Source organism: Massilia sp. LjRoot122, from assembly GCF_964252725.1.
Taxonomy (GTDB): Bacteria; Pseudomonadota; Gammaproteobacteria; order Burkholderiales; family Burkholderiaceae_D; genus Telluria.
In genome coordinates this window covers 2,037,715-2,268,400 of record NZ_CAXUPB020000001.1, presented here as the reverse complement: position 1 = coordinate 2,268,400, position 230,686 = coordinate 2,037,715, and the positions used below count along the sequence as shown (strand labels likewise).

Below are 230,686 nucleotides of genomic sequence, written 5' to 3'. Positions count from 1 at the left end.
ATCTACACCGCCAAGGAGCTGTCGCGCAAGGAAGTCACGAAGCTCAAGCGCTATGCCAAGACCATCGTCATGAAGGACGCCCGCTCGCCGGAACGCCTGCTGGACGAGACCGCGCTGTTCCTGCACCGTTCGCAGGCCAGCCTGCCGGAGCAGCAGCGCCGCATCCTGGAAGAGATCCACGCGGCCGACGGCGGCCTGGCCGGACGCAAGGTGCTGATCGTCGACGATGACCTGCGTAACATCTTTGCGCTGTCCACGCTGCTCGAGCGCCAGCAGATGCAGGTGCTGTTCGCCGAGAACGGCCGCGACGGCATCGAGGTGCTGGAGAAGGACCCGACCATCGAGATCGTCCTGATGGACATCATGATGCCGGAGATGGACGGCTACGACACGATGCGGGCAATCCGCCGCATCCCGAAGTTCCGTTCGCTGCCGATCATCACCCTGACCGCGAAGGCGATGAAGGGTGACCGCGACAAGTGCATCGCCGCAGGCGCCTCGGACTACATCACCAAGCCGGTCGATGTGGCCCAGCTGCTGTCGATGATGCGGGTCTGGCTGCACTGATGGGCGAGCTGAGCGCCTGGAGCGGATTTGCCGCCGCCCAGGCTACCGAGGATCTCGAGATCGAGCTGCTGCTGGAAGCCGTCTACCAGCGCTTCGGTTTCGATTTCCGTGGCTATGCCCGTTCCGGGCTGCGCGACCGGCTGCTCGCCCTGCTCCGCACGCGCGGGCTGGCGACCATCTCGAGCCTGCAGGAGCGCGTGCTGCACGAAGGCGGCGTCGCCCAGGACGTGGTGCGCGCGCTGGCGGTCGCGCCGGCGCCGCTGTTCGACCTGCCCGAGGACACGCGCCGCCTGCGCACCGCGCTCGGCGACACCCTGCGCCCGACCGCCCTGCCCAAGGTATGGCTGGCCGAGCCGGCCGGCGTGGCCGAGGCGTGGACGCTGGCGATCCTGCTGGCCGAGGAAAAGCTGTATGGCCGCACCGAGGTGTTCGCCACGCTGGCCAGCGACGAACTGCTGCTCGAGGCGCGCAATGCCTCGCTGCCGGTAGCCCAGCTGACCCAGTCGCAGGCGCAATACGAGGCCAGCGGCGGCAGCGGCAGGCTGGCGGACTACTTCGAGGTCTCGAACGGCGAAGCGCGCCTGCTGCCGCGCCTGCGCGAGCGCATCACCTGGGCCCAGTACAGCCTGGTGACGGACGCGTCTTTCCAGGAATTCCACAGCATTATCTGCCGCCGCGCCCTGCCCGACTTCGGTCCGGTGCTGCGCCAGCGCGTGCTGCGCCTGTTCCGCGACAGCCTGTCGCTGTTCGGGGTGCTGGGACTGGACCGCGAGTTCGGTCCCACCGACGCGACGGCCGGCGATTACCAGCCTCTGTTCGATGGCGGCGGGTGGTATAAACGCGTGCGATGATTCGGGGCCGGCAACATGCCGGCCTTTTTCTTGGGCGGTTGCTTTTCGTAGGGTGGGCGGGGTAATTTCGGGCAATGCCCGGAATTACGAACGCCCACGCGTCCAAATCACCCTGATGCCGCCTGTACGGCTGTTCTATTGCTGCTTGAACGCGCGGGCGGCGAAGCCGCCCACCCTACAACTGCGCGATCCGATCGCGCCAGGCCTGCAGGTGGGGCATCCCCTCCAGCCCCGGCCTGAATTTCAGCAGACCCCGTGCAAACTCCAGCGTGCAGAAGGCCGTGATGTCGGCGATCGTGAACCTTTCCCCGGCCACGTAGGGCTGCTTTGCCAGCTCGGCGTCCAGCCAGCGCGCCGTCGCGCGCATTTTGAGCCCTTGCGCCGCGCCGAAGTCCGGGAACTGCGGCTGTTCCAGCACGGCCAGGCCCGGATGGGTATGGCGCACGCACAGCGCGGTTTCCAGCATCAGGTGCAGTTCCATGCGGCGGTCAGCCATCTCGATGAAGGCGCGCTCGGTGGCGTCACGCCCCATCAGGTTCGGCTCTGGATACAGGCCCTCGAGGTAGGTGCAGATCGCACGGGTCTCGCTCAGCGCGCGGCCGTCGTCGAGCACCAGCACCGGGACCCGCGCCAGCGGGTTCAGGGCGGTGAACTCCGCCGCACGGTGGGCTCCCGCGTTCAGGTCGACGTCGACCAGCTCGATGTCGGCGATGCCCTTGGCCGCCATGAACATGGTGACGCGCCGCGGATTCGGCGCACGGGGGCTGGTGTAGAGGCGCATGCTTGCTTTCGTCAATGGGCAGGATGCCCATGATAGCGCGCTCAGGCCGGTTCGTTCATGGCCGCTGCGGGCGCCATCCAGGCATCCACCACCTCGGCGCAGCCCGGCGGCAGGTGCAAGCCGAGCTTGGTGCGGCGCCACAATACGTCTTCGGCGCAGCCGGCCCACTCGTGCCGCATCAGGTAGCGCAGTTCGGCGGCGTAAAGGCCGGGCGCCACTTCCTCGCCCAGGCCGGCCATGCCGGCCGCGCCCGCCAGCAGGGTCTCGACCCGGGTCCCGTAGGTGCGCGCCCAGCGCCGCACCAGGGCCTGCGGCAGCCAGGGGTGGCGGCGTTCGAGCGCGGCCACCCAACGGTCGAATTCGAGCACGCCGCGGCTGTCGGGCGCACCGCCGAACAGGTCGCCGCCCGGCAGCACGGCGCTCGCGGTCCACGCCGCTTGCGGGCGGCCGAGTGCGCCGCCGATCCAGTCGGCCGCCTGCTCGGCCAGCCGGCGGTAGGTGGTGATCTTGCCGCCGAAGACCGACAGCAGCGGCGCAGCGGCCAGGTCGTGCCCGAGCAGGTAGTCGCGCGTGGCGGCGCTGGCGCTGGCCGCCGCGTCCTCGATCAGCGGACGCACGCCCGAATAGCTCCACACCACGTCCGCGGGCGCGAGCTGGCGCCGGAAGTAGCGGTTGGCCAGTTCGCACAGGTAGGCGGTTTCCCTGGCCGCGATCGCGACCTCGTCCGGATCGCCCTGGAAGTCGACGTCGGTGGTGCCGATCAGGGTGAAGGCGCCTTCGTAGGGCATCGCGAAGACGATGCGGCCGTCCGGGTGCTGGAACAGGTAGGCGTATTCGTGTTCGAACAGGCGCGGCACCACGATGTGGCTGCCCTTCACCAGGCGCAGGCGGCGCGCCGGGGCCTTGCCGGTGGCGACCTGGGCGACCTGCTCCGCCCACGGGCCGGCGGCATTCACCAGGCAGCGCGCTTTGACACGTTGGCGGTGCTCGCCCCTTGCCAGCGTCGCCATCCAGTAGTGGGGGTGGCGCTCGAAGGCGCTGCAGCGCGTGTGGGTGAGCACCAGCGCGCCGCGCTCGTGGGCGTCGAGGGCATTGAGCAGCACCAGCCGGGCATCGTCGACCCAGCCGTCGGAGTATTCGAAGCCGCGCGTGAAGGCCGGCTTGAGCGGGCCGCCGGCACGGTGTCCGACCAGCGCCACCGCTCTGGATGGGGGCAGGAAGGCGCGCGGCGCCAGCCGGTCGTAGAGGAACAGGCCGGCGCGGATCAGCCAGGCGGGACGCTGCGTGGCATCGTGCGGCATCACGAAGCGCAGCGGATGCATGATGTGCGGCGCGCTGCACAGCAGCAGCTCGCGCTCGGCCAGCGCCTTGCGCACCAGGCCGAATTCGCGGTGCTCGAGGTAGCGCAGGCCGCCGTGAATCAGCTTGCTGGACGCGGACGAGGTGTGGCTGCCGAGATCATCCTTGTCGCACAGGACCACGCGCAGGCCGCGCCCGGCCGCGTCGCGCGCGATGCCCGCGCCGTTGATGCCGCCGCCGACCACCAGCACATCACATTCCAGCTGCGTGTCATCTTTCATGTCCGCCTCCTGTCCGCGGTCCAGTGTAAGGACTCGGCGGCGCCGCATCTTTGCATGCATCAATTATGCTGAGAATGCTCCCACCCGTGTGTAAAATCGCCACATGCACAACTCTTCCAGCGCCGACGTGCGCGCCTGGGTCCGCATGCCTTCGGGAAAACGGCTGGACCTGCTCAACCCGACCCCCTTCGACTGGGACGACGCCGACCTGGCGCTCGGCCTGGCCCGCACCTACCGCTGGGGCGGCCATTCGGCCTGGCCCTTGCCGCTGTCGGTGGCCCAGCACTCGATCGCCGTGATGCTGCTGCGTCGTGCGACTTCACCCGGCGGCACGCCGCTGCAGGACCTGCGCGAGCTGCTGCACGATGCCGAGGAAGGCCTGCTCGGCTTCGACGCCATCTCGGTGATCAAGCCCTTCCTGGGCGACGGCTTCCGCGCCCTGACCAAACGCCTGGAACAGATGGTGTTCCTGCGCTACGGCTTGCCGGCCTGGACCGAGAAGGAACACCGGCTGCACAAGCAGGCCGACCGCCTGGCTGCCGCCAGCGAGGCGGTCCACGTGGCCGGCTGGTCTAGCGAGGAAGTGCGGCGCACCCTCAAGATCCGCGCCCAGGTACTGGAGCAGGATCCGCTCGCCGCGCGCTATGGCTGCACGCCGTGGGAGCCCTGGCCTCCGGCCGTGGCCGCGGAGCGTTTCCTGGCCGAGCTGGAGCGGCTCAAGCGCGAGGCCGGACATGCAGCCGCTTGAGGAGGCCATCGAGGAAGCGGCCGCGCTCCTGGAACACGCCGACGGCCTGCTGGTGGCGGCCGGCGCCGGCATGGGCGTCGATTCCGGCCTGCCCGACTTCCGCGGCACCACCGGCTTCTGGCGCGCCTATCCGGCACTCGGACGGCGCGGGCTCGCCTTCCACGAGATGGCCTGCCCGGAAAGCTTCGACCAGGACCCGCGCCTGGCCTGGGGCTTCTACGGCCATCGGCTGGCCCTGTACCGCGCCACCACGCCGCACGCCGGCTTCGGCATCCTGCGCGCCTTCGCCGCCCGCATGGGCGGAGGCGGCTTCGTCTTCACCAGCAACGTCGACGGGCAATTCCAGCGGGCCGGCTTCGACCCCGGCACGGTGGTCGAATGCCATGGCTCGATCCACCACCTGCAATGCACGCGCCCGTGCTGCGACACCGTCTGGCCGGCCGACGGTGTCGATCCCGTCGTAGACCAGGACGCCTGCAAGCTCAGCTCGGCCCTGCCCCTGTGTCCGCGTTGCGGCGCACTGGCGCGTCCGAACATCCTGATGTTCAATGACGGCGCCTGGCTGGCGCAGCGCAGCGAGGCGCAGATGGCGCGCCTTGCACGCTGGCGCGCAGGCATATCCAGGCTGGCCGTGATCGAACTCGGCGCCGGCGTCGACATCCCCTCGGTGCGGCGCATGGCGGAATCGCAGGGTGAAGCGCTCATCCGCATCAACCCGCGCGAGCCGGCCGTGCGCAAGGGTGTTGCACTGCCCTTGGGCGCCTCGGCGGCCCTGCGCTTGCTGGAAGCTGCGCTGAACCGTCCAAAAGATTGACCAGAATCAATCTCTCCGCCTAAGCACTTGATTTTTATGAAGATTTTCCAATATCCACAAGATCTGTGGATAAAGATGTGGAAAAGCACTACTTGACAAGCCGAAAGTCCAGTAATGATGCGGGTTTCAACAAAATGCCCGTTCCGCAGGCAAAATGAAACACATTAAGAATCAATGACTTGGCGACGCACTGCTTTCGTGCAGTGTGGGGGTGTGCGGCAAATTCCTACAAAAGCGGGTCGCGGGGGATAAGTCCGCCATCGGTCAATAAATTGGCCGGATCTCCGCTCATTTCCATGCGTTCCTGGCGCGCTCCCTGACCAGCATGCGCACGCTCTCCGGCACCGGCTTGCGCAGCTGCTGATTGTCCGCGCTGAGCCAGGTCGTCTCTTCGAAATGCTTGAGCATGGCCGGCGTGATGAAGCGCGTGCGCGCCGCATACACGTGGCGGTCGCCCATTTGCGCCTGCTGCTTGATGAAGAAGCGGTTCGGCAGCACCAGGTGCAGGTGCTCGCGGGCGCGCGTCATCGCCACGTAGAGCAGGCGCCGCTCTTCCTCGATGTCGTCCTGGTTCCCGGTGCTCATGTCCGACGGGATGCAGCCGTCCACCACGTTCAGCACGTGCACCGACTTCCACTCCTGTCCCTTGCTCGAATGGATGGTCGACAGGATCAGGTAGTCCTCGTCCAGCAGCGGCTGGCCGGCGCGGTCGCTGGTCGCTTCCGGCGGGTCGAGCGTGATCTCGGCCAGGAAGCTTTCGCGCGTCGCGTGGCCGCCCGCCAGTGCGGTCAACTGTTCGACGTCGGCCACCCGCACCGTGGCGTCGTCGTACATGCGCTCCAGGTGCGGCAGATACCATTGCTTGACCAGCTCGATGTCGGCCGGCCAGCGCAGTCCGGGCGTGCGCAGGCGCCGGTACAGCGCACTGAAGGCGGCCCAGTCGGCGCTGCTCTTGGCCGGCGCCGCGAAGGCTTCCACCGCGGCCGCCGGGTCGGTCGCCTCGCCCACCGCGTCGAGCAGGCGGGTGGCGGTGGCCGGACCGATGCCCGGGATCAGCTGGGCCACGCGGAAGCCCGCCATGCGCCCGTTCGGGTTCTGGGCGAAGCGCAGCACCGCCAGCACGTCCTTGATATGGGCGGCCTCGAGGAACTTGAGGCCGCCGAACTTCACGAAGGGAATATTCCGGCGCATCAGCTCCAGTTCCAGCGCGGCGCTGTGGCTGGCCGCGCGGAACAGCACCGCCTGCGACTTCAGCGTGATACCCGCTTCGCGGTGTTCGAGGATGCGATTGCAGACCCAGCGCGCCTGTTCGGCCTCATCCGGGATCAGGACCAGTTGCGGCTTGAGGCTGGACGCCTTATCGGTCCACAGCGTCTTCGCATGACGCTCGCGCGCGCCGGCAATCATCGCGTTCGACGCGTCGAGGATGGGCTGGGTCGAGCGGTAGTTGCGCTCCAGCGTGATGAGCGCGGCAGGCTGCGAGAACTGCTTCGGGAAGTCGAGGATGTTGCGCACCGTCGCGCCGCGGAAGGCGTAGATCGACTGGGCGTCGTCGCCCACCACCATCACGCCCTCGCCGCCCGGTTTCATGCCGGTGATGATGGCCGCCTGCAGGCGGTTGGTGTCCTGGTATTCGTCGACCAGCACGTGGTCGAAGCGGGCGCCGATCTCCGGCCCCAGCTCCGGGTCGGCCGCCATCTCGGCCCAGAACAGCAGCAGGTCATCATAGTCGAGCACGTTCTGCTCCTGCTTGGCGTCGACGTAGGCGCCGAACAGGGTCTTCAGCTGCCCTTCCCACTCGCTGCACCAGGGAAAGGTAGATTGCAGCACTTCCTCGAGCGCTGCGCGGCTGTTCACCACCCGCGAATAGATCGACAGGCAGGTGCCCTTCAAGGGAAAGCGCTTCTCCGTGTTCGACAGGCCGATCTCGTGACGCACCAGTCCCATCAGGTCTTCGGAATCGCCGCGGTCGTGGATGGTGAAGGATTCGTCCAGGCCGATGCGGCCCGCGTATTCGCGCAGCAGGCGGGCGCCGATCGCGTGGAAGGTGCCGGCCCAGGGCAGGGTCACCGTTCCCTGCGACCCGGATCTTCCCAGCAGGCGCTGCAGCACGCCGCTGGCGCGCTGGCTCATTTCCCCGGCCGCGCGGCGCGAAAAGGTCAGCAGCAGGATGCGCTGCGGATCGGCGCCGGCCCCGATCAGGCGGGCGACCCGGTGCGCCAGGGTATTGGTCTTGCCCGAGCCCGCACCGGCCACGACCAGCAACGGCCGCACGCTGGCAGCGCCGATGTCATGCTCGACCGCGGCACGCTGTTCGGTATTCAGGCCGGCGAAGGGATCGTCGGTAGCGGGCTGGTCGAGGGTGGCTGACATGGCGTGGATCAGGTGGAAATGCCGTACTGTACATTTATCCAGTTATCTTGCGCAAGTCGAAACAGTTCAACAGTCAAGTCCGCACACGCTTGAAAGCTACCAATTGCCGGGCATCAGGTTATGGAATACATGCGAAAAGCGTGCTAAGTAGTTAATACTTAAAAAGTTTTCCGGATATCCACAAACTCTGTGAATAACTATGTGGAAAAGCGGGGGCTTGACACGCCGGATGCGGCCATCCGTGCGGCTTTCAACAATTTGCCTATTGGGAAGGCAGGGCCGATAGGCCCAGAAATCAAGGGCTTAGCTGCACTTGTCGCACAGTCGGCACGCTGCAGCACAAAATTATTCTATGGAAATTTTTGTGCATAATCCCGGGGCTCAGGCGGCTGCCAGTCCTGCACTGCCGCGCCGCCTGCCGGGCTCCAGCAGCACGCGCGCGATGACCCGCGCGTCGACGCCATGGGATTTGAGGTATTCGAGTGCGGACAGGGTGCCCGCGACGCGCATCAGGGCGAGGCCGTCGTCCACGATGTCGCGCTGGCGCTGGTCGTGCCGTGCATCAATAACGGCGGCATCTGGATTGCCTTGGGAGTTGCGGAGAGGATTCATCATGCGCCTGGCCTTTCGGATAAAGGGTGGTCGGCTGCACCGGAGTATGGGCGAAACGCAAGCAATGTCAATATCAGAGTCGAATCGAAGCGCACCCGGCGTTTGTGCCCTTCGCGTGCACGGGTCCAGCGCTGCGCCATCCCGCCCCCACGCCGCCTACAATGGCCGCGCACACCAACTTCGCGAGGACGCCATGAGCATGCAACCCGACCCCGACCTGAATCCCGGCGATGAAGCCCAACCCGGCACGCCCGGCGCCGGCGAAGACGTCTGCGAAGACTGCGCCGGCACCGGCAAGGTCGACGGCAAGCCCTGCCCCAACTGCGGCGGCAGCGGCAAGGTCATGCGGGGCATCGGCGGCGGCTGAACGCCCGGGCGGGCGTGGACAGGACGGAGCCCGGGCGGCGATAATCCCCGGATGAGTTCTCCGCCTTCCGCTCCCGCCCCAGACCGCCCCCGTCCCACCTCGCTGCTCGACCTGTTCGTCTCCTTCACCGTCCTGGCCCTGCAGGGCTTCGGCGGCGTGCTGGCGGTCGTGCAGCGCGAAGTCGTCGAGCGCAAGCGCTGGCTGACCCACGAGGAGTTCATCGAGGACTGGGCGGTGGCGCAGATCATGCCGGGGCCGAACGTGGTCAACCTGTCGATCATGCTCGGTGCGCGCTGGTTCGGACCGGTCGGGGCGCTGACCGCGATGGCCGGCCTGCTGGTGCTGCCGCTGGCCCTGGTCCTGCTGCTGGCCGCCTTCCACGCACGCTTTGCCGGCCATCCCGCCATGGCAGGCGCGCTGCGCGGCATGGCGGCAGTATCCGCCGGCCTGATCGCCGCCACCGGTTTCAAGCTGTCCGCCGCACTGGCCAGGAACCCGATCCCGCTGCCCTGGTCGATCGGCCTCGCCGCGGGCGCCTTCGTGCTGCTGGCATGGCTGCGGGTGCCGCTGGTCTGGGTCCTGCCGGCCCTGGGCGGACTTGGCTGCGTGCTGGCCTGGCGCAGGCTGCGCCCATGATGCCGGCGCTCCCGCCCGACCTGGTTCTTGGCCCGGACGACTGGGTCGGCCTGCTCGTCCATTTCCTGATGCTGTCGCTGATGCAGTTCGGCGGCGCGATCTCCGTCACCGCCGACATGCAGCGTTACCTGGTCGAAGACAAGGGCTGGCTGAGCCAGTCGCAGTTCAGCGATTCGATCGCGCTGGCGCAGGCCGCGCCGGGTCCGAACGTGCTGTTCGTCGCCCTGATGGGCTGGAACCTGGGCATGAACACGGGCAGCCTGGGCGCCGCCTTCGCCGGCATGGCGCTGACCATGCTCGGCATCCTGCTGCCCTCTTCCCTGCTCAACTACCAGGTCGCGCAATGGGGCCACCGCAACCGCGAGCTGCGCGCCGTGCGCGCCTTCCGCCTCGGTATGGCGCCGGTCGTGATCGGGATGCTGCTGGCGACCAGCTGGCTGCTCGCCGGTGCGGGGACGGAGCCCAGCGGCTGGCCCCTCTGGCTGCTGGCGGCGCTCAGCTGCCTGATCGTCTGGCGCACCCGCCTGCACCTGCTGTGGGTGCTCGGCGCCGGTGCCTTGCTGGGGGCGCTCGGCTTCGTGTGACTGGCAGACCCGGTCCCGGCAAGGCATACTTGCGGAATCGACCACTCATCCGGTGACCCCATGCCTGAACTCCTCAGCGAACACGCCTGCTTCGGCGGCGTCCAGCGCTTCTACCGATTCGACTCGCAGGCGATCGGCCTGCCGATGCGCTTTTCCGTCTACCTGCCGCCCGGCGCCGAAGGCAAGCGCCTGCCCGTGCTGTTCTACCTCGCCGGCCTGACCTGCACCGAGGAGACCTTCATGATCAAGGCCGGCGCCCAGCGCGTGGCGGCCCAGGAAGGCCTGATCCTGGTCACGCCCGACACCAGCCCACGCGGCGCCGGGGTGGCCGGCGAGACCGACAGCTGGGATTTCGGCGTCGGCGCCGGTTTCTATGTCGATGCGACCGAAGCGCAATGGTCGCGTCATTACCGCATGTACAGCCACATCTTGGAGCTGCGCGAACTGGTGCTGGCCAGCCTGCCGGCCGACCCGGCGCGGGTCGGCATCTTCGGCCACTCGATGGGCGGGCATGGCGCCCTCATGATGGCGCTGAGGAATCCGGATCTCTTCCGTTCGGTGTCGGCCTTCGCGCCGATCGCCGCGCCAATGCGCTGCCCCTGGGGCCGGAAGGCCTTCGGCGGCTATCTCGGCGCGGACCAGGCGGCCTGGCGCCAGTACGATGCGACGGAACTGATGGCTGCGATGGCCTCGGCGCCCTTCCCCGGTGGAATCCTGATCGACCAGGGCCTGGCGGACAAGTTCCTGGACGAGCAGCTGTATCCGGAAGCCTTCGAGGAAGCCTGCGCGCGCGTCGGACAGCCGCTCACGCTGCGCCGCCATGCGGGCTATGACCACGGCTATTATTTCATCTCGAGCTTTGTCGAGGATCACCTGCGTTTCCACCGCCGGCTGCTTGGGTGAACCATGGGACACAGCAGATGAGAAGCAAAAAGGGTCCGCGCTACCAAGGGAGATCACCCTTGTGCCAGCATTCCGGCATTCCTTACCTATGCTGCCGACAAGTCGGCAGCGCGGAAGAATGGACACAGAACCAGCGAGAATGCCCTGCATACGATCGCACTGGCCGGCGGCTGGCCAGGCGCTATCGTGCTGCGTGAGCTTGTGGAACGCTAGGGAAGCCAGTTCGCCGCGCCGGATCGCGACGGCGTGAACGACCGGTATTTACTGTTGAGTTTTTCCGCAGTCGGTGCATAATCGGCAGCAAACCCGACAGTTTTTCACCAGGACGATCATGGCGATCCAAGCTTCTGCGCGACGGCCGCGCCACGCCGGTCCACTACCCAGGCTGGCCGGCGTTCTGCTCGCAGCCGCCCTGAGCGCGTGCGGCGGCGGTGGCGGCGGCAGCGCCCCTGCCCCGGCGCCGGTCCAGACGCCGCCGCCACCGCCGCCACCGGTCGCGGCACTGCCGGGCAGCTATGCCGACCCGGTCCTCTACTCGGGTGCGGCCGCGGCCTCGCTGGCAAGCGCCGAGGAGCGCTCCTCCAAGGTCGACAAGAACATCACCCTGAACGGCAAAGCACTCGCCTACACCGCCAGCGCCGGCCACCTGACGGCCACCGACCTGCAGACCGGCCAGCCGGCGGCGTCCTTCTTCTACGTCGCCTACACCGCCGGCACCCAACCGGCGGCGCAGCGGCCGCTCACCTTCTTCTACAACGGCGGGCCGGGCTCGGCCTCGATCTGGCTGCACCTGGGCTCCTTCGGGCCGCGCCGGATGGCAACCACCTTCCCGTCCACCGCGCCGCCCGCCAGTCCGCCGCAGATGGTCGACAACCAGGAAACGCTGCTCGACCATTCCGACCTGGTCTTCGTCGACGCCATCGGCACCGGTTATTCGCAGGCGATCGCGCCGCGCACCAATGCCCAGTTCTGGGGCGTCGACCAGGACGCGGCGGCCTTCCGCGACTTCGTGCGCCGCTATCTCGCCGCCAACAACCGGCAGGCGTCGCCGGTCTACCTGTTCGGCGAATCCTACGGCGGGCCGCGCACCGCCGTGCTGGCCAACCTGCTCGAAAGCGCCGGGGTGCGCGTGGCCGGGGTCATGCTGCAGTCACCCGCCATGAACTACAACGCGAACTGCGGCGTGTTCAATCCCGGCCAGGTCAGCTGCGAGGGCTATATCCCGAGCTATGCGGCGGTGTCGGCCTACCACCAGAACGGCGGCAGCCTGCCGACCGATTTCTCCTCGGTGCTGCAGAAAGCGCGCGAGTTCGCCGCCGGCCCCTACCGCAGCGAGGTCGGCGCCTTCCTCGCCGGCGGCACGCCGCCGAGCGATGCCACCGTGACGCAGCTGGCCGCCTACACCGGCGTGGCGGCGCTGACCTGGCGCCAGGATCTGTCGATGGTGCCGGGCGCCTACCGCGCCCGCTTCCAGCCGGGGCAGGTGATCGGGCGCTACGATGCCCGGGTGAAAGCGCCGGTCGGCAGTGCGCTGGCAGTCGGCGGCGACCCGTCGATGAACCTGGTCGGCAGCACCTTCGTCAACACCATCCGCAGCTATCTCGAGACCGAGTTGCGCTATACCGCGATGACGCCCTACCTGAGTTCCAACAACGTTCTCGAGCAGTGGAACTTCAGCCACGACGGCAAGGCGGTGCCGGACACGATACCGGACCTTGCCGCCGCCCTGACGCTCAATCCGGCCATGAAGGTGCTCGCCATGGGCGGCTACCATGACCTGGCCACGCCCTTCTACCAGACCGAGCTGGACCTGGCGCGGCTGGGGCCCGGGACCAACATCCAGATCCGCAACTACGACAGCGGGCACATGAGCTACCTCGACGACCGCGTGCGCGGCCTCCAGAAGGCCGACCTGCGCGCCTTCTACAACAGCGTATCGGTGGCACAATGAAGACCATGCACCTCTTGATCCTCCTCCTCAGTGCCGCCCATCTGGCGGCTCCGGCTTCAGCACAGGGGCAGATCGGCGCCGACGCCCAGCTGCCGCCCGCGCTGCGCAACCGTCCGGCCGACACGCCGCCGGCGGCAGGCGCGGCGCTGCGCGCGCAGGCGCTGGCCAAGCTCGAGGAACAGTTCCGGGCGGCCGATACCGACGGCAACCGCAGCCTGTCGCGCGAGGAGGCCAAGGGCTTCGGCTTCGTCGCCCGGCATTTCGATGCCATCGACACGCGCGGCCGTGGCGCCGTCAGCTTCGACGACCTGCGCAGCTACCTGACACAGGCAAAAACCGAGCGGCGCTGAGCACGCCATTCATTGCGGCCCCGGCCGCTTGAAAACAGCCGGTCTCCGTCCTATAAATATATTGCTGGTATCTGCCAGCGATCACTGTTCATCCATGGAGGCCACTATGAATCTCATCAAGAGGGGTGCTTCCCCACTGCCGGCCTACCGTCCGGGTTCCGTCGAGGACCAGTTCGGACGCATGGTCGAGAGCATGTTCCAGGATTTCTTCAGCCCGCTCGCCCAGGGCGGGCAATGGGCCGGCGAAGGTTCCGTATCGCCGCGCCTGGACGTCAAGGAGACCGAAAAATCCTACGAAATCCAGGCCGAACTGCCGGGCGTAAACAAGGAGGACGTCAAGGTCTCGGTCGATGGCCAGCGGGTCACGATCGAAGCGGAATGCCGTGAGGCAAACGAACGCCGTGAGGGCGAAACCGTGGTGTATGCTGAACGTACCGCACGCAGGTTCATGCGCAGCTTCGCCCTGCCCACCGAGGTCGACGACGGTACGGCACAAGCGCGGCTCGAGAACGGCGTCCTGCAGCTGAGCCTGCCCAAAAAGCAGGGCACTGAAGCACGCCGTCTGACCATCCAGTAAGCGCTCGCGCTGTCCATGGTCCGCCTACCGCGTTGCGGCGCCCTGCCGCGGCGCGGCGCGGCCGCTTTTTCGCTTTTTCGTTCCATGCTGGCTGTTTTTGATCGTTGCACCATGCTCGATACCGAAAGCTACAAGGATCGCACCCACGCCGGCCGCCAGCTGGCGCGTGTGCTGCGCCACCTCGCCGGCCAGGCCGACCCGATCGTGCTGGGCCTGCCGCGCGGCGGCGTGCCGGTGGCCTTCGAAGTGGCGCAGGCACTCGGTGCGGAACTCGACGTGCTGCTGGTACGCAAGCTGGGCATGCCCGGCAACGAGGAATACGCGATGGGCGCGATCGGCAGCGGCGGCGTGCGCGTGCTGCAGGCGGGCGTGCCCGGGCTGATGGGCGTAACGCAGGAGCAGGTGGAACACGTGGCCGCGCGCGAACTGGCCGAACTCGAACGGCGCGACCGCCTCTACCGGGGTGGCCGCCCGCCGCCACGGCTCGCAGGTCGCTGCGTGATCCTGGTCGATGACGGCATCGCGACCGGCGCCAGCATGCTGGCTGCGGTCCGGGTGGTGCGCAAGCAGCACGTGGCGCGGCTGGTCGTGGCGACGCCGGTGGGTGCGCCCGACACGATCGGCCTGCTCGAGCGCGAAGCCGACGAAGTCGTCTGCCCGCTCACGCCCCTCCGCTTCCACGCGGTCGGCCAGTTCTACCGCCGGTTCGGGCAGACGGATGACGAAGAAGTGCAGGATCTGCTGGCGCAGGCATGGGCAGCACCCGCCGCGCAGCATGGCAACCAGGACAACAGAAAGGAGCGGACATGAAACCGATACCAACCGAGACGGCAACCGATGTGGGCAGCGTGGGCAAATGGCTGGGAGCAGCGGCGGCCGGAGCGCTGCTGATGTACCTGCTGGACCCCGAACGTGGCTCCGCGCGCCGCTCGCGGGCCTTGTCCGCGCTGCGTACCGCCGGCGCCCGCACCGGTGCGACGCTCGACCATGCCCTGCACAGCGCCGGCGACCGCCTGGTGGGTCTGAAGGACAGCGCGACCAGCGCACTGTCGCACGGGGCCGACCGCCTGCATGCGCAGGCCGCACCCATGATCGAACGCGCGCGCCACGGCGCGCAGGAAGCGACCCAGCGCCTCGAGGATAGCGCCGACCGTGCCCGCGCGCGGGCCAGGGCCTGGGAACGCAGCGCCGAGGCGCGCAGCCGGCACGAGGTCGAGTCCAGTCGTTCGGCGGCCCGCTACAACCGCTATGAGCCGAGCCGCGACTATGGCGTCCACACCGGCAGCGCCGACGCTCCGCACCCGGCCCTGCTGGGCGGAGGCATGCTCGGCCTGCTCAGCCTGATGCGGCGCTCGCCGGGCGGCCTGCTGGTCGGCCTCGCCGCGCTGGGCGTGTTGATGCAGGCCACGCGCAACAAGACCTATCGCGTCAGCGACAACATGTCCGGCAGCATGCGTGACACTGCGCGCGACAGGTCCGCCGGCGCGCGCGACAGCGACGAGCATGGCCCGGCGCCACTCGGCACGACGGGCGAACAGGCCGGCAGCCGCTACCTGCACTGATTTTCCTGCCGCTTGCTTGATCTGTTCATGGCTACCGTTACCGACTATGAAACCGCCGCCCTGAGGGCGGCGGCCACGCCGCTCACCGGCAGCGCGTCCGACTACGATGCGTTGCTCGACCTGGTCGGCGATGCGCGCTTCGTGCTGCTCGGCGAAGCCACCCACGGCACGGCCGAGTTCTACGACGAGCGCGCGCGCATCACCCAGCGCCTGATCGAAGAAAAAGGCTTCACGGCAGTCGCCGTCGAAGCCGACTGGCCGGACGCCTGGCGCGTCAACCGCTACGTGCGCGGCGAAGGGAGCGATCCCGACGGGCGCGCGGCCCTGTCCGGTTTCGAGCGTTTTCCCGCCTGGATGTGGCGCAATACCTCGGTGCTGGCATTCGTCGAATGGCTCCGCAAGCGTAACGACGCGGCGGCTGCGAAGGGGAACATGGCCAAGGCCGGCTTCTACGGACTCGACCTGTACAGCCTGTTCACCTCGATCCAGGAAGTGCTGCGCTACCTCGATCAGGTCGATCCGGTGGCGGCCGAGGAAACACGCCGCCGCTATGCCTGTTTCGACCACTACGGCGAGGACAGCCAGCACTATGGCTACGCCACCGGTGTCGGCATGTCGGAATCCTGCCAGCAAGGCGTGCAGACGGCCCTGCAGAAACTGCAGCAGCGTGCCTTCGACTACATGCAGGCGGACGGGGTGGAAGGCGCCGGCGCGAGTCCCGAAGATGCCTTCTTCTACGCCCAGCAGAATGCGCGTCTCGTGAAGAACGCCGAAGAGTACTACCGCACCATGTTCCGCGGCCGCATCTCATCCTGGAACCTGCGCGACCGCCACATGGCCGATACGCTGGACGCGCTCGCACGGCACCTGTCGCGCGACGGCCAGCCGGCCAAGATCGTCGTCTGGGAACACAATTCGCACATCGGCGACGCACGCGCCACCGAGATCGGGCGCCAGGGCGAATGGAACGTGGGCGAACTGGCGCGCAAGGCCTACGGGGCGGGCGCCTGCCTGATCGGCTTCACCACCTACGACGGCCGGGTGACGGCGGCATCGGAATGGGATGGCCCGGCCCTGCACAAACACGTGCGGCCAGGCATGCCCGGCAGTTACGAGCACCTGCTGCACAGTGTCGGCATGGAGCGCTTCTTCCTGCCGCTGCGCGCGCCCGGCGCGGCCCGCGACGTGCTGATGGAAGAACGGCTGGAGCGCGCCATCGGGGTGCTCTATCTGCCGCGCACCGAGCGCCACAGCCATTACTTCATGGCCCAGCTCGCGCGCCAGTTCGACGTCGTGATCCACATCGACCGCACCAGCGCCGTGACGCCGCTGGATGCGACCAGCGGCTGGCATTCGGGCGAACCGCCGGAGACCTATCCGCAGGGTTTGTAAACTGCATCGGGCTGATCACCTGAACACCGACTGTCGTGCTTGACGTTATCCTCAAGACCGTCGCTCCGGCGAAGGCCGGAGCCCAATTTTCCCTGCAGACCAGTGCACGTTGATTGCGCCGCAACGCTGCGAACTTAGGCTCCGGCCTTCGCCGGAGGTCGTATCCGCCAGTGGCGGGTACGACGTTCATAAGCTAGCGGCAAAGCACGCGCTGGCGAGCAGAACGAAGTCTCACCCTTCATGGAATGCATACCCGTTCCTGCCCTGCCCCTTGGCTGCATACAACGCACTGTCCGCCGCCGCCAGCAGCTGCTCCTGCGGCTGGCGCGGCTGCGACAGCGCCAGGCCGACGCTGGTGCTGGCCTGGACCAGGCCGGCGCTGGTGCGGAACGGCACCCGCATGCTCTCGACGATCTTCACGGCGATGCGCTCGGCTTCCGCCCTGCCCCCGATCTCCTCGAGGATGACCACGAACTCGTCGCCCGACAGGCGTGCCGGCGTGTCGGTGGCGCGCACCCCCACCGTCAGGCGCCGGGCGAACTCCTTCAGCACCTCGTCGCCCACGCCGTGTCCATGGGTGTCGTTGATCTTCTTGAAGTGATCGATATCGAGGTAGGCCAGCGCCAGCGGCCGGTGGCTGCGGCGGGCGCGGTCCAGCGCATGGTGCAGCGTCTCGCCGAACATGCGGCGGTTGGCGATGCCGGTCAGGGTATCGACCCGCGCCAGCTGCTGCAGCTGTTCCTCGACTTCCTTCACGTGGGTCATGTCGTGCACCAGCGAATACACGCCCGCCACCTTGCCGTCGGGCTGGTGGTCGGGAATGTAGGTCGCCTGCAGGATGCGCGGGTCGCCGCGCACGGGAATGCGCACCTCGTGCGTCACCGCCTGCCCGCCGAAGGCCTGCTCGAGGTGCGGGCCGATGTCGGCGGCCGTTTCCGCTCCCAGCACTTCGGCCACCGGCATGCCCACCAGCCGGTCGGGCGTTACCCCGAACCACTTGTCATAGGTGGCATTTCCGAAGCGGAAGCGCTGCTCGCGGTCGATGTAGGAGATCAGTACCGGCAGGTTGTCGGTGATCAGCTGCAGGCGCTTTTCGCTGGCGGCGCGGTCGCGCTCGGCCCGCTCGCGCTCGGCCATCAGGGCATGGAAGGCACGCCCCAGCTCACCGATTTCATCCCTGCGACCTTCGCGCAGCACGTCGATGTCGGCGTCCTCGTCGCGGATCGCGGCGACGTTGTCGCGCAGGTCCTGCAGCGGCGCCAGCAGACGGAACACCAGCACCCAGGCCAGCAGGCCGGCCGCCAGCGCCAGCCCGCCGGCGCTGAAGAAGGCGTTCTTGCGCATCGCCTGCATCGGCGCGAAGGCTTCCGCGCTCGGGTAGCGCGCTGCCAGGATCCAGCCGGTCGTGCGCAGCCGCTTGTAGGCATAGATCGAATCGGTCCCGTCCTTGCTGCGGGCCTCCAGCCAGCCTTCGAAGCCGGCCAGGGCACGATCGGTGCCCCGGTTGATGCCCGGGATGCTGCCGACGTGCTGGAACAGGCGTGAGGCGTCGGGGTGGTCGATGACCACGCCGTCGGCCGTCATCAGGAACAGATAACCGGTCTTGCCCGGCTTGAGGGTGCTGATCTGGCGCAGGAATCCCGAGCGCCTCAGATCCACGCTGCCGGTCAGAACCGCGGCGAGCTGGCCGGTGTCGTCCATCACCGGCGCGCTGAATACCACGATGTGGTTACCGGTAAGGCGGCTGCGGAGCGGCCGCGAGATCACGCCTTCGCGCGTCTCGAGCGTTCGCTCGAAATAGTCGGTGCCGCGCGCATTCAGCGATGCCGGGCCGGGCAGCTCGCGCAGCGACAAGCGCATCTCGCCGCTGGCGTCGAACACCACCAGGTTCAGGTACTCGTCGGCGGCCCACAGCCGGACCTGGTCGGCAAGGAAGGGCCGTAGCCCGGTCCAGTCCGTGCGCAGCCGCGGCGGGATGGCGGCGGCGAGCGCCTCGACTTGCGCCAGCCGCGCCGCCAGGCGGTCGTCCATGAAGGACGCGGCGCCCGACAGCAGGGTGTATTGCTGGTCCCCGATTACCCCTTTCATGCCGCGCTCCGCAACGGACAAGGTCGACAGCGTCACCAGCAGGGTAGCGGCGAACACGAGCACGGCCGCCACCGAAGCCAGCCGCAACTTGAGGTTCGCCGATGTCAGACGAGGACCGGGTGTGGTCATGAATGGTGACGAGACTGATCAGCAGGATGACAAAGTATTACATATTCCGGCTACCCGCTACGTTTTATTCCGCGAAGAAATCGTCCATATTGTTGAGACCCGGCGATTCGATTAGCATGTCGGATTACCCTTTATATTCCCCTGCGAAGGACGAGGTCCGCATGAGTACATACACGCTGCACATCAACGGCAAGGCACAGGCCGTGGACGTGGAACCCGACACGCCGCTGTTGTGGGCCCTGCGCGACACGCTCGGCCTCGTCGGCACCAAGTATGGCTGCGGCCTCGGCCAGTGCGGCGCCTGCACCGTGCACATCGACGGCGTGCCGGCGCGCGCCTGTCTGACGCCGGTGTCCAGCCTGGGCAAGCAGAAGATCACCACCATCGAAGGCCTCGACCCGAAGGCCCGGCATCCGCTGCAGCTGGCCTGGCAGGAGCTCGACGTGCCGCAGTGCGGCTACTGCCAGTCGGGCCAGATCATGACGGCCTGCCACCTGCTGAAGCAGCACCCGAAGCCGACCGACGCCCAGATCGACGAAGCGATGGCGGGCAACCTGTGCCGCTGCGCCACCTATACCCGCATCCGCGCCGGCATCCACCGCGCGGCCGAGATCAGTTCACATGCAAAGGGCAAGAAATGAGCGCACCGCTTTCTCCTTCGCGCCGCAGCTTCCTGCGCAGCACTGCCGTTGGCGGCGCCTTCATGCTCGGCATGTCGGCCGACGGCGTCCTGGCGGCTGCCGCAGGTGCAGCGAGCGGAACACCGGCGGACTTCACGCCGAACGCCTTCATCCGCATCGGCCGCGACGGCCGCGTGACCCTGATCTCGAAGCAGCCCGAAATCGGCCAGGGCATCAAGACCTCGCTGCCGATGGTGATCGCGGAGCAGCTCGAGGTGGACTGGAAGGACGTGCGCATCGAACAGGGCGACCTCGACACCGCATTGTACGGACCGCAGGGCGCCGGCGGCTCGACCTCGACCCCGACCAACTACGAGAACTTCCACCGCCTCGGCGCCGCCGCGCGCATGATGCTGGTGCAGGCCGCGGCCGACACCTGGAAAGTGCCGGTATCCGAATGCACGGCCGCGAACGGCGCCGTGGTGCACGGCGCCAGCAAGCGCCGGCTGGGCTACGGCGCCCTGGTGGAAGCCGCGTCGAAGTCGCCGGTGCCCGACGCGAAAAGCGTGGTGCTGAAAGACCCCGCCACCTACAAGCTGCTGGGCACCCGCATCGGCGGCGTCGACAACGCGGCCATCGTCAGTGGCAAGCCGCTGTTCGGCATCGACGTGCGCCTGCCCGGCATGCTGTACGCCGTGTATGCCAAGTGCCCGGTCTTCGGCGGCCAGCCGCTGAGCGCCAACCTGGACGCGATCAAGGCCATGCCGGGCGTGAAGGACGCCTTCATCGTCGAAGGCACGGCCAACCTGAACGGCCTGCGTCCGGGCGTGGCGATCGTCGCCACCTCGACCTGGGCCGCCATGCGCGCGCGCCGCGAGCTGCAGGTGGTGTGGGACGAAGGCGAAGGTGCGAACCACAGCTGGGCCGACTTCACGGCCCAGGCCCAGGCCGCGTCGAAGAAGGCCGGCGAAGGTGTCAGCACAAGCACCGTGCGCAAGGACGGCGACGTCCCGGCGGCACTGGCGGGCGCCGCCAAGGTGGTGGAAGCCGCCTACAGCTACCCCTTCATCTCGCACGCGAGCATGGAACCGCAGAACTGCACCGCCTGGATCAAGGAAGGCGGCGCGCTCGAACTGTGGGCGCCGACCCAGAACCCGGGCGCCGGCCAGGCACTGGTCAGCACTACCTTCGGCATCCCGAAAGAGAGCATCACCCTGCACATCATCCGCAGCGGCGGCGGCTTCGGCCGGCGCCTGAGCTCGGACTTCATCGTCGAGGCCACCGCGATCGCACGCAAGGTGGCCGCGCCGGTCAAGCTGACCTGGACCCGCGAGGACGACCTGCAGCACGACCATTTCCGCCCGGGCGGCTTCCACTTCCTGCGCGGCGGCGTCGATGTGGCCGGCAAGGCGGTGGCCTGGCACAACCACTTTGTGACCTTCGCCAACCGGGTCAAACGCGATGGCAAGAGCGTGCTGCAGCCGGGCAGCGGCGGCAACCTGTCTGCCGATGAATTCCCGGGCCGCTGGATCGATCACTGCCTGTTCGAACAGACCATGCTGGAAACCCGCGTTCCGATGGGTCCGTGGCGCGCACCGGGCAGCTGCGTGTTCTCCTGGGTGCTGCACAGCTTCATCGACGAGCTGGCGCACGCCGGCGGACGCGATCCGCTCGCGTTCCGGCTGGAGCTGCTGGGTAACAAGGACCTCGTGCCGGCCAGCAGCGAGCGCGGCCTGCCCTACGACGTCAAGCGCATGCGCAATGTGCTGGTCGAAGTGGCCCAGCGCGCCGGCTGGGGCAAGAAGTCATTCCCGCGCGGCCAGGGTCAGGGCATCGCCTTCCACTTCAGCCACCGCGGCTATGTGGCCCAGGTGGCCGAGGTGACGGTGTCGCGTGAAGGCAAGCTGAAGGTGGACCGGGTGGTGGTGGTGGCCGACGTCGGCGCGCAGATCGTCAACCTGTCGGGCGCCGAGAACCAGGTGCAAGGCTCGGTCATCGACGGCCTGTCGACCATGATGTTCCCGGAGCTGAACATCGAGAAGGGGCGCATCGTGCAGAGCAACTTCCACGACTACCAACTGCTGCGCATGCCGGACGCACCGACGAAGATCGAGACCCACTTCATCAAGACCAATAATCCGGTGACCGGCCTGGGCGAACCCGCCCTGCCGCCGCTGGCGCCGGCCGTGTGCAATGCGATCTTTGCCGCAACGGGCAAACGGGTGCGTCAGCTGCCGCTGAGCAAGACCGACCTCAGCTGGAGCTGAGCCGGGCTTCAATGGCGGTGCGCGGGATCGTTGTCCTTGGCACCGTGGTAGTCGAGAATCGTCGCCGCCCTTTCCAGCAGTGTTTCGTCGGCGGTGATGGTGACGACGCACTTGCCGATCTCCAGCCCCGGCGTGTACACGTCCTTGTAGTCGGTGCCGCCCTTCACCGAGGGCGAATCGCCCACCGTGAAGTTGGCTTCAGAGGGACCGGCTTCGTCGCCGGTATGGGTGATGTCGATGCCGTTCCGGTCGAAGCCCGCGTCCAGCAGCGCCTGGCGCGCGCGTTCGGCATCCGCGAAGTTGTCGATCACTCTGACGATCTGCTTGTTCATGGCGCCTCCCTTGGTTCCTGTTGGAGTCACCGTACCAGAAACTGGCTGGAACTGGCGCTCAGCGCTTGGCTTTCTGCGCGGGTATCGACACCATCGATGGCTTGCTTGGGTCGGGTACATAACTCAGCTTCATGTCCTCGCCCATACCTTGCTTGAATTCCATGATCACATTGCCGTCGCCGGAGACGAACTTGTTCTTCGACACTGCTTTGAGTCGCATCGGCTTTTCGGTGTCGATGGTCGCGTCGATGTATTCCGGCTTGCCGCGCACTTCCAGCCGCCAGCCATTTGCCATGTCATAGGTTCCCGCGATCTGCTTGACGTCGTCAGAATTGAGCCGAACCGCCTTGCCCGGGGCCGTCACCGTCACGGTCGAGATCGGCGCAGTATCGGGCCGCGGGTAGGGTTGGTTCTGCGCACCGGCGCCAGCGGCAAGCACGAGCAGGGATGCGGGAATCAGGAGAGATAGGGGTCGCATGATCGTTCCTTCACAAAGCAGAAAACTTTGGACAGGCGTCACGCCGATTCAGCCTTGGCGGGCGTCGGATGCCGCAAAGCCGCATTGCCCTTGCGGTACTTCAGTCTAGGTCAGCATCCATCCAGGGCAAGGATGCAGGCGGGAGCATCACGAAACTGTCTCGAAATGGAGGAAGTCATATCCGCGCGAAATGAGGTCAGGAGACCGGCACTGCGTTGCGCATGAAAGCTGTGTCAGGACAGCCGTTGCAGGAACCGATCAACGATACCTTAGGTGCCCAAGCTGCTCCACTGTCCACATGACGTACTTCTGCAAGAGTGAACCATTGGACATCGCTGCTTCGAAGTTTTTAAACCGTATCTTAGCGTGCTATTTTTTACGTTTTGCGACTTGGCTATCCTTGGAAGCTACACTATGGTCTTGCTGAAGCTTGGACACGCGCAGGAGGCGAAGGCGGCAATCGACGACTACATCGCCAAATACAATTGAGATCAGAGCCGATCCTCCTTCGAGAACATCTGCGCCCCGGTTGAAAATCCGCTTTATCAGGCATAGCTCTTTGGCGCGTCGAGCGCTCTGCTTGGGCAGTTCCCGCAAACCTGTGAGGCCTGAGTTGGCGCTCGTTCGAACTGGCTGGGTGCGCTGCGGCTTATCATTTAATTCGCTGGCGGCCAGCCGCACAGCGTGAACGTCAGGAGAAACACTTGTCGCCTGCTCGCCTATTCATCACCGCTCTACTTCTTAGTATTGCCCTGAGCGCTGAAGCTGGACTCCCGTTCATGTCCAAGACAGTTTCGTGGAATGAAGATGTATTGCTTGGAAATGGGCAAATGCTTCAAATCCACCGCACAGTAACTTATGGGCCTGATGAATGGGGGCGCTCGGGTCGAGGGCCACTTAAAGAGCAGACAATTCGATTTGCTCGTGATGGTCACAGGGTCGAATGGAAAAGCAAGGATCGCTGGCCTATCGCCTACATGCCTGACATTCTCGATTTCGCTAGCGGCATGCCTGTTTTGGTAATGCCAGTACAAGGCTGGGGACCTTGTAATAAATACGGCTTCCCACCGGAAGGCTTGGTTGCGTTCGCTTATAAACAGGGGCGATGGGATCGCATAGCCACCGTCGACTTACCGAAGGAGCTGAAGGTAAATCTCCTGCGAAGTACACAGGAGATTAAATACGGGAAAGAGTACAAAGACAAACGGATCACCCCCTCGGACAAACAAGCGCTGGAGCGGAGCGATTGGGGCTACACGAAGCAAGGACAGTCGCTTTCTGACGCCAGCAAGCTCTATGCGGACTACGAAGATTCATGTGTTCAGATGCGGCCACCCCCAGACAAGCAATTGGAGAAATTGCGGCAGCGCAACTCTGACGCCGAGCGTAATGCATCCACAATTTCAGCCTTGGTCTTGTCTGTAGACACCGAGCCAGAGTCAGTCACCAGCAAGATGTTCCTCAGTCAGAAAGGGGTGTGGACTGGCGCTGGGTACCTGACTGGAAGTTGCAAAGGCATTGTAGAAAAGATCGAACCTTTACGACAGTGGGTCGGTGATAAGTATGGAAACAGGTCGGAACTCATTGGCTATCAACTACTTCTTCAAGTTGCACCTGCTGACAAAAAGAAGGTGCAGATCGAAGATGCCAGCCGAGCGCAAATGCAATCTGTGGTGTGTGACCAATCGACCATCTTTGTGGTGAGAAGGCAAAATAAGGAAAATTTAATCATTCATCGCTTCGGCCACAATGGTGACCTGGTAGATGCCTTCCGCGTTGCGATCCCGGATACGGCGAAGGTGGTCCGCGATCCAGATTGGGGCACGCTCTGGACTGTAATTCCAGATGGCAAAGGAAGTCTTTCAATGTCAGTCGCAGATTACACCTATCCTTCCACTGCAAGCCTCGGGGGTACGATCAAGCGGAAGGTCAATTATGCGGTTCACCTGCCGGCCAGATAGTCCCCTGACTCGGCACTCAACCACGTTCCTTCGACCGCCGGACGCTGCGCGATAGCTGCCTAGATTTCTCCTGCCCACGCCCGGTAGTCACCGTCTCAATCGATTGAGCGTGGATCTGCTGGAATATCTAGAACCGGCGCCCGGGGCAATAGCGGCTGTTCTCGCGTTTTCAATCCGGCACCACAGCCGTCACCTCGATCTCGACCCGCGCCCGCTCTTCCATCAGCCCCGCCACCTGCACCGCGCTCATGGCCGGATAATGCCGGCCGATCACGTCGCGATAGGCCGCGCCCAGCGCAGCGCCGGCACCGAGGTATTCCTGCCGGTCGAGCACATACCAGGTCATGCGGACGATGTGCTCCGGCCCCGCCCCTGCTTCGCGCAGCACTTCGACCACGTTTTCCAGCGCCTGGCGCGCCTGGCCCACGAAGTCGTCGGTCTGGAAGCGGCACTCGGCATCCCAGCCGATCATGCCGCTCACGTAGACCTGGCGGCCGCGGGCGGCGACGCCGTTGGCGTAGCCCTTCGGACGTACCCATCCCGGCGGTTGCAGGATCTCGATCATGCGGCCTCCCCTGCCAGCAGTTCGCGCGCGATGATGAGCAGCTGCACTTCGCTCGCGCCTTCGTAGATGCGCAGCGCGCGGATTTCACGGTACAGGGTCTCGACCGTCTCGCCGCTGACCACGCCCTGGCCGCCGAACATCTGCACGGCCGCGTCGATGACCTGCTGGGCCGTCTCGGTCGCGGTCAGCTTGGCCATCGCCGCCTCTTTCGTTACTCGTTTCCCCTGGTCGCGCATCCAGGCCGCGCGGTAGGTCAGCAGCGCGGCGGCGTCGATGCCGGTCGCCATCTGGGCCAGCTTGGCCTGGGTCAGCTGGAAGTCGGCCAGGGTCTTGCCGAACATCGCCCGTTCGCGGGCCCGCTTCAAGGCTTCGTCCAATGCGCGGCGTGCGAAACCGAGGCTGGCCGCCGCCACCGAGGTACGGAACACGTCGAGCGTGGCCATCGCCACCTTGAAGCCCTGCCCCTCCTCCCCGATGCGGTTCGCCGCCGGCACCCGGCAGCCGTCGAAGCGCAGGCGCGCCAGCGGGTGCGGCGCGATCACGTCGATGCGCTCGGCGATCTCGAAGCCGGGCATGCCCGCTTCGACGATGAAGGCGGAAATGCCGCGCGAGCCCCTTCCCCCTTCGCCGCCGCCGTCGCCGGTGCGCGCGAACACGACGTAGAAGTCGGCAATGCCGCCGTTCGAGATCCAGGTCTTCTCGCCATCGAGCACATAGCTGTCGCCTTCGCGCCGCGCGGCGCACTGCATCGCGGCCACGTCGGAACCGGCCTGCGGCTCGGACAGTGCAAACGCGGCGATCGCCGCGCCGCTCGCGACGCGCGGCAGCCAGGCTTCCTGCTGGGCCGCCGTGCCGAACAGCGAGATCGCGCCGCTGCCCAGCCCCTGCATGGCAAAGGCGAAGTCCGCCAGGCCGGCATGGCGTGCCAGGGTTTCGCGGATCAGGCAGATGGCGCGGGTGTCGATCGGACGATCCGCGCCGCCGATCGCATGGCGCAGCCAGCCGCCGCTGCCGAGCGCCGCGACCAGCGCGCGGCAGGCGGCATCGACATCCCTGCCGTGCGCGTCCTTCAGGTGTTCGCCGGCCCAGGCGTCGAGTTCCAGCGCCAGCGCGCGGTGGCGCGGCTCAAGGAAAGGCCAGTCGAGGTATTCGCGGTCAGCCATCTCAATCCCCTTCGAAACGTGGCGTGTCCTTGGCCACGAAGGCGTGGTAGGCGCGGTGGAAGTCATTGGTGGCCATGCAGATCGCCTGCGCCTGGGCTTCGGCTTCGATGGCTTCGTCGACGCCCATGTTCCACTCCTGCTGCAGCATCTTCTTGGTCATGCCGTGGGCGAAGGTCGGGCCATTCGCGAGCGTCGCTGCGAGGGCCTGCGCTTCGCCCAGCAGCGATTCCGGCTCGCACAGGCGGTTGAAGAAGCCCCAGCGTTCGGCCTCTTCGCCCTTCATGGCGCGGCCGGTGTAGAGCAGCTCGGCCGCCCTTCCCTGGCCGATCAGGCGCGGCAGCAGCGCGCAGGCGCCCATGTCGCAGCCGGCCAGGCCGACCCGGGTGAACAGGAAGGCGGTCTTGCTGCGCGCGCTGCCGTAGCGGATGTCGGAGGACAGCGCCAGGATCGCGCCGGCGCCGGCACAGACGCCGTCCACGGCCGCGACGATCGGCTGCGGGCAGGCGCGCATCGCCTTGACCAGGTCCCCGGTCATGCGGGTGAATGCCAGCAGGCCGGGCATGTCGAGCCGGGTCAGCGGCCCGATGATCTCGTGCACGTCGCCGCCCGAGCAGAAATTCTCGCCCGCGCCCGTGATGACGATGGCCTTGACGTCGTCGGCATAGGCGAGCGCGCGGAACAGGTCGCGCAGCTCGGCATAGGATTCGAAAGTCAGCGGATTCTTGCGCTCCGGCCGGTTCAGGGTAATGGTGGCGACCCGCTCCTGCATGGTGAACTGGAAATGGGTGGCCTGATAGGCGGCAAGGCTGGCGCGGCTGCCCGGCAGCCGGTGCGCTTCGCCCGGTAAGTAATGCATGCGGTGGCTCCTGATAGGGTGAATCAGCCTTCGAGCAGGCGCGCGGCCAGCTGCTGCGGGCTCAAGCCGCTGCCGGCTGCCTGCATCTGGCGCTCGCGTTCGAGGTTGCGTTCGAGCTGGGTCTTGCCGGCGCGGTACTGGCGCGGCCAGGCGGCGCCCGTGTAGCCGATGCGCGCGGCCTCGTTCAGCGTCCAGGCCGGGTTGGCCAGGTGCGGACGGGCGACGGCGCACAGGTCGGCGCGCCCGGCCGAGACGATGCCGTTGACGTGGTCGGCCTCGTAGATCGAGCCGACCGCGATGGTCGGGATGCCGGCCTCGTTGCGGATGCGGTCGGCGAACGGGGTCTGGAACATGCGTCCGTACACCGGTTTCTCTTCCTTGCTGACCTGCCCCGACGAGCAGTCGATCATGTCCGCGCCCGCCGCCTTGAACAGGCGCGCGATGGCGACGGCGTCATCGGGCGTGATGCCGCCTTCCACCCAGTCATGGGCCGACAGGCGCACGCTGATCGGCAGATCGAGCGGCCAGACGGCGCGGATCGCGGCGAAGACCTCGAGCGGATAGCGGCAGCGGTTTTCCAGGCTGCCGCCATAGGCGTCCTGGCGGTGGTTGGTCAGCGGCGAGATGAAGCTGGACAGCAGGTAGCCGTGGGCGCAATGCAGCTCCAGCCAGTCGAAGCCGGCCTCGGCGGCGGCCCGGGTGGCGCGCACGAAGTCCAGCTTGATGCGCTCCAGGTCGTCCGGACCGGCTTCGCGTGCCACCTGCGACACGCCCTGCAGGTACTGCTGGGTCGACGCCGACACCAGCGGCCAGTTGCCTTCATCGAGCGGCAGGTCGATCCCGTCCCACATCGGCCGGGTCGAGCCCTTGGCGCCGGCGTGGCCCAGCTGGATGCCGATCTTCGCGTCCGAATTCGCATGCACGAAGTCGACGATGCGCGTCCAGGCGGCCGTGTGATCCGGTGTGTAGAGGCCCGGGCAAGCCGGCGTGATGCGCGCGTCGGCGGAGACGCAGGTCATCTCGGCCATCACCAGGGCCGCGCCGCCGAGCGCGCGGGCGCCGAGGTGGGCCAGGTGGAAGTCGCCCACCCTGCCGTCCACGGCCGAGTACTGGGCCATCGGCGAGACGATCACGCGGTTCTTCAGCAGGACGCTGCGTACTTTATAGGGGGTGAACATGGGCGGGGTCGGCCCGCCCGGCGCCGCCACGCCGGCCTGCGCCGCGGCCCGTTCGGCGAACCAGCCTTCGAAGCCGGCGACGTAGTGCGGGTCGCGCAGGCGCAGGTTCTCGTGCGACAGGCGCTGGCTGCGCGTGAGCAGCGAATAGGCGAACTGCTCGGCCTCCAGCGCCGTGTAGCGCCGCACGTTCTCGAACCATTCCATCGAATTGCGCGCCGCGCTCTGCAGCTTGAGCACCTCGACCCGGCGCGCTTCCTCGTAGGCCGCCAGCGCCTCTTCCATCGGCACGGCCGGATCGTCGAGGCAGCGCGCCAGTTCGATCGCGTCCTCCAGCGCCAGCTTGGTGCCCGAGCCGATCGAGAAGTGCGCGGTGTGGGCTGCATCGCCCATCAGCACGGTCGGCACCCGGCGGCCATCGATCTCGTTCCAATGCACCCAGCGGCGGCAGGCGATACGCGGGAAGCGGATCCACATCGCCGAGCCGCGCAGGTGGGCGGCGTTGGCCATCAGGGGCTGGCCGTCGAGGTAGCGCGCGAACAGGCGCTCGCAGAAGGCCAGCGCCTCCTGCTGGTCCATCGCTTCCAGCCCGGCGGCGCGCCAGGTTTGCTCCGGCGTCTCGACGATGAAGGTCGAGGTGTCGCCATCGTACTGGTAAGCGTGGGCCTGGAACCAGCCGTGTTCGGTCTCTTCGAAAGCGAAGGTGAAGGCATCGAATTTCTTGCGCGTTCCGAGCCAGACGAAGCGGCAGTGGCGCTGCTCCACCTCGGGCTGGAACACCTCGGCGTGGCGGCTGCGCACGGCGCTGTTGACGCCGTCGCAGGCGATCACCAGGTCGGCGTCGTAGGCCCGCGCCAGTTCGGCGTCGTCGCGCACCTCGTGTTCGAATTCGAGCCGCACACCAAGCGCGGCGCCGCGCTCCTGGAGGATGTTCAGCAGGCGCTTGCGGCCGATGCCGCAGAAGCCGTGCCCGCCGGAAGTGACGGTGCGACCCTTGAAGTGGACGTCGATGTCGTCCCAGTGGTTGAAGGACTGCAGGATGGCGCGCGCACTCTCCTCGTCGGCGCCGGCCAGGTGACCGAGGGTCTGGTCGGAAAACACCACGCCCCAGCCGAAGGTGTCGCTGGCGCGGTTGCGCTCGACGACGGTCACGGCGTAGTCCGGATGGCGCTTCTTCATGAGCAGTCCGAAGTACAGGCCCGCCGGGCCGCCTCCCACGCACACGATCTTCATTCCCGCTCCCTGTCTGGTGTTGCCGATATCTTACATGGACGAATGCTTTAGGTGTCAAGTAAATATGAACCGGTATCGAATGTCCGTATATACATTTGGCGACCTTGTTTTAGTACAATAGGGAAACGGTCGCACCAGTTCGGTGCACCGCAACCGCGAGTCTCGCCGATGTCGATGAATCCCTTGCTCCAGCGCCTACGCCTGAACAGCCTGCGCAGCCGCCTGATGCTGCTGGTCGCACTGGCGATTACGCCGATTGCCGTGATGACGGTGCTCGGTGGCCTGCGCGAGCGCGAGACGGCGATCCGGGCCTCCGAGGAAAACCTGCAGCGCCTGACCAATCTGGCCGCCGCCAACGAGGCGCAGTCGCTCGACCGCGCGCGCCAGATCCTGGTCGACCTGGTGAGCGTTCCCGACCTGATGGGCCCGTCCGACCGCTGCAACGCCCTGCTGTCCGACGTCCTGGACCGCAACGAGGGCTACGTCAACTTCGGCCTGATCCGCATGGACGGCGAAGTGACCTGCAGCGCGGTGCCGATGCTGCATCCGGTGAACCTGGGCGACCGCCGCCATTTCCGGCGCGCCATCGCCGAGCGCCGCTTCATCGCCGGCGACTACGTGTTCGGCCGCGTCATCCGCCGCCATACCATCAACCTCACCTATCCGGTGACCGACCGCAGCGGCAAGGTAGTGGCCGTGGTGTTCTCGGCGATGGACCTGGCCGGACTCGACACCTTCGTCAACGACATCAACCTGCCGGCCGGCTCGATCCTGGAGACGGCCGATTCGAACGGCCTCCTGATCTCGCGCCGGCCCGATCCCGAGCGCTGGTTCGGCAAGAAGATCAGCCAGCCGCTGCTGGCGGCCATGCGCGACCCGCAACAGCGCCCGGTGCTGCTGCGCGGCGAGGACGGCATCGAGCGCCTGCATGCCTTCGCGCGGGTGGGCGGCCCCTCCCTGTCGGAATACACGGTGACGATCGGCGTGCCGGTCGAGACCATCACGGCGGCGGCGCGCGAGGCCCAGCTGATGTCGCTGCTGGGCCTGGGCGTGACCACCATGCTGGCCCTGCTGGCGGCCTGGCTCGCGGGCGACATCCTGATCGTGCAGCGGGTGCGCAAGCTGATGGACACGGCGCGCCGCATCGCCGCCGGCGAGCTGCAGGCGCGTTCCGGCATCACTTACGGCAACGAGGAAATCGGACGCCTGGCCGCGGCCCTCGACGAGATGGCGGCCACGCTGCAGGCCAAGGAAGCGGCGCGCAGCCAGGCCGAGCGCGAGCTGCGCGCGGCCGACCAGCGCAAGGACGAGTTCCTGGCGATGCTGGCCCACGAGCTGCGCAATCCGCTGGCGCCGATCAGCACCGGCGCCCACCTGCTCAAGCTCCTGCATTCGGACAATGCCCAGATCACCCAGACCTGCGCCATCATCGCGCGCCAGGTCGAGCACATGACCAGCCTGGTGGACGACTTGCTGGACGTCTCGCGCGTCACCCGCGGCCTGGTGTCGATCTCGACCCAGGTGCTGGACCTGCGCAAGGTGGTGGACGATGCCGCCGAGCAGATCCGCCCCCTGATCACGGCGCGCCGCCACAAGGTCGTGCTCGACCTGCCGTCCGGCCCGGCCCGGGTCAAGGGCGACCACAAGCGCCTGGTGCAGGTGGTCGCGAACCTGCTGGGCAATGCGACCAAGTACACGCCGGAGGGCGGGCACATCGAGCTGCGCCTGGCCGAGGACGGCGACAACTACGTGCTGACGGTAGCGGACGACGGCATCGGCATGGACGCCGCCCTGGTGGACCGCGTGTTCGACCTGTTCACCCAGGCCGAGCGCAGCCCGGACCGCTCGCAGGGCGGCCTGGGCCTGGGCCTGGCGCTGGCCAGGAGCCTGGTCGAGCTGCACGGCGGCAGCGTCAGCGCGACCAGCCCGGGACTCGGCAAGGGCAGCCGCTTCACCGTGCGCCTGCCGCGCTTCAGCCAGGAAGTCGAGTCGCCGGTGGCGGAAGCGGTGCGCCATGCCGCCACGGCCCAGGCGCCGCTGCGGGTGCTGGTGGTGGACGACAACCTGGACGCCGCCCACACCCTCAACCTGTTCCTGACCGCCGCCGGACACCGGGTCGAGATCGCGTACAACGCGCTGGACGCCATCGAGGTGGCCAAGGTGTTCACGCCCCAGGTCTGCCTGCTCGACATCGGCCTGCCCGACCTGGACGGCAACGAACTGGCGCGCCGGCTGCGCCAGCTGCCGCAAACCAGGGGCGCCACCCTGATCGCCGCCACCGGCTACGGCCGCCAGCAGGACCGCGATGCTGCGCACGAGGCCGGCTTCGACCACTACATGGTCAAGCCGGTGAATACGGTGCAGTTGAGCGAGTTGCTGGCGCAGGCCAGTGCGACGCCAGTGGCGCGATAGGCCTGGCTTGGGCTCATTGGGCAGGACGGCGCCTTGACCGGCGTGGGCGGCCGCCAATGCTGCCTACCAAGTATTAGCTGCCCTTTTGCCCGTGGTCACAGCTGTCCTGTGCGTAATCCCATCTTCCACCCTGATCCAAACAACGGTCGATCGCAAGTGGAGTTCGCACCCAGAGGAAGAAAGTAACTAAGGCGGCCAGAAGCAGTGCTAGCACGAGAACGGCAATTACGCGCTTTATGAAGTTCATCGCACGATCTTTCATAACGCATGAATGTCCGCTCGTGACCAACCGCTTCCGCTCAGTGTACGTCTGCAGCCGACCATTGCGGTCATTGGCCGAGAACCGCCTGCCGTTACTAACTGACACGACCCGAGGTCGCCGAGTTATTAGTCGTCCGGGAAATTTGGGGAAGCTCTACTGCCTTTCCCGGAACCAAGTTGAAGTTGCAATCCTCAGTGGTAAGCCCGTTGCGCTGATATCGCATGATTTCCTCACCCTTGTGGACCAAATCGTCAAGCATGCGTAACTCTAGACTTTCTAAATGTGAAAGCATATGAATGAACCCCGACAGAATCTCGTCACAGTCTCTAGCAAGCTGTGCTTTTGACTCTGCTACCGTCCGCACGTTCAACATTTGAATGTCCGAGTGAGCAGCCTCCGAATTACGTTTCGTATTAACCAACGCCATATGGTCCATTGCGCAATGTTCAAATTCAAGACACAAGTGGAAAGGATGCGCCAATGTACCGACCATAGACACACTGTGTGGCTTTCTCCCGTTCTCCTTCTTGCAACTTGGACACGGGGACTTGAGCAATGCCCCGAGGGCCATACGACTAAACCGCTTTTCAGGAATTTGAGTGCAATACAATAGTTGCTTTATCGCCACCTCACAAAATCTTGCCGAATAGAGCACTACTTCATTGTTGATACGCAGCCGTTCAATCTCCGCATCTATTGAATTGTGATCGACGGACTCTGTCGAGTTAGTGTAGCTGTGCCAATCGTTGACAGTGCGGCTGAGAATTAGCGCCAAAGTTGCGCCGCTGAAGGAGTATGGATTACTGAGGCCACCTCGACCTCCCTTGCCAATTTCTGGTGGCAGCGAAAGGCTTCCCTTTCGAGTGAGCCATGCTCGCATTTCGCTGGCAAGCGGGAGAAAGTTGGCTCCTACAATAGCGGGGCCCATCCATCGGAAGCACTGCGACCCATATGACCACGGATGATGGGTTCCATGTCCCTCAGTGTTAGGGGAAGCTTGCCTCATAGTTTTCTTGGAATCAACAATTTTATAAATGTTCTCAGGTCTGAAAATCATTTGCGAATGACTGCTACTGGCCGGCAGCGGCCACTCGCAATTGCCCGACGGACGCCACATCATACTGCTCAACGACAGACTGTCGATTAGCTTATCGTCAGGCCAGCGCCCGCGAACTTGCACGGGCCTGCCTACGTTATCTCCCGAACGGTAGCCACGTCCCGGATCGGCGTAGGATCGGGCAACCTGACTTACGGAAGCCCACATGCACAGCGAACAGAACGGCTCTGCCGACAACCCGCTCAGCGATCCACCGGCCGCCGCGAAAGCCGCCGGACTGCGCTACGTCCTCGACGACCGCCCCGGCATCCGGCGCGAGAAACAGGGGGACGGCTTCCGCTACCTCGACGCCGGCGGCGACCCGGTCACGGACGAAGCGACGCTGGGGCGCATCAAGTCGCTGGTGATCCCGCCGGCCTGGACGGACGTCTGGATCTGCCCCCAGGCCAACGGCCACCTGCAGGCCACCGGCCGTGACGCCCGGGGACGCAAGCAATACCGCTACCATCCGAAGTGGCGCGCCGTGCGCGACGAGGTGAAGTATGAACGCATGCTGAATTTCGGCCAGGCGCTGCCCGCCATCCGCAAGGAAGTGGACCGCGCCCTGTCCCTGCCCGGCCTGCCGCGGGAGAAGGTTCTGGCGACCATCGTCTACCTGCTCGAAGCGACCATGATGCGTGTCGGCAATGAGGAATACGCCCGCACCAACAAGTCCTTCGGCCTGACCACGCTGCGCAACCGCCACGTCAAGGTGGATGGCAGCGACGTCGAGTTCCGCTTTCGCGGCAAGAGCGGCGTCTACCACAAGGTGCAGGTGCACGACCGCCGGCTGGCGCGCATCATCCGGCGCGCGCGCGACCTGCCCGGCCAGGAACTGTTCCAGTACGTGGACGACCAGGGCGAGACCCACAGCATCGATTCGAGCGACGTCAACGACTACCTGCGCGCCATCACCGGCGAAGACTACACCGCCAAGGATTTCCGCACCTGGTCCGGCACGGTGCTGGCGGCGCTGGCCCTGCAGGAATTCGAGAAGTTCGATTCCGAAGCCCAGGCCAAGAAGAACATCGTGCGCGCCATCGAATCGGTGGCCGAGAAGCTCGGCAACACGCCCACGGTCTGCCGCAAGTGCTACGTCCACCCGGTGGTGCTCGACGCTTACCTCGACGGTACCGTGCTCGAAGTGCTGCGCGAGCGCACCGAGCAGGAGCTGACCGAAGACCTGCACGCGCTGCAGCCCGAGGAAGCCGCGGTGCTGGCGATGCTGCAGCAGCGCCTGCGCCGTGAGCAGGAAGAGGAACTGAAACGTGAGAAGGCCCGCGCCGCCGCGCCGAAGAAGGCCGCACGCGCACCGCGGCGCAAGAACGCCACACCAGCCGCCGCACCGGTCATGAGATGACCGGCGCGGGGACTTATTGGATGTAGTAGCCGGAGACCTTCCAGCTGCCGTCGGCCTCGCGCATCGGCGTCACGGTCTCGGTTGCCGTCCTTGCGGCGAATTCGGTCAGGTACTGGACCACGACGTATTCGCCCTCGGGGGCGCCGGGCAGCTTGCGGGTGTACTGGGCGGCGAGGAGCTTGCGCGACTTCACGGCGCCGAGCGGCGCACGGACGGCGCGCATGGCGTCGTTCCACTGCTGCCCGGTCACCGCGCTGCGGAAGGCCGCGGCGCCCTGGCTCCAGCTGTCCTCGTATTTCGCGTCGTCCACCGTGGCCAGCCAGGTCTGCGCCGCCGTGGTGGCGGCCTGCGTCGCTGCTGAAGTGTCCTGCGCACTGGCAGGCTGGATGAGTGCTGCGGTAGACAACAGGACAGCGGCGGCAAATCGCATGGGATGCTCCCGGTAGTGAGATGAACGGTCTGTTCAGCATACCGGAAAGCCGGCGCGACTTTGTCGCGCATTATTGCGCAGCTCAGGCCGTTTTGGCCTGGAACTCGGAGGAGGCGATATCGGCCAGGTCGCACAGCGCCTGCAGCTCGGCCGAACGAAGGCGGCGTGGCTCGCGGTCGATGACGCACAGGGTACCCATCGGCAGGCCGGAACGGTCGCGCAGCGGCACCCCCGCATAGAAGCGGATGTGCGGCTCGGCCAGCACCAGCGGGTTCTCGCGGAAACGCTCGTCGGTGGCCGCGTCTTCGACCATGAAGGGCGCATCCTGCAAGATGGCGTGCGAGCAGAACGCCCACTCGCGCGGCGTTTCCTGCGGCCCCAGGCCGACGCGCGCCTTGAACCACTGGCGGCGCGCGGTCAGGAGCGACACCAGCGCGATCGGCGAAGCGGTCACGGTGGCTGCCAGGCGGACGATACGGTTGAAGCGCTCTTCCTGCGGGCTGTCGACCAGGCGCGATGCGGCAAGTACAGCCAGGCGGCGCGCTTCGTCTGCGCCGGCCGGGAAGCTTTCGTCACCCTGGAGGATGAACTCCGGATCGGTCGGCGACTGCACCAGGGTTTCGCCGGACAAGGAGCCGGACAGCGGGCCCGCACGGTCCAGCATGGCCTGGATCGTACTCTGGCGGGTGCGGCGGTGGCCACCCGGAGTTTTCCAAGATGGAATGGCGCCGCTCTCCATCCACAACTGTACGGTGCTGGTGGCGACGCCCAGCATCCGCGCTGCGGCACTGGTGGTGAGGATCGGGTCCTCTTCGGTGAACTTGCTCTGCATTAGCGGTCCTGGTTATCCAGGGGAAGTATACCCGAAATGACGAAATCCCTCTTCTAAAACCGGCATTTTAGAGATGAGTTTCGGATACGCCCAAATAGCTCAATTTCAATTGCATTAAAGAAATTCTTTGGACATGATGATGCCCAAATTCAACATTTTTCCTTACCTGATTAATAACTCTTCGTTCATTTATTCGCCACGAATACGATGCACATGTTCCAGCACGTAGGAATTGCGACCAGGTTATACGCGGCCTATCCCTCGCCGGGATGGTTGAACACCTGGCGCAGGTAAGCCAGGAAGGTCTGGTCCGTACACATCGACTTGCCCGGCGAATCCGACAGCTTGGCCACCGGCTGCCCGTTACAGTGGGTCAGCTTCATCACGATGTTCAGTGCCGGATAAGGCGTGTCGTTGGTCAGCCTGGTGCCGATGCCGAAGCCCAGCATGGTGCGGTCGGCAAAGTGGCGGTACAGGCTGAGCGCCTTGGGCACGGTCAGCGCGTCCGAGAACACCAGGCGCTTGGTGCGCGCGTCGATGCGCAGCCGGGCGTAGTGCGCCAGCGCCTTTTCGCCCCACTCCACCGGGTCGCCCGAATCGTGGCGCAGGCCGTCGAACAGCTTGGCGAAATACAGGTCGAAGTCGCGCAGGAAGGCATCCATGCCCACCACGTCGGTGAGCGCGGTGCCGAGGTCGCCCCGGTATTCCTGCACCCAGTCCTCCAGCGCGGCTTTCTGGAAGTCGCGCAGGCGCACGCCGAAAGCCTGGTAGGCCTGCAGGTATTCGTGCGCCATGGTCCCGATGGGCACCAGCTGGTACTTGTGGGCCAGGTAAACGTTGGAGGTGCCCTTGAAGAACTGCGGCAGCTCGCGCGCCAGCGTGGCCACCACTTCGTCGTGCCAGTCGCCGGAGAAGCGCCGGCGCACCCCGAAGTCGAAGAACTCGAAGGGCGTGGCGCGCTGCGGCTCGCGTTCGAAGGCGCGCAGCTCGTCGATCTTCTGCTGCAGGCGCAGCCGCGCTTCCGGGATGACCGGTGCCTGGTCGAAGCGGCGGAAATACAGTTCGTTGACGATGTAGAGCACGAAGATCTCGAAGCCCATCACGTGCACCAGCGGGCCGGTAGCGCGGATGCGCAGGTGCGGGCCGTCGGTCTCGACCTGGATGAACTTGCGCTGGAAGCGGAACAGCGTGAGGAAGTCGGCGAAGTCGCTCTTGATGAAGCGCAGGCTCCGCAAGTAGGCGACTTCGTGGTCGAGGAACATCATCGAACAGAGATGATCCAGTTCACGCTCGACGTCATCCTTCAGCTCCGCCAGCGGATAGGCCGGCTGGTTCCGGCACAGGAATTCGTACTCGCCCACCGCGTCGGGATGGCTGTGCAGCAGCGCCTGCCACATGGTGAACTTGTACAGGTCGGTTTCCAGCAGGCTGCGGACGACTGGCTTCATCGGTGTCCTTCAGGCGGTGGCAAGTGATTTCTTCGCGCGCTTCTTCGGCGCCAGCATGGTGCCGGTGCAGCCGGGCGTGCCGCAGCGGCAGGCGAACAACTTCTTGAGGGCCGGCGTGTGGCGCTCGTCGTAGATCAGCGCGTAGTTGTAGTTCAGCTCTTCGCCGGCGTCGATATCGCGCATCGCGTGGATGTAGACCCGCCCATCGTCCTCGAAGGCTTCGCAGTTGGGCGAGCAGGCGTGGTTGATCCAGCGCGCCGCGTTGCCGCGGCTGCCGCCGTCGATCACGCGGCCGTCGGCCAGCGTGAAATAGAAGGTGTGGTTGATGGGGCCACCTGCCTCGGCGGCGCGCCGGGTCGCTTCGTCCCAGGTGATGCGCTCGCCCCGGTATTCGATAATGCGTTCGCCGGCGCCGATGGGCCTGAGCGCGAACACCCCGTTGCCGTGGACGGGGGACTTCCTGACTTCGTAGGCGGGATCGGATTTGGCGGGGCGTGTCGTGGTCATCGGCTTGGTCGGATGGGGCGGGTTATGAAAGCGATGACCATTATGGTACGAATCGCTGCTGCCATGCCGCACATTTTGTGCGCGGCAGGGCGTGATCCATGACCGGGATCAGGCCGCATCCGCACGCGGCAGCAAGAGCAGGTCGCAATCCGTCCGGCGCAGCAGCACGCACAGGTCCGCATGCCGGCGCCGGTCTTCCCACCACCCGCCCCGGGCATCGGCCAGTACCAGCAGATCCGCATGGATCATCGCGGCATGCGCGGCGACCGCCACTGCCCAGGGTTCGCGCAGCAGCAGCACGCGCACCGCCAGCCGGCGGGCAGCGCCCGGCAGCTGCGCGGCGAAGCGGTAGCCGGCCGCGCGCGCCGCGCCTTCGGTGCGGCGGCGGCAGGCATCGAGCACGGCGTCGCCGACACCTGCCGCCCGCATGCTCCCTTCGCCGCTCACGCGGCAGCCGTGCAGCAGGGTGAAGCGCATGCGCGGCAGCATGCGGACGGCCTGCCGCAGGCTGGCCAGCGAGGAAGGCGACAGGTCGGTCGGGAACAAGGCGTGCCGGCAGCCGCGCTGCCGCCCTTCCCTGGCCAGCCATACCGCACGTCCGGCCGAGCGCAGGAGCCGCAGCGCGCGCCGCGCGTTGAGGCTCACCGGGAAGTACGGGTGCGCATGCCAGTCGAGTACCACCGTTCCTGCGGATGCCATACCGTCAGCCACATTGTTCCTCCATGATCCTCACGCCGCCATGGCAGCGGCTTCGCCCAGCACCAGCAAGCCCGCCAGCAATGCCGCCGTTCCCGCAGCCATGGCGCCGGCGGCCATGCGCCGCCACTGCGCATTGCGCTCCAGGAGCCGCTTGACGAAGCGCCGTTTACCCCGTGTCTCCATGCGCTGCCGCACCTGCAAGGCCGCATCCCTTTGATTGCTCTTCATTGCTTTCCTCCTTTGTCGATTCACGCCGCCAGGCGCCGGTCTCCGTCGTCGCCGGAACGGTCCGGCCCGATCAGGAGATCGCACTCGGCGTCGTCCATCAGTTTCTGCATCACGTTCGCGCACGACAGGCGCGCCCCCGGATGGCATGCGCCCCTGCCCAGCACCACCAGGTCGGCCTGGTGGCGCCGGGCGCAGTCGCGGATCACGCCGTGCGCCCGGCCGGCCTGCACTTCGCCCCTGCCTGCCGGCAGCCCGTGCAGGAACAGCGCGACGAATGCATCGAGCCGCCGGCGCGCATCCTCCCGGCCCTGCTCCGGCTGCCGGAAGGCGTGCACGAAGACGAAGCCGGCGGACGGTGCGAGCAGGGCCGCGGTGCGCGCCGCGGCCAGCGAAGCGCGCGAGAAGTCGGTGGCCACCACCACGCGGCGGTAGACCTCGCGCGGCTCGCCGCGCACGAGCAGCACGGCGCCGCGGCTCAGGCGCACCAGGTCGGCGTCGCGCGTGGGCCGCGCCCACAAGGGCAGTGTTGTCCTGCCGCTGCCGGCCACCAGGGTCAGGTCGGCGCCGATGCTGTCGGCCGTTCCCGCGATGACCTCGGCCGGATGCCCGTGCCGGACCGTCCACAGCTTGTCGAGTTCTTCGGGCAGCGCCGGCACGCCGAGCGTGAGGCGCCGGCCGTCGACCAGGGCGGTCAGCCGGTCAGCGTCGACCTGGACGTGGCTGCAGGCCGTGGTCGGACGCAGGCCTGTCCCGGCGCGCTTCACGGCGAGCACATCGAAGGTCTCGATGCCGAGCCCAGGCGCCAGCAGCGCGGCCCGGGTTTCTACACGGCCCGGGTGGGCCTGGTGGATCGCCAGCAGGATCCTGTCGATACGGCGCACAGCGGCCTGCGTGGATGAAACCGGCCGGGTATCAGTCATGATGGCGCTCCCGGCGTGGCAAGCCGGAAGGCGGCTGCACCTCGAGGATGTCCAGCCGCAGCCTGCGCCCGAGCGCCAGGCCGATATCGACCGTGCAGCCTTCCGCGTGGCCGAGCATGCCCAGGGCCAGCGGCGTGAGCACCGGGACCCGGGGCAGCATGGCGTGGGCATCCTGCGGGCAGGCGATGACGACGGCGTCGGTGTCGCCGCCGGCGACCCGGTAGCGGACGCTCGCCCCGAGCGAGACGCGCGGCCGCGGGTCGCCGCCCTCAGGCAGCAGCAGGGAAGATCCGGCCAGCTCGGCGAGCCGGAGGACCGCGGGGTCGGCCCGACGCGCGTCAGCCGCGCGGGTCCGCAGGAGGCGTGTCAGGACAGCCAGGTCATGCTGGCTGAGGTAGGTGGTGGTGCACATGGCTTGCCTTTCCCAGCCCGATACCGGGCTGGCCAACAGGAACGAATGGCGTACCGCGGCACATGCGTCGGCACGTGCGGCAGCTTCTCAGACGATGCTTGTGGATGGGGCTCGGGAGAGTGGCTGGGCCTGGAAGTTCAAGCCTGGCCGGCTCTCGCCGAGCTCAGGAAAGGCAGGCGAGATCGCGCGTCGACCGTTGCGCGAGACGAGCGTGGAACACGCTCAGTCCGAGCGACAGGGACGTTTGCGGGAAGCGAGCTGCGTCGACGGCGCCAGCGTGCGAAGCCCGCACGCTGGAGGAAAAACCGATGCCGTAGGAAGAAGTGCAGCGCATGCTCGTGTGAGACCACAGGATGATTGAGTACCGGACCAGTATATACCTCCTGGTTTTTTCGTCAACCGAGGGCCGGCTCAGGCCGCGCTCAGGCTGGGAAATCTTCTTCGCGGTATTCGCCGCCCTGCCCCTCCGGCGGCGCCGTCCCGGCGGTGCGCCCGGCTTCTTCCTTGCGCAGCTCGACGCGCCGGATCTTGCCCGAGATGGTCTTGGGCAGCTCGCGGAATTCGATGCGGCGGATGCGCTTGTAGGGCGCGAGCCGTTCGCGCGCGAAGGCGAACAGCGACGCCGCCACCTCGCGGCTCGGGGCCACGCCCTGGCGCAGCGTGACGAAGGCTTTCGGCACCGACAGGCGCAGCGGGTCGGGACTCGGCACGATCGCCGCCTCCAGTACGTCTTCGTGCTCGATCAGCACGCTCTCCAGTTCGAAGGGGCTGATGCGGTAGTCCGAGGACTTGAACACGTCGTCGTTGCGCCCGACGTAGAAGTAGTAGCCGTCCGCATCGACCGTGGCGGTGTCGCCGGTGTGGTAGTGGCCGGCGCGCATGACGCTGGCGGTCTTTTCCTCGTCGCCCTCGTAGCACATCATCAGGCCCAGCGGGGCCGGATCGAGCGCCAGCGAGAGCTCGCCTTCCTGTGCCGGCTGGTCGTCGATGTCGAGCAGCGCCACCCGGTAGCCCGGCAGCGGCCGGCCCATCGAGCCGGGCTTGATCGGCTGGCCCGGCGAGTTGCCGATCTGGCAGGTGCTTTCGGACTGGCCGAAGCCGTCGCGGATGCGGATGCCCCAGGCCTTCTCGACCTGCTCGATCACTTCGGGATTGAGCGGTTCGCCCGCGCCCACCAGTTCGCGCAGCGGCGGCTTCCAGGCGCTCAGGTCTTCCTTGATCATCATGCGCCAGACCGTCGGCGGCGCGCACAGCGAGGTCACGCCGCAGCGCTGGATGGTGTCCAGCGCCGCCTTGGCGGAGAAGCGCTCGTAGTTGTAGACGAAGATGGTCGCGCCCGCGTTCCAGGGCGCGAAGAAGCAGCTCCAGGCGTGCTTGGCCCAGCCCGGCGAGGAGATGTTCCAGTGGACGTCGCCCGGCTGCAGGCCGATCCAGTACATGGTCGACAGATGGCCGACCGGATAGCTCTGATGGCTGTGCAGCACCAGTTTGGGCTTGGCCGTGGTGCCGGAGGTGAAGTACAGCAGCAGCGGGTCGGTGGCGCGGGTCTCGCCGACGGGGGAAAACACCGACAGCACGTCGCGGCAGTCGTCGAAGTCGTGCCAGCCAGCGGGCTTGCCGCCCACGGCGATCCGGGTGAAGTCGCCCGTCATGGTGTCGAACTTGGACGCTTCCGAAGCCTGGGCGATCACGTGCTTCACGCGGCCGCGCTCGAGGCGGTCCTGCAGGTCAGCGCCGGAGACCAGCATGGTGGTCGGCACCAGCACGGCGCCGAGCTTGATCCCGGCCAGCATGATCTCCCACAGTTCGACCCGGTTCGGCAGCATCAGCAGCACGCGGTCGCCGCGGTTGACGCCGCACTGGCGCAGGTACTCCGCCACCTGGCAGGAGCGCGAGGCCATGTCGGCGAACGAGATCTTGCGCTCGCTGCCGTCTTCCTCGACCACCCACAGCGCCGGTGCGTGATTGTCCTTCGCCATCTGGTCGAAGTAGTCGAGCGCCCAGTTGAAGGACTCCAGCTGGGGCTGGCGGAAGTCGCGGTAGGCGGTGTCGTAGTCGAGGCGGTGCTGCAGCAGGAAGTCGCGCGCTTGGATGAAGCGCTGGGATGGCGTCATGGTGTCTCCTGGTCGCTGGGTGGCAGGGATGCTGTAGTCATTTTGCCATGTTTGCTGCCACCCGACGAGATCAGTCGCGCCTGAGGGCCGTGATCCGCATCTCGCCCTCAGGCTCCATCATGTCGATGACGCGGCAGTCGCCGCACATGCGCAGCCGGTCGAGGTGACCGCTGAAGGCCGGGTGCGAGGCCAGGCGGCCGAGCATGTTCTCGACCATCTGCAGGGTGCCGAAGGGCTTGTCGCAACGGATGCAGTGGAAGGGCTGGGACTCGTTCAGCACCACCGCCTGGTTGCGGGTCTCCATGAAGGACAGGCGCGGCGCCAGCGTGATGGCGTTTTCCGGGCAGGTGGTGGCGCACAGCCCGCACTGGACGCAGTTCTTTTCGATGAAGCGCAGCAGCGGCACGCCCTGCCCGTCCTGCAGCGCGCCCGCCGGGCAGGCGCCGACGCAGGACATGCACAGGCTGCAGGCCTTGCGGTCGACCTCGATCGCACCGAAGGGCGCGCCCGGCGGCAGCGCCACCTGCTCCGGTTTCACGGGGGCGTGGCGGTGCAGGTGCTCGAGCGCGTAGTCGAGGGTGTTGCGCTTGTCGTTCGCCAGGTGGAACACGGCCGGTTCGAGCGGGACGCGTCCGCGCGGCGCATGGCGCAGGGCCACGGCGAGTTCCTCCGGCGCGTCGACCCGCAGCAGCTGGAAGTGCGGCCCTTCGTAGCCGAGGCCATCCAGCACCGCCTGGGCGATCTCCATCTGCTGGTCGAGGGCGGCGATGTACTGGGGCGCTTCCCGGCCCGTCATCAGGACCGCGATACCGGCTGCGCCGTAGGCAATCGCGCCGAACCAGACGTCGATGCCGGTCGAGGCGGTGTGCTGCAGCGCCAGCGGGATGATGCGGCCGGGTACCGCGTCGCCGAGCTGGGCCAGCAGCGCCGCGCCGTGCTCCGGATCGTGCAGCACAAACACCGGATCCTCTCCGCCGGCCTCGCGGTAGGACCGCAGCGCCGCCTGCATGCGCTTGCCGGTGAGCGCCGCCGGCGGGAAGGCATAGCTGATCGCCCCCGTGGGGCAGACCGTGGAGCAGGCGCCGCAGCCGGCGCACAGGTAGGGGTTGACCTTGATCTTGTCGCCGTCGCCGGCGATGGCTTGCGCCGAACAGATCTCGATGCAGGCGCTGCAGCCCTTCTGGCCGTTGCGGCCGTGGGCGCAGCTGCGTTCCTTGTACGAGAAGTACTTGGGCTTTTCGAAATCGCCGACCATGTCGAGCATGGTCTCGACGGCCTCGTTGCGGGCCGCGTCCTCGTAGCCGGGGGCGTAGTAGCCGTGCGGGCGCTGGTGGCTCGGGATCAGGCGGCTCGGGCTCAGGTCGAGCACGAGGTCGAAGCGGCCCTGCTGGAGCGGCTGGCCGGGCGCCTGCCAGCGCGCCTCGAAGGCGCCCAGCCAGCCGGCGACGGCGACCGTGCGCGCCACGTGGACCGGGTATGGGCGCTCCGGCATGCGCTCCTGGCTGTCGAGCAGCAGGACGGTGACCGGCAGCGCGGCCGCGAGGCGGTCGGCCCAGGGCAAGGCCTGCACGGCGGAGCCGACCACCAGGGTGCGCCCGGCGGAACGGTAGCTGACCGTGATCGCCGGTTCGAATACCGGGATGGCGTCGGCGGCCAGGATGGCGGCGCGCCTGGCTTGCGCGTTGCGCCCTTCCTGGACCGGGTCGATGGGCGGATTGTCGGTGAAACGGATGTTCATGCTTTCCCTTGTGTGGACAGCGGCGCCCCTTCTTGCTCCGGGGCTTGCTCGCTCGTTTCTTCGATCTTTTGATCGCTTTCCTGCTCGTCGCCGAACAGCCGCGACAGCACCCCGGGCGCGTGCTTGAGCGAGGCCAGCATGGCCGGGCTGAGCGGCGAGGCCTGGTTGTAGTCGCTCATGTACATGTCGAGGCCGTCGATCATGTTGAAGTGCGGATCGCTGAACAGCTTCTTCAGGGCGAGGCGCTGCACCGATTTGTCGACGCCCTGTGCCACGAAGGCGGAGAAATCGGCGTCGGGGGTCAGGCGGGCGACGTCTTCGAGAGTGGGGAGCGGCCCTGCTTCGGCTTCCCGCCGTGCCGTCACGGGCACGGGCGCGGGCGCGGGCGCCGCCGGCGGGCGTGGCGGCTCGACCGGCGCGGCATCGCCGCCGGTGGATTTCAGGCGCGCCCAGCGCCGGAAGAATCCTTCATCGGACATCGGGGCCCCGCTCATCCGTGCTCGCGGCCGCGCCGCTTGCCGGCCTTGGGCTGGTAATGCTCGCGCAGGTAGCCGGCCACCCAGGCATAGATCTCGGCCGGCATGGCGACCCCGTCGGCCTGCTCGCCGGAGTCGAACATGCGCGTGCCTTCGAGGTAGCTGACCGAGGCGCGCACCGGGATGGCCTTGCCCTCCTCCATGCGCCACAGCACGAACACCTTCGATTCCGGCGCCATGCAGTTTTCGTAGTAGCCGTCGTTCTCGTCTGTATACAACTCGAGTTCGAGGCCCGAGACCAGGTAATAGTCGCGCTCCGGACTTTCGCTGAGCACCTGCAGGCGCGGCAGGGTGCCGCGGTCCGGCACCACGCCCACCGCTTCCCAGGCCTCGTCGGCCCAGCGGTGCTGCACGGCGCGGCGCTGCATGATGACCGCGATCGGCATGCTTCCCATCTTCATTGCTTGTTCGCCGTCTTGGGGGTGCCGGCCTTCTCCGTCGCCGGGGCCGCGCCCTTCGGCACCGCCTTGGTCTGTCCTACCTTGACGTCCTCGCTCGGCGCCGCGGTGCCCAGCTTCTCGCTCTTGATGGGCACGTTGGCCGCGTTCAGCGCCTGGCGGCTGTGCGGCGCGGCGCCGGTCGCGGGCGCGGCGGCGGCCGTGCCCGGCGCCGCGTTCGCCGGCGGGGCCGCGGGCATGCCGGCATTGGGCGGGGTCACGCCCGGCGGCACCATCCCGGCTGCGGCGGCGGCACGGGCAGCGCCCGGCGGCGCCGCACCGGGCGGCATCGTGTTCACCACGGCACCAGGGGCCATGGTGCCGGGTCCGGCGACGCCGGGCGCCGGGCCGGGCGGCGTCACGGCCGCAGGTGCTGCCGCGATCGCCACCGGCGGATTGACTTTCCAGCCCTTGGACGGCGCCTGCGAACGCCAGCGCGTGCTGAGCGCGTCCATCGAGGCCGCCAGCGCTTCCTTGTCCTTGGCGGCCTTGGCGTCGGCCGCTGCTTTCTTGGCGGCGGCTTCCTGCTGCTGGGCCGGAGTCGGCTTCGGCAGCGCCGCCCACGAGGCCGCGCTGCAGGCCAGCAGGCCGGCCAGCGCGCAGCTCAGTCGAAGGTATTTGCTCATTGCTTGGCTCCCAGTGTTCCCGGGGCTGCCGGGCCCTGCGGGGCGGTGTTGGTGGCGGCCGGGGCTTCCACCGTGCCCGGGGCCGGCGCCGCCGGCTTGCCGTTCTCGCCCGGCTGGGCCTGCGTACCCGGCTGGGCGCCCGTGGGCGCCGTGACGCCGGTAGTCGGTCCCTGGCCGGTCTCGCGCACGGTGCCGGCGGTCTCGGCGCCCGAGCTGGTGCCGCCGGCGCCGCCCGCGTGGCCCGGCGTGCCGCCGGCATAGGTGGCGTCGGTGACGGGCTTGGCCGTGCTGGCGATGATGGCGCCGGCGGTGCGTCCGCCCGCCGTAACCTGGCCCGGGTACTTGGTCTGCTCGATGCCGCCCACGCTCGCGTTGCGGCCGCGGTCGCAGCCGCCGGCCAGCACGGCCATGGCGGCCAGGGCGCCGTGGATCAGGATGGTGGATGCTTTCATGGTGCTCCTCAATGTGCCGGGCCCGGCCGCGGTGCAGGACGCGGCGGCTTGCCGTCCGGATGCGGGCGGTGGGCCGGGTCGGTGGCGGTGCCGTTCTTGACCTGTTCCAGCCAGAGCGAGTGGTGGGCGGCCGCCCAGTTCTCGTCGACGCTGCCTTCGCGCATGGCCTGGTAGGCGCCCGGCGTACCCCAGGTGCCGATGTAGATGTGGCCCATGGCGGCGGCGATGTAGAGGGCGGCGCCGGCCACGTGCAGGAAGTTCGCAACCTGCAGCACGTAGCGGGTCTGGCCGAAGGTGACGAAGTCCAGCACCAGGCCGGTGATCGACATCAGGATGCCCAGCAGGGTGACGCCGAGCCAGAACCAGGCTTTTTCGCCGGCATTGAAGAAACCGGCCGGCGGGTGCTTGTGCGAGACCAGGCCGCCGCCCTGCTTCACCCACTGCCAGTCCTGGCGGTGGAAGAAATTCCGCCGCACGAAGGTGATGAACATCAGGATCGAGCAGACGATGAACAGCGGCCCGACGAAGTTGTGCAGGTACTTGGAGATGATGGCGAACCAGGAGAACAGGTCGTGTCCCATCCAGGGCAGCATGATCTTCTTGCCGTACATGATGATGATGCCGGTGATGGCCAGCGCGATGAAGCTGTAGGCCGTGGCCCAGTGCACGTGCCGTTCCCAGGCGGTGAAGCGCTTGATGCGGCGCCCCGATGCCGGCACCTCTTTCGCTCCTCCGACCGCCTTGTAGAACACGAAGATCAGCAGCGGCACCGCGAGCAGGATGAAGCCGGCGATGCTGGCCAGGGGCCCGTTGCGCAGGTGGCGCCAGGTGTTGCCGCCGCGCTGGACGATGACGTTGGCCTCGGTGGCCCCGTACTGGCCCAGGAAATGGCGGTCCATGTGGACCCGCCCGGACGACGCCTGGCCCTTGCCGGGCTCGCGCACCACCGAATCGCCCTCGATCTGGAGCATGGTCTGCTCTTCGGCGTAGGCGGCCTTGGCATCCTTGTTGGGCACGCCGGCCCAGGCCGACGGCAACAGCAGCGCGAACACGAGGGCGACGATCAGGACCAGCGAAGCGCGCATGGCGCCGGGGCTGGACCGCAGGGGTGTGGTCGGCATCGTCGGCTCCTTACGGGTTGGCCCGGTTGTATTCGTTCTGCTTCATGCCACGGTCCTGCACCTTGGCCGACCAGGCCAGCCGGTCGTTGTGGAAGCGCACCTGGTAGTGGCGGTTGTCTTCCTTGCCGGCGTATTCGCCGCGCAGCCATTCGGGATGCTGGTCGACCTCGAGGCAGCCTGCCAGCAGCAGCGGCAAGGCCAATGCACAATAGCGGAGCTTGCTCATTGCGGGAACCTCCCAGGATGGTTCTGCACGTCGCCCACCTGCTGGTTACTACGCGGCAGGTCGCCTTTCGCCTTGACCTCGCCGCCGCGCTTGGGGCGGCCATAGGCGATCTTCCAGCCCCACAGTTCGGGGCCGTAGCCGCGCGTCTCGACGCGCTGGCGGTAGATGTCGGCGATCTGGTCGGCATCGCCGCCCAGCAGGGCCTTGGTGCCGCATTGCTCGGCGCAGGCCGGCAGCTTGCCCTCGGCGATGCGGTTGCGGCCGTACTTCTTGAATTCGGCTTCCGAGGTATCCGGTTCCGGGCCGCCGGCACAGAAGGTGCACTTGTCCATCTTGCCGCGGTGGTTGAACATGCCGGTCTCGGGGAATTGCGGCGCCCCGAAGGGACAGGCGTAGTAGCAGTAGCCGCAGCCGATGCACTGGTCCTTGCTGTGCAGGACGATGCCGTCCTCGGTGTGGTAGATGCAGTTGGTCGGGCACACCGCCAGGCAGGGCGCGTCGGTGCAGTGCATGCATGCGACCGACACCGAGCGCTCGCCCGGAATGCCGTCGTTGATGGTCACCACGCGGCGCCGGTTGACGCCCCATGGGGTCTCGTGTTCGTTCTTGCATGCGGTCACGCAGCCGTTGCAGTCGATGCAGCGCTCGGTGTCGCAAATGAATTTCATCCTCGCGGTCATGCCGGTCTCCTCCGCTCTGGTCAGTGTTCCGTCTCGTGCACTAGGCCTTCACCACCCGGCACAGCGACACCTTGGTTTCCTGCATCATCGTCACGGCGTCGTAGCCGTAGGTCCAGCCCGTATTGCAGGCCTCGCCGCGCACGGTCGGGGCGCCGCCTTCGGGATAGTGGCGCTCGAGGTCCTCGCCCATCCACCAGCCGCCGAAGTGGAAAGGCATCCAGACCAGGCCGATCGGCACCCGTTCGGTGACCATCGCCATCATCTTGAGGCGTGCACCGGTCGGGGTCTCGACCCAGACGTAGTCGCCGACCTTGGCCCGGATCTGGGACGCGTCGCGCGGGTTGATCTCGACGAACATGTTCTGTTGCAGCTCGGCCAGCCAGGGATTCGAACGGGTTTCCTCGCCGCCGCCCTCGTACTCGACCAGGCGCCCCGAGGTCATGATCAGCGGGAAATCCTTCGAGTAATCGACGTCCTGCACCGACTTGTACAGGGTCGGCAGGCGCCAGAAGTTGGCCTTGTCGTCATAGGTCGGGTACTTGGCGACCAGGTCGCGGCGCGGCGAAGCCAGCGGCTCGCGGTGGACCGGTACCGGGTCGGGGAAGTTCCAGACGTTGCAGCGCGAGCGTGCATTGCCCCAGGGCGCGCAGCCGTGGGCGATGACGACCCGGATGATGCCGCCGGACGGGTCGGTCTTCCAGTTCTTGCCCTCGGCCATTGCCTGCTCTTGCGGCGTGAGCTCGGCCCACCAGCCGAGCTTCTTCAGGAACACGTGGTCGAATTCCGGATAGCCGGTGTCGAGCTGGCTGTCCTTGTTGGTCGAGCCGTCCGCGGCCAGCAGCGACACGCCGTTGTGCTCGACGCCCCAGTTGGCGCGGAACGGCAGGCCGCCCTCGGCGATCGACTTGCTGGTGTCGTACAGGATCGGGGTGCCGGGGTGCTTCAGTTCCGGCGTGCCCCAGCACGGCCACGGCAGGCCGTAGTAGTCGCCCTTGCAGGGACCGTCGTCGGCGCGCATGGTGGTCGGGTTGAAGGTGTGCTTGTTCTCCATGTGGAGTTTCAGGCGCTCCGGCGAACAGCCCGTGTAGCCGATGGTCCAGCAGGAGCGGTTGATCTCGCGCAGGATGTCCTCGATCACCGGTTCGTTCTGCACCACCTTGATGTTCTTGCACAGTTCGTTGTGGAAGCCGAGCTTCCGGGCGAACAGGTACATGATCTCGTGGTCGGTCTTGCATTCGAACAAGGGCAGGATGACGCGCTCGCGCCACTGGATGCTGCGGTTCGAGGCCGTGCACGAACCCGAGGTCTCGAACTGCGAGGCGGCCGGGAGCAGGTAGACGCCGTCGGTGCGCCCGTGCATCGAGGCCGTCATGCTCGGGTAGGGGTCGATCACGACCATCATGTCGAGCTTCTGCATCGCCGCCTTCATGTCCGGCAGGCGGGTCTGGCTGTTCGGCGCGTGGCCCCAGTAGAACACCGCGCGCAGGTTGCTCGGCTGGTCGACGAACTGGTTCTCTTCGTTGACGGCGTCGAACCAGCGCGACACCGTGATGCCGGGCTTCTCCATCAGCTCCTTGGAGGCGAAGCGCGACAGGATCCAGTTGTAGTCGACGCCCCAGGCATTGGCAAAGTGCTTCCAGGCGCCCTCGGCGATGCCGTAGTAGCCCGGCAGCGTATCGCCGTTCGGGCCGACGTCGGTCGCGCCCTGCACGTTGTCGTGGCCGCGGTAGATGTTGGCGCCGCCGCCCGGCACGCCGATATTGCCCAGCGCCAGCTGCAGGATGCACAGCGCCCGCACGTTGGCCGTGCCCACGTGGTGCTGGGTGATGCCCATGCACCACACCACCGAGGACGGCTTGTTCTTGGCCAGCATTTCGGCCGCCATGCGCACCGAGGCTTCCGGCACGCCGGTGACGTCCGAGACTTTATCCGGCGTCCATTTCGCCACTTCCTTGCGCACGTCTTCCATGCCGTAGGTGCGGGCGGCGATGTACTCCTTGTCTTCCCAGCCGTTCTGGAAGATATGCCACAGGATGCCCCACACCAGGGGGATGTCGGTGCCGGGGCGTACCCGCACGTAGTGGTGGGCGAAGCGCGCGGTGCGGGTGAAGCGCGGGTCGATCACGATCATCTTCGCGCCCAGCTCCTTGGCATGCAGGAAGTGCAGCATCGAGATCGGGTGGGCTTCGGCCGGGTTGGAACCGATGAACATCACCGCCTTGCTGTGGTGCAAGTCGTTGAAGGAATTCGTCATCGCCCCGTAGCCGAAGGTCTGGGCCACGCCCGCGACCGTGGTCGAGTGGCAGATGCGCGCCTGGTGGTCGCAGTTGTTCGAGCCCCAGAAGGCGCTGAACTTGCGCAGCAGGTAGGACTGCTCGTTGTTGTGCTTGGAACTGCCAATGATCATCAGCGCGTCGGGGCCGGACTTCTGGCGCAGCTCGATCAGCTTGTCGCCGATCTCGTTGATGGCCTGGTCCCAGGAGATGCGCTGGTATTTGCCGCCCACCAGCTTCATCGGGTAGCGCAGGCGATGCTCGCCGAAGGCGTGCTCGCGTACCGAGGCGCCCTTGGCGCAGTGCGCGCCCATATTAATAGGCGAATCGAAGGCGGCTTCCTGGCGCACCCAGACGCCGTTGGCCACCACCGCGTCCACCGAGCAGCCGACCGAGCAGTGGCTGCAGATGGTGCGCTTGATCTCGGTGGGCACCGGGGCGCCAGGTGCCTGGTCGGCCTTGGCCGGTTCGATCACGTTCAGCGGCAGCTGCCGGGCCAGGGCGCCGGCGCCGGCGGCGACGCCCGCGCCGACCAGGAAGCGGCGCCGCTTGAGTCCGCTGTCGCGGACCGACTTGACTAGGGACATGCTGACTCTCCCGTTATGCTCACCAGTAGGCGGCGGTCTCGTAGTAACGACGGATATGCTCGGTTTCGTGGTAGCCGCGCTTGACCTGCGGCGCCGCCACCGGTGCCGCAGGTGGCGCTTCGGTGGCGCCGGCGCTGCCGGCCACCACCGCCAGCGCGCCCAGCGGCGCGGCTTTCAGGAAGCTGCGCCGGGCAGGGTCCGGCCCCGCGGCCGGCTTGCCGTCCTGTCGCTCTTCCTGTACTTGCGGATGCTGTTCCATGCCTGTGCCTCGTCTTGGTTGACTGTGAAACTAAGCGGGTGAATCGGTGAGCGCCTCCCCTACCACGAAGGCTTCCGCTTCGATGGCGAGAAAGGCGTCGGCCAGCCGGACGACCAGCCGGTAGTAATTCGCGCCTTCGGCGGAGGCGATGTCGGCCAGGCAGCGCTCGTACCAGGGGGCGATGTGAACCTCGAAGAAGGCCTGCTGGACCGCCAGCGGCTGGCGCGGAATCGTGCCTGACTGCGCCGGAGCGCCGGCAATCAGCACGCGCATGGTCTCGCACAGGGCGCCCAGGTGGTCTTCGAACTCGCCGACGCCGCGCACGCGGCCGATGCCGAAGCGCGCCAGGTCGGCGCGCAGCTCGGCCAGCGGGGTGTCGTTCAGGTAGCCGGACAGGTAGCGCGAGCCGTAGGGGTTGACCGGCGGGGTGCCGACGCTGATGAAGATCGCATCGAATTCCTCGGCCACCGCGTCCGGGTCCATGACGCCGGAGGCCAGGGTCAGGGCTTCCCAGGCCTGTTCCAGCGCCGGGTTGCCGCCTTCGGACAGGATCGGATCGGCGTGGGCCAGCGCGTCCAGCAGCGCGCCATCGGGCGCCGCCAGCAGCAGGCGCGACAGCAACGCATACAGGTCGGCGCGCGCCTGGTCCTCGCCGGACAGCGGCAGGGGCACGTTCACGTGCGTGGCGGGGTCGGTGGGACGGTCGATCTGCGGCGCGTCGGTGAAGGACACGGTGCTGTACTCCTGTTAGCAAAGGGTCACTACCAGTGTAGTCCTCCCTTGCAGCAGGCCGCGCACGGTTGACGACCGTGCGTTTTTTGGAAAACCGTCAGCGCATTCCCAGTGCGTGCATGAGGGTGCGGATCACGTAGGCCACCCCCGCCAATGTAAACACGCCGCCGAGCCAAAGGGCGGCCAGCCAGCCGAAGCGCCGCATCCATTCGCGTCGGGTCGCCATGTCAGTGATACCCCGCGTCGGCCTTGACCTTGCCCCGGAAAACCCAGTACGACCAGCCCGTATACATCAGGATGATGGGCAGGATGAACAGGGTGCCGACCAGTGCGAAGCCCTGGCTGCTCGGGGGCGAAGCCGCCTCCCAGATGGTGATCGCGGGCGGCACGATGTGCGGCCAGATGCTGATCGCCATGCCGCTGTAGCCGAGGAAGATCAGGGCCAGCGCCGCCACGAAGGGGACCCGGTGCGGGTCGCGTGTAAGCGAGCGCAGCAGGAGCACGATGAAGACCAGCACCAGCACCGGCACCGGCGCCAGGAACAGGATGTTCGGGAAACTGAACCAGCGCTCGGCCACCGCCGGGTCGCGCCACGGGGTCCAGATGCTGACGATGACGATCGCCGCCAGCAGCATCAGGGCGAAGGGGCGCGTCACCTGCACCATGCGCGCCTGCAGCTCGCCCTCGGTCTTCATCACCAGCCAGGTGGCACCCAGCAGGGTGTAGGCGATCATCACCCCGACGCCGGCCAGCAGCGGGAAGGGGGCGATCCAGTCGAGCGGTCCGCCGGCATAGCTGCGTCCCGAGACCGCGATGCCGTCCAGGAAGGCGCCCAGCGAGACGCCCTGGAAGAAGGACGCCACCACCGAGCCGCCGATGAAGGCCTTGTCCCACAGGTGGCGTTCGTGTTCCTTGGCCTTGAAGCGGAATTCGAAGGCCACGCCGCGGAACACCAGGCCGACCAGCATGAAGATCAGCGGCAAATAAAGCCCCGACAGGATGATCGAATAGGCCACCGGGAATGCCGCCAGCAGCCCTTCCCCGCCCAGCACCAGCCAGGTCTCGTTGCCGTCCCAGACCGGCGCCACCGTGTTCATCATGGTGTCGCGGTCGCGCTTTTTCGGCGTGAAGGGGAACAGCAGGCCGATGCCCAGGTCGAAGCCGTCCAGCAGCACGTACATGAAGACGGAGAAGAAGATGATGATCGCCCAGATGACGGTGGTATCAATGCCCATGATCGCTGTCCTCCTTGTTCCCGCCGAGGCGATCCGGCCTTGCCTCGCCTTCGTCGTCGTCGTTCTGCACGTCCGCGGCCGACAGCGGCCGGCTCGGCGTCCGGTCTTCGCCAGGCCCGCCCTGGGCCGGGGTGTGCAGCTCGAAGCGCTGCGGCCCCTTGCGGATCATGCGCAGCAGGTAGACGGTCCCGGTGCCGAACACGAAGAAGTAGGCGACCACGAACAGCACCAGGGTCAGGGCCAGCGAGGCGGCGCCGTGCGGCGAGACCGCGTCGGCGGTGCGCAGCACCCCGTAGACCACCCAGGGCTGGCGCCCGACCTCGGTGGTGGTCCAGCCCGCCAGGATGGCAATCAGGCCCGCCGGCCCCATCCACAATGCGAAGCGCAGGAAGGGGCGGCTATGCCACAAGCGCGCCTCCCCTCCCCGTTTGCGCCGCAGCCACAGGCTCCAGGCGCCCAGCGCGATCATGAGCAGGCCCAGGCCCACCATCAGGCGGAAGCTCCAGAACACGATCAGCGAATTGGGCCGGTCTTCGCGCGGAAAGTCCTTCAGCCCCGGGAACTGCCCGTTCCAGCTGTGGGTCAGGATCAGGCTGCCCAGGTGCGGGATGCCGACCGCATACTTCGTCTTTTCCTCTTCCATGTCCGGCACGCCGAACAGCAGCAGCGGGATCGCCTTGTCGCCCTCGTTCTGCCAATGCCCTTCCATCGCCGCCAGCTTGGCCGGCTGGTGCTTCAGGGTATTCAGGCCGTGGAAGTCGCCCACCACCGCCTGGATCGGCGCGACCAGCAGGATCATCCACATCGCCATCGACAGCATCTTGCGCACCGCCGGGTTGTCGCGCCCGCGCAGCAGCTGCCAGGCCCCCGAGGCGCCGACGATCAGCGCCGTGGTGAGGTAGGCGGCGATCACCATGTGCAGCAGGCGGTAGGGAAAGGAGGGGTTGAACACGATCGCCAGCCAGTCGGCCGGCACCATGCGTCCGCCTTCGATGGCATAGCCCTGCGGGGTCTGCATCCAGCTGTTGGCGGCCAGGATCCAGGTGGCCGAGATCAGGGTGCCGACCGCCACCGCGCAGGTGGAGGCGAAGTGCAGGCCCGGACCGACGCGGGTCCAGCCGAACAGCATCACGCCCAGGAAACCGGCCTCGAGGAAGAAGGCGGTCAGCACCTCGTAGGACAGGATCGGCCCCATGATGCTGCCGGCGAATTCGGACAGGTAGCTCCAGTTGGTGCCGATCTGGTAGGCCATCACGATGCCGGACACCACCCCCATGCCGAAGGTGACGGCGAAGATCTTGAGCCAGTAGTGGTAGAGGTCGACGTAGACCTGGCGCTTGGTCCGCAGCCAGCACAGCTCGAGGACGGCCAGGTAGCTTGCCATGCCGATTGTGATTGCCGGAAACAAGATGTGGAAGGACATCGTGAACGCGAATTGCACGCGCGCCAGATCCAAAGCGGACAAACCGAACATGCGGCCTCCTTTTGCTCGTCGACCTCCGTTGTGGTGTCCAGAATCTAGCATGCGGCGTGGGTGCGCACGCTTGGCGGTGTCGAATTGATACGCGATGCGGTCTTTCCAGCTCGAACGTTTCTCTCCGTCAGAAAACCAGAGGTCACTGATCCATATTAATGACGTGTCAGATCGGTCCAGCCGGCCCGAACCACTCGTCTATATTGGCTGACGATTCGCCCCCCCCGATCATCCATCCCTGAGCACACGAGGAGAACGACATGGCACCAAATGACCGTCTTGACCCCGAGGCCCTGGTCCTCGACCGGCCCCGTACCCCGGACCAGCCTGCCGGTTCCTCGGACCTCCGCGGCCCCTGGGCCGAAGCCGAGGCCCAGGTCGAGGAAGGCGGGCTGCAGCCCGCCCTGAGCGGAACGGGTTTCACCTACCGGCACGACTGGGGGGCGCGGCGCGGCGAATGGCTGCTGCGGCTCAACTGGAATGCCATCCAGCCCGGTTCGCGGGTGTTCGTGGCGATCGGCGAAGGCGTGCCGGGCGGGCCGCCGGCCGGCAAGTTCATCGGTGCGGCGCGCTACACGGTGCACAACGTGGCCCCGCGCTGGAACGGCGTCGACGTCTGGATCAACATCGAGTGGAGCTCGGACATCTCGCTCTACGTCGACTACCTGATCGTCAACCCGCCCGTGGCGCCCCCGGCCCCGCGCACGGTCGCGGTCACGGTGCACCGCCACAGCAGCGTTGCCCTGAGCGAAGCCGACGCCGACCGGATCCTGGCCGACATGGGCACGATCCTCCAGAACGACGACACCGGACCGGACGTCGCGACCCCGGTCCGCTTCGTGCGCAACGGCGAGGTCAGGGTGCTGCCGGCGACGGTCCCGGGAACCATCCAGACCTCGGCCGACCTCACCGCGCTGCTGAGCGCGGGCAGCGGGATCAAGATCGTGCAGGCGATCCGCTGGTGCGGTGGCCCCGGCGACAGCATCATCGGCTGCGCCCCGGTCGGCAGCGCCTCGGTCAACGTGGCAGCGGTGCGCTTCACCGCCAACCAGGAAGGCCTCATCTGGGTGCACGAATACGGCCACAACTGCGGCCTCGGCCACCGCACCGACGACCCGCGCGCGGTCATGTACCCGTCCGTCGGCACCGACCACAATGTGGTCAATGCCGCGGAGTCGGCAGCCTACCTGGCGGGCCCGCTCACCATCACCGACAATGTCATGCCCGCCGGCGGCTGCTCCTGCGGCGCGGGCGGCCTGCAGCTACCCGCCGACGTGCGCGACTTCGTGTCCCGGCACTGGGTCGAGGGCGTGCCCTGGGAGCTGGCCTCGCAATACGGCGAGAAGGACGCCCGCCTGCTGCTGGACTGGCTGGTGCAGGAACCCCAACAGCACGAGGAGTTCCTGACCCAGATCGTGGCCACCCTCGGCTACATCGGCAGCGAGATCGCGGTCCAGCCGCTGATCGACTTCGTCCAGGGACCCGGCACTGGCCGGGCGGTATTCAATGCGAAGAACACCGCCCTGCTCCGGCTGGGTGACCTGGCCAACCGCTCCGGCAGCCAGGCCGCGCTCGACTTCCTGGTGCGGGTCGCGGGCGACATGGGCCTGGCCCGCGCGCTGGCGGCACCCCAGGCATCCGCCGAGGCGGCCGAGGCGGCCAAGGGCCGGGACGTGGTGGCGCCGACCCTCGACACCCTGGCGGCCGAGCTGGCCGTGGCCGCGACCTTCGGGCTGGCGCTGGCCGGCACGGCGCAGTCGCAGCAGACCGTCGAAGCGCTCAGGGGGGATGCCGACGCCTTCGCCACCGTGAACCAGGCGGCGCTGGAGGCGGCCGGGATCGCCTCGACGGTGCGCGCCAAGGGCCGGCACGCGTACTACAAGATGAAGGCGGAACACCGGCATCAGCTGTAATCGACCTGCCCTCTGGAAAATGAAAACCGGGATGCAGACCAGCCGTCTATAATGGCTGCGTCAGCATTTCGGTTTTTTTTCGCCATGAACCAACCCATGTCGCTTCCGGGCGAAGCGCCGGTCAGCATCCAGGCCCTCAAGACCAGCTGCGGCGCCTGCAGCATGCACCAGCTGTGCCTGCCGATGGGGCTCGAGGATGCCGACATCAACCGCCTCGACCAGATCATCGGCCGCCGCCGCCGCCTCGCGCGCGACGAGCGCCTGTACGCCATGGGCGAGCCCTTCCGCAACCTGTACGCGGTGCGCTTCGGGCATTTCAAGACCTACCAGGTGAACGCGGCCGGAGAAGCCCAGATCACGGGTTTCCAGATGGCCGGCGAACTGCTGGGCATGGACGCGATCAGCGGTACCCACCATTGCGACGCCGTGGCGCTCGAGGACAGCGAGGTCTGCGAGATCCCCTTCACGCGCCTGGAAGAGCTGTTCGGCCAGGTGCCGGCCCTGCTGCGCCACTTCCACCGCATCATGAGCCAGGAAATCACGCGCGAGCAGAACGTCATGCTGCTGCTCGGCAATATGCGGGCGGAGCAGCGCTTCGCGGTGTTCCTGGTCAACCTGTCGGCCCGTTATGCCGCACGCGGCTATTCGCCGAACAGTTTCCAGCTGCGCATGTCGCGCGAAGACATCGGCAACTACCTCGGCCTGACCATCGAAAGCATCAGCCGCCTGCTGTCGCGCTTCAAGAAGCAGGGCTGGCTGCAGGTCGACAAGCGCGAAGTCACCCTGCTCGACCCGGTCAAGCTCAAGGCGCTGGCGGCCGGTACCGACGTCTGCAGCCCGATGGGCTAGTGTTGCCGAGATGGCCGCGCCCCTGCTCGACCTGCACCTGCGCAGCTATGGCGAGACGCGCTTCTCGGACCGCCATGCCTACGCCCAGCTGGTGCTGCCCGTCAGCGGCGAGGTCGCGCTCGAGATCGAAGGACGCCAGGGACGGCTCGATCCGCTGCATGCCGCGCTGGTGGCGCCCGGCGCCTGGCATTCGCAGTGCAGCCCCGTCGCCAACCAATCCCTGATCCTCGACGTGGGCGCGGCCAGCTTCGAACAGGGACCGTGGCAGCGGCTGCTGGAGCGCCCCTTCACCGCCATCGGTCCCGCTGCCCGCAAGCTGGTCGAATTCATGGGCATCATGGCCGCCACCCAGCCGCCTGCCCCATCGGTGCTGCAGGGCTGGACGCCGCTGCTGCTCGACACCCTCACGCTGGGAACACCGCGGCCGGCATCGCGCCTGGCCGCCCTGCTCGCCCGCATCGAGGCCGAACCCGGCCTACCCTGGACCACCGAGGAGATGGCGCGCACGGTGGGCGTCAGCACCAGCCGCCTGCACGCCCTGTTCCGCCTCGAACACGACACCACGCCCCATGACTGGCTGCTGGCCTGCCGGCTGCGGCGCGCCTGCGAGTGGCTGGCCGGTACCGGGCAAGCAGTGGCCGCGATCGCGCTGGCCGCCGGGTTCTCGGAGCAGAGCGCCCTGACCCGCGCGATGCGCCGGGCGATGGACACCACGCCGGCCGCCTATCGGCGCCGACATCGAGAGAACCCGTCAAAACCGCAGTAGCGACGGTCAAGAAACGCGCAGAGGCTCCATCGACAATCTCCGTTCAAAGGAGATCACTCGATGTTTACGCAGATTCAAACCAGCTCCGGCAGTTCGCAACTCGGCATCGGCGCCGGCATCGCCGCCGGCGCCTTCTGGGGCCTGGTCTTCCTCGCGCCCGTGTTGACGCCCGGCTTTTCGCCCCTGCAGCTGTCGGCCGGCCGCTACCTCGCCTACGGCATCGTCGCTGCGGTTCTGATCGCACCCGCCTGGAGGCGCCTCAGGCGCAGCCTGGGCTGGCGCGACTGGCGCGGCCTGGCCTGGCTCAGCCTGACCGGCAACATCGTGTATTACCTGTTCCTGGCCCAGGCCGTGCAATCGGGCGGGGTGGCCATGACCTCGATCGTGATCGGCCTGCTGCCGCTCACCGTCACGCTGGCGGGCATGCGCGAACACGGCGCGCTGCCGCTGCGGCGCCTGGCGCCCTCCCTGGTGCTGGGCGGCGCCGGGCTGGCCTGCATCAGCCGGGATTCCCTGGCCTCGGTGGAAGGCGGATCCGTGCTCGGCCTGCTGTGCGCGATCGGCGCCCTGCTGTCCTGGACCATCTATGCGGTCGTCAACCGGCGCTGGCTGGCGCGGCTCGAGGGCATCTCGGGACAGGAATGGAGCCTGCTGGTGGGCGTCATGACCGGCGCCCAGGCGCTGCTGCTGGTGCTGCCCGCCTTGCAAGCGAATGGCGCATCGCATACCACAAGCGAATGGCTGCAATTCCTCGGCGTCGTGACGGCGGTGGCGATCTTCTGCTCCGTCGTCGGCAACGCGCTGTGGAACTTCGCCAGCCGCGCGCTGCCGATGGCGCTGATGGGACAGATGATCGTTTTCGAAACCGTGTTCGCCTCGCTATATGGTTTCCTGTGGGAGGGGCGCTGGCCGAACGGCCTCGAGGCCGCCGCGCTGGCGCTGCTGGTCGCCGGCGTCGTCTCCTGCGCCGCCGCTCACCGGAAGTAAGGGGCCGGCCCGGCGCGCCAGGTGGGCGGTCCAGGCCCCGATGAAGTCGGCGCGCAGGCGCAGGAATTCCCCGATGTCGGCGAACTTCGGGTGCTTCTGGCGTACCAGGTAGGCGGTGACGATCACCTCGCGCCCCGGGACGAAGAAATGGATCTGGCTGATGGTGGCGCTGGTCAGGCCGATCACGTTCTCGGTATAGGCCACGACTTCGATGCCGTCCCGGCTGAGCTGCTCGAATTCGATTGGCTCCTTCCCGGCCGGCAGCAGCTGCCCGACTTTCGCGCGGATCTCCGGATGGGCGGCGAGGTGGGCGGCGACGCGCTCCTTCTTGCGCCGGAACTCGTGGCTGATCGCGTCGATGACGAGCTGCCTGTCCTGCGCATACATGCCCGGCATGCTCTGCTCGATCTTCACGTTGGCGAAATCGTCGGTGCCGGGATAGGCGTAGATCGCCGTCACGCCGGCCTGCACGCTCACTTTCTCGCGGCGGACGGGCGTCAGGGTGTCGTTCGAATGGAAGTCGACCATGCGCCAGGGCTCGCAGCCCTCGCAGCGCCTGCGCAGCTGCACCAGCTGCAGGCCGGCCCCGAGGCTGGGCGGCACCAGCTGCGCGAACAATGTCGGCAGCGGGCGCAGGTCGGCAGGCTGCGCCGGGCCAGGCGCGAAGGCCAGCAGCAGGAGCGCCAGCAGGCGGCGCGAGAACCATCGTGAAGCGGATGCGGGAAGCGGGATCGTCGGCATGAAGTGGCTCGTGGTAACAGGACGAGGGCATCATGCCGGCTTCATGGGCTTGTTAAAAGTGCCATCGCGGATGGCGCATCACGCGCTGCCGGCGGTAGCGCCAGGTGCTCCCGGCAGTCTAGACCTCGATGACGAGGTCCGGGCGGAAGGCTTCCTGTTCGCCCTTGCTGAGGTAACCGAGGGGATTGGCCACCACGCGGCAGGACCAGGGTCTTCCCGCATCCAGGCCGCTGACGACGTAATCGTTGGCGCAGTGCAGGTGCCCATGGATCCAGACGTGGGCTTGCGGGAACAGCGCGTCGAGCGCATTGCAGAATCCCGCGGTGCCGGGTGTGAGGCCGTAGCGCGGGTCGGCACTCTGCAGGCTGGGCGCGAAGTGCGTCACCACCACCGTGCTGCCCTCGAAGGGCGCGGCCAGCGCGCCGCGCAGCCAGTCCTGGCACTCCAGCGACATGGCGCGGATGCCCTCGGCCAGCACCTTCTCGCCGTTTTTCAGGGTGGTGTTCTTCGACAGGTAGTAATTCGCGGCGCGGAAGGCCTTCTCGCGCCGCTGCAGCTGCTTGCTCAGGTCCTGTTCCTGCACGGCCAGCGCGTCGAAGTCGCTCCACAGGGTGGTGCCGATGAAGCGCACCTGCCCGATGACGAGTGTTTCGCGGTCGAGCCATTCGATGCCGAGGCGCGCGCAGGTGGCGCGCAGGCGCGCATAGGCCTCGTCGAATTCGAGGCCGTCGAATTCGTGGTTGCCGGGGATGTACAGCACCCGGGCGCTGCCCGCACCCGGCCGCAGCGGGGAGAAGCGCTCCAGCCCGAAGTCGTCGGTGGTCAGGCGCGATCCGGACTGGTAGGAGCCGATGTCGCCCGCCAGGATGACGACGTCGGTATCGGCGGCGATCGCGGGGACGAAGGCCGGATAGCGTTCGAGGTGCAGGTCGGAGAAAAGCTGGATGCGCATGGTCGCGCAGTATAGCGGCTTTCCGCTCCAGTCCGCGTCGCCCGCGCTAGAACGTGACGCGCACGTAGGGTGCGCTCTGCTTCGCCTCGCCGTGGTAGACCGCTTCGATGTTGTTGCCGTCCGGGTCGAGCACGAAGGCGCCGTAGTAGCCCGGGTGGTAGGCGCGCTCGCCGGGCCGGCCGTTGTCCCTGCCGCCGGCGGCCAGCGCCGCGAAGTAGAAGGCATTCACCATCTTGCGGTCGCGTGCCTGGAAGGCCAGGTGGTGGCGCCCCGTGAGCACCCCTTGCGCCGCCTCGCTGTCGCGGCTGGAGATGAACAGCTCGTCGGCCCAGAAATAATTGTCGCCCGAGCCGCCGAGGGGGATGCCCAGCACCTCGAACACGGCGCTGTAGAACCTCCGGGAAGCAGGCAGGTCGCGCACTACGAGCTGGATGTGGTCGATGAGGCGTCCACGGAAGAGTTCCTGTGTTTCCATGCTGTGCTCCTGAAGAAGACGATCATGAATACCGGCAGATCCCGCCAGTGTAGGGCCTGCGGGCGGCCTTGGCAACGGCATCACTCCTTCGGCGCCACGATGGCGCCCCGATACAATGCATCGGTAATGCGCTCCTGGAAGCGCGCCCCGGAAGAGAAGCGTCCCGGGTGCAGCTCGGGATTGTCGCCGACGCCGCTGCCCACGTAGATCATCCCGTTCTTCGTCTTCGGATCGAACACGAACAGGGCGTTCAGGCCCCAGGACCAGCCCAGGTGGCCGACGCCGCTGAAGCCGCCGCCTTCGACCAGCCGGTCGCCGGAAGCGCGGCCGTCCTTCACGATGCTGGTGTCCGTGAAGTGCTGGTTGCCCAGTCCCCAGGCGTGGTACAGGCCGCGGAAGTTGTCGCTGTCGCCGCTGCCTTTGCCGTTTCCGTCCAGGGTCCATTGACGGGACAGCATCGTGCTCACCGTTTCCGGCTTCAGGATTTGCTTGCCGCGATATTGCCCCTCATTCATCAGCATCAACATGATCTGCGCCAGCTCGCCGGCGGAGATGCGCAGGCTGCCCTGCGGACCGAACAGGGTGCCGTTGCTGCCGACCACGTAGCGGTCCAGGCCTGGCGGCGCAAGGGGCGCCTGCACTGCGAAATCGTCGGACTGCGCGATCCACGGGCCTTTCGGGTCCCAGCGTTCGTCGCCGTCCTTTTCGCGGCGGCGGTAGAGGGTCGCCACATCCCCGATCCTGGCCGGGGCGAAGTCGGCCAGGTAGAAACCGGCCTTCAGCCCCATCGGGTCGAACACCAGGCGCCGCATCAGGCGATCGAAGCGCTCGCCGCCGGCGCGCTCCATGATGGTGGCGATGATGCCGGAGTTGAAGTTGACGTATTCAAAATAGCGTCCCGGCCCATGGTTCGCCGACCACATGGCGCCCTTGCCGTACAGGCGCCCACCCGGCAGCAGCACCTCCTTCAGATCGGTCGCCGGGTCGAACTTGAAGCCGCCTTCGTCGCGCAAGGACGACGTATGCGTCAACAGCATGCGCAGGGTGATCGGCTGGTCCGGGAAATGCGGGTTGCGCAGGCGGTAGCCGAGGTAGTCGCTGACATCAAGGTCCAGTGCCAGCCTGCCCTGCTCCACCAGCTTCATCGTGCCGAGCGTGGTCACGAATTTGGACACCGAGGCGATGCGGAACATCGTGTCGGCGTCCATCGGCTGGGCCGGCGCGGTGGCCGACGCCAGGCGCTTGGCGCCGAACTGGCGGCTGTAGACGATCTCGCCCTTGCGGATCGCCACCACCGCCAGGCCGGGCAGCGGGATGGCGGGATCGTCGACGATGGCCTGCAGCTGGCGTGTCAGCGCCTCGGCCCGTGGCGCAGGCAAGGCGGCGGCTGCCGGGATCGACAGGCAAGCCATTGCCAGCAGTGCTGTCAGCACCTCAGACCTTTTTCTGCTTCGCGATCCAGGCATCCACCAGCTCGCCCAGCACGTCGAGCGGCACCGAGCCGGCGCCCAGTACCAGGTCGTGGAAGCCCGGCAGCGAGAACTTCGCACCCAACTCCTTCTTCGCCTTCTCGCGCAGGTCGATGATGCGCAGCATGCCGATCATGTAGGCATTGGCCTGGCCCGGCCAGGCGACGTAGCGCTCGACCTCCTGGGCGCCGATGCCGTAGTCGATCGCCTGCTGGCGGGTCCAGCCCTTCGAGTGCAGGCCGGTGTCGACCACCAGGCGGCGGGCGCGGAACAGTTCCGAGCCGAGGGCGCCGAGCAGGCCCGGCACGTCGCCTTCGTACCAGCCCTGCTCCACCGCCAGGCGCTCGGTGTACAGCGCCCAGCCCTCGGCATGGGCGCTGCCGCCGCTGAAGATGCGCTGGCTGCGGAATTTCGGGATGCCGGTCAGCTCCTGCTGGATCGCCAGCTGGAAGTGGTGGCCCGGCACGGCTTCATGGTAGGCCAGGCTGCGCATGCGGATCATGTCGAAGCTCGGGCCGCGCAGCGGCACCCAGAAGATGCCGGGACGGGTGCCGTCCGGGGCCGGCAGCGAGTAGTGCGCCGCGGCCGACGGTTCGGTCAGCGGCGGCTCGCGGCGCACTTCGACCGGCGCGCGCGGCTTCAGCTTGAACAGCGAAGCGCTCCTGCGCTCGGCGTCCTTCACCATCTCGCCGTAGCTGGCGATGATGGCCGGACGCGGATCGCCCTCGCCCTTCGGCTGGAAGCGTGCATCCAGCTGCTTCATGCGGGTCTCGATATTGCCCTCGGTGAGGCCAACCGAACGCAGGTGGCGGTCCATCTCGCCTTCGATGCGCGCCACTTCGCGCAAGCCGATCTCGTGGATCTCGTTCGGGGTCAGCTTGGTGCTGGTGAAGTTCTCGACTGCGCGCGCATAGGCCGCGCTGCCGTTCGGCAGGCGCGAGATGCCGGCCACGTCGCCGGTGCGCGGGTGGATTTCAAGCATGAAGTCCTGCACCCGCTTGTAGGACGGGCGGATGCGTTCCTCGACGATGCGGGCCGCGCGCGCCAGCGCGGCACTGCGGATGTCCGGGTTCAGGCCTTCCATCTTCTCGGTGCGCTGGGCCAGCGAGGTGACCAGCACGTTCTCGTTCGCCGCCGGCTTGAGGAAGGTGTCGACCTGGTATTGGGCGCGCTCCAGGATGAAGCGTGGCGGAATCAGGGAACGCGCGGCGGCATCGCGGGCACGCGCCAGCGCTTCGTCCATGCGGGTGCCGATCTGCTCCAGGCGCGCCAGGTAGCTCTCGACGTCGGCCGGGTTGCGCAGCGGATGGGTGGTGGTCATGAAATTGACCAGGCTGACCTGGGTGCCGCTGAACTGCGAGAAGACGAAGTTATGGTCTTCGAAGGGCTCGTTGGCGATCACGTTCTGCAGCGACCAGCGCATCACGGCGCTCGAGACGCGCTGGTTCTCGTCGAGCGGGCCGGCCATCCACTTGTCCAGGCGCGCCAGTCCGGTCCGGGCCAGCGCCTGCATCTTCTGGCGGTGGGCCTTGGTGAGCGGGGTCAGCTCGCGGTCCAGCTTCGCCTGCCCGGCGCCGCTGAAGTACTGGGTCGACGTGGCCAGTTGGGGGCTCATGCGCACCCAGTCCTCGGCGAACTTCTCGGCCCAGGTGTCGAAGGCCTTGTTCGGCTTGGCGGCGGCGGTTTTCGCGGCGGGCGCGGCATGCGCCACGGCCGGCACGGCCACGCAGGCGATCGCGGCGGGAATGAACAGAGCGCCGATGGCGGCGCGCAGGCTGCGCTGGCGGAGGGATGGCATCGTGGTCTCGTTTCCTTGTCGTGTAGTATTCAGTGACGGCGCGTGCGCCGTGCTTGCCGCCGAGGAATCTAACATGGAAATGGCCGAATCAACAATGCACGCGCGCTAGAGAACACGCCGGCCGTATTGACACAATATTTCACCAAGAATAAGCAAATGAAATTTTCTTTCACTGCGGCCGCGCTGCTGTGCGCGTCCATCCTGGGTACGGCGCCGGCCCACGCCCAGCAGTTCAAGGTCCTGCTGTTCACCAAGACCGCCGGCTGGCATCACGATGCCGTGCATGCCGGTGTGAGCGCCGTGCAGGAACTCGGCAAGCTGCACGACTTCGAGGTGTTCTGGACCGCGGACGCCGGCCGCATGATGAAGGATGCCGAGCTGGCCAAATACCAGGCCGTGGTCTTCCTCCTGACCACCGGCGACGTCCTCGATGAGGCCCAGCAGGCTGCCTTCGAACGCTACATCCGCAAGGGCGGCGGTTTCGTGGGCGTGCACAGCGCCTCCGACACGGAATACGGCTGGCCGTGGTACACGAAGATGGTCGGCCACATGTTCCGCGTGCACCCGGCCGTCCAGACCGCGGTGCTGCAGGTCCGCGAGCGCAACTTCCCCGGCATGGAGCGCTTCGCACCGCGCAGCCTGTTCACCGACGAATGGTACGAGTTCGGCCCCGCTACCTCGAAGGATCTCACTTACCTGTTGACGGTCGACGAGTCGACCTACAAGTCGGAAACAGGCAAAACCAAAGGCATGGGCGCGTTCCACCCGATCAGCTGGTACCAGCCCTACGACGGCGGCCGATCCTTCTACACGGCCCTGGGCCACATCGCGGCGACCTACCGCGATCCGGTCTTCCTGCACCACCTGTACGGCGGCATCTACTGGGCGGCGACCGGCCGCAGCTTCAAGGCCGACTGAACTACGCCGGGTCGGCCGTGATCACGAGCACCGCGTCCTTCGCCCAACTCCAGCTGCCCGCCAGGCGCCAGTCGCGTGCGCCGCCCTCGACCACCACCTGCCAATGCGTCGCTTCCAGCGCGGGCGCGTCGGCCTTGAATCGGCCCTGCGCATCCGGCAATGCTTCCAGCACACGGTCGCGCTCGGGCTGGGTCGGGTGCGCCAGGCGGATGTGGAATGGCGCCCGCACCGGTTCTCCGTGGCTGCGCAGGCTGCCCGTGACGCGGCCCGTCGCGGCGTCATACGCCGCCTCGAAGCGCAGACCCAGGCTGCTCGCCACGCGGTCGCGGCGCAGCTCCTGGTTGATGGCCTTGCCCTGCTTGTAATAGTCGCCGACCACCATCGCATCCGGACGGCTCATCGCCAGCCACGTCATGACGGCGCCGCCGACCAGCACCAGTACCGGGCCGATCATCAGGAACCAGGGCCAGCGGTGCCGGTACCAGGGGACGGCCGGGGCCAGATTGGTGTGCATGTTCTTCTCCTTATTTCGGCACGATGAAGGCCGCTTCTTCCGTCACCTGCAGCGCCGCGCCGTCCTGCGAGGCCAGGGTGAAGGCGATCCGGTTCGATCCGGGCCGGCCGTCGCCGCCGGCGATGCGTACCCGCACCGGCAGCGCGCGCGTGGTGGCCGGGCCGATCTCGACCAGGTCTCCGTCCGCCACCCGCGCCGAGGCGATGCCGTCCACCGTGACGCGCAGGCGCTGCGGCTGCTCGGTCGTGTTCATCACCTGCAGCCGGTAGACGTTCTCGATCATCCCGTCCTCCACTTCGCGCCCCATCGCGCCGCGGTCGCGGATCACGTCGAGCTTGAGCGGGTTGCGCAGCGCGAGCGAGGCGAGCATGACGATGCCGAGGAGCGCCAGCACCGCGGTATAGATCAGCACGCGCGGGCGCAGCACGCGGCGCCGCACCTGGGCCGGAGTCAAGCCCGCCGCCAGCGCGTTCTCGGTCGCGTAGCGGATCAGGCCGCGCGGCCGTCCCAGCTTGTCCATCACGCCGTTACAGGCGTCGACGCAGGCGGCGCAGCCGATGCACTCGTACTGCAGGCCCTGGCGGATGTCGATCCCGGTCGGGCACACCTGCACGCACATGCTGCAGTCGATGCAGTCGCCTGCGTTGGCGGCATCCAGGCGCGGATTGCGCGGTTCGCCGCGGACGGCGTCGTAGGTGACGATCAGGGTGTCCTTGTCGAACATCGCGCTCTGGAAGCGCGCGTACGGGCACATGTACTTGCAGACCTGCTCGCGCAGCCAGCCGGCGTTGCCATAGGTGGCGAAGCCGTAGAACAGCACCCAGAAGCTTTCCCACGGGCCCAGCCCGAAGGACGCGACACCATGGGCGAGTTCCCGCACCGGGGTGAAGTAGCCGACGAAAGTAAAGCCGGTCCACAGCGCCACTCCGCCCCAGGCGGCATGCTTGCCGCCCTTGCGCGCGATCTTCTCCAGGGTCCAGGGCTGGCGGTCGAGGCGGATGCGGGCGCTCCTCGCCCCTTCGAACTTGCGCTCGATCCAGAGGAAGATCTCGGTGTAGACCGTCTGCGGGCAGGCGAAACCGCACCACACCCGGCCCGCCACCGCCGTGACCAGGAACAGCCCGTAGGCGCACAGGATCAGCAGCGCGGCAAGGTAGATGAAGTCCTGCGGCCACAGGATCAGCCCGAACAGGTAAAACTTGCGGCTGGCCAGGTCGAACAGGACCGCCTGGCGGCCGTGCATCCCGATCCATGGCAGGCCGTAGAACAGCAGCTGGGTGAGCCAGACGCAGGCCCAGCGCAGCGAGGCGTAGCGGCCCTTGATCTCGCGCGGGTAGATTTCCTCGCGCGCCGCGTACATGCGGATCACGGCCTCCTTTGGCGCATTCATTTTGCCGCCGCCGTCGTGATCGCCGGATTCGACAGGCCCCACACATAGGCCGCCAGCACGTGCACCTTCTCTTCGCCGAGGAACTCGCCGAAGGCCGGCATGGTATTGCTGCGCCCCTTGCGGATGGTCTCCATCACGGTTTCCTGGCTGCCGCCGTACAGCCACACCTTGTCGGCCAGGTTGGGCGCGCCCATGGCCGGGTTGCCCTCGCCCTTGGCGCCATGGCAGGCCACGCAGGCGGCGAACTTCGGCTTGCCGAAAGCGACCTTGATCGGGTCCGCGCTCAAGCCGGACAGGTTGCGCACGTAGGCCGCCACGCTCTCGATATCCTTGTCGGAGCCGAGCGCCGCGCCCATCGGCGGCATGGCGCCGACCCGGCCCGCCATGATGGTCTGCTTGATGACGGAGGGTTCGCCGCCATGCAGCCAGTCGCGGTCCGCCAGGTTCGGGAAGCCCTTGCTGCCGCGTGCGTCGGACCCGTGGCACTGGGCGCAGTAGGTCAGGAACAGGCGCTCGCCGATGGCCTGGGCCTGGGGGTCGGCGGCCACCGCCTTCAGGTCCTGTTTCGCGTATTGGGCGAACAGCGGCCCGAAGTCGGCCCTCGCCTGCTTCAGCTCGGCCTTGTACTCGCCGCTGGAATTCCACCCCAGCTTGCCGGCATAGCTGCCCAGGCCCGGATACAGCAGCAGGTAGGCGAAGCCGAACACGATCGTCAGGTAGAACAGCACGATCCACCAGCGCGGCATCGGCGTATTCAGCTCGGTCAGGTCTTCGTCCCAGACGTGGCCGGTGGTCTGCTCGTGGGTACCGTCGGCGCGCAGCTTGACGCGGTAGGTCGACTGCGTCCACAACAGGACGCCGCAACCGAGGATCGACAGCACCGTGATGATGGCGATGTACCAGTGCCAGAACTCGTTGAAGAAATCAGCCATGGCCGCTCTCCCCTGCCTCGTCGGCGAACGGCAGCAGCGCCGCCTTGTCGAAGTCGCTGCTCCGGCGCAGCACGTAGGTCCAGCCCACGATGCCCAGGAAGGTCACGAAGCTGATGACCGTCATGACGCTGCTGGCGTCGTCAAAGATCTGTTGAAGTGCCATGTTTAATTCCTCGTCTTGATCTGGGTGCCCAGGCCCTGCAGGTAGGCGACCAGCGCGTCCTGCTCGGTCTTGCCGGCGACCTCGCCAGGCGCGGCCTGGATCTCGGCCTCGGTGTAGGGCACGCCGATGCGGCGCATCGCGCGCATCTTCGGGATGATCTCGGCCGGGTCCAGCTTCGCCTTGGCCAGCCATGGATAGCCCGGCATGTTCGATTCCGGCACCAGGTCGCGCGGGTTGTCGAGGTGGGTGCGGTGCCATTCGTCGCTGTAGCGGCCGCCGACGCGGGCCAGGTCCGGGCCGGTGCGCTTGGAGCCCCACTGGAACGGATGGTCGTAGACGAATTCGCCCGCCACGGAATAATGGCCATAGCGTTCGGTCTCGGCGCGGAAGGGGCGGATCATCTGCGAGTGGCAGTTGTAGCAGCCCTCGCGGATATAGACGTCGCGGCCCGCCAGGCGCAGCGGTGAATAAGGTTTCAGGCCCGCCACCGGCTCGGTGGTGGACTTCTGGAAGAACAGCGGCACGATCTCGACCAGGCCGCCGAAGGAAATCACGAGCAGCACCAGGCCAATCAGGAGCCAGGGGTTCTTCTCGATCCATTCATGCGTGAATTTCATTGTTGTACTCCGGAGTTCAGGCGTGCGCCGCTTCGGGCTGCGCGTGGTTCAGGTGCGGCTTGCTGGGGCCGGTCGGGATCTTCGCGTCCACGTTCTGCGTGCCGCTCAGCGTCTTCCAGGTATTGAAGGCCATCAGCACCATGCCCGACAGGTAGAGGAAGCCGCCGCTGAAGCGGATCACGTAGTAGGGGTAGGTCGCCTTGACGCTCTCGGCGAAGGTATAGGTCAGGGTGCCGTCCGGGTTCACCGCGCGCCACATCAGGCCCTGCATCACGCCGGCGATCCACATCGAGGCGATGTAGAGCACGATGCCGATGGTCGCGACCCAAAAATGGGCATCGACCAATTGCATGCTCCACATCTGCTTCTTCCCTGCCAGGCGTGGAATCAAGTAGTAGATCGAGCCCATGGTGATGAAGCCGACCCAGCCCAGGGCGCCGGCGTGGACGTGGGCAACGGTCCAGTCGGTGTAGTGCGACAGCGAGTTGATGGTCTTGATCGACATCATCGGGCCCTCGAAGGTGGCCATGCCGTAGAAGGACAGCGAGACGATCAGGAACTTCAGGATCGGATCGGAGCGCAGCTTGTGCCAGGCGCCAGACAGGGTCATGATCCCGTTGATCATCCCGCCCCAGGACGGCGCCAGCAGGATCAGCGAGAACACCATGCCGATCGACTGGGTCCAGTCGGGCAGCGCGGTGTAGTGCAGGTGGTGCGGGCCGGCCCACATGTAGGTGAAGATCAGGGCCCAGAAGTGGACGATCGACAGGCGGTAGGAGTACACCGGGCGCTCGGCCTGCTTCGGGATGAAGTAGTACACCATCCCGAGGTAGCCCGCGGTCAGGATGAAACCCACCGCGTTATGGCCGTACCACCACTGGATCATCGCGTCCTGCACCCCGGCGTAGACCGAGTAGGACTTCATGGCGGATACCGGCACCACCGCGCCATTGACCACGTGGAGGACGGCGACCGCCAGGATGTAGCCGCCGAAGAACCAGTTGGCGACGTAGATGTGCGGGACGCGGCGCTTGACGATGGTGCCGAAGAAGACCACCGCGTAGGCCACCCAGACGATGGTGATCAGGATCGCGATCGGCCATTCGAGCTCGGCGTACTCCTTGCCGCGGGTGAAGCCCATCGGCAGCGAGATCGCGGCCGACACCAGCACCGCCTGCCAGCCCCAGAAGGTGAAGGCGGCCAGCCGGTCGCTGAACAGCCGCACCTGGCAGGTACGCTGGACCACGTAGTAGGAGGTGGCGAACAGGCCGCAGATGCCGAAGGCGAAGATGACGGCATTGGTGTGCAGCGGACGCAGGCGTCCGTAGCTCAGCCAGGCGATGTCGAAGTTCAGCGCGGGCCAGGCCAGCTGGGCCGCGATGAAGACGCCGGCAGCCATGCCGATCACGCCCCACACGACGGTCGCGATGGCAAACTGGCGCACGATCTTGTAGTTATAGTTTATGCTGCTGTCCAAGATGCTCTCCTGAAAATACCTTGATGGATGACAATCAGGAGTGTCGTTTTTCGAACTGCAAAAATCCTTGATGTGAATCAAATTGTTCAGCATCAGATGAGTTATGGAGCTGAACACCAACAGGGAAAGACGCTATGCCGCCTCTATCGACATCGGTATCGGAAGAATTGAACCAGCGCCTGCACCAGGCGCGTGAGGATTTACTGGAGACGGTGCGCTCGCGCACCGATTCGCCGGACGACGAAGCACCCGCCATCGGCCCTCTCTCCAGTCAGGGCCAGAGCGACGACGCGCCGCAATCGGAAATGATGAGCCACAACGAGCAGCACCTGGCCGACCACGAATCGGCGCTGCTGCACGAGATCGACGTCGCCATCGGCAAGCTCGAATCCGGCGGCGCCGGCATCTGCGAATCCTGCGGGCGCGACATCCCGGAAGACCGCCTGCTGGCCACGCCGACGGTGCGGCTGTGCATTCAGTGCCAGGAGCAGCTCGAGAAGGATCAGCGTACGGGGCGTGGGCCGTCGATGTAGGTCGGTGTTCACCTTGAACTGCCCGGATGTCCTTACCATCGATAACGGATGATCCGTCATCCCGGCGTAGGCCGGGATCCAATTTTCCCTGTTCACCGACTACGTTTGCGCTTGTGATACGCAGCGAACTTGGGTCCCGGCCTGCGCCGGGACGACGTTTACACGAAAATGGTGGACTCAATCACCTAGCCTGATCATCATCCATCAATATGCGCATCCCCGGCCCTTCGAGATCCTCGAACTGCCCGCTGTCCGCCGCCCCGAAGAACACCCACAAGGCCAGCGCCACCAGGATCACGCTGAGCGGCACCAGCAAATACAAGGCGTCCATCCTTACTCCTTGCGCAGGCGCAGCGCGTTGAGCACCACGACTGCCGAACTGGCGGCCATGCCGATCCCGGACAGCCAGGGGTTGAGCAGGCCGGTCGCCGCGGCCGGGATCGCGACCAGGTTGTAGACCGAGGCCCAGACCAGGTTCTGGCGGATGACGGCCGTGGTGCGGCGCGCGGTGTCGGCCGCGTCGGCCAGCGGAGCCAGGCTGTCGCCCAGCAGCACGCCGTCTGCATGGACATGTGCCAGCTCGGTCCCGCGTCCCATCGCGAAGGACACGTCGGCGCCGCGCAGCACGGCGGCATCATTGCTGCCGTCGCCTACCATCGCCACCACCGCCCCGTCCTGCTGCAGCTCGCGCACGAAGGCCAGCTTCTCGGCCGGCAGCCGGCCGCCGAAGGCGCCGGCGATGCCGAGCCGGCGCGCCACCGCGGTAGCCGCGGCCTGATCGTCGCCGCTGAGCAGGATCACGGTCTTGCCGGCTTGCTGGAAGCGGCGCACCACATCCGGCGCTTCCTCGCGCAGGCTGTCGGCGAGGTCGAAGCGCGCCAGCCACTGGCCCTCGCAGGCCAGCCAGGCGCTGCTGGTGCCGGTCGGCAGCGCGGAACGCGCCACGCCGCCGGCCAGTCCCTGCACGAATTCGGCGGTGCCGATGCGGTAGACCATGCCGTCGATGATGCCTTCGAAGCCGCGTCCGATCTCGGCGCGCAGCTGGCGCGCGGCCAGGCCGTGCGCGGGCATCGCCGCGCGGATCGCGATGCCGATCGGATGCGAATTCTCGGCCTGCAGCGCGGAGCCGATACGCAGGCACAGGTCGCTGTCCAGCGCGCCGACCGGCAGCACCTGGCGCAGCACCGGGCGGCCCACGGTCAGGGTGCCGGTCTTGTCGAACACGACATGGGTGGCGCGCTCCAGGGTCTCCAGGGTGTGCGGGGCGATCGCCAGCACACCGCGGCGCAGCAGGCGGTCGGTGGCCGCCGCCAGCGCGGTCGGGGTGGCGAGCGACAAGGCGCAGGGGCAGGACACCACCAGCACCGCGACCGCGGCATGCCAGGCGCGCGCGGGGTCGACCGTGCTCCAGATGAAGTAGACCACGACGGTGAGCGCCAGCAGCCCGAGCACGAACCAGGCGGCGACCCGGTCGGCCCACAGGGCGATCGCCGGCTTGCCCTGCCCGGCCCGCTCGACCAGGCGCACCAGCATCGCCAGGGTGCTGTCGCCTGCGGCCGCGCTGACACGCACGACGATCGCCTGGCCGGCGTTGACCGCGCCGCCCGGCAGGACATCGCCCGGGCCGACTCGGCGCGGCCGGCTTTCGCCGGTCAGCAGGGAGAAATCGAGCTCGCTGCTGCCCTCGACGATGACGCCGTCGGCCGGCACCGCCCGTCCCGGCGGCACCAATACCAGCTCGCCGACCGCCAGGCTTGAGGCCGGCACCAGCTCGGTGTCGCGCGCATCCGGGTCGCCGCGCAGCCGCAGCGCCGACGCCGGCACCCCGCCGCGCAGCGTGTCGAGGGCCTCGGTGGCGCGGCGGCGCGCCCCCAGCTCCAGGTAGCGGCTGCCCAGCAGCAGGAAGACGAACATCGTGATCGAGTCGAAGTAGACCTCGCCCTTGCCGGACGCCAGCGCGGCGCAACTGCCGGCGAAGGCGGCCGCGATGCCCAGCGCCACCGGCACGTCCATGCCCGGCAGGCCGCGCCTCAGGTCGCGCCAGGCACCGGCGAAGAAGGGCAACGCCGAGTAGAACACGGCCGGCAAAGTCAGTGCGAACGAGGCCCAGGCCATCAGGGCCGCCATGCCGGCGTCCATGGTCCCGTCGTCCGCCAGGTAGACCGGCACCGCGTACATCATCACCTGCATCATCGACAGGCCGGCCACGAACAGCTGGCGGAACAGGATGCGGCGCGCCCGCTCGAGCCCCTGGGCATGGCGCTGCGCGTCGTAGGGTACGGCGGCGTAGCCGATCGCGCGCAGGGCGCCCACGATGGCGCTCGGCCGGCACAGCTCCGGATCCCAGCGCACGAACACACGCCCTTGGGCGACGTTCAGCGCCACTTCCCGCACCCCGGCCAGCTGGCCCAGGCGGCGCTCGACCAGCCAGACGCAGGCGCCGCAGCGCACGCCCTCGATCGAGAAACTGCCCTCGCCAATCATGCCCACCTGGTCGATCAGCGCCAGCTCGGGATCGTCCGCGCCGCCGGCGGCGGATGCCGCATATTCGGTGCGGCTGCTGTAGTAATCGGCGAAGCCGCCGGCGACGATCGCCTCGGCCGCGGCGGCGCAGCCGGGGCAGCACATGCTGCGCGACGCGCCGTCGACCTGGGCATTCCAGCGGCTGCCCGCCGGGACCGGCGAGCCGCAGTGGAAGCAGCCGGCGTCGACCTTCGTGGCGGCGGCCGGCGGCATGACGTCAGCCAGCACCGCGCTCATGCTTCGGCTCCCGGTGCGAGACACAGGACATCGACCCAACTCGCGGGCAAGCCGCCGGCGGCACGCCACAGTCCGAGCAGGCCGAAGCCGAGGATCAGCAGGCCGCAGGCGACGCGCACCTGGCGCAGTCCGAACAGGCTGCGCAGCCGGACCCCGGCCAGGCCGATCGCCGCCAGCATCGGCAAGGTGCCGAGGCCGAAGGCCAGCATCACAATGGCGCCGCCGAGCGCGGAACCGCTCAGCATCGCCGTCACCAGCACGCTGTACACCATCCCGCAGGGCAGCCAGCCCCACAGCAGGCCGGCGGCGAACATGCGGCCCGGGGTAGCGGCCGGGCCGACCCGGCGCAGCAGCGGAGCGATGCGCCGCCACAGGGCCTGCCCGCTTCTCTCCAGTAGGGCCAGGCCGTGCCAGGCATCCATCAGGTAGAGTCCCAGCGCCACCAGCATCAGGTTGGCGATCACGTAGGCGCCGGCCTGCAGCACCGGCAGTCCGGCCAGGCTGGCCGCGCCGCCGGCCACGCCTCCGGCGAGGGCGCCGGCGGCGGCATAGCTGGCGATCCGTCCCGCGTTGTAGCTGGCGACATGGACGGCGTCCGGCGCTGTTACGGTACGCACCGGGACCGGAAAGGCCGGCCGCGGCGGCGCCGACAGTGCGCCGACGATGCCGCCGCACATGCCGGCGCAGTGGACGCTGCCGGCCAGGCCGACCAGGAACGCCGGCAGGAGGTTGATGCCGTTCAGGGAAAGGTTCATACGGTCTGCGAATGGCGCGGCCGGTCGTGGGCGGCAGTCAGGTAGCGGTCGAACACCATGCACAGGTTGCGGATCAGCAGGCGCCCCTTCATGGTGACGGTCAGCCATTCGGGGCCGACCGTCACCAGGCCGTCCTCTTCCATCTGGCGCAGGCGCGCCAGTTCCGGCGCGAAGTAGTCGTGGAAGACGATCGGGAAGGCCTGTTCCAGCGCCGCGATCGAGACTTCGAACTGACACATCAGCTTCTGGATCAGGCTGCGGCGCAGCGCGTCGTCCATGCCGAGGCGGATGCCGCGCGCCACCGGCAGCTCGTTCTGGTCGAGCAGGTCGTAGTATTCCGCGAGGGTCTTGACGTTCTGGCTGTAGGTCGCCCCCACCGCGCCGATGGCCGACACCCCGCAGGCCACCAGGTCGGTGTCGGCATGGGTCGAATAGCCCTGGAAGTTGCGGTGCAGGCGGCCCTGGCGCTGGGCCACGGCAAGGTCGTCGTCCGGCTTGGCGAAATGGTCCATGCCGATGTAGACGTAGCCGGCTTCGCCCAGGCGCTCGATGCACAGCTGGAGCATCTGCAGCTTGACGTCGCTGGACGGCATGTCGGCTTCCACGATGCGGCGCTGCGGCTTGAACAGCTGCGGCATGTGGGCGTAGTGGTAAACGGCGATGCGGTCCGGGTTGGCGGCGACCACCTTGTCGAGGGTCTGGCGCATCGTGTCCAGGGTCTGTTTCGGCAGGCCGTAGATCAGGTCGATGCTCACCGAACGGAAGCCGGCGGCGCGCGCCGCGTCGATCACGGCGCGGGTTTCTTGCTCGGGCTGGACCCGGTTGACGGCGCGCTGTACCTCGGGATCGAAGTCCTGCACCCCGAGGCTGATGCGGTTGAAGCCCTGGCGCCGCAGGCTGTGCACGCGCTCGCTGGACACCGTGCGCGGATCGACCTCGATCGAGTACTCCCCCGCGTCGTCCGGCGCGAAGCGGAAGCTGCGGCGCAGGTGGGCCATCAGCTCGTCCATCTGGGCGTCCGACAGATAGGTCGGGGTGCCGCCGCCGAAGTGCAGCTGGGCGACCTCGTTGATGCCGGCGAACAGGGCGGCCTGCATGGCGATCTCGCGCTTCAGGTAAGACAGGTAGGTGGCGGCCTTCTCGCGCTTTTTGGTGACGATCTTGTTGCAGGCGCAGTAGTAGCAGACCGTGTCGCAGAACGGGATGTGCAGGTAGAGCGAGAGCGGACGCGCGCCGCCGCGGGTGCGCAGGCCGGCTACGGCGTGCAGGTAGTCGCGGTAGCCGAATTCCGCGCCGAAGCGGTCGGCGGTCGGGTAGGAGGTGTAGCGCGGGCCGTTCTTGCCGAGCCGCTTGAGCAGGCCGGCGTCGAAGTCGACGCTGGGATGGATGGCAATGGGTTGCACGGGCTGGCCCATGGCCGGAAAAGCTGTTGCTTGCATCAATCAACTCCTGCTGCTGCCGGTTTGCGGAAATGCAAACCGGCTCGAATAACAAGCAGTTTATTGATCAGTGTCTTGGAAATCCTTGACTTGCATCAAATATGGCAGAGTCTGTCATCTCCCGTCGAGCTTGAACACCGACAGCGCCTGCACCAGCTGGCTGGCCTCGTCGGCCACGCTGGCCGAGGCATTCGCCGATTCCTCGACCAGGGTGGCGTTCTCGCGCGTGATCTGGTCGAGCTGGGCCATGGCCGCATTGACCTGGGCGATGCCCTCGCCCTGTTCGCGGCTGGCGCCAGTGATGCCGTTCATGATGGCGGCTGCCTCGCGTACCGAGGTCACCACCTCGCGCATGGTCTGGCCGGCGTCGCCCACCAGCGCATTGCCGTCGCCGACGTGCTGCACAGAAGCTTCGATCAGGGCCTTGATCTCCTTGGCCGCCGCGGCCGAGCGCTGCGCCAGGCTGCGCACCTCGCCCGCCACCACGGCGAAGCCGCGGCCCTGCTCGCCGGCCCGGGCCGCCTCCACCGCCGCATTCAGCGCCAGGATATTGGTCTGGAAGGCGATGCCGTCGATCAGGCCGATGATGTCGACGATGCGGGTGGCCGAGCTGCTGATGTGGCCCATGGTGTCGCCCACCCGACCGACCGCATCTCCGCCGCGTCCGGCGACCTTCGAGGCCGCCACCACCAGGCCATCGGCGCGCACCGCGCTGTCGGTGTTGTGGCCGGCCGCCGCGGCGATCTGTGCCAGGCTGCTCGCGGTCTGCTCGAGGCTGGCCGCCTGGGCTTCGGTGCGGCTGGCCAGGTCGCCGTTGCCGGCGGCGATCTCGCGGGTGGCGTGTTCGATCGAGGCCACGTTGCGGCGCACGTCGCCGACGATGGCCTTCAGGTTGACGTTGAGCTGGCGCAGGGCCAGCTGCAGGCGGCCGATCTCGTCGTCGCGCCCTGGCGTGCAGGGATGGGACAGGTCGCCGCCGGCCAGCGCATAGACGGCGGCGGTGGCCTCGCGCAGCGGGCGGGCGATGCTGCGCTGCAGTTCGGCCCAGGCCGCCAAGGTCGCCAGCACGCCGGCGCCGGCCAGCAGCTTCCAGGCCAAGCCGTCGGCAGCCATGCCGAGGCCCGCCATCAGCAGCGACTGGCTGCCCATCATGATGCCGAGGCGGCGCGACAGCGGCAGGCTGCGCAGCGCATCCAGGCGCGCACGCCAGCCGAGGTGGACCGGGACGCCGCGGCGGATCGCCAGTCCCCTGGCTTCGCCGGCCCGGAACTTGCGGTACAGCTCGCTGGCTGCCGCCACCTGTGCGCGGCTCGGCGCGGTGCGCACCGACATGTAGCCGGTCACGCGGCCGGCTTCCTTGACCGGCACCACGTTCGCGACCACCCAGTAGAAATCGCCGTTCTTGCGGCGGTTCTTGACCAGGCCGGTCCAGGGCTCGCCGGCCTGCAGCGTCGCCCACAGGTCGGCGAAGGCTTCCGGCGGCATGTCCGGATGGCGCACGATGTTGTGCGCCTTGCCGAGCAATTCGTCCTCGCTGAAGCCGCTGACTTCGATGAAGCTCGGGTTGACGTAAATGATGCGGCCCTTGGTGTCGGTCTTCGAAACGATCGACTGGCCTTCCTTCAACAGGTATTCGATGCCGGTCACCGGCTGGTTGCTACGCACGACGCTCTCCTAGTTGCCTACGGGCAAAATTTCAGCGCACGATTCTAGCAAGCGATCTTTTAAAATTTTTGACTTGGATCAAATTTGGCGGAGAAGGTCCTTGATCGTCGCCAAATGTTGTCATGGTGTAAGCTTCTGGTATGGACAACATCACCCATTCGCTTGTCGGTCTGGCAATCGGAGAGCTGGTCGAGCGCGCCCTGCCCGCTCCGGTCGACCCGGCACGGGGCCGTACCCGCCGCCGCGCCCTGCTGCTCACCGGCATGCTGGCCAGTAATTTCCCCGATCTGGACCTGGTGCTGACGCCGCTGCTGCCGGCACCGCTGGGCTACCTGATCCACCATCGCGGCCATACCCACACCCTGCTCTACGCGCTGCCGCAGGTGGCCCTGCTGCTGGCCCTGACCTGGCTGCTGTGGCCGGGTGCGCGCAGGCTGCTGCGCGAGGACCCGGGCGCGCGCCGGGCCGTGCTTGGCACCGCCCTGCTCGGCATGGTCCTGCACCTGGCCTTCGACGCCCTGAACGTGTATGGCGTCCACCCCTTCCACCCCTTCGATGCGCGCTGGCTGTACGGCGACCTGGTGTTCATCATCGAGCCGCTGTTCTGGACCGTCCTCGGTGTCGCACTGGCCCTGGGCCTGCCGGCACGGCGCGCCGCCTGGCGCAGGACGGGACTGGTCCTGTTCGCGGCCATGCCGCTCATGTTCACCTGGCTCGGCTACCTCCAGTGGGGCTCGCTGGCCGGACTGGCCGTGGCGGCGCTGGCCGTCGGCGCGGCGAACCGGAAGCTGGGTGCGCGCGCCGGTCTGGTTGCCGCCCTGCTCGCCTGCGCCGGCTTCGTCGGCATCCAGGCCGCGGCCGGCCAGTTGGCGCGCGGCGAGATCCGCGCTGCGCTGGAGCGGGCCGCCCCTGGCAGCCGTCCCCTCGACATCGCCCTGTCCTCCTTCCCGGCCAATCCCTTGTGCTGGTCATTCGCCACTGTTGCCGAAGGGCCGGCGGCCGGCAGCTATGGCGTGCGCGTGGGCGTGCTCAGCCTGGCACCCGGCATCACGCCGGTATCGAGCTGCCCGGCGCGCTTCGGCGGCGTGCCCGGCAGCACGGCAAGGGTGCTGGCATGGAAGCACAGCGAGACCGGCAGCCTGGCCGGGTTCCGCGCGCTGCAACGGGCCAACTGCCACTTCGACGCCTGGCTGCGCTTCGCCCGCGTACCCTCGCTGGCAGGCGGGTCGGCCACCGACATCCGCTTCGGTCCGCCGGACCAGCCCAATTTCTCGACCCTGCCTTATGCGGCCCGCACGGCCGATCCCTGCCCGGCGCCGCTGGCCACCTGGGGCTACCCGCGCGCCGACCTGCTCGGCTGGAAGGACAGGCCGGCGCACTAGCCTGCGCGGGACGGCGGCGCGCGCCTTGCACGCCGGCCCGGCGCCCTGGCCTGCGCCCGTCCCTGCCGCCTGGCATGATCGATGACGCGTTCGAAGAATGCCACCAGCGCGGGCGCATGGCCGTCGAAGCAGAACTGCTCGCGCAGCTGCCAGACGCGTTCGCGCAAGGCCGCCATGCGCACGCCGTCGTATAACTGGCGCGCGAGGCCGTCGATGCTGTCGAAAAAGACCCCGATGCCGAGGCGGCGCGCCAGCGCCTGCGCCGCGACGATGGCACCGGCATTCTCGCGCTGGATCATCGGCAGCCCGGCCGCCGCCAGCGTCGCCATCCGCGCCGGGATGTTCAGGTCGTCCCAGCCGGCACGCCGGATCTCGCCCCCGTTCGCGCTTGTAAACACGTGCAGCCAGCCGGCGTCGTACTGCGAAAACTCGCGCACCCAGCCGTCCTGGTCGACGTTCGGATGCAGGTGCAGGTGCTCGGGCGCCAGCGCGCCGGCCCTGGCGATCCATTCACGCCACTGGCCCTGGGTGAAATCGCCGTAGAAATGCAGGTGGATGCCGTGGCGCGCCAATTCGGCGACGGTGGGCGGATGCAGGCCGATCGGCCGTCCCGGCACCACGGTGTGCAGCTGTCCGGTCGCGGCCGACAGCAGGGGCGAGCGCTCCTGCGTGAACCAGGCGCGGCGCGGCAGGTCGCCGTCGAGCACGTGGTCCGGGCGCCCTGCCGGCAAATGGGGGATGGCCGTCGCAAACCAGTCGCGCATCTCGGGGCTGCTGTAGATGCAGCCGTCCGCCAGCCGCACCAGGTCGGCCAGCAGCGGCCAGGTGCCCTTTTCGATACAGATGAAGGGGCCTTCCTTGAAATGCCAGACGAAGGGAAGGTCCGGGGTGTGCATCAGCACCTCATGGACGAAGGGCACCGCCTGCCAGTTGAGCTGGGCGTACACCAGGTCGGGCTCGATGCGCGCCAGTGCCTCGCGCCAGCCCTGGCGCGGCAGCTCCTCGACCTGCCCGAAGGGCAGCGGCCCGACCGTGTTGAACCAGGCCGGCGCCGGCGTCCACAAGCCGTACAGCCGGTGCCCCAGCGCTTCCAGCGCCAGCACGCGGTCGGCGTTGTAGGCGAGCTCGCCGGCCAGCACGATCTTGAGGCCTTGGCGGGCTGCCGGCGCCGCGGCGGCAGGCGCCCCGGCGTACAGGCGCTCCTCGTCGATCAGGTTGCCGGTGCTGGTGTGGAAGCGCAGTGGCCCCGCCACCCGGTAACAGGAGCGGAAGGGATTGATGCCGCCGAGCGGTTCGCGCATGCGCTTGTGGCGCTGGGCCGGATGGTCGACCCACTCGCAGCTGAGCGCACCGGACGCCACGAAGCTGCCCTCCGCGCGCAGGGCGTTCCAGAACAGGCGGTCGAGGTCGTCGCTCTCGAGCTCGGCGCGCTCGCGCCAGCGCAGTCCGGTGCGCCGGTGCAGGCACTGGACCAGCTGCAGGCATTCGCCCGGGATGATGCCGCCGGCGCTGCGATTGTAATGGTGGCGCACGCCGGCATAGGCCAGCATGGCGCCGGGTTCGCGCTCGAGGCAGGCCGCCAGTTGCGCCAGGTGGGCCTGGTACCAGACGTCGTCGCTCGGCAGGTAGGCGATCAGTGCGCCGCGCGCGGCATCGAGGCCGGCGTTGATGGCCCGGCCCAGCCCGCCGTTGCCGTCGAAGCGCAGATAGCGCACCCGGGCGTCGGCCAGCCAGGGCGCCAGCGCGACGGCGGTGTCGTCGCGCGAGCCGTCGTCGACGACGACCAGCTCCCAGTCGCGCCGGCTTTGCGCCCACAGGCTGTCGAGCGCACGCCCGATGAAGGCGGACTGCTCGAAGGTGGGCATGACGATGCTCACCCGGGGCGCGTCCGGGGACATATCGGTTTCTGAAAACGCGCTGGCCATGACGGTGGCTGGTGGTGGAGGACCATGCCAACTTAGAAGGGGACGCCCGGCCGCGTTTGCGGCAGCTCAGGGGTGAGCAAGGCACCCCTCGTCACCGCAGGTGTCGCCACGCGCGGGCCGCCAGGGCTATACTCGCGGCATGGATTCCGACCTGCCCCTCCCCGACACCGCCTGCTACTGCTCCTCGCTGCGCCAGGCTTCGCGCTACGTCACCTCGTTCTACGACCAGATGTTGTCCGGCTCCGGCCTGCGCGTGACGCAGTTCGCGATCCTCGCCAGGCTCAGGCCGCGCGCGGCCACCGTGACCCAGCTGGCGCAGAACATGGTGATGGACCGCACCACACTGGCGCGCAACCTGCAGCCGCTGGTGCGCGAGCAGCTGGTGCAGGTCCGTCCCAGCGAGCAGGACCGCCGCGAACGGGTCATCGAACTGACCGACGCCGGGCGCGACAAGGTCGAGGCCATCCTGCCGGCCTGGCGCCGCGCCCAGGCCCGCTTCGACCAGCAGTTCGGCGCGGATCGCGGCGCCCAGCTGCTCGGGATGATGCGGGCGGTGGTCGGCAGCGGCCTGCACGCGTCGGGCGAGGCCGGCTAGCGGCGTGGCTGGCGCCGCCTTCTTTTGATTTTCAGTAACATTGTCGCTTTTACCTGGGCGGATGAACCCACCTGAACCCATGCCTGCCTTCCTGTCGAACGGCGGCGCCACCGGCGCCCGCATCCGCGCCCACGACTGGAGCGCGCACCCGCTCGGACCGGTCGCGACCTGGCCGGCGCCGCTGCGCACGACCCTCGGCATCGTGCTGGGCTCGTCCTTCCCCCAGTTCCTGGCCTGGGGCCCGGACTTCACGCTGTTTTACAACGATGCCTACCTGCCCTTGCTGGGCGACAAGGAGGCCAGGGCGCTCGGCCGGCCGCTGGCGGAGGTATGGGCCGAGGCCTGGGAGTCGGTCGGCAGCTATGTGCAGCGCGCGTACGACGGCGAATCCTTCATGTTCGAGAATTACGCCGTCATGGCGGAACGCCATGGCAGGCGCGAGCAGGCCTGGTTCACGTTCTCGTACAGCCCGGTGCGCGACGAGGCCGGCGCGGTGTGCGGCGTGCTGGGCACCGTCATCGAAGTGAGCGACAAGGTGCGCGCGCTGGCGCGCCACAAGGAGGCGGAAGAACACCTCGCCCTCTCGCTCGAAGCCTCCGGCAACATCGGCACCTGGTCCTATGACCTCGACACCGCCGCCACCTTCGTGGACGAACGCTTCGCACGCCTGTTCCAGGTCGATGCCGCGCTGGCGCGCGAGGGCACGGAACTGGTGCGCTTCACCGACATGATCCACCCCGACGACCGCCCCGCCGTGCTGGCGGCGATCGACCACGCGATCATCACGGATTCGCGCTACGACGTCGAATACCGCATCCCGCAGCGTTCCGGCGTCGACGTCTGGGTCAACGCGCGCGGCAAGGTATTCGCCAATCCCGAGACCGGGGGCCGCCGCTTTGCCGGCGTCGCGGTGGACATCACCGAGCGCAAACACGCCGAGGAGGCACGCATCGCGAGCGAACGCGAGGCGGTGGCGGCCTCGCTGCGCGCCGACGAAAGCGCGCGCCGGCTCGACGTGCTGCTCGACGCCGCCCCGGTGGGCATCATCTACGTCGACCCGGCCGGCTGCCTGCTGAAGGCGAATGCCGCCAACCGCCAGATCTGGGGCAGCTACCCGCAGTCGGAAAGCATGGACGAATACGCGGAATGGAAAGGCTGGTGGCCGGCCGGGTCGCCGCGCGCCGGACAGCGCCTGCAGGTGCATGAATGGCCGATCTCGCGCGTGCTGCGGGGCGAGGACCAGGCCGCCGGCGTGGTCGAGATCGAACCCTTCGGCGAGCCCGGTCTGCGCCGCACGATCCTGGTACGCGCAGCCGCCATCCGCGACCGCGACGGCGTCTTGCTGGGGGCGGTCGCGGCCAACATGGACATCAGCGCCCAGGTCGAGGCGGAGCGGGCGATGGTGGAAAGCGAGGCCAAGTTCCGCGTGATCGCCGACGCCATTCCGCAACTCGCGTGGTCGGCCGGCGCGGGCGGCACCAACGACTACCTGAACGCACGCTGGCTCGAATTCACTGGCCTGCCGGCCGAGCGGATCGCCGGCAACGCCTGGGTCGACATCATCCATCCGGACGACCTCCCGGCCCTGCTCGCCGCCTGGCGCAACAGCATGGCCACCGACGAGCCCTTCGAAGTCGAGCACCGCCTGGTCCACCATTCCGGCGACTGGCGCTGGATGCTGAACCGCGCCCTGCCCCTGCGCGACGCGGCCGGCAAGGCCACGCGCTGGATGGGCACCCTGACCGACATCCACGACAAGAAGGCCGGCGAAGAGGAGCTGCGCGCGCAGGCGCGCCGCAAGGACGAGTTCCTGGCGATGCTGGCGCATGAACTGCGCAATCCGCTGGCGCCGATCAGCAATGCCGCCCAGCTGCTGTCGATGGCCGCGCTCGACCCGCAGCGGGTGCGCCAGTCGAGCGAAGTGATCATCCGCCAGGTGCGGCATATGACCTCGCTGGTGGACGACCTGCTCGACGTCTCGCGCGTGACGCGCGGCCTGGTGGAGCTGGAACGCGAGCGGGTCGACATCAAGTCGGTGCTCGCCAGCGCGGTCGAGCAGGCGCGCCCGCTGATCGAGGCGCGCGGCCATGCGCTCGACCAGCACCTGGCGCCGGGGCGCTGCTGGGTGCACGGCGACCGCATCCGGCTGGTGCAGGTGGTCGTGAACCTGCTCAACAACGCCGCCAAGTACACCGCCCAGGGCGGACGCATCGCGCTGTCGGTCGAGACCGGGGACGCCGGCGTGACGATCACGGTGCGCGACAACGGCATCGGCATCGACCGCGCCATGCTGCCGCACGTGTTCGGGCTGTTCACCCAGGCCGAGCGCACGCCCGACCGCTCCCAGGGCGGCCTCGGGCTCGGACTGGCACTGGTGCACAGCCTGGTCCAGCTGCATGGGGGCCGGGTCGCGGCCCACAGCGAGGGGCTGGGCAAGGGCAGCAGCTTCACGGTCACGCTGCCTGTCGTGGATGGCGCCGCGGGCACGGCCACCGACGAAGCAAGCGCCGCGGCGCCGGCGGCCGCACTGGCCGGGCGGCGCATCCTGGTGGTGGACGACAACGTCGACGCCGCGCTGTCGCTGGCGGACGTCCTGCGCTCGCTCGGGCACACGGTCGCCACGGCCCACGATGCGCACGACGCCCTGGCGCAGGCCCGGCACGCGTGGCCGGACGTGTTCATCCTCGACATCGGCTTGCCCGACATCGACGGCTATGCCCTGGCGCGCCGCCTGCGCGACGACGCGCGCGGGCGTCCGGCGGTCCTGATCGCCCTCACCGGCTACGGCCAGGCGCACGACCGGGTGCTGGCCAAGACGGCGGGCTTCGACCAGCATTTCGTCAAGCCGGTGGACCTGGCGAAGCTGGCGGAGATCGTCGAACGGGCGCCGGACGGCGCGCTGAGGTTCCGGGCCTGACTCAGCCTGCCGCGGCCAGCCGGCCGAGCAGCGCGTCGATCTCTTCCAGCCCGGCGGGCTTGGTGAGGTGGGCGTCGAAGCCGGCGGCCGTCGCCTCGCTGCGGTCGTGCTCCGCGCCCCAGCCGGTATGCGCGGCCAGCAGCGCACCGTCCAGGTGCGGCAGCCGGCGCAAGGCGCGCGCCAGCTCGTAGCCGGACAGGCCCGGCATGCCGATGTCGAGGATCACCAGCTCGAAGCGGGCTTCCTGCGCCAGCGCCAACGCGGCGCGTCCGTCGTGCGCCAGCGTCACCCGGTACCCGCGCGCCTCCAGCACGGCGGCGAGCATGGTCGCCGCATCGACGTTGTCGTCAGCGACCAGGATCGGCATGCCGGCCGCCGGACCGGCCAGCATGGCGCCGCGGCCGTCCGGACCGTTCCCGCCGGCAGGCAGGGAGGCCGGCGCCAGCGGCAGGCGCAGCGTGAAGCAGCTGCCCTGCCCCATCCCGGCACTCTCGGCATGGATGGACCCGCCATGCATCTGCACCAGGCTGCGCACGAGCGCCAGGCCGATCCCGAGCCCGCCCTGGGCGCGGCCGATGTTCTGCGACACCTGGCTGAACATGTCGAACACGCTTTCCAGCGCGTCCGGCGGAATGCCCATGCCGGTATCGCGCACCGCGACCACGGCGCTGCCGGCGCCGCCGGTGCGCGCCGACAGCGTCACCACGCCGCCCGGCGGCGTGTACTTGCAGGCGTTGGTGAGCAGGTTGGTCAGGACCTGCGCCAGCCGGGTCGGGTCGGCATCCAAGCACAACGCTTCCTCGGGGACCTCGACATCCAGCCGGTGCCCGGCCGCTTCCATCATCGGCATCACGCCCTCGACCGCGATCGTGATGACCTGGCGCAGCGCGACGCGTTCGCGCTTGAGTTCGATCTTGCCGCTGTCGATGCGTGCGATGTCCATCAGGTCATCGATCAGGTGCACCATCTGGCGCAGCTGGCGGTCCATCATCGTGCGCGCCCGGGTCAGCGTCTGCGGGCTGCTGCCCGGCAGCTGCATCAGGTCGAGCCCGGTGCGCAGCGGGGCCAGCGGATTGCGCAGCTCGTGCGCCAGCGTCGCCAGGAAGCGGGTCTTGCGGTTGTTGGCGTCCTGCAGGTCCACCGTGGCCTGGCGCAGGCGTTCCTCGGCCAGCTTGCGCTCGGTGATGTTGCGGCTGACCGTGGCATAGCCTTCGGGCTGGCCCTGCTGGTCGCGGATCACGTAGACCGTATAGATCATCCAGATCGCCGCCCCGGTACGGAAGTGGCGCATCCGCACTTCGGTCTCGCTGTGTCCTTCGCGCGCGACGCGCGGCAGGAATTCCCGCGTAATGAAGTCGCGGTCCTCGGGGAAGAAGAAGCCTTGCACCGGCGTGGCGAGCGCTTCCTCGAGCGTTTCCGCCCCGACCAGCCGCACCGCGGCCCGGTTCAGGAAGAAGGGCCGCAGATCGAGGCCGGCCATGCCGATGAAGTCTTCGCTGCGTTCGGCCAGCGTCACGAAGCGCTGGCGATCGAGCTCGGTCTGGCGGCGGTCATGGATGTCGGTGGTGGTGCCCACCCACTCGCGGATCGCACCGTCCTCGCCGAAGATCGGCACCGCGCGCCCGACGGTCCAGCGGTACTCGCCGCCCGCCGTGCGCAGGCGCTGCTCGGACTCGTAGGGGATGCGCCGGGCGACGCAGGCACGCCAGTGCGCCAGCGAAGCCGCGCGGTCGTCCGGATGCACGGCATCCAGCCAGCCAAAGCCCTTCCACTCGTCGTAGGTCTGGCCGGTGTAGGCGCGCCAGGTCGGCGAATCGGCTTCGATGGCGCCGTCCGGCCCGCAATGCCATACCATCTGGGTGGTTGCCACGATCAGCGAGCGGAACCGTTCCTCGCTCTGGCGGATCGCTTCTTCGGACAGCAGGCGCTCGGTGATGTCGCGCGTGGTGCCCGCCACCGCCTCGACCTCGCCGTCCGGCCCCATCACCGGCACGAAGATGTACTCGTACATGCGGCGCCCCAAGCCGCCGTCGAAGGGCACCACACCCTTGATCGGCGCCCGGCTTGCCTTGACCTGCTCGATCTCGCGGTCGTGCATCTCGGCATGCCAGGCTTCGTAGCCCAGCTCCAGGAAGGTCTTGCCGATCGCTTCTTCCCAGCTGCGGTTCAAGAGCTTGAGCAGCACGTCGTTGGCATAGGTGAAGCGGTGCTCGGGATCGAATACATAGGCCAGATCCGGGGTGTTGGACAGGAAGGTCTCGTACAGGCGGCGCCGCTGTTCCGACTCGCGGCCCAGCTCCTGGAGCTCGCGCTCGGTTTCGCGCTGGCGCGTGATGTCGCGGTACAGCACCGCAAGGCCGTCCTCATACGGGTAGGCGTGCACGCTGAACCAGCGCGTCTGCCCGTCGCACTCGTAGGACACCGGCATGTCGGCGGCGACGCGCTCGCGCATCACGCGCCGGTACAGCTCCCCGGCCGCCTGCCGTTCCGAGCCCGGCCAGACCTCCCAATGCGTGCGGCCGACGATCCGGGCGGCGGAGCGCCCGTCCATGGCGACGCCGGCGGCATTGATCTGCAGGATGCGGTAGTCCCGGTCCATCAGCACGAAGCCATCCTGCAGGGTCTGCAGGATGTGATGGCTGCGCTGCTGTTCCCGGTGCAGCTGCGCCTGGGTGCGCTCGCGTTCGACGATCGGCGCCAGGTGGCGCGCGCAGATGTCGGTGAGCTGCATCTCGCGTTCGTCCGGCACGCGCTGATCGGAGAAGTACATGCTGATCACGCCCAGGGCGCTGCCGTCGTTGGCGAAGAACGGCGTACTGTACAGCGCCTTGATGCCCTGTTCCAGGGCGAAGCCGCGGTACTCGGCGTACAGCGGGTCGGTGGCCGTGTCGGCAACGACGATGCGGCGCTTGTCCCGGAACGCGGTGCCGCAGGCGCCCGCGCCGACAGGCACGCAGCGCAGCGCGGCCAGGCCGGCCTCGTCGAGGCCCTGGCTGGCCTGGGTCACCAGGCCGCCGGCGCCGGCATCGTAGAGCGAGACCACGCCCCGGTGGCAGCCATGCAGCTGCGTGACCGCGCGCAGCACGATGTCGAACTGGCCGGAGAGCGTGCGTTCCTCGAGCAGGCGCTCGCTCATCGCATGCAGCTGCTGCCAGTCGCCGAGCTGGCGTTCCAGCTGGTGCTCGGACACCGCCAGCGCGACGTCGCTGCGCATCTTCGCCGCCGCCAGGGCAGCCCGGGTCTGGTGTTCCGAGGTGACGTCCTTGCAGATCGCCAGCACGCCGCGCACGCCGCTGTCGTCCTCGATCGGACTGTAGCCGTAGGTCCACCAGGCATCGGACAGCACGCCGTCGCGAACCAGCGGCACCAGGTGGTCTTCGTGCCAGGTCGCGCCGCCGCCGCGCATCACCTGTTCGATCTGGGGCCCGATGATCGGCCATGCCTCTTCCCAGCAGGCGCGCCCGCGCTGGCCGAGCGCCGCCGGGTGGCGCCGCGTGTCCAGCGTGGCGCGGTAGGCGTCGTTATAGAACTGGATGAGTTCCGGCCCCCACCAGATGAACATCGGGTGGTTCGAGGTCAGCAGCAGGCGCAGCGTGGTCTTGAGGGCGGTGGGCCAGCCCGCCGGCTCGCCCAGGGGCGTGGCGCTCCAGTCGCAGGCACGCATCAGTGCGCCCATTTCGCCGCCGCCGGAGAGGAAGGCTGCCGGCGCGGACATCAGCTTGTCGCAATCGGCAGGCAGCATGGCGTCATCAAGTCAGGTTGAGGTGGCGGACAGTATAGCCCAGCTACCCGGAGGCACCCTGTCTTGCAGGAAAGCACCACGCACCTTCCCATGACGCTCGGAAACGAATGTTTCGCCCGTTACGGTTTGGAACAATTTTGAATCGTGCAGTCGCTCAGCCGGGATTACGATTTATTCATGAACTTCAGCTTTTCAACCCCAACCAGCGGTGAGTGCCTGGTGAAACTCTGGGCCAGCGGTCGCTACGGATTCTCGCTGCCGAAGAAGGTCGAGATCACCGGGCCGGACGGCCTGACCTCGACCTATCAGTACCACAGCCGGAAAGTCGGGCTCAAGGCCGAACTCACCAACCGTATGCTTGTCAGAATCGCGATTGCCCACTACCTGGCAGGCACCGGAGTCGACGCGGCGGACGAGATCCGGCAGATCGACGACACGGTGACGCCCTTCGACGGCACCCTGACGCAGATCCGGCCCTTCGCCCCGCCGCCCCCGCCGCCGCGCGTACGGCCCTCGCGGATCCTGCCGAAGGCAGCGTCCGCCCGCGCGGGGCCAGGCAGGCTCGCCTGCGAGGAAGCGGCATGAACCCAACACCGAAGACGAGGTAGACGCATGCGTATCAGCTTCACTCCCGGCCAGGTCGCCATGCTCATCGGCAGGGCCGAACGCCAGCTCGAACAGATCGTCGCCGACTCGATACGCGAGGCCGGCAATGGACGCAACATCGCGCGCGGTGCGCAACACATGCTGCACGAAACGGTGGTCACCCTGATCCGCCTGTACCGCGAGCAAGTCCAGGACGGCGCGCCGGTGGCGACCCGCATCGCCCGTGCCTACGCCAAGGGCGCCGACGCCCAGACCGGGGTGCCGACCCTGGCCTGCGTGCGCAGCATCCTGACGATCATCCGCGACGCCCGCGCAATGCCGGCAGCGCCGCAGCCGGAGACGCCGCAAACGGCGCCGCCGCCGGCACAGCAGGCACGCGCGAACATAAGAATCGGATAGATTTCCGGCTGCGCCGGTGCGCTACACTTCTCCGATCACACGATACGGAGAGAACCAATGCGCGCACTCTTGACCCTGTGGAGCGGACTGCTCATCGGCCTGACGCCAGCCATTGCACTGGCGGCGCTGCCCGACGGTTGCGGGCCGGTGGATGATCCGCAGCGGCTCGCGCGCACGGCGCGCATCATCCTGGTCGGCGAAATGCACGGCACCCATGAATATCCGGCGCTGGTGGCGCGCCTGGCCTGCCAGGCCCTGGACGGCGGCCGTCCTGTGACGCTGGCCCTCGAAATTCCGCATGAGGAAGAGGCGCGGCTTTCAGCTTACCTGGCGTCAAGCGGCGACGCCCAGGCGGCCCGCGCACTGACCGCCAACTCCCCCTTCTGGCAAAAGATCCGTGACGGCCGCTCGAGCGGCGCGATGCTGGTCCTGATCGAGCAGGCGCGGCTCTGGCGCGCCCAGGGCAAGCCTGTGCGGGCGATCACGATCGACAAGCCGCGCGCCGCGCCGGGCAGCCGCGACGAACACATGGCCGCCCGCGTGCGCGAGGCGGCGCTGGCCGGACAGCAGTCCCTTGTCATTGCCCTCACCGGCAACATGCACAACCGGCTGAAGCCTTTCGACGCCCGAGAGCTGCCCGTCCCCATCCCGACGCCAATGGGCGTACTGCTGCGCGACCTGACACCGGTCTCGATCGGCAACGAGCGCTCGCGCGGCTCCTTCTTCGCCTGCATGCCCGACTGCCGGGTGCACGGCGAGGAAGACGGCGGCACGCCCTTGGCCGTGCCGCGCATTACACCGGCCCCGGACCGCGGCCGCGGGCCCTTCACCCACCTGGTGGAACTCGGCAGCACGACGGCATCGGAGCCTGCCATCGACGTGGTCCGCTAGTCAATCCCGCCACAGCCAGCGCAACGCTGGCGGCGCTGGGCATCCTGGAGATCGAGGGCGGGCGCAAGCCGCGCCTGAAGGCGATCGACCCGCACGTGCTGGCGCAAGTATTCGACTACGCGCTCACCACGGCGCAGGTGAGCGTGGCCCACGTCATCGAGACGCGCCGCGCCATCGAACTGCAGTCGGCCCAGCTGGCGGCACGCTACGCCACCCCGGAACAGCGGCGCCAGCTGCGCGAACTGGTGGTGCAGATGCGCTCGGCCGGTTCCGACCATGCACGCCGCGTCGCCTGCGACACGGCAATTCATACGGTCATTGCCGAGGCCAGCGGCAATCCGCTCAACAGCATCCTGCTGGCCGCCCTGCGCACCCCGGTCGAGCCCTCGTCGCGCATCCATTTCGACGACCGCCGCAGCGAGAGCGAACTGACGCGCGTGATCGACGCCCATGAAGCGGTGGTGGACCGGATCTGCGCTGGCGACGCCATGGGCGCCGTGTCCGCTATGTCTTATCACTTCGACATCTCGATCCTGCATGTCGCCCGCCACGAAGCAGACGAGGAAGAGAAAGCCGCCTCCAACGGATAGCCGTCGCCGACGCAGAACCGTCGGACTGCTCAGAACTTCGGATTCCGGAAATGCTGGCGAAAATCGTCCGTAAAACGCCAGGCCAGATGTCCTTTGTGGTAGCGGACAAAGTCGAATACAACTATTCCCGTTGGATCGTCGAAACGTCGGCATGAGGTAGCTGTGCCCTGCTGTGCCAGGCTGCGCATCGTGCGTGAAGCCGCCCTGTTGCCGACCCGGAAATAGTCGCAGACCTGTGGGGCGGTCAGGAATCCGTCGGCGACGCCGCGCCGCTCGCGCATCAATCGATCCAAGGCCGTGTTGTTCGTAGTGCCGCCCATCATCAGGTAAATCAGCAATTGCCTTTTCACCGAGCGGCCTGGCGAATAGTGTGCCCCCAGGAGGCGGTCGCTCAGGCCGATCTCGCTGCTGATGCTGCCGTCTTCCTGTTCGTACTCCGCGATCGCGACGCACATCGCTTTCGCTTCCGCCAGGGGCAGCCTGAAGAATTCTTTGGCCGGATTGACACGCCGTTCGTCCAGCAGCAAATGTACCCGACGCTCCGCCACGACCACGTTCTCGACCGGTATGTGCCATTCCAATGTGAATTGCAGGGGGATGGCGGATTGACGGCTCAGTTCTGCCGCCCGCTCTTCGGGCAGCGCCTCGGTCAGCCCAATCTTGAAGACGTCGGACGACAGGGCGGGATTGCTCAGGATGTAGAGGTAACCTGCGGACATGGGAAAAGATCCTTAAGTAAGGGCTCTGTAGCGCCCGAAGCCCTCGACAATACGCAACACGTCAATTGTTTGCTTGTATGAGATCAAACTCTGTCTGACAAGGGAAGCAGGAGCGGCCGGCTCGCTATGCCACCGCCAGCCGTTTTGAGCGGGTCGTCCCGCCCACGCCCACCGCAGTGGCAATCGCCAGCGCCTGGAACAGGGCCACGCCGGCGAACACCCAGCCCGGCCGTCCCGCATCCATCACCAGCCCGAACAGCAGCGGGCCGATCGCCAGCCCGCTGTCCAGTCCCGAATACACGACGCCGTACACCCGGCCGGTTGCGCCCTGGGGCGCGGCGGCGCGGATCATCAGGTCGCGCGAGGGTCCCGCCACACCCGAGCACAGGCCGATCAGGCCCATCAGCGGCAGCGCCATCCAGGACGGACCGGCGCCCGCCGCCAGCACCAGCGCCAGCAGGGCCGCCGCCGAAAACGCCAGGGCCACGGTGCGGTCGTGATGTTTCGACTGCGCGCCGAGGAAGCCGCCGGCCAGCATGCCCAGCGCCGAGGCGAGCATGTATGCGGTGTAGGAACTGGTGGCCAGCGCATGCGAGATCCCGTACAGCGATTCCAGGCTGATGGTCGCGAAGCTCTGGATGCCGCCCAGCGCCACCGCCGTCAGCAGGAAGAAGCCGAAGCACAGCCACACCGCGCGCAGCTTGAGGAAGCCGAGCGTATCACCCTGAGTTGCAGCACCCTGGCGCACGATCGGATCCGGATACAGGACGTGGCGGTTCAGCACCAGCAGCGCCAGCACCACCATCGGGATTGCCGCCGCCGACAGCAGGGCGATGCGCCAGCCCTGGCTGGCCGCGATGGAGGCGAGGAAGACCGGCGCGGCCGCCCAGCCGATGTTGCCGCTGATGCCGTGCACCGAGAAGCCGTGCGCCAGCCGCTCGCGCGAGACGCGCTGGTTCAGCAGCGTGTAGTCGGCCGGGTGGAAGATCGCATTGCCGCAGCCGGCCAGCAGCGCTCCCGCCAGCAGGCCGGCGTAGCTGTCGGCGCCGGACAGTACCAGCGCCGACACGCCCAGCATCGACATGCCGTAGAACAGCACGGCGCGCGCGCCGACCCGGTCGACCACGAAGCCGGCCAAGGCCTGCCCGATTCCCGACACCACGAAGAACACCGTCATCAGGAGACCAAGCTCGGTGTAAGTCAGCTTGAAGGCCGGCTTGAGCCAGGGGATCAGGGCCGCCAGGATCAGGTGATAGAAGTGCGAGGTACCGTGCGCCAGGCCCACCAGGCCGATCACCCGCGCGTCGTGGCGCATGCTGTTGTTCTCTTTGCTCATCCCCTGCCCCTTCGGTCGAAAAAGCCAGTGTAAGCAGGTTTCGCGCGTCCGATTTAAGATAGCGTGTCAAGATTTATCGAGAACCTGCCATGCGCACCCTGCCACCTACTCCGGGACCGGGCCCCACCGGCGAGCGCCCGGTCTGCCTGTATGCACGCGACCTGCCAGCCGACGTCTCGGTCGGCGCCCACAGCCACGAGTGGGGGCAGCTGACCTATGCGCACAACGGCATGATGCGGGTGAGCGCGGAAAACAGCAGCTGGATCGTCCCGCCCCAGCGCGCGATCTGGATCGCGCCGCACGTCGTCCATGAAGTGACGATGCTGGAAGCGGCCTGCCTCAGTCCCTTGCGGATCCACGCCACGCGCGACCCGTTCCGGGGCGAGCGCTGCCGCGTGGTGGAGGTGGGCAGCCTGCTGCGCGAACTGATCGCCGCCCTCGAACCGGGCGACCAGCCGCGGGCACCGGAGCGCGCCGAACTGCTGGGGGAGCTGATCCTGGACGAGCTGGCCCGCGCGCCCTCGCGCCCGATCCGCGTCCCGCTGCCGGCCGACAAACGGCTCAGGGGCCTGTGCCAGGCGCTGATCGACGCTCCCGGCGACACCCGGACCCTCGCGGATTGGGCACCGGCCGTCGGCGCCTCCGAACGCACGCTGGCGCGCCTGTTCGAGCGCGAGCTGGGCATGAGCTTCGGCCAGTGGCGCCAGCAGGTGCGCCTGGCCCATGGCGCCTCGCTGATCGCACGCGGCATGCCGCTGTGGCAGGTGGCCCAGCAGCTCGGCTACGCCAGCCAGTCGGCCTTCACGGCGATGTTCAGGAAAACCTTCGGGACCACGCCTTCCGCCTTCTTCGCGGACGACCGCATCAAAAGCTGATGATGAAGCGCGCGCCCGCGCCGACCGGCCGCGCATAGCGCACCGTGCCGCCGTTCTCGTGCACCAGGTGGCGCACCATCGCCAGCCCGATGCCGCCGCCCTGCTTCTTGGTCGTGAAGAAGGGCGTGAAGATGTGCTTGACGAGGTCGGGCGGCACGCCGGGGCCGTCGTCGGCCACCTCGATGCGCAGCCGTCCGCCGCGCACCAGCCTTGCGCTGACGCGGGCCCCGCCCCGGGCGACGCCGGCGCTGGCCTCGAAGGCATTCTTCAGCAGGTTGATCAAGGCCTGCTCCAGCTGCCCCGGATCGGCCACCAGCTCGAGCGAGCCGGGTTCCACCGAAAACTGCACTTCGCCGCCACGGGAACGCCAGGCAGGCGACACCAGTGCGCGCACCCGTTCGAACAGGCCGGCGACAAGAATCCGTTCCGGCCGCGCGGCCGGAACGTTCGACAGGCTGCGGTAGCTGGTCACGAAGTCGGCCAGGCTGTCGGCGCGCCGGCTGATGGCGTCCAGGGCGGTGACCAGGTCATGCCCGACATCCGGCGGCAAGGCCTCGCGGCAATCCTCCAGCATGTCGCGCGCGGTGCGCGACAGCGAGGCCACCGGGGTCAGCGAATTCATGATCTCGTGGGTCAGCACGTGCACCAGCTGGCGCCAGGCGTTCAGGGCCTCCGCTTCCAGCTCGCTCTCGACCGGCATCAGGGCCGCCAGGCGCTGGGCGCTGCCCTGCAGCGACAGTAGCGATACCGCCAGCATTGCACGCTCGGCCCCGCGCTCGGTGTCGAACTGGATCAGGGTGCGGCGCTCCAAGGCTTCTTCCGCCAGCTGCCGGTACAGCGCCGCCGGATCGCTGGCGCGGCCCGGCGCGACCAGCTTGCGCGCATTGCCGTTCAGGGGCGCCACCTTGCCTTCCCCGTGGGCGCCGTCGATGCGGAACAGCGCGATCGGCGCGTGTTCGAGGCTGGTCTCCAGCGCCAGCGCATTGTCGACCAGGTGCTGCTGCTCGATGCTGAGCACGGCCTTCGGTTCCGGCGGCTTGGGATGGCGCAGCATGGCCAGGCGGTCCAGGCAGCGCCACAGCCTGAACATGAGCGGCAGCGCCGCCAGGCCGCACAGCACCACCAGGCGCGGGGAATCGTGGACCATGCCCGCGCCGAAACCGAGCGCCGCGACGCCTGCCACGCACAGCAGGACGCTGGCCTTCAGTTGCCCCTCGCGCGGCTCAGATGCCATGCTTGCCCAGCTTGCGGTACAGCGCGGCGCGGCTCAGGCCCAGCATGCGCGCCGCCAGGCTGATGTTGCCCTTGGCCTTGTCGAGGGCGGCGGCGATGGTCTCGCGTTCCAGCGTGCCGAGGCTGAATTCCTCGGGCTGCGCTGGCTCGGGCACGGCAACGGGAACGGCTGCCGGCGCGGCCAGGCCGAAGTCTTCGAAGCGGTATTCCGGCTGGGCCGCCAGGATCGCCGCGCGCTCGCAGGCATGGCGCAGCGCGCGCACGTTGCCGGGCCAGGACCAGGCGCACAAGGCATCCTGCGCATTCGGCGCCAGCTCGCGCACCGGGCGCCCGTACTGCTGTTCGTACAGCGACAGGTAGTGGTGCAGCAGTTGCGGAATGTCCTCGCGGCGCTCGCGCAGCGGCGGCACGCGCAGCACGATGGTGTTCAGGCGGAACAGCAGGTCGGGCCGGAACACCGCTGGATCGAACAATCGCGCCTCGTCCAGGTTGGTGGCGCTGATGATGCGCACGTCGATCGCCTCGGCGCGGTCGGCGCCCAGCGGCGTGACTTCGCGCCGCTCCAGCGCGGTCAGCAGCTTGGCCTGGGCGCCGAGCGGCATGTTGCCGATCTCGTCGAGGAAGAGGCTGCCGCCGCGCGCGGCCTGGAAGCGTCCGGCGCGGTCGGTCCTGGCATCGGTGAAGGAACCCTTGCGGTGGCCGAACAATTCGCTTTCGAAGGTCGATTCCGGCAGCGCGCCCATGTCCACCGCCAGGAAGGTGGCGCCGGCACGCTTCGAGGCCGCGTGGATGGCGCGTGCCACCAGTTCCTTGCCGACGCCGTTTTCGCCCAGCACCATCACATTCGCCTCGGTCGGCGCGACGGCGGCGATCATCGCGCGCAGTTCGCGCATCGGGCCGGACTCGCCCATCAGCGGCGAGGCGGCCGGGGCGGCGGAAGCGGCCGGCGCGGATGCCGCCCGGCGCGCCAGCGCGCCGTCGACCGCCGCCACCAGGCGCGCATTGTCCCAGGGCTTGGTGATGAAGTCGCTGGCGCCGCGCTTGAGCGCCTCGACCGCCAGCGGAATGTCGGCATAGGCGGTCAGCGCGATCACACCCGGCGGCCGCGGCAGCGCGCGCAGGCGGTCGAGTACAGCCAGGCCCTCGGCGCCGTCGATGCGGCCGGGAGTGAAGTTCAGGTCGAGCAGCACCAGGTCGGGAACACCATCCGCCAGCTGCGCTTCCAGTCCACGCGGGTCGTCCAGGGTCGCGACCCGGCCATGGCGCCGGCGCAGCAGCATCTGCGCGGCGCAGGCGACGTCGGCGTCGTCGTCGAGGATCAGGATGGATGCGGTCGAAGGAAGCATGCAGGGTGGGCGCAGGTAGAAACAAAGCGCATTCTAGCAGCGCAGAAAGGGCAAGTGATCGTCGGCCGGACAGCTGTCCGCCTGCGAACATGCATACCTGTCCGGATCCGGACACTTTTGTCCGAAACCCTGTGCCAAGGGGCGAAAAAGCGGGTGGCACGGAAGTTGCGATGACTGAGGCATCGCAAACCAGTCTCACAGAAACGTCAAGAACATGGACCGACTCCCTCCCCAAGCCGTCACCGGCGCCGCCATGGATGCGGTGGTACCCAAGCGCCGCAGCAAGCTCTATGTACGCGCCGGCGTCACCCTGGCCCTGTTGGCCGCCTTCGGCGCCGGCGCCTGGCACTTCATGCCGCACGGCCTGCAGGTGGCCGCCGCCGACCTGCGCGTGGCAAGCGCCGCCAACGGCATCTTCCGCGACGACATCGTGGTGCGCGCCACCGCCCAGCCGCTGAATTCGATCATGCTCGATTCGGTCGAATCCGGCCGCGTCGAGGAAGTGCTGGTGCAGGACGGCCAGTCGGTCGACAAGGGCCAGCTGCTGTTCCGCCTGTCCAACCCGCAGCGCAACCTGGCCCTGCTCGAGCGCCAGGCCGAGCACGCCCAGCAGATCTCCAACCTGGCGAACCTGCGCGTGGCCCAGGAAACCAGCCGCAGCGAGCATCGCCGCCGCCTGTCGGACGCGGAGTTCGCGGTGCAGCAGGCCGAGAAGCAGCATGCCCGCAACAGCCGCCTGTCGCAGCAGGGCTTCATCTCGGCGGTGGCGCTGGAAGAATCCGCCGACAGGCTGGCGCAGCAGCGCCGCACCCTGGACAACGAGCGGCGCCGCTTCGACACCGAAGAAAGCGTGCGCCAGCGCGGCCTGCAGCAGATGGAAACCGCCATCGACGGCCTGGCTTCCGGCCTGCAGCTGGTCAGCGCCACCGTCGATGCGCTGGCGGTGCGCGCCCCGGCGGCCGGCATGCTGACCGACTTCCGCCTGCAGGTGGGCCAGACCGTGCAGCCGAACCAGAACATCGGCCGCATCGACGACCCCAAGCGCTTCAAGCTGTCGGTCCAGATCGACGAGTTCTACCTGAGCCGCATCACACGCGGCCTGCCCGGCAGCGTGAGCCAGGACGGCAAAGCCTACCCGCTGCAGGTCAGCGCGGTGTTCCCGCAGATCCGCGAAGGCCGCTTCACCGCCGAGATGGTGTTTACCAAGGACCAGCCGGCCGTGATCAGCCCGGGCCAGAGCCTGGACGCCCAGCTGACCCTGGGCCAGTCGGTCCAGGCCCTGCTGCTGCCGACCGGTGCCTTCGTGAACGACACCGGCGGCGCCTGGGTGTTCGTGGTCGACCAGGCCAGCGGCCGCGCCGAAAAGCGCCCGGTGCGCCTGGGCCGCCGCAACAACAGCCACGTCGAGGTCCTGTCGGGCCTGGCCGCCGGCGAGCAGGTCATCATTTCCAGTTACGGGCCGTTCGGCAAGGCCGAGCAGCTCCAGGTCAACCAATAAAAGCGAAAGGAAGCAGCATGCTGAAACTCAGGGGCGTCTCCAAGATCCACCTCGCGGGCGAAGTCCAGACCCGCGCCCTCGACCGCGTCGACCTCGACATCGCGGCCGGCGAATACGTCGCCATCACCGGGCCTTCCGGCTGCGGCAAGTCCACCCTGCTGAGCGTGCTCGGCCTGCTGGACGTGCCCAACGAAGGCGACTACTTCTTCGAAGGCCAGAACGTGGCCGGCTGGAGCGAGGCACGCCTGAACGCGCTGCGCCGCGGGAGGGTCGGCTTCATCTTCCAGAGCTTTAATCTCATCGAGGAGCTGAGCGTGTTCGAGAACGTCGAACTGGCACTGGAGTACACCGGCACCCCGGCCGCGGAACGGCGCCGCCGCGTCGACGCCATGCTGGACCGCCTCGGCGTGGCGCACCGCGCCAAGCACCGCCCTTCGCAGCTGTCGGGCGGCCAGCAGCAGCGCGTCGCGATCGCGCGCGCCCTGGTGGCCGAACCGGCCATGCTGCTGGCCGACGAACCGACCGGCAACCTGGACACCGCCCATGGCGACGAGGTGATGCGCCTGCTGCGCAACATCAACGCTGAAGGCACCACCGTGGTCATGGTCACCCACTCGCCCGCGCACGCGGCCCAGGCTTCGCGCACCCTGCACCTGGTCGACGGCCGCGTGGTGGTCGACGCCCTGCAGGCGGCATGAGGAGCCATTGATGATTCTTCGTGATTTCCGCATCGGCTGGCGCCTGCTGGTCAAGGAATCCAGCTACTCGGCCGTGGTGGTGCTGGGGCTGGCGGTCGGCTTCGCCGCCTGCTTCCTGCTGCTTGGCTACGTGGCCCATTCGCTGTCCTACGACCGCCACGTGCCGCAGCGTGAGCAAATCTACCGCCTCATGCAGAAATGGAATACCTCGGGCGCGAGCGGCAACTGGAACGATTCGACCAGCCTGCCCGCGCGCGACGCCATCGTCGCCAGCGGCGCGCCGCTGCTGGCCAGCGCCTTCATCGAGCGCGACATCGACGTGCGCTCGGTCGTCAATGGCAATGCCCAGGTACAGACCATCAGCCTGACCGTGGTCGACCCCGACTTCCGCCGCATCTTCAACCCGCCGGTCGTCGCCGGCGACCTGGCCGCCGCGCTGGCCCGCCCGGATGCGCTGGCCCTGACCCGCGAGACCGCGGTCAAGCTGTTCGGCAACGTCGACGTGGTCGGCAAGACGGTGCAGGTGGCGGGCCAGCCCTACCAGGTGCTGGCGCTGCTGGAAGACCAGCCGGCCGCCACCACCCTGCCCTTTGCGTCGCTGGCAGGCAGCAAGACCTCGATCTGGCATCCGGAGTACCGCGAGCTCGTCACCACCAACTGGGGGTCCTCGCACGGCGGCGTCTACGTCAAGCTGCTGCCCGGTGCCGATCCGCGGACGGCGCTCGATGCGGTGCGCCGCGCCATGCTGGCCTCCAGCTTCTACCAGCGCCAGAGCGCGGAGCAGATCGCGTCCCTGAACGGCCGCGACATGATCGATTTCCGCCTCGGCCCCCTGAGCGAAGCCTACCTCGACCCGCTGATCAAGGGGACGACTTCGACCCACGGCGACCGCAAGACCATCTTCGGCCTGGCCGCGGTGGGCGTGCTGATCCTGGTGCTGGCCGCCACCAACTACGTCAACCTGGCGACCGTGCGCACCCTGCGCCGCCAGCGCGAGATCGCGGTGCGCAAGGTCCTCGGCGCCTCCACCCAGGCGGTGAGCCGCCACTTCCTGGCCGAGTCGGTGCTGGTGTGCCTGATCGCGACCGCCATCGGCCTGCTGCTGGCCTGGCTGCTGCTGCCGGTATTCTCCGACCTGGTGCAGCGCAAGCTGGACCGCATGTTCACCCCCGCCTCGCTCGGCCTGAGCGTGCTGCTGGGCGTGTTCGTCGGCGTGCTGGCCGGCGCCTATCCGGCCTGGTCGGCCATCAAGGTACGCCCGACCTCGGCCCTGGCCGGCCGCGGCAACAGCGAGACCGTGGGCGGCCTGCGCCTGCGCCGCGTCCTCACGGTGCTGCAGTTCGCCACCGCGATGGGCCTGACCAGCCTGACCCTGGCGGTGGCCTGGCAGACCCGCTACGCCAGCAACCTCGATCCCGGCTTCGACGCGGCCCCGCTGCTGATCGTGCCGACCGCCGACGACATGCGCAGCGCCAACGTGCGCGCCTTCCGCGACGCCCTCGCGCGGCTGCCGGGCGTGTCCGGCGTGGCCGTCAGCGACGCCCCGGTCACCGTCAACTTCAACAGCACCGCCCTGCAGCGCGACGGCGGCGCCCCGATCGAGATCAACTGGTCCCGGGTCAGCCCGGAATTCTTCGGGGTCTACCGGATCAAGCCGGCGGCCGGACGGGCATATGAGGCAGCGCGCGACAAGCCCCAGGACGAGAACAAGATCGTCATCAACGAGGCCGCGGTGCGCAAGTTCGGCTTCGCCAGCGCCCAGGATGCGGTCGGCAAGTTCGTCCGCACCCCGCACGACAATGACGTCATGCAGGTGCTCGGCGTGGTGCCGGACATCCGCCACCGCTCGGCCCACGAGGAGATGCAGGCCACGGTCTACTTCCTGGGCGAGCGCACCGGCGTCTTCACCGTCCGCGCCGAGCAGGATGGGGCGGCGGTCCAGCGCGCCATCGAGGAACTGTGGCCGCGCTACTTCCCGAACGACGTGCTGGAGGTGCAGCGCATGGCAGCCATGTTCGCGTCGAGCTATGCGGACGACCTGCGCCTGGCCAAGCTGCTGGCCGCGTCGAGCGTCATCGCCACCGCCATCGCCGCCTTCGGCATCTACGTGCTGGCGGCCTACAGCGTCCAGCGCAAGGCACGCGAGATCGTGCTGCGCAAGCTGTACGGCGCCGGCCATTCCGCCATCGGCCGCCTGGTGGCGCGCGAATTCGTGGTGCTGATCGGGATCGGCGCCCTGTTCGGGCTGCCGGTGGCCTTCGTGGCGGTGCAGCGCTATCTCGCCAGCTTTACCGAGCAGGCGCCGGTCGGGGCCTGGACCCTGGCGGGAGCCTTGGTGGTAGCGGCGCTGGTGGCGATGGGCTCGACGGCCCGCCATGCGGCGGCGGCGATGCAGATCCGGCCGGCGCAGGCGCTGCGCGAGTAATAGCGACGGCCGGATGCCCAGCGCATCCGGCCTCCTGTTTAGTAAACCAGCTAAACAATGGCTGAGTTGGGGGCGCAATATTGCTCAAAAGGCAAACTGAGCTTATACATGGGAGACACGATTCGTTAGCCGTCATTGTTGGAGACCCCATGACCGTTCGACCCATCCGCACAGCCATCTCCCACCCTGCCCTGGTCTTGTTGGCCGCACTTGCCTCCGGCCTGCCGCCGGCGCAGGCCGCGGCGCCCGGCACCCCGGCCGCCGCCGTCAACGTCTTCATCGGCACCGGCGGCGACGGCCATACCTTCCCCGGCGCTTCCCGCCCCTTCGGCATGGTGCAGCTCAGTCCCGACACCCAGGTGCGCCACTTCCGCCAGAGCTATCCCTGGGCCGCGGGCTACCGCTACGAAGACACGTCGATTCTCGGCTTCTCGCACACCCACTTCTCCGGCAGCGGCCACTCCGACCTGGGCGACGTGCTCCTGATGCCGTATAGCGGCGATACCAAGCTGGAGCCGGGCTATCCCGAGCGTCCCCATTCGGGCTACCGCTCGCGTTTCTCGCACGACCAGGAAAAGGCGGAACCGGGCTACTACGCGGTGCGCCTGAAGGACAACGAGGTGGACGTGGAGCTTACCGCCAGCGAGCGCGTGGGCCTGCACCGCTACCGCTTCGGCAAGGATGCGCCGGCCAAGGTCATCTTAGACCTGCGCGGCAGCATCTACGACCACGCCGGCAAGAACCTGTGGTCGCGCCTGCGCCTGCGCGACGCCCATACCCTGACCGGCATGCGCGAGACGCGCGGCTGGGCGCCGGGCCGCCAGCTCTACTTCGCCGTAAAATTCTCGCGTCCGATGAGCGCGCACCAGCTGCACAACCGCGAGGAAGCCATCGAGTACCGCGGTTTCGCCGCGCCGGGCAAGACCCCGGCGGACAAGCTGCTGGTCGAGGGCAAGGCCCTGGTCGCGGCGCTGGAATTCGGCGCTCCTCCGGATGGGACCCTGCTGGTGAAGGTGGCGCTGTCGCCGGTGAGCGAAGACAATGCCCTGGCCAACCTCGAAGAGATGCCGGGCTGGGACTTCGACGCCGAGCGTGCCGCCGCTTCCGAAGCATGGAACGGAGCGCTGTCCAGCGTCAAGGCCGAGGCGCCGGAACCGATGCGCACCATGTTCTACACCGCCCTGTACCACAGCATGCTGGCGCCCTCGCTGTTCATGGACCGCGACGGCCGCTACCGTGGGCCGGACAACGGGGTGCACCAGGCCAAAGGATTCAACTTCCATTCGACCTTCTCGCTGTGGGATACCTACCGCGCCCTGCACCCGCTGCTCACCCTGGTGGCGCCGGAAAAGCGCAATGCCGACTTCGTGAATTCCCTGATCGCGGCCCGCGAGCACAGCCCCTACGGCATCCTGCCGGTGTGGTCCTTCCATGGCCTCGAGACCTGGTGCATGATCGGCTATCACGCGGTGCCGGTGATCGCCGACGCCTACATGAAGGGCATCCGCGGCTTCGATGCGGACAAGGCCCTGGCCGCGATGCGGGCTTCCGCGGAGTACGGCCCCTACGGCGGGCTGGAACATTACATGAAGCTCGGCTACGTGCCGATCGACCGCGAGCCGGAAGCGGCCTCCAAGACCGTGGAATATGCCTTCGACGACTGGACCATCGCGCGCATGGCCGAGAAGATGGGCAGGAAGGATGTCGCCGCCACCTATTACAAGCGCGCACAGAACTACCGCAACGTGTTCGACAAGGAGACCGGGTTCATCCGCGCCCGCAAGTCGAGCGGCGAATTCCGCACGCCCTTCAATCCGGTGCAATCGAACTACGGCAGCGACTACACCGAGGGCAGCGCCTGGCAGTATTCCTGGTATATGCCGCACGATAACGCGGGCCTGATCTCCATGCTGGGCGGCGATAGCGCGCTGGCGGCAAAGCTCGACCAGGTGTTCGACGCCAGGATCGACGACAAGGTCTACGGCCACATGGAAGACATCTCCGGCCTGATCGGCCACTACGCCCACGGCAACGAGCCCTCGCACCACGTGGCCTACCTGTACAACTATGCGGGCGCGCCCTGGCGTACCCAGGAGCGCCTGAGCCACATCATGGCGACCCAGTACGGCAACCGCCCGGACGGCCTGTCGGGCAACGACGACCTGGGCCAGATGTCGGCCTGGTTCGCGTTCACGGCGCTAGGCTTCTACCCGGTGGCGCCTGCTAGCGGCGAATACGTGATCGGCCGCCCCTTCCTGGAAAAAGCCCAGCTCACCCTGCCGAACGGGAAGCGCTTCACGGTGCGCGCCGAAGGGCTGTCGGCCGCGAACCGCTACGTCGGCCGCGTCACCCTGAACGGCAGGCCGCTTGCCCGCACTTACCTGAAGCACGAGGAGCTCAGCGCCGGCGGTGAGCTGGTGTTTACGATGCAGGCGGCGCCGAACAAGGACTGGGGCAAGGAGCGCGCCGCCCGTCCCTACACGCAGACGGCCTACCAGCCCTGATCAGCGCAGGTCGCCCGTCTCGAAGTAGATGCTGCCGCGTACCGGAGCGATGGTCTTGCGCTGTGCTTCAGGGTTGTCGAGGCCGGACTTGCGAATCGTGATCGGGGACGGCGCCGGCGCGGACAGCGCGACGATGTGGTCGAAGTCGGGCCGGCTGTCGATTTCCTTGACCAGGAAGCGGCCGACCGGCAGGTAGCGCGCCTCGAGGCGGCTGCGCACGGCGGGGTCGAGCCGGCGGTACAGGATCACCTGCTCGACCACGAACTGCGCCGCGGCATGCATGCGCTTGCCCTCGCGTTCGAAGTGGCCGCTGAAGACATCCGCGCCGAAGCTGCGCAAGGGCGAGGCGCTGGCCGGATCGAGCCGCGACATTATGCCTTCTTTCATCGCGGAATCGGACGCTCGGCACAGCGCCATTGCGCTAGGATGGGCGCCTACACAGCAAGGAGACCAAGATGGGCGAATCCGAAATGGCGAACGTGCAGTCGTGCATCCAGGCTTGCGAAGAGGCGATGCGGGCCTGCCAGGTGTGTGCGGCAGCCGACATCCGCGAAGGCCAGAACAACTGCGCGCTGATCAACCTCGACTGCGCCGACATCTGCGCGGCCACCCTCAACGTGCTGTCGCGCGGTTCGCCCCATCATGGCGATTTCTGCGCGCTGTGCGCCCACATCTGCCGCGCCTGTGCGGCGGAATGCGCCAAGCATGCGGCCATGCACCAGCATTGCGCCGACTGCCAGGCGGCTTGCGAACGCTGCGCCGCCGAGTGCGACAAGCACGCACGCGAACGGCACATCTGATCGTGCCGGCGGCCCGCCGGCGCCCTGCTTTGCCTGCCAGCTCTCGGGCTGGCCCTGTCGCGCCCACCCCGCATACCGACGGAAAATAATCCCTTTTCCGCGTGGCATCAGCTATGATCTGTCCATACATATGCATACAGGGCTGCGGCGCTTACCGGCGCCGTGGCTACGGGACATCGCCTGGCGATGTGTGTTAGACGTCAACAGGCGGCCTTACGCGGTTTCCATGATTCCAAAAGCATCGGGCATTACCCAGCAGGACAAGACTCCATCCGCGCGGCTGGCGCGCCTCACCCGCTGCGCCGGGCCCTATGCCAGCCTGCTCCAGATGCTGCTCATCGGGCTGGCCTTCCTGACCCTGTCGCGCCTGGCCCTGGCCATCTGGCAGTGGGACCGGGTGCAGGCCACCGGCATCTCGTCCGTCCTGTTCCTGCAGGGCCTGCGCGCCGACCTCATCCTGCTCGGCTATTTCCTCGCCATTCCGCTGCTGGTAGCACCGCTGCTCGCGCACCGCTTCGCGGCCCGCTTCTGGCGCGCGGCCACGGTGGGCTGGGCCACCTTCGCCCTCGTCTTCATCGTCTTCATGGAACTGTCCTCGCCACAGTTCATCATGCAATACGACGTACGCCCGAACCGCCTGTTCATCGAATACCTGGCCTATCCACGCGAAGTGTTCGCGACCCTGTGGAACGGCTTCCGCACCGCCCTGCTGCTGGGCGTGGGTGCCACCCTGGTGCTGGCCGTGGTCCTGTTCCGGCTGCTGCAGCGCGCCTCCTCGGGCATGAACATGTGGACCTCGCGCAAGCTGCTGCTGCTCTGGCCGCTGCTCTGCCTGGTCGTGTTCATGCAGGTGCGCTCGACCACCGGCCACCGCCCGGCCAACCCCGCCCTGTTCGCGCTGACGGGGGACTCGATGGTCAATTCCCTGATCATCAACTCGGCCTGGTCGGTATTCGATGCCATCGGCTCGATGCGCAAGGAAGCCGCCTCGTCCGAGATATACGGCCACATGCCGCGCGCGACAGTGCTGGAGCAGGTGAAGGCGGCGCCCTGGCTGCGTGAGGCCCGCTTCGACACCCCGCAACTGCCGACCCTGCACCACCAGCAAGCCGCGATCGCGCGCGCGCGGCCGCTCAACCTGGTGATCGTGCTCCAGGAGAGCCTGGGCGCGACCTTCGTGGAATCGCTGGGCGGCCTGCCGGTGACGCCGGAGCTGGAAAAGCTGAAGCACGAAGGCTGGTGGTTCGAGCAGCTGTACGCCACCGGCACCCGCTCGGTGCGCGGCATCGAAGCGGTAGTGGCCGGCTATGCGCCGACGCCGGCGCGCAGCGTCGTCAAGCTCTCGCTGGCCCAGCAGAATTTCTACACGCTGGCGGCCGGACTGGGCCAGCAGGGCTACCAGACCGAGTTCGTGTACGGCGGCGAAGCCCACTTCGACAATATGCGCAGCTTCTTTACCGGGAACGGCTTCCAGCGGGTGGTCGACATCGGCCAGATGCGCCCGGGCTTCGTGGGCAGCTGGGGCGCCTCGGACGAAGACCTGTTCGACAAGGCGCTGGAGCGCCTCAAGGACCTGCACGCGCAGAAGAAGCCCTTCTTCAGCCTGGTGTTCACCTCGTCCAACCATGAACCCTTCGAATTCCCGGACGGGAAAATCGCCCTGCACGACCCGGATAAACAGACCGTCAACAACGCGGTGAAGTATGCCGACTACGCGCTCGGCAAATTCATCCGCGCAGCCAAGCAGCAGGACTACTGGAAGGACACCGTGTTCCTGATCGTGGCCGACCACGACAACCGGGTCTACGGCAATGCCCTGGTGCCGATCAAGAAATTCCACATCCCGGGCCTGATCCTGGGCGCCGACATCCAGCCGAAACGGATCGCCACCATCGCCAGCCAGGTCGACCTGGGCCCGACCCTGCTGTCGCTGCTGGGCGTGTCGAGCACCCACCCGATGATCGGACGCGATTTCGCGCGCGACAGCACGTCGCCCGGCCGCGCCCTGATCCAGTTCGACAACCTGTTCACCTGGCTGGAAGGCAGCTCGGCCACGATCCTGCGGCCCGGCAAGGCGCCCCTGCTGGGCCGCTACGACGCGGCCACCGGCGTCCTCGATCCGCATGCGGGCACGCCCAGCCGGGCCCAGGTCGAGCAGGCGATGGCGCACGTGATGCTGCCGTCGCTGCTCTACCGCGAACAGCGCTACCGGCTGGCTCCCTAGGCTTGCAGCGCGGCAGCGCTGGAAACAAAACAGCAACAAAGTCGGCCGGCCACGACGGTTTCTTCGACTTGGGTTCCTGCTAATATTGTCCTGCCCAGCTCGCTTTGCCGGGAGGGCAATGCGCAGTGCTCTTCAAACCGGGGATGACCAGTGAACGCATTACCGCAAGCCACGAAGGCCGGGCTGTTTGGTCCCGCTTTGCGTTTCGTACTCGTGTTTGTCCTCCTGTTCCAGGCGGCCTGGGGACAGGCCGCCTCCTCGGCCGCCACCGGCCATGCGCGCGCCGAACTACTCGTCCACGCCCCTAGCGGCGTCAAGCCGGGCGCCGAGGTCTGGCTGGGCCTGCGCATCCTCCACGATCCGGGCTGGCATACCTACTGGCTGAACCCGGGCGACTCCGGCCTCCCGACCACCATGGCCTGGACCCTGCCGGCCGGCGTCACGGCGGGCGCGATCGCGTGGCCGACCCCGAAGCAGATGCCGCTCGGCCCCCTGATGAACTACGGCTACGACGGCGAGCTGCTGCTGCCCGTGCGCCTGAGCGTGCCGGCTTCCTGGCAGGGCGGTCCGCTGCCGGTGAAGCTGCGCGCGGACTTCCTGATCTGCGAAGAGGCCTGCATTCCCGAATTCGCCGAGCTGGACACCGAACTGACGCCGGGGCCCGCCTCCGCGCATGCGGCGCTGTTCGAGCGCGCCTTCCGGACCGCGCCGCTCGCCGTCCCCGGCCTGGGCGCGAGCGCCCGCATCGAGAACAATGCACTGGTGATCGAGGCCACCGGCCTGCCGTCCGCGTACCGCGGCCGGCCGCTGCAGCTGTTCCCGGAAAACGGCGGCGTGCTCGAGCATCCGGCACCGCTGGCCCAGGAATGGCAGGGCGAGAAGCTGGTGCTGCGTGCGCCCCTGTCGGCGCAGCGCAGCGACAGCCCGGCTGCGATGGACGCGGTCATCACGGCGGACCACAAGGCGCCGGGCGTACGCATCGGCTTCGCGATCGCCGGGACCTGGCCGCAAGCCGGCGCCGCAGCACCGCCCGCCGCCGAATCCGCCCGGCCGTGGCTGCTGGTGCTGGCCTTCGCCTTCCTCGGCGGCGCCATCCTGAACCTGATGCCCTGCGTGTTCCCGGTGCTGTCCCTGAAAGTGCTCGGCTTCGCCCAGCACGGCGGCGAGCGCCGGCGCATCGTGGCCGGCGGCTTTGCCTACACCGCCGGCGTGATCGCCTCCTTCTTGCTGCTGGCGGCCCTGCTGCTGGCGCTGCGCGCCAGCGGCGAGCAGCTGGGCTGGGGTTTCCAGCTGCAGTCGCCGCTGTTCGTCGCCGCCCTCGCCGTCCTGTTCACCCTGATCGGCTTCAACCTTGCTGGCCTGTTCGAATTCAACAACATGCTGCCGGATCGCCTGCTGAATGCGCGCGCCCGCAACCCGGTGCTGGACGACTTCCTCACCGGCGTGCTGGCGGTGGCCGTCGCCTCGCCCTGCACCGCGCCCTTCATGGGAGCAGCCCTCGGCGCCGCGCTGGCGCAGCCCGCGCCCCAGGCCTTGTCGGTATTCGCCGCGCTGGGCGCGGGCATGGCCGCGCCCTACCTGGCCGCCAGCCTGTTCCCCGGCCTGGCGCGCCTGCTGCCGCGCCCGGGACCGTGGATGGCACGCTTCAAGACCTTCATGGCCTTCCCGATGTTCGCCACCGTCGTCTGGCTGCTGTGGGTGCTCGGCCTGCAGGCCGGCCCCGACGCGATCGCCGCAGTGCTCGGCCTGGTCGTGGCGGCCGCCTTCGGCGTCTGGGTGCTGGGCATCCCGGCGCGCAGCAGCGCCGGCAAGTCGATCGGGATCGGCGCCGCCGGGCTGGCAGTGGCCGGCGCCGCCTTCTGGGCCTGGCCCGCCTTCCAGGGCGCACCAGCGACTGCGCCGGCTGCCGCCGGCTGGCAGGCCTGGTCGCCCCAGGCCCTGGCCCAGGCACGCCAGGAGGGACGGCCGGTGTTCGTCGACTTCACGGCCGCCTGGTGCGTCACCTGCCAGTACAACAAGCGCACCACCCTTGCCGACCCGGGGCTGATGGAAGACTTCCGGGCCAGGAAGGTCGTGCTGCTGCGCGCCGACTGGACCCGGCGCGACGAAACGATCACGCAGGCACTCAAGGAACTCGGCCGCAGCGGCGTGCCGGTGTATGCGCTGTACCGCGACGGCGCTGGACAAGCGACGCTGTTGTCGGAACTGCCGAGCGTGGAAGAAGTCAGGCAGGCACTCGCCGCGCCTTGATGCATCAGAAGCAGAGACCAAGCACCCACCATCACCAGGAGGATCACATGAAGCGCACCATCGCACTCTCGCTGCTCGCCGCCGGCCTGACCCTGGGCGGCAGCGCCATGGCCGACGCCGTCGTCGGTCAGGCCGCGCCGGCCTTCAAGGGCGTCGACGCCGCCGGCAAACCGGTCTCGCTGGACCAGTACAAGGGCAAGTACGTGGTCCTCGAATGGGTCAATCCGGAATGCCCCTTCGTCAAGAAGCACTACGACAGCGGCAACATGCCCAGCACGCAGAAGTACGCCGCCGACAAGGGCGTGGTCTGGCTGGCGGTGAGCACCAGCGCCGACGGCGACCGCGCCGGCAATGCGGCGGCCATCAACGACTGGGTCAAGGCGAAGAAGGCCATGCCCGCCGCGACCATCATGGACACCGGTGGCGCGATCGGCAAGGCCTACGGCGCGCGCACCACGCCGCACATGTACCTGATCGACCCGAGCGGCAAGCTGGTGTACGCCGGCGCGATCGACAGCAAGCCGAGCACCAATCCGGGCGACATCAAGGACGCCACCAACTACATGGTCAAGGCGATCGACGAATCCCTGGCCGGCAAGCCGCTGAGCCAGGCCGTCACCAAGCCTTACGGCTGCTCGGTCAAGTACGGTTGATGCACCTGGCCGGCCGGATTTCCGGCCGGCCGCTCATAACAAAACAAGGGGATCCGAATGCGTCACACACCAACTTCCCGCCGTGCCGTGCTGGCCGCCGCGGTCTGCGCGGCCTTCCTGCCGCTCACGAGCGCGCTCGCCGCGCCCTTTGAATCGAGCCGCATCAGCGTGCGCACCGAGGGCGCAGGTCCCGACGTCGTCCTGATCCCCGGCCTGAATTCCTCGCCGCGGGCCTGGGCCACGACCGTGGCCGCCGTACCGGGCTACCGCTACCACCTGGTGCAGGTGTCCGGCTTCGCGGGCCAGCCGGCGGGCGGCAACAAGGAAGGCAATGTGGCGGCGCCGGTAGCCGAGGAGATCGCCCGCTACATCCGGGAAGCGGGCCTGAAGCAGCCGGCCGTGATTGGCCACTCGATGGGCGGCACCATGGGCATGATGCTGGCGGCCCGCCATCCGGAGGTGCTGTCGCGCCTAATGGTGGTCGACATGTACCCTTACCTCGGCACCTTCTTCGCCGGCCCGGGCGCCGCGCCCGACAAGGTCGAGGCGGTGGCGAATGCGGCGATGGTCGGCATCCGCAGCGCCAGCCCGGAACAGCGCGCGAAGAACGTCAGCGACACCATCGCCGGCATGGTCGACACCGAGGCCATGCGCGCCGGCGCCATGGCGGATTCCTCAGCCAGCGACCTGGACGTCAGCAGCCGCGCCTTCCGCGAGCTGCTGGTGACCAACCTGATTCCGGAACTGCCGAAGATCACCAAGCCGGTGACCGTGCTCTACGTGCAACCGAAGGGCGTGCCGCTGCCGGCCGAGCAGTTCGATTATGTCTACAAGAGCGCCTACGCGCCGGTCAAGTCCCTGACCCTGAAACGCATCCCGGACAGCGCCCACTTCATCATGTGGGACCAGCCGCAGCGCTTCCAGGGCGAGGTGAAGGCCTTCCTGGCCGCGCCCTGAGCGGTATGGTCAGATGAAGGGCCAGGACAGGATGCGCTTCAGGTGCAGCACCGTGCGCGCGACCGGATAGCCGATCGCGAAGGCGAAGGCCGGCAGGCTCCAGGCATCGCCCAGCACGGCCAGCCAGGCGCCGCCGACCGTGGCGGCGGCCACCAGCACCATCAGCCAGAGCTCGATGCTGAGAAAAAAGCTGGTGGCGTCGCGCCAGACGCGCAGCAGCAGCGCGGCGGCTTCCTTGAAGGTCTTGATGTCGTGGCCCATGGTCGTGTTCGCAGTTTGGCAATGACAGAAATGAAACGCTGTCGGAAATGCAAATCGCCGGCATGGGCCGGCGATTTACTCTTTATGTTGCAGTGCATTATAAGCGCTTGAGCCGCTTCAACGCTGCATGCGCACCAGCGCAATCTCCTTCACCGGCTGCCTGAACTCCTGCAGCAGGCGCGCCGTCTCTTGCTGTGCGCGCGCCATGTTCGCCGCCTTCACGTGCCCATAGCCGCGGATCGACTCCGCCACCTGGGCCAGCTTGAGCGCGGCCGCGCGGTTCTCCACCGTCAGCTCGCTGGCCAGCACGTCGACCAGTGCAAAGTAGTCCGACCGCAGCCGGCGCTCGGCACGCCGCTCGTGGGTATAGCCGAAGACATCGAAGGCAGTCCCGCGCAGCACCTTCAGCGGCGCCAGCAGGCGGAAGGCCGAGCGCATCCAGGGGCCGAAGCGCATCTTCGCCGGGATGTCGCTGCCGGGCTTCTTGCGGGCCAGCAGCGGCGGCGCCAGGTGGTATTCGACGCGAAAGTCGCCTTCGAACTGCTGCTGCAATCCTTCCAGGAAGCCGGTCTGCGTGTGCAGGCGCGCCACTTCGTACTCGTCCTTGTAGGCCATCACCTTGAACAGCGAGCGGGCCACCGCCTTGCTCACGGCCCGCTTCGATGCCGGTCCTTCGATCGCGACTTCGCGCGCTTCGAGCTTCGCCACGGCGGCGCGGTACTGCTGCGCATACGCGGCATCCTGGTACTGCGTCAGCCAGTCGGCGCGGAAGGCCACCAGGTCCTCGAGCGAGGCCGGCGGCGTGAACTGCACCACCCTGGCCGGCTGGGCCAGGCGTGCCGCCGCCTTCTCGTCGGCCGCCACCAGGCGGCCCAGCATGAAGGCCTTCTTGTTCATCTCGACGGCAACGTTATTCAACTCGATCGCGCGCATCATTGCTTCCAGGCTGACGGGCACCAGTCCCAGCTGCCAGGCCGCGCCCATCATGAGGATGTTGGCGCCGATCGGGTCGCCCAGCACGCCGCTGGCGACCTGTTGGGCGTTCAGGCGCAGCGCCGGGCCGCCGGCGTCCATGATCTTGGCGAGCAAGTCGTCCTTGCGGATGTCGGCGTCCGGATCGCGCGTGAATTCGGCGGTCGGGGTTTCGTTCTCGTTGGCGACCACGCGGGTGTGCCCGCGCCGCATCACCGCCAGCGCATCCGGCATCGCCGCGACCACCAGGTCGCAGGCCAGCAGGGCATCGGCCTGCTGCAGGTCGATGCGCACCTGGTGCAGCGCCGCGGGTGACGGCGCCACCCGCACGTGCGACATCACCGCCCCGCCCTTTTGCGCGAAGCCCATGAAGTCCAGGGTCGAGGCGCCCTTGCCTTCGAGGTGGGCGGCCATCGTGATCAGGGCGCCCACCGTGACCACGCCGGTGCCGCCGACGCCGGCCACCAGCATCTCGAAGGGTTTTGCGAAAGCGTAGGGCGTGGGCAGCGGATAGGCGGCCAGCATGCTTTCCAACTGGCGCAGTTCGAGGGCGGCGGCGGCGGGCTTCTTCAGCTGGCCGCCGATGACCGACACGAAGCTCGGGCAGAAGCCCTCGGCGCAGGAATAATCCTTGTTGCAGGAAGCCTGGTCGATCTGGCGCTTGCGCCCCAGCGGGGTCTCGAGCGGCAGGATCGACAGGCAGTTCGACTGCACGCCGCAGTCGCCGCAGCCCTCGCACACGGCCGGATTGATGACCATGCGGCGCGGCGGGTCGGGGAACACCAGCTTGTCCGGCTTGTTCTTCTTGCGGCGGCGGCGCTTCTCGGCCGCGCAGGTCTGGTCGTAGACCAGCACCGTGACGCCGGGCGTGTCGCGCAGGCGGCGCTGGACCACATCGAGTTCGCTGCGGTGGTGCACGGCCACGCCGGCCGGCAGGGTCACGCCCTCGTAGTTGGACGGCTCGTCGGTGACCACGGTTGCCGACACCGCGCCTTCGCTCAGCACCTGCTGCAGGATCTGCGGCACGCTGAGTTTACCGTCGACCGGCTGGCCGCCCGTCATGGCCACGGCGTCGTTGTACAGGATTTTGTAGGTGATGTTGGCACGCGCCGCGATGGCCTGGCGGATCGCCAGGGAGCCCGAGTGGTAATAGGTGCCGTCGCCCAGGTTCTGGAACACGTGCTTCTCACGCGAGAAGCGCGAGGCCGCGACCCAGGGCACGCCCTCGCCGCCCATCTGGGTGAGCGTGACGGTATCGCGCTTCATCCAGCTCGCCATGAAGTGGCAGCCGATGCCGGCCAGCGCGCGGCTGCCTTCGGGCACCCGGGTCGAGGTATTGTGCGGGCAGCCGGAGCAGAAGTACGGCGTGCGCTTGATCGCGTCGGCGCCGTTAGACAGCACTTCGGCGCGGCAGAACTGCGGCAGGAATTCTTCCAAACGCAGGTCGGGAAACGTCGGTGCCAGCCAGCGCACCAGCACCGGTGCGATGCGCGAGGGGCGCAGTTCGCCCAGGTTGGACAGCAGCGGCACGCCCGCGGCGTCGTGTTTGCCGAGCACCTGCGGGCGCTGCTCGGCCGCCAGGTTGTAGAGCAGGCTTTTCAGCTGCCCTTCGATGACCTCGCCCTTCTCTTCCACCACCAGTACCTCTTGCAGGCCGTGTGCGAAGGCGTGCAGGCGGCTGCGCTCGAGCGGGAAAGTCAGGCCCGGCTTGTACAGGCGCAGGCCGAGTTCCTCGAGCTTGTCCAGCGTGATGCCGACGCGCGCGAAGGCTTCCAGCAGGTCGAGGTAAGCCTTGCCCGCGGCGATGATGCCGAGCGTGGCCTTGGGTGCGGCCACCACCAGCTTGTCGATCGAGTTCACGCCCGCGAAAGCGTGCACGGCCTCGAGCTTGTCGGCGACCCGCTGTTCGATCGCGAGGCTGGGCAGGTCCGGCCAGCGGTAGTGCAGGCCGTCGGCGGGCGGCGTGTAGGATTCCGGGGGGGTGAACACGGGTGGCGCGGGCAGTTCCACGACGGCGCCGCCTTCGACCGTCTCCGAGATCGCCTTGAAGCCGACCCAGGCGCCCGAGAAGCGCGACAGCGCCCAGCCGTACAGGCCGAACTCCAGGTATTCCTCGATGTTGGCCGGATTCAGGACCGGCATGCCCCAGGCCATGAAGGCATGGTCGCTCTGGTGCGGCATCGACGAGGACACGCAGCCGTGGTCGTCGCCGGCCACCACCAGCACGCCGCCCAGCTGCGAGGAGCCATAGGCATTGCCGTGCTTGAGGGCGTCGCCGGCACGGTCCACGCCCGGTCCCTTGCCGTACCACATGGCGAATACGCCGTCGACGGTGCGGTTCGGATCGCCGCCGACCTGCTGGCTCCCCAGTACGGCGGTGGCGCCCAGTTCTTCGTTGATCGCAGGGAGGAATTCGATGGCGTTCTGCTGCAGGATGGTCGAGGCGCGCCAGGCTTCCTGGTCGACCGCGCCCAGCGGCGAGCCGCGGTAGCCCGAAATGAAGCCGCCGGTATTCAGGCCGGCGCGCTCGTCCAGCGCCTTCTGCATGAGCGGCAGGCGGATCAGGGCCTGGGTTCCGGTCAGGAATACCCGCCCCTCGGTGCGCTTCAGGTTGTCGTCCAGGCGGTAGGAGGGATCGGCCAGACCCTTGCCAGTCAGCCCTACCTCCTCGTGCATCGTTCCCATCGTGTTCGTCTCCACTGTACTCTTCTTTAGTGGGGACATGATAGGTCCGTGCAAAGGAAATAACTTTTCTAACTTACCGGATTTTGCTTCAGAATAGGCAAACCATTTCGTTTCAGGCCATATTATGGACAAGAATAACCTCGACCCCGCCTCCCTGCGTATCTTGCGCGAATTACAACAGGATGCCCGCCTCTCCGTCAACGAACTGGCCGAGCGGGTCGGCATGTCGGCCTCGCCCTGCTGGCGGCGCCAGAAGGAGCTCGAAGAGAACGGTTTCATCCGGCGCTATGCCGCCATCCTCGAGCGCCGCAAGCTCGATCTCGGGCTGGTGTGCGTGCTGCACGTGTCGCTGACGCGGCACGAGGCCGGCGTGGTCGACACCTTCGAGGCGCAGATGAAGGCCTGCCGCGAAGTGATGGAGTGTTATGAGGTGACCGGCACCTCGGACTACATCGTCAAGGTGATGGTCGCGAACATGGATGCCTACCACGACCTGCTGCACAACGTCCTGCTGAAGCTGCCGGGCGTCTCGCAGCTGAATACCAGCGTGGCGCTGCGCGAAGTGAAATACGAGACCGCCCTGCCGCTGTAAGCCGAAAAAGCAAACCGGCATGGGCAGCGTGCACCGCCCATGCCGGTCATGCGCAGGGTCGCCCCTGCGCGCGTTCCAGCGTTCAGCTTAGAACTTGTACTCCGCCGATACCCGGACCACGCGTCCCATCATGTCGGCCAGGCTGGTCAGGTAACCGCCGCTGTAGATGGTGTTGGCGGTCAGCGGTGGCCATTCTTCCGTGATGTTGTTCACGCCCAGCGACAGGGTGGTGTTCTTGAAGCCCGTGTAGCGCACGTTCACATTGAACTGGCTATACGATTCCACTTCGGTCAGGGTCGATCCCGCACGCGGCGTCAGGTCGGTCAGCGCGGTGTTGAAGCGCTGCGACAGGGTCGCCTTCCAGTCGCCGGTGCTGTAGGTGACCGCGGCGGTGTACTTCCAGCGCGGGTTCACCTGCGGCATGCCGGCCAGGCCCGAGTTCGGACCGGCGCTGCCGAAGCGGCCGTCGTTGGTGATGATGCCGACGTTGCTGTTCCATGCACCGCCCGCCTCGCTCTGGAACTCGTACTTGTGGTACCAGGTCGCATCCAGCTTCGCATCGAAGGTGCCGATGCTGGTCTTCGGGAAGCGGTAGGAACCCGAGATGTCCGCACCACGGATGCGGGTCTGGCCGCGGTTGGCCTGGCTGGCGATGATGTAGTCGATGGTGCCGTCGGCGCGGCGGTTGATCACGCTGTCGTACTTGACCGGGTTCTGCTGGATTTCGGCGATCGAGACCGCACCCAGCACGTTACGCAGTTTCAGGCCCCAGTAGTCGACGGTCAGCGACAGGTTCTTGATCGGCTCCAGGCCGATGCCGAAGTTGAAACCGCGCGACTTCTCGGGCTTCAGGTGGGTGTTGTTCGGCGACTTGGTCCAGTAGGTGGTCTGCACGTTGCAGACCTGGTCGGCCGTGAAGCCCTGGCGCGGGGTGCCGGTGCCGGCCACCAGCGGCTGGCTGCTCGGGCACAGGACCGGGTCGTCCATCACGAGGGTGCGGACTTCCGGCGTCGGGTTCTGGATGTCCATGATGGACGGCGCGCGGAAACCGCTCGAGACCGAGCTGCGCAGCACCAGCTGCTCCATCGGCTGCCAGCGGGCCGCCAGTGCCGGGTTCACCGTGGTCTGCTTCAGGTCGTCGTAACGGTCGGCGCGCACCGAGCCGTTGACCAGGAAGGTCTTGGTGATCGGCGCATCGACCTCGAGCACCAGCGAGGAGATCTTGCGCTTGAGTTTCTTGGCCACGCCCTGCGGCAATTCGCCGACCAGGTCGGACTGCACCACGTTGCCCGAGGCATCGATGTTGTAGCTGCCGTCGGCCTTCTTCAGCACGTAGTCGAGGGGCGCGTTGAAGGTGCGCGCCGAATCCTCGCGCAGTTCGCCCGACACCGCCAGGATCACGTCGCCGCCGCCCAGCTCCCACACCGGACGGGTGACGGTCAGGTCGACGCTCTTGTTGAAGGCTTTGTTCAGGCGGTAGGTGTAGTCCTCGGCCTGGATGCTGCGCAGGTATTCGGCACCGGCGGCGTCCTGCGCACCGAAGGGGTTCAGGATGCCCTTGTCGAAGCCTTCCTGGGCCTTGGAGTACAGGATGTAGCCTTCGCCGACGCGGGTGTCGCGCTTCGAGCGGCCGTAGTTCAGGCCGGCGCGGTAGTCCCAGCCCATCACTTCGCCTTCGGCCGACAGCACGATGCGGTCGTTGCCCTGCTCGTCGTTACGGTAGGCCGGCCCCAGTTCGCCCGGTCCCCACTGGAAGTAGATGGTGCGGTTGTTCATGTTCAGGTCGCTGACCGCGCCGGTGGTGCGGGTCGGGTCGATGAACATGGCCGGGGTGTTGGCGCCGGTATTGCTGCCCACGACTTTCGGCAGCGGGGTGATGCCCTTGCCCGGATAGAAGCGGCTGCTCGGGCTCATCGAGTAGGTGGTGAACGGCTGGTTCGTACCCGGGACCTGCATGCCGCGGAACTTCTGCACGGTGAACTCGGAATGCAGCACGTCGAGGTCGATCTTGTGGCCGCCCGCGATGTTCCAGCTGGCGCGCGCGCTGACGGTGGTGATCTCGCTGCCGTCGGTCACGGCATTCCAGAACAGCGGATTGCGGATGCAGCCAGGCGCATAGGTCGGCGGCGTATTCAGGCTGAGGTTGCCCAGCGTGGAGCGCGACCAGGGCGACTCGCAACCGGTGGCGAAGGCCGGGTTGTAGTTGGAGTTGGCGTTGCGGGCGAAGCCGAAGTTGGCCAGCGGGTTGGGATTGCGCCCATCCGGCGTGATGCCCAGACCCAGGGTGCGCAGCACGTCCGGGTCGTGCTGGTCCGGGCGGTCGCCCTGGAACAGCGCATCCTTCTTCTGGTGGTCGACCGCGATGTAGGCGTTGAAGCCGTTTTCGCCCAGGTCGCCCCAGCCGGCGATCGCGCCGATGGCCTTGGTGGTGCCGCCGCCGCTCAGTTCCGGACGGGCGTATTCGGCCTTGATCGAGGCGCCCTTGTAGCCGCGCTTGGTCCAGTAGTTCTGCACGCCGCCGATGGCGTCGGCGCCGTAGATCGAGGCGCCGCCGCCGTTCAGGGTCTCGACGCGGTCCAGCGCCATGCGCGGGATCACGTTGACCGAGACGTACTGGTCCTGCAGCGGCTCGTTCGCCAGGCGACGGCCGTTCAGCAGCGACAGGGTACGCATCGGGCCGAGGCCGCGCAGGTTGGTCACCGGACCGGCCGCGCCCGAGTTGGTGCCGAGCGACAGCGACTGCGGCTGCTCCAGCACGAAGTCCTTCAGTTCGGTATGGCCGCGCGCTTCCATTTCCGCCGCCTTGACGGTGGTAACGGGATTGGTGCCTTCGTCATCGACGCGGCGGATCAGCGAGCCGGTCACGACCACGGCCTGGGCGACCGGAGTCGAGGCAGGCGCCTCGGTAGTCTGCGCCTGGGCCTGGGCCGACAGCTGGAACAGCGCCAGGCTCACCGCGGTGGCGAGCTGGGCTCGGCGTGGGGTGGGAACGAAGTAGGGGTGCATTCACGTCTCCTTAATTATTTTATAAGAATTGATATGACCAAACTACTAATTGGTCAGGCCACTCTGCTTGCAAAGCTGCGAACCTTTCCGCTAACTCTCTCCTCCCTTCGGAGGTTTTTAGAGAATTGATATGACCGGATTATAAAGTGGTCGGGCCACTTTGTATAAAAATATTTACATGCAGATAGAACAAAACGACAACGGGCCCCATGGACCCGCTCACGGATGCTGCTGCGTACGCACGGCGCCTCGCCTGGGAGTACACTCTGGTAAGGAGCCTTCCATGCATGGCCCTGCCTACCCTTCTTGGTCGCCGTCCGGTCACGGCACGACGCAAGCTTCTTTCCTGGCGACCAACATCAGCCCGCATGCTGCGGGCCGTACCAGTGCGGAACGGAGCAGCATCCCTCAACGGCAGCAGGAGGACATCATGCGGCATACCTTGACAGCGGTCTACGCAGACCGCAACACGGCCCAGCGCGCGCTGGATGAATTACTGGCCTCGGGATATCCGGACGCCGAGCTGGCGCTGGCGACCGCGCCCGTGACCGGGGACGCCGCCTCCCCCATGTGGCAGGATCCGCCGGGCACGTCGACTGCGCGCTTCCTGTCGCGGCTGTTCGACCATGCGCGCAGCGATCCGTTGGCGGACGTCCCCGGCCCCCTCCCCCATGAGCGCTACGTTCTTACTCTTGCGACACATTCGGAAGCCGAAGCGGAGCGCGCCGCGTCCCTGGTCCCGGACTTCGTGCGCGTCGACCGGGAGGACGGCAGCTGGCAGCCCAGGCGACAGCTGCGCAACGCGCCGGGAGCGCTGCAGTACTACGGACGTGGTCCCGAGCACTATTACGGCACCCGCGAGGCGGACGACACGTCCACGATCGGCACCACCTTCCGGGAACCGATGCTTCCCGCCGGACAGTGGCCGGACACGGCGCCGGACGTCCCCCTCGGCGCCGCAGCGCTGGCCGCCTACCGCTTCGGCCGCGACCTGCACGACAGCGACCGCTACCGCAACCGCTCATGGGACGAAGCCGGCACCGAACTGCGGCAGGCCTGGGAAACGCGCGATCCGGCGGGGCCGGCCTGGGACGCCTCCGCAGCGGCGATCCGTACCGGTTGGGACAGCACCAGCCCGGAGATCGACGGCGATGAACATTACCGGAGCCACTGGAAGACCCACTACGCGAGCGGCAACGGCAGTGGTCCTGCCACGCATCGTCCCGGCCCGGACGATGCCGGTTCGCTGGCCACCACCTGGAAGCGGCGCCACCCCGGCGAACTGCCGCCCTGGGAAGGCTTCATGGATGCCCTGCGCCACGGATGGGACAGGATTTCCTTCGGCATGGATACGGACGAGGCCAGCTATCGCTCCCACCACGCGGACAACTATCCCGGCACCCCTTACGAAGATCTCGCCCCGGCTTACCGATATGGGAAGCACACGCACCGCAGGGCGGCGTTCAGGGGCCGTGACTGGGACGAGGTGGAAGACGGGCTGCGCACCGAATGGGAAGGCAGCCACCCGGACGCCCGCCCCTTGCCATGGGACGGCATCCGGGCGGCCGTGCACCGCGGCTGGGACGGGTGAGCGGTCCGGGAGCTACTAGAACGACAGCGTGACGCTGCGCGGGCAGTGATCGCTGGTCTCGATGCGCTGGCCGGGCGCCTGCACGACGGCCGTCTTGCGCGAGCCGAGGCCGGCCGGCTGGCGCGCCGCCAGCGCGCCGCTGAGCACGATATGATCCAGGCCCGAGAAGCCGCGGCAGCCCTCTTCGACGCCCGTCAGGGGCACCTGCTGCAGGGACCTGCCGCCGTCGTTCAGCTCCTGCCACAAGTAGCGCGTCGCCACCCTGCCATCCGCACCGGGCGCCGGCACGCCGGCGGGGCCGCTGCCGTCCGCGCGCACCTGCGCAGGAGGGATGCCTGCGGCAGCTTCTTCGTCGATGCGGCGGTTGAAGTCGCCCAGCAGCACGAAATCGGGGCTCGACTTCGCCACGCCGTCGATCCAGCGTTCGAGCGGCGCCACCTGGCGGTTCAGCACCTTGCAGGCGCCGGCCGGATCGTCGAGCAGGCGCGCCTGGTAGACCGGGGTCGGCACGATGTTGGCGCAGCCGGACTTCAGGTGCACGTTCAGGAAGCTGACGCGGCGTCCCGCCACCTGCAGCTCGAGCGCCAGCCCCGGTCGTACCTTGCGTGCCTCCGGATCGGTCGGGTTGTCGCTCACCGCCAGGCCGGTCTCGACGCTGCAGCGGCCCTCCTGGCCCAGGCTGCGGTCCCAGGCAAAGGCCAGGGTCTGGAATCCCTCGTGCGGGGCGTCGCATACGCCGAAGCGCTCGGCATGGCGGCCGAGCAGCTGCTTGACCACCTCGGCCGAACGCACTTCCTGGAACGCGATCACGCGCACGCCCTCGCCTTCGATCAGCCTGGCGATGGTCGCCTGCAGGCCGGCCAGCTTGGCCGCGTAGTCGGCGCTGACCAGCGGCACCGGGGCGCCGCGGCCCTGGTAGGCGTTACACGGCGCCATCATGGCCGCCCCCGCCGGCCCACCGGCCAGGCGCTCGGTATCGGCGACGCACTGGCGCGCCACCCGGGCGGCCTCGTCGGTGATGGCGCTCTGCCCCGGCTGGCGCCGCGGGCGGGTATCGCACCAGGACACGGTCTTGCAGACGGCATTCTGGCGGTCGAAATCCTGCTGCGAACCGGCCCAGGCCAGGTTGAAGGAGGCGACGCCAATTTTTGCCGGCGCCGGCGCCGGCTGCGGGGCGGGATCGGCGGCATGGACGGCCGGCGCGGCGAGCAGCGCGGCCAGGATGGCGGACGAGAGCGGCTTGAAGGTAAACATCGGGACTTTCCTGAGGATGGACGCTGAATTGACAACAGCGATTATCGCGGAGACTGCTTTCCGCAGCAATGGCTAGGACTTTGCCGCGAGGACGCGCTTGAGCGCCGTCTCCGGATCCAGTCCGGCCATCAGGAGGTTGATGATCTCCTGCTTGTCCTCCTGCGTGAGCGTTTCGCAGGCTGCACGGTGGGAACAGAAATACGCGTACCAGGCCACGTCCGCCGGACGTTCCTTGCGCGGCTTGAAGCGTGCCGGCACGGTCGCGCGGATCGCGTCGGCATAGGCAGGCAGCTGCGCGTCCGCCGTCGACCAGTCGAAGGCGGCGACGGCGCGCCGCTCGGCTTCCAGTTCGCCCTTGCCGCCCTTGCCCACGGCGAGGGAGGCCAGGTTGGGATAGCCGTGGGCCGCGCAGAAGCCCTCGACGAAGCGCAGTTTCGGCCCGATGCCGACCACCACCGCCCGGCCGAGCACAGCGTCCTTGGGATGAAGGGAACGTGCCAGCGTGAGCAGGTCGCCATGCGTGATCGGCATGCCCTGCAGGGACTGCGCCTGCCTGACCAGGGCTTCAAGCAGGCGCGAGCCGACCTCGATGTCGTTGTGGGTGAACTGGATCATTGCTGGATGCCGACTGGTCAAAAGCGCCATCTTAGCAAAAGCTTCCAGCAAGCGGCCTACTGCGACTCGGTATCGATCTCCGCCTCGGTCGCCGCCGGATAACGGCCACCGGACACCGTGTGCTGGTTCACGAGCGCATCGAGCTGCTCGATCAGCTGGGCGGAAAGCCTGACCTCGCCGGCGCGCAGGTTTTCTTCGAGATGCGCGACCTGTGTCGTGCCCGGAAGCGGCAGGATGTGCGGGGCCTTGTGCAGCAGCCAGGCGATCGCCAGCTGGGCGGGGGTGCATCCGGCGACGCCGGCGATGGCCCGGTAGGTCGGCAGCCAGCGCAGGTTGGCGTCCAGGTGCGCGCCCTGGAAACGCGGCATCCCGCGCCGCAGGTCGCCCGGCACCAGCGCGGCGGCCGCCTGCACGTCGGGAATTGCGCCCGCCAGGAAGCCGCGCCCGAGCGGGCTGAAGGCCACGAAGGCAGCGCCGATATCGGCACAGGCCTCCAGCACGCCGAATTCGGGATTGCGGGTCCACAGGGAATATTCGGACTGTACGGCAGCGATCGGGTGTACCGCATGCGCCCGCCGCAGCGTTGCCGCAGACACTTCGGACAGGCCGATGGCGCGGATCTTGCCGCTCCTGACGAGGTCCGCCAAGGCACCGATGCTGTCTTCGATCGGCACCGACTTGTCCCAGCGGTGCAGGTAGTACAGGTCGATGACATCGGTGCGCAGGCGCCGCAAGGCATCCTCGCAGGTTTGCCTGAGGGTCCCGGGGCGTCCGTCGATGACGCGGCGCTTCACGCCGTCCTCGCCGGTCACGCCCTGCATGCCGCATTTGCTGGCCAGGGTGATGCGGTTGCGGTAAGGCGCGAGCACCTCGCCGACCAGGGCCTCGTTGGCGCCGAAGCCGTACAGCGCGGCGGTGTCGAAATGCGTCACGCCCAGGTCGATGGCGCGCAGCAGCAGGCGCGCCGCCTCTTCCGGACCAGGCGGCCGGCCGTAGGCGTGCGACAGGTTCATGCAGCCGACCCCGATGGCGCCGACCTCGAAAGGCCCGAGTGCGCGCCCTCGCATCACATCGCTTCCAGCTGCTGCTCGAGATCGTGCAGCACCCGATAGCACGGCAGCACCTGCGCCACGCTGGCGTTCGGCTCGCGGCCTTCGCGGATGGCGGCGAAGAATTCGCGGTCCTGCAGCTCGATGCCGTTCATGGAAACATCCACCTGCGACACGTCGATCTTTTCTTCCTTGCCGTTGAACAGGTCGTCGTAGCGCGCGATATAGGTGCCGCTGTCGCCGATGTAGCGGAAGAAGGTGCCGAGCGGGCCATCGTTATTGAAGGACAGCGACAATGTGCAGATCGCGCCGTTGGCGGCCTTCAGCTGGATCGACATGTCCATCGCGATGCCCAGCTCCGGATGGATCGGTCCCTGGATCGCATTGGCCTTCACCACCGGACTGCCGCACTGGTAGGCGAACAGGTCCACGGTATGCGCGGCGTGGTGCCACAGCAGGTGGTCGGTCCAGCTGCGTGGCTCGCCCAGTGCATTCATGTTCTGGCGGCGGAAGAAGTAGGTCTGCACGTCCATCTGCTGGATATTGAACTCGCCGGCTTCGATGCGCTTGTGCACCCATTGGTGGCTCGGATTGAAGCGACGGGTGTGGCCGCACATCGCGACCAGTCCGGTCTCCTGCTGCACGCGCACCACTTCCTGGCCGTCGCGGTAGATGTCGCACAGCGGAATCTCGACCTGCACGTGCTTGCCCGCCTTCATGCAGGCGATGGCCTGGGCGGCGTGCATCTGGGTCGGCGTGCACAGGATCACCGCATCGACCTCAAGCAGCGCCAGCGCCTCGTTCAGGTCGGTCGTGACGTGGGGAATGCCATGTTTGTCGGCAACGGCCCGGGTCTTGGCCAGGTCGCGGCTGATGAGGGAGACCACCTCTACCCCATCGATGTTCCTGATCGCATCGAGGTGCTTGATGCCGAAAGCGCCAGCGCCGGCCAGCGCCACCTTGATAGTCTTGTTCATTTATGCATTCTCCAGGATCAGGTGCCCCACCGCGGTATTCGACGCGGGGACATGGTAAAAGCGGTGCTTCACGACGGGCGCCGGACCGCCCGCCACGTCGGCCATCGCGCCGCGCGCGATCAGCCACATGACCAGCTCGATGCCTTCGGAGCCCGCTTCGCGCACATAGTCCAGGTGCGGGATGGCGGCGGCGGCGGCCGGATCGGCGATCAGCCGGTCGAGGAAGGCGTTGTCCCACTCGCGGTTGATGAGGCCCGCACGGGCGCCCTGCAGCTGGTGGCTCATGCCGCCGGTGCCCCAGATCTGCACCTTCAGGTCCTGGTCGAAGGACTCGACCGCGCGGCGGATCGCCTTTCCGAGCTCGAAACAGCGCCGTCCCGAGGGCACCGGATACTGCACGACGTTCACGGCGAAGGGAATGACCGGGCAAGGCCAGGCCTGCGGCTGGCCGCACATCAGGGACAGCGGCACGGTCAGGCCGTGATCGACGTCCATGCGGTTGACGATGGTGAGGTCGAAGTCATCCTGGATGACGCTGTGCGCGATATGCGCGGCCAGCTCCGCGTGCCCTTCCACTTTCGGCACCGGGCGCGGACCCCAGCCTTCGTCGGCCGGGGCATACGCTTCGGCCGTGCCGATGGCAAAGGTCGGGATCATGTCCAGGCTGAAGGCGGTCGCATGGTCGTTATAGACCAGGAAGATCACGTCCGGACGGTTCTCTTCCATCCACTTCTTCGAGTACTCGTAGCCGGCGAACAGCGGCTGCCAGTAAGGCTCGCCGGTCTTGCCGGCGTCGAGCGCGGCGCCGATTGCCGGCACGTGGGAGGTATAAACGCTTGCAGTGATTCGTGCCATGTCAGTGCTTTCCTTGTGGCTGGCGATGCGCCTGCGCGTCACCGTCTTCGCCGGTGTAGCGGTTGCCCTCGACCGAGCGGCCGCCATTGATCATCATGTTGCGGTATTCTTCTTCCGTCATGCCGGTCATCGAGCCGGCCATCTGCTGGAAGCTCCTGCCGTCCGTCGCGCCGATCTTGGCCAGGAAGTAGATGTTGCCCCCCAGGCGAATGCACCAGTTCAGGTCGCGCGCCAGCACCGCCTGCTTCTGCTCCTCGCTCATCGCCCACTCGTCCAGGTAGGCCCGCTCGTCCGCCTTGAAGCGCGCGCGGTTCTCGGCTTTCATGAGGGACATGCAGAATTGGTTCAGCCAGTAACCCTTGCGCGACTGCTCGGCGTCGAAGACGACCGTGCCGGGCACGTCCAGGTAGGATTTATCGAGTGCCATGATCGGTCTCCTCCGGCCAGTACAGCCGCATGGGGTTATCGACGAGCAGCTTGCGCTGCAGTGCGGGCGTGGGGGCGATGTGGGGAATGATTTCCACCAGCAGTCCGTCGTCGGGCATATGGTCTTTCAGGTTCGGGTGCGGCCAGTCGGTGCCCCACAGGACGCGGTCCGGGAACTCCTCGACCACCCGGCGCGCGAAGGGAATGACGTCGCGGTAGGGCATGCGCTCGCCGTCGAGCGCCTTCGGGCCGGTCACGCTGAGGCGCTCCGGGCAGCTTACCTTACTCCAGACATTCGGGTGCTTGCGCATGAAGTCCAGGAACAGCGCGAACTCGGGGCCGTCGACGCCGCCGCTGACGTCGGGGCGGCCCATGTGGTCCACCACCACTGTGGTCGGCAGCGCGGAGAAGAAGTCCCACAGCTCGGGCAGGTCCTGGGCCTCGAAGTACACCACGACGTGCCAGCCGAAGCGGGCGATGCGGCCGGCGATTTCCAACAGCTCGTCCTTGGGGGTGAAGTCGACCAGGCGCTTGACGAAATTGAAACGCACGCCGCGCACGCCGGCGTCATGGAGAGCCTGGAGTTCCTCGTCGCTCACGGTACGGCGCACGGTGGCCACGCCGCGCGCCCTGCCCTTCGAGGCCAGGCAGGCGTCGACCATGGCGCGGTTGTCGGCGCCGTGGCAGGTGGCCTGCACGATCACGTTGCGGCTGAAGCCGAGGTGGTCGCGCAGGGCGAACAGCTGCTCGCGGCTGGCGTCGCAGGGCGTGTACTTACGCTCCGGCGCATAGGGAAAACGCTCGCCCGGGCCGAACACGTGGCAATGGGCGTCGACCGCGCCCGGGGGCAGGACGAACTGCGGTTTTGTCGGGCCGGCGTACCAGTCGAGCCAACCGGGGCTCTTGGCGAAGCTGGTGTCAGGATTCACTGCGTCTCCTACGATAATCGAATAATAAGGGGTCAAGCGGCCAGCGCGCGGGCCGGCACCATCACTTCCCCGCGCATGATCAGGCGCGCGGTACGCAGCAGGGCGGCGCGCACGACCTTGTTGGGGGTGACTGGATCCAGCTCGAGTTCGACGCTGAATTCGCCGGTCGGATGCTCGACCGAGATCGCCTTCACCTGCCCTTCCGGGACCACGGCCAGGCCCTCGGTCACCGAGCCGGGCAGCACACAGGCGGTACCGACCGTCACGGCCGCCAGCACGCCGATCGCGTCGTGACAGACATGGGGGATGAAGCTGCGCGTGCACAGGCTTCCGCCCGCGCGCGGCGCGGCAACCAGGGTCATCTTCGGGTAGTTCTTGCTGGTGACGTCGCCCAGGCCCATCGCATGCCCGCAGGCGATGCGCAGGCGCTCGATGCGTGCCTTGAGTGCGACATCCGCATTGAGCTCGTCGACGCTTTCGTAGCCGGTACGCTCCACGGCGTCGGCGCGGAACAGCACCAGCGGCATGCCGTTGTCGATGCAGCTCACCTCGACGCCGTCGATGGTGTCGCGCACCTGCCCGGTCGGCAGCAGGCTGGAACACACCGAGCCCTCGGTATCGAGGAAGTTGATGGTGATGGGTGCGGAGGTCCCCGGCACGCCGTCGATCCGCGCCTCGCCTTCGTAGGCGACCCGGCCGCCAGGTGTCTGGACCGTAATGTCGCACTGCATGTCGGTGTTCAGGGTGAGGACACGCAGCGTCGTGCTGTCGCCCTGCGCCTGCACGATGCCGCGCTCGAGGGCGAAGGGCACCACGGCGGCCAGCATGTTCCCGCAGTTGGGCGTGGTGTCGACCAGGTCCTTGTTCGGCTGCAGCTGGGCAAACAGGAAATCGAGATCGACGCCGGGCACGGCGCTCTTGCGGACGATGCCGACCTTGCTCGTCAGGGGGTGGGCGCCGCCGAGGCCGTCGATCTGCCGGGGATCCGGCGAGCCCATGACGGCGAGCAGGACCCGGTCGCGCGCCGCCGTCTCCGCGGGCAGGTCCGACTCGAGGAAGAAAGGCCCGCGCGAGGTGCCGCCACGCATGAAGAAGCTGGGGATAGCTGTTTGCATGATGAGGATTCTGCCTTGTCCGCGGGCTTCAGTCGATGTACTTGAGACCGGCCTGCTCGAGCGGACCGCGCATGTTGTACATGTCGAGCCCCAGCACGCCGGAAGCCAGCTTGGCGCGCTTCTCGCCTTCCAGGTCTTCGCGCTTCTGCGCCACCGCGGCCACGCGCGCCGCGTCCGCCGCCGGCACCACCACCACGCCGTCGTCGTCGGCAATGATCGCGTCGCCCGGGTTCACGAAGGCGCCGGCGCATATCACCGGCACGTTCACCGAACCGAGCGTCGACTTGATGCATCCCTTGGCGCTGATCGCCTTGCTCCATACCGGGAAACCCATCTCCTTCAGGATGCGCACGTCACGCACGCCGGCGTCGATGACCAGCGCCCGTGCCCCGCGCGCCATGAAGCTGGTAGCCAGCAGGTCGCCGAAGTAGCCGTCGCTGCATTCGGCGGTGATGCTTGCTACCACGATGTCGCCCGGCCGGATCTGTTCGGCCACCACGTGCATCATCCAGTTGTCGCCCGGGTGCAGCAGGACCGTCACGGCGGTGCCGGCAGCGGAGGCGCCAGGATAGATCGGACGCATATAGGGCTTCAGCAGGCCAACGCGGCCCATCGCTTCGTGCACCGTGGCGCTGCCGAGGCGGCCGAGCTGCTCGACCGCCGCAGGGTCGGCGCGCTCGATCTTGCGCTTGACGATGCCGAGCTGGTTCATCAGGGAGGTGCTCATGTTTACAGTCCTTTCTTTGTCAAGGCGGCGTCGAGGCGCGGATAGACATGGCGGGCATTGCCTTCGAAGATCTGGAAGCGGTCCTCAATGCTGATGTTCGCCGCCTCGACGTAGCGCTTGGTGTCGTCGTAATAGTGGCCGGTCTCCGGATCGATGCCGCGCACCGCGCCGATCATCTCGGAGGCGAACAGCACGTTCTTCGTCGGGATGACCTTGGTGAGCAGGTCGATGCCCGGCTGGTGGTAGACGCAGGTATCGAAGAAGATGTTATTCAGCAGGTGCTCGGACAGCAGCGGCTTCTTCATTTCCTGGGCCAGGCCGCGGAAGCGTCCCCAGTGGTAGGGAACGGCCCCGCCGCCATGCGGGATCAGGAACTTCAGGGTCGGGAAGTCCTTGAACAGGTCGCTGGTCAGGAATTGCATGAAGGCCGTGGTATCGGCGTTCAGGTAGTGCGAACCGGTGGTGTGGAAGCACGGATTGCAGCTGGTGCTCACGTGGACCATCGCCGGGATCCCGTATTCGACCATCTTCTCGTAGATCGGGTACCAGGACCGGCTTGATAACGGCGGCGCCGTCCAGTGGCCGCCCGAGGGGTCCGGATTCAGGTTGATGCCGACCATGCCGTATTCCTTGACGCAGCGTTCCAGCTCGGGAATGGAGGTCGCCGGGTCGACGCCGGGGGACTGCGGCAGCATGGCCGCGCCGATGAAGCTGTCCGGGAACAGCTGGGAGACGCGGTAGCACAGCTCGTTGCAGATGGCGGCCCAGGTGGCGCTGGTCTCGAAGTTGCCGATGTGATGGGCCATGAAGCTGGCGCGCGGCGAGAAGATCGTCAGGTCCGAGCCGCGCTCCTTCATCAGGCGCAGCTGGTTGGTCTCGATCGAATCGCGCAGCTCGTCGTCGCTGATCTTCAGCTCTGACACTTTGGGCCCCAGTTCCGGGGTGTTCAGGTTCGCGATCTGGCGATTGCGCCACTCTTCCAGCGCTTTCGGCGCGGTCGTGTAATGGCCGTGGCAATCGATGATCAGGGGCTTGCGCATGGGTGGTCTCCGGGTTCGCATTTCAATGTCGCGTTGATGTGGCAAGTATCCTTGCCGGGGTTCGCCCCGTGGTTGCGTTGTTTGCCTTAAACTGTTCCAATTTACTTATTACCCGCTCCGACACCATGCGCATCGTCAGCCTCCGCCATCTGCATGCCTTCCGCGTCGTCGCTGCCGTGGGGGGCATCCGGCGCTCGTCCGAATCCCTGTATCGCGCGTCGTCGGCGGTGGCGCGCTCGGTCGCCGCCCTCGAAGAGAGTCTCGGCGTGCAGCTGTTCGAGCGAAAGGGACGAGGGATGCTGCTCACCGCCGCCGGCGAGGTGGTCCGCCTGCGCGCCGAGCGCATCGAGGCCGAGCTGCAAGGCGTGCGCGACGATGCGGTACGTACGCAGGACCGGAACGGGCCGAAGGTCGGCGGCATCGAGGCACTGCTCAACGAGCGCCGCCTGCAGGCTGCGGCGCTGCTGGCCGAGGTTCACCACATGCCGACCGTCGCGCAGGCGATCGGCAGCTCGCAGTCGGCCGTCAGCCAGGCGATCGCGCGGCTGGAAGACATGCTCGGCCAGCCGCTGTTCCTGCGCACCGCGCACGGCATGCTGCCCACCGATGGCGGCCAGCGCTGGATCGAGCGCTTCGAACGTGTACTGGCCGAGCTGCGCCACATTCCCGAAGACGTGGCAGCCCTGGCCGGCGTCGTGCAGGGCACGGTGACGATCGGCGCGCTGCCGCTGGCGCGTTCCCAGTTGCTGCCGGCGGCGATCACGGCGGTCTTGCGGCGCCACCCGCGGCTGCATGTGCGCTCGCTCGAAAGTCCCTACGGCGAACTCACCGCCGGGCTGCTCAGCGGCCGCATCGACTTCATCGTCGGGGCCTTGCGCAGCAACCCCGGCGACGCCTTCGTCTCGCGTGCCCTGTTCGGGGACAAGGCGGCGCTGGTGGCGCGCGCCGGACATCCGCTGGCGGCAAGGAAGCGGCTGCGCATCGACGACCTGGCGGGCTATCCCTGGGTGCTGTCGCGCGCGGGCACCCCGGTGCGTGAATCGCTCGTCCATTTCTTCCGGAACCAGGGACTGGCGCCACCCGATCCGACGGTGGAAACGGGCGACCTGGCCCTGCTGCGCGGCCTGCTCGTCTCGAGCGACATGCTGACCGTGGTCTCTGCGCACCAGTTGCATTACGAGATCGAGACCGCGCAACTTGCCATGCTTCCTTTCGACATGCCCGGCATGGAGCGCTCGATCGGCATCATGACGCGCAAGGGTGCACTGCTTGCGCCCGGCGCCCGCGCGTTGCTGGACGAGATCGATTCCGTGAGCGCACTATGGCACCGGCAGTAAGCACTCAAAAGGCCCCGACGTAGTTCTCCGCCAGCGCCGTCGCCAGTGCGCGCGACGCCACCACGTTCTCCAGTTCGGCGCGCTGGACCTCGCGCTGGAAGGGCGAGGCATCGGCGAAGGTGTGCAGCATGCTGGTCATCCACCACGAGAAGTATTCGGCGCGCCAGACGCGCTTGAGCGCATCGTCGGTGTAGCGCTCCAGGCGATCGCTGCGGCCCTGCCTGTAGAACTGCTCCAGGCCCTGGGCCAGGAAATTCACGTCCGATACCGCCAGGTTCATGCCCTTGGCCCCGGTCGGCGGCACGATGTGGGCGGCGTCGCCGGCCAGGAACAGGCGCCCGGCCTGCATCGGCGTCGACACAAAGCTGCGCATGCCGACCACGTTCTTCTGGAAGATCTTCCCTTCGGTCAGGCGCCAGCCGTCGGCGCCCTCGGTGCGGGCATGCATCTCGGCCCAGATGCGGTCGTCCGACCAGTTGTCCACCGTGTCCTTCGGGTCGCACTGGAAGTACATGCGCTGCACCGTCGGCGAACGGGTGCTGACCAGCGCAAAGCCGCGCTCGTGGCGGGCGTAGATGAGTTCCGGCGCGGACGGCGGCGCCTCGACCAGGATGCCGAACCAGCCAAACGGGTAGATGCGTTCGTAGTCATTGCGTCCAGCCTGCGGCATGGCCGGGCGCGATACGCCGTGGAAGCCGTCGCAGCCGGCGATGAAGTCGGCATCGATACGAAACGCTGCGCCCTGGTGCACGAAGGTGACCGATGGATGCTCGGTGCCGGTGTCGTGCAGGCCCACATGGCGCACTCCGAAGAACATCTGGCCGCCGGCCGCCGCGCGCGCCGCCACCAGGTCCTTGATCACCTCGTGCTGGGCGTAGACGGTAATGGCCTTGCCGGTCAGCTCGTGCAGGTCGATGCGGTGGCGCTGCCCGTTGAAGGCCAGCTCGAAGCCGTGGTGCAGCGCGCCCTCCGCCCGCATGCGCGCGCCGACGCCGCTGTCGGTGAGGATGTCCATGGTGCCCTGCTCGAGCACGCCGGCGCGGATCGTCGATTCGATCTCCTCCCTGCTGCGCGTTTCGAGCACGACCGATTCGATGCCCTGCAGGTGCAGCAGGTGGGAAAGCAGCAGGCCCGCGGGGCCGGCGCCGATGATGGCGACCTGGGTGCGCATGATTGTCTCCGATGGGTGTTGGTATGGACCCATCGTAGTGCCGGACCTGCGCGAAAAGAATGGATGAAAGCGCAAATGACTTGTACTATTTTGACACCCGCAGGTTTTCACGATTCATTCCATGGCCAAGCCCCTTCCTCCCACCCGACTATCGCGCCCCTCGCGCGAGATCCCGCAGTTTGCCCTGTACGGCGAGCAGGCACAGGCCGACAGCGCGGAGGCCGTCCACATCGAACTGATCGAAACGCGCAGCCGCCTGTATGACTGGCACATCGGCACGCACGTTCACCGCGGCCTGTTCCAGGTACTTTTTTTATTCGCCGGCGAGGTAAGGGCGAGCATCGGCGACGAAGTCCGGGAATGCACCGGTCCGGTGGCGATCACCATCCACCCCGCGCTGGTGCATGGCTTCGATTTTTCGGAACAGGCGCAAGGCTATGTGCTCACCATCGACCAGCAGGTGCTGTTCGCCACCGCGCGCGACCATGGCGAGTTGTTCGCGCCCCTGTTCGTCGAGCCGCTGACGATCGCGCTGGCGCCCGGCGGCGCGACCCGTACGCGGCTGGAATCGCTACTGGAACAGCTGCTGCTCGAGGCGGCCGGGCCCCAGCCGGGCCATGAGCTGATCCTCGAATGGCTGGCGCGCGCCGCCCTGCTGCTGCTGGTGCGGGCCCAGGCCGAGCACCGCCTGGCCGACCAGTCCGGCCGTGGCGACTTCGCGCTGTACACGCGCTTTCGCGCTGAAGTCGAGGCGCGCTACAAGGAGCAGTGGCAGGTCGGCCAGTATGCGGCGGCGTTGCGGGTGACGCCGACCCGGCTGAACCGCCTGTGCCTGCGCATCGCCGGGCGCAGCGCCTTCGACATCGCGCAGGAGCGCCTGCTGCTGGAAGCCTGCCGCCAGCTGACTTACCTGCCGGCGGGCGTGGCGAGCATCGCCTACGAACTCGGTTTCCAGGATCCGGCCTATTTCAGCCGCCTGTTCAAGAAACGTTTCGGCGTCACGCCGAGGGAATACCGCCAGGCGCCGCAGCAGAGCGGCACCGAGGCCAGCTGAGACGTTTTTCAGGCCTTGAAGGACGCCAGCGCCGCGGCGCTGAACGGCGCCATCGGCAGCTCCTCGCGCGACGGCAGGCCGCGCGCGATTTCCAGCATGATCCCGCGCAGCCAGATATGGCATGGATCGTTTTCCTGGTACCGATGCCATTGCAGGCATTCGGCCAGCACCGGCAGCTCGTAGGGCAGCGGCAGCACGCGGATCGGCAGGCGGCGGGCGCAGGCAAGCGCCAGGCGGGTATGCATGGTCGCCACCAGGTCGGTGCCGACCAGGGCCGTCGCCATGCTGGTGAAGTCGAAGGTCGTGACGCGGATCTTGCGCTTGACGTTCTGGGCCCGCAGCATGAGCTCTTCCACGGTCGGCGAGCGTGGTCGGCCCAGCATCGGCGCGATGTGCATCATGCTTTCGTAGGTGGCCGCATCGAGGGTGTCGCCCACTTGGGTATTGCCTTCCCAGATGACGGCGCAGTAGTGGTCTTCGAAGAGCATCCGCTGCGGATGCTCGGGATCGAGGAAGTTACGTGGAATGATCAGGAAATCGTTCTCCCCCCGCCGCAGCTTTTCGGCCGCGTCCTCTGACAGCGACACCAGGTCCAGGGTCATGTTGGGTGCGTCGCGCAGCACGCGCGCCACCACCTTGTTGAGGAAGACCTCGATCGCGTAATCCGAGGCCATGATCTTCATGCAGCGCGTTTCGCGCGCGGGGTCGAAGCTGACGCGCATGCCGACCGTGGTGTGGATGTGCAGGATCAGGTCACGCACCGGGCCGACCAGCTGGCGCCCGAGCACCGTCAGCTCCATGTTGCGGCCGACCGCCGCCAGCAGGTCGTCCTCGAAAAACTCGCGCAGGCGCGCCAGCATGCCGCTCATCGCCGATTGGCTCACGTTCACACGGGCGGCCGCGCGCGTGATGTTCTGTTCCTCCAGCAGTGCGTCGAGCGCCAGCAGCAGGTTCAGGTCAAGCCTGTTGAATCGCATGTCTTGTCTCCAGCTTTCTGATGATACGTAAAACTTATTTCCTTACTGTATTTATCTTTGCCCCTCCTGTCACGAAAAAACGTCCGCGCCGGGCGTAAAACCGCGACGCGGACCCACTTGCTCATGTGGCCGACTAGTTACTGCGAACCTGCAGCGTCACCGGTCCGATCAGCCCCGACGGCCGCAGCGGCGCATCGGCGACGTAGGTCGGCGCCGCCGTGAAGCTCACTCTCTTTGCCCCCGGCTGGGCGTCGCCGACCATCCGGTTGACCCACAGGTTCGCCACCCGCACTTCCACGACATTGCTGCCCTCGACCACCAGCGCACCGATGTCGACCTGATAAGGCGGTTTCCAGGCGATGCCGGCCGGCTTGCCGTTGACCGAGACTTCCGCCACATCGCCCACCCGGCCGAGATCGAGCTTCATGGCGGCGCCCGGCGCGACGCCGGCAGGCAGGGTGAAGCTGCTGCGATAGACGGCGCTCCCTGAGAAGTACTTCACCTGCGGGTCGCTGCTGTCCGTCAGCGAGCCCAGGCCCGCGTTCACGATGGGCTGCGGCGCTCCCAGGCCGTCGAAGCGCAAGGTCCAGCCGCTCGCCAGCGTCGTCAGCGTCGACCATGCCGGCGTGGCCACGGTCAGCGCAGGCGCGGTGGCCGGCCGGCGGAACACGACAAAGACGGATTCGTTCGCCCCCAGCGCGAGCGGGACCGCCGTCCGCTTTCCTTCGCTGCGGTAGCTCGTGGCTTCGGTCTTCCCGCTATCGGCATGCCACAGGTCCGCCGCCTTGCCGCGCACATTGAAGCGCGCCTCGGTCGCGACCGCCTTCGCGCTGCGGTTGCTGACGAAATACAGGTCGCCATCGCCCAGCCGGCGATGGACGAACAGCAGCGGCGTGTCGCCCGGCGACGCGAATTCGACGTCGGGCTGCTGGCCGATCGACGCCAGCACGGATTCGACCTCGCGGCCGTTCACCACCCTGCCCTTGCCGACCCGTGTCTCCGGCGCGCCGCTCCACATACGCTTGACCAGTGCCTTGAACTGCTTCGGATCGTCGGCCAGCGCCGGCGAGGCGACGGGCGCCTGCCCGACGATGGTCGCGCCCGCGCCGGCCAGGGCGTGAATCCGACGCAGCGTCGCCAGCGTCATGCGGTGGCTGCTTCCGCCCAGGAAGAGCAGGCGGTAGCGCGCCCCGCTCTGCGCGACCAGGTCGCCGTCCTTCACCGACAATTTGTTCAGCAATGCGTCGGGGTTGACGAAGTCATAGGCGTAGCGGCGCGGCGCATCCGGCGGCTGCCCGTTCTTGTACAGGGCCACCAGGGGCGCTTCCTCGCCGTAGAAATAGGCGACGTCGGCGTAGAAGCGGCCCTGCTGCAGCAGGAAGGCGCTGCGCGCCATGTAGTCGACCCAGGGCCGCGCCATCTCGGCCCAGGTCTCGTTGCGGTTGAAGTACTGGCCGAAGATCGCCAGCGACAGGCCGGGCTTGCGGGCGTCGTCCAGCGGCTGGTGGACCGAGGTATGGATGACCGGCAGGTTGACCCCGTTGGCGAATTCCATGTCGATCATGGGACGCAGGTCGGCCGGCGAAAACGCCCAGGGCGACATCGCGCTGGTCAGCGATTCGGCGGCCACCAGGTTCTGCCCGTACAGGTGCGACACCGAGGCCGCGCCGCGCATGTCCGCGATGGCGGTGGGGTTCGGGCCATGCTCCGGACGGTAGGTCCACATCGCGGCCATCGGCACGTCGGCATGGCTGCGCATCGCCATGTCGTCGCCGAAGGTGACGCGGGCGGTTTCGAGGGCCTCGCCGTAGATCCGGATCCCCTTTTCGCGGCTGACCTTCGCCAGCGTGCCGTAGTGCTCGCTCGCCATGAGGTCGGCCAGGGTACGCCGGTAGTCGTACAGGAAGGCGTCGGTACGGGCGCGGTTACCGATGACGACGCCGGCCAGGGCCGGCAGCCATGGCCGCGCGTCGTAGCCGCGCAGGCGCCTGAACTGTTCCAGCATCCGGGGCGTCCAGTTGGCCGTGCCCACCTCGGTGCTGTCGGTGACCATGGCGCGCACGCCGCGTGCCCCGACCAGGTCCTTGCCCGCGGCCGCCTGGTACTTCCCGAGGTAGGTCTCGAGGTAGTCGCGCACCGCCCTGCCGTCGAACTTGTCCACCTCCAGGCCGGTGGCTTCGGGCGTGGCCGGATGGTTTTCGATGCCGGTCAGCGAATACCCGAGGCGCAGGATGCGCCACCTGCCCGGCGGCGGCGTCCACGCCAGCGTGCCGTCGCGCGCCACCTTGCCCGTCAAGTCGATGACGGCATCCGGCGCGATCCCTGCCTCGCCCCCATCGATGCCGGCATCGAGCGCGTAGTAGTCGTCCACGGTGGCAAAGCCAGCCTTGGCCTCGAACTGGTTCACCCTGGGCTGGGCCGACAGGGCCAACTGGCTCAGGCGCAAGGGCTTGGTTTTCCTGATCGCGCCGAAGGGGCCGGGGTCGGCGCCGGCCACCGGGATGAAGGCCGGCTTGAGCACCGGCGGATTGGCGCTGACCACGACCCGGAAGTGCGCCGCGGTCACGGGCGCGAAGCCCGCGGTGCCCGGCACCAGCTGCAGCGGAAGCTCGGCGACCTTGCGCCAGCCCTGCCCGTCGGTACTGGCTTCGAGCGTCGACGTATAGGCCGCCCGGTCGAAGATATTGGTCACGCCCTGGAAGAACAGCGTGGCCGAGCGCACGGTCTGCGGGGCGGGATAATCGAGGGTGATCACGATCGATTCGCCGGGCGCCGGCGCCGCGACTTCCACGATGTCGCCCTCCTCCAGGGTTTCCAGCGCGGCCGCGTCCACGGTCTTGCCGGCGACCCGGATGGTGGGCGTGGGCAGCGCCTCGGCCGGCGCCGGATAGGCGTAGACGCCGATGCTGTCGCCGAAGCGGGCCAGCGCCTTCGGGTCCGGGCGGTGTCCGATGATGTCGGGCAGGACGAAGATGTCCTGGAAGGGCCCGGTGGTCTGCGGCACCTCCGGCAGCTTCAGCCTGAGCGGCTTGCCGCCGTCCACGGTGGCGGTGCTCCACACCAGCTTCTTCATGCCGTCCTTCGGCTTCACCCAGGGGCCGCCGGTCTCGCTCCATCCCGGCGAGGCCGCGATGCCGAACTCCAGGCCCTTCTGCTCGGCCAGCTGCGCTGAATACCGGAAGGCGTCGGACCAGTCCGGATCCATGTAGACCAGGCGCTTCTCGACCAGCTGCGGCGTCATCATCTGGGCATCGAAATTCTGCATGCCGCCCAGGCCGGAACGGGCCATCCACTCGATGTCCTTGCGGATGCCTTCCTTGCTCACGTTCCCGTTCATCCAGTGCCACCAGACGCGCGGGCGCGCGGACTGGGGTGGATCGCTGAAGCCCGCAACGATGGGATCGGGGCCGGCGGCCGATGCCAGCCAGGGCGCGGCCATGAGCAGGATGGCGAGACGGATGCTGCGTTTGTCTATCACGTTCTTGTCTCCAGATTTTTTTTTAATGTGCGGCCTATGGATTGCGCACGAAGGCAAGCATCCGTCCCGCGAGCCGCTCGTCGCCGGTATTGATCGAATATACCTGCGACAGGTGATTGTGGCCGGGTACCACCGAGATCTGCGGCTGGAAGCCGTGCCGCGTGACCAGGCGCGCGAACAGCTCCCCTGCCTGCGCCTGCATCTGGACCGGGTCCAGTTCCGCATAGCTGATCGCCAGCGGGAAGGGTTCGGCGTCGATCTGGGCCACCGTCGACATCGTCCGGTAGTTCGCGAAATCCGGGCCGAAATAGGCTTCGTTGCGGGGGTCGGGCGTGGCGATGCCGAGCTGGCGGCGCGCCAGCAGTTCGAGTTCGGCGTTGTAGACGCCCGATGTCAGCCAGGCGCCGGCGATGCGCAAGCCTTCTGCCGGATGGAAGCGCCGCAGCAGGGTCGCGGCCGCGACGTGGGCAGCGCCCGCGGATTCTCCGGCCAGCACGATGTGCTCCGGGTCGCCGCCGTGCGCCGCCACATGGGAGCGGGTCCAGGCCAGCACCGCCGCCACGTCTTCGGCCCCGGCCGGCCAGCGGTGACGCGGCCCGAGACGGTAGTTGGGCAGCACCGCCAGCACGCCGTGGCGCGAAAAGTAGTGGCCGACGTGGTCGCGGTCGGCCTTGTCGCCGCGAATGAAGCCGCCGCCGTGCAGGAACACGACGACCGGCGCCGGCCTGGAGGCGCCGAGCGGCAGGTAGACGTCCAGCCGGTGGCGCTCATCCGGGCCATAGGCGATGTCGCTCACCACGGCGCCGCCGTGCGGCGTGTCGCGCAGCAGCGGCGCATACAGGGCCTTTGCCGCGGGCGGATCGATTACCGGGCCGGCGGCCCGGATCTGCTGTTCGAGGAGGTTTTGCGTCATCCAGCCTCCTTACAGCGCCGCCAGCGCCGGATCCTTGTGGAAGCGCCCGTCCTTCATGATGGCGCGCAGGCGGCTGCGGTCCTGCAGCACGGTGACGTCCGCCACCGGGTCGCCGTCGACCAGCAGCAGGTCGGCCAGGAAGCCGGGCCGGACTTGGCCCAGCTTGTCGCCCATGCCCATCAGTTCACCGCCCAGCATGGTGGCGGCCGACAGGGCTTCCTCCGGGGTATAGCCGAAATGCTGGACGAAGAGTTCGAGGTCGCGCGCATTGCGCCCGTTCGGGTTGAACGGGAAACCGTAGTCGCCGCCCGGCAGGATCTTCAGGCCGCGCCGCTTCAGCTCGGGAATCAGCTTCTTCTGCAATTCCAGCACCTCGGCGGCGCTGCGCTTCATGTGGCTCATGTCGAAGTGCGGCGGCGGCGCCGCGTCCAGGGTTGCCTGGATGATGCCGATCGCCGGCGCGATATAGATCTCGTCGCGCTTCGCCTCCAGCATGTCGAGCGCTTCTTCGTCGGCATAGGTGCAGTGGTACAGCACGCGGAAGTTGGCGCGCAGGGCCATCTTCACCGCTTCGGCCGCCTGGGCATGGCAGGCCAGCCAGACGCCGGATGCGCGTGCCTGCTCGCCGGCGGCGCTGGCTTCTTCCTGGGTGTAGAGCAGCTGCTGCGAGGCGCCGGGCATCAGCGCATCCTCGCCCGACAGCAGGAACTTCACCGACTTGGCGCCGAGCGTCGCGCACTGGCGGACGAAGGCGCGCATCGCTTCCGGTCCGCTGCCGTGGTCGGCCACCTCGCCCGGATCGAGTTCCGCATTGTCCTGGGGCGGCGAGCGTTCGATCGACGACGCCACCAGGCGCGGTCCCGGCATGCCGCCGCTGGTGATGAAGCTGTTGAGCACCACTTCAACCGTCTTGCTGAGCGCACCGGCCGAATAGGCGCTGGTGAAGCCATGGTCCAGCAGGATGCGCGCATTGCGCGCGGTGGTCAGCACCAGGTCTTCCGGCGGCAGCGACATGCCGGGCACGAAGCGCTCGACCGAACTCGGCCAGGACAGGTGGGCATGGGCTTCGACCAGGCCGGGCATCAGAGTCATCCCCTGCCCCTCGATCACGCGGTCGCCCGGCTGGGGAAGGATGCTGCCGTTGCCGACTTCGGTGATGCTGTTGCCCTCCACGCGCACGGCGCCGCAGCCGGGACGCAGCTGCGCTCCGTCGAAGATGCGTACGTTGTTAAAAATGATTCCGCCCACGTTGTTCTCTCCTCTGGTGTACGTCGTTTTTCTTGATCCAGGCTTCAGCTTAGCGGCGGCGCCGTGGCGGCCAAAGCCTAGTTTCGTGATACCTGCTATCGCTAGACGCCGTTGGCCTTGGCGATCTTCCCGAGTACGAAAGCGCTCGGCTTGATGGTCCGTTTCATGGTGCTGCGGTCGACGCCGATCAGGCCGAACTGCGGCCCATAGCCGAAGATCCACTCGAAGTTGTCGATCAGCGACCAGTGGATGTAGCCGCGCACGTCGATGCCGCTTTTCAGGCACTTCGCCACGCCGCCGACAGCGGTCTGGATGTAGGCGATGCGCTGGGCGTCGTCATTGGTCGAGATGCCGTTCTCCGTCACGTAGATCGGCAACTTCAGGTTCTGCGCCGTGTAGCGGATTGTTGCTTCCAGCGCCTGCGGGTAGAGCTCCATGTGGGCGGACGTGATCACGGCGTCCTTCGGCGGCTTGCGCACACCATCCGGTCCGATCAACTCGCGCGTATAGGTCTGCACGCCGATGAAGTCCCCATGACCTTCCAGGGCTTTGAACCATGGTTCGTAGGCGATCGCGCGCTTGCGCGCCACCATCGCTTCGCCGCCGTCCACCGCTTGGTCGTCGGCAATCGCGATCGACAGGCCGACCGGCAGCTGCGGGCGGACCGCTTTGATCGCCTGGTAGGCCAGCGCGTGCCCCTGCAGCAGGCCGGCCTCGATCTTCGCGAAGTCGCCGAAGATCCAGGCCGAGAACTTGCCGGTGCCGGTGGCCTTGCCGGCGTTGGCCAGCATCTCGCGCATGCGGGGATTGTCGGCCATGCCTGCCAGCGGGCCGGGGATGCCGAACAGCAGGCGCGGCAGGTTCGGCTCGTTGAAGGTGGTCGCGTAGTCCATCAGGTGGCCCAGGTGGCGGGCGACCTTGTCGCAGTAGCGCGCGAACAGCTGCGCTGCGCCTTCCGCTTCCCAGCCGCCGCGCGCGGCGAACCAGCGCGGGGTCACGAAATGGTTGAAGCTGACCATGGCCTTGATGCCGCGCTTGCGGCAGGCCTGCAGGACGTCGCGGTAGTGCTCCAGCGCCGCGACCGAGAACATCCCCTCCACCGGCTCGACGCGCGCCCATTCGATCGAAAAGCGGAAGGTGTTCATGCCCGTCGAGGCCAGCATGCCGATGTCCTGGTCGTACAGGCGGTAGTGGTCGACTGCGGAACCGGAGGGTTCCCTGAATTCGGAGGGCGTGGTGTTTTCCAGGAACCAGGCGTCGCTGTTGACGTTGTCGCCTTCCGCCTGGTGGCCGGCGATCGCCGCGCCCCACAGGAAGCCTTTCGGGAAGCTGCCGCCGGCTTTCGCCGCGGCCAGGCTGGCGCCCGGCAGCAGGGCGGCGCCGGCCAGCGCGGTGCCCATGCCCAGCAGTTTGCGGCGTGGTGCATTCAGTTCGTTCTTGATGTGTGCCATGCTTGTCTCGTCTCCTGTTATATGAACGTTTTATTTCAGTCGTTGCAGCAGCCCGGCCAGCATGGCGGCGATCGCCTCGCCGCTGTCCGCCACCCCATACACGTAGTGATCCGGGCGCACCAGCGCCGCGCGGCAGCGGTAGCGGTCGAACCAGGCGGCGAGCACGCCGTCGAGCTCCCCGGTCTGCAGGTAGTGCGGTCCGCTCGAAAAATCCTGCTCGCCCGGCGCCACGCAGGCCAGCATGCCGAGCGCGCCTGCCATCTCGGCCAATTCGGGCGGCAGCTGCTCGCGGCGCAGGCTGGTGACGATGCGCCAGCCGGAGCCGGCCAGTGCGTCCAGCAGCACCGGGCCGGCCGGGCCGTGCACGCGCGGCTGCGGGAACAGCACGCCGGTTGCGCTGCGCGCCTCGCTGTCGAGCAGGCCGCCGCTCAGGGACGGGATGATGTCCTGGCGCGGCACCGTCTTGATGGTGCCGCCGGCCGCCTCGAGCAGGCTGGCGTCGCGGGCCCGGGCGGCGCCGACGTCGCGCTCGCAGATGACGGCCCCGATTTCCTTGATGCGCGTGGTCAGGCGGCGCACGTGTTCGCGCCGTTCTTCGGCATAGGTATCGAGCAGTGCGTCGCTCGCTTCGCCGTCCAGCACCATGCGCAGCTTCCACACCAGGTTGGCGACGTCGCGTACGCCCTGGCACATGCCTTGCCCCAGGAAGGGCGGCTGCTGGTGGGCCGCGTCGCCGGCAATGAACACCCGCCCTTTGCGCCAGTCGCGCGCCACCAGGGCATGGAAGCGGTAGCTGGCCTGGCGCCACAGGGTGGCGTCTTCCGGCCCGATCCAGCGCCGCAGCACGCTCCAGGCGCCCTCTTCGGTCGCCATATAGGCCGGGTCTTCGCCCGGCAGCAGCGAGATCTCCCAGCGCCGGTGGTTTCCCGGTCCGATGACATAGGTACAGGGGCGTGCCGGCTCGCAGTACTGCACGCTGGTTGTCGGCAGCTTGGCCAGCCCGCGCTCGTTGACCTGGACGTCGATCACCAGCCAGGGTTCGTCGAACTGGAGGTCGTCGAGCTGGATGCCGACCGCTTCGCGCACGGCGCTCGAAGCGCCGTCGCAACCGATGACGTAGCGCGCATGCACGGTGCTGCGCTTGCCGTCGGCCCCGTCGAGGCGCACGCTGACATCGTCATCGTGCTGCTCCAGGCTGACGAAGCGCTGGCCCAGCGCCACGTCGACCAGCAGGTGGGACTGGACATGCGCGCGCAGCGCCTGTTCCACCGGCGGCTGGGTGAACACCATCGAGGGCGTATGGCCGAGCGGGTATGGCGGCGCCACGGTGGCCAGGCGCTTGATCAGCTGGCCGTCGACGCCGTAGTACTCGGAGGGTGTGAACGGTTCGCAGTACGGCGCAATGGCATCCTGCAGTCCGAGGTTCTGGAACACCCGCATGATCTCGTGGTCGAGGGCGATGGCGCGCGGCTTCGGATAGACCTCGTCGCTGCGGTCCACCACCAGGGTGCGCACGCCGGCCTGGGCCAGCAGCGCGGCGGCCACCGCGCCGGAGGGGCCGAAGCCGACCACCACCACGTCGTAGCCCGACTGGTCACGCAGGGTCGTCATGGCCGGATTTCGCTTTCGATACGGTTGACCAGCAGGCCGACGCCCTCGATCTCGATTTCGATGGTGTCGCCATCCTTCATCCACACCGGCGGCACGCGCGACTGGCCGACCCCGGCCGGGGTACCCATGGCGATCACGTCGCCCGGCTCCAGCGTCAGGCATTCGGACAGCAGCGCGATGGTCTCGGCCACGTCCCAGATCATGTCGGCCGTGTTCGCGTCCTGCATCACCTGTCCGTTCAGGCGCGACTGGATGCGCAGGCCGGCGCCGCCGGCCGGCAGCTCGTCGGCGCTGACCAAGGTCGGGCCGAGCGCGCCGGTACGGTCGAAGTTCTTACCGATCGTCCATTGCGGGGTGCGTTTCTGGTAGTCGCGCACCGAGATGTCGTTGAAGCAGGCGTAGCCGAACACGTAGTCCAGCGCGGCCTCACGCTGCACGTGGCGCGCGCGCTTGCCGATCACCACCGCCAGCTCGGCTTCCCAGTCGAGGCGTTCCGAGACCAGGGGCAGCGGAGAGCCCTCGCCATGCGCCAGCAGCGAAGTGGTGGCGCGCAGGAAGAACCACGGGTAGGTCGGCTTGTCGCGGCCGCTCTCGGCGGCGTGGTCGTAATAATTCAGGCCCAGGCAGACGGTCTTGCCCGGCTCCGGCACCACCGGCGCCAGCGCCAGGCCGGCCAGCGGCTGGCGGTCGGCTGGCCCAGCCAGTTCGATGGCGCGGCGCGCCGCCGCGACCAGGTCGACGCCGGCCAGCAGCGCGGCGCGGATATCGCTGGGCACCTCCGGCAGCACGCGGTTCAGGTCGATCACGCTGTCCCCGTCGAGGACAGCCAGGCGGGCGGCGCCGTCAGGGGTGCGGTAAGTCGTGAATTTCAAGGTCTTCTCCTGTCTTGGCTTAGTGTTCGATGAAGCGGATTTTTTTCTGGGCCTGCTTGATGCGGTCGGAGGGCGGCTTCGACACGCCCCACTGGTCGAAGCGTCCTGCCGGCCAGGTCCAGTCCGAGGGTCCGCCGGTCTGGTAGCTGTCGTCGACCTGCAGCACGTCGGCGGTGTACTCGATGACGAAATCGTCCGGACCGACGAAGTACGAGAACACGTTGTTGCCGGGGCCGTGGCGGCCCACGCCCCACTCGATCGGCCAGCCGGCATCAAGCATGCGCCCGGCGCCGCGCATCACGGCGTCCAGGTCCGGCATCACGAAGGCGATGTGGTTCAAGGTGTCGGAATCGGAATCGGCCAGCGCGATGCTGTGGTGGTCGCTGTTGCAGCGCATGAAGGCCATGATCTTCGTGCGGTCCGACAGGCAGAAGCCGAGCGCCTCTTCGAAGAAACGCTGGGCCACGGCGACGTCGGCGCTGTTGAACACGACGTGGGTGATGCGCTCCGGTGCGTCGCGCTGTGCGACGCCGGGATGGCGCGCATCGCCGTGCACGAAACGCAGGATCCTTCCTTGCGGATCGGCGATGACGACGGCCGTGCCGCCGCCCGGCTCCTCGACCGGCTGCGGACCGGCCAGCACGCGGCCGCCATGCTGCTGGGTGCGCGCCGCAATCGTCTCGAGGTCGGCCGCGGCGGCGACGCTGAAGCTCACGTTGCGCACCTCCGGCTTGCTGCTGCGATGCAGCGCCAGGATGTGGTGGAAGCTGCCCGAGCCGCGCAGGTAGGCTGCGTCCGGCGTGCGCGCCACGGTTTCCAGGTTCCAGGTGCTGGTATAGAAGCGCTCGGCCGCCTCGAGGTCGGTGACGCCGATGGCGATGCTGCGCAGTTGGCCGGCTGGGGATGCTGGCATGGGGACTCCTTATGCGTCGATGCCGAGCGCGAGGAAGCGCGCGGCGTTATGGGTTGTCAGTTGTGCACGTACCTCCAGGTCGGCAATCGCAGTGGCGATGCTCTCGACCGGGCGCGCGTCGTGGAAGGCGAAGGGGTAATCGGTGCCGATCATCAGCTGGCTCGCGCCGAAGCGCTCCACCAGTTGGTTCAGGGTAGCCGGATCGAACACCAGGGTGTCGTAGTAGAGCCGGCGCGCCTGCTCGGACGGGCTCACGGGCATGGCCTCGAGCAGCTCCGGGAACACCTTGCGCGCCTGCTCCAGGCGCGGCAGCAGCATCGCCAGGGTGCCGCCGCCGTGGCTGAAGGCCATGCGCAGGCCGGGGTGGCGCCCCATCAGGTTCATCGTCAGCACCGAGGCCGCGGCCAGGCCGACGTCGGTCGGATAGGCCAGTGCCGGCAGCAGCTTGGCCGGGCCGACCAGGCGCTCGGTGCCAGCGGGTTTCAGCGCATGCACGAACACGGCCACGCCTTTCTCGGCGCAGGCAGCGAAGAACGGGGCGAATTCCGGCGCGCCGGGCGGCTTGCCATTGATGTTGCTGCCGATTTCGACAGCGCGGAAGCCCAGCTTGTCGGAAAGATAATCAAGTTCGGCCAGCGCCAGGTCCATATCCTGCAAGGGCACCGCCCCCATGCCGACCAGGCGGCCGCCGGACAGCGCCGCCATCTCCGCGATCTGCTCGTTCACATAGCGCAGCAGCTGGGCCGCGGCATGCGGCTCCATCCAGTAGGACAAGAGTTCGGGCATCGGCGAGATCGCCTGGTGCGACAGGCCCATGGGCTCCATGTCCTCGATGCGCCGGCTCGGGTTCCAGGCGCGCTCCGAGACCGTGCGGTAGACCTTCCCGGACACCATCACGTGGCGGTGGCAGGCATGGGCCGGCACCATCGACGGCCAGTCGGCGGGAATCGCATTGCCGAGGTAACGCGGGAAATCATGCGGGATCACGTGCGCGTGCACGTCGATGCCGCAGGCGCAAGCGGGCGTGTGTCGCTGCAGTCCGGTCATGCCGCTGCCATTCCGATGGCGGTGACACCGGCGATGCAGATCGCTTCGTCTTCCTCGCCGCTGCCGCCGCTGGCGCCGACCGCGCCCACGACTTCACCGTCGGGTCCCTTGATCACTACCGCGCCGGTCTGGGGGATGAACTTGCCGTTGCTGTTGGCGGACAGCGCGTTGAAGAAGGCCGGGTTGCCCTGCGCGCGTCCGTGCAGCACGCGGCTCGACACGCCCATGCCGACCGCCGCCCATGCCTTGCCGCCGGCGATATCGACCCGCAACATGCTTGCCCCATCTTCGCGCTGCAAGCACACGGGGTGGCCGGAGGCATCCAACACCACTACCGCCACTGGCGGCATGCCGGCGCGACGCGCGGCGAACAGGGCTTCGCTGACGATACGGTTTGCCTGCACCAGGCTCAAGGCACCGTGATTGTTCATTTCAATCTCCATCTCAGATCGTTTGTGCGGCGGCGGCGCCGGCCCGGCGCGCCACCAGCGAGAAAAACAGGGTCGCCGCGGCGCCCACCCCTACCGCCAGCATCGCCAGGCCATCGAAGCCCGCGCGCATCGCCACCGCGCCTGCCAGCGCCGGACCGATCGCCGAGCCGGTCATCATCATGGCCGGGGTCGAGGCCAGCGCGCGTCCGCTCGGGTCGAGCCTTGCGATCAGGCCGAACAGGAAGGTGTGCATGAAGATCAGCACCGCCGCGTACACGCTGGCGGCCAAGGCATAGCCGGTATAGCCCGTGGACTGGCTGATGGCGACCGCCAGGATGGCCTGCAGGGGCGCCGCCACCAGCGCGACGCGCACCGGATTCAGGCGCTTCTGGAGCAGACCCGCGATCGCGGCCGGCAGCAGGTTGACCAGGCCGCATACCACCAATAACTGATTGACCTGCTCCTGGCTGAAGCCGCGCATGATGCCGACCCGGTCCAGCATGCTGTAGGTGAGCGCCTGGTTCAGCGCCATGCTGCTGACGCCGAAGATCGCCCACCATGCGGCGCGCGGCAGCGGCGCGGCGGCGCCAGCCTGTTCCGCGCGGCTGGCCACCTGGGGGAAGCCCAGCGCAGCCAGGGCCGCCAGCGCCATGAGGCCTGCAAACACTTTAAAGAGCACGCTGCCGCCGTGGGCGGCGATCGCAGGCGGCACCGCCGCATAGAAACCTACCGCGGCCACGCCCAGGGCCGTGCCGACGATGGCGAACAGCTTGTGCGGATTGCCGCTCCTGCCGATGGTGCCGTGCGTGACCGACAGCGCCATCCCGGCGGCGCAACCGGCAACCAGGTGCAGCCCGGCGAGTACCGGGAAGCTGGTCGCCTGGGCGGCGCCGAAAAATGCCAGGGCGGCGACGCCGTAGCCGCCAACGACGCAGGCCAGGCGCGGCAGCCGGTTGAAAATCGGCGCCGCGAACAGGCTGGCCGCGACCGCACCAAGCAGGAAGGCGGTCACGATCATGCCCGCATGTTCGAGGTCGAAGCCGTAGTGCTGCACCAGGGCGCCGACCCAGACCGGCAGCGCCACCAGGTCGACCATGCCGACGAAGTGGCAGAGCATGAGGATGGCGCGACCGCGTCCACTGTCCGGGCCGCGGCCGGGAGGAAGGATGTGCATGGGATGTCTCCGTTATCGTTTGAAAGCAACGATAGCAGCGGCGGTGCCTGCACCGAAGGCCAGAGTTTCAATACGACGTATCAGCGTTTGCGATTGATCGGCGATTTGATCATCACCTTCGCCGGGCGATAGCTGGTATCACGGATTACGACTTCAGATCGGCCGCCGGCCATGCCTATACTCGATTCGACTGAGCTGGAGCGCAAGACTCCGGACCATCCCCAGGAAAGACCAACGACAACACGCCGTCCCACGGGACCGGCATATAACAGGAGACGACATGCCCTCACCGCGTACCCCATCCGCGCTTGGACCATTGACTGTATTGAGCGTAAGCCTTGCGGCGATCTGGAACCCCGCCTTCGCCCAGTCGGACGCCAGCGGCGCCTCGCCGGCCGCCGTCAAGAAAGCCGAGCAAGGCATCGAGACCGTGGTCGTGACCGCGCAGAAGCGCGCCCAGAGCATCAAGGAAGTGCCGGTCGCGATCACGGTCGTGAACGCGGCCCAGCTGGAGCGCGCCGGCGTCAAGGACATCGGCGACCTGGCCAAGACCGCTGCGGCGCTCGAATTCGGCGACCAGCAGTCGACCAGCGGCCCGGGCGGCAGCGCCTCGATCCGCGGCATCGGCACCGCCGTGATGACGGTATCGGCCGAAAGCTCGGTCGGCGTGGTGGTCGACGGCGTTCCCCAGGGCTCGACGGCGAGCGGCCTGATGCTGGACCTGGCGCGGGTCGAGGTGCTGCGCGGTCCGCAAGGCACGCTGTTCGGCAAGAACGCCTCGGCCGGTGTGCTGAACATGTCGACCCAGGCCCCGATCATCGGCGATTCCGGTGGCAACGTGGCGCTCGAATTCAAGGGCAAGTACGGCAGCGCCATCCGCGCCACCGCGAATGTGCCGCTGAACGACATCTCGGCCCTGCGCGTATCCGGGATCGCCGAACGTAACGAAGGCGTCTACCACAACGTTCACACGGGCAAGGACAGCGTCACCGACAACGGCGGCCTGCGCCTGCGCTACCTGCTCAAGCCGAACAGCGACCTGGCCGTCAACCTGATCGCCGAAGCCTCGAACTCGAAAAGCAAGAACGCCGTATTCTTCGCGCCGGCCATCGCCAACGCCGTCAACACGGCCGGCAACCACCGTCCGCTGAGCGAATTCGCCGCCTGCGGCGTGACCGTCTCGCGCACCAACAACGAAGTCTGCTCGGACGGGCCGGAACTGTCGCGCGCCCAGGTGCGCGGCTTCTCCGGCCAGGTCGACTGGACTCTCGCCGGCGGCAACACCCTGACCTCGATCACCGCCTACCGCACCCGTGAGGTCGGCCCCAACTACGCCTCGATCGATATGTCGGAAGGCTACGACAAGATCCGCAACCTGACCCCGATCCAGGACGCGAAGCAGTTCTCGCAGGAGCTGCGCATCGCTTCGCCCGCCAAGCAGCCGATCGAATACGTGGTCGGCCTGTTCTACGCCGATTCGTCCTTCGACAAGCAGACCATCACGACCATCCTGCCAAATCCCGCGCTGCCTTCGCCGCCGGTGCCGCGCTCGATCGTCAACGACACGACGGAATCCGCGAACGTCACCACCAGCGCGCTGTTCGGCCAGACCACCTTCCGCCTGAGCGAAGCGACCAGCCTGATTGCCGGCCTGCGCTACACCCGCGACCGCGTCGACAGCGACTACCTGTTGAACAGCGTGGTCCGCTTCGCCCCGTTCGCGCTGCCGGCCAGCGTCAAGAGCGCCAGGGGCGACGCACGCGAAACCAACATCTCGGGCAAGGTGGGCCTGCAGCACACGGTCTCGCGCGACGCCAATCTGTATGCCACCCTGAGCCGCGGCTACAAGGGCCCGCAGATCGACAACGATTCGGCGGTGGCGGCAGCCGCCACTGCCGGCAGCTACACCGGCAAGCTGGTACGGCCGGAACTGCCGACCAGCTTCGAAGTGGGCACCAAGCTGTCCTTCCTGGAGCGCCGCCTGGACGTCGACCTGGCCGCCTTCCACACCAAGATCAAGGACTTCCAGGAGCAGAACTGCACCCTGACCGCGGTCGGCGCCCTGAGCTGCATCCCGCTGAACGTGCCGGAAGTGACCAGCAAGGGCATCGAGGCCGACATCCGCGCGCGTCCCCTGCCCCAGCTGCAGCTCGGCATGAGCCTGGCCATGATCCTCGGTACCGAGTACCCGGCCGGCTTCGTCTTCGACAACAACAACGTAGGCGGCCAGCGCCTGCTGTACTCGCCGAAGAACAAGGCCACCTTCTCCGCCGACTACAGCTGGGACCTGCCGGGCGACTACGAGCTGCGCCTGGGAGGCGACCTGGTCTACAAGAGCCGTGTGCGCTTCTGCAATTCGAACGACATCGATTGCAGCTTCCGCGGCCACACCATCTCCTCGCTGCGCCTGTCGCTGCGTTCGCCGGACGATACCTGGAGCGTCAACCTGTACGCGCGCAACCTGAACGACACGCGCGTGCCGAACGCCATCATCTACCCGCTGCCGGGCAAGGGCGCCGGCTCGGGCTTCGCGTACGGCCTGGGCGAGAACTCGTTCCGCCGGGTCGGCGTGTCGCTCGATTACCGTTTCTGACGCGAAGTGATTCCCTTTCGCCGGTGGGGCTGCGCGCTTCCGCCGGCGTTTTTTTTCATGGAGAACCGATGCACACCTTACCAAGCCTGATACGCGGTGCCGCGATTGCCGCACTGCTGCTGGCGCATGGCGCACCAGCGCACGCCGCCGAGCCGGCCCCACCGGCAAAGAAAGACATGGCCGCCTTCTTTGCCGCGAATCCCCCGAAACCCGCCAGCCCGGCCACCGAGCCGTCGATTCCCCTGCTGGCGGACGGCACGCCCGGCAGCGAAACCTGGGAAACCATGTTCGGACACCGCACCGTCCGCAACGTCACCCAGCCGGCTATCTATCCGGTGATGCCGGCGCCTGGCAAGGCCAATGGCACGGCGCTCGTCATCGCGCCGGGCGGCGCCTTTCTCTCGCTATCCTTCGATACCGAGGGCATGATGCTGGCGAAGGTCCTGGCGCAGCAGGGCGTCACCTGCTTCGTGCTGAAGTACCGGCTGGACCCGACGCCGATCGAGACCGCTGCCTTCATGCGGACGGTCGGCGAACGCATGGGCAAGGCAAACCCGCGCGCGACGCGCAACGTGCTGGCCGACAGCGCGGCGCAGCCGCTGGCCCAGCAGGATGGCCTGGCGGCGGTCGAATGGGTGCGCAAGCACGCCGATGACTACGGGATCGACCGACAGCGCATCGGCATCATCGGGTTTTCCGCAGGCGGCCGGACCGCCATGAACGTGGCCACCGCCTACACCGCGGCGAGCCGGCCGGACTTCGTCGGCGTGATCTATGGCGCGGCGCCGGAGCGCCCGGTGCCGAAGGATGCGCCGCCGCTCTTCATTGCCCTGGCGGCGGACGACGGTTTGCTGGGGCATGCCAGCATTCCGATCTTCGAGGACTGGCGCGCGGCCGGCAAACCGGCGGAGCTGCACGTGTACGCGGCGGGCGAACACGGCTTCGGCATGCGTACCGTTGGGACCAGCGCGGACAACTGGAGCGCGCACTTCGTGCAGTGGATGAAGGCGTCGCGTCTGATGCCCTGAGCCTGCAGCCTTCAGGACCGGCGCTCGCGAAGACAAGCCGGTCCGTGTATGGCTGCAAGCGGTCAGCGCGTCGAAGGGACCGCCCTGCCGGACAACCGGCCTCCCGACAGCTTCCACGCGCATATGGCGGCCACGACCAGGCCGGGCGCCGCGGACAACATCACGCCGGCCGCACCGGCGCCTGCCGCCAGGAGTTGACCGGCAACCAGCGGGCCGGCCATTGCACCCAGCCTGCCGATCGACACCGAGGCGCCGACCCCGGTGGCCCGGATCGCCGTTGCGTACAAGGCCGGGGCTCGGGCGTACAGTAGGGCCTGCGCACCGACTGCACAATACCCTGCTGCGAAACCGGCGGCAAGCATCAGGGTGAAGCTGCTCGACAGGCCGAGCCCCGCCAGCGACAGCAACATGCCGGCATAGACGATCGCTACTGCGAGCAAGGGACGTTCGCGGTCGACCATGCGCCCACTCATGATCGAACCAAGCGCCCCCCCGACATTGAACAGTACCTGGATTACACCAGTCTGGGATCGTGAATAGCCCTGTCCGATCAGCAGCGAGGGTAACCAGTTCAGCAGCATGTAGAGCACGGTGAGGGTAAAGAAGCAGGCCAGCCACAGGAGCAAGGTCGATTGCCGGACCTGGTCGCCGAACAGCCCGGAGATGCGACGGTCCGGCTGCGCTGCGACCGCTTCCTGACGGCTGAAGCTCGCCGACTCATGCAATAGAAAGAATAGCAAGAGGGCAACTGCAAGCGGAGCCAGGCCGCCGATATAGAAAATCACGCGCCAACCGCTGTCGAACTCGACCATGCCAAGCACCGCAGCGATCGCGCCGCCGAGCGGGACGCCACAATAGGTGAGGCTGACCGCCGTGTTCCGGATGCCAGGATCCGCTGCTTCGGAGCTCATGGCAATCAGCAGCGGCAGCGCCGCCCCCAGGCCCAGCCCGGTGACGACACGCGCCGCCAGCAGGGTCGGGTAGTCCCAGGCGTGGGCGGTGGCGAGCGAAAAGACGCCGAACAACAGCACAGCCCATACCAGCACCGTCTTGCGGCCGATGCGGTCGGCCAGCCAGCCGCCGAAAAAGGCTCCTGGCAACAGGCCGACCAATCCGGCACTGAATACCCAGCCCATCATGGCCGGCGCCAGCTTGAACTCCGCACCGATGCCGGGCGCGGCGATACCGACCGATTGCAGATCCAGGCCTTCCAGCAGCGCGGTAATGAAGCACAGCGCGATGGTGGCCGCGCCGCGTGGCAGATTGCCTCGGGATTGCATGTTTGTCTCCTTGCGGGTCATTCCAGGCCCCGGATTCGCTACAACGTGAACCAGCTTGGTCCACGCCCGTTCATGACGCGACAAGCGTTTGGCCTGCCCTGCCTGCATACATCGCTTCGATCACCCCTGCCCGTCGCGCAAGCACGGCGGCCTGGTTGATCGACCCCTTGTCGGTCACTTCACGATGATCGATCGAAGGCGGATCAGCAAGCAGCAGCAAGCGATCGATGCGGTTCGAGGAGCCGCTCGCGCCGGCATTCAGTTCAGTGAGAAGACGCGAGAAGTAGTCACGGACCGGACCGCTTGCGAGTATCTGCTCCGGTGTCGACTCCTCCGGCAGGCCGGATAAGACCTGGCAGTGCTCCAGCCGAGGGAATACCAGCAAACCAATCGCATCGCGATCGATTCCCGTGACCACCACATCCATCACATAGGGCGCTCCCTGGCTGATTACCCGTGCGCGCAGTGGACCCACACTGACGAAGGTCCCGGACGAGAGCTTGAAGTCCTCGGCGATCCGTCCGTCGAAAATGAAGCCGAGCTCCGGACGCGTGTCGTCATAGAAGCGCAAGGCATCGCCGGTGCAGTAGTACCCTTCTTCATCGAAGGCATCACGGGAAAGCTGCGGCGCCCGCCAGTAGCCGGGCATCACGTGCGGCCCGGCGAAGCGCGCTTCGAACTTGCCTCCCGTCGGCACGAGCTTGACACGGCATCCCGGCGCCGGCACGCCGACATAGCCGGCCCGGACGATATCGCCGGTGCCGAAGGTGCACGAGGGCGAAGTCTCGGTCATGCCGAGGCCTGTCATGATCCGGATCGACTCGCCACAGTGCGAGACTGCCACCGCATCCAGCCTGTCCCAGGCCGACTGCGACAGGCCGGCGCCGGCACAAAAGAACAGCTTCACGCGCGAGAAGAAGGTCTGGCGCAGCGCGGCATCCTGTTCGAGCGCATCGGTGAGCATCTCGAAGCCCTTCGGGACATTGAAGTAGACTGTCGGCGCGATCTCGCGCAGATTCTTCAGAGTCGATGCAAACTCTCCGGGCGCCGGCTTGCCGTCGTCGAGATACAGTGTGCCACCGTTGTAGAGCGCAATGCCGACGTTGTGGCTACCGCCAAAGGTATGGTTCCAGGGCAGCCAGTCCACCAGCACGGGCGCTTCCTCGGCCAGGAAGGGAAAAGTCTGCAGCAACATTTGCTGATTGCTGCACAACATACGATTCGTGGTGATGACCGCCTTCGGCTTCTTGGTAGAGCCGGATGTGAACAGGAATTTGAGGATGGTGTCCGGCCCGACCGATGCGTTGGCCTGGTCGACGTCCCTTACCTGGGTGCTCGATATGCTGGCGAAACCCGTGCATGGCTTGCCGTCGATGCCCCCGCTACCGAGGATCAGTTCGGCGTCGCGCGGGAACGCCGCTTCGATCGCTCGCGCATACATCGACGTTTCCGACACATACACCGCTCCAGGCGTCAGCTGGTCCAACAGGTCGCGAAGTTTGCCGAAGTCCGAGGCCACCAATGAATAGGCTGGCGATATCGGCGCGTATGGGATACCGGCATAGGCCGCACCGAGCGCGAGCTGGAAATGTTCGAGGTCGTTACCCGACATGATCGCCAGCGGCCGTTGCGCGGACAGCCCGCGATCGAGCAGCGCCTGAGCAATGTGGCGCACGCGTTGCAGCATCTCGGCGTAGCTGATACGGATCCAGCCGCCATGGGGACCGCGGCGCGCTACCAGGGTCCGCTCCGGATGCTGTGCCGCCCCGCTGACGAGGCGGTCGGTGTAGCGTTCCGGTACCGGAGCCAGGGGAGTCACGGCATCGACGTGCCAGGTTCCGTCTACCTGGTAGGCGGCAATCTCGGGATGTCCGAGCACCACATGGCGCGCTTTCGTACGGCTAGCCTGCCGTACGGTCGATACATTCGTCATGGCGTTCGCACTCAGATCGGGAAGTGGCGCGGCCCGGTCTGAACCGTGATCCATCGCAGGTCAGTGAACTCGGCAATCGCCGCCCTGCCGCCGAAGCGACCGTAGCCGCTGCCCTTGACGCCGCCGAACGGCATCTGCGCCTCGTCGTGCACGGTCGGACCGTTGATATGGCAAATGCCGGATTCGATGCGCTGGGCAACTGCCATGGCACGGCCAATGTCACGGCTGAACACTGCCGACGACAGTCCGTATTCGCTGTCGTTGGCCATCCGGATGGCTTCCTCATCGCTATCGAAACGCAGAACCGATACGATCGGCCCGAAGGATTCTTCCTGGTAGACCAGCATGTCGGGAGTGACATCGTCGACGATGGCCGGCTGCATGATGTTGCCTTCAACTACGCTTGCGGACTGGATGACCTTGGCGCCGCGTGCACGTGCATCCTGCAGCATCGCGTCGACGCGGGCAGCGGCGGCCGGATCGATCATGCCGGCAAGCGGCGCATCCGACGGCGCGGCCTTCAGCGTCACGGTCTTGGCCGCCAGCTTTTCGATGAACTGCGACGCAATTTTCCTATCGACCAGGATGCGGTCGGCCGACATGCAGATCTGGCCCTGGTTGAAGAAGGCGCTGAAAGCAGATGCTTCGACGGCGGCGTCGAGATCGGCGTCGTCCAGCACGACCACCGGATTCTTCCCGCCCAGTTCCAGCAGCACCGGCTTCAGGTGCCTGGCTGCCTGCTGGGCAATAATGCGCCCGACTTTCGTCGAGCCAGTAAAGTTGATCCGTCGCACGGCCGGGTGCGCGATCAGGCGCTCGACCACTTGTGCCGCATCGTCCGGCGCGTTGGTGATCACGTTGACCACGCCTGGCGGGAAACCGGCGTCGACAAAGACTTGGCCGATCAGGCGATGCAGTGCCGGGCACAGCTCGGCCGCCTTCAGGATGACGGTATTGCCGCAGGCGAGCGGCATCGCGATGGCGCGCGTACCGAGGATGATCGGAGCATTCCATGGCGCGATACCGACCACGACGCCGCAGGCCTGGCGCACGCCCATCGCCAGCGAACCCGGTACGTCCGACGGGATGACTTCGCCGCCAATCTGGGTGGTCATGGCAGCGGCTTCGCGCAGCATGTTGGCGGCAAGCGTCACGTTAAACTGGTACCACATCGGCGCACCGCCAGCTTCGGCAACGGCCGTCTCGACGAAGCGGCTGCGCAAAGCCTCCATCTGGTCTGAGGCTTTGAGCAGGAGCGCACGGCGGGCGCCCGGCGTCATCGCGGACCATGCCGGAAAAGCGTCACGCGCGGCGCCGACGGCCGCATCGACGTCGTCGATGCTTGCGGCCGCGGCCCGGGTAGCGACGTCGCCGGTGGCGGGATTGCGGCGCTCGAAAAAAGCGCCGTTCGATGCGGGCCGGGCGTGCCCGCCGTACAGCAGATCTGCTTGGAACATCAGAGGTCTCCTCTGTTGACTGGATCGATGGCAGCCCCCATCGCTTCAGGCGCCGCCGCCATTGCTTTTATTTGTACTTATCTCGCGTTCAGCTGCGCTTGTAGGCCTGCAGGCCCGGCTTGATCGTCTTATCGTCCAGGAACTGCTTGAGGCCTTCCTTGCGGCCCTTTTCCGGATCGCGATAGTTCGACTGGTCGGTCTTGGCATACAGGTAGTCCTCGCCCTGCTCCCAGGTCAGTTCGCGGCAACGCTTGAAGCCCACTTTGGCATAGCGCAGCACGACCGGATTCTTTTCCAGCAGCTTGCCGGCCAGCTCGATTACCGCGTCGCGCAGGCCTTCCTTCGGCACGCTCTTGTTGATCAGGCCCATCGCCGCGGCTTCCTTGCCGGTAAACGTGTCGCCGGTCATGATGTAGTGCAGCGCCTGGCGGTGACCCATCGTATCGGCTACCGCCTTGCTGACCAGGTTGCCCGGTGGTATACCCCAGTTGACTTCCGACAGGCCGAAAACGGCATCGTCCGCCGCGATGGCGAGATCGCAGGCGACCAGTGGCGAGAACGCGCCGCCGAAGCACCAGCCATTGACCATGGCGATGGTCGCCTTGCTGTACATGCGCAGCAGCTTCCATTGCCATTGCGAGCAGTCGCGACGCATGCGTTCCTGCATGATCTCCGGCTTGCCATCGGTCTCGCGGAAGTACTCCTTCAGGTCCATGCCGGCGGTCCAGGCATCGCCCGCGCCGGTCAGCACCACCACCTGCGCCTCGTCATCCAGTTCAAGCGTCTCGAGCACGTCGATCATCTCTCGGTTGAGGGTCGGACTCATGGCGTTGCGCTTCTCGGGACGGTTCAAGGTAATCCAGCCGATGCCATTCTCCACGTCGACCTTGACGGTTTTCCAGCGCGCTTCATATTTGGACATAGATGTCTCCTAGGACTTAAGATCAAGTTATTGTCAGGCAGCCTGATATGAGACTCATACTATCGATTCTGCTGGGCCGTGACAAGCGAAATGTGCGGGCCATGAAAGGAAGTGCGTATGGGCCTCTGCCGAAAGAAGCCTGCTCTCGACTGGCAATCGGGATAACGAACCATCCTCGGGAAAACCGCCGCGCTTCACGTTTGCGCATACAATTCACCCATTTATAAGCCGGATATCAGGATGGCTGATCGTGTTCCTGCCGCCCATCCCGTTTTTCGTCACGCGTGCACGTTCTCATGACCTCGAAAAAAACGTCTGTAACAGCTCCCAATGCTCAACGGCCAGCAGGTTTGGCCTATCTCGTCGGCCGTCTCGACCACGTCCTCAACCAACGGCTTCGCGAAGGCCTGGCGCCATATGGCTTGACGGTGCCGCAATACACGGCACTGTCGGTGTTCCGTGCGCATGGTTCCCTGTCGAACGCGCAGTTGGCCATGCGCACGATGATTTCACCGCAGTCCGCCAATGAAATGGTCAAGCAGATGGAAGCGAAAGGATGGATCGAACGCAGGCCGGATCCGGCGCATGGCCGCATCATCCAGATCAGCCTGACCGCTGCAGGTGAAGCGATTCTGGGAAAGTGCGATGCGATCGTGATCGATATCGAGCAGATGATGTTTCCTGAAATCGGCGAGGAAGCACGCGCGCAACTCCATGGAAGCCTGCGCGCAGCAGTGAAGGCGCTCAGCGTACAGGGGATCTGAACGCACTCCCGGCGTCAGGCGCCGGCAGCCGGCTGGGCCTGTTGCCGCAGCAGGCGCTCGATGACGCGGCGCGCGCGGTTGGGGCCGACGTCGACGTGGATGTCGATCTGTGGCGCACCCGGGAAGCGCAACATGTTCTGGTACTGGGCTTCGATCACCTCTTTGTCCTCATAAAAGGTCAAGGCGGTCTGCTGGTACACCAGCTCGGAGATGTCGGGCCGGTCCGGATGCCGGTTCGAGGCCATCGTCCACATGTAGTGGGCCGTCGTGTCGGTCTCCGGCGTGATCGCGTGGAAGCCGCGCATGTGGAAGCCGCCGCGCTGCGGGTCGTCCAGGTCTTCGGTCCCCACGTCGGCGCCGCCGGTCCAGATCAGGAGGTGGCTGACCCTGAAATCGACTTCCTGCCAGCGGTCGATGTGGCCCTCGAAGGGCCAGGCGCCCAGGTAGGTCGGGGGCGGCGCGGAGTCCGGCATGTGCCGCAGCACCCGTACCTGGTCGCCCGAGGCCTCGACCTTCAGCTGCGCATTCATATGGATCGCCGCATTGCCGCCGATCGTCTTCAGGTGCACGTAGCCGAGGTGGCTCAGGTCGAGCAGGTTGTCATGGATGAGCTGATAGGGCGCGTCGTAATGGAAGACGTCGCCCTTGACGCTGTAGCGCGGATCACCGTGCACCCAGTAGCCCGGCGCCTCGTGCGTGGGCTGGCCGCCCTCTTCCTGCGCCATCCAGATCCACAGGATCTGGTCCTTCTCGGCCAGCGGATAGGACTTGACGCGCGCCTTGGCCGGAACCCGGTCCTGGCCCGGGACCTCGACGCAGGCGCCGTCGGGCGCGAACAGCAGGCCGTGGTAGCCGCAGCGCACGCCCCGGTCCTCGATCGTGCCGCAGGAAAGCGGCAGCGACTTGTGGCAGCAGCGGTCTTCCAGCGCCGCCGCCTGGCCCGCACCGGTGCGGAACATGACGACCTTGCGGTTCAGCAGCGTGCGTGCGACTGGCTTGTCCTTCAGCTCCCAGGAAAATCCTGCGACATACCATTGATTAAGCGGAAACATCGTGGTGCTCCTTTGTCCTTGTACGGTCAGTCGTGCAATCCTAGAGCAAGCGTGTTATACAACAAGGTAAATTTGTGTATAACGTTTATTCGAATAGTTAATATGACAGCCGAGTCCGAATTCGATCTCAACCTGTTGCCTGTGATGCTGGCGATCGCGGAAGAACGCAGCGTCAGCCGCGCCGCGCTCAGGCTGGGCTGGAGCCAGCCGAAGGTGAGCATTGCGCTGAACCGGCTGCGCCAGGCGCTGGGCGACCCGCTGTTCGTGCGCGGCTCGCACGGCATGGCGCCGACCCCGCGTGCGGAAGCGCTAATCGGGCCCACGCGCGACATCCTGGCGCGGGTGAAGGACGAGGTGCTGGCGAGCGCGCCTTTCGATCCGGGCACGACCACCCGCCGCTTCACCTTCGCACTGTCCGACATCGGCGAAATGACCTTCCTGCCGAAACTGCTCGCCTACCTGCAGCGCCATGCGCCCGGCGCCACCGTGGTCTCGGTCACGCTTCCGCCGGACCAGATCGCAGCTAGCCTCGAGGACGGCGCCATCGACCTGGCGATCGGCTACTTCCCCGACCTGAAGGCGCGCAACTTCTTCCAGCAGCGTCTGTTCTCGCACTCCTTCATCTGCCTGCTCAACGCGAAACACAGGATCAAGGGCGAGCGCATTGCGATGGAGGACTTCCTGCGCATCGGCCACGCGGTGATCCGTGCCGAAGGACGCAGCCAGGAGATCTTCGAGCAGCTGCTGGCCAGGCAGCGGATCGAGCGCCGTATCGTCCTGTCCACGCCGCATTTCATGTCGATCCCCTTCATCATCGCGTCGACCGACCTGCTGGTCACGGTGCCGTACGCGGTGGGGGAATCCTTCGCCAAGATCGCGGGCATCAGGCTGATCCAGCCGCCGCTGGAGATTCCGAGTTTCGATCTGAAGCAACACTGGCACCGCAAGTACCACAAGGACGCGGCCAACATCTGGATACGGTCGGTGGTGGCGGCGCTGTTCACGTCCTGAGCCTTAGCTTCGGACACGGGTATCGGCGGCGCCGATACCGGCCATCCGCGTTTTCGATACCGCTATTTCCATGTGGAAGCATCGAAAGCGGTGACGTCGCGGCCTCGCTGTGGCATCATCGGCGAGGAAGAGCACTGCGGCACGATACGCAGGCCGAGAACAAGGAGACAGCATGCGATTCAATCGCCTAGACCTCAACCTGCTGGTCGCGCTCGACGCGCTGCTCAGCGAGAAGAGCATCACCCGTGCGTCGCGGCGCCTGAACCTCAGCCAGTCGGCCACCAGCGGCGTACTGGCGCGGCTGCGCGATTATTTCAGGGACGATCTGCTGGTGCAGGTCGGCCGCAACCTGATCCTGACGCCGCTCGCGGTCAGCCTGGTCGAACCGGTACGCGACGTGCTGCTGCAGATCCAGCGCACCATCGAGATCCAGCCGGAGTTCGACCCGGCCACCGCCACCCGTGAGTTCCGCCTCTTCGCCTCGGACTTCGTGTCGACCGTGCTGCTGGGAGAACTCGGCCGCCGCATCGCCGCCGAGGCACCCGGCGTGTCCATCGACATCTCGCCGACCACGTCGACGCCCGCCGAGCAGCTCGAACGCGGCGAAGTCGAGCTGATGATCCTGCCGCGCAAATACATGTCGGACTCACAGCCGACCGAGTTGCTGTTCGAAGAGACCTACACCTGTATCGTCTGGACCGGCAACACCTTGGTTGGCGACACGCTGTCGCTGGACCAGTACATGGAGCTCGGCCACGTGTCCTCGCGCTTCGGCACCTCGCTGGCCAGTTTCGAAGAGCACTTCCTGAAGGACAGCGGCTATGACCGGCGGATCGAGGTCTCGACGACCAACTTCACCAGCCTGCCGCACTTCGTAATCGGCACCAACCGCATCGCGACCATGCACACCCGCCTGGCGCGCATGCTGGCCTGCTATTACCCGATCCGCCTGATCGCCCCGCCGATCGCTTTCCCGAAACTGGAAATGTGCATGCAGTGGAACCGCTTCCTCGACCGCGATCCGTCCCACATCTGGCTGCGCAAGATGCTGCTCGAGATCGCGGACGCCGAGCCGGCCAGGACGCTGTCCACGCCGATGGTGGCCGCCGCGCCGGCGGGACAGGTCTTTCCCCTGCCGCGCGAGCGCAAGTCGGCCTGATCATTCAACCACGCCGCGCATGCGCATCCATGCCCAGAACTGCTCCGGCCAGACATCGCTGCTGAGTCCCTGCTTCTTCATGCCGAAGCCGTGGCCGCCGCGCTCGTAGAAGTGCAGCTCGACCGGCCTTCCGGCCTTTTTCCAGGAATTCACCAGGCCGAAGTCCCCGTTGCCGAACAGCGGATCATCCGCAGCGAGCGCCATGAATACCGGCGGGGCGTCGGCGCTGACCTCGCGGGCGCTCATCGGGCCATAGATCATTGCGGCAAAGTCCGGGCGGGTGGCAGTCGGCCCCGTCGCCACCTCGAGCGTGGTCATGGCGCCGGCGGAGAAACCGATCATGCCGATGCGCCCCGGACGCAGATTCCAGCGTGCGGCGTTCTCGCGGACCAGCTGCACGGCACGGCGGCCATCGTCCACCGCTAGCGGGAAAGTACCGATGCGTTGGCCGGACGCCGCGCCCTGCTGCCGCGCACGGATGAAGTCTTCTTCCTTGGCCGGTGTTTCGGCCAGTCGGTATTTCAGGACGAAGGCACTGACGCCGCGCTGCGCCAGCCAGTTCGCGACCAGATAGCCTTCATTGTCCATGGACAGAATTCGGAAAGCGCCGCCCGGTGCGACGATGACCGCGGTGCCGTTGGCCTTGCCCGCGGCAGGCAGCACCGGAATCAGCGTCGGCACGACGACATTGCGTGCCCTGCGATTATCCGCGGTCTGATTCCATTGCTCGGTGTGGGTTGCGGCTTCGGATCCCGGCGCAACGCCCGGATAGAGCCGGATCTCGTTAGGCGCCGAAGGCACCGGGATGGGTGTCCCCACCGACTGCGCCGAGGCACAGCCGGGACCGAAGACGAGCAAGCCCACGAACGCGGCGAGGACGGTGTTGAAGAGGGGATGACGCGAGCGCTGCATGTGAACCCTTTCTGTGGTGAGGGATAATCAGATCGTCGAACGTTCGACGATCGTGAAGCCGATGTCGCATACGGGTTCGGCCACCCGCCGTCCCGCGATGCGCTCAAGGATGAAGTGCGCTGCCGTTTCACCGATCACGTTGCCGTCGATGCGCACCGTGGTCAGCGCCGGATGCAGGTCGCGCGCGAAACTTTGGTCGCCCAGGCCGATCACACCCAGGCGTCCGGGCACGTCGATGCCTTGCGCGTGTGCCTCGTTCAGCACCCCCATGGCGAGCATGTCCGAACTGCAGAACACGGCGTCGATGTCAGGATGCGCCGCCAGCAGTTCGCGCAAGCCGCTGCGCCCATGTCCCACCGTGGTCGGCGCCCCGACATAGCAGGCCGGTATCTGGCCGTCCGCGCCGGCCAGCTTCAAGGCTTGCGCCGTCTGGATGAAGGCCGCCGTACGCTGGCGTGCGCGGTCGTCGTTGGCGCTGATGATGGCCACGCGGCGCCGGCCGCGCCCGTGCAGGTAGGCCGCTACCGCGCTGCCGAGCCGACCGTGCGAGAAACCAACCAGCATGTCGATCGGGGTCGGCGTCAGGTCCCAGGTCTCGACCACCGGGATGCCGCTGGCAAGCAGCCGGCGCCGGGCCAGCGGCGAGCGCATCACCCCGGTCAGGACCACCCCGTCCGCGCGCCGGCCGATGATCGCTTCCAGCAGTTCGTCCTCGCGCGATTCGGTGTAGCCGCTCTGCCCCAGCATCAGCTGGTAGCCGGCGGCCGTGAGCGAACGGGTCAGGGCCTCGATCATCTCCAGGAAAACCGGGCTGGAAATGGTGGGAACGACCGCCGCCACCAGGCGGGTCTGGCGCGAGGCCAGCCCCCCGGCCAGGATGTTCGGCACGTAACCGGTTCGCTCGACGGCGTCGCGCACGCGCGCCAGGATCTCGGGCGACACCTGTTCCGGCGTGTTCAGGGCGCGCGAGGCGGTGATTGGCGCGACGCCGGCCAGCTTGGCGACGTCGCGCAGGGTCAGGCCGCCGTGGCTGCGCCGGCGGCGCCTGGTTTCCTGGCCGGGGGAATCGTTTTTTTCGTCTGTCATCGCGCGGGCCTTTAATTGGGTCCACTCATCGGTTTATATGAGCATCATCGTTTCGGATCGCTGCACACAAAGCTCTCGGCACGCTCCTTGTCGCCGCTCCCGGCGTAGCGCGCGACTTGCGGATAGGCGCAGAGCGGCCGCGTCCGGCCGGGCCACGGCGTGCCCGGTCCGGCCTGGGCGATGATGGCCTCCGGCGCGTCGCCGCGTTCGACCCATTCGACCAGCGCCGCAAAGGCGTTGTAGCGATCCGTCGCCGGGCCGCGCGAGCAGTGCGCCATTCCGGGCACCGGGAAGACGCGCACGAAGTCCGCGGCGCGGCCCTCATGTCGCTGGTTGACCTCGCGATACCAATCGAGGGTGTCCTTGATCGAGAATACCGGGTCGGAGACGCCGTGCGGAACGATCATCTTGCCGCCACGGGCACGGAAAGTCGCGAGGTCCGGCGAGCGCGCGTTGATCGTGTCCCAGGAGGAACGCGGGAAGGCATCGCTCGTCGCATAGATGATGTTGGCGTCGCGCGACATATCGAAGCCCATCTGGTAGTCGAGCAAGCTCTGCGGGTCGGATCGGACCGGCGTCGGCGGCACCGAGAACAGCATGGCGAGTGCGGATCCGCCGGTCACGACGTTGAGCGCGGGGATCGGTCCCTCCGAATCGCCGAGCTTCCATCGCCTCCACCCCGTGCTGCCGATGCCGCCGTCCCAGTGCCAGCTGGTGTACAGCGCCTCGCCGTTCTTCCCGCGCGGACCTTCCATCGAGCGCAGCAAGGCCGAAACTTGCGGTTTAGAAAGACAGGAAGCCGACTTCCCGCCGCTGCAGGTCGCACGGTCGAGTTGCCGCTTCACTTTCGCCGTGGTGCATTGTTCGAATGCGCCCACGATCCCGTCCTCGAGCCCGTCGTCCGCATCGCAGGCGCGCAGTACCGCCTTGTTGACGGTCGCCAGATCGGCATTGCTGAATGCCGCGGGAAGCTTGCGCTGGTCGACGCTCCCTGCGCCAGGGTCGCGCACGAGCGCGGCGAAGCTTTGCACGTCCCAGGCCTGTGCGAGCGCCGCGCGCGGCACCGAAAAGGCCGGCGCGGCCGCGATGATCCCGTCGAACTCGCGCGGATATTTCTGCGCGAGCGCCATGCCCTCCTGCCCGCCTTTCGAACATCCGACGAAGTAGCTGCGTCGCGCGGCATTCCCGTAGAACCGGGCGATGATCTTCTTTGCCACGCCGCTGACCCGCGCAAGTGAAGCATGGGCGTAGTTCTCGCGCGCCTGCGCATCCGCGCCGAACGCAGCCCTTCCGCCGCGCTCCGGAACGTCGTTGCGGCCGTTGTCGTGTCCCGAGTCCTGGCTGAGGACGGCATAGCCGAGCGCGAGGCCGACCGGCGGCATGGAGCCCCCTGCATTACCGAGGGCGTCGCCGAGATCGCCGTTGGTGCCGCCGCCGCCCTGGAAGAAGAATCCGCCGTTCCAGTCCTGCGGCAGGCGCAAGTGGTAGCGGATCGCATACGCCTGGCCGTCCGCGCCGGTGCGCTCTTCAAGGCGGCCAATCAGTTCGCAATGAGCCGGAATCCGCACGCCGGGTTCAAGCGGGCGTGCGGCACCGAGGTCCTTCGCCGGCGCGCCTGCCGGAATGAAGCGGGCCAGCTCGACGGTTTCACTGGTTTTCGCGGGCTCCTTGCTCGACGTTCCGCCAAGCGCCGCGCATCGCGCCGCAAAGTCGCCGTCGGCGGCCGTCTGGCCCCATGCGCCGCTTGCAAATACGGCCGCAACGCCAAACACGATCAGCTTCGGTACGGTGGTAGGACAGGCTGCCCCGGGGGGCGGGAAAGTGCGGTACATGGTGACGCTTCCTCTAATAGGATTGGATTTTTATGTCAGCGGCTGATCTCGACCGCCGAGACGATGGCCTGCCCCTTGGTCGGCTTGAATTCCAGCTCGAGCAAGCCCTTGCTGACAGTGACCGGGAAACTCCGGGTAATCGCGGTCAGCGGCGCACCGGCCGCCGCGGCGATGTCGACATCGGCCAGGCTGCGGGTTCCGTTTGCAATCACGTCGAAGCGGCGCTCTCCGGCAGCGGCGGAAGGCTCCACGAAGGTGAGCGCAACCGTGTACTGCCCATTGTTCACCGGAACGCGGTACTTGAACGCACCTTCGCGGTAGCTCGCGACCAGGGGCTGCGCCTGTGTTCCCGAGATCTGGACGACCACGGGCGCCCTTCCCCGTCCGCCCGGCTTGTTCGCGCTGCCTGCCGCGCCACCCTCGAAGAAAGCATCCGAGCCGTAGCGGTTGGCGCCGGCTGAAGCCGCAACAATCGCGCCGCTGTCGATCCGGAAAGCGTTGGCCGCACTTTCAGCCAGCTTCCATTGAATTGCGTCCTGCACCTCGCCCGACGCGAACTTGCCGGTAGCAAGCAAATCGTTGCTTCCGGCCGCCAGCCGGACAGCAGGCCAGACGCACACGCGGTCGGCGCAGTCGCTCTTGGCGCCGAGTGAACGGCCATTCAACGTCAGCTCGGTGGAAGGCGCATTGCTGTAGACGCGCACGTCCGTCACCGCATACGCGCGGTCGACGTAGCGGCGACCGTTGATGTGCACGGTTGGCGTGTTCGTCCAGTTCGCCTTGTAGAAGAAGTAGGCATCCTTTTTCAGCTTGCGGTCGTAGGTGACGAGTCCCTTGGTGTTGATGTCGTCGGAATCGCCCTCCTGCCGGCGGGTGGTGGCGAAGTCGAAGCCGACCCATAGCCAGGTGCCCCACAGATAGGGCTTGGCTGCGAGTGTCGGCCAGGTCTGCTCGTGCAGCCACGACAGGTAGCCCTCGGGCTGGGTACGGCCACGCGAGTCGATCGGGCCGCCGAGCGGATCGTCGGTGTGGATCGAGGTCGCGCCGCCGGCGCCGTACTCCGTCACGGCGAGCGGCTGGGCCGGGTGCTTCGCGCGCAGCATGTCGAGGTGCGGCCCGAGTTCCGCCGGCGTCTTGCTGTACCAGCCGAAATAGCGGTTCGCACCTGCCAGGTCCACTGCTTCGACCGTGGTCGGCACGTCCGGCATGCCGCTCTCCTCGCAGCAGGTGGCGAGCGTCGTCGGACGGCTGGGATCCTCCGACTTCGCCAGGGCATTCAGCATCTTCAGGAGCGGCATGGGGCTGCTCGCGCTCTTGGTCGGCCCTCCGAGGAAGTCGGGTCGGGAGGAGCCGAAATCGACCTCGTTGGCGATGCTCCACACCGCGACCGAAGGATGGTTGTAGTTCTGCCGGATCAATTCCTGGAGCTGCTGCCTGATGTTCGCGACAAAACCGGGGGTGGAGGTCCACGCGGTCACGAGCCCGATTTCATCCCACAGGATCAAACCGTGGCGATCCGCCAGCTCGTGGATCCATTGGCGGTGCTGATAGTGGGTAAGCCGGATCGAGTTCGCGCCCATCTCGCGGATGATCGCGACGCTGTCCTCGACGTCCTGCCTGCTCAGTGCCCAGCCCTTGCCTTCCTGGTCCTGGTGGAAGCCGACGCCGAGCAGGCGCCGCGGCTTGCCATTGAGGAAGAATCCCTTGTCGGCATCGAAGCGCATCTGGCGGATGCCGAAAGCGTGGTCGAAGGCGTCCAGAAGCTTTCCGGAAGCGGAACGCAGTTCCACGCGCAAGGTGTAGAGATAAGGGTCTTCGGTCCCCTGCCACAGGCGGGCATTGCTCAGCTTTAGGGTCTGGGCTCGCTCGAGACCTTCACCCGGCTGCAACGCGAGCTTCTGCACTGCGCTGGCGACGCTCTTGCCGCGCGCATCGATGAGCCGCGCCGATAACTGAATGTTGGACGGTGACTGGCTGTCGTTGCGCAGCTTCGTCCTGACCTCGACTTCCGCCTGCTTTCCGCTGATCGACTTCGTGGTGGCGTAGACACCGGGGCCGCCGAAGTCGAGCATGTCGATGTGCACCGGATCGGTAAAGACGAGGCTGGCCGGGCGATACAGCCCGCCGTGGACAAAGAAGTCGCCTGCAAGCGGAGCCAGGTCCGCGGTCGACGATCCCGGTGCGGGAGCGGTGTTGTCGACCCTCACCGCCAGCACGTTCGGCGCGCCGTAGTTCAATGCGGCGGTCGCATCGAAGCGGAAGCGCGAGAAGCCGCCCTTGTGCTCGCCAAGTCGCGTGCCGTTCAGCCACACCTCGGCGGCCCGGCTGGCGGCGTCGAACTGGAGCCAGGCGCGCTTGCCCTTGCTGCCTGCGGGCGCCGTAAACGTGTGCCGGTACCAGCCGATGCCCTGTACCTTGTTGATGTGCTCGGCGCGGTTGACGTGGCTTGCGGGATCCGGCAGATAGAAGCCAACGCGGTTCCACGTGTGCGGCACTTGCACCACGGACCAATGACGCGCGTCGAATTCGGGCTTCTCCGCGCCTTCGACGTTCGCGTCCTGGATGAAGCGCCAGCCGTCAGAGAGCTGAATCGTCTGGCGGACCTGCGCCCCGTGTTGCGCGCGCGGCTGCGACGCGGCAGGCGCTGCACCGAATGCCACCTGCCAACAAGCAAGCGCCGCAATCGCTAGAACAAACTTCTTCACTTTCCACTCCTATAGTAACAACCAGGTCTCATACGCTTTGACAGCGCGCCTCATTGTAGAGGCGGGAGCTCGACCAGGGTCAGTCGAGCTCCCTCCAGGTTGACTAGAAGCTGAAGCGCACGCCGGCCCGGACGGTCAACCCGGCGAGGTCGTAGTAGGCGTTCTGATTGGCCGGTGGAGGCGGATCGCGATCCAGCAGATTGTTGATCGTGACGTAAAGCTCGCGACGTCCGGACTCGCCGCCGAAGTCGTAACTCGCCCCCACGTTCACGAGCGTGTAGGACGGGATCTGGTTGTTGTTGACGCTGTTGACCGCCGCAGGCGTGTAGCCGGGTTCGTCGGGGCCTACGAGGCCGTTGTTCTGATGACCGCGGCTGATGAAACGTACCTGGCCGTTGACCGACAGGCGCTTCCATTTATAGTCGAGCGCCGTCGTCCACATCCATTTCGGCAAGCCGGCGGGACCGCCGAACCCGGCGCCGGTCTGACCGGCGCGGTTGATCCCCTCCGGGTACAGCGCCGACACGTCCGTCGAGGTGCGGTATTCGAAGACACGGGTGCCCTGTATGTTGAAGCCCAGCGTTCCGGCGAGTGCGGCGTTCAACTCGCCAAGCGGCTGCCTGTACGACAGCTGCATGTCGAGGCCGCGGGTACGGAATTCGGCCACGTTGGCGGTCGTTCCCCGAATCCCGGTGATCTGCCCATTCTTGACATCGTTGTTGGCAAAGGTGATCAGCGAGCAGTACGAATTCCCGCTGTACACACCCCCGAGCATGCAGTTGTTTACCACGTTCGACGGGGCGGTGCTGGTGATCGCGCCATCGATGTCGATCCGGTAGTAATCCGCCGAGACGCTCAAGCGCTTCAGGTAAGTGGGCTGGAACACCACACCGAACGTGACGGTGTTGGCAATCTCCGGCTTCAGGTCGGGATTCCCGCCGACCGTGACGCCGGCTGCATTCGTGATCGGCGCAACACCTGGACGCGGATCTTGCGGTAACGGCAGGCTCGGCGCGGCCGGGGTATAGAGCTCGACGAGGTTGGGCGCACGAATGTCACGCGAGCGGGTAGCGCGCAAGCGGAAGTCCGCAGTCGGCTCCCACGACACGCCGCCTTTCCAGGTAGTGACCATCCCCGAGCTGCTGTAGTCGGTGCGACGCACCGCGCCGTTGACATCGAGTGTCTTGGCGAACGGCATATCCTTAAGCAAGGGCACGATCGTCTCGGCATAGGCTTCCTTGACAGTGACACTCGCCGACTGCAGATTGGCGCCTGCCCCCGCCAGCCAGCCATTCGATTGCGACAGCGGGTCGACCGTCGTCACGAGCGATTCCTTACGGTGTTCGAGACCGGCGCCGACCGAAACCGGACCGGCCCAGTTCGAGAACGGCTCGCCTTGCACGTTGGCCGAGAATTCACGGAGACGCGATATGGTCTTGGCGCTTGCAGTGCCGCTGATGTAGTTGAACGCGCCGGCAGAGCCGCTGGCCTGACCGAGGATGTTCAGCGGCTCGCATCCGGCAGCGCGGGCCGCGGCATTGCGGCAGACCACCTGGCCGCCCACCAGGACCGCATCGATCGCGTTCCTGAAGTTGGCGTTGACCATGTTGTTCCCATACGCCGTATCGGCCTTGTCGCGACCGTTCTGGTACGAGATATCCCATTCCCAGGTATCGCCGAATTTGCCCTCCAGCCCGGTTGAAATATAGCTGGTGTCGTGCGAAATACCCCTGCGTACGGGGCCGAAATCATTGCCGAGATAGCCGATCGACAGACCCGCAGCAGGAACCAGCGCCAGCTGCGCCGGCGTCAAGGCCTGTACCAGGTAGGCGTTGTCGCGCGCGATCGGCAGAGCTGGTCCGGCGCCGGCGCCATCGCGCCGCGCGATGAGGATGTTGCCGCTTCGTGTATGCGAGAACAAGGGCTGGATGTAGGCGCTGAGACGGTCGTTGAACTCGTAGCTGATCTTGCTCAGGAAGTTCGCACGTTCCAGCTGTGGGCGAAGTTGCAGTGGATACCGGTGCGTGATTCCGGCCGCCGCGTTGGCAGCCCTTGCCTCATCGGTGAAGATATCTTGTGACGTAAGGAGATTGCCGTACAGGCCAGGCGCAAATCGAGCAGTCGTCGTGGCGCCGTTGGGCGCCTTCACAAATGCCAGGCCGAGCAGAGGACCGTTGGTGCGAATGAGACCGCCGGTCGTGCCGTTGCCCACTAATCCATTCTCGGCGATGGCGTTTGCAGTCGCGCCGGCCGGGCGATTTGGAAACGCAAAGACGATGTAGCTCTCCCGGCCCCACTTGCGCTCATCGTTGTAAATGTCCGTTCCGGTGTTCTTGTTGTATTCCCCGCCGACGATGACATGTCCCTTGCCGCCCGCGAAGCTGCCGCCCCACGCAAGACTGCCGAAGGTGTCCCTCATGTCGTTGTAACGGGTCGCCCCGTATTGGACATTGCCTTTCACGCCTTGCAGCTGGTCGTTCAGGACGATATTGACCACACCGGACACCGCGTCGGAACCGTAGGAGGCAGACGCGCCGCCCGTCACCACGTCGACAGTGCGGATCAGGGCCGTCGGAATCATGCTCATGTCGATCCCGGCGCCGTTATTGGTCTGCGGAAGGCGATGACGATCGAGCAGGACGAGCGTACGCGTTGCGCCGAGGCCGCGGAGATCGGCGAGGGTTTGACCGGAATTGCCGATCCCGCCGCCTGCGGGCGTCTGGCTGCCACGGAACGACGGGATCTCGTTGAGGATGTCGCCAATGTTGACGGTGGCGCGCTGCTCCAGGGTCGCGGCGCCGATGCTCACCGTGGGCGTCGGGGCGGAATAGCCGGCGCGGTCGATACGCGAGGCGGAAACGACCACCGACTGCACCTGACCGCTTGCAGGCGCTGCAGGAGCGGCGCCGGGGGCCTGGGATTCGACAGGTGCGGCGGGGGCACCGGTCTCGGTCTGTGCATGTGCCGGGACCGACATTGCGAGCGCGCCGAGCGCTGCGAGTGCGGAATGGATGGCGATGACCGAACACTTCACCGCGGGGCGGGACGAATGATGCTTCATTGTTGACTCCTCCAATTGCGCTGCTGTTTGAATAGTTTTAGTAGGCCGGGGTGCGGTGTCTCAGCGCACCAGGCAGGGGCGTTTCGGATCGAAGCTCCACCCCGGGATCAGGTATTGCATTGCGACGGCGTCGTTGCGCGCGCCCAGGCCCATGTTGCGATAGGCCTGGTGGGCTGCCTCGACGGCGTCCAGGTCGAGCTCCACGCCCAGGCCTGGCGCCGCCGGCACGTCGACCTTGCCGTCCCTGATCTGCAGCGGGTTGCGCGTCAGGTATTGGCCGTCCTGCCAGATCCAGTGGGTGTCGATCGCGGTGATCTTGCCGGGAGCGGCCGCCGCCACATGGGTGAACATGGCCAGCGAGACATCGAAATGGTTGTTCGAGTGCGAACCCCAGGTCAGGCCCCACTCGTTGCACATCTGGGCCACGCGCACCGAACCGTGCATGGTCCAGAAGTGCGGGTCGGCCAGCGGGATGTCGACCGACTGCAGCTGCACCGCGTGGTTCAGCTCGCGCCAGTCGGTGGCGATCATGTTGGTGGCGGTCGGCAGGCCGGTGGCGCGGCGGAACTCGGCCATGGTTTCGCGGCCTGAGTAGCCGTTCTCGGGGCCGCACGGGTCTTCCGCATAGGCCAGCACGTGGTGCTGGTCGCGGCACAGGCGGATCGCGTCCTTCAGCAGCCAGCCGCCGTTCGGGTCGAGCGTCACGCGGGCTTCCGGGAAGCGCTCGGCCAGCGCGGTCACGGCGGCGATCTCCTCTTCGCCGCGCAGCACGCCGCCCTTGAGCTTGAAATCGCGGAAGCCGTAGCGATCGTAGGCCGCTTCGGCCAGGCGCACCACCGCTTCAGGGGTCATGGCCTGTTCGTGGCGCAGGCGCAGCCAGTCGTCGCCGTTCTCAGGATCGCTGTCGTACGCCAGGTCGGTCGCGTTGCGGTTGCCGATGTAGAACAGGTAGCCCAGCATCTCCACCTGGGCGCGCTGCTGGCCGTCGCCCAGCAGCGCACACACCGGCAGGTCGAGGAACTTGCCCAACAGGTCGAGCAAGGCGGCTTCCAGCGCCGTCACCGCATGGATCGCCACGCGCAGGTCGAAGGTCTGGTTGCCGCGTCCGCCCGCATCGCGGCCGGCGAAGGCTGCACGTGCACTGTTCAGGATCGCGTGGTAATTGCCCACCGCCTGGCCGATGACCAGCGGGCGTGCATCTTCCAGGGTCTGGCGAATGGCTTCTCCACCCGGCACTTCGCCCACGCCGGTGTTGCCGGCGCTGTCCGTCAGGATGACCAGGTTGCGGGTGAAATAGGGACCGTGGGCGCCGGACAGGTTCAGCAGCATGCTGTCGCGCCCGGCCACTGGAATGACGCGCATGTCGTGCACGACAGGCAGTCCGTTGCGGGGAATATGGTGTTGGTTTGACATCGGAATCTCTCGGTACCGGTACCATTACCGGATGAAGTGATGCTAGTTGGAAGCAGTCATCTATGTCTAATCGATAATTCGGATGCACCGAATTGATGAATCAGATAGGTCGCCGCCCTGTTGGGGTGCATGAGGTGGTACCGGTACCCCACAAAACGACGCCCGGCGCAGATACTGGGCCGGGCGTCCTGATGAACCGGATATAAGTCAGCGGGGATCGATGCTGAAGGAAGACAGGATGGCGGCGCCGGCCTTTGGAACGAAGTCGATGCGGGCCTTGCCGCCGCTGACGCGCAAGGGCACTTTGCGCTCGAGCGCCCGCAGGCTGCCGGCCTGCGCCGCAATGTCCAGGTCGGCCAGGGCGACACTGCCCTGCACCAGGACGTCGAACACCCGCTGGCCCGCGGCCTGCTTCTCGACCGGCTCGACGAAGCGCAGGGTCAGCTCGTACTCGCCATCGGGCAGCGGCAGCTCGTAGCTGAAGCGGCCGGTCCGGTAAGCCAAGTAGATCTGCTGGTCGGCGGCTCCCTGCACCACTTTCGGCGGCGGCGGGTTGCGGCGCACCGGTTCATTGAGCAGCTTGCCCTCCCCGCCCGTGAAGAAGTTGTCGGAGCCGTAGAGGCCGACGCTGGTCTGCATCACTCCCAGCTGGCCGGCCAGGACCCGGTAAGTGCCCGGACCATCTGCGCGCCGCCATACGGCCCGATCGCGCAAGGCCTTGCCCTTCACGGAAGCGCTCACGACGACCTCGTTGTTCCCTTTCGCCAGCACCACGTTGCGCCACAGGCAGATCCGCTCGACGCAGTCCACGCTGCCCAGGTCGCGGCCGTTCAGCGACAGGCGCGCAGTCGGGGCATTGCTGTAGGCCTTCACGTCGGCGACCGGGCTGGCGCGCTCCGTATAGCGGTGGCCGGCCAGGTAGATCATCGGCTCCGGATTCCAGTGCGCCTTGTAGAAATAGAAGGACTCCTTCTTGACTGTCCGGTCGAAGCTGACGATGCCCTTGTCGTTAGTGTCGACCAGGTCGCCCTCCATGCGGATTGCGGTGCCGAAGTCGAACATATTCCACAGCCAGCTGGCCCAGAGATAGGGCTTGTCGCGCAACTGGGGCCAGGTCTTCTCGTGGATATAGGACTGGAATCCTTCCGGGTGAGGACGTCCGCCGGCGATGATCGGGCCGCCCAGCGGATTGTCGGTATGCTGGGACAGCGCCCCGCCGGCGCCGTACTCGGTGACGCTGATGGCTTTCTTCGGGTAGAAGGCGTGCACTTCGTCCAGGTAGGCGCTCAGGTCCGCCACATTAGCGTAATACCAGCCGAAATAGACGTTGATCCCGAAGACGTCGACGGCCTGGGGCGGCGAATCGAGGCCCTTGCCCGGCGTGGTCGGCATCAGGCTGCCCGGGAGTGTGCCGCAGCAGCTGGCCAGTACCGGTGGCCTCGAAGGATCTTCCGCACGCGACAAGGCGGCCAGGCGCTCCAGCAGGGGCACGGTGGGCGGCTTGGGCTGCATCCAGACGTTGGCGATGTTCGGCTCGTTCGCGATCGACCAGACCGCGATCGACGGGTGGTTGTAGTTCTGACGGATCAGTTCGCGCAAGTGCTGTTCCGCGTTGGCGATGAAGCCGGGCGTGGCGGTCGGTTCGCCATACGGCGCCGACAGCAGTACGAGGGGCACTTCGGCCCAGACGATCAGGCCCATCCGGTCGGCCAGCGCATAGCCCTCTTTCGGGTGCTGGTAGTGCGCGAGGCGGATGGTGTTGGCGCCGATCTCCTTGATGATGGCATAGTCCCGCTCCAGCTCGGCCATGCTGGAAGCCCAGCCGTTCGCCCCGGTTTCCTGATGCCGGTTCACGCCGCGCAGCGCCAGCGGTTTGCCGTTCAGGAAGAAGCCCTTGTCGGGATCGAAGCGCATGGTGCGGATGCCGAATTGCTCCGTCACAGTGTCGACCGTGCGGGCGCCGGCCAGCACATCGACCCGCACCGTGTACAGGTAGGGATCGGCGACGCCGTTCCACAGGCGCGGCTTGGCCACGTCCAGGCTGGTCTTGACTTCGCGCTGCGCCGACACCGCCATCTCGAGCGGCTGGGTGTTGCTCGCGACGGTCTTGCCTTTGGCGTCGACCAGCGAGGTACGGACACTGACCGCCTGCGCGGCGGCGGCATCGTTGCGTACTTTCGCCACCACTTCCACACGGGCGCGGCCCGGCTCCAGCGACACGGTGCGGGCATAGACGCCCGGCCCGCCATGGTCGCCCAGGTCGACGTGCACGGGCGCCGTCGTGATCAGGGAGACCTTGCGATACAAGCCGCCATACATGAACCAGTCGCCGCCCATCGGCAAGGTCTCGGCGGTGACGGAGCCCTTGGTGTCCGGCGCCGTGTTATCGGTGCGCACCACCAGCAGGTTGTCGCCAGGACGCAGCGCGTCGGTGACGTCGAAGCGGAAGGCGGATACGCCGCCGGCGTGGCGGCCCAGCAGCACGCCATTGAGCCAGACATCGCTGACGATGCTGGCGCCGTCGAACTGCAGCCAGGTCCGGCGCGGCTTCTCCGCATTCGGACCGGCACGGAACTTCAACTGGTACCAGCCCTTGCCGCGGCTGTCGTTGGCATCGGCCGCCTTGGTCGTGTGACCGCCGATCCGGTTCCAGGTGTGCGGCAGCGTAACCGCCTGCCACTGGCTGGCGTCGGACTGCTCGGAGTGCTGCTCGCCGAAGGCGAAGCGCCAGCCCTCGACCAGCGGGGTGGCGGTCCGGGCGCCGGCGGCCGGCGCCGCATGCGCCCCTGCGCCGATCAGCAGGACGGTCGCCAGCACTGCGGCGACCCGGTGGAAAATGCGTCGGAAATTCATGTCAGGATCCGTTTCAAATATTGCATACTGGTGCTGATACTGGCCATGGGATCGGCCGGAGAGTCGTGTTCGACGTAAAAGTGCTGCATGCCGGCGGTGTCCGCATGCGCGAAAATGGGACGAAAATCGATCATCCCCTGCCCCAGCGGCACTGGCAGCATGCGTTCGCGGTCCATATCCTTGACGTGCCAGAGGACGAAGCGCCCCGGGTAGCGCTTGAACAAGGCCACGGGATCGACGCCGGCCTTGACCGCCCAGCCGATGTCCAGTTCCATCGCCAGGCGTTCGGGACTGGTTCCCTTCAGGATCATTTCGTAGGGCCTCGTCTCACCCAGCGGCTTGAACTCGGTCTCGTGATTGTGCAGCGAGAGCACGAGGCCCGCCTTCCTGCACGCTTCGCCGGCGCGGTTCAACATCTCGATGGCGCTGTCGACTTCCGCGAGCGAAGCATGCGGCACGCCGGCACACACCAGGTGGCGTGGGCCGCCATCGGCCAGGTAGTCGATGATCTCATGCAGGTTGTCACGCAGATTCAGCGACTTGCGATAGACGACCGGTTTGCCGTTCGCGTCGAGGCGCGGCGGAGCCTTCGGATCGATCTTGCGCGGCCCGCCCGGCACATGGTGCGAGGACCAGGTCATGCCCAGCTCGCCCACCATGGCGGCGAACTCCCTGGGTTTCATGCCATAGATGCCCGCCTGCTTGCTGTACGAGGATTGCAGGTCGCGGTAGCCGATCATGGCAACCTCCCGCAAGGTGCCCTTCACGTCCGCGTCGATCACGTCGAACAGCGTGAAGAGTTGCAGGCCGAAAGCCCGCGCAGGGCTGGCGAACGCCGGAGCGAATGCAGGCGCCGCAAGAGCTCCGAGAAACTGCCGTCTGTTGATCATGGCCGCTTTCAGTAACTCAGGCCGAAGCCATAGGGATACAGGGTGTCCACGGCCGGGTAGCCCGGCACGTCCGACTGCTTGTTGACGATCGCCTCGAGCTTGTTCGCCAGCGCGAACGGCAGCTTGCCCTGGGGTTTGAACTTGCCGCTGACGACATCCAGCAGCGCGATGTCCGTGACGCCGAAGGTAGCCAGCACTGCGCCCGCTTTCCTGAAGCCGCTGGCCTCGTCCAGCACATAGGGCTGGCGGAAGTAGATCGCCAGTACCGTGCGCTCGGCGCCGACCTCACGCATGACGGCCTGGATATCCGCCAGCGAGGGCGACATCTGCCAGGACTCGGAGGCCGCCATGGCCGTGAACGAGAGCTTGTCGGCCTCCCAGGGGAAGGAACCGCCGAACAGCATGCCCATGTCGTCCACGCATTTCGGGTTCTGCGCCGGGTGGCTGACGCAGGGATCTTCCGTGCCCCAGGTCTTGCCGGTGCGCGGATTCAGCTTGCCCGCATCCGCGCCCATCTGTTTAGTACGATAAGCCAGCGTCGTCTTCATCGGGTTCGTCACCTGGACGCGAATGATCGCCACGTCGTGGCCCGCAGCGCTCGGGCGCGACCCTGGGACTGTGTAATTGCCGTCGGTGGCCTTGTAACCGTAGGCCTCGACGTCGGCCTTGCCCATCCCCATGGTGTAAACGCGCTTGCCGGCCGCCAGCGGCAGCAGCCCGGCCTTATTCTGCAACAGGACGATCGACTGCTTCTGCACCTGCAGCCCGGCGGCGCGGTGCCCCGCTTTGCCGATGATGCTGTCGACCTTGGCGGCATCCACGTAGGGGTTCTCGAACAGGCCAAGCCGGAACTGGGCCAGCAGCAGGCGGCGCGCCGCTTCGTCGACCCGCTCCTGCTTGACCAGCCCACGCTCGACCAGATCGAGGATGACCTTGTTCTCATTGAATCCGGACAGCACGTCGACCCCGGCATTGATCGCCGTCGCCGCGCGTTCCGGCACCGACTTGCCCTCGAGACCCCAGGCGCGCTCGTTGATGATGCCGGTATCGGAATTCACATAGCCTTTAAAACCCAGCTTGTCGCGCAGCAGGTCGGTGACGATCTGGCGATTGAATGCGAAGCCGAGCTGGTCATAGGTGACGCCTTCGTAAGTCACCTTGATCGGCACGCCGTAGTAGGGCATGACCGCTTCCAGGCCGGCGTCGATCGCCGCCTTGAAGGGTTTGAGGTGGTAAGCGAAATTACCGCCCGGGTAGACCTGCCCCTTGCCGAAGGAATAGTGCGGATCCAGCCCCTGCTCCTGCGGTCCGCCGCCAGGGAAGTGCTTCATCGTCAGCGCGACGGATGAGCGCGGGTTCAGGGGGCCACCCTGCAGGCCGCCGACCAGGGCGCCCATGATGTCGGCATTCAGGTCGGCGTTCTCGGTAAATGCTTCGGAAATGCGGTACCAGCGCGGCTCGGTGGCGAGATCCGCCATGTAGCCGTACACCCCGCGCAGGCCGACTGCACGGAACTCGGCCCCCATCACGTCGGTGAGGGCGCGCACCGGCGCCATGTCGCCGGTGCCCAGCGCCGCCGCCGCGATACCCGCTTCGCGCGGGAATTCCGTGAAGGCACCGGCGCCGCCCGAGATGCCGAAGCGAGGGTCGTTGTTGTAGTGGTTGCGCTGGTTATCCTTGAACAGCGCGGGAATGCCCAGGGGCTCGGCCTCCGCCATGGCTTGCACGGCATTGTGGAACTCGGCCAGTTGGCGCGGCGTGACGGTGAAGCCGCCGCGGCCCGCCTTGACGCTGCCGTCGCAGGCATCCGGCTTGGGCCCGGCCACATTGCGCAGGATGAAGTGCGTCATTTTCTGCTGCCTGACGTAATCGGCGGCCTTGGTGTCCGCCAGGGCGCCGGCGCAACCGGCGTTCAGGGTATCGATCAGCATCATGCCGGCCTTCTGCTCGCGGCTCATGCGCGGCAGCAGGTCGGCGGCCCGTTGCTCTGCGCTCAGGCGCCAGTCCTCATACCGATCGAGGCGGCCGTTCCCGTTGGCGTCACGGAAAGCGCGGCCATCCACGTTCAGGACCGCCTTGCTGCGTACGCCGATAACGGGTTGGTCGGCGCGATCGAGGGCGCCCGGGGCGGCGCAGCCCCCCAGGACTGTCAATACGGCGAGCGCCGTCGAACGTGCCAGCACGCGGCGGCGCAAATGAATGACTTGCATGTAATCTCCTCGGCAGGTCGCAGCCTGCCTGTTATCGTTCGACCTCCACCCTGACGGTAGCGGTACCATTTCGAGTCGAAGAGATCGTATGCGCATTCGAACCGATGTGTCCAATCGATAATTCGAATGCGTAGAATTGCCGAATCAGATAGCTGCGCCGGACTGCACCACGCGCTGCTCGATCGCACCGAACGGCGCCTCCCCAGTCGGCGTACGTGCGCACATGCGGACCCGGTCGCCGAAGCGCATATAGGGGGTGGCTGGCGCGCCCTGGGCGATGATCTCGATCACGCGCCGCTCCGCGATGCAGGCCGAACCGCGTTCACCACCGGCGTTCGACACGGTACCGGTGCCGACGATGGTGCCGGCGCTCAGCTTGCGGGTGCGCGCGGCATGGGCCAGCAATTCGCCGAAGCTGAAGTGCATCTCGCCTCCGTGCGGATGACCGAAGCTCGCCTCGTTCCAGGTGACTTCCAGTTCCAGCTGCACGCGGCCGTCGCGCCAGTACTCCCCCAATTCGTCCGGCGTCACCGCGACCGGGGCGAAACTGGTCGAGGGCTTGGCCTGCAGGAAGCCAAAGCCGGTCTTCATCTCGCGCGGACCGAAGCTGCGCAGGCTCCAGTCGTTCAGCTGCACCACCAGGCGAATCGCCTGCTGCGCTGCCGCCGGCGTGGCGCCCATGGCGACCGGACCGGTGATCACGCCAAACTCGCCTTCGAAGTCGATGCCGAGCGCTTCGTCCGGCATCGGGACCGCTTCGCAAGGGCCGAGGAAGTCGTCCGAGGCGCCCTGGTACATGACGGGGATGGTGTCGAAGTCCGGAATCGGCGGAGTGTTGAAGGCGCGCTCCATCAAGTGGCCGTGGTTCAGGAAGGCGGAGGCATCGCACCACTGGAAAGTGCGCGGCAGCGGCGCCATGCAGCGTGCCGGATCGAACGGACGCGCCAGGGGTTTGAGCCCCGCATTGAGCGCATCCGACAGGCGCTGCAGCTCGGGGGCAACCTCGTCCCAGCGCTGCAGCGCCTGCAGCAGGTTCGGTGCGAGGCCAGAGGCCTCGACAGCCCGGCTCAGGTCACGCGAGACGACCATCAGGCAGCCATCGGGCTCCCCATTGCGGTAAGTGGCAAGTTTCATGCGCTCTCCTTATTTACGCGGCAGCGCCAGCAGCGCGTCGTCGACGATCGCCACGGCGCGCGTCCAGCCGGCCGAACCGCGGCGCACCTTGTGCGGGAAACAGCTGATGAAGAAGCCGTGGCCCGGCAGGCTTTCCAGGTTGTGCAGCTTCTCGAGGTGGCAGTAGCCGATGTCGCGTCCGGCCTTGTGCCCTTCCCAGATCAGCGACACGTCGCCGGTTTCCGCGATCTTCTTGGCGGTGTACGAGAACGGCGCATCCCAGCTCCAGGCGTCGGTGCCGGTCAGGCGCACGCCGCGTTCGAGCAGGTACATGGTGGCCTCGTAGCCCATGCCGCAGCCGGCCTGCACGAAGTCGTTGTGGCCATAGCGGCTGCCGGCGCGGGTGTTCACCACCACGATGTCGAGCGGCTGCAGTTCGTGGCCGATGCGCTTCAGCTCCGCCTCGACGTCCTCGGCGGTGGCGACATAACCGTCCGGGAAGTGACGGAAGTCGAGCTTGACGCCCGGCTGGAAGCACCACTCCAGCGGCACCTCGTCGATCGTGATCGAGGCCTTCTTCTCCCCATTCTTCGCATCCATCGTCGAATGGAAGTGGTAAGGCGCGTCCAGGTGGGTGCCGCTGTGGGTGGTCATGGTCACCCACTCGGCGGCGGCCGCCTCGCCATCCGGATAGTCCTCGGGCGTGGTGCCGGGAATCATGGCCATGAACTCCTTCAGGGTTTCATCGTGCTTCTGGTAGGTGATCTTCGGCGCCAGCGGCGGCGGATCGGACAGCACTTCGTTCTCGAGGTAGATCGACAGGTCGATGAATTGGCGTGGCATGGGGTCTCCTTCAGATCGGGGCGGCGAGCGCCATCAGGGTCTCGCGCATGATTTTTCCGTGTTCTTCCTTGTCGCCGCCGGCGATCTCGATCTCGCCCAGGCGGCCGGAATTCTGCACCACCATGCGGCAGCGCTCCCAGCGGCGTTCCTGGTAGCGCGCCAGGGCCTCACCCACGCTGCCGCCCTTCCCCACCTCTTCGGCCAGCACGATCGCATCCTCGATCCCGATGCAGGCGCCCGAGGCCATGTGCGGCGTGGTGGCGTGCACGGTATCGCCGACCAGTACCACGCGGCCGCGGTACCAGGGGGCCGGCACCAGCAGGCTTTCCAGCGGGCGGTAGACGATCTGCGAATGCTCGTCGAGCTGCTGGGCAACCTGCTGCATCAGCGGCGCCGGGAAGCGCGCCAGCAAGCCTTTCAAGGTCGCCAGGAACTCGCTCGGGGGGATGTGGGTGTTTTCCGGACGGTCTTCGGTCACGAACAGGTACATCTCGTCGCTTGATACCGGATTCAGGCCGGTCTTGACCTTCGGTCCCAGCCACATCATGGTGCCCGTGACTTCCGCGGGCCGCGGCAGTACCGCACGCCACACGCCCTGGCCGCTGTACTGCGGCTTGGGCGCATCCGGGAACAGGGTTTCACGCACCTTCGAGTACAGGCCGTCGGCGCCGATCACCAGATCGTAGCGTCCGCGGCTGCCGTCGCTGAAGCTGACGTCAACGCCCTCGTCGTCCTGCTCGATCTGGGTGAACGTGCAGCCCAGCCGCACCGAGGCGCCGGCCGCGCGGGTAGCCTCGGCCAGGATGCGCGCCAGCACCGGCCGCATGATGCCTGCGTTGCCCGGTACGTCCGGGCCGGCAATGCGCGGGGTCGGCAGCGCAGCGACCTTGACACCGGTCGGGATGAAGATATCGACGCCATCCGAGGCTGCGCCTTCAGCCAGAAACGCGTCGAGCACGCCGAGGCGGCGGAAAGCGCGCAGGGTCGCGCCGCCCAGGCTGATGCCGGCGCCGTAGGAGCGCCAGCCCGGGTCGATTTCGACCAGGTCGACCTCGACGCCCTGGCGGCGCAGCTCGATTGCCGCGGCCATGCCGGAGAACCCGCCGCCGATGATAAGTACTTTGTTTGCGCTGCTAGTCATGTTCCGTGTCCCCTCCACCTTCGCGGCAGATGTAAATGTCTTGTTCCGATGTGATGACGATCCCGACCGGCTGCAGCGATTGGCCCAGGCAGGGCCCCAGCGTGCAGACACCGCTCGCGATGTCGAATTGCGCGCCGTGGGCGGCGCACACGATGCGGCTGCGGTCGCCGTTCAGGTAGGCGTCCTTGCGCCAGGCCATCGGGGTGCCGCCGTGGTGCGGGCAGGCGTCGTGCCAGCCGTAGACCTTCCCGCCATGGCGGACCAGCAGCACCGTGTCGTGTCCCTCGCCCCAGGGGTCGAAGCCGCGCGACTGGCCTTCCGCCAGCGCGTCCTCACGGCACAGGAATACCGATGCGCTCATGCCCTGCTCCTAGTGGCGCTCGCCGGCGCCTGCCGCCCCGGGCGGCGGACCGCCCGGCGCCCACTTGTCGCGCCGCTCGAACAGGAACAGCTGCGAGGCGTCGGCATCCATCGGGATCGCGCGCGCCACCCAGGCCTCGTCATGGATGTCCATGTCGGCGTCGTATTCGACGTGGCAGCCGAGCGGGCTGTTGAAGTACCAGAACCAGTTCGAGCCCATCTTGTGGCGGCCCGGACCCCAGAACGACTGATAGCCCTTGTTCACGAAGCGGGTACCGGCCTGCATCACCTCGGTCGGCCCGCCCATGTGGAAGGTGAAGTGCTCGCAGCCCTTCATGAAGGGCGGGGTCTGGATCATGAACAGGGTGTGGTGGTCCGCGGTGCCGGCGGGCTGCAGGAAGGGCCCGGCGCCGACCAGGCGGTCGGTGCAGCGGAACCGGAGGCGCTCCACGTAGAAGGCTTCGGCCTTGGCCGTATCGGGCACGAAGTACACCACGTGCGACAGCGTGCGCGGCAAGGCCGGGGCATCTTCACTCACACCCACCACGTTGGCAGGCCGCTGCGGCGGGGCGCCGGGCGCGTTGATCGGCTCGGCCGGCAGGTCGAGCGGACGGCGCACGGTGAGCTGGAAGCCAAGTACGAAGCCCATGTCGTCGACCGACTCGATGCTGCCGTCCGGCAGGCGCTTGACTTCGCGGTCGCGTCCCAGCTCTTCCGCGATCGCGCCCAGGGTGGCCTGGTCGGCGACGCCGTAAATGGTCTTGCGCAGCATGCTGGCAGTGCCCATCGCGGGCGGCAGCGCCGCATCGTCCTTATGCGCGATGACGATGGCAGTGCCATCCAGTGCTTCGAAACGGCCTCCTCCGACCGGCGCCAGGCCGTAGTCGGTCAGGTATTGGGTACAGGCGTCGACGTCGTCGACGCCGAACAGCAGTGCGTCGGGTCCGATGATATTCATGGGTGTTTTCTTTCTCGATGTGGTCAGATTGCCGTGCGGCCGCCCAGGGTCTCGGCGACCCAGTCGGCGATGTAGGCGCCCGCGTTGGCGGAATTATCAAAACTGGAGTGCTGGATGCCGCCTTCGCGCTCGGTGAAGATCTTCAGTTCGCGCTTGGGGCTGTTGACCAGCTGCTCGTAGGTCCGTTCGGCCCAGTGCAAGGGGATCTGCGAGTCCTTCTGGCCGTGCGTCACCAGGAAAGGCACCTTGATGCGGTCGAGGATGCCGTCCAGGTGGACGTTCTCGGCGATGCGCATGAAGTCTTCCTGGTCCTTGGCGCCCCAGACCCAGCGTACGTGTTCCCAGTAGTGCGGCACCGGGAAGCTGCCCTCCTTGGCCAGGCGCTTCTTCTGGACGTCGCGCCAGTCGTGGTTGGCGCCCCAGACCACGCCCATGGCAAAGCGCGGCTCGAAGGCCACGGCGCGCGGGCAGTAATAGCCGCCCAGCGACACGCCTTCCAGGCCGATGCGCTTCGGATCGACGTCGGCGCGGGTCTCGAGCCAGTCAACCACCTTGCTGGCCCAGCGCTCGCTGTCGTAGACAGCGTGCATGCCGTGCAGGCGCAGCGCTTCGCCGGTGCCCGGCTGGTCGATCACCAGCGAGGACACACCGCGTTTGGCCAGCCACTGCGGCAGGCCGACGCGGTACTTCATTTCCTTGGTCGAATCGAGTCCGTTGACCTGCACCAGGATTGGTGCTGGCCCATCCACACCCTCGGCGCGCACGTACAGGCCCGAGATATGGGCATCGCCGTAGGGGATCTCGACCCGCTCGCAGTTCTCTCCGGCCAGCTTCAGGCCCTTGTTGAATACCTCGATGAAGCGCTTGTACAGTTCGAGGCGGCCCGGCGCGCCATGCGCCTGCAGGCGCTCTGCGGTCAGGTAGTAGGTGGCCGCGCGGCCGTACTTGTCGCCGGCCGAGATCAGGCGGCCGCGCGCCTCGTCCTCTTCGGCCAGGCCGCACAGCTTGTCGGCCATCTTCGCCCAGGTCTCGCGGAAGGCCTTGGTGCCCGCGGCATCCGGCTGCTTCGCCGCTTCCTGCAGCGGAGCGCACATTTCCTCGATCTCGCCGATGCGTGCGCCCATTTCGATGGCCAGGTCGACCGACAGGTTCCAGGGGTAGTTGGTGGGAAAATATTTAAACATTTGTAGTGAGATGGCTCGTGAGTAAATGATGCGTATCCCACTGTAGGGAGGCCCGGGCCATCCGTAAAATGGATTATTCCGATACGACCTATCGGTCGGCTGAATGCTTGACCGGCGGCTTCCAGTCCGCGGGCTTCAAGCCCTGGCCCAGCAGGCGCTCCGCGTTGCGCCAGGCGATGCCTTCATGGTCGTCCTGCGACAGGCCCGGCACCGAGTCCAGCAAGTCCGAGAAGGTGTATTGGCCCATGTCGAAGGGATAATCCGAACCGGTCACGACCTGGTCGATACCGGCTTCCTGGATCAGGTGGCGCAGCGCCTCCGGTTCGTACACCAGGTTGTCGAACCAGATCTGGCGCAGGTAGTCGCCCGGTGGTTTGGCGCAACTGCGCGCATCGGGCCGCGCATGCCAGGCGTGGTTGGAGCGCCCGATGTACGACGGCAGGTAGCCGCCACCATGCGCCGCCAGGATCTTCACGCCCGGGTAGCGGTCCAGCACGCCGCCGAAGATCAGGTGGGAAAGCGCGATCGTGGTTTCCAGCGGCTGCCCGATCACGTTCGACAGGTAGTGGCGGTCCAGGCGCGTCCCCAATGTCGTGCCGAACGGATGGATGAACACGATGCATCCGAGTTCTTCCACCTTGGCCCAGAAGCGCTCGAACATCGGATCGGCCAGCTCCTTCCCGGCGACCATCGTCGAGATCTCCACGCCGCGCAGGCCCTGCTTGCGCACGGCCTGCTCGAGCTGTTCGATCGCGAGCGCGGGATGCTGCAGTGCCAGCGTGCCCAGTCCGAGGAAGCGGTCCGGATGCGTCGCGCACAATTCAGCCATGCCCTCGTTCTGGATGCGAACGACTTCGGCAGCCAGGTCCGGTTCTGCCCAGTAATAGTGCTGGGTCGAGGTAGGGCTCACCAGCTGCATGTCGACGCCCATGGCATCCATGTCGCCCAGGCGCTGCTGGAGATTGGTCAGCTTCGGCCCGGCCTGCGGCAGCATCACCTTGTTGTTGTAGTCCACGGTGGCAGCGCCCATCGCACGCAGCATCAGTTCGGGTTCCGCCAGCTTCTGCGGCAATCCTGCAACCAGCTTTTCGACCTCCGGGAAGAAGGCGTGGCAATGGAGGTCGACGGTGAATGTCCGGGTTTTGCGGCGCGCTGCGTCCTGCACATGCACCGGGGAATTCCCAGGGCAATCGCCAGGGCATTTCGGCGTACATTGATGAAACAGCATGCGGTCTCCTGATCGTGAGTGGGGCGGCGTGAATCCGGTCGATTCTAGCGATCCCCTACGCATCGCTCGCGCGATTTTTCCGATTGCTCGCATCGGCCAAACCGATGGGTCGCGAAGCCGCGGCACCTATCGGTTTTGCCGACGTCTCCTAACGGAATTCACCATTCGTCAACAGGAAGCGCTCTCCCTATACTGGCGGCTCGAGATCCCAGCTAACCACCATAGGAAAGAACTGTATGACGGACACGCACACCCAGGCCGGTTTCAAGCTCGGCAGCTTTTCGGCCGCCGGCTCAGAAGCGTTTGCCGGTCTCCTGCGGGATGACCAGGTCATTGCCCTGCACGTGCTGAAGAAAGTGGCTGAGGGCAATGGGTTGCAACTGAGCGGCAGCGAATCGGTGTATGCCCTGCTGCAGAACTGGCAAAGCAATTTCGCCGTTCTGTGCGAGACGCTCGCGCTGGCCGACCAGAACGGCGCGCTCGACTGGACACCGCTCTCCAGCCTCAAGGTGCACGCCCCGGTCGAGCTGCCGCGCCAGATCTTCTGCACCGGCGCCAACTACTTCAAGCACGTCGTGGACATGCTTGTCAGCATGGGCCCTGGGGCACAGCCCGCGACTGCGGGAATGACACCGGCAGAACTACGTACTTACGCTGAAAACCTGATGCAGGAGCGCGCCGCGACGGGCTCACCCTACGTCTTCAGCAAGATTCCCTCCGCAGTCACCGGACCATACGATCCGGTCATCCTGCCTGCCCTGGCGAGCCAACCCGACTGGGAACTGGAACTGGCGGTCGTGATCGGCAAGCCGGCGCGCCATGTAAGCCGCGAAGACGCCGCGGACTATATCGCGGGCTATACCATCGCCAATGACATCACCAGCCGCGACCTGATCTGGTGCAAGGAGCCGAAGGCCATGGGTACGGACTGGGTGTCGAGCAAGAACTCCCCTACTTTCCTCCCGCTCGGGCCCTACCTGGTGCCGGCCGCTTTCGTCGCCGATCCGCAGCAGCTCCAGATCGTGCTCAAGCTGAACGGCGAAGTCATGCAGGACGAAACCACGTCCGACATGATCTTCGACATCGCTCGCCAGATCGAATACATCTCGAGCCGTGTACAGCTGTGGCCGGGCGACATCATCTGCACCGGTTCGCCGGCCGGGAACGGCATCCACTACGGGCGTTACCTGCGCGACGGCGACGTGATGGAAGCTTCGATCACCGGACTTGGCGAGCAGCGCAACCCCTGCGTCGCCGAGGCCCGCGCCTTAATGCGCTGAATCGTCCAGGGCTAGCCATTCCCGGAGCGCGGCGAGCACCGCATCCGGCTGCTCCATCATCGACATGTGGCCGCAGTCGTCGACCAGGCGCAGGATGGCGCGCGGCGCCAGTTCCGCCATCCGGCGATGCCGCTCCGGCGGACTCCAGCCATCTTCCATCCCGCAAAGAATGAGTGTCGGGCAGTCGAGCTTCTTCAATACCTCGGTCGCATCCGGCCGGCCCAGCAGGGCGCGGGTCTGGGCCGCGTAGATCGCGCCCGACATGCGTCCCACCATGTCGAACACGGCCTGGACCAGGAACGGCTCGCTGCGATGGCGTGGCGCCAGCATCGGGAGGCCCCAGGCCGCCGCGACGGAGTCGATGCCCGCTTGCAGCGCCTGGTTGACGAGGACGGCGCGCCTGCCCGCTTCGCCCGCCGCAGGGGCGTCGAAGCCGGTATCGAGCAGCGCCAGGCGCTCCACGCGCGAGCCTGCACGGCGCACGACTTCGAGCGCGACGCGTCCTCCCATCGAGTGCCCCGCCAGCGCGAAGCTCTCCGGCGCGTTGCGCAGGACATGCTCCGCCATCGCCTCCATCGAATCCTGTTCCACGAATTTCAGGATGCGGACATCGTAGTCGCGCCCCAAGGCCTCGGCCTGGGCTTCCCACACCACTTCGTCGCAAAGCAGGCCGCACAACAGCATCACTGTTTTCATTGCTGTTGTCCTTAAATGTCCAGAACGAGCAGGCTGGTCTTGGCGCGCGAACAGCAAGGCGTGAACTGGTCGTTCGCGGCATGTTCCTCGTCCGTCAGGTACAGGTCGCGGTGATCCGGCACACCGTCCAGCACCCGGGTCACGCAAGTTCCGCAGACGCCTTCCTCGCATGAATAGGGGACATCGATGCCCTGCTCCGCCAGCACCTGGATGACCGTGCGCCCGGCCGGCACAGTCAGCACCTGTCCGCTCGACGCGAGCTTCACGTCGAAGGGCTGGTCGCCGGCAGTGTCGACGACCGCCCCCGAAAAATATTCAACGTGCAGCTGCGCGTCGGGCCAGCCCTGTGCGCGCGCCGACGCCAGCACGTACTCGATGAAGCCTGATGGCCCGCACACATACAAATGCTGGCCGGACGGCGCCGCCAGCAAGGCAGGAAGGTCCAGCTTCTGCGCCGCGTCACCGTTGTCGTAATGAAAATGCACCTGCCGGGAGAAACCTGATGCCGCGATGCGTTCGCGGAATGCCGCATGCTCCGGCGAGCGTGCGCAGTAGTGCATCTCGAATCCAGCCCCTTTCGACGCCAGCGCTTCGGCCATCGCCAGGATCGGTGTGACACCGATTCCGCCGGCGATCAGGAGCGTGTGCGCGGCATCCACCAGGGGGAAGTGGTTCCTGGGCGCGCTGATCGACAGTACCGCACCGGCATGCACCGCGTCGTGCATCGCAACGGAGCCGCCGCGCGAGCCGGGATCGCGCAGCACGCCGATCAGGTAGCGGTGCGTTTCATGCGGTGCATTACATAGCGAATACTGACGTACGTGCTTGTCGCCGACATGCACGTCGATATGGGCGCCCGCCTCGAAAGGCGGCAGCGGCATCCCGTCCAGGCGCACCAGTTCGTAGCTGCAGATACCCTCGGCCTCGCACACTTTCGCCGCAACGCGGACCTCGATCGTGCTCATGCCACCTCCCGGGCGGCGCCTTCAAGCGCGAGCCAGCGGTCGATGATCCGGCGCGACTGCACGCCGCCGGCATCGATGTTCAGCATCAGGAGCTTGCGCTCGGGATGGCGCAGGATGTTCTGCTGCTGGAGCTCCAGCATCTCGCGGTCTTCACTGAAAATCTTGCCCTGTCCCTCGCGGATCATCCTGGTCAGCTCCGCATCCTCCGGCCTGAATCTGCGCGCCATGCCCCAGAAATACCAGTGCGAGGTCTCGGTCTCCGGCGTGATGAAGTCGACCACGATGCTCGACACCTTGTGCGCCGGGTCCGCGTGGTAGCCGCCTTTTCCAGCATGGGCCACCCCGACCTCGATCATGACGTGGCTGGGGGCGTTGAAGCGGCAGATCTGCCAGCGGTCCACCGGCACGTCGTCGGCCAGGCCATTGCCTCGCAACGCGGCACGCCAGAACGGCGGTGCGCTGATGTTGTCCATGAAGCGGCTGGTGATCACCTGCTCGCCCTCGACCCTGGTCGTGACCGGCGCCTCGTCGATTTCCTTTTGCCCGATACTCGACGCATGGACATAGGTCTCATGGGTGAGGTCCATCAGGTTGTCGACCATGAGGCGGTAATCGCAGTTGATGTGATACAGGCCGCCGCCATACGCCCATTCCGGATTGTCCGCCCATTCGAGATGGTGGATCGCTGCCGGGTCGGCGAGCTTCTCGTCGCCGGTCCAGACCCAGATGAAGCCGTAGCGCTCTTCGACCGGATAGCTGCGGATGCAGGGGAAACCGCGTACGCGCTGGCCCGGCATGCTGATCGTCTTGCCTTCACACCCCATCTCGAGGCCGTGATATCCGCAGACCAGATTGCCGTCGCGGACGAATCCGAGCGAGAGCGGCGCTCCCCGGTGCGGGCAGAAATCCTCGACCGCCGCCACCTTGCCTCTCTCACCGCGGTAGAACACGATCTTCTCGCCGCAGATCTGCCGGCCCAGGGGCTTGTCCGCGATTTCGTCGGGCGTACAGGCCACATACCATGCGTTTTTCGGGAACATGCTTGTCTCCTTGATTGTTTGTGTTGGGGGCTCGCCCTAACATTCAGTACACTGAATGTTTAAAACAGTATCATCGTTTTATGCGACGAAGTAAACTGCCGTCTCACCGCCACGCTTGCCGACCATGCCGACCAATCAACAGAAAGACGATCAACATCGCGAGATGTTCAATATCTACGAGCATCCGGGCCACCTGCTGCGCCGCGCGCAGCAGATTTCGGTCTCGATCTTCTTCGATGAACTGGGCGACGAACTGACGCCGGTGCAGTATGCAATCCTCAGCCAGCTGGCCCTGCATCCGGGCATCGACCAGGTGTCGCTGGCCGGCCTGGCCGCGATCGATACCTCGACCGGTGCAAGCGTGTGCGCCCGACTGGAAGAGAAGGGCCTGCTGGAGCGGCGCGTGATTCCCCATAACCGGCGCCAGCGTGCACTGACGATTACATCGAACGGCACACGGATGCTGGAAAACATGCAGGCCGGCGCCCTGCGGCTGCGCGAGCGCCTGCTTGCACCCCTGAGCCCGGCGGAGCAGCGCAAGTTCATGGAACTGCTGGCCAAGCTGGTACGCGAGAACAACGCGCAGAGCCGGGCGCCGCTGGCCGTGCCAGGTCCATAAGCTGGCACGGCCGGATATTGCTTAGCGCACGCCCTCGCCCGCCAGCGCGTCGCCGGTGAAACTGGCTTCCGGCTGGCGGCCGATGATGCGGTAGTGGGTGTTCTTCTCGTTCACCACACCGCTCATGTACCAGGCGCCGCTGATCAGGTCATTGAAACCGAACTGCTGTGGCGGCGTAGTGGCCGGCAAGTCGGGCATCACGACCGGATGCGACCACAAGGTCTTCCACAGCTGGCCCTTGGCGTCCCAGCGGTCGCCCAGCACCGCCACCCAGCTGTCTTCGTCCACGTAGTAGCGCGAGCGCGGCGCCTGGTGGCGCTTGCCCTGCTTGAGCGTGGCCTCGACCACCCACACGCGGTGCAGTTCCCAGCGTACGTGGTCCGGGTTCAGGTGGTTGGGACCGAAGACCTCGGCGTCGCTCTTCGGCGTATACAGGCCGTTGGCGTTATACGGGATATACATCTCCTTCTTGCCGACGATCTTCCAGTCGAAGCGGTCGCCACGCCCGCCCCAGACGTCGATTTCGTCGAAGCTCATCACGCCGGCCGAGGCCGGTGTCGGCGTGTCGCAGCAGGCGTTCGGCAGTTTGCGGGTACGCCGCTGCCCGGTGAGGTAGACCCAGGCCTGGCTCTTGTCCGGATCCAGGTTTTCCGATCCGGTGATCGCTTCGCCGGCACGGATCGCGGGCGCCGCCGTCACCAGGCGCAGCATCCAGTAATTATTGTTCTTGAACTTGTCGGCGCCGTCCTTGAAGTAATAGGGCATCTGGTAGGTGCCCTGCCCTTCGCTGGACAGCACGCGCTTGCCGTCGGAGGTGGTCAGGAACTGGCGGAAGTCCTGCTGCCAGGCCTCGCCGCGCCAGTGCAGGAGGTGGTTGGACATCACCTCCCAGCCGCTTTTCGGTATCGGGAAGGGAATGCCGCCGTAGGCGCCGGTCACCATCTCGCCGTCCAGTTTGGCGTTGGTAGCGTTCTTGAAGGTGTTGTCATACACCCACTGCGGCGCGGCTGCGGTGCGACGGGTGGTGTAGACGTCGACGCGGTAGCTGTTCGGGTACTTCTTCAGCAGCGCCTTGGTGCCGTCGGTCAGCTTGTCGGCATGCTGGTCCATGTTCTTGGCCGTGATCTGGAACAGCGGCTTGTCGCTGGCAAACGGGTCGCCGCGGCGGCCGCCGTTCTTGAAGCCGGGGACCGGCGTCGTATAGCCGCCGGTCCAGGCGGGGATGGTCCCTTCCTTGTTGCCGGCCCGTTCCGCCCCCATCGGGGTCAGTGTGGTTTTCAGCTGGGCCGCCTCGTCCGCGGTGACGCCCGCATAAGCGAGTCCGTAGGCGCCGAATGCCATCGCCAGGCAGAGCCCCGGCATCAGGCGCAGCGTGGTCTTCTTCGTGTGGATGTGGTGCATGGTGTACTCCTGGTCAGAATGTGTTGCGGATCGACAGAGAGAGGTAGTCGCGGTCGCGCAGTGCCTGCTTGAACTGCGCGTTGTTGGCGCCGTCCAGGGTCGGACCTTCCGGCCCGTAGAAGTGCGTGTAATTGGCGGCCAGGGTCCATCCGTTCAGGTAGATCGCGGAGACGCCCAGGTTCACGTCGCCGCCGCGATGCACGCCGAAACCCGGCCCCAGCGCGCCCGAACGGCCGCGCGTATGGCTCACGCCAACCGGCACGCTGAGGTCGACGCCGGGGAACAGCTGCCGGTAGGTGGGCGAGAACACCATGCGCAAGGCGGTCGCCGAGCGGTCCGCATTCGGGTTGAGCATGCCGGCATTGCGGGTCACCGAGGTGATGCGGTTCCAGGCGATCTCGCCCAGGAAGGAGGCTTCGCGCGAGATGAAGGACGGCCCCAGGCTGGCCAGCCAGGAAAGCTGGGCGTGCGCGGTTTCGCCGATCGCATAGCCCGGCTTGCTGTTGTTGTTCAGGCCCACGTTGACGCCGATGCTGCTCAGGATGGACTGGCCGGAGCTGGACAGGGGCGCATTGCGCCGCACCGATACCTCGCCGCTCAGCGACACCTCGCCGATCGCCTTGGCGAAACTGGCGCCATAGGCGCGGATGCCTTCCGCATAGGTCCACTGGAAAGTCGATGGACGCGGCGCCGGCGGGAAACCGGTCAGGGTGTTGTAGATGTTCGAGGGCGTGCTCGCATGGTAGCGCGTGGCGTAGAAGCCGAAATCGGTATCGATGCTCGGCGCACGCATGCGCAGCTGCAGGCCGTACTGCCCGCCCTCCTTCGGCTCCTGTTCGGGCAGCGCGGCGAAGGCCGGCGGATTCGGCAAGGCCGGATTGCCGGCAATGATGCGCTCCTTGCCCTCGCCCATCGTATCGGTGGTCGACAGGTAGCCGCCGACCGGCATCAGCCGGGTCTTGCGCCAGTCGTACCCGTAATAGGCGCCCAGCGACAAGTCTTCGTTCACCTGCACCTGGCCGGACAGCTTACCGGTCGGCATGGCGGTTTCCTTGAACTGGGCATTCGGCACGCTGAGCAGCTTGACCAGGTCGATCGGCGCCTGGCCGCCGGCGATGCCGTTGGCGCCGTAGAACAGGCTCTCGCCCCACAGCAGGGTGTGGCGTCCCAGGCGGAAGCTGCCCTGCATGTCGCCGAAACTGGCCTTGCCGAACACGAAGGCATCCAGCAGCTCCGCCTTCTTCCCGAGCAGCTTGCGCGTCGCTTCCGGGAACTGATTGCGCGGCACGTGGTTCGCGGTGATGGTGTCGTTGTCATTGGACGAGCGGTATTTCGCGTCGTACCAGGCCGCCCCGCTGACACGCAGGCCGACGTTCTGGTAAGTGACGTCGAACTCGCTGAGCAGGTCGATGCGGTTCGATACCATGCCTTTGCCGAAGTTGTTGTCGCCATCATTCTGGTTCAGGCAGATTGCGCAGCTGGCCAGGCCGGGCGAGGCACCCCGCAGCCGGTAGGCCTGGCTGTACTTGACCGTATTGTCGAAGCGGATCCTGAGATCCGGATTGTCGGTTTCGACCGGCGCCGCCTGCACGCTGGAAGCTGCCGCGCCGGCGAGGACGGCGAGCACGGCCCCTGCGATGGCCGAGCGCCGCGGCGGCCCGGATTTGCCTGATAGCGGCCTGGAACGATTCATGGTGTCTCCTTGTTATTGGTGGGGGTGTGAAGTCGTTTATGGAACGTGGATGACGGCATGCGCGGCGCCGACGGCGGGGGCATCGCCGGGCCGGGCGGCCGGCTCCGCGCCGCTCGCCCGGCTTGCTTCCGGCAAGAGGTAGCGGGCCAGTGCCGGCAGCAGCACCAGCGCGCCGACCATGTTCCAAAGGAACATGAATGCCAGCAGCAGGCCCATATCGGCCTGGAACTTGATGGGTGACAGGACCCAGGTGAAGACGCCGACGGCGAGCGTGACGCCGGTCAGCAGCACCACCTTGCCGGTGAAATGCAGCGCCTCGCGGTAGGCCTGGTCGAGGCTGTCGCCGGCGCGCAGGCGAGCCAGCATGATGCTCATCACGTACAGCGCGTAGTCGATACCGATGCCGACCCCGAGGGCGATCACCGGCAGGGTCGCCACCTTGACGCCGATGTCCAGGGCGACCATCAGCGCTTCGCACAGGATCGAGGTCAGCACCAGCGGCAGCACCGCGCACAGCACCGCGCGCCAGGAACGGAAGGTGACCAGGCACAGCAGCACGACGGCGCCGTACACCCAGTACAGCATGGCCCGGCTGGCATCCTTCACCACGATGTTCGTGGCGGCCTCGATACCGGCGTTGCCGGCCGCCAGCTCGAAGCGCACCTCGGCCGTGTTGTTGTCCACGGCGAAGCGCTCGACCTCATCCACCACGCGCGTCAGGGTGTCCGCCTTGTGGTCGCGCAGGTAGACGTACATCGTCAGCAGGCTGCAGGAATCGTTGTACAGGCCACGCGGCGCACCGGCCGTGACCATGTTCAGCGAACTCTGGTTCTGCAACAGTTCGTACCACTTCAGGTTGCCTTCATTGAGTCCGGTGATCACACGGCGGTTCAGCAGGGCCATCGTATTGGTCGAGTCGACGCCGGGCAGTTGCGCCAGGCGCCACTCCAGCGCGTCGATCCGCATCAGGGTGTCGTAGGCGGCGCACTGGCCCTCGGGCGTACGCACCATGACGGCGAACACGTCGCTGCTGGCCGCGTAGTGGCCAACCACGTAGGCGTTGTCGCGGTTGTAGCGGGAGTCGGCGCGCAGTTCCGGCGCGCCCGGGTCGAGGTCGCCGATCTTCAGCTGCAGGCTGGCGGCGTAGCCCGCCACGCCCATCAGCACCGCGATCACCACCGTCGGCGCGGCCCAGCGCCGCTGCGTGAATTTGCCGAGCAGGCGCCACAGCGCGCCATCCTCCCCGCCATGGCCCAGGCTGCGCTGCGCCGCCTTGGCGCCGACCCCGATATACGACAGCAGGATGGGCAGCAGGATCAGGTTGGTGAAGATCAGGGCCGCGACCCCGATGCTGGCCACCACCGCCAGGTCCTGGATCACCTTGATGTCGATGATCATCAGCACCGCGAAGCCGACCGCGTCGCACAGCAGGGCCGTGAGCCCGGCCAGGAACAGGCGGCGGAAGGTGAAGCGCGCGGCGATGATGCGGTGGGCGCCGCGGGCGACGTCCTGCATGATGCCGTTCATCTTCTGGGCCCCGTGGCTCATGCCGATGGCGAACACCAGGAAGGGCACCAGCACCGAGTAGGGATCGAGCGAGTAGCCGAGCAGCGGCAGCAGGCCGAGCTGCCACACCACCGCCACGCAGGAGCACAGCACCACCAGCAGGGTGCTGCGCACGCAGCGGGTGTACCAGTACAGCATGGCCGTGGCGATCAGGATGGCGACCGCGAAGAACAGCAGGATCAGGCGGATGCCGTCGATCAGGTCGCCGACCACCTTGGCGAAGCCGACGATGTGGATGTCGACGTTCTGGGCCGCGTAGCGTGCGCGGAGCTCCTCTAGCCGCCCGGAAAACACGGCGTAGTCGAGCGCCTTGCCGGTCTCGGGGTCGACCGCCAGCAGCGACACGTAGATGATGCTGGACTTGCCGTCGCGCGCCACCAGCTGGCCGACCTGGCCGGAGCGCTGCACGTTCATGCGCACCTGTTCGATGCTGGCGGCCGATCCGTCGTATTCGTTCGGGATCACCGGGCCGCCGTCCATGCCATCCTCGGTCACGCCGACCCAGCGCGTGGACGGGGTCCACAGCGACTTCATCGCGGCGCGGTCGACGCCGGGCAGCAGGAAGACGTCGTCGCTGACGCGCTGCAGGGTGGCGAGATAGGCCGGGTCGTAAATGCTGCCGCTCCTGGGCGCGACCGCGATCCGCACCGCGTTGCCCAGGCCCGCCAGGTCCTGCTTGTTCTTCAGGTAGTTGGCAATGTAGGGATGGCTCTTCGGGATCATGTCCTCGAAGCTGGCGTTCAATCGCAGGCCCATGGCCGTCCAGGCCAGCAGCGCCGTCAAGGCCAGGCAGAGCGCCACCACGACCGCGCGGTGGTTGAACAGCAGGCGCTCCGCCCAGGAGCCGGACTGGCGGTCGAAGTGTTCCAGGTCGGGAATCGGGTCCTGGCGCGAGGTGGAGGAAGTCGGGTTCATGGCTGGCCTCCCTTCTTCGCGGCGCCCTGCCCGAGTGTCTCGAGGCCGGCGGCGCCGGCCAATACCAGGCGGCCGTCGGCCGACTCGGTCACCGCGCTCACCGGAGCGCGCGGGCCGGCGGACAGCATCGCCAGCGGGGCGCCGGCGCGCGGCGCCAGCAGCACCTGGCCGGCCTGATTCGTGAAGGCGAACCTGCCGTCGCCCAGGGCCGCCACGCCGCTGAAGGAGACCGGCGGCGCGCCTTCGATGCGGGTGAAGCTGGCGCCGTCCGGGCTGACCTGGAAGGCGTTGCCCTTCAATCCTGCGATCACGACCCCGCTGCCGCTGGCCGCCATGGCGAAATAACTGCCCCGGTAAGGCGTCTCGATGCGCGTGAAATCCTGGCCGTTGGCGGAACGGGCGAAGTAGCCCTGTTCGCCGGCCAGCCAGACGGTGTCGCCGACGAGCCGCACGGCGTACAGGTGCAGGCCCTTGGGATTCGGAACCTGGTGCATGAAGGAGGTCCAGCTGCGGCCGCCGTCGCGGGTCCGGACCGCCAGCCCATAGGCGCCGACCGCCACGCCCTTGCGTGCGTCGCTGAACTGGATGTCTAGGAAGGGCTTGTCCGGGCCATCGGCCACCAGTTGCGCCGCCACCGATGCCATGCCGGCGGCTGCTGCCTCATTCGCAGCCGATGCCTGCACCTGGCGCGCGACCGCGCGGCCCTCCGTTTGCAGGGTCCAGGTGGCGCCGCCATCGGCGCTGTGCAGGATGGTGCCCGCATGGCCCGCGGTCCAGCCCAGGCGCGCATCGACGAAGCTGACACTGGTCAGCGTCGTGCTGACCGGGGTGCTCGCCTGGCGCCAGCTGGCGCCACCGTCATCCGACAGTGCGATCAGGCCGCGCTCGCCCACCGCGACGATGCGCTTGCCGGCGCTGGTCAGCGCCAGGAAGCTGCGGCTGTGCAGGCGCTCGGCCTTCAGCGCGGGCCGTGCCAGCACACCGGCCTCGGGGGCGGCAGCGGCGCTTCCCGGCAACAGCGCCGCGGCCAGCAGCACGGCCCCGGGGCGCAAGCTAAAAACAATCTGATTCATTCCACGTTTCCTGCAAAGTGAGTACGGCGAAAGACAAGACTTCCCCCTGGCGCTGCCACGGCGCGCCTGTCTCGAAGGGGTCGGCGGGAAGCACCCGCCAGGGGGCGGGCATGAAGCAAGGGCTGCGATCAGTCGCGGGCGTGCATGGGCAAGGTCTCCATCTTGTGTCGGCTGAGTGGTGCCGGTTTGTTATGAATTGATGGTATAGCGAGGCTTGCCGGGGGAGAACTGGAGACTTTCGATGGCTTCTATCGGCGCCGCCGATACATCAAGCCGGTGGACGGACGGCGCGCGGCGAAGGCCTGCCGGAGGCTCCGGCAGGCCTGGAAAGGAGAACGGGGAAGGCGGAGTTCAGGACTGCGACAGCACCGGATCGGCGGGACGGGCCGGCAGGAAGCAGGCGACGGCACAGGCGGCGATGACGACGGCGGCGAAGCCCAGGCTCTGGTAGCCCGAGAGCTTGACGACCGTCCCGCCGAGGATGGGGCCGACCGCCGCGCCGATCATCAGCATCGCCGGCGTCGCGCCGACCGCACGGCCGCTGGGGTCGAGCGCGGCCAGCAGGCCGAAAGCGAAGGTGTGGGTGAAGATCATCACGGCGGCGAAGAACATCGCGCCGGCCGCATAGGGGATGAAGGCCTGGCTTTGCGTCATCAGGAGGGCCAGCAGCGCCTGCACGATGGGACCGCAGACCAGTACCGTGCGCGGATTGACGCGCTTCTGGAGCAAGGCGGCTAGCGGCGCCGGCAGCAGGTTGACGAAACCGAGCGCGATCAGCACCCCCGCCACCGCCGCTGCGCCGAAGCCGCGGTCGGCCCCGATGCGCTCGAGGAAGGAAAACATCATCGCCTGGACCAGCGCCATGCAACTGACGCCGATCGCAGCAAGCCATACGGCGCGCGGCAATTTGCCGGGCAGGCGCTGGGCATGCCCGCCCGCGGAGCGCGCTTCGGGAAAGCCCAGCGCGGCCACGCAGGCGGCGAAGGCCATGATGCCGGCAAAGCTCCAGAACAGCGCGGGCGCGCCCACCGCCGCCACGATCTTCGGCACGCCGCCCATGAACAGGATGCCGAAGATGCCCAGCGCAAAGCCGACGATGGCGAACAGGCGGTGCGGGTTGCTGCTGCCGCCGATGGTGGCGTGTGTGACGCTCAGCGCCGTCGCCGCAGCCAGGCCGGCGACCACGTGCAGGACGGCCATGGCCGCGTAATCGTCGACCATCCCGACGGCGCCGAATGCCAGGGCGGCGAAGGCGAAACCGCCCGCCGCGGTGGCGCGCTTGGGCAGCCGGGCGAAACGGGGAGCGACGAACAGGCTGGCGGACACGGCGCCGATCAGGAACAAGGTGGCAAGCCCACCGGCCTGCTGCGGGTCCAGGCCATAGCCGCTGATCAGGACCCCAACCCAGACCGGCAGCGCGACCAGGTCGACCATCCCGGCGCAATGCGCCACCATCAGGGTGGCGCGCCCGCCCCAGCTCTCGCTCGTACTCGTCATCGTTGTCTCCTTGGTGTGGAAGCCGCCCGCCCGGTTCTGTCGACCGTTTTCGGCAATAGCGATGACGTAATGTACCGGCGCCCTAGTCCATCCACAAATCGGACCTTCCGATTCGTGGTATCCGGCATATCAATAGCTCAGGCCCGCAGCCCGGCTTCCTCCGAGATTTACTGCGCGGCGTACATGGACGCGTACTTGACGCCGAAATACAGGATGAAGGCATAGCAGGCCGCCGGCAGCAGGAAGGATGCCTGCACGCCCATGGCATCGGCCAGCGCCCCCTGTGCGAAGGGCACGATCGCGCCGCCGACGATGGCCATGCACAGGATGCCCGAACCCTGCCCCGTGTACTTGCCGAGGCCGTGCAGCGCCATGCTGAAGACGGTCGGGAACATGATCGAATTGCACAGGCCCACGGCCAGGATCGCCCACATCGCGACGGCGCCCTCGCCGAAGGTCCCGGCCAGCACCAGGGCGATCGCCGCCAAGGCATTGAAGGCCAGGGTCTTGCCCGGGCTGACCACGCGCATCACCGCGAAGCCGATGAAGCGGCCGACCATGGCGCCGCCCCAGTAGATACTGACGTAGTGCGCGGCGTCGGCGTGCGACAGGCCGGCGATATGCGACTCGCCGAGGAAGTTGATCAGGAAGCTGCCGATGCTGACTTCCGCCCCCACGTACAGGAAGATCCCGATCGCGCCCAGCACCAGGTGGCGATGCGCCAGGGCCGAGCCATGGCCCTCGCCCGCCAGCGGCAGGTCTTCGCTCTCGGCGATGGTCGGCAGCCTGGCGGCCAGGAACAGCACCGCCAGCACGGCCAGGGCGCCGGCCAGGGCCAGGTAGGGACCGCGCACGCTCGCCGCATCCGCGGCCACGGCCGCGCCGGCGGCCGAGAAGATCAGCAGGCCGCCGACTGCCGGGCCGATGGTGGTGCCGAGCGAGTTGAAGGCCTGGGTCAGGGTCAGGCGGCTGGATGCCGTACGCGCCGGACCGAGTACCGCCACATAGGGATTGGCCGCCACCTGCAGCACCGTGATGCCCGATGCCAGCACGAAGAAGGCGAACAGGAACAGTCCGTAGCCGCTGAACGAAGCCGGATAGAACAGCGCGCAGCCGGCCGCGGCGATCAGGAGCCCGGCCACGGCGCCCTTCTGGTAGCCGATGCGGCGGATCAGGGCGCCGGCCGGCAGCGACACGATGAAATAGGCGCCGAAGAAGCAGAACTGCACCAGCATCGCCTGCACATAGGTCAGGGTGTAGATCGCCTTCAGGTGCGGAATCAGGACGTCGTTGAGGGAGGTGATCAAGCCCCACATGAAGAACAGGATGGTGACGATCACCAGTGCGTTCCGGTTGCTTCCCTGCTGCGCCGTCCCTGCCCCCTCATGGGGGGCGGCGGGCGCCAAGTTGTTGACCATGTTTGCCATGCTGTCTCCTGGTGTCGATGTCGTTTATGTTTTATTTTGCCTGCAGGCCGGCGGGCGGACGCGGCAGGTCGGCGGCGCGCGTGCCCCACCCTGCGCTGTCCGGCTGCGCCGTGAGGCGGTAGCCGACGGTGCCGCCGGCCTGCAGCTGCTCCCAGTCCAGCCACACGCGCGACAGCGGCCGCCCCGCCCACTCTACACCCTGCACGAAGCGGCGCTCGCCGGGCTTGGCGCCAGGCGCCTCGATCCGCAGCACGCGGCCCTGCGGCAGGTCGATCTCGGCACGCGCGAAGCGCGGCGCGTGCAGCAGGAAGCGGCCGCTGCCCGGCAGGTCCGGATACAGGCCCAGTGCGCTGAACAGGTACCAGGCCGACATGGTGCCGAGGTCGTCGTTGCCGGTGACGCCGCCGGGACCGTTGGTGAACAGGGTTTCCGCGCCGCGCAGCACCGTGGTGGTCTTCCAGGGCTGGCCCATCAGGGTATACATCCAGGGCGCGTGCAGGTCCGGTTCGTTGTTCGGGTTGTAGCGGAACTGGCTGTAATAGCTGTACGGCCCCACCACCCAGGACTTGCGGACGGCATTCGGGTCGGCCAGCACGGCCTCGTAGTCGAAGAACTGGTCGAGGCGGCGCAGGGCTTGGGCGGTCCCGCCCATTGCCGCGGCCAGGCCCGGCACGTCCTGCTGCACCAGCCACTGGTACTGCCAGGCCGTGCCTTCGTGGAAGCCGTGGTCGCCGCGCGGGTCGAAGCCGCTGCCGACGTCGGCGAACCAGCTGCCGTCTTCCAGGCGCGGACGGGGGAAGCCGCGCTGCCCGGTCGGGGCGTCGACCACGGACGGGTCCCAGACCTTCTTCCAGTTGAGGGCGCGCTGGGCCAGCAGCTGCGCATCCTTCGTGTGGCCCAGCGCTTTCGCCATCTGCGCCAGCGCGCCGTCGGCCAGCGCATATTCGAGAGTCGCGGAGGCGCCGTGGTGCGGGTCGGTGTCCATGCCCTTGGAGATGAAGCTGCGGTCATACTGCACGAAGCCCTGGCGCAGGTAGCTTGGGTTGCCCGCACGCCCCTGCGGACGGATGGAGAAGGCCGGCACGCCGAAGGCGTTCTCGCGCAGCGCGGCATAGGCCTGCTTCTCGCGGCCCTTCAGGGCGCCGTAACGCCACAGGTCGACCAGGAAGGGCGTGACCGGATCGCCGGTCATGATGTTGGTCTCGAAGCTGGCATAGCCCCAGCGCGGCAGCCAGCCGCTCTGTTCGCGGATCTTCAGCACCGAATTGGCGATGTCGCGCGCACGCTGCGGGCGCAGCAGGGCAATCAGCTGGTTCTGGGCGCGGTAGGTGTCCCACAGCGAGAAGTACTCGTAGTAGGTCCAGTCCTTGGCGACGTGGATGCGGTCGTCGTAGCCGCGGTAGCGGCCATCGGCGTCGTTGCCGGTCATCGGCTGCAGCAGCGCGTGGTAGAGCGCGGTGTAGAACACGGTGCGGTCGTCATGGCTGCCGCCCTCGATGCGCACGCTGCCCAGCTCGCGCTGCCACTCGGCCTGCGACTTCGCCTTCATGGCGTCGAAGCTCAGCGGCCGGCCGTTCGCCATGCCATCCGCCTTCAGGTTGATCCTGGCGCCTTCGGCGTCCACGTGCGAGATCGCGCTGACGGCGGTGACCGCCTTGCCGTTCTTCAGGTCGAAGCTCAGCCAGACGCCGTGCGGCTTGGCCTCGCCCTGCTGGCTCGGGCCGTTCGCGCCGGGCCAGCCGCCGCGGTCATCCCAGATGCCCTTCGCGGCGAAAGGCTGGTCGAACACCATGCGGAACCAGGTGGTGTACTTGGCGCCGCCGCAGAAGCTCCTGGTGACGATCCGGCCCTCGACGCTGCGCTCGTCGACGATCCTGAGCTCGCTGCCGATGACGGAATGGCGCTCGTTGGCCTGGCCCAGGTTGAGCAGCAGGTGACCGGTGGCGGTGCCGGGCGCGAAGGTGTAGCGCTCGGCCGCGGCGCGGGTCAGCGCGGTCGATTCGGCGGTGATGCCGCCATAGCTGGTGAGCCTGACCTTGTAGTAGCCGGCCTGGCCGACTTCGTCGTCGTGGCTGTACTCGGCGGCATACTTCTTGTGGTCGAAGCTGCCCGGCTTGCCCGTATCGAAGTCGCCGCCCGGCTGGATGCTGCCGGTGACCGGCAGCACCGACAGCTGCCCGCCCTGCTCCCAGCAGCCGGCGCCGGAGACGAAGGAGTGGCCGAAGCCGCGGATGCGCTTGTCGCTGTAGCGGTAGCCGGCGTAATGGTCGGCGATCGGGCTGACCTGGATCTTGCCGAAGGGCGCGGAGGCGCCGGAGAAGGTATTGCCTTCGTCCTGGGTGCCGATGAAGGTGTTCACCGGCGTCGGGTTGGCACACGCCACTGCCGGCAGCAGGCAGGCCAGCAGCAGGAATGAAGCGAAACGGGCTTGGCGCATCAGATTACCTCTCCTTCGAGCAGTTCGAACAATCGCTGCATGGATTCCGGCTGCGGCGGGGTGGCGCCGGCCTGCAGGCAGGCGGCGGAACCGGCTGCCAGCGCAGCGTGCAGGTGGGCCTGCAGCGGCCGGCCGGGGTGGCGCGCGAGGCTGTGCAACAGCCCGGCCGCGCTGGCGTCGCCGGCGCCGACCGTGTCCACCACGTCGACTGCCGGTGCGCGCGCATCGCAGCGATGGCCGCCGTGGAGCAGGCTGGCGCCCTGGCCGCCGCGCGTGAGCAGGCACATCGCGTCGGGGTTGAGGGCACGCAGGCGCAGCAGCGCCTCGTCAAGGCCAAGGCCGGGGAACAAGCCGCGCAGGTCGTCGTCGGAGACCTTGATCAGGTCGGCCAGCGCCGCCATCGCCTGCAGGGTCGGCGTGTAGCGCTCGTCCATCAAGTTGCGGTAGTTGGGGTCGTAGCTGATCGCCACGCCGCGGGTCTTCAGCTGGCGCGCCAGAGTCACCAGCTTGGAGGCCAGTGGTTCGCGCGCCAGGCTGATGCCACCGAAGTGGGCCCAGCGCAGCGCATCGGGCCAGCCGGCCGGCAGCCGGTCCGGATCGAAATGCAGGTCGGCGCTGTCGTCGCCGATGAAGAAGTAGCGCGGCGGTTCGCCCTGCTCCACCACCGCCAGCAGGGGCGAACGGTCGACCCGCTGGGTCAGGCGCAGGTCCAGGCCCACCGCTTCGCTGGCCGCCCACAGGGCGTCGCCGAAACGGTCGCGGCTGATCGCGCCGGCGAAGGCCGTGGGCTCGCCCAGTGCCGCCAGCGCGCGCGCCACGTTCCAGGTCGAGCCGCCCACCCGGCTCACCCACTGTTCGTCGCCCTGGTGGATCATGTCAGTCAGCGCCTCGCCGGCGCACACGAACTGCGGCGCCTCAGTCATGGCCGCCCTCCTTCAGCACCGCGACGATGTCGTAGCAGGCCCCCATGGTGTGGTAATCGACCTTGCCGGCCGGGCTTTTCTCGTCGCTGAGCTTGCGGTTCTGGCGGTCCAGGATGCGGTACCAGGCGCCGTGCTCGTGGTCGACCATGTGGGTCCAGCTGTACTCCCACAGGCGCTGGTACCAGTCCCAGTACTCGGCATTGCCGGTACGCTGGGCCAGCATGGCCGCCGCCGCCGCGCTCTCGGCCTGTACCCAGAAATACTTGTGGGCGTCGCACACCGACAGGTCGGGCGCCAGCGAATAGCACAGGCCACCGTACTGGGCGTCCCAGCCCTTCTCCACAGCGACACGGAACAGGCGCTCGGCGGTCGGCAGCAGCCAGTCCAGGTCCTGCTCCAGCACGCCCAGTGCGCGCTTCTCGAGCTGCAGCAGCAGCTTGGCCCATTCGGTGAAGTGGCCGGGCTGGTAGCCCCACGGGCGGAACAGGTTTTCCGGATCGTCGACGTTGTAGACCCAGTCGGGCTGCCACTGGGCGTCGTAGTGCTCCCAGACCAGGCCGCCGCAGCGCTCGGCCTGGCGCCGGGTGATGTTGTCAGCCACGGTGTAGGCGCGCTCCAGGTAGCGGCGCTCGCCGGTGGCATTGTAAGCTGCCAGCAAGGCTTCGCAGGCATGCATGTTGGCGTTCTGTCCACGGTAGCCGGACAGCGTCCAGTCGCGGCTGGCCTCATCGGCATACAGGCCGGCCTGCGGATCCCAGAAGCGCTTTTCCATCAGCTCGAAGCTTTCCCCGATCCAGACCCGCGCCTGCTCCAGCCCTGCCATCGTGGCATGGGCATAGGCCAGCAGCACGAAGGCCAGGCCATAGGCATGCTGGGTGTCGTCGGCCACCTTGTCGCCGTCGAGCAGCCAGGCATAGCCGCCGCTGATGGGATCGCGGTGCCCGGCGCGCAGGAAGCGCAGGGCATGGCGCAGGCCCTCCAGGTAGGCCGGGTCCTGGAAATGGCGGTAAGCCATGGCATAGGTGAACACGAAGCGGGTGCTGCTGACCAGGTGGCGCTGGCGCGTATCGTAGACCGTGCCGTCGTCTTTAAAAAAGTGGAACAGGCCGCCGGCGGGGTCGATCGCGCGCGGGTGGTAGAAGCGCATGGTGTGGCGCGCATGGTCGAGCAGCACGGTCGGGCTGCGGAAGTTCGGGAATGTGGACATGTCGAGTGGTGGTCTGGGGTGCGTTAGTCGTCGCAGCTGCTCTCGCGCACGATCATTTCGACCGGCACGGTGATCTGTGATGGGTTTTCTTCTGGTTTGTTGAGGAGGAGTTCGACGCCGGCCCGGCCCAGGGCTTCCTTGTCCACGCGGATCGTGCTGAGCGGGGGAATGGCGGCAGCGGCGGCGGCGATGTCGTCGAAGCCGACGATGGCGATGTCGTGCGGGATCTTCATGCCCTCGTTGAGGCAGTACTTCATGGCGGCCAGTGCCGTGCTGTCGTTGTAGCAAAACACCGCGTCGGCCGGTTTCGGCAGGCTGAGCAGGCTGCGCATGGCTTCCACGACGGCCTCGTCGCCATCGCCCATGGTGGGCACGATGACTTCCAGGGCCGGATCGGCGTGGACCTTGGCGTCGAACAGGGCCTGGCGGAAGCCCCGGTTGCGCTGCTGGATGCTGTAGTGGGCCAGCGAGCCGGACAGCATGGCAATGCGCTTGCGGCCGCAGCGCAGCAGGTGCTGGGTGGCCAGGTAGCCGCCGCGCACGTTGTCCGGGTTGACCGACGTAAAACCGCGGCGGTGCATGTCGACCAGCACCACTGGCTTGCCGACCTGCTGCAGGACGGCCAGCACTTCCGGCTCGAAGAAGCCGGCGCACAGGAAGGCATCCGGCTGGTGCAGGCGGATCAGCCCGAGCACCGGTTCTGCCGGACCGACCGCGATGAAGGACAGCGCAATGCCTTCGCGCCGGCAGGCTTCTTCCGCGCCGTGCAGCACCGGGGAATAGAAAGGACTGGACGCCAGGGTGTTGTGCTGGCTGTGCAGCAGGAAGGCGATGCGGCGGATGCGCCCTTTCTTGAGCTGGTTGAAGTCGTAGCCCAGCCGCAGCGCCGCTTCGCGCACCTTGCCGCGGGTCGCTTCGGTCATGCCGGCCTGGTTCTTCAGTGCACGCGACACGGTGCCGATCGACATCCCGGTATCTTCCGCGATGTCGCGCAGGGTCACCTCGCTCATGGCTGCACCAGCGAAATACTGTGCATGAAAAAGTCTCCGTTATTCATTTTATTAAACGCTGATGGCTGCGTTCTTCTTAGGTAGTTCTTATAGCAGTCGCGATTTACGAGCGTCAATCACGGCGGGCCGATCGACGCTGTTTTTAGCTTGTTTTAGTAAACAGACCCCGAACTCAGCAACTCGAGCTCGGCCAGCTCGAAGGCCGCGCCATTCTCGAAGCGCAGCCGGTATTCGCGGTAGGCGCCTGGTTTGGCAATGCGGAAGGGGCGCAGTTGATGCTCCCACGCGAAGGCTTCGCCGCGGCGCCGGTCCAGCGTCGTCCAGCGGCCCTTGGCGTCGCGGCCTTCGAGCGTCCATGCCAGCTGCGCCGGCGGCGTCCTGCCGCCGGTGATGGTGTAGTGGCTGACGGCGACCGGATCGGCGAACGCGAAGCCGACGCCGGCCCGTGCCGGCAGCGACAGCACGGTCGCGGCATCGTCGTCGACCAGCGCGGCGGCGGTGCTGCCAACCTCCACCGTGACCGCCCGCGCGCTGCCGGAGCGGTCCTTCATGACGGCGGGCCGGCGGCCTGGCTTGCTCATCGATGGGGGCAAGGCGCCGGGATCGCTGCCCCAGGCCGAGGGCGCGCTGCCCATCGTGAATTCCAGTGTGGCACCGGCGGCAATCTGCTCGTGGCCGATCCAGGGCCGGTTCCATGGCTTGCCGTTGACCTTCAGCGACTGCACGTAGACGTTCTCGGGGCTGTTGCCGTGGGCGATGACGGTGAGCGTACGCCCGTTGTCGAGGCGGACTTCGGCGCGCTCGAAGGCGGGCGAGCCGATCACATACTCGGGGGCGCCCATCCGCAAGGGATACAGGCCCAGCATCGCGAAGCTGTACCAGGCCGACATCTCGCCGTTGTCCTCATCGCCCGCATAGCCCTGGCCGATCTCGCTGCCGAGGTAGAGCCGGCCCAGCACCTCGCGCGTGAGGCGCTGGGTCTTCCACGGCTGTCCCGCGGCGACGTACATCCAGGGGATGTGGTGCGAAGGCTGGTTGCTGTGGGCGTACATGCCCATGCGGACGTCACGTGCCTCGGTCATTTCGTGGATCACCTGGCCATAACTGCCGGCAAAGCGGCGCTCGGCGGTTTCCGGGGTGGCGAAGAAGCTGTCGAGCCGCCGCGCCAGCGCCTCGCGCCCGCCCATCAGTGTCGCCAGGCCCTCGGCGTCATGGGGCACGGTGAAGGCGAAATTCCAGGCATTGGCCTCGGTGTAGTCGCCGCCCCACTCGCGCGGCTCGAAGCCGGCGGCCGGCTGGCGCCACTGGCCGCCGGCGTCGCGGCCGCGGAAGAAGCCGGTGGCCGGGTCGAACAGGTGGACGTAGTCGGCGGCACGGGCCCCGAAGTAGTCCGCTTCCTCGCGGTAGCGGCGCGCCCGCGCCGGATCGCGCTCTTCGCGCGCCAGGGCCTCGGCGAACCGGGCCAGGCCGAAGTCGTTGAGCGCGCCCTCCAGGGTCCACGACAGGCCTTCGTGGACGCTCGATTCGACGTAACCGCGATACATCGAGCGCCCCAGGCCCTTGCGGCCGACGTTCGATACCGGCGGCACGGCGCTGGCGTTCTTCAGGGCAGCCTCGTAGGCCAGGCGCGCATCGAAGCCGCGCACGCCCTTGCGCCACGCATCGGCGAAGGCCACGTCGGAACTGGTGCCGACCATCAGGTCCGCATAGCCCGGCGAGGACCAGCGCGCCACCCAGCCGCCGTCGCGGTATTGCTGCAGGAAGCCGTCGATCATCTCGCCGGCGCGCTGCGGCGTGAACAGCGCATAGGCCGGCCAGGTGGTGCGGAAGGTATCCCAGAAACCGTTGTTGACGTAGGTTTTACCGGCGCGGACGGGCGCCGAAGTGTTTTTGTCGGACCAGTTGCTCTGGTCGGCGTGGCGCCAGTCGGGCCGCTGCACGCTGCCGACATTTTCGTGGGCCACGTTCGGGTACAGGAACAGGCGGTAGAGATTGGAATAGACGGTGGTCAGCTGGTCCTCGCTGGCGCCCTGCACTTTCACCCGTCCGAGCAGGGCATCCCAGGCCGCCTGGGCGCGCTCGCGCACCGTGTCGAAGCCGGCGTCGCCGATTTCCTGGTCGAGGTTGCGGCGGGCCTGCTCCACCGAGATCAGGGAGGTGGCGATGCGCATCCGCACTTCGCCGTCGTCGGCGGCGAACTTGACGTAGCCGTTCGGGCGGCCGGTCTCGAGGCTGCCGCTGTCGCGCCAGCGCTGGTCGAAGCGGGCGAACACGAACATGCGGGCGGCGCCGTTCGACAGGCCGCTGCGCGTATCGGTGTAGCCCTGCAGGGTCTGGGTGGCCGCATCCAGGATCAGGCCGCCGCGCGCATCGACGTTGTCGAACAGGAGATTGGCGTCGCCCTCGCGCGGGAAGCGGAAGCGGAAGATCGCCGCCCGCTCGCTGGGCGCGATCTCGGCGCGGATGCCGTTGTCGAAATCGACACGGTAAACATGCGGGCGGGCCAGCTCGCGCTCGTGCGAGAACGGCAGCGCGCGGCGCGCACGGTCGGGGTCCGGGCGCCCGGAGGCGTTCGAGGGCATCACCTGGAAGGTCTGGCGGTCGCCCATCCAGGGGCTGGGCTGGTGGCTGAGAGACAGCGCCTGGAGGCGCGGCCGGTTGTCGGCATCGTTCTTTTCATTCCAGCGATACAGCCAGCCCAGCGTGCCGGCGTCGGTGACCGGCGTCCAGAAATTGAAGCCATGCGGCATCGCCGTGGCCGGGATGTTATTACCACGCGAGAAGCTGCCATTGGCCTGGGTGCCGCGCGTGGTCAGCACGTAGTCGGATGGACGGGCGACGGACATCCTGGCCTGCTCGCCGATGACGATATCGTCGAGCCAGCCGCTGGCAGCAGCCCCGCCCGCGGGCCGCAGCTCGACTTCGATCGCGCGGATGCGGCGCCCCTTCAAGGCGCCCAGCCTGACCGCCTTGTGCGCCCACTGCTGCGGATACAGCGTCTTCGACTGCGCCTGGATTGCCGCGCCGAGCCCCGCGCCATGATGGTCGCGCAAGCCCAGGCTGGAAATGCGGCTGCCGTCGTCGAGCACCAGGTCGAGCGACACGCCGGTGGAAGCTTCCGGATGTGCGCCGACGATCTCCGGCAGCACTTTCCAGGACAGCGTGGTGTCCTCGGCGATGAGGATGTCGACCTGGTACAGCTGCAGCCGCCCTCCCCCGCCTTCGGCTGCATAACGAAGGGCGCGCGTGCCGCTGTAGCCGGCCTTGGGCTTGGCCGCATAGGGACGTTCCGGGCCGCTGCCCGGCTCCACCCGCACACCGTCGGCTGCCAGGGTGACAGGGGCGGGATCGCCGGATTCAAACGAGGTGGCGAAGCGGGTGTCGGCCGCGCCGGCGGCAGCGCTGGCGAGCAGCAGGATCAGGGCCGGCAAGGGCCCGCGCATGGAAGTCGGCATCATGGTGCGGGAGAACTCCTGGGTAAAAGCATTGGTGATTGCACGGCGTCGGCCAGCGACCGGATCCGCAGGGCGGCGCGCAAGGCCTCGGTGGCGGCGGCGGATGTCACGCGCAGCGAGACCCGCTCGCCCGGCAGCAAGCTCAGCGCATTGTCGGAAAGTTCGGCATCGAGATCGCCGAAGTCGATCCAGACCGCGCGTGCCAGCCTGGATGCCGTGAGGTCGAGGACCTGGCCATCGCCGTCGCGGCGCAGTTCCGCGCGCAGGCCGGCGGACGTCCAGACCATCTGCTTCGCGGCCGCGAAATAGACCACGGCGCGCGCCGCCGGCTCGTCCTCTGACTGCAGATCGAATACCGCGACGGTGGACGCCGGATCGGCGCCGCCGAGCAGGTCGGCATCGAGGTAGGTTGCCGCCTTGGTGGCAGACAACGGCGCCAGGTCGACCTGGTTACGCTCGTCGCGTAAGACCTTGCCGTCGAGGCCCATCAGCCGCAGTCTCAGCGTCCCGCCAATCCGCCGGGTGCGGTCGTTGAGCAGGCTGACCGTGGTCGTGCCGCCGGGCTTGCGCAGGGCGGCGACCGCCACCGGCGCAAAGAAGCGGCGCGCATGGAAGTGCAGCGCCTTCCAGCGCCCGAACCAGTCCACGCTCGACCAGGACGCGCCCGGCCAGACGTCGTTGAGTTGCCAGTACAGCGAGCCCATGGTGAACGGGCGGCTGGCGCGGTGGTGCAGTGCCGCCAGCTCGATGCCCTCGGCCTGCATGGCCTGGCTCAGGTAGGCGAAATCGGAAAAATCCTTCGGCTCGCCGAATTCGTCGCGCACGTATTTCATCAAGCGCTCGTTGCCCTTTCCGGCCATGAACTTCTGGTGCGCCTCGACCACCGGCGTCGCGATGCCCTGCTCGCCCCGCGTGGCGAAGGCGTCGATCGTGCGCTGCACCGGCCAGGCCTGCAGGCCGTACTCGGACATGAAGCGCGGCGTGAGGTCCAGGTACTTCGTCACCGGATGCGCCGGATTGCCCCACACCTCCCAGTAATGCATGTCGCCGCTGGCCGGCGTGTTGGCGGGGTCGCGCAGATCGTCGCCGGGCGAACTGGACCAGTAGCCGATGCCGCCGCCCTCTTCCGCGACCACCTGGCGCAGGTCGCTGCCGAACAGCTGGACGTAGCCTCGCCAGACCCGGTCGGCGAAGGCCGGGTCGGCCGCCTTCAGGGTCTTGCCATGCCCCCAGTACTTCCAGGCGATCTCTTCTTCATTGTTGCCGCACCAGAGAACGATGCTGGGGTGGTTGCGCAGGCGGCGCACCTGGTCGCGCGCTTCGCTGACCACGCTGGCGCGGAAAGCGGCGTCATAGGCCGGCTGCATGCCGCCGCCGAACATGAAGTCCTGCCACACCATCAGGCCGAGCTCGTCGGCCAGCGCATAGAAATCCTCGTTTTCGTAGTAGCCGCCGCCCCAGCTGCGCAGCATGTTCATGTTGGCATCGCGTGCGGATGTGAGCACCCGGCGCAGCTGCGCCTTGCTGACCCGCGGCTGGAACATGTCGAAGGGGATGCTGTTCGCACCCTTGGCAAACACGGGAATGCCGTTGACGACGAAGTAGAAGCTGCTCCCCTGCCCGTCCGGGTCGCGGCGCAGCGCGACGCTGCGCAGGCCGGTGCGCGCGGCGATCCTGGCGACCGTGGCCCTGCCGGCGCCGACCTCGAGCTCATAGCGGTACAGCGGCTGGGCGCCGTAGCCGTTCGGGAACCAGCGTTGCGGCTGGTCGACGTGCACTGGCAAGTCAATGCGGTTCGCTCCCGCGCGCAGGTCGGCGCGACGCTGCGCTGCCAGGCGGCGCTTGCCGTCGGGTGCGGTCTGCCACAGGCGCAGCGCGAAGGTGCCGGCGCGCACGGCATCGAGGGTGGCGATCGCGACGAGGTCGGCGCGCGCCGCATCGACACGGTCCTGGCGCAGCTGCAGGTCGTCGGCGCGCACCGCATCCCAGCCCTGCAGGACAACCGGCTTCGAGATACCGGCGGTGACGTAGCGTGGTCCCCAATCCCAACCGTAGTGGTAGGCGGGCTTGCGCGCGAAGTTGCCGGTCATGGCGTCCTTGGGCTCGTCGCCATAGGGCGAAGGGTAATTGCCGGCGATCTTGTGCGGCATCGCCTGCACCTTGGGCAGCAGGGCCGCGATCGGCGAGCGGAACACGATGCGCAGTTCGTTCCCGGTCGCGCGCAGCTTGCCCTGTACGGGCACGCGCCAGGTGCGGTGGGCGTTGTCGGCCGCCAGCAGCCGCTCGCCGTTCAGCCAGACTTCGGCATAGGTATCGAGTCCGCCGAACACCAGCTCGCTGCGCGCCCTGGCCAGCATGGCGCGCGGAACGTCGAAAGTGCTGCGGTATTCCCAGTCGGCCAGGCCGATCCATTGCAGGCCGGCTTCCGCCGCGCCCACGTAGGGATCTGGGATAAGGCGGTGCGCCAGCAGGTCGGTGTGCACCGTGCCGGGCACCGATGCCGCGTGCCATTCCGTCGCTTCGGGATGGGCGGGCGCTTGCGCATGGCCGGGGACGAGGCGGAAGCGCCAGCCCTTGTCGAGGACGAGCTGCCCCGGCGTGGCCGCCATGGCCATGCCCGCGGCAAGCGCCAGGACGGCACACAGCATCAGTCGAGCGAGCTTCATGGCGCGGCCGCCTTCCAGTAGCGGGCTATCCATTCCTGGTGGCTCGGCATGGTGGAGACGGCCTGCGCCAGGGTGTTGCGCATGCCCTCGACGTATTCCACCAGCTTCTCCTCGGGCATCTCGTCCACGATCGGGTGATAGCCGCGCGGCAGGATGCCCTGGCCCAGCATCACCTGGACCCAGCTCGGCAGCGCAAAGAAATCCTCGCCGTGGCGGAAATAGCGCCCGTCGCTACGGAACAGGGCGATCGCCTCGCGCAGGCTGTCCGGGATGTCCATGCTGCGGCAGGCATTCCAGAACGGCGAATCGTCGCGTTCGGTCGCGTGGTAGTGCAGGATCAGGAAATCGCGCACCCGCTCGTACTCGAAGGCGGACTCGCGGTTATACCGGTCGGCCAGCAGCGGATCGAAGTCGCGCCGCGGGAACAGGGCCAGCAGGCGCGTGATGCCCGACTGCGCCAGGTAGATGCTGGTCGATTCGAGCGGCTCCAGGAAGCCACTGGCCAGCCCGAGGGCCACGACGTTCTTGTTCCAGAATTTCTTGCGCATGCCGGTGGTGAAGCGCAACTGGCGCGGATCGGCCAGCGCCCTGCCGTCCAGGTTCGCCAGCAGGGTCGCGGCGGCCTCGTCGTCGCTGATGTGGCGGCTCGCATAGACGTAACCATTGCCGGTCCGGTGCTGCAGCGGGATGCGCCACTGCCAGCCCGCGGCCTGGGCGCTGGCGCGGGTATACGGGGTGATCGGCGCCGTGCTTTCGCTGGGTACCGCCCACGCGCGGTCGCAGGGCAGCCAATGGCTCCAGTCTTCGTAACCGGTTTCCAGCGCGCCCTCGATCAGCAGCCCGCGGAAACCCGAGCAATCGATGAACAGCTCGCCGCCGACGGCTTCGCCGTTCTCCAGCATCACCGATTCGATGAAGCCGTCAGCGGCGCGCCGCTTCACGCCGACGATCTTGCCCTCGATGCGGCGCACGCCGCGCTCCTCGGCCAGCTCGCGCAGGAAGCGCGCGTACAGGGTGGCGTCGAAATGGTAGGCATAGGCGATGTCACCCAGCGGCGAATTCGGCGGCGCATTGCGGTCGCCGGGCGCGAACCTGCCCTGCGGCGCCATCACGGTCTGCGGTGAGTAGGCGCCGATCGGGCCTGCGCGCCCCGCCAGGTGCAGCTTGAGCCAGAACTGGTGGAAGGGCAGCGGCCCCAGCGAACGGCCGATGGCGCCGAAGCCGTGGATGTAGCTGTCGCCGATCCGGCCCCAGTCATTGAACTGGATGCCCAGCTTGGCGGTTGCCTGGGTCCGCTTGACGAACTCGGCTTCGTCGATGCCGAGCCACTGTCCGTTGAACATCCTGATGTGCGGAACGCTGGCCTCGCCGACGCCGACGATGCCGATTTCCTCGGACTCGATCAGGCGGATCGCCGTTCCCTTGCCCAGGTAAGTGGCCAGTGCGGCCGCGGCCATCCAGCCGGCACTGCCGCCGCCGACGATGGTGATGTTGTTGATCCTGTCCATTGCCCCGTCCTGAAAATGACAAAAACCCCGCGCCTGGCGGCGCGGGGGCATTGCTGCGGGATCAGAACTTGTAGTTCAGGCCCGCATACACGACGCGGCCGGCATAGCCGTTGGAGAAGAAGCGGTCCTTGGTATCGTTGCCAAGGTGGGCGCGGGTTTCTTCCTCGGTCAGGTTCAGCACCGACGCGGTCAGGCTCAGATGCTTGGTGAAGTTGTAGGCCACGTTCAGGTCGATCTGGCTGTACGGTTCTTCATAGACGTTCAAGCCGTTGACCAGGCCGTTGACCACTTCGCCGCGGCGGTTGTACGAGGCACGTGCCAGCCACTTGTCGGTCGAGTAGAACACGGTCAGGTTGAGCTGGTTCTTGGCGCTGCCGACCAGCGGCGACTTGCCGATCTCGGTGCCGTCCTCGAGGGTGATGGCGGCCTGGTTGGTCTTGTTGTACGTGTAGTTCACCTGGAAGCCGAGGCCGGACTGCAGGGTGTGCTGCGCATACAGTTCGACGCCCTGCGACACCGCGTCGCGGCCGCCGGCACTGGTCGAGTAGTTCTGCACCGTCACGGTCTGGCCGGCGATCTCCATCGACATGTCGACCACCACCGGCACCGCGAAGTTGCTCACGTTCTTGCGGAACAGGCCGGCGCCGAGGACCGAGCCGCGGTCGAAGTACCATTCCAGGCCCAGGTCGTACTGGGTGGCCTTGTAGGGCTCCAGGTTCTTGTTGCTGCCCGAACCGAACCAGCCCTGCTGGTCGCCGCCGCCGATCAGGCGGCGGTCGTTGACGTATTCCTGGCTGTAGTAGTTCAGGCCGCCCGGGAAGGCGATGTCGCCGTAGCTCGGACGCGCCACCACCTTGGACGCGGCGCCGCGCAGCAGCAAAGTATCGCTCAGCTCATAGGCCAGGTTCAGGCTCGGCAGCACGTCGTTATAAGTGCGGTCGAGCGAGCTGATCTCGAAGGACGACTTGCGCGCGGTGCTGTCCGGCAGCCTGGTGAAGCCGCTGGTGCAGCCGGAACCGGCCGGTGCGCCGAGCGCCGGCAGGCCACCCGCCCGGCAAGGCGCGGGCGCACCGTTGGCACCGTTGTAGAAGTAGTCGTTGTAGCTTTCGACCTGATCGGTCGAGTCCGCATGCTGCCTGGTCCGCACATAGCGCAGGCCGAGATTGCCGCGCAGGCGCTCCATCTTGATGTTGGCCTGCAGGTAGGCCGCAGAAATCTTCTCGTCGACGTGGTAGACGAAGTTCTCTTCGTTTCGGGTCTGCATCGCGCCGTAGGTCGCATCCAGGTGGGCGATGTAGGCCGGGTAGTTAATCGCCGGGAAGGCGCTGGTCTTGATGCCGCCAGCCAGGTTGCCCAGGGATTCCGAGTACAGGAAGGATGGCTGGAAGCGGCTGGCGGTCGAGTCGCAACCGGCCTGGTAGCGCTTGTCGTAGTCGGCCGGGCTGGCCCCCTTGCACACCCAGTAGTTGTTGCCGGTGCTGCGGCTGGTGCCGCCGTCGCGGTACTTGGCGCCGAACTGCAGCGAATCCAGCCAGTTGCTGTCGGTACGCCAGGTGAGATCGGCCTGGGCGAATTTCTGCTGGGTGCTGTTGCGGGTCCAGGAAGACGAGGTCGAGCCGAGGTCGATCTCGCCGATGCCGTTCTGCAGGTTCTGCATCAGGGCCGGCGCAAACGTCATGGTCGGGGTGCCGGACAGGTCCCAGGCGCTGGCGGTGTTGCCGAGGGCCCAGCTGCCGTCCGCATTCTGGCGGCGCGGCTTGATCGGCATGCCGAACTGCAGTTCCGGACCGCCGCCGGCCCAGGTACGGCCGGCCGTGACGTTGACGTCCAACGACTCGCCGCGCCATTCGGCGGTGAAGTCGAAGACTTGCGAGCGCGCCTTCTCGCGGTTGTAGCTGCCGGTGATCTGCGGGGTCGGAATGGTGCAGTCGTCCGGGCCGAAGCCGCCGGTGTTGGTCAGGCCACCGGCCTTGGCCGCATCGCCGCTGCAGTAATAGGTCTTGCCGGGGCGCGCGCTGTACTGGGCGCCGGTGACGATGGTGCCGCTCGGGTCGAAGCTGAGACCGTCGAGCAGGCGTCCACCCGGCCAGTTGCCATCGCCGTCATAGCGCGCCAGGTTCCATTCCGGGACCTTCAGGGTATTCGTCTGGGAATTCTGCGACAGGTCGAAGCGGAAGTAGTTCGCCGTCAGGTTCAGGTTGCGCAGGGGCTTGAACTGCAGGGTCAGCTGGCCGCCCTTGCGCTCGCGCTCCTCGCTCTTGACGTTCAGGTTGACCGAGGTCGGCATCATGAAGTTCGTGTAGTACTTGCCGTTCTGGTCGTAAAAGCCCGACTGGCCCCACCAGTAGGAGTTCAGGTCTGATTCCTTGCCGTTGACGTCGGTCGCCGGGTTGGTCCGGTAGTTGTCGCCATACCACTGCCAGTTTTCGGTGCTGGCGCCCATGGTGCGGGTGGTGCGCTTCTGCTTGGTCAATCCGACCAGCACGCCGAAGCGCTTGCTCTCGTCGTGCCAGGCATACTGGCCGGAGAGCTGGCCGTCGGCCTTCTTGGTGGTGTCGGCCCAGGTGCCTTCGGCATTGATGAAGCCGCTGCCCGATTCCACGTCCAGCGGGCGGCGGGTGCGCAGGATCACGGTGCCGCCGATGCCGCCTTCGTCGAGGCGCGCTTCCGGCGTCTTGTACAGCTCGGCGCTGGACAGCATGTTCGACGGCATCAGCATGTAGTTGAAGGAACGGGTCGGATCGCCATTCGATTCGGCGGTGGCGACGTAGTTGCCGTTCAGCTGGGTCAGGGTCAGTTCCGACGACAGGCCGCGCACGCTGACGTTCTTGCCCTCGCCGCCGCTGCGGCTGACGACCACGCCCGGCACGCGCTGCAGCGCGTCAGCCACGTTCTTGTCGGGGAACTTGCCGACGTCTTCGGCGGTGATCACCTCGACGATCGAATTGGCATTGCGCTTCTGGTCGAGGCTTTTCTCGATCGCATAGCGGTAGCCGGTGACGACCACGGTGGCCGCCGCGTCGGCCTCGGCCTGTTTTTCTACCGGCGCATCGGTCGCATTCGCGGCCGGCACGGTTTGCGCGTGGGCGTTGGAAAGGGATAGCAGAGCGAGGCCGACCGCCATGGCGATCGGGGTGGCGCGGAAAAGGAATTGCCGCGATGCGAGTTGAGTCCTTGAGGTCATGCGTGTCTCCTGATGTGCCCGATGTCGGGTTTATTTTTTTGGAATTGCGGCAGGCATCGCGGTGCATCCTGAGGATTTACTAAAACCCTCGCGACGGTGCTTGCAGCTCGCTGGAACCCTTCATTCCATAGGAGAGTATTTATACAAACGAAAATAATGGCGATCAATAAACTTTCAAAAATCGGCGAAAGTTTAGCGCCGTTTAGTAAACGACTATGGGCGACGCGATGCTGGCGACCGGTCCTCGCCTGCCCTTGCGGTCGAAGGCCGCGACCCGGATCGTGCCGCGCTCCGCGATCGGCCCGGTCACCGGCCTGCTGGCCGGCGTCGGATCGCTGCCGTCGCTGGTATAGCGCAGCACCATCCCGGGCAGCACGTGGTTGGCCAGCACCCTGCCTCCGTCGAGCACCAGCCCGGGCGGCGCGATGCGGTAGGCCACATCGGAGCCGTCCAGGTCGAGGCGCGGCAGCACGCGCTGGCCCAGCGCGTTGACGAAGCCCGACCACGCGCTGCGCTGCAGGACCGCGGCCTTGACGGGGTCGGTTGTGGTGGCCCAATCCGGATCGGCCGCCCAGGCGCGCTCGGCCAGGGCGGCCAGGCGCGGCATCACCAGGTAGTCGATGCGGCCCGGATCACGCGCGGTTTCCGCGAACAGGTTGGCCTGGATGCCGCGCACGCGGCGCTTGCCGTAGTCGGTCAGGCGGTCCTTGCCGATGCGGGCGGCTTCCGGCGCATCCCGCATGATGTCGAAGGGGACGAAATCGTAGACCGTGTCGAGTTCGACGTAGGCGCCCCAGTTGACGCCGTGTTCTTCCGGATTGGCGTTGTGGGCCATGTCGAAGTAGGTGCGCGTCACCGGCGTGAGCACGATGTCGTAGCCGGCATTGGCCAGGCGGTAGGCCAGGTCTTCGGCGCCCACCGTGTTGTTCCACACGTAGGCGATGAAGCCGTTTCGGGTAAAGCGGGGATTCGGGATCAGCTTCGATGCACCGTCCAGCCGTGTCTTGCGCGCGGCCAGTTCTTCCCAGCCCGAGGTCACCATGCCATGCTTGCGCACGATGGCGTCGACGCGCTCGTAAAAATAGTCCCACAGGTCGGCGCTGGTCTCGAGCCCCTGCTTGCGCATCATGGCGAGGCTGGCGGGAGACTTTTCCCAGGCGCCGTTGGCCAGTTCGTCGCCGCCCATGTGGATCGTCGCCAGGGGGACGCCGGCCTCGCGGTGCAAGGCCGCGACCTCCCTGACGACATGGTCGATGAAGGCATAGCTCGACTCGAGTCCGGGATTGATGACGTTGTCCCTGAAATACTGGGCCGACAGGTACTCGGAGCGGTCCTCCAGGTCGTTGAGCAGGTAGCGTGAGGCATCGCGGCTCCCCTGCGCCCGCAGGCGCTGGTAGCGCGCCTCCATGGCCTGCACGGCGGCGCGCGCATGGCCGGGCATCTCGATCTCGGGGATCACCTCGATATGGCGCGCCTTCGCGTAGCGCAGGATCTCGATGTAGTCGGCGCGGGTGTAATGGCCGCTGCCGGCGGGGTCGCGCGGATCGGGGCCGGAGCCGTAGGCCGGCTGCAGGCGCAGCCCCGGCCTGGCGCTGTGGCCGCGGACGGCGCCGATCGCGGTCAGTTCCGGCAGGCCGGCGATCTCGATGCGCCAGCCCTCGTCGTCCGTCAGGTGGAAGTGGAACTTGTTCAGCTTGAAGCGCGCCATCAGGTCGAGCCACTTGAACACGGTCTTCTTGCCGTGGAAGTTGCGCGCCACGTCCAGCATGAAGCCGCGGTAGCCGAAGCGCGGCGCGTCCACGATCGTCAGCTCCGGGAGCTCGAGCAGCGACGCGCCGGGCAGCGGCATCAGCTCGCGCAGGGTCTGCAGGCCATGGGCGACCCCGGCGGCGCTGTTGCCGATGATGTCGATGCCGCCGGCGCTGCCGATCGCGAGGCGGTAGGCCTCCGGCGAGGCTTGCCCTTCGACGGCGCCCACGCTCAGACGCAAGGATGGCCCGCCTCCTGCAGGAAGGCCCGCCGGGAACAGCGAGCGCGCCAAGGCCGCCTCGTTGGCCAGCGCCGCGGATGCGCTGACGGCCGGCCGTCCCGCCAGCGCCAGCCGGCCGGCGCCGGGCCGCAACTGCAGCGGCGTCGGCAAGACCGGCGGCAGCTTGGCCGCGGGCAGCAGCTCGGCGCGCGCATTGCGCCAGTAGGTATCCTCCGGCGACACCGCCGAATGCGGGCTGCCCACCTTGCCGCGCTGCGCCGGCTCGGTCAATGTCGCCACCGTGAACTGGAGCGGCACCGCCGCATCCGGCGCCGCGTCGTAGACCAGGTAAGGCCCGCTGGGCGAGCGTGAGGGCATGAACACCGCATCCCTGTGGAGGTAGGCGAATTCCAGCGTCTGGCCGGCGGCCAGTCCCTTGAAATCCGGGCCGGGGCGCAGGCGGAACAGGCCGCCGGCGACCTGCTCCAGCACCAGTCCACGCGACTGCACACCGGCCGGCATACGGTCGATGCCGGTGAAGTACAACGACCAGCCGGACGGCGGCAGCGCATGCCTGTCCTGGTTGCTCAGGATGAAGCGCGCCGGCGAGCCGCCCTGCGGCAGCTGCAGGCCCGCCGGCTTGCGCTGCAGTTCCCAGCGCAGCTGCAGGCGGGGGCCATCGGCCAACTCGGACGCCGCCACAGCGACGGACTGCAGCGCCATCAGCACAGCCAGCAGGCTTGACACCATCGTGGCCCTGCCCATCATCGTCTTCTTCATTCGTTCTCCTCAGCCGGCCGTCCTGGTGCGGGCGAACAGCCGCTCGATCTCTTCCAGCGACTTGCCCCTGGTCTCGGGCAGGAAGAAGCTCGCCGTGATGAAGTAGACAAGGGTGCAGGCCGCCCAGAACAGGAACATCATGTGATAGCCGAAGTTGCCCACGATCGGCAGGAAGGCGCCGGCGATCAGGGTGCCGGTGCCCTGGTTGATCAGGAGGGCCACGCCCATGCCCACCGAGCGGATCCGGGTCGGCATCAGCTCGGACAGCGCCAGCCAGACGCACACGCCCGGCCCGATCGAGAAGGCGGCGATGAAGCCGGCGATGCAGAGCGCCGCCAGCAGCCCGCTGTTCCTGTCGGGGATCGGGCCGAAGCTGGCGCGCAGGATCCGCAGGGGCGCCGCACCAGCGCCCGCGGGAGGCCGGATGGCGATGCGCTGGGCAGACGCCTCGGGGGTGGAGGTGTAGGCTTCGGCCAACTGCTGTTTGTCGCCGTATTGGTAGAGGATGGTCAGCTGCACCGGCCCGGCGGCGGACTGCGCAAAGCGGGCGGCGCGCACATCCAGGTCGAGCGCATTGCCGCGCACCAGGGCCGCCACCTCAGTACGAACGTCGACGCGTTGGGCTTCGAAGCGGTGGAACAGCAGCGCCAGCAGGCACAGCGACACCATGATGCCGGCGGTGCCGATCCTGAGCAGGAACACCCTGCCCTTGCGCTCGACCAGCATGATGGCGAAGACCGTCATCACCATGTTCAGGATCTTGATGGTGGTGCCGTAGCCGGCCGCGCTCACCGGATCGAGCCCGGCGTGCTGCAGGATGGTCGACATGAACTGCAGGATGGAATTGATGCCGGTGGCCTGGTTGCAGCCCAGGATCACGCAGGCCAGCACGAAGGGCAGCACGTAGCGCCGCTCGGTCAGCATCCCGGCCAGCGCCGCGCCGCGGCCGAGTTTGGGGCGCGCCCTTTCCTGGCAGAGTGCCGCTTCGATCTCGGCCACCTCGGCCTCGCACTGCGCCGCCGGCCGCAGGCGCGCCAGCACGCTTGCCGCCTGCGCCCTGCGCCCGCGCCGGATCAGCCAGCGCGGCGATTCGTTCACGAACAGGCAGCCGAGCAGGAACAGGCTGCCCGGATACAGCACCGCCAGGAACATGCTGCGCCAGGCACGGTCCGCTGCGGCGGCGCTGGCGGCGGCATCGCTGCCGGCGGCCTGGATCGCCAGTTCGGCGTTGCCGAGGTAATGGTTGCCGATGAAGGCAGCCAGCACGATGCCGGCCGTGAGCGCGAACTGGAACAGGGCCAGCCCGCGTCCGCGCTGGCTGGCGGGCAGGCACTCGGCCAGGTAGAGCGGCACCACCACCGCGATCACCCCGCCACTCAGGCCCTGCACCAGGCGCCCCAGCAGCAAGGGAATAAAGGATTGCGACAGGTAGATCAGGGTCACGCCGCCGACGAACAGCAGCGCGCTGACCACCATCATCGGCCGCCGCCCCAGCCAGTCGGCCAGCATGCCGGCCACCACCGAGCCCAGGATCGAGCCGCCCATCACCGCCGCCACCACCAGCGACAGCTGCGCTTCGCTGAGGCTGGTGGCCCGGTGCAGGTAGGGCAAGGCGGGATCGATGATGCCGATATCGATCCCGTACAGGAGTCCGCCCATGCCGCTGATCGCGGTCAGGAACAGCAGGTGCAGGCGCTGCTTGTTGTGTGTCGACATTGCTTGCCTCGGATGCGCAGGTTGAATGACGCCGGCGCAGCCCGCATGCTGGCGCATTGTCGGCAACATATCTTAATCGCAATAGTCGGCAATAACGGTGGAAGTGGGTTTTCGGTCCTTCTGTTTAGTGAACAGGCGCGCAAATACAGACGGCCGCAAATTCGTTACAAGTCTTCGACAAATCTTGCCTATTTCAAGATACAGGCCTCGCCTATCCTCCACTTTCCACATTAGACACAGGACAGCCGATGGCCACTCAACCTCACCTCATTCTGGGCATGCTGACGACGGCCTGCCTGCTCGCCGCATGCGGTGGCGATGATCCGGCGCCTCCGGTGCCGCAGATCGCGACCGTGTTTAGTACATCGGCGGACGGTTGGCAGGGTGCGTATGCCGACTACCATGCCGAGACCGAGCCCAGGGACGTCGTCTGGGAGCCGCGCGCCCTGCCCGCTCCCTTGTCCGGCCAGGCCTATTACACCGGCGGCACGAATCGCAGCGACGACCTGTTTATCTACAATAAGAAGAAGTTCAGCGGCTATGCGCCCGCCAGGCAGTACAAGCTCAGCTTCGAGATCGAGATCGCGACCAACCAGTCGTCCGGCTGCGTGGGCGTCGGCGGCGCACCCGGCGAAAGCGTGTACGTCGTGGCGGGAGCTGCGCCGACCGAACCGAAAACCGTGCTCACCGGCGGCGAATACGTCGTCAACCTGGAGCGCGGCAACCAGGCCACGCCGGGCGCCGCCTCCCAGGTGCTTGGCAACGTCGCCAACGCCGTAAAGGATTGCGGACCCCAGCAGTACCAGACCAAGACGCTCAAGAGCACGGCGCCGCTGACCGCGGCCAGCAATGCCAACGGCGAGATCTGGGTCTTCTTCGGGATCGACTCCGGCTTCGAGGCAAAGAGTGCGGTCTTCTACAAGTCGATCAAGGTCGCGGTCGAAGCGGCGCACCTGGATTGATTAGCGCCACTCATAAGGCCATCAAGAATTCAACAATACTCAGTGTGGGCAGCACGCGCGACAATCGGGGAGAACATTCACTCGACTGGAGCACCATGAACGCACACACTGAAAACGACTCAAGCGCCGGAACCGATACCGGACGCCGCAAGCTGCTCAAAATGACCGGGACCGGCGCCGTCGCGCTGGGCCTGGCCATGGCGGCACCTGGGCAGGCTGCGGCGCAGCCGCGACTCCGGCTCGGCGACAAATGGGACAAGACCTTCCCCAGGAGCGACAAGGTCGAGCACAGGAAAGTCAGCTTCAGGAACCGCTACGGCCTCAGGCTGGCGGCCGACCTGTACCAGCCGAAGAACGCCGGCGGCAAACTCGCGGCGATCGCCGTCAGCGGTCCGTTCGGCGCCGTGAAGGAACAATCCTCGGGCCTGTATGCGCAGACCATGGCCGAGCAGGGTTTCGTCACGCTGGCCTTCGACCCCTCGTATACCGGCGAAAGCGGCGGCGAACCGCGCCACGTGGCCTCGCCCGACATCAATACCGAAGATTTCAGCGCCGCGGTCGACTTCCTCGGCCTGCAGCCGAACGTCGACCGCAAGCGTATCGGCGTGATCGGCATCTGCGGCTTCAGCGGCATGGCGCTGACCGCCGCCTCGAGCGATTCGCGCATCAGGGCGGTGGCCACGGCGTCCATGTATGACATGTCGCGCAGTATGAGCCGCAGCCATCGGGACAGCTATACGCTGGAACAGCGCCGCAAAGTGATCGACTACCTCGGCGAGCAGCGCTGGAAGGATGCCGAGAGCGGCAAGTACGCGCTGGGCTACCACGAGCTACCGTTCGACGAACGGGGCAACATCGTGAAAGGGACCCGTATTCTTCCCGAGACCCTGCCCAGGGATCCGGACCCGGTGCTGGCGTCCTTCTTCGATTACTACCGGACGAAGCGCGGCTGCCACCCACGCGGCATCAATTCGACGACCGCCTGGACGGCCACGACGCCCATGTCCTTCTTCAGCTTCCCGATGGCAGCCAACCTCGAGATGATTGCCCCGCGCCCGGTCCTGCTGGTGGCCGGCGAAAAAGCGCACTCGCGCTATTACTCGGAAGATGTCTACAAGGCGGCGCAGGGTGCCGGGGAACTGCTGATCGTGTCCGGTGCTGACCACGTGGACCTGTACGACCGCCTGGACAAGATTCCTTTTGACAGGCTGACCGCCTTCTTCCGGCAGCACCTGGCATGAAACGATGGTTCAAACCCGGCCTGGGCTTGCTGTGCGCCGCCGGGGTCAGCGCGTGCGCCTACATCTACCCGTCGACCGGACAGCTGCATGAACCCGCGACCCTGCAGGCATCGCCCCAGTACCGCGACGGCGAATTCCGCAACGAGGTGGCCTCCCCGCCCCGTCCGGGCGGCCTCGGCTTCATCATGGCCGTGATCCGCGGGCGCTTCGAACCACGCGACCGTCCGGCGCCGACCGTCGCGCTACCGTCCGTCAAGACCGACCTGGCGAGCCTGCCGCTCGCGCAGGATATCGTGGTGTGGCTGGGCCACTCCTCGTATTACGTGCAGATCGGCGGCAAGCGCATCCTGGTCGATCCGGTCTTCAGCAGCTACGCAGCGCCCATTCCCGGTATGGTACGCGCCTTCGACGGCACCAGCCCCTACAGCATCGACGAGCTTCCGCAGATCGATGCGGTGCTGATCACGCACGATCACTACGACCATCTCGACTACAGGACCATGAAAGGGCTCGCGCCGAAGACGCGCCTGGTGATCGCGGGCTTGGGCAACGGCGCCCACCTCCGGCACTGGGGCTACCCGCCTGAAAAGATCCGGGAAATGAGCTGGCACGCTACGGTGGAGATCGCGCCCGGCCTGCTGGCCCACGTGCTGCCGGCCCAGCACTATTCGGGCCGCTTCATGAAGCGCAACCAGAGCCTGTGGGCCAGCTACGCGCTGCAGACGCCGCAGCGCAAGCTGTACTTCAGCGGCGACACGGGATTCGGGCCGCATTTCGCCGCCATCGCCAGGCGCTTCGACAGCTTCGATTTCGTTGCGCTGGACGCCGGGCAGTACAACGTCCGCTGGGCCGACATCCACATGAACCCCGAAGAGGCATCGCGCGCGGCCGAGATCCTGAATGCCCGCGCGCTGCTGAGCGGCCACGCGGGCCGTTTCACCCTGGCGCGCCATGCCTGGGACGAACCTTTCGAGCGCGCCCTCGCCGCCAGCAAGGGAAAGCGCTACCGGCTGCTGACGCCGCGCATCGGCGAACCGGTCCTGCTGGCCGATCCGCTCCAGACCTTCCCGTACTGGTGGAAAGGCCTGGAATAGCGGCGCCGCTATCGGGCGGCACGCGCCGCGAGGACGGCCAGTGCCGACGCCCCCAGGAGCACGGCGGCGCTGGCCAGGAAGGTGGCCTGGTAGCCGACCGCGTCGTACAAGATCCCGCCCAGGGTCGCGCCGCCGGCGATGGCAAGCTGGACGACCGCCACCATCAGTCCCCCTCCCCGCTCGGCATCCTTGGGCAGGGTGCGCGCCAGCCAGGTCCACCAGCCGACCGGCGCCGCGGTCCCGATCAGCCCCCAGATCCCCACCAGCACGGCGGTGAGCGCCACCGAGTCGCCGAAGCGCAGCAGCGCCAGCGCCAGCAGCGCCATCCCGATCGGGATGAGGATGAGCGTCCGGTACATGCCCTCTTTCAGGAAGGCGCCGATCACGGTGGTGCCGATCAGGCCGGCCACGCCGATCACGAGCAGCAGCAGCGACAGCGTGCCGTTGTCGACGCGGGTGACCGTCTCGAGGAAGGGCCGCAGGTAGGTGAACAGGGTGAACTGGCCCATGAAGAACAGGCTCACCGCCGCCATGCCCAGCGCGACCGCCGGCTGGCGCAGCAGGGCGAACACGTTGCCGCTTTTCGCCCCATCTTGCGCCCCGCCCTGGGCGGGAATCGGCGGCAGGCTGACCAGTTTCCATGCCAGCGCCAGGATCGCGACGGGGATCAGGCAGAAGAAGGCGCCGCGCCAGCCGATGATGGCGCCGAGGTAGCTGCCAAGCGGAGCCGCCACGACCGTGGCCAGCGCATTGCCGCCGTTCAGGATGGCCAGGGCGCGCGGCACGTTCTGGACCGGCACGAGGCGCATGGCCGTCGCCGCCGACAGCGACCAGAAGCCGCCGATGGCAACGCCGATCAGGGCGCGGCCCACCATGAGGATGGGATAGTTCGGGGCGAAGGCTGCGAGCGTTCCCGACAGGATCATCAGGAGTGTCAGCCCTAGCAGCAGGATCTTGCGGTCGATCCGCCCGGCCAGTGATGGAATGCACAGGCTGGTGACGAGGGCGAAGGCGCCGGACACGGAAATGGCCTGGCCCGCCTGGCCCTGGGTGACCCCGAGGTCGTCCGCGATCGGGCTCAAGAGGCTGACCGGCATGAACTCGGAGGCCACCAGGACGAAGGCGCCGAGCGACATGGCGAGGACGCCGCCCCATGCGGGGCGCGCGGCCACGCCGTCGGCAGTGTGGGTGATATTGGATGGATTCATGGTCGTAGCAATGAATACGGCGCCAGGGTGGCGCCGCAGGAGTAAGGCGAGAACTGCCCGGTCTAGTCCGCGAGCGAGGCGCTGTCGATGACGAAGCGATACTTCACATCGCCCTTGAGCATGCGTTCGTAGGCCGCATTGATCTCGTCGGCGCGGATCATTTCGATGTCGGCGACGATGCCGTGCTCGGCGCAGAAATCCAGCATTTCCTGGGTTTCGGGAATCCCGCCGATCATCGAGCCGGCCAGGGCGCGGCGCTTCAAGATCAAATTGAACACTTGCGGCGACGGATGGGGCGAGGACGGCGCGCCCACCAGCACCATGGTGCCGTCGCGCCTGAGCAGGCTCAGGTAGGCGTCGAGGTCGTGCGGCGCGGCCACGGTATTGACGATCAGGTCGAGCGTCCCGGCGTGGGCGGCCATGGCCGCGGGATCGCGCGACACGACGACTTCATGGGCGCCCAGCGCCTGCGCGTCCCCGATCTTGGACTCGGAGCTCGTGAACGCCACCACATGCGCGCCCATCGCACGCGCCAGCTTGATGCCCATGTGGCCCAGCCCGCCGATGCCGACGATACCTACCCGCTTGCCGGGGCCGGCATTCCAGTGGCGCAGCGGCGACCAGGTCGTGATGCCCGCACACAGCAGCGGGGCGACCGCCGCCAGCTGCTCCGGCGCATGGCGCACGCGCAGCACATAGTGCTCGTGCACGACGATCTGCTGCGAGTAGCCGCCCAGGGTATGGCCGGGTGCGTCGCCGGTGCGGCCGTTGTAGGTGCCGACCATGCCGTCGCAATAATTTTCCAGGCCCGCTTCGCAGTCCGCGCAATGCCGGCAGCTGTCGACCATGCAGCCGACACCGACCAGGTCGCCGACCTGGAAAGCGTCCACATGGGCGCCGACTGCGGAAACGCGGCCGACGATCTCATGGCCCGGGACACAGGGATACAGGGTGCCCGCCCACTCGCCGCGCGCCTGGTGCAGGTCCGAATGGCACACGCCGCAGTAGGCGATGTCGATCCGGACGTCGTGCGCGCCGACCGCGCGGCGCACGATATCGATGGGTTCGAGCGGCTTGTCGCCGGCATGGGCGCCGTAGGCTTTGACTGTCATGTTGTTCGCTCCGTTGCGATTGCAAATTTTTTGGAAGGTGCACATGGTAGCCGCCATCGCGCGCGAAAAAACGTGCTGAAATGGGATAACCTTATGAATCACAGTCATGAATAAAGGCCTCGATTATTCATTCGGTGTCATAAAATGCTGCAGAGATCAATAAGGGAATTCGACATGGCGCGCGACACGATCAATGACATCCTGGTATTCATCGCCATCGCGCGGGAACGCAGCTTCACGCGTGCCGCCGCCAAGCTCGGCATGACCCAGTCATCCCTCAGCCACATCATGCGCGGCCTCGAAGAGCGCCTCGGCGTGCGGCTCTTGACGCGCACGACGCGCAGCGTCTCGCCGACCGAAGCGGGCGAACGCCTGCTGCGCAACGTCGGCCCGCGCCTGGAAGAGATCGAGGAGGAAATCGCTGCGATCAGCGATCTGGGCGACAAGCCGTCCGGCCTGGTGCGCATCACGGCCATCGACCACGTGATCGACAACATCCTGTGGCCGCGCCTGGCGGAACTCGTACTTCAGTACCCGGACATCCAGCTGGAGATCAGCTCCGACTACAGGATGATCGACATCGCCGCGGAACGCTTCGACATCGGGGTACGCTGGGGCGACCAGGTCGAGAAGGACATGATCGCGGCCCGCATCACCCCCGACGTCAAGATGATGATCGTGGGCTCGCCGGCCTACTTCGCGCGGCGCCCGAAGCCGTCCTCGCTGCAAGACCTATTGAAGCACAACTGCATCCAGCTGCGCCTGGCGACGAGTGGCGGCCTGTATGCCTGGGAGCTGCAGCACGAGGGCCGCAACGTCGAAGCCAGGATCCAGGGCCAGCTGGTCTTCAATGGCGTCTACCCGATGCTCAACGCCGCCCTGAGCGGCTGCGGACTCACTTTCCTGTCGGACGACCTGGTCGCCCACCACGTGCGCGAGGGGCGGCTGATCAGCGTGATGGAAGACTGGTGCCCGCACTTCCCCGGACTGCATGCGTATTATCCGAGCCGCCGCCATTCCTCGCGGGCGCTGGGGCTAGTGATCGACGCGCTCCGCCACAAGGGCTAGTTACGGGAAAACGCGATCCGCACCTCGCCCCTGCCGAGCGCCCGGGCCAGGCCATCGGGATCGTCCACCCGGCCAAGGCGCGTGTACGAATACGGCGAGTCGAAGCCCAGATAGAAAACCACCAGGGTAGTCGCCCCGTACAGCATGAGATCGCCGTTGCGGATCGTGCCGGGACGGCTGGCGCTGGCCGGCAAGGCCTTGGGCAGCTCCGCATGTTTTTCGTTGCTGTTGAGGTCGCCCATGGCGATCGTCAGCGGCAGCATCGCGGCGAAGACCCGGGCGGCTTCTGTGTCGGCCAGGGTGATGGCGAAACGGCGTTCGCCGACGCTCATCCACATGCGCCTCTCCTTCTCAGGTGCGCTTGGCTGGGCGGCATCGCATCCCCCCGTGGCAAGCAAGCCGCACAGGAGGGCGAGCTTACTTGCCGTACTGTTCATCGCTGACCTTCTCCAGCCATTCGACGTTCTTTCCCTTGACGACGTTCTGGATGGCCATGTGGGTCATCCCGGTGGACGGTGCGGCCCCGTGCCAGTGCTTGACCCCGGGCGGGGTCCAGATCACATCGCCGGCTCGGATCTCCTGGACCGCAGCACCCCATTGCTGGACGCGGCCGGTGCCCGCGGTGACGACCAGCTCCTGCCCGGCCGGATGGGTGTGCCAGGCCGAGCGCGCGCCCGGCTCGAAACTCACGTAAGCGCCCGTCGTGGCCGACGGCGGCCGGGCGCCGAACAGCGGATCCACGCGCACGCTGCCGGTGAAGTACTGCGCTGGCCCCTTGCTCGACGCCTGGCTGCCGGCGCGGGTAATCACCATGTCCGGCGCAGGAGCACCCGACTGGGCCAGTGCCGGCGCTGCCAGCACGAGTGCGAGTGTCGCCGCTGCATTCGATCTCATCATCGTTTCCTTTCCGTGATCCGGCGGGACGCCTGTTCAGGTCCTGCCAATATAGCGATCACCGACTGATGGGGATAGCCTGCTTTCCGCAATGGGGATATGAAGGGGGCGCATGAATCGGCAGGCCTCAACGCGCTTTCTCCCAGATCGACTGGATCGACCAGACTTTGAAGTCGTGTACCCGAGCGTCGCCGCCTTCGCCAAACAGCGACATGCCCTGCCCCGCCGGGAACACCTGATCGGTCAGGACCACCTCGCCATCGCCGGCGAACACCGTCACCGAGCCCCGGTCGACCAGCAGCCGCAGCGGCAGCTGGCCGTCGCGCAGCGCGACCCGGGCCGCATGGCGCGCCGCAAACTGGGGATGGAAGCCGCCCTGCCCCGCGCGCGACCGGTCGAGATACAGCACGCCCTGTTCGCGGTCGTAGCCGATCTCGGTCTGCCCATGTACCCGGATGCCCGAGCGGACGGCGCTGCCCGGCTGCAGGCGCAGTTCGATCTCGAACACGTCGCCGGCCGCCTTCACCGTGCCCTCGGCCTTCTGAGCGGGCACGTTCACCAGTTGGGCGCTACGCAGCCGGGTGAACTCCGCCAGCGGCCGCTGCACCAGGCGGGCTTGTCCGTCGATGGTCCGCAAGGCCAGCTCGCGCGGCACCGACTGAGCGCTGCGCCAGGGCGAGGTGGGAACCTGCTGGCCGTACAGCCAGTTGTTCATCCAGCCCACCAGCAGCCGCCGCCCATCGGGCGCGCCGTTCCAGGTGACGCCGGCGTAGAAGTCGGCGCCATGGTCCAGCCATTGCACCCCGTCCTGGGCGGATTTGAACGAGCTGCCATCGAAGTCGCCGACAAAATACTGCATGCCCGAGCCGCCAGCGGGTCCGCCGGGATTGAGGCTCATGAGCAGCACCCATTTGCGTTTCCCCGGATCCCCGTCGACCGGCAGTTCGAACAGGTCCGGGCATTCCCAGATGCCGCCGGTGGCGCCCATCGGACCGAATTCGCTCATGTACTCCCAGTCGCGCAGGTTGCGCGAACTGTAGAACAGCGCCTTGTGCAGGTTTGGCAGCACCAGCGCCATCACCCACTTGCGCTCCGGCTCATACCAGAACACCTTGGGATCGCGGAAGTCGCGGTACTCGGCCGCGTAGGGCGTGGGCGGCTGCACGATCACCGGATTGGCCGCGTACTGGCGCCAGCTCCGGCCGCGATCCAGGCTGTAAACCAGCGACTGCGATTGCGTGCCCGCCTTGAAGGTGCGGTCATTGAGCACGAGCTCCTGCGGGAACACGGCGGTGTAGAGCGCGACCATGGCCGGCTTGCCCGGCTCCCCCAGCCCGCTGACGTTGGCGTGGTCGACCACCGCGCTCCCGGAGAAGAACATCTGGGTCACCTCCCCTTCCGCATTCTTTTCGACCGGCAGCGCGAGCGGCAGTTCCTCCCAGCGCAGCAGGTCGGTGCTGACCGCATGGCCCCACGACATGTCGCCCCATGTGTCGCCATTGGGGTTGTACTGGTAGAACAGGTGATACTCGCCATCGTGGTACACCAGGCCGTTCGGATCGTTCATCCAGTTGCGCGCGGGCGAGAACGACAGCTGCGGCCGAAACGGCTGGCCGTACTGCGCGGTGCTTGCGCAGCTCCCGGACAGGGCGGCCGCGCAGACCGCGAGCAGGGGCATGAGCTTTGAAGCCATGTACAGGACTCCTTTCATGGGAATGGGGCAGCGCCGACGGCTGCCCCAGGGGAGAGAAGATGCGTGGATGCTCCGCTCAGAAGCGGTAGGTCAGGCTGAAGCGGATGGTGCGGCCGAACAGCGGACGGGCCACGCCGCGGTTACGCGTACCGTCCGGGGACAGCAAGTCCGTGAACAAGGGGTCGCCTTCGGTGAACGAGAGCGAGTTGTTCAGGTTGGCCACGTGGATCTGCGCCGTCAGCCGTTCGGTCGCCTGGTACTGCGCGCCCAGGTTCAGGATCGAGTACTCCGGCAGCAGCGTGACGTCGCGGTCGGTCGCTTCCGAGAAGCGCGAGCCGGTGAACTGGTACTGGGCGTACACGGTGAGCGGAATGCCGGTCAGGTTCACCAGGTCCCACGAGGGCATGAAGTTCAGCATGCGCTTCGCGAGACGCCGCGGACGGCGGCCGTCCTCGCTCACCTGGTTGAACTCATAGCCGGTGATCACACCCTGTGGATCGCGCACGCTGCGCACCAGGGTGTACTGCGCGCCGTTGACCTTTGGATTCTGGGCCACCACCGTGCCCTTCAGCTCCAGGCCGTCGACAAACGACGGGCGCCAGCTCAACTCGATCTCGGTTCCGACGTTCTTCACGCCGCGCTTGTACAGCTGCGCCACGTTGGGACAGGTCGAGATCTGCGGGATACCGCCCAGCGACGAGCATTGCGGCGAGGTAAAGTCGTTGTACTGGTTGATCTGGCTGCGCGGCGTGAAGTCGTTGTAGAACACCGCCACCGCCGCGCCGAAACCGCGGGTCAGGTAGCGCAGGCCGGCTTCGTACTGGCGAATCTTCTCGACCGCTTCGATATTGATGGTCTGGCCATTGACCACCACCGGACGGGCGGTTGCCAGGTTGTTCAGGTCCTCCACGCTGGGCAGGCGGAACGAATGCGAGGCGAGCGCGTAGACGGCGAGCGGACGGCTCAAGCTGTAGTTGGCGCCGATCGACCAGCCGACCGCATCGAACTTCTTGTCCAGCTTCTGCGACGGACCGGGGAACAGGAGGCCGTCATCGGCGGCCGTGTCCTGCAGCGAACCGGGCACGATATTGGCCGGCGTGACATTGGTCACCTGGTCGCGGTCGCGGCGGTCGACGCGCGCATGCACGTCCTGCCAGCGCACGCCGATGTCCATCTTCAGCTTGCCGCCCATGGTTTCCCAGTGATCCAGCAGGTAGGCAGCGCTGCCCTCGGCCTTGACGTCGCTGACGAAGCCGAACCAGCCCGGCAGGATTGCGCTGCCGGTGGTCAGGCTCGGGCCCACCCGGTTGCCGTTGGCGTCGACCGGGAACAGCTCGGCCAGGCGCGAGTTCTCCGCGCTTTCGCCCACCATCAAGGATGCCTGGAAGTTCGGCGAGAACGCGTAGCGGCTCTTGTACAGGCCGAGGGTGATGTCGTGGCTGCCCGCCAGCTGGAAGGTCTTCTGCGCCTTGAGGTCGAGCGAGCTGCTGTGCGCTTCGGACTGGGCCACGAAGGGAATCAGGAAGTTCAGCAGGTTGGTGGGCTGCACCGCCGTACCGTCGTTGAGCCACTTGCCGGAGACTGCGGTGGCGCGGGCGTAGCGTCGGATGAAGTCGTCGCGGCTGATGTTGGCGAACTGCGCGCACGCGTTCGATGAGGGCACGTTGAAGTAGCCGATCAGCTTCGCATCGTTCAGGTTACAGGCCAGCGCAGCATTGTGGGCCGGCGACACCACGTCGTTCTGATAGCGGGCATTCAGGAAGTTCGATGCCGTGGTGGTGTCGTTACCCGTGAAGACCGCGTTGAAGCCGCTGCTTCCGTCGGTGTGGCGCAAGCCCGTGGACAGGCGCAGGCCGTTGTCCAGCTCATGCGCCAGCTTGAGCGTGAAGATCTTGAAGTTCGGGTGGATGCCGTCGGCCTGGTCGACCGTGCGCTGGCCGTACTCCCCGAGCATCGGGAATTTCCGGTTGTGGGGCGAAGCCGTGGTGCCGTGTGCGAACGGGATGCCGAGCGGCTCGATGCTGTCCGAATCGAGCACGGTCGGATTGTCGGGAGTGCCGCTTGCGGTGAAGCGCGGCACCGAGATCGGCAGGTTCTGGTAGAAGGCGGTGCGGTCGTTCAGCAGCAAGGCGTCCACCCGGGCCTGGGTCTTGCGGTCCTTGCTGTTCCACAGCAGGTTGCCGCGGATCTGGCCGCCCTTGTCGGCCGTGTAGCCGGTGTTGCGGATGCCGTCCGACTGGCGATAGAAGCCACCCACGGCGTAGGTCAGGTTGGGATTGATCGGGCCGGAAACGAAGGCGTCGTGGCGGTAGAAGCCGTAGTCGGCGTATTCGAACTTGTAGCCGCCTTCGCGCGTCTGGCGGCCGGTGCGGGTCACGTGGTTGACCGTCGCGCCCAGGCCGTTCGAGTACAGGATGCCGCCGGTACCGCCCTTGACCACCTCCACGCTCTCGGTCATCAGGTCGTCGCGGATGAACACGTCGTTGTTCATCAGCGGCACTTCAGGCTCTTCATAGGCCGGCAGGCCGTCGATCAGTTGCGGCGCGAAGCGGTAGCCGCCCACCACGGGCAGGCCGCGCACGGTGATGTTGTTGCTGGCCTCGCCGGCAGTACTGCCTTCGGCGTAGATCCCGGGAATGTTGTTGAGCAGGTCCGCCGTACTCATCGGCGCGAGCTTCTGGATATCCTCCGCGGACAGCGTATTGATTGAAAACGTGGCGTTCTTCTTGCTCGTGCTGCGGGTGACCCCTGTCACGATCACCACATGAGGCGGTTCGTCCGACTTCTTCTCGGCGGCCGGCTCGGCCTGGGTCTGTTGGGCCGCCGGCTCCTGGGCGGCCTGCTGGTGAGCGAATACGGCAGCCGGCAGCAGGCAGATGGCCAGCGCAGCGGAACGTCCAATATAGGTTGCAATCGAATAACGCATGAAGTGTCCCCTTCGTTGAATTTTATAAGCCTTCAAGTGGCCCGGTGGCAACTTTTACCGCCTGAGCCTCGATCCTCTTCTTGTTTTTGCTGTGTCGTACGCGTCCTCCCCCCCAGGTGCCGCGCTCGATGTCCACCGTTGTCATCGTAAGCGCGTCTTTACAATATGTCTATCGTTGTCATTGCTGGTGTGTAACGAGAGACATTTCTACAACAGAACTTGTCGGTGTTATTCCCCGGCGACTTCGCGAAGGCGCGGCAGATCGGCGCCGCGACGCGAACAGGTGATGGCGGCGGCGCGTGCCGCGAAGCCCAGTGCCGCGGCCAGGCTCGCGCTGCTCAGCGTGCGCAGGCCTTCGCGGTGCAGCAGCCCGTGCCGCGCCAGCCAGGAAAGCAGGCCGGCCTGGAACGTGT

Annotated in this window: 187 protein-coding genes (2 of these 187 running past the window's edge); 58 read left to right on the top strand and 129 right to left on the bottom strand. The window is 67.1% G+C overall.

The window, feature by feature from the left end:
- Positions 1-567, top strand: partial view of a HAMP domain-containing protein gene (locus ACSQ25_RS10015; protein WP_436105545.1) — the 3' end only. Its footprint begins 4,341 nt before the window's first position; 567 of the gene's 4,908 nt are visible here — the last part of the coding sequence; its start codon lies beyond the left edge, outside the window; its stop codon occupies positions 565-567.
- Complete coding sequence (locus ACSQ25_RS10010) at positions 567-1,418, top strand: CheR family methyltransferase (RefSeq protein WP_436105544.1); 852 nt, start codon at positions 567-569, stop codon at positions 1,416-1,418. Before ACSQ25_RS10015 ends, ACSQ25_RS10010 begins: the two co-directional genes overlap by 1 nt.
- Before the next feature lie 175 nt (positions 1,419-1,593).
- On the opposite strand, the gene ACSQ25_RS10005 is transcribed toward ACSQ25_RS10010, so the two are convergent.
- Together ACSQ25_RS10005 and glpD are read right to left on the bottom strand one after the other, a co-directional pair.
- Positions 1,594-2,199 carry a glutathione S-transferase family protein gene (locus ACSQ25_RS10005; protein WP_436105543.1) on the bottom strand — a complete coding sequence of 202 codons (606 nt, stop codon included), beginning with the start codon at positions 2,197-2,199 and terminating at the stop codon, positions 1,594-1,596.
- Positions 2,200-2,240: 41 nt separating this feature from the next.
- Positions 2,241-3,779, bottom strand: a complete 1,539-nt coding sequence (gene glpD / locus ACSQ25_RS10000; RefSeq protein ID WP_436105542.1) for a glycerol-3-phosphate dehydrogenase — start codon at positions 3,777-3,779, stop codon at positions 2,241-2,243.
- 103 nt (positions 3,780-3,882) lie between these two features.
- Between glpD and ACSQ25_RS09995 the strand changes: the two genes are divergently transcribed.
- Together ACSQ25_RS09995 and ACSQ25_RS09990 are read left to right on the top strand one after the other, a co-directional pair.
- The gene (locus ACSQ25_RS09995; protein WP_436105541.1) at positions 3,883-4,527 is read left to right on the top strand and encodes a phosphohydrolase; all 645 of its coding nucleotides are present in this window, start codon (positions 3,883-3,885) and stop codon (positions 4,525-4,527) included.
- The gene (locus ACSQ25_RS09990) at positions 4,514-5,341 is read left to right on the top strand and encodes an SIR2 family NAD-dependent protein deacylase (protein WP_436105540.1); all 828 of its coding nucleotides are present in this window, start codon (positions 4,514-4,516) and stop codon (positions 5,339-5,341) included. Before ACSQ25_RS09995 ends, ACSQ25_RS09990 begins: the two co-directional genes overlap by 14 nt.
- A 288-nt stretch (positions 5,342-5,629) precedes the next feature.
- On the opposite strand, the gene ACSQ25_RS09985 is transcribed toward ACSQ25_RS09990, so the two are convergent.
- Complete coding sequence (locus tag ACSQ25_RS09985; RefSeq protein WP_436105539.1) at positions 5,630-7,714, bottom strand: ATP-dependent helicase; 2,085 nt, start codon at positions 7,712-7,714, stop codon at positions 5,630-5,632.
- A gap of 381 nt (positions 7,715-8,095) precedes the next feature.
- Positions 8,096-8,329 carry a hypothetical protein gene (locus ACSQ25_RS09980; protein WP_436105538.1) on the bottom strand — a complete coding sequence of 78 codons (234 nt, stop codon included), beginning with the start codon at positions 8,327-8,329 and terminating at the stop codon, positions 8,096-8,098.
- Between the two features lie 190 nt (positions 8,330-8,519).
- Here ACSQ25_RS09980 and ACSQ25_RS09975 point away from each other — a divergent pair, with 190 nt between their 5' ends.
- From ACSQ25_RS09975 to ACSQ25_RS09925, 11 genes are all read left to right on the top strand, one after another.
- Positions 8,520-8,693, top strand: a complete 174-nt coding sequence (locus tag ACSQ25_RS09975) for a hypothetical protein (protein ID WP_436108126.1) — start codon at positions 8,520-8,522, stop codon at positions 8,691-8,693.
- Between the two features lie 51 nt (positions 8,694-8,744).
- A complete protein-coding gene (locus ACSQ25_RS09970) occupies positions 8,745-9,329 on the top strand; it encodes a chromate transporter (RefSeq protein ID WP_436105537.1) in 585 nt (194 codons plus the stop codon).
- Positions 9,326-9,913 carry a chromate transporter gene (locus ACSQ25_RS09965; RefSeq protein WP_436105536.1) on the top strand — a complete coding sequence of 196 codons (588 nt, stop codon included), beginning with the start codon at positions 9,326-9,328 and terminating at the stop codon, positions 9,911-9,913. The genes ACSQ25_RS09970 and ACSQ25_RS09965 overlap by 4 nt, the downstream gene beginning before the upstream one ends.
- A gap of 60 nt (positions 9,914-9,973) precedes the next feature.
- Complete coding sequence (fghA, locus tag ACSQ25_RS09960; protein WP_436105535.1) at positions 9,974-10,816, top strand: S-formylglutathione hydrolase; 843 nt, start codon at positions 9,974-9,976, stop codon at positions 10,814-10,816.
- A gap of 69 nt (positions 10,817-10,885) precedes the next feature.
- The gene (locus tag ACSQ25_RS09955) at positions 10,886-11,029 is read left to right on the top strand and encodes a DUF1294 domain-containing protein (RefSeq protein WP_436108047.1); all 144 of its coding nucleotides are present in this window, start codon (positions 10,886-10,888) and stop codon (positions 11,027-11,029) included.
- A gap of 118 nt (positions 11,030-11,147) precedes the next feature.
- Positions 11,148-12,767, top strand: a complete 1,620-nt coding sequence (locus tag ACSQ25_RS09950) for a S10 family peptidase (protein WP_436105534.1) — start codon at positions 11,148-11,150, stop codon at positions 12,765-12,767.
- Between the two features lie 5 nt (positions 12,768-12,772).
- Positions 12,773-13,117, top strand: coding sequence for an EF-hand domain-containing protein (locus ACSQ25_RS09945; protein WP_436105533.1), 345 nt, complete (start codon positions 12,773-12,775; stop codon positions 13,115-13,117).
- A gap of 106 nt (positions 13,118-13,223) precedes the next feature.
- Positions 13,224-13,694 (top strand): Hsp20/alpha crystallin family protein, encoded by a 471-nt coding sequence (locus tag ACSQ25_RS09940; protein ID WP_436105532.1) that lies wholly within the window; start codon positions 13,224-13,226, stop codon positions 13,692-13,694.
- Positions 13,695-13,805: 111 nt separating this feature from the next.
- Positions 13,806-14,504: a phosphoribosyltransferase gene (locus ACSQ25_RS09935; RefSeq protein ID WP_436105531.1), complete on the top strand. Its 699-nt coding sequence runs from the start codon at positions 13,806-13,808 to the stop codon at positions 14,502-14,504.
- Entirely contained in the window at positions 14,501-15,256 is a 756-nt protein-coding gene (locus ACSQ25_RS09930) for a hypothetical protein (protein WP_436105530.1), read from the top strand. The genes ACSQ25_RS09935 and ACSQ25_RS09930 overlap by 4 nt, the downstream gene beginning before the upstream one ends.
- Before the next feature lie 27 nt (positions 15,257-15,283).
- The gene (locus ACSQ25_RS09925) at positions 15,284-16,648 is read left to right on the top strand and encodes an erythromycin esterase family protein (RefSeq protein WP_436105529.1); all 1,365 of its coding nucleotides are present in this window, start codon (positions 15,284-15,286) and stop codon (positions 16,646-16,648) included.
- Positions 16,649-16,879: 231 nt separating this feature from the next.
- Here ACSQ25_RS09925 and ACSQ25_RS09920 read toward each other — a convergent pair whose 3' ends face one another.
- Complete coding sequence (locus tag ACSQ25_RS09920; RefSeq protein ID WP_436105528.1) at positions 16,880-18,823, bottom strand: diguanylate cyclase domain-containing protein; 1,944 nt, start codon at positions 18,821-18,823, stop codon at positions 16,880-16,882.
- Positions 18,824-19,026: 203 nt separating this feature from the next.
- Here ACSQ25_RS09920 and ACSQ25_RS09915 point away from each other — a divergent pair, with 203 nt between their 5' ends.
- Together ACSQ25_RS09915 and ACSQ25_RS09910 are read left to right on the top strand one after the other, a co-directional pair.
- Positions 19,027-19,506 carry a (2Fe-2S)-binding protein gene (locus tag ACSQ25_RS09915; RefSeq protein ID WP_436105527.1) on the top strand — a complete coding sequence of 160 codons (480 nt, stop codon included), beginning with the start codon at positions 19,027-19,029 and terminating at the stop codon, positions 19,504-19,506.
- On the top strand, positions 19,503-21,752 hold the full coding sequence (locus ACSQ25_RS09910) for a molybdopterin cofactor-binding domain-containing protein (protein ID WP_436105526.1): 2,250 nt from the start codon (positions 19,503-19,505) through the stop codon (positions 21,750-21,752). The genes ACSQ25_RS09915 and ACSQ25_RS09910 overlap by 4 nt, the downstream gene beginning before the upstream one ends.
- Positions 21,753-21,760: 8 nt before the next feature.
- Here the strand turns inward: ACSQ25_RS09910 and ACSQ25_RS09905 are convergent, their stop codons facing one another.
- Together ACSQ25_RS09905 and ACSQ25_RS09900 are read right to left on the bottom strand one after the other, a co-directional pair.
- Positions 21,761-22,084: a hypothetical protein gene (locus ACSQ25_RS09905; protein ID WP_436105525.1), complete on the bottom strand. Its 324-nt coding sequence runs from the start codon at positions 22,082-22,084 to the stop codon at positions 21,761-21,763.
- A 58-nt stretch (positions 22,085-22,142) separates the two neighbouring features.
- Positions 22,143-22,604, bottom strand: coding sequence for a hypothetical protein (locus ACSQ25_RS09900; RefSeq protein WP_436105524.1), 462 nt, complete (start codon positions 22,602-22,604; stop codon positions 22,143-22,145).
- A 737-nt stretch (positions 22,605-23,341) separates the two neighbouring features.
- Here ACSQ25_RS09900 and ACSQ25_RS09895 point away from each other — a divergent pair.
- Entirely contained in the window at positions 23,342-24,523 is a 1,182-nt protein-coding gene (locus tag ACSQ25_RS09895) for a hypothetical protein (RefSeq protein WP_436105523.1), read from the top strand.
- 169 nt (positions 24,524-24,692) lie between these two features.
- Here ACSQ25_RS09895 and ACSQ25_RS09890 read toward each other — a convergent pair whose 3' ends face one another.
- Genes ACSQ25_RS09890 through ACSQ25_RS09875 form a run of 4 tightly spaced genes read right to left on the bottom strand, consistent with a single transcriptional unit; the run spans position 24,693 to position 29,515 of the window.
- Complete coding sequence (locus tag ACSQ25_RS09890; RefSeq protein WP_436108046.1) at positions 24,693-25,085, bottom strand: RidA family protein; 393 nt, start codon at positions 25,083-25,085, stop codon at positions 24,693-24,695.
- Positions 25,085-26,251, bottom strand: coding sequence for an acyl-CoA dehydrogenase family protein (locus ACSQ25_RS09885; protein ID WP_436105522.1), 1,167 nt, complete (start codon positions 26,249-26,251; stop codon positions 25,085-25,087). The genes ACSQ25_RS09890 and ACSQ25_RS09885 overlap by 1 nt, the downstream gene beginning before the upstream one ends.
- Before the next feature lies 1 nt (position 26,252).
- Positions 26,253-27,107, bottom strand: coding sequence for an enoyl-CoA hydratase family protein (locus tag ACSQ25_RS09880; RefSeq protein WP_436105521.1), 855 nt, complete (start codon positions 27,105-27,107; stop codon positions 26,253-26,255).
- A gap of 23 nt (positions 27,108-27,130) precedes the next feature.
- Positions 27,131-29,515, bottom strand: coding sequence for a bifunctional salicylyl-CoA 5-hydroxylase/oxidoreductase (locus tag ACSQ25_RS09875; RefSeq protein WP_436105520.1), 2,385 nt, complete (start codon positions 29,513-29,515; stop codon positions 27,131-27,133).
- A 174-nt stretch (positions 29,516-29,689) separates the two neighbouring features.
- On the opposite strand from ACSQ25_RS09875, the gene ACSQ25_RS09870 reads away from it, so the two are divergent.
- Both ACSQ25_RS09870 and ACSQ25_RS09865 read left to right on the top strand, forming a co-directional pair.
- Entirely contained in the window at positions 29,690-31,927 is a 2,238-nt protein-coding gene (locus ACSQ25_RS09870; protein ID WP_436105519.1) for a hybrid sensor histidine kinase/response regulator, read from the top strand.
- A gap of 1,524 nt (positions 31,928-33,451) precedes the next feature.
- Positions 33,452-34,645: a DNA topoisomerase IB gene (locus tag ACSQ25_RS09865; RefSeq protein WP_436105518.1), complete on the top strand. Its 1,194-nt coding sequence runs from the start codon at positions 33,452-33,454 to the stop codon at positions 34,643-34,645.
- Between the two features lie 13 nt (positions 34,646-34,658).
- Here ACSQ25_RS09865 and ACSQ25_RS09860 read toward each other — a convergent pair whose 3' ends face one another.
- The 23 genes from ACSQ25_RS09860 to ACSQ25_RS09750 all read right to left on the bottom strand — a co-directional run bounded on the left by ACSQ25_RS09860 (position 34,659) and on the right by ACSQ25_RS09750 (position 54,611).
- Positions 34,659-35,075, bottom strand: coding sequence for a DUF4019 domain-containing protein (locus ACSQ25_RS09860; RefSeq protein WP_436105517.1), 417 nt, complete (start codon positions 35,073-35,075; stop codon positions 34,659-34,661).
- 82 nt (positions 35,076-35,157) lie between these two features.
- A complete protein-coding gene (locus ACSQ25_RS09855) occupies positions 35,158-35,907 on the bottom strand; it encodes a GAF domain-containing protein (RefSeq protein ID WP_436105516.1) in 750 nt (249 codons plus the stop codon).
- Between the two features lie 254 nt (positions 35,908-36,161).
- Positions 36,162-37,355: a nicotinate phosphoribosyltransferase gene (gene pncB, locus ACSQ25_RS09850; protein ID WP_436105515.1), complete on the bottom strand. Its 1,194-nt coding sequence runs from the start codon at positions 37,353-37,355 to the stop codon at positions 36,162-36,164.
- 9 nt (positions 37,356-37,364) lie between these two features.
- Positions 37,365-37,862: an SET domain-containing protein gene (locus tag ACSQ25_RS09845; RefSeq protein ID WP_436105514.1), complete on the bottom strand. Its 498-nt coding sequence runs from the start codon at positions 37,860-37,862 to the stop codon at positions 37,365-37,367.
- 108 nt (positions 37,863-37,970) lie between these two features.
- The gene (locus ACSQ25_RS09840; RefSeq protein WP_436105513.1) at positions 37,971-38,561 is read right to left on the bottom strand and encodes a hypothetical protein; all 591 of its coding nucleotides are present in this window, start codon (positions 38,559-38,561) and stop codon (positions 37,971-37,973) included.
- Between the two features lie 30 nt (positions 38,562-38,591).
- Positions 38,592-38,789 (bottom strand): hypothetical protein, encoded by a 198-nt coding sequence (locus tag ACSQ25_RS09835; protein ID WP_436105512.1) that lies wholly within the window; start codon positions 38,787-38,789, stop codon positions 38,592-38,594.
- A 20-nt stretch (positions 38,790-38,809) separates the two neighbouring features.
- Complete coding sequence (locus tag ACSQ25_RS09830; protein ID WP_436105511.1) at positions 38,810-39,709, bottom strand: universal stress protein; 900 nt, start codon at positions 39,707-39,709, stop codon at positions 38,810-38,812.
- The gene (locus tag ACSQ25_RS09825) at positions 39,702-40,121 is read right to left on the bottom strand and encodes a GreA/GreB family elongation factor (RefSeq protein WP_436105510.1); all 420 of its coding nucleotides are present in this window, start codon (positions 40,119-40,121) and stop codon (positions 39,702-39,704) included. The genes ACSQ25_RS09830 and ACSQ25_RS09825 overlap by 8 nt, the downstream gene beginning before the upstream one ends.
- A 422-nt stretch (positions 40,122-40,543) precedes the next feature.
- Positions 40,544-42,235, bottom strand: coding sequence for an AMP-binding protein (locus ACSQ25_RS09820; protein WP_436105509.1), 1,692 nt, complete (start codon positions 42,233-42,235; stop codon positions 40,544-40,546).
- Between the two features lie 70 nt (positions 42,236-42,305).
- Complete coding sequence (locus ACSQ25_RS09815; protein WP_436105508.1) at positions 42,306-43,973, bottom strand: 4Fe-4S binding protein; 1,668 nt, start codon at positions 43,971-43,973, stop codon at positions 42,306-42,308.
- A complete protein-coding gene (locus ACSQ25_RS09810) occupies positions 43,970-44,452 on the bottom strand; it encodes a DUF3306 domain-containing protein (protein WP_436105507.1) in 483 nt (160 codons plus the stop codon). Before ACSQ25_RS09810 ends, ACSQ25_RS09815 begins: the two co-directional genes overlap by 4 nt.
- An 11-nt stretch (positions 44,453-44,463) precedes the next feature.
- Positions 44,464-44,910 (bottom strand): DUF3305 domain-containing protein, encoded by a 447-nt coding sequence (locus ACSQ25_RS09805; protein WP_436105506.1) that lies wholly within the window; start codon positions 44,908-44,910, stop codon positions 44,464-44,466.
- A complete protein-coding gene (locus ACSQ25_RS09800) occupies positions 44,907-45,572 on the bottom strand; it encodes a hypothetical protein (RefSeq protein WP_436105505.1) in 666 nt (221 codons plus the stop codon). The genes ACSQ25_RS09805 and ACSQ25_RS09800 overlap by 4 nt, the downstream gene beginning before the upstream one ends.
- On the bottom strand, positions 45,569-46,024 hold the full coding sequence (locus tag ACSQ25_RS09795; protein ID WP_436105504.1) for a hypothetical protein: 456 nt from the start codon (positions 46,022-46,024) through the stop codon (positions 45,569-45,571). Before ACSQ25_RS09795 ends, ACSQ25_RS09800 begins: the two co-directional genes overlap by 4 nt.
- 8 nt (positions 46,025-46,032) lie before the next feature.
- A complete protein-coding gene (locus ACSQ25_RS09790; protein WP_436105503.1) occupies positions 46,033-47,145 on the bottom strand; it encodes a formate dehydrogenase subunit gamma in 1,113 nt (370 codons plus the stop codon).
- Between the two features lie 10 nt (positions 47,146-47,155).
- Positions 47,156-47,371 carry a hypothetical protein gene (locus tag ACSQ25_RS09785; RefSeq protein WP_436105502.1) on the bottom strand — a complete coding sequence of 72 codons (216 nt, stop codon included), beginning with the start codon at positions 47,369-47,371 and terminating at the stop codon, positions 47,156-47,158.
- Positions 47,368-48,051 carry a formate dehydrogenase FDH3 subunit beta gene (fdh3B, locus tag ACSQ25_RS09780; protein WP_436105501.1) on the bottom strand — a complete coding sequence of 228 codons (684 nt, stop codon included), beginning with the start codon at positions 48,049-48,051 and terminating at the stop codon, positions 47,368-47,370. The genes ACSQ25_RS09785 and fdh3B overlap by 4 nt, the downstream gene beginning before the upstream one ends.
- A 40-nt stretch (positions 48,052-48,091) precedes the next feature.
- Positions 48,092-50,911: a formate dehydrogenase subunit alpha gene (locus ACSQ25_RS09775; protein ID WP_436105500.1), complete on the bottom strand. Its 2,820-nt coding sequence runs from the start codon at positions 50,909-50,911 to the stop codon at positions 48,092-48,094.
- Between the two features lie 19 nt (positions 50,912-50,930).
- On the bottom strand, positions 50,931-51,170 hold the full coding sequence (locus tag ACSQ25_RS09770; RefSeq protein ID WP_436105499.1) for a formate dehydrogenase: 240 nt from the start codon (positions 51,168-51,170) through the stop codon (positions 50,931-50,933).
- Positions 51,171-51,200: 30 nt separating this feature from the next.
- The gene (locus tag ACSQ25_RS09765; RefSeq protein ID WP_436105498.1) at positions 51,201-51,902 is read right to left on the bottom strand and encodes a TorD/DmsD family molecular chaperone; all 702 of its coding nucleotides are present in this window, start codon (positions 51,900-51,902) and stop codon (positions 51,201-51,203) included.
- 97 nt (positions 51,903-51,999) lie between these two features.
- Positions 52,000-52,128 (bottom strand): DUF2474 family protein, encoded by a 129-nt coding sequence (locus ACSQ25_RS09760; RefSeq protein ID WP_436105497.1) that lies wholly within the window; start codon positions 52,126-52,128, stop codon positions 52,000-52,002.
- Between the two features lies 1 nt (position 52,129).
- Positions 52,130-53,137 carry a cytochrome d ubiquinol oxidase subunit II gene (cydB, locus tag ACSQ25_RS09755; RefSeq protein WP_436105496.1) on the bottom strand — a complete coding sequence of 336 codons (1,008 nt, stop codon included), beginning with the start codon at positions 53,135-53,137 and terminating at the stop codon, positions 52,130-52,132.
- The gene (locus ACSQ25_RS09750) at positions 53,127-54,611 is read right to left on the bottom strand and encodes a cytochrome ubiquinol oxidase subunit I (protein ID WP_436105495.1); all 1,485 of its coding nucleotides are present in this window, start codon (positions 54,609-54,611) and stop codon (positions 53,127-53,129) included. Before ACSQ25_RS09750 ends, cydB begins: the two co-directional genes overlap by 11 nt.
- Positions 54,612-54,871: 260 nt before the next feature.
- On the opposite strand from ACSQ25_RS09750, the gene ACSQ25_RS09745 reads away from it, so the two are divergent.
- The 4 genes from ACSQ25_RS09745 (at position 54,872) to ACSQ25_RS09730 (ending at position 59,126) form a co-directional block, all read left to right on the top strand.
- Positions 54,872-56,524 (top strand): hypothetical protein, encoded by a 1,653-nt coding sequence (locus ACSQ25_RS09745; protein ID WP_436105494.1) that lies wholly within the window; start codon positions 54,872-54,874, stop codon positions 56,522-56,524.
- Between the two features lie 96 nt (positions 56,525-56,620).
- On the top strand, positions 56,621-57,373 hold the full coding sequence (gene fnr / locus ACSQ25_RS09740) for a fumarate/nitrate reduction transcriptional regulator Fnr (RefSeq protein WP_436105493.1): 753 nt from the start codon (positions 56,621-56,623) through the stop codon (positions 57,371-57,373).
- A 10-nt stretch (positions 57,374-57,383) separates the two neighbouring features.
- The gene (locus tag ACSQ25_RS09735) at positions 57,384-58,139 is read left to right on the top strand and encodes a helix-turn-helix domain-containing protein (RefSeq protein ID WP_436105492.1); all 756 of its coding nucleotides are present in this window, start codon (positions 57,384-57,386) and stop codon (positions 58,137-58,139) included.
- A 60-nt stretch (positions 58,140-58,199) separates the two neighbouring features.
- Complete coding sequence (locus ACSQ25_RS09730; protein ID WP_436105491.1) at positions 58,200-59,126, top strand: DMT family transporter; 927 nt, start codon at positions 58,200-58,202, stop codon at positions 59,124-59,126.
- Here ACSQ25_RS09730 and ACSQ25_RS09725 read toward each other — a convergent pair.
- The 5 genes from ACSQ25_RS09725 to ACSQ25_RS09705 form a co-directional block, all read right to left on the bottom strand.
- Positions 59,019-59,867: a hypothetical protein gene (locus ACSQ25_RS09725; RefSeq protein WP_436105490.1), complete on the bottom strand. Its 849-nt coding sequence runs from the start codon at positions 59,865-59,867 to the stop codon at positions 59,019-59,021. The genes ACSQ25_RS09730 and ACSQ25_RS09725 overlap by 108 nt on opposite strands.
- A 118-nt stretch (positions 59,868-59,985) precedes the next feature.
- Positions 59,986-60,819, bottom strand: a complete 834-nt coding sequence (locus tag ACSQ25_RS09720; protein WP_436105489.1) for a metallophosphoesterase — start codon at positions 60,817-60,819, stop codon at positions 59,986-59,988.
- A 46-nt stretch (positions 60,820-60,865) separates the two neighbouring features.
- Entirely contained in the window at positions 60,866-61,294 is a 429-nt protein-coding gene (locus tag ACSQ25_RS09715; RefSeq protein WP_436105488.1) for a VOC family protein, read from the bottom strand.
- Between the two features lie 80 nt (positions 61,295-61,374).
- Complete coding sequence (locus ACSQ25_RS09710) at positions 61,375-62,727, bottom strand: serine hydrolase domain-containing protein (protein ID WP_436105487.1); 1,353 nt, start codon at positions 62,725-62,727, stop codon at positions 61,375-61,377.
- Position 62,728: 1 nt separating this feature from the next.
- Positions 62,729-64,561: a DUF885 domain-containing protein gene (locus tag ACSQ25_RS09705; protein ID WP_436105486.1), complete on the bottom strand. Its 1,833-nt coding sequence runs from the start codon at positions 64,559-64,561 to the stop codon at positions 62,729-62,731.
- A 156-nt stretch (positions 64,562-64,717) separates the two neighbouring features.
- On the opposite strand from ACSQ25_RS09705, the gene ACSQ25_RS09700 reads away from it, so the two are divergent.
- Positions 64,718-65,479 carry a ThuA domain-containing protein gene (locus ACSQ25_RS09700; RefSeq protein WP_436105485.1) on the top strand — a complete coding sequence of 254 codons (762 nt, stop codon included), beginning with the start codon at positions 64,718-64,720 and terminating at the stop codon, positions 65,477-65,479.
- 1 nt (position 65,480) lies between these two features.
- Here the strand turns inward: ACSQ25_RS09700 and ACSQ25_RS09695 are convergent, their stop codons facing one another.
- Genes ACSQ25_RS09695 through ccoN form a run of 6 tightly spaced genes read right to left on the bottom strand, consistent with a single transcriptional unit; the run spans position 65,481 to position 70,572 of the window.
- Positions 65,481-65,993 (bottom strand): FixH family protein, encoded by a 513-nt coding sequence (locus ACSQ25_RS09695; protein WP_436105484.1) that lies wholly within the window; start codon positions 65,991-65,993, stop codon positions 65,481-65,483.
- A 10-nt stretch (positions 65,994-66,003) separates the two neighbouring features.
- Positions 66,004-67,383: a cytochrome c oxidase accessory protein CcoG gene (gene ccoG / locus ACSQ25_RS09690; RefSeq protein WP_436105483.1), complete on the bottom strand. Its 1,380-nt coding sequence runs from the start codon at positions 67,381-67,383 to the stop codon at positions 66,004-66,006.
- The gene (ccoP, locus tag ACSQ25_RS09685; protein WP_436105482.1) at positions 67,380-68,315 is read right to left on the bottom strand and encodes a cytochrome-c oxidase, cbb3-type subunit III; all 936 of its coding nucleotides are present in this window, start codon (positions 68,313-68,315) and stop codon (positions 67,380-67,382) included. Before ccoP ends, ccoG begins: the two co-directional genes overlap by 4 nt.
- Positions 68,308-68,478 (bottom strand): cbb3-type cytochrome oxidase subunit 3, encoded by a 171-nt coding sequence (locus ACSQ25_RS09680; protein ID WP_436105481.1) that lies wholly within the window; start codon positions 68,476-68,478, stop codon positions 68,308-68,310. Before ACSQ25_RS09680 ends, ccoP begins: the two co-directional genes overlap by 8 nt.
- 2 nt (positions 68,479-68,480) lie before the next feature.
- Positions 68,481-69,095: a cytochrome-c oxidase, cbb3-type subunit II gene (gene ccoO, locus ACSQ25_RS09675; RefSeq protein ID WP_436105480.1), complete on the bottom strand. Its 615-nt coding sequence runs from the start codon at positions 69,093-69,095 to the stop codon at positions 68,481-68,483.
- Between the two features lie 16 nt (positions 69,096-69,111).
- The gene (gene ccoN / locus ACSQ25_RS09670; RefSeq protein WP_436105479.1) at positions 69,112-70,572 is read right to left on the bottom strand and encodes a cytochrome-c oxidase, cbb3-type subunit I; all 1,461 of its coding nucleotides are present in this window, start codon (positions 70,570-70,572) and stop codon (positions 69,112-69,114) included.
- Positions 70,573-70,739: 167 nt separating this feature from the next.
- Here ccoN and ACSQ25_RS09665 point away from each other — a divergent pair, with 167 nt between their 5' ends.
- Positions 70,740-71,105 carry a TraR/DksA family transcriptional regulator gene (locus ACSQ25_RS09665; RefSeq protein WP_436105478.1) on the top strand — a complete coding sequence of 122 codons (366 nt, stop codon included), beginning with the start codon at positions 70,740-70,742 and terminating at the stop codon, positions 71,103-71,105.
- A 181-nt stretch (positions 71,106-71,286) separates the two neighbouring features.
- On the opposite strand, the gene ccoS is transcribed toward ACSQ25_RS09665, so the two are convergent.
- The 5 genes from ccoS to ACSQ25_RS09640 form a co-directional block, all read right to left on the bottom strand.
- Positions 71,287-71,436: a cbb3-type cytochrome oxidase assembly protein CcoS gene (gene ccoS / locus ACSQ25_RS09660; protein WP_436105477.1), complete on the bottom strand. Its 150-nt coding sequence runs from the start codon at positions 71,434-71,436 to the stop codon at positions 71,287-71,289.
- Positions 71,437-71,438: 2 nt separating this feature from the next.
- Positions 71,439-73,865, bottom strand: coding sequence for a heavy metal translocating P-type ATPase (locus ACSQ25_RS09655; protein WP_436105476.1), 2,427 nt, complete (start codon positions 73,863-73,865; stop codon positions 71,439-71,441).
- Positions 73,862-74,620: a sulfite exporter TauE/SafE family protein gene (locus ACSQ25_RS09650; RefSeq protein WP_436105475.1), complete on the bottom strand. Its 759-nt coding sequence runs from the start codon at positions 74,618-74,620 to the stop codon at positions 73,862-73,864. Before ACSQ25_RS09650 ends, ACSQ25_RS09655 begins: the two co-directional genes overlap by 4 nt.
- Positions 74,617-76,059, bottom strand: coding sequence for an oxygen-independent coproporphyrinogen III oxidase (hemN, locus tag ACSQ25_RS09645; protein WP_436105474.1), 1,443 nt, complete (start codon positions 76,057-76,059; stop codon positions 74,617-74,619). The genes ACSQ25_RS09650 and hemN overlap by 4 nt, the downstream gene beginning before the upstream one ends.
- Positions 76,060-76,173: 114 nt before the next feature.
- Positions 76,174-77,724, bottom strand: coding sequence for a methyl-accepting chemotaxis protein (locus ACSQ25_RS09640; RefSeq protein ID WP_436105473.1), 1,551 nt, complete (start codon positions 77,722-77,724; stop codon positions 76,174-76,176).
- Between the two features lie 140 nt (positions 77,725-77,864).
- Here ACSQ25_RS09640 and ACSQ25_RS09635 point away from each other — a divergent pair, with 140 nt between their 5' ends.
- Complete coding sequence (locus ACSQ25_RS09635) at positions 77,865-79,106, top strand: metal-dependent hydrolase (protein ID WP_436105472.1); 1,242 nt, start codon at positions 77,865-77,867, stop codon at positions 79,104-79,106.
- Here the strand turns inward: ACSQ25_RS09635 and ACSQ25_RS09630 are convergent.
- Complete coding sequence (locus ACSQ25_RS09630) at positions 79,103-81,004, bottom strand: glycosyltransferase family 2 protein (RefSeq protein WP_436105471.1); 1,902 nt, start codon at positions 81,002-81,004, stop codon at positions 79,103-79,105. The genes ACSQ25_RS09635 and ACSQ25_RS09630 overlap by 4 nt on opposite strands.
- A 166-nt stretch (positions 81,005-81,170) precedes the next feature.
- Between ACSQ25_RS09630 and ACSQ25_RS09625 the strand changes: the two genes are divergently transcribed.
- Positions 81,171-81,626 carry a MarR family winged helix-turn-helix transcriptional regulator gene (locus ACSQ25_RS09625; protein WP_436105470.1) on the top strand — a complete coding sequence of 152 codons (456 nt, stop codon included), beginning with the start codon at positions 81,171-81,173 and terminating at the stop codon, positions 81,624-81,626.
- Positions 81,627-81,705: 79 nt separating this feature from the next.
- On the top strand, positions 81,706-84,543 hold the full coding sequence (locus tag ACSQ25_RS09620; RefSeq protein ID WP_436105469.1) for a hybrid sensor histidine kinase/response regulator: 2,838 nt from the start codon (positions 81,706-81,708) through the stop codon (positions 84,541-84,543).
- A gap of 1 nt (position 84,544) precedes the next feature.
- Here ACSQ25_RS09620 and ACSQ25_RS09615 read toward each other — a convergent pair whose 3' ends face one another.
- Positions 84,545-88,285, bottom strand: a complete 3,741-nt coding sequence (locus ACSQ25_RS09615; protein ID WP_436105468.1) for a PAS domain-containing protein — start codon at positions 88,283-88,285, stop codon at positions 84,545-84,547.
- 177 nt (positions 88,286-88,462) lie between these two features.
- Between ACSQ25_RS09615 and ACSQ25_RS09610 the strand changes: the two genes are divergently transcribed.
- From ACSQ25_RS09610 to ACSQ25_RS09595, 4 genes are all read left to right on the top strand, one after another.
- A complete protein-coding gene (locus tag ACSQ25_RS09610) occupies positions 88,463-88,870 on the top strand; it encodes a hypothetical protein (protein ID WP_436105467.1) in 408 nt (135 codons plus the stop codon).
- Positions 88,871-88,897: 27 nt separating this feature from the next.
- Complete coding sequence (locus ACSQ25_RS09605) at positions 88,898-89,290, top strand: hypothetical protein (protein WP_436105466.1); 393 nt, start codon at positions 88,898-88,900, stop codon at positions 89,288-89,290.
- Positions 89,291-89,347: 57 nt separating this feature from the next.
- Entirely contained in the window at positions 89,348-90,181 is an 834-nt protein-coding gene (locus tag ACSQ25_RS09600; protein ID WP_436105465.1) for a hypothetical protein, read from the top strand.
- Positions 90,182-90,276: 95 nt separating this feature from the next.
- Positions 90,277-90,771 (top strand): FadR/GntR family transcriptional regulator, encoded by a 495-nt coding sequence (locus tag ACSQ25_RS09595; protein ID WP_436105464.1) that lies wholly within the window; start codon positions 90,277-90,279, stop codon positions 90,769-90,771.
- Positions 90,772-90,800: 29 nt separating this feature from the next.
- Here the strand turns inward: ACSQ25_RS09595 and ACSQ25_RS09590 are convergent, their stop codons facing one another.
- Positions 90,801-91,490 (bottom strand): GIY-YIG nuclease family protein, encoded by a 690-nt coding sequence (locus ACSQ25_RS09590; RefSeq protein WP_436105463.1) that lies wholly within the window; start codon positions 91,488-91,490, stop codon positions 90,801-90,803.
- 124 nt (positions 91,491-91,614) lie between these two features.
- Positions 91,615-92,826, bottom strand: a complete 1,212-nt coding sequence (locus ACSQ25_RS09585; RefSeq protein WP_436105462.1) for an MFS transporter — start codon at positions 92,824-92,826, stop codon at positions 91,615-91,617.
- A gap of 89 nt (positions 92,827-92,915) precedes the next feature.
- Between ACSQ25_RS09585 and ACSQ25_RS09580 the strand changes: the two genes are divergently transcribed.
- Entirely contained in the window at positions 92,916-93,701 is a 786-nt protein-coding gene (locus ACSQ25_RS09580; RefSeq protein ID WP_436105461.1) for an AraC family transcriptional regulator, read from the top strand.
- On the opposite strand, the gene ACSQ25_RS09575 is transcribed toward ACSQ25_RS09580, so the two are convergent.
- Together ACSQ25_RS09575 and ACSQ25_RS09570 are read right to left on the bottom strand one after the other, a co-directional pair.
- On the bottom strand, positions 93,691-94,935 hold the full coding sequence (locus ACSQ25_RS09575; protein ID WP_436105460.1) for a sensor histidine kinase: 1,245 nt from the start codon (positions 94,933-94,935) through the stop codon (positions 93,691-93,693). The two genes, ACSQ25_RS09580 and ACSQ25_RS09575, sit on opposite strands and share 11 nt — an antisense overlap.
- Positions 94,925-96,280 (bottom strand): sigma-54-dependent transcriptional regulator, encoded by a 1,356-nt coding sequence (locus tag ACSQ25_RS09570; RefSeq protein WP_436105459.1) that lies wholly within the window; start codon positions 96,278-96,280, stop codon positions 94,925-94,927. The genes ACSQ25_RS09575 and ACSQ25_RS09570 overlap by 11 nt, the downstream gene beginning before the upstream one ends.
- A gap of 214 nt (positions 96,281-96,494) precedes the next feature.
- On the opposite strand from ACSQ25_RS09570, the gene ACSQ25_RS09565 reads away from it, so the two are divergent.
- From ACSQ25_RS09565 to ACSQ25_RS09550, 4 genes are all read left to right on the top strand, one after another.
- Positions 96,495-97,778 (top strand): efflux RND transporter periplasmic adaptor subunit, encoded by a 1,284-nt coding sequence (locus tag ACSQ25_RS09565; protein WP_436105458.1) that lies wholly within the window; start codon positions 96,495-96,497, stop codon positions 97,776-97,778.
- A 17-nt stretch (positions 97,779-97,795) separates the two neighbouring features.
- Positions 97,796-98,476 carry an ABC transporter ATP-binding protein gene (locus tag ACSQ25_RS09560; RefSeq protein ID WP_436105457.1) on the top strand — a complete coding sequence of 227 codons (681 nt, stop codon included), beginning with the start codon at positions 97,796-97,798 and terminating at the stop codon, positions 98,474-98,476.
- Between the two features lie 10 nt (positions 98,477-98,486).
- Positions 98,487-100,901, top strand: coding sequence for an ABC transporter permease (locus tag ACSQ25_RS09555; RefSeq protein WP_436105456.1), 2,415 nt, complete (start codon positions 98,487-98,489; stop codon positions 100,899-100,901).
- A 149-nt stretch (positions 100,902-101,050) separates the two neighbouring features.
- Positions 101,051-103,405 carry a GH92 family glycosyl hydrolase gene (locus tag ACSQ25_RS09550; RefSeq protein WP_436105455.1) on the top strand — a complete coding sequence of 785 codons (2,355 nt, stop codon included), beginning with the start codon at positions 101,051-101,053 and terminating at the stop codon, positions 103,403-103,405.
- Here ACSQ25_RS09550 and ACSQ25_RS09545 read toward each other — a convergent pair whose 3' ends face one another.
- A complete protein-coding gene (locus ACSQ25_RS09545) occupies positions 103,406-103,792 on the bottom strand; it encodes a hypothetical protein (protein WP_436105454.1) in 387 nt (128 codons plus the stop codon).
- Positions 103,793-103,860: 68 nt separating this feature from the next.
- Here ACSQ25_RS09545 and ACSQ25_RS09540 point away from each other — a divergent pair, with 68 nt between their 5' ends.
- The 5 genes from ACSQ25_RS09540 to ACSQ25_RS09520 all read left to right on the top strand — a co-directional run bounded on the left by ACSQ25_RS09540 (position 103,861) and on the right by ACSQ25_RS09520 (position 110,289).
- Positions 103,861-104,205, top strand: a complete 345-nt coding sequence (locus ACSQ25_RS09540) for a four-helix bundle copper-binding protein (protein ID WP_436105453.1) — start codon at positions 103,861-103,863, stop codon at positions 104,203-104,205.
- A 226-nt stretch (positions 104,206-104,431) separates the two neighbouring features.
- Entirely contained in the window at positions 104,432-106,429 is a 1,998-nt protein-coding gene (locus ACSQ25_RS09535) for an LTA synthase family protein (RefSeq protein ID WP_436105452.1), read from the top strand.
- 198 nt (positions 106,430-106,627) lie between these two features.
- The gene (locus ACSQ25_RS09530; protein WP_436105451.1) at positions 106,628-108,679 is read left to right on the top strand and encodes a protein-disulfide reductase DsbD family protein; all 2,052 of its coding nucleotides are present in this window, start codon (positions 106,628-106,630) and stop codon (positions 108,677-108,679) included.
- A 47-nt stretch (positions 108,680-108,726) separates the two neighbouring features.
- Positions 108,727-109,332, top strand: a complete 606-nt coding sequence (locus ACSQ25_RS09525) for a redoxin domain-containing protein (RefSeq protein WP_436105450.1) — start codon at positions 108,727-108,729, stop codon at positions 109,330-109,332.
- A gap of 57 nt (positions 109,333-109,389) precedes the next feature.
- Positions 109,390-110,289 (top strand): alpha/beta fold hydrolase, encoded by a 900-nt coding sequence (locus ACSQ25_RS09520; protein WP_436105449.1) that lies wholly within the window; start codon positions 109,390-109,392, stop codon positions 110,287-110,289.
- Positions 110,290-110,298: 9 nt separating this feature from the next.
- On the opposite strand, the gene ACSQ25_RS09515 is transcribed toward ACSQ25_RS09520, so the two are convergent.
- Both ACSQ25_RS09515 and ACSQ25_RS09510 read right to left on the bottom strand, forming a co-directional pair.
- A complete protein-coding gene (locus tag ACSQ25_RS09515) occupies positions 110,299-110,550 on the bottom strand; it encodes a hypothetical protein (protein WP_436105448.1) in 252 nt (83 codons plus the stop codon).
- Between the two features lie 117 nt (positions 110,551-110,667).
- A complete protein-coding gene (locus ACSQ25_RS09510; RefSeq protein WP_436105447.1) occupies positions 110,668-114,207 on the bottom strand; it encodes an indolepyruvate ferredoxin oxidoreductase family protein in 3,540 nt (1,179 codons plus the stop codon).
- Positions 114,208-114,331: 124 nt separating this feature from the next.
- Here ACSQ25_RS09510 and ACSQ25_RS09505 point away from each other — a divergent pair, with 124 nt between their 5' ends.
- A complete protein-coding gene (locus ACSQ25_RS09505) occupies positions 114,332-114,799 on the top strand; it encodes an Lrp/AsnC family transcriptional regulator (RefSeq protein WP_436105446.1) in 468 nt (155 codons plus the stop codon).
- Positions 114,800-114,886: 87 nt separating this feature from the next.
- On the opposite strand, the gene ACSQ25_RS09500 is transcribed toward ACSQ25_RS09505, so the two are convergent.
- On the bottom strand, positions 114,887-117,805 hold the full coding sequence (locus ACSQ25_RS09500) for a TonB-dependent receptor domain-containing protein (protein WP_436105445.1): 2,919 nt from the start codon (positions 117,803-117,805) through the stop codon (positions 114,887-114,889).
- A 430-nt stretch (positions 117,806-118,235) separates the two neighbouring features.
- Here ACSQ25_RS09500 and ACSQ25_RS09495 point away from each other — a divergent pair, with 430 nt between their 5' ends.
- The gene (locus ACSQ25_RS09495; protein WP_436105444.1) at positions 118,236-119,396 is read left to right on the top strand and encodes a hypothetical protein; all 1,161 of its coding nucleotides are present in this window, start codon (positions 118,236-118,238) and stop codon (positions 119,394-119,396) included.
- Positions 119,397-119,411: 15 nt separating this feature from the next.
- Here ACSQ25_RS09495 and ACSQ25_RS09490 read toward each other — a convergent pair whose 3' ends face one another.
- From ACSQ25_RS09490 to ACSQ25_RS09445, 10 genes are all read right to left on the bottom strand, one after another.
- Positions 119,412-120,650: a hypothetical protein gene (locus ACSQ25_RS09490; protein WP_436105443.1), complete on the bottom strand. Its 1,239-nt coding sequence runs from the start codon at positions 120,648-120,650 to the stop codon at positions 119,412-119,414.
- Between the two features lie 72 nt (positions 120,651-120,722).
- Positions 120,723-121,265, bottom strand: coding sequence for a hypothetical protein (locus ACSQ25_RS09485; protein WP_436105442.1), 543 nt, complete (start codon positions 121,263-121,265; stop codon positions 120,723-120,725).
- Between the two features lie 56 nt (positions 121,266-121,321).
- Entirely contained in the window at positions 121,322-122,332 is a 1,011-nt protein-coding gene (locus tag ACSQ25_RS09480) for an aldo/keto reductase (protein WP_436105441.1), read from the bottom strand.
- Complete coding sequence (locus tag ACSQ25_RS09475; RefSeq protein ID WP_436105440.1) at positions 122,332-123,291, bottom strand: Gfo/Idh/MocA family oxidoreductase; 960 nt, start codon at positions 123,289-123,291, stop codon at positions 122,332-122,334. Before ACSQ25_RS09475 ends, ACSQ25_RS09480 begins: the two co-directional genes overlap by 1 nt.
- Positions 123,292-124,146 carry a class III extradiol dioxygenase subunit beta gene (locus ACSQ25_RS09470; RefSeq protein ID WP_436105439.1) on the bottom strand — a complete coding sequence of 285 codons (855 nt, stop codon included), beginning with the start codon at positions 124,144-124,146 and terminating at the stop codon, positions 123,292-123,294.
- A 1-nt stretch (position 124,147) separates the two neighbouring features.
- Positions 124,148-124,573 carry a protocatechuate 4,5-dioxygenase subunit alpha gene (ligA, locus tag ACSQ25_RS09465; RefSeq protein WP_436105438.1) on the bottom strand — a complete coding sequence of 142 codons (426 nt, stop codon included), beginning with the start codon at positions 124,571-124,573 and terminating at the stop codon, positions 124,148-124,150.
- Positions 124,560-125,501: an amidohydrolase family protein gene (locus tag ACSQ25_RS09460; RefSeq protein WP_436105437.1), complete on the bottom strand. Its 942-nt coding sequence runs from the start codon at positions 125,499-125,501 to the stop codon at positions 124,560-124,562. Before ACSQ25_RS09460 ends, ligA begins: the two co-directional genes overlap by 14 nt.
- Positions 125,502-125,533: 32 nt before the next feature.
- The gene (locus ACSQ25_RS09455; protein ID WP_436105436.1) at positions 125,534-126,616 is read right to left on the bottom strand and encodes a 4-oxalomesaconate tautomerase; all 1,083 of its coding nucleotides are present in this window, start codon (positions 126,614-126,616) and stop codon (positions 125,534-125,536) included.
- 28 nt (positions 126,617-126,644) lie between these two features.
- A complete protein-coding gene (gene ligK / locus ACSQ25_RS09450) occupies positions 126,645-127,328 on the bottom strand; it encodes a 4-carboxy-4-hydroxy-2-oxoadipate aldolase/oxaloacetate decarboxylase (protein WP_436108045.1) in 684 nt (227 codons plus the stop codon).
- A 17-nt stretch (positions 127,329-127,345) separates the two neighbouring features.
- Positions 127,346-128,371 carry an amidohydrolase family protein gene (locus tag ACSQ25_RS09445; RefSeq protein ID WP_436108044.1) on the bottom strand — a complete coding sequence of 342 codons (1,026 nt, stop codon included), beginning with the start codon at positions 128,369-128,371 and terminating at the stop codon, positions 127,346-127,348.
- Between the two features lie 137 nt (positions 128,372-128,508).
- Between ACSQ25_RS09445 and ACSQ25_RS09440 the strand changes: the two genes are divergently transcribed.
- Positions 128,509-129,720: a LysR family transcriptional regulator gene (locus tag ACSQ25_RS09440; protein ID WP_436105435.1), complete on the top strand. Its 1,212-nt coding sequence runs from the start codon at positions 128,509-128,511 to the stop codon at positions 129,718-129,720.
- Positions 129,721-129,724: 4 nt separating this feature from the next.
- Here ACSQ25_RS09440 and ACSQ25_RS09435 read toward each other — a convergent pair whose 3' ends face one another.
- Positions 129,725-130,891, bottom strand: a complete 1,167-nt coding sequence (locus tag ACSQ25_RS09435; RefSeq protein ID WP_436105434.1) for a 4-hydroxybenzoate 3-monooxygenase — start codon at positions 130,889-130,891, stop codon at positions 129,725-129,727.
- A gap of 121 nt (positions 130,892-131,012) precedes the next feature.
- Between ACSQ25_RS09435 and ACSQ25_RS09430 the strand changes: the two genes are divergently transcribed.
- Entirely contained in the window at positions 131,013-131,945 is a 933-nt protein-coding gene (locus tag ACSQ25_RS09430; RefSeq protein ID WP_436105433.1) for a helix-turn-helix domain-containing protein, read from the top strand.
- Between the two features lie 8 nt (positions 131,946-131,953).
- On the opposite strand, the gene ACSQ25_RS09425 is transcribed toward ACSQ25_RS09430, so the two are convergent.
- The 11 genes from ACSQ25_RS09425 to ACSQ25_RS09375 form a co-directional block, all read right to left on the bottom strand.
- Positions 131,954-132,922, bottom strand: a complete 969-nt coding sequence (locus ACSQ25_RS09425; RefSeq protein ID WP_436105432.1) for a LysR family transcriptional regulator — start codon at positions 132,920-132,922, stop codon at positions 131,954-131,956.
- A gap of 133 nt (positions 132,923-133,055) precedes the next feature.
- Positions 133,056-136,400 carry a glycosyl hydrolase gene (locus ACSQ25_RS09420; protein WP_436105431.1) on the bottom strand — a complete coding sequence of 1,115 codons (3,345 nt, stop codon included), beginning with the start codon at positions 136,398-136,400 and terminating at the stop codon, positions 133,056-133,058.
- Positions 136,401-136,434: 34 nt separating this feature from the next.
- Positions 136,435-137,313 carry an alpha/beta hydrolase gene (locus tag ACSQ25_RS09415; protein WP_436105430.1) on the bottom strand — a complete coding sequence of 293 codons (879 nt, stop codon included), beginning with the start codon at positions 137,311-137,313 and terminating at the stop codon, positions 136,435-136,437.
- Between the two features lie 9 nt (positions 137,314-137,322).
- A complete protein-coding gene (locus tag ACSQ25_RS09410) occupies positions 137,323-138,561 on the bottom strand; it encodes an amidohydrolase family protein (RefSeq protein ID WP_436105429.1) in 1,239 nt (412 codons plus the stop codon).
- Between the two features lie 101 nt (positions 138,562-138,662).
- A complete protein-coding gene (locus ACSQ25_RS09405) occupies positions 138,663-140,012 on the bottom strand; it encodes a glycoside hydrolase family 1 protein (RefSeq protein WP_436105428.1) in 1,350 nt (449 codons plus the stop codon).
- A gap of 30 nt (positions 140,013-140,042) precedes the next feature.
- A complete protein-coding gene (locus tag ACSQ25_RS09400) occupies positions 140,043-141,623 on the bottom strand; it encodes a bifunctional 3-(3-hydroxy-phenyl)propionate/3-hydroxycinnamic acid hydroxylase (RefSeq protein ID WP_436105427.1) in 1,581 nt (526 codons plus the stop codon).
- Entirely contained in the window at positions 141,620-142,495 is an 876-nt protein-coding gene (locus ACSQ25_RS09395; protein WP_436105426.1) for a fumarylacetoacetate hydrolase family protein, read from the bottom strand. The genes ACSQ25_RS09400 and ACSQ25_RS09395 overlap by 4 nt, the downstream gene beginning before the upstream one ends.
- A 19-nt stretch (positions 142,496-142,514) precedes the next feature.
- A complete protein-coding gene (locus ACSQ25_RS09390; protein ID WP_436105425.1) occupies positions 142,515-143,408 on the bottom strand; it encodes a VOC family protein in 894 nt (297 codons plus the stop codon).
- A gap of 9 nt (positions 143,409-143,417) precedes the next feature.
- Positions 143,418-144,455: an amidohydrolase family protein gene (locus ACSQ25_RS09385; protein WP_436105424.1), complete on the bottom strand. Its 1,038-nt coding sequence runs from the start codon at positions 144,453-144,455 to the stop codon at positions 143,418-143,420.
- Entirely contained in the window at positions 144,452-144,886 is a 435-nt protein-coding gene (locus ACSQ25_RS09380; protein WP_436105423.1) for a GlcG/HbpS family heme-binding protein, read from the bottom strand. The genes ACSQ25_RS09385 and ACSQ25_RS09380 overlap by 4 nt, the downstream gene beginning before the upstream one ends.
- Before the next feature lie 13 nt (positions 144,887-144,899).
- Positions 144,900-146,060 carry an MFS transporter gene (locus tag ACSQ25_RS09375; RefSeq protein ID WP_436105422.1) on the bottom strand — a complete coding sequence of 387 codons (1,161 nt, stop codon included), beginning with the start codon at positions 146,058-146,060 and terminating at the stop codon, positions 144,900-144,902.
- Positions 146,061-146,385: 325 nt separating this feature from the next.
- Here ACSQ25_RS09375 and ACSQ25_RS09370 point away from each other — a divergent pair, with 325 nt between their 5' ends.
- The gene (locus tag ACSQ25_RS09370) at positions 146,386-148,653 is read left to right on the top strand and encodes a TonB-dependent receptor (protein ID WP_436105421.1); all 2,268 of its coding nucleotides are present in this window, start codon (positions 146,386-146,388) and stop codon (positions 148,651-148,653) included.
- A 68-nt stretch (positions 148,654-148,721) separates the two neighbouring features.
- On the top strand, positions 148,722-149,681 hold the full coding sequence (locus tag ACSQ25_RS09365) for an alpha/beta hydrolase (RefSeq protein WP_436105420.1): 960 nt from the start codon (positions 148,722-148,724) through the stop codon (positions 149,679-149,681).
- A gap of 62 nt (positions 149,682-149,743) precedes the next feature.
- Here the strand turns inward: ACSQ25_RS09365 and mhpT are convergent, their stop codons facing one another.
- The 4 genes from mhpT to ACSQ25_RS09345 all read right to left on the bottom strand — a co-directional run bounded on the left by mhpT (position 149,744) and on the right by ACSQ25_RS09345 (position 155,273).
- Positions 149,744-150,961 (bottom strand): 3-(3-hydroxy-phenyl)propionate transporter MhpT, encoded by a 1,218-nt coding sequence (gene mhpT, locus ACSQ25_RS09360; RefSeq protein ID WP_436105419.1) that lies wholly within the window; start codon positions 150,959-150,961, stop codon positions 149,744-149,746.
- Between the two features lie 70 nt (positions 150,962-151,031).
- On the bottom strand, positions 151,032-152,894 hold the full coding sequence (locus ACSQ25_RS09355) for a feruloyl-CoA synthase (protein WP_436105418.1): 1,863 nt from the start codon (positions 152,892-152,894) through the stop codon (positions 151,032-151,034).
- Positions 152,895-152,905: 11 nt separating this feature from the next.
- Complete coding sequence (locus ACSQ25_RS09350; RefSeq protein ID WP_436105417.1) at positions 152,906-154,351, bottom strand: aldehyde dehydrogenase; 1,446 nt, start codon at positions 154,349-154,351, stop codon at positions 152,906-152,908.
- A gap of 88 nt (positions 154,352-154,439) precedes the next feature.
- Positions 154,440-155,273 carry a p-hydroxycinnamoyl CoA hydratase/lyase gene (locus tag ACSQ25_RS09345; RefSeq protein ID WP_436105416.1) on the bottom strand — a complete coding sequence of 278 codons (834 nt, stop codon included), beginning with the start codon at positions 155,271-155,273 and terminating at the stop codon, positions 154,440-154,442.
- A 296-nt stretch (positions 155,274-155,569) separates the two neighbouring features.
- On the opposite strand from ACSQ25_RS09345, the gene ACSQ25_RS09340 reads away from it, so the two are divergent.
- Entirely contained in the window at positions 155,570-156,037 is a 468-nt protein-coding gene (locus ACSQ25_RS09340) for a MarR family winged helix-turn-helix transcriptional regulator (protein ID WP_436105415.1), read from the top strand.
- Between the two features lie 14 nt (positions 156,038-156,051).
- Here ACSQ25_RS09340 and ACSQ25_RS09335 read toward each other — a convergent pair whose 3' ends face one another.
- Positions 156,052-157,089: a Rieske 2Fe-2S domain-containing protein gene (locus ACSQ25_RS09335; RefSeq protein ID WP_436105414.1), complete on the bottom strand. Its 1,038-nt coding sequence runs from the start codon at positions 157,087-157,089 to the stop codon at positions 156,052-156,054.
- A gap of 102 nt (positions 157,090-157,191) precedes the next feature.
- Here ACSQ25_RS09335 and ACSQ25_RS09330 point away from each other — a divergent pair, with 102 nt between their 5' ends.
- Together ACSQ25_RS09330 and ACSQ25_RS09325 are read left to right on the top strand one after the other, a co-directional pair.
- The gene (locus ACSQ25_RS09330; protein ID WP_436105413.1) at positions 157,192-158,100 is read left to right on the top strand and encodes a LysR family transcriptional regulator; all 909 of its coding nucleotides are present in this window, start codon (positions 157,192-157,194) and stop codon (positions 158,098-158,100) included.
- 172 nt (positions 158,101-158,272) lie between these two features.
- A complete protein-coding gene (locus tag ACSQ25_RS09325; protein WP_436105412.1) occupies positions 158,273-159,259 on the top strand; it encodes a LysR family transcriptional regulator in 987 nt (328 codons plus the stop codon).
- Here the strand turns inward: ACSQ25_RS09325 and ACSQ25_RS09320 are convergent, their stop codons facing one another.
- The 16 genes from ACSQ25_RS09320 to ACSQ25_RS09245 form a co-directional block, all read right to left on the bottom strand.
- Positions 159,260-160,171, bottom strand: coding sequence for an alpha/beta hydrolase (locus ACSQ25_RS09320; RefSeq protein ID WP_436105411.1), 912 nt, complete (start codon positions 160,169-160,171; stop codon positions 159,260-159,262).
- A 27-nt stretch (positions 160,172-160,198) separates the two neighbouring features.
- Positions 160,199-161,257 (bottom strand): LacI family DNA-binding transcriptional regulator, encoded by a 1,059-nt coding sequence (locus ACSQ25_RS09315; protein ID WP_436105410.1) that lies wholly within the window; start codon positions 161,255-161,257, stop codon positions 160,199-160,201.
- A gap of 44 nt (positions 161,258-161,301) precedes the next feature.
- On the bottom strand, positions 161,302-163,089 hold the full coding sequence (locus ACSQ25_RS09310) for a tannase/feruloyl esterase family alpha/beta hydrolase (RefSeq protein ID WP_436105409.1): 1,788 nt from the start codon (positions 163,087-163,089) through the stop codon (positions 161,302-161,304).
- A gap of 35 nt (positions 163,090-163,124) precedes the next feature.
- Positions 163,125-165,794 carry a glycoside hydrolase family 2 TIM barrel-domain containing protein gene (locus ACSQ25_RS09305; protein ID WP_436105408.1) on the bottom strand — a complete coding sequence of 890 codons (2,670 nt, stop codon included), beginning with the start codon at positions 165,792-165,794 and terminating at the stop codon, positions 163,125-163,127.
- Positions 165,795-165,897: 103 nt separating this feature from the next.
- Positions 165,898-168,855 carry a TonB-dependent receptor plug domain-containing protein gene (locus ACSQ25_RS09300; RefSeq protein WP_436105407.1) on the bottom strand — a complete coding sequence of 986 codons (2,958 nt, stop codon included), beginning with the start codon at positions 168,853-168,855 and terminating at the stop codon, positions 165,898-165,900.
- A gap of 60 nt (positions 168,856-168,915) precedes the next feature.
- On the bottom strand, positions 168,916-170,268 hold the full coding sequence (gudD, locus tag ACSQ25_RS09295; RefSeq protein ID WP_436105406.1) for a glucarate dehydratase: 1,353 nt from the start codon (positions 170,266-170,268) through the stop codon (positions 168,916-168,918).
- 207 nt (positions 170,269-170,475) lie between these two features.
- On the bottom strand, positions 170,476-173,121 hold the full coding sequence (locus ACSQ25_RS09290; RefSeq protein ID WP_436105405.1) for a glycoside hydrolase family 2 TIM barrel-domain containing protein: 2,646 nt from the start codon (positions 173,119-173,121) through the stop codon (positions 170,476-170,478).
- On the bottom strand, positions 173,118-174,011 hold the full coding sequence (locus tag ACSQ25_RS09285; protein ID WP_436105404.1) for a sugar phosphate isomerase/epimerase family protein: 894 nt from the start codon (positions 174,009-174,011) through the stop codon (positions 173,118-173,120). The genes ACSQ25_RS09290 and ACSQ25_RS09285 overlap by 4 nt, the downstream gene beginning before the upstream one ends.
- A gap of 8 nt (positions 174,012-174,019) precedes the next feature.
- Positions 174,020-176,221 carry a glycoside hydrolase family 3 N-terminal domain-containing protein gene (locus ACSQ25_RS09280; protein ID WP_436105403.1) on the bottom strand — a complete coding sequence of 734 codons (2,202 nt, stop codon included), beginning with the start codon at positions 176,219-176,221 and terminating at the stop codon, positions 174,020-174,022.
- Positions 176,222-176,365: 144 nt separating this feature from the next.
- Positions 176,366-177,355 (bottom strand): fumarylacetoacetate hydrolase family protein, encoded by a 990-nt coding sequence (locus tag ACSQ25_RS09275; RefSeq protein WP_436105402.1) that lies wholly within the window; start codon positions 177,353-177,355, stop codon positions 176,366-176,368.
- A 9-nt stretch (positions 177,356-177,364) separates the two neighbouring features.
- Positions 177,365-178,177 (bottom strand): cyclase family protein, encoded by an 813-nt coding sequence (locus tag ACSQ25_RS09270; protein WP_436105401.1) that lies wholly within the window; start codon positions 178,175-178,177, stop codon positions 177,365-177,367.
- 10 nt (positions 178,178-178,187) lie between these two features.
- A complete protein-coding gene (locus ACSQ25_RS09265) occupies positions 178,188-179,318 on the bottom strand; it encodes an FAD-dependent oxidoreductase (RefSeq protein WP_436105400.1) in 1,131 nt (376 codons plus the stop codon).
- Positions 179,311-179,679, bottom strand: coding sequence for a Rieske (2Fe-2S) protein (locus tag ACSQ25_RS09260; RefSeq protein ID WP_436105399.1), 369 nt, complete (start codon positions 179,677-179,679; stop codon positions 179,311-179,313). The genes ACSQ25_RS09265 and ACSQ25_RS09260 overlap by 8 nt, the downstream gene beginning before the upstream one ends.
- A gap of 9 nt (positions 179,680-179,688) precedes the next feature.
- Positions 179,689-180,636, bottom strand: coding sequence for a VOC family protein (locus ACSQ25_RS09255; RefSeq protein ID WP_436105398.1), 948 nt, complete (start codon positions 180,634-180,636; stop codon positions 179,689-179,691).
- A 23-nt stretch (positions 180,637-180,659) separates the two neighbouring features.
- Positions 180,660-181,820, bottom strand: coding sequence for an alpha/beta hydrolase family protein (locus ACSQ25_RS09250; RefSeq protein WP_436105397.1), 1,161 nt, complete (start codon positions 181,818-181,820; stop codon positions 180,660-180,662).
- An 88-nt stretch (positions 181,821-181,908) separates the two neighbouring features.
- Positions 181,909-182,991 (bottom strand): amidohydrolase family protein, encoded by a 1,083-nt coding sequence (locus tag ACSQ25_RS09245; protein ID WP_436105396.1) that lies wholly within the window; start codon positions 182,989-182,991, stop codon positions 181,909-181,911.
- Between the two features lie 293 nt (positions 182,992-183,284).
- Here ACSQ25_RS09245 and ACSQ25_RS09240 point away from each other — a divergent pair, with 293 nt between their 5' ends.
- Entirely contained in the window at positions 183,285-184,328 is a 1,044-nt protein-coding gene (locus ACSQ25_RS09240; RefSeq protein ID WP_436105395.1) for a fumarylacetoacetate hydrolase family protein, read from the top strand.
- Here ACSQ25_RS09240 and ACSQ25_RS09235 read toward each other — a convergent pair.
- The 3 genes from ACSQ25_RS09235 to ACSQ25_RS09225 are packed head-to-tail and all read right to left on the bottom strand — an operon-like array spanning position 184,317 to position 187,029.
- Positions 184,317-185,024, bottom strand: coding sequence for an alpha/beta fold hydrolase (locus ACSQ25_RS09235; protein WP_436105394.1), 708 nt, complete (start codon positions 185,022-185,024; stop codon positions 184,317-184,319). The genes ACSQ25_RS09240 and ACSQ25_RS09235 overlap by 12 nt on opposite strands.
- An 11-nt stretch (positions 185,025-185,035) precedes the next feature.
- A complete protein-coding gene (locus tag ACSQ25_RS09230; RefSeq protein ID WP_436105393.1) occupies positions 185,036-185,989 on the bottom strand; it encodes a PDR/VanB family oxidoreductase in 954 nt (317 codons plus the stop codon).
- The gene (locus tag ACSQ25_RS09225; RefSeq protein WP_436105392.1) at positions 185,986-187,029 is read right to left on the bottom strand and encodes an aromatic ring-hydroxylating dioxygenase subunit alpha; all 1,044 of its coding nucleotides are present in this window, start codon (positions 187,027-187,029) and stop codon (positions 185,986-185,988) included. The genes ACSQ25_RS09230 and ACSQ25_RS09225 overlap by 4 nt, the downstream gene beginning before the upstream one ends.
- A gap of 124 nt (positions 187,030-187,153) precedes the next feature.
- Here ACSQ25_RS09225 and ACSQ25_RS09220 point away from each other — a divergent pair, with 124 nt between their 5' ends.
- The gene (locus ACSQ25_RS09220; RefSeq protein WP_436105391.1) at positions 187,154-187,648 is read left to right on the top strand and encodes a MarR family winged helix-turn-helix transcriptional regulator; all 495 of its coding nucleotides are present in this window, start codon (positions 187,154-187,156) and stop codon (positions 187,646-187,648) included.
- A 21-nt stretch (positions 187,649-187,669) separates the two neighbouring features.
- Here the strand turns inward: ACSQ25_RS09220 and ACSQ25_RS09215 are convergent, their stop codons facing one another.
- The 16 genes from ACSQ25_RS09215 to ACSQ25_RS09140 all read right to left on the bottom strand — a co-directional run bounded on the left by ACSQ25_RS09215 (position 187,670) and on the right by ACSQ25_RS09140 (position 218,075).
- A complete protein-coding gene (locus ACSQ25_RS09215) occupies positions 187,670-189,049 on the bottom strand; it encodes a DUF1329 domain-containing protein (protein ID WP_436105390.1) in 1,380 nt (459 codons plus the stop codon).
- Between the two features lie 13 nt (positions 189,050-189,062).
- On the bottom strand, positions 189,063-190,742 hold the full coding sequence (locus tag ACSQ25_RS09210; protein ID WP_436105389.1) for a DUF1302 domain-containing protein: 1,680 nt from the start codon (positions 190,740-190,742) through the stop codon (positions 189,063-189,065).
- A gap of 36 nt (positions 190,743-190,778) precedes the next feature.
- Complete coding sequence (locus ACSQ25_RS09205) at positions 190,779-193,223, bottom strand: efflux RND transporter permease subunit (protein WP_436105388.1); 2,445 nt, start codon at positions 193,221-193,223, stop codon at positions 190,779-190,781.
- A complete protein-coding gene (locus ACSQ25_RS09200; protein ID WP_436105387.1) occupies positions 193,220-194,296 on the bottom strand; it encodes a YCF48-related protein in 1,077 nt (358 codons plus the stop codon). The genes ACSQ25_RS09205 and ACSQ25_RS09200 overlap by 4 nt, the downstream gene beginning before the upstream one ends.
- Before the next feature lie 351 nt (positions 194,297-194,647).
- Entirely contained in the window at positions 194,648-195,793 is a 1,146-nt protein-coding gene (locus tag ACSQ25_RS09195; protein WP_436105386.1) for an MFS transporter, read from the bottom strand.
- A gap of 167 nt (positions 195,794-195,960) precedes the next feature.
- Entirely contained in the window at positions 195,961-197,220 is a 1,260-nt protein-coding gene (locus tag ACSQ25_RS09190) for a sugar MFS transporter (RefSeq protein ID WP_436105385.1), read from the bottom strand.
- 31 nt (positions 197,221-197,251) lie between these two features.
- Positions 197,252-199,657: a GH92 family glycosyl hydrolase gene (locus ACSQ25_RS09185; RefSeq protein ID WP_436105384.1), complete on the bottom strand. Its 2,406-nt coding sequence runs from the start codon at positions 199,655-199,657 to the stop codon at positions 197,252-197,254.
- Positions 199,657-200,580 (bottom strand): carbohydrate kinase family protein, encoded by a 924-nt coding sequence (locus tag ACSQ25_RS09180; protein ID WP_436105383.1) that lies wholly within the window; start codon positions 200,578-200,580, stop codon positions 199,657-199,659. The genes ACSQ25_RS09185 and ACSQ25_RS09180 overlap by 1 nt, the downstream gene beginning before the upstream one ends.
- Positions 200,573-201,787: an AGE family epimerase/isomerase gene (locus tag ACSQ25_RS09175; protein WP_436105382.1), complete on the bottom strand. Its 1,215-nt coding sequence runs from the start codon at positions 201,785-201,787 to the stop codon at positions 200,573-200,575. The genes ACSQ25_RS09180 and ACSQ25_RS09175 overlap by 8 nt, the downstream gene beginning before the upstream one ends.
- Before the next feature lie 23 nt (positions 201,788-201,810).
- On the bottom strand, positions 201,811-202,797 hold the full coding sequence (locus tag ACSQ25_RS09170; protein WP_436105381.1) for a LacI family DNA-binding transcriptional regulator: 987 nt from the start codon (positions 202,795-202,797) through the stop codon (positions 201,811-201,813).
- Positions 202,798-202,949: 152 nt separating this feature from the next.
- Positions 202,950-206,255: a GH92 family glycosyl hydrolase gene (locus ACSQ25_RS09165; protein ID WP_436105380.1), complete on the bottom strand. Its 3,306-nt coding sequence runs from the start codon at positions 206,253-206,255 to the stop codon at positions 202,950-202,952.
- On the bottom strand, positions 206,252-208,918 hold the full coding sequence (locus ACSQ25_RS09160; RefSeq protein ID WP_436105379.1) for a beta-mannosidase: 2,667 nt from the start codon (positions 208,916-208,918) through the stop codon (positions 206,252-206,254). Before ACSQ25_RS09160 ends, ACSQ25_RS09165 begins: the two co-directional genes overlap by 4 nt.
- Positions 208,915-210,426 (bottom strand): tryptophan halogenase family protein, encoded by a 1,512-nt coding sequence (locus tag ACSQ25_RS09155; protein ID WP_436105378.1) that lies wholly within the window; start codon positions 210,424-210,426, stop codon positions 208,915-208,917. Before ACSQ25_RS09155 ends, ACSQ25_RS09160 begins: the two co-directional genes overlap by 4 nt.
- A 61-nt stretch (positions 210,427-210,487) precedes the next feature.
- The gene (locus ACSQ25_RS09150) at positions 210,488-213,610 is read right to left on the bottom strand and encodes a TonB-dependent receptor (protein ID WP_436105377.1); all 3,123 of its coding nucleotides are present in this window, start codon (positions 213,608-213,610) and stop codon (positions 210,488-210,490) included.
- Positions 213,611-213,812: 202 nt separating this feature from the next.
- Positions 213,813-216,359: a family 20 glycosylhydrolase gene (locus ACSQ25_RS09145; RefSeq protein ID WP_436105376.1), complete on the bottom strand. Its 2,547-nt coding sequence runs from the start codon at positions 216,357-216,359 to the stop codon at positions 213,813-213,815.
- Positions 216,360-216,368: 9 nt separating this feature from the next.
- A complete protein-coding gene (locus ACSQ25_RS09140; RefSeq protein WP_436105375.1) occupies positions 216,369-218,075 on the bottom strand; it encodes an MFS transporter in 1,707 nt (568 codons plus the stop codon).
- A gap of 248 nt (positions 218,076-218,323) precedes the next feature.
- On the opposite strand from ACSQ25_RS09140, the gene ACSQ25_RS09135 reads away from it, so the two are divergent.
- The 3 genes from ACSQ25_RS09135 (at position 218,324) to ACSQ25_RS09125 (ending at position 221,372) form a co-directional block, all read left to right on the top strand.
- Positions 218,324-219,037, top strand: coding sequence for a hypothetical protein (locus tag ACSQ25_RS09135; protein WP_436105374.1), 714 nt, complete (start codon positions 218,324-218,326; stop codon positions 219,035-219,037).
- A 95-nt stretch (positions 219,038-219,132) separates the two neighbouring features.
- Positions 219,133-220,278, top strand: a complete 1,146-nt coding sequence (locus ACSQ25_RS09130) for an alpha/beta hydrolase (RefSeq protein ID WP_436105373.1) — start codon at positions 219,133-219,135, stop codon at positions 220,276-220,278.
- Complete coding sequence (locus tag ACSQ25_RS09125) at positions 220,275-221,372, top strand: MBL fold metallo-hydrolase (RefSeq protein WP_436105372.1); 1,098 nt, start codon at positions 220,275-220,277, stop codon at positions 221,370-221,372. The genes ACSQ25_RS09130 and ACSQ25_RS09125 overlap by 4 nt, the downstream gene beginning before the upstream one ends.
- Positions 221,373-221,380: 8 nt before the next feature.
- Here the strand turns inward: ACSQ25_RS09125 and ACSQ25_RS09120 are convergent, their stop codons facing one another.
- Positions 221,381-222,580, bottom strand: a complete 1,200-nt coding sequence (locus ACSQ25_RS09120) for an MFS transporter (RefSeq protein WP_436105371.1) — start codon at positions 222,578-222,580, stop codon at positions 221,381-221,383.
- Between the two features lie 62 nt (positions 222,581-222,642).
- Positions 222,643-223,692, bottom strand: a complete 1,050-nt coding sequence (locus ACSQ25_RS09115; protein WP_436105370.1) for an NAD(P)-dependent alcohol dehydrogenase — start codon at positions 223,690-223,692, stop codon at positions 222,643-222,645.
- Positions 223,693-223,866: 174 nt separating this feature from the next.
- Here ACSQ25_RS09115 and ACSQ25_RS09110 point away from each other — a divergent pair, with 174 nt between their 5' ends.
- Entirely contained in the window at positions 223,867-224,760 is an 894-nt protein-coding gene (locus ACSQ25_RS09110; protein ID WP_436105369.1) for a LysR family transcriptional regulator, read from the top strand.
- Here the strand turns inward: ACSQ25_RS09110 and ACSQ25_RS09105 are convergent.
- The 5 genes from ACSQ25_RS09105 to ACSQ25_RS09085 form a co-directional block, all read right to left on the bottom strand.
- The gene (locus ACSQ25_RS09105) at positions 224,757-225,098 is read right to left on the bottom strand and encodes a cyclophilin-like fold protein (RefSeq protein WP_436105368.1); all 342 of its coding nucleotides are present in this window, start codon (positions 225,096-225,098) and stop codon (positions 224,757-224,759) included. The genes ACSQ25_RS09110 and ACSQ25_RS09105 overlap by 4 nt on opposite strands.
- 79 nt (positions 225,099-225,177) lie before the next feature.
- A complete protein-coding gene (locus ACSQ25_RS09100; RefSeq protein WP_436108043.1) occupies positions 225,178-225,654 on the bottom strand; it encodes a (R)-mandelonitrile lyase in 477 nt (158 codons plus the stop codon).
- Positions 225,655-225,781: 127 nt separating this feature from the next.
- Positions 225,782-227,347, bottom strand: coding sequence for a glycoside hydrolase family 32 protein (locus ACSQ25_RS09095; protein WP_436105367.1), 1,566 nt, complete (start codon positions 227,345-227,347; stop codon positions 225,782-225,784).
- A 76-nt stretch (positions 227,348-227,423) separates the two neighbouring features.
- Complete coding sequence (locus ACSQ25_RS09090; RefSeq protein ID WP_436105366.1) at positions 227,424-230,273, bottom strand: TonB-dependent receptor; 2,850 nt, start codon at positions 230,271-230,273, stop codon at positions 227,424-227,426.
- 228 nt (positions 230,274-230,501) lie between these two features.
- Positions 230,502-230,686, bottom strand: partial view of a carbohydrate kinase family protein gene (locus ACSQ25_RS09085; RefSeq protein ID WP_436105365.1) — the 3' end only. 751 nt of this gene lie beyond the right edge of the window; the window shows 185 of its 936 coding nt (coding positions 752-936); its start codon lies off the right edge, out of view; it ends in the stop codon at positions 230,502-230,504.

Bases quoted from the DNA above. Each gene is read 5' to 3' on its own strand.
- ACSQ25_RS09385 (WP_436105424.1), bottom strand. From the start codon at position 144,455: ATGACCGGACTGCAGCGACACACGCCCGCTTGCGCCTGCGGCATCGAC.
- ACSQ25_RS09720 (WP_436105489.1), bottom strand. From the start codon at position 60,819: ATGCGCATCCAGCTTTTCTCCGACCTGCACCTCGAACGCTATCCGGCC.
- ACSQ25_RS09160 (WP_436105379.1), bottom strand. From the start codon at position 208,918: ATGAAGCTCGCTCGACTGATGCTGTGTGCCGTCCTGGCGCTTGCCGCG.
- ACSQ25_RS09435 (WP_436105434.1), bottom strand. From the start codon at position 130,891: ATGCGCACCCAGGTCGCCATCATCGGCGCCGGCCCCGCGGGCCTGCTG.
- ACSQ25_RS09990 (WP_436105540.1), top strand. From the start codon at position 4,514: ATGCAGCCGCTTGAGGAGGCCATCGAGGAAGCGGCCGCGCTCCTGGAA.
- ACSQ25_RS09440 (WP_436105435.1), top strand. From the start codon at position 128,509: ATGCGCATCGTCAGCCTCCGCCATCTGCATGCCTTCCGCGTCGTCGCT.
- ACSQ25_RS09330 (WP_436105413.1), top strand. From the start codon at position 157,192: ATGACAGCCGAGTCCGAATTCGATCTCAACCTGTTGCCTGTGATGCTG.
- ccoG (WP_436105483.1), bottom strand. From the start codon at position 67,383: ATGAATGCGCCAAAGGAGGCCGTGATCCGCATGTACGCGGCGCGCGAG.
- ACSQ25_RS09230 (WP_436105393.1), bottom strand. From the start codon at position 185,989: ATGAGCACGATCGAGGTCCGCGTTGCGGCGAAAGTGTGCGAGGCCGAG.
- ACSQ25_RS09205 (WP_436105388.1), bottom strand. From the start codon at position 193,223: ATGAACCCGACTTCCTCCACCTCGCGCCAGGACCCGATTCCCGACCTG.
- ACSQ25_RS09290 (WP_436105405.1), bottom strand. From the start codon at position 173,121: ATGAATTTCCGACGCATTTTCCACCGGGTCGCCGCAGTGCTGGCGACC.
- ACSQ25_RS09915 (WP_436105527.1), top strand. From the start codon at position 19,027: ATGAGTACATACACGCTGCACATCAACGGCAAGGCACAGGCCGTGGAC.
- ACSQ25_RS09315 (WP_436105410.1), bottom strand. From the start codon at position 161,257: ATGACAGACGAAAAAAACGATTCCCCCGGCCAGGAAACCAGGCGCCGC.
- ACSQ25_RS09335 (WP_436105414.1), bottom strand. From the start codon at position 157,089: ATGTTTCCGCTTAATCAATGGTATGTCGCAGGATTTTCCTGGGAGCTG.
- ACSQ25_RS09375 (WP_436105422.1), bottom strand. From the start codon at position 146,060: ATGCACATCCTTCCTCCCGGCCGCGGCCCGGACAGTGGACGCGGTCGC.
- ACSQ25_RS09705 (WP_436105486.1), bottom strand. From the start codon at position 64,561: ATGCCATCCCTCCGCCAGCGCAGCCTGCGCGCCGCCATCGGCGCTCTG.
- ACSQ25_RS09985 (WP_436105539.1), bottom strand. From the start codon at position 7,714: ATGTCAGCCACCCTCGACCAGCCCGCTACCGACGATCCCTTCGCCGGC.
- ACSQ25_RS09995 (WP_436105541.1), top strand. From the start codon at position 3,883: ATGCACAACTCTTCCAGCGCCGACGTGCGCGCCTGGGTCCGCATGCCT.
- ACSQ25_RS09130 (WP_436105373.1), top strand. From the start codon at position 219,133: ATGAACGCACACACTGAAAACGACTCAAGCGCCGGAACCGATACCGGA.
- ACSQ25_RS09510 (WP_436105447.1), bottom strand. From the start codon at position 114,207: ATGGGAACGATGCACGAGGAGGTAGGGCTGACTGGCAAGGGTCTGGCC.
- ACSQ25_RS09775 (WP_436105500.1), bottom strand. From the start codon at position 50,911: ATGTCCCTAGTCAAGTCGGTCCGCGACAGCGGACTCAAGCGGCGCCGC.
- ACSQ25_RS09185 (WP_436105384.1), bottom strand. From the start codon at position 199,657: ATGCGCCAAGCCCGTTTCGCTTCATTCCTGCTGCTGGCCTGCCTGCTG.
- ACSQ25_RS09905 (WP_436105525.1), bottom strand. From the start codon at position 22,084: ATGAACAAGCAGATCGTCAGAGTGATCGACAACTTCGCGGATGCCGAA.
- ACSQ25_RS09940 (WP_436105532.1), top strand. From the start codon at position 13,224: ATGAATCTCATCAAGAGGGGTGCTTCCCCACTGCCGGCCTACCGTCCG.
- ACSQ25_RS09965 (WP_436105536.1), top strand. From the start codon at position 9,326: ATGATGCCGGCGCTCCCGCCCGACCTGGTTCTTGGCCCGGACGACTGG.
- ACSQ25_RS09810 (WP_436105507.1), bottom strand. From the start codon at position 44,452: ATGTCCGATGAAGGATTCTTCCGGCGCTGGGCGCGCCTGAAATCCACC.
- ACSQ25_RS09240 (WP_436105395.1), top strand. From the start codon at position 183,285: ATGACGGACACGCACACCCAGGCCGGTTTCAAGCTCGGCAGCTTTTCG.
- ACSQ25_RS09655 (WP_436105476.1), bottom strand. From the start codon at position 73,865: ATGAGCGCGGTGCTGGCTGACGTCATGCCGCCGGCCGCCGCCACGAAG.
- ACSQ25_RS09430 (WP_436105433.1), top strand. From the start codon at position 131,013: ATGGCCAAGCCCCTTCCTCCCACCCGACTATCGCGCCCCTCGCGCGAG.
- ACSQ25_RS09455 (WP_436105436.1), bottom strand. From the start codon at position 126,616: ATGCAAACAGCTATCCCCAGCTTCTTCATGCGTGGCGGCACCTCGCGC.
- ACSQ25_RS09860 (WP_436105517.1), bottom strand. From the start codon at position 35,075: ATGCGATTTGCCGCCGCTGTCCTGTTGTCTACCGCAGCACTCATCCAG.
- ligA (WP_436105438.1), bottom strand. From the start codon at position 124,573: ATGGCACTCGATAAATCCTACCTGGACGTGCCCGGCACGGTCGTCTTC.
- fdh3B (WP_436105501.1), bottom strand. From the start codon at position 48,051: ATGACCGCGAGGATGAAATTCATTTGCGACACCGAGCGCTGCATCGAC.
- ACSQ25_RS09300 (WP_436105407.1), bottom strand. From the start codon at position 168,855: ATGAAGCATCATTCGTCCCGCCCCGCGGTGAAGTGTTCGGTCATCGCC.
- ACSQ25_RS09805 (WP_436105506.1), bottom strand. From the start codon at position 44,910: ATGAAGATGGGAAGCATGCCGATCGCGGTCATCATGCAGCGCCGCGCC.
- ACSQ25_RS09405 (WP_436105428.1), bottom strand. From the start codon at position 140,012: ATGGCACACATCAAGAACGAACTGAATGCACCACGCCGCAAACTGCTG.
- ACSQ25_RS09980 (WP_436105538.1), bottom strand. From the start codon at position 8,329: ATGATGAATCCTCTCCGCAACTCCCAAGGCAATCCAGATGCCGCCGTT.
- ACSQ25_RS09760 (WP_436105497.1), bottom strand. From the start codon at position 52,128: ATGGCGACCCGACGCGAATGGATGCGGCGCTTCGGCTGGCTGGCCGCC.
- ACSQ25_RS09425 (WP_436105432.1), bottom strand. From the start codon at position 132,922: ATGCGATTCAACAGGCTTGACCTGAACCTGCTGCTGGCGCTCGACGCA.
- ACSQ25_RS09200 (WP_436105387.1), bottom strand. From the start codon at position 194,296: ATGAATCAGATTGTTTTTAGCTTGCGCCCCGGGGCCGTGCTGCTGGCC.
- ACSQ25_RS09845 (WP_436105514.1), bottom strand. From the start codon at position 37,862: ATGACCACGACACGCCCCGCCAAATCCGATCCCGCCTACGAAGTCAGG.
- ACSQ25_RS09555 (WP_436105456.1), top strand. From the start codon at position 98,487: ATGATTCTTCGTGATTTCCGCATCGGCTGGCGCCTGCTGGTCAAGGAA.
- ACSQ25_RS09485 (WP_436105442.1), bottom strand. From the start codon at position 121,265: ATGATCCAGTTCACCCACAACGACATCGAGGTCGGCTCGCGCCTGCTT.
- ACSQ25_RS09210 (WP_436105389.1), bottom strand. From the start codon at position 190,742: ATGAATCGTTCCAGGCCGCTATCAGGCAAATCCGGGCCGCCGCGGCGC.
- ACSQ25_RS09475 (WP_436105440.1), bottom strand. From the start codon at position 123,291: ATGAACAAGACTATCAAGGTGGCGCTGGCCGGCGCTGGCGCTTTCGGC.
- ACSQ25_RS09975 (WP_436108126.1), top strand. From the start codon at position 8,520: ATGAGCATGCAACCCGACCCCGACCTGAATCCCGGCGATGAAGCCCAA.
- ACSQ25_RS09250 (WP_436105397.1), bottom strand. From the start codon at position 181,820: ATGTTTAAATATTTTCCCACCAACTACCCCTGGAACCTGTCGGTCGAC.
- ACSQ25_RS09365 (WP_436105420.1), top strand. From the start codon at position 148,722: ATGCACACCTTACCAAGCCTGATACGCGGTGCCGCGATTGCCGCACTG.
- ACSQ25_RS09885 (WP_436105522.1), bottom strand. From the start codon at position 26,251: ATGGCTGACCGCGAATACCTCGACTGGCCTTTCCTTGAGCCGCGCCAC.
- ACSQ25_RS09840 (WP_436105513.1), bottom strand. From the start codon at position 38,561: ATGGCATCCGCAGGAACGGTGGTACTCGACTGGCATGCGCACCCGTAC.
- ACSQ25_RS09715 (WP_436105488.1), bottom strand. From the start codon at position 61,294: ATGGAAACACAGGAACTCTTCCGTGGACGCCTCATCGACCACATCCAG.
- glpD (WP_436105542.1), bottom strand. From the start codon at position 3,779: ATGAAAGATGACACGCAGCTGGAATGTGATGTGCTGGTGGTCGGCGGC.
- ACSQ25_RS09875 (WP_436105520.1), bottom strand. From the start codon at position 29,515: ATGAAGATCGTGTGCGTGGGAGGCGGCCCGGCGGGCCTGTACTTCGGA.
- ACSQ25_RS09570 (WP_436105459.1), bottom strand. From the start codon at position 96,280: ATGCTTCCTTCGACCGCATCCATCCTGATCCTCGACGACGACGCCGAC.
- ACSQ25_RS09260 (WP_436105399.1), bottom strand. From the start codon at position 179,679: ATGAGCGCATCGGTATTCCTGTGCCGTGAGGACGCGCTGGCGGAAGGC.
- ACSQ25_RS09580 (WP_436105461.1), top strand. From the start codon at position 92,916: ATGCGCACCCTGCCACCTACTCCGGGACCGGGCCCCACCGGCGAGCGC.
- ACSQ25_RS09815 (WP_436105508.1), bottom strand. From the start codon at position 43,973: ATGAACATCCGTTTCACCGACAATCCGCCCATCGACCCGGTCCAGGAA.
- ACSQ25_RS09125 (WP_436105372.1), top strand. From the start codon at position 220,275: ATGAAACGATGGTTCAAACCCGGCCTGGGCTTGCTGTGCGCCGCCGGG.
- ACSQ25_RS09930 (WP_436105530.1), top strand. From the start codon at position 14,501: ATGAAACCGATACCAACCGAGACGGCAACCGATGTGGGCAGCGTGGGC.
- ACSQ25_RS09790 (WP_436105503.1), bottom strand. From the start codon at position 47,145: ATGCCGACCACACCCCTGCGGTCCAGCCCCGGCGCCATGCGCGCTTCG.
- ACSQ25_RS09100 (WP_436108043.1), bottom strand. From the start codon at position 225,654: ATGAGATCGAATGCAGCGGCGACACTCGCACTCGTGCTGGCAGCGCCG.
- ACSQ25_RS09415 (WP_436105430.1), bottom strand. From the start codon at position 137,313: ATGACGCAAAACCTCCTCGAACAGCAGATCCGGGCCGCCGGCCCGGTA.
- ccoS (WP_436105477.1), bottom strand. From the start codon at position 71,436: ATGGACGCCTTGTATTTGCTGGTGCCGCTCAGCGTGATCCTGGTGGCG.
- ACSQ25_RS09275 (WP_436105402.1), bottom strand. From the start codon at position 177,355: ATGAAACTTGCCACTTACCGCAATGGGGAGCCCGATGGCTGCCTGATG.
- ACSQ25_RS09830 (WP_436105511.1), bottom strand. From the start codon at position 39,709: ATGACTGATACCCGGCCGGTTTCATCCACGCAGGCCGCTGTGCGCCGT.
- ACSQ25_RS09820 (WP_436105509.1), bottom strand. From the start codon at position 42,235: ATGACGCCATCCCAGCGCTTCATCCAAGCGCGCGACTTCCTGCTGCAG.
- ACSQ25_RS09165 (WP_436105380.1), bottom strand. From the start codon at position 206,255: ATGATGCCGACTTCCATGCGCGGGCCCTTGCCGGCCCTGATCCTGCTG.
- ACSQ25_RS09090 (WP_436105366.1), bottom strand. From the start codon at position 230,273: ATGCGTTATTCGATTGCAACCTATATTGGACGTTCCGCTGCGCTGGCC.
- cydB (WP_436105496.1), bottom strand. From the start codon at position 53,137: ATGGGCATTGATACCACCGTCATCTGGGCGATCATCATCTTCTTCTCC.
- ACSQ25_RS09235 (WP_436105394.1), bottom strand. From the start codon at position 185,024: ATGAAAACAGTGATGCTGTTGTGCGGCCTGCTTTGCGACGAAGTGGTG.
- ACSQ25_RS09865 (WP_436105518.1), top strand. From the start codon at position 33,452: ATGCACAGCGAACAGAACGGCTCTGCCGACAACCCGCTCAGCGATCCA.
- ACSQ25_RS09785 (WP_436105502.1), bottom strand. From the start codon at position 47,371: ATGAGCAAGCTCCGCTATTGTGCATTGGCCTTGCCGCTGCTGCTGGCA.
- ACSQ25_RS09180 (WP_436105383.1), bottom strand. From the start codon at position 200,580: ATGACTGAGGCGCCGCAGTTCGTGTGCGCCGGCGAGGCGCTGACTGAC.
- ACSQ25_RS09880 (WP_436105521.1), bottom strand. From the start codon at position 27,107: ATGCATTACTTACCGGGCGAAGCGCACCGGCTGCCGGGCAGCCGCGCC.
- ACSQ25_RS09135 (WP_436105374.1), top strand. From the start codon at position 218,324: ATGGCCACTCAACCTCACCTCATTCTGGGCATGCTGACGACGGCCTGC.
- ACSQ25_RS09770 (WP_436105499.1), bottom strand. From the start codon at position 51,170: ATGGAACAGCATCCGCAAGTACAGGAAGAGCGACAGGACGGCAAGCCG.
- ACSQ25_RS09350 (WP_436105417.1), bottom strand. From the start codon at position 154,351: ATGTTCCAAGCAGATCTGCTGTACGGCGGGCACGCCCGGCCCGCATCG.
- ACSQ25_RS09380 (WP_436105423.1), bottom strand. From the start codon at position 144,886: ATGAACAATCACGGTGCCTTGAGCCTGGTGCAGGCAAACCGTATCGTC.
- ACSQ25_RS09110 (WP_436105369.1), top strand. From the start codon at position 223,867: ATGGCGCGCGACACGATCAATGACATCCTGGTATTCATCGCCATCGCG.
- ACSQ25_RS09615 (WP_436105468.1), bottom strand. From the start codon at position 88,285: ATGCTGCCTGCCGATTGCGACAAGCTGATGTCCGCGCCGGCAGCCTTC.
- fghA (WP_436105535.1), top strand. From the start codon at position 9,974: ATGCCTGAACTCCTCAGCGAACACGCCTGCTTCGGCGGCGTCCAGCGC.
- ACSQ25_RS09390 (WP_436105425.1), bottom strand. From the start codon at position 143,408: ATGCCAGCATCCCCAGCCGGCCAACTGCGCAGCATCGCCATCGGCGTC.
- ACSQ25_RS09175 (WP_436105382.1), bottom strand. From the start codon at position 201,787: ATGTCCACATTCCCGAACTTCCGCAGCCCGACCGTGCTGCTCGACCAT.
- ACSQ25_RS09970 (WP_436105537.1), top strand. From the start codon at position 8,745: ATGAGTTCTCCGCCTTCCGCTCCCGCCCCAGACCGCCCCCGTCCCACC.
- ACSQ25_RS09725 (WP_436105490.1), bottom strand. From the start codon at position 59,867: ATGCCGACGATCCCGCTTCCCGCATCCGCTTCACGATGGTTCTCGCGC.
- ACSQ25_RS09255 (WP_436105398.1), bottom strand. From the start codon at position 180,636: ATGAATATCATCGGACCCGACGCACTGCTGTTCGGCGTCGACGACGTC.
- ACSQ25_RS09400 (WP_436105427.1), bottom strand. From the start codon at position 141,623: ATGACGACCCTGCGTGACCAGTCGGGCTACGACGTGGTGGTGGTCGGC.
- ACSQ25_RS09155 (WP_436105378.1), bottom strand. From the start codon at position 210,426: ATGGACAGGATCAACAACATCACCATCGTCGGCGGCGGCAGTGCCGGC.
- ACSQ25_RS09795 (WP_436105504.1), bottom strand. From the start codon at position 46,024: ATGAAAGCATCCACCATCCTGATCCACGGCGCCCTGGCCGCCATGGCC.
- ACSQ25_RS09950 (WP_436105534.1), top strand. From the start codon at position 11,148: ATGGCGATCCAAGCTTCTGCGCGACGGCCGCGCCACGCCGGTCCACTA.
- ACSQ25_RS09340 (WP_436105415.1), top strand. From the start codon at position 155,570: ATGACCTCGAAAAAAACGTCTGTAACAGCTCCCAATGCTCAACGGCCA.
- ACSQ25_RS09170 (WP_436105381.1), bottom strand. From the start codon at position 202,797: ATGAGCGAGGTGACCCTGCGCGACATCGCGGAAGATACCGGGATGTCG.
- ACSQ25_RS09545 (WP_436105454.1), bottom strand. From the start codon at position 103,792: ATGAAAGAAGGCATAATGTCGCGGCTCGATCCGGCCAGCGCCTCGCCC.
- ACSQ25_RS09270 (WP_436105401.1), bottom strand. From the start codon at position 178,177: ATGCCACGCCAATTCATCGACCTGTCGATCTACCTCGAGAACGAAGTG.
- ACSQ25_RS09605 (WP_436105466.1), top strand. From the start codon at position 88,898: ATGCGTATCAGCTTCACTCCCGGCCAGGTCGCCATGCTCATCGGCAGG.
- ACSQ25_RS09610 (WP_436105467.1), top strand. From the start codon at position 88,463: ATGAACTTCAGCTTTTCAACCCCAACCAGCGGTGAGTGCCTGGTGAAA.
- ACSQ25_RS09095 (WP_436105367.1), bottom strand. From the start codon at position 227,347: ATGGCTTCAAAGCTCATGCCCCTGCTCGCGGTCTGCGCGGCCGCCCTG.
- ACSQ25_RS09280 (WP_436105403.1), bottom strand. From the start codon at position 176,221: ATGCAAGTCATTCATTTGCGCCGCCGCGTGCTGGCACGTTCGACGGCG.
- ACSQ25_RS09320 (WP_436105411.1), bottom strand. From the start codon at position 160,171: ATGCAGCGCTCGCGTCATCCCCTCTTCAACACCGTCCTCGCCGCGTTC.
- ACSQ25_RS09225 (WP_436105392.1), bottom strand. From the start codon at position 187,029: ATGTTCCCGAAAAACGCATGGTATGTGGCCTGTACGCCCGACGAAATC.
- ACSQ25_RS09540 (WP_436105453.1), top strand. From the start codon at position 103,861: ATGGGCGAATCCGAAATGGCGAACGTGCAGTCGTGCATCCAGGCTTGC.
- ACSQ25_RS09695 (WP_436105484.1), bottom strand. From the start codon at position 65,993: ATGCACACCAATCTGGCCCCGGCCGTCCCCTGGTACCGGCACCGCTGG.
- ACSQ25_RS09835 (WP_436105512.1), bottom strand. From the start codon at position 38,789: ATGAAGAGCAATCAAAGGGATGCGGCCTTGCAGGTGCGGCAGCGCATG.
- ACSQ25_RS09265 (WP_436105400.1), bottom strand. From the start codon at position 179,318: ATGACTAGCAGCGCAAACAAAGTACTTATCATCGGCGGCGGGTTCTCC.
- ACSQ25_RS09470 (WP_436105439.1), bottom strand. From the start codon at position 124,146: ATGGCACGAATCACTGCAAGCGTTTATACCTCCCACGTGCCGGCAATC.
- ACSQ25_RS09565 (WP_436105458.1), top strand. From the start codon at position 96,495: ATGGACCGACTCCCTCCCCAAGCCGTCACCGGCGCCGCCATGGATGCG.
- ACSQ25_RS09480 (WP_436105441.1), bottom strand. From the start codon at position 122,332: ATGCGAGGGCGCGCACTCGGGCCTTTCGAGGTCGGCGCCATCGGGGTC.
- ACSQ25_RS09735 (WP_436105492.1), top strand. From the start codon at position 57,384: ATGGCCGCGCCCCTGCTCGACCTGCACCTGCGCAGCTATGGCGAGACG.
- ACSQ25_RS09560 (WP_436105457.1), top strand. From the start codon at position 97,796: ATGCTGAAACTCAGGGGCGTCTCCAAGATCCACCTCGCGGGCGAAGTC.
- ACSQ25_RS09345 (WP_436105416.1), bottom strand. From the start codon at position 155,273: ATGTCCAAATATGAAGCGCGCTGGAAAACCGTCAAGGTCGACGTGGAG.
- ACSQ25_RS09195 (WP_436105386.1), bottom strand. From the start codon at position 195,793: ATGACGAGTACGAGCGAGAGCTGGGGCGGGCGCGCCACCCTGATGGTG.
- ACSQ25_RS09630 (WP_436105471.1), bottom strand. From the start codon at position 81,004: ATGTCCCCGGACGCGCCCCGGGTGAGCATCGTCATGCCCACCTTCGAG.
- ACSQ25_RS09650 (WP_436105475.1), bottom strand. From the start codon at position 74,620: ATGAACCTTTCCCTGAACGGCATCAACCTCCTGCCGGCGTTCCTGGTC.
- ACSQ25_RS09105 (WP_436105368.1), bottom strand. From the start codon at position 225,098: ATGTGGATGAGCGTCGGCGAACGCCGTTTCGCCATCACCCTGGCCGAC.
- ACSQ25_RS10010 (WP_436105544.1), top strand. From the start codon at position 567: ATGGGCGAGCTGAGCGCCTGGAGCGGATTTGCCGCCGCCCAGGCTACC.
- hemN (WP_436105474.1), bottom strand. From the start codon at position 76,059: ATGCAAGCAACAGCTTTTCCGGCCATGGGCCAGCCCGTGCAACCCATT.
- ACSQ25_RS09700 (WP_436105485.1), top strand. From the start codon at position 64,718: ATGAAATTTTCTTTCACTGCGGCCGCGCTGCTGTGCGCGTCCATCCTG.
- ACSQ25_RS09550 (WP_436105455.1), top strand. From the start codon at position 101,051: ATGACCGTTCGACCCATCCGCACAGCCATCTCCCACCCTGCCCTGGTC.
- ACSQ25_RS09500 (WP_436105445.1), bottom strand. From the start codon at position 117,805: ATGCACCCCTACTTCGTTCCCACCCCACGCCGAGCCCAGCTCGCCACC.
- ACSQ25_RS09925 (WP_436105529.1), top strand. From the start codon at position 15,284: ATGGCTACCGTTACCGACTATGAAACCGCCGCCCTGAGGGCGGCGGCC.
- fnr (WP_436105493.1), top strand. From the start codon at position 56,621: ATGTCGCTTCCGGGCGAAGCGCCGGTCAGCATCCAGGCCCTCAAGACC.
- ACSQ25_RS09495 (WP_436105444.1), top strand. From the start codon at position 118,236: ATGCGGCATACCTTGACAGCGGTCTACGCAGACCGCAACACGGCCCAG.
- gudD (WP_436105406.1), bottom strand. From the start codon at position 170,268: ATGTCAAACCAACACCATATTCCCCGCAACGGACTGCCTGTCGTGCAC.
- ACSQ25_RS09535 (WP_436105452.1), top strand. From the start codon at position 104,432: ATGATTCCAAAAGCATCGGGCATTACCCAGCAGGACAAGACTCCATCC.
- ACSQ25_RS09600 (WP_436105465.1), top strand. From the start codon at position 89,348: ATGCGCGCACTCTTGACCCTGTGGAGCGGACTGCTCATCGGCCTGACG.
- ACSQ25_RS09895 (WP_436105523.1), top strand. From the start codon at position 23,342: ATGTCCAAGACAGTTTCGTGGAATGAAGATGTATTGCTTGGAAATGGG.
- ACSQ25_RS09150 (WP_436105377.1), bottom strand. From the start codon at position 213,610: ATGACCTCAAGGACTCAACTCGCATCGCGGCAATTCCTTTTCCGCGCC.
- ACSQ25_RS09620 (WP_436105469.1), top strand. From the start codon at position 81,706: ATGCCTGCCTTCCTGTCGAACGGCGGCGCCACCGGCGCCCGCATCCGC.
- ACSQ25_RS09585 (WP_436105462.1), bottom strand. From the start codon at position 92,826: ATGAGCAAAGAGAACAACAGCATGCGCCACGACGCGCGGGTGATCGGC.
- ACSQ25_RS09145 (WP_436105376.1), bottom strand. From the start codon at position 216,359: ATGAAGAAGACGATGATGGGCAGGGCCACGATGGTGTCAAGCCTGCTG.
- ACSQ25_RS09635 (WP_436105472.1), top strand. From the start codon at position 77,865: ATGGACAACATCACCCATTCGCTTGTCGGTCTGGCAATCGGAGAGCTG.
- ACSQ25_RS09515 (WP_436105448.1), bottom strand. From the start codon at position 110,550: ATGGGCCACGACATCAAGACCTTCAAGGAAGCCGCCGCGCTGCTGCTG.
- ACSQ25_RS09505 (WP_436105446.1), top strand. From the start codon at position 114,332: ATGGACAAGAATAACCTCGACCCCGCCTCCCTGCGTATCTTGCGCGAA.
- ACSQ25_RS09800 (WP_436105505.1), bottom strand. From the start codon at position 45,572: ATGAGCAAATACCTTCGACTGAGCTGCGCGCTGGCCGGCCTGCTGGCC.
- mhpT (WP_436105419.1), bottom strand. From the start codon at position 150,961: ATGCAATCCCGAGGCAATCTGCCACGCGGCGCGGCCACCATCGCGCTG.
- ACSQ25_RS09120 (WP_436105371.1), bottom strand. From the start codon at position 222,580: ATGAATCCATCCAATATCACCCACACTGCCGACGGCGTGGCCGCGCGC.
- ACSQ25_RS09945 (WP_436105533.1), top strand. From the start codon at position 12,773: ATGCACCTCTTGATCCTCCTCCTCAGTGCCGCCCATCTGGCGGCTCCG.
- ACSQ25_RS09140 (WP_436105375.1), bottom strand. From the start codon at position 218,075: ATGTCGACACACAACAAGCAGCGCCTGCACCTGCTGTTCCTGACCGCG.
- ACSQ25_RS09525 (WP_436105450.1), top strand. From the start codon at position 108,727: ATGAAGCGCACCATCGCACTCTCGCTGCTCGCCGCCGGCCTGACCCTG.
- ACSQ25_RS09910 (WP_436105526.1), top strand. From the start codon at position 19,503: ATGAGCGCACCGCTTTCTCCTTCGCGCCGCAGCTTCCTGCGCAGCACT.
- ACSQ25_RS09310 (WP_436105409.1), bottom strand. From the start codon at position 163,089: ATGTACCGCACTTTCCCGCCCCCCGGGGCAGCCTGTCCTACCACCGTA.
- ACSQ25_RS09325 (WP_436105412.1), top strand. From the start codon at position 158,273: ATGCGATTCAATCGCCTAGACCTCAACCTGCTGGTCGCGCTCGACGCG.
- ACSQ25_RS09220 (WP_436105391.1), top strand. From the start codon at position 187,154: ATGCCGACCAATCAACAGAAAGACGATCAACATCGCGAGATGTTCAAT.
- ACSQ25_RS09935 (WP_436105531.1), top strand. From the start codon at position 13,806: ATGCTCGATACCGAAAGCTACAAGGATCGCACCCACGCCGGCCGCCAG.
- ACSQ25_RS09190 (WP_436105385.1), bottom strand. From the start codon at position 197,220: ATGGCAAACATGGTCAACAACTTGGCGCCCGCCGCCCCCCATGAGGGG.
- ACSQ25_RS09520 (WP_436105449.1), top strand. From the start codon at position 109,390: ATGCGTCACACACCAACTTCCCGCCGTGCCGTGCTGGCCGCCGCGGTC.
- ACSQ25_RS09215 (WP_436105390.1), bottom strand. From the start codon at position 189,049: ATGCACCACATCCACACGAAGAAGACCACGCTGCGCCTGATGCCGGGG.
- ACSQ25_RS09625 (WP_436105470.1), top strand. From the start codon at position 81,171: ATGGATTCCGACCTGCCCCTCCCCGACACCGCCTGCTACTGCTCCTCG.
- pncB (WP_436105515.1), bottom strand. From the start codon at position 37,355: ATGAAGCCAGTCGTCCGCAGCCTGCTGGAAACCGACCTGTACAAGTTC.
- ACSQ25_RS09870 (WP_436105519.1), top strand. From the start codon at position 29,690: ATGAATCCCTTGCTCCAGCGCCTACGCCTGAACAGCCTGCGCAGCCGC.
- ACSQ25_RS09745 (WP_436105494.1), top strand. From the start codon at position 54,872: ATGGCACCAAATGACCGTCTTGACCCCGAGGCCCTGGTCCTCGACCGG.
- ACSQ25_RS09575 (WP_436105460.1), bottom strand. From the start codon at position 94,935: ATGGCATCTGAGCCGCGCGAGGGGCAACTGAAGGCCAGCGTCCTGCTG.
- ccoO (WP_436105480.1), bottom strand. From the start codon at position 69,095: ATGAAATTCACGCATGAATGGATCGAGAAGAACCCCTGGCTCCTGATT.
- ACSQ25_RS09750 (WP_436105495.1), bottom strand. From the start codon at position 54,611: ATGTTCGGTTTGTCCGCTTTGGATCTGGCGCGCGTGCAATTCGCGTTC.
- ligK (WP_436108045.1), bottom strand. From the start codon at position 127,328: ATGAACCAGCTCGGCATCGTCAAGCGCAAGATCGAGCGCGCCGACCCT.
- ACSQ25_RS09590 (WP_436105463.1), bottom strand. From the start codon at position 91,490: ATGTCCGCAGGTTACCTCTACATCCTGAGCAATCCCGCCCTGTCGTCC.
- ACSQ25_RS09115 (WP_436105370.1), bottom strand. From the start codon at position 223,692: ATGACAGTCAAAGCCTACGGCGCCCATGCCGGCGACAAGCCGCTCGAA.
- ACSQ25_RS09680 (WP_436105481.1), bottom strand. From the start codon at position 68,478: ATGGCACTTCAACAGATCTTTGACGACGCCAGCAGCGTCATGACGGTC.
- ACSQ25_RS09355 (WP_436105418.1), bottom strand. From the start codon at position 152,894: ATGACGAATGTATCGACCGTACGGCAGGCTAGCCGTACGAAAGCGCGC.
- ACSQ25_RS09285 (WP_436105404.1), bottom strand. From the start codon at position 174,011: ATGATCAACAGACGGCAGTTTCTCGGAGCTCTTGCGGCGCCTGCATTC.
- ACSQ25_RS09825 (WP_436105510.1), bottom strand. From the start codon at position 40,121: ATGTGCACCACCACCTACCTCAGCCAGCATGACCTGGCTGTCCTGACA.
- ccoP (WP_436105482.1), bottom strand. From the start codon at position 68,315: ATGGCTGATTTCTTCAACGAGTTCTGGCACTGGTACATCGCCATCATC.
- ACSQ25_RS09855 (WP_436105516.1), bottom strand. From the start codon at position 35,907: ATGCAGAGCAAGTTCACCGAAGAGGACCCGATCCTCACCACCAGTGCC.
- ACSQ25_RS09490 (WP_436105443.1), bottom strand. From the start codon at position 120,650: ATGTTTACCTTCAAGCCGCTCTCGTCCGCCATCCTGGCCGCGCTGCTC.
- ACSQ25_RS10005 (WP_436105543.1), bottom strand. From the start codon at position 2,199: ATGCGCCTCTACACCAGCCCCCGTGCGCCGAATCCGCGGCGCGTCACC.
- ACSQ25_RS09730 (WP_436105491.1), top strand. From the start codon at position 58,200: ATGTTTACGCAGATTCAAACCAGCTCCGGCAGTTCGCAACTCGGCATC.